This is a genomic window from Comamonas sp. Tr-654, from assembly GCF_011752915.1.
Classification (GTDB): domain Bacteria; phylum Pseudomonadota; class Gammaproteobacteria; order Burkholderiales; family Burkholderiaceae_C; genus Comamonas.
This window is the reverse complement of sequence record NZ_VWWQ01000003.1, coordinates 507,534-732,597: the sequence shown is the minus strand read 5'-3', so window position 1 is coordinate 732,597 and position 225,064 is coordinate 507,534. Positions and strand designations below refer to the sequence as shown.

Genomic DNA, 225,064 nt, shown 5'->3' with positions numbered 1-225,064 from the left:
TGCCTTTCGGGACACGCGTTTGCGTGCGCAGCTCGGTGACCGGCAAGAGCGTGGTGGTGCGTATCAATGATCGCGGCCCCTTCGCGCCCGGTCGCGTCATCGACCTGAGCAAGGCCGCAGCCCAGGAACTGGGCATGCTGGGTCTGGGCATCAAGCCTGTGGAGCTGTGGCAGCTGGAGGCCGATGAGGACGAGTGCCCGGCCACGCTCAATGCGTCGAGCCGAAAGCGTCACCCCAGCGTAGCGCAGGGCGTTTCCGCCTCCAAGACGCGCGCGGCGTCCGCGAAGCAGCCCACGCGCAAGGTGTCACATACCGCCAAGCGCAAGCGCTGAGCCTTTGCCGGCTCAGCCCGGGACCGGATGGATCCGGCACGGGCTGCCCGGCATCAGCCTTACCCTACGAGCAAGGGTATTCAGAAGCCTGGCGGCCGCAATCAGCCACCCGACTCCAACGTGAATCCTGCATTGCTGTCCTGGCCCAGCAGCTGGGTCAGCTGCGGCATGGCGGGCTTGAGCTGTTCCTTGAGATTGAAGGGCGGGTTGATCAGGAACATGCCGCTGGCAGGCAGGCCGCCGCGCTCGGAGGTCTTGTTGCTCTTGACCGTGAGCGTGGCATGCAGCCAGCTCTTGCCGGCCTTGGTGGCCATGGTCTTGAGGCGCTTGGGCAGATCGTGGGCCTCGGGGCGCGGGATGATGGGGTACCAGACGGCATAAGTGCCGGTGGGAAAGCGCTTGAGGCTGTCCGCCACCATATCCAGCACGCGGCCGTAGTCGGTCTTCAATTCGTAGCTCGGATCGCAGAGCAGCAATGCGCGGCGCGAGGGCGGAGGCAGGAATTTCTTCACGCCTTCGAAGCCATCCTCGTGCAGGATGGCGACCTGGCGCCTGACTTCCAGCTGGGCCATGTTGCCGGTCAGCGAACGCATGTCCGTGGGGTGCAGCTCGAAGGCCTTGAGGCGGTCATGGCCGCGCAGCAGCGCCTGGGAGATGAAGGGCGAGCCGGGGTAGTTGCGGATGGCATTGCCCTGGTTGAAGCGGCGCACCAGCTGCAGATAGTCCTGCAGCACCGGGGCCAGCTCGGCCTCTTTGGCGGCAGCCAGGCGCAGCACGCCTTCTTCGGCCTCGCCGCTCTTGCTGGCATAGTCGCCGTCCAGGCGGTACAGGCCGGCTCCGCCGTGGGTGTCGAGCACCGTCAGCGCAGCCTCTTTTTGCGTGAGGTATTGCACGGTGGCAATCAGAACGGTGTGCTTGAGCACATCGGCGTGATTGCCTGCATGGAAGGCGTGGCGGTAACTGAACATAGAGATGGATGGTAACCAGCAGGGCAAGAGGGGAACAGCACTTTTTACCCTGTGGTCTTTAAAGGCTGTCGGCGCCTGGGTGCAGAGGGAAAAACAGGCGCTAGGGGCTGTTTCACAACAGGCTGCTGCACGAAAACACGCAGATTCTGGTGTTTTTGTATAATGGCGGGCTTCGCAGCGATTTTATGGTTCCCGCGGCGAAGGCTTGGGCCAAGTTTAAATTGGTCCGAGTAACCCCGCCTAAGAGGCTTCCTTTAAAAGACCTGTCTTTTTCAAGAAGAAGCACCGACCGCGGAAAAGGGACCGCCAAACCCTCTTGAAAGAGAAAACTCATGTCTACATTCAGCGCAAAGCCCGCTGAGGTGCAACACGAGTGGTTTGTGATTGACGCCACCGATAAGGTGCTCGGACGTGTCGCCAGCGAAGTGGCACTCCGTCTGCGCGGCAAGCACAAGGCCATTTACACACCTCACGTTGACACCGGTGACTACATCGTCATCATCAACGCCTCCAAGCTCAAGGTCACTGGTACCAAGAACCTGGACAAGGTGTACTACCGTCACTCCGGTTTCCCCGGTGGCATCACTGCTACCAACTTCCGCGACCTGCAAGCCAAGTTCCCTGGCCGTGCTCTCGAGAAGGCCGTCAAGGGTATGCTGCCCAAGGGTCCTCTGGGCTACGCCATGATCAAGAAGCTGAAGGTTTACGGCGGTGCTGAGCACCCCCATACCGCACAGCAGCCTAAGGCTCTGGAAATCTAAGGAGACCTAGATGATTGGTGATTGGAACAATGGCACAGGCCGTCGCAAGTCCAGCGTCGCTCGCGTGTTTCTGAAGAAGGGCTCCGGCAAGATTACTGTGAATGGCAAGGACATTCAGCAGTACTTCGGTCGCGAAACCTCCATCATGATCGCAAAGCAACCCCTGGTTCTGACTGAGAACCTGGAGACTTTCGACATTCAAGTGAACGTCCATGGCGGCGGCGAATCCGGTCAAGCCGGTGCAACCCGTCACGGCATCACCCGTGCCCTGATCGACTATGACGCAGCTCTGAAGCCTGCACTGAGCCAAGCCGGCTTCGTGACTCGCGACGCTCGTGAAGTCGAACGTAAGAAGGTCGGTCTGCACTCCGCACGCCGCGCCAAGCAGTTCTCGAAGCGTTAATCCGTTTCCCCTGCAGGAAAGACTCTTCGGAGTCTTTTCAAGAAAAGCCGCCTCGAATGCAAATTCCTGGCGGTTTTTTCATGGGCGGCCGCAGCCTTGTCCAGCGCTTGTGCAAAGCCCCCACTTGCACTGGCGACAAAGAGGTACGGCCGGTATTCCCGAGCCCCTTGCTGTACCATTTCAGGCAATCAAGAAACTACGGAGTAATGCCATGAGCGCCGTTGCTGAAACCACGACCACCGAAATGCCTTCCCCCATCGTCTTCACCGACAGCGCTGCTGCCAAGGTGGCCGATCTGATTGCCGAAGAAGGCAATCCCGATCTGAAGCTGCGCGTTTTCGTGCAAGGTGGTGGCTGCTCCGGTTTCCAGTACGGTTTCACCTTCGACGAGATCACCAACGACGACGACACCACCATGACCAAGAACGGTGTCTCGCTGCTGATCGACTCCATGAGCTATCAGTATCTGGTGGGCGCCGAGATCGACTACAAGGAAGATCTGCAAGGTGCTCAGTTCGTGATCAAGAACCCCAATGCCTCGACCACCTGCGGTTGCGGCTCCAGCTTCTCGGTCTGAGTCGAATGATTGTCTGCGCGCCGGCCGTTCTGGTCTGGCGTTTGCATATTGCTTAAGCCGCTGCGAGTCAGCGGCTTTTTTATTGCCGTGTCGCCTTGTTCCGGAGCTGCCCATGGGTGAGATGCCCGTCACGCACCATAGTGCCCCCCATAAAGAAAGACTGCTGTGGCTGGTGGCCATAGGCTTTTTCATGCAGTCGCTGGACGCGACCATCCTCAACACGGCGTTGCCGGCCATGGCGACCGAGCTGGGCGAGAGCCCGATGAAGATGCAGTCCGTCATCGTGGCCTATGCGCTGACCACGGCCATGCTGATTCCGGCCACGGGCTGGGTGGCCGACCGCTTTGGCACGCGCCGCGTCTATGGCTGGGCGATCGGCCTGTTCGTGTTGGGTTCGGTGCTGTGCGCACTCTCGCCCAGCCTGCCGTTCCTGATCGCGGCACGGGTGGTGCAGGGCGTGGGTGGCGCCATGATGCTGCCCGTGGGGCGGCTGGCCGTGTTGCGCACCTATCCGCGTGGCGAGTTCATCCGTGCCATGAGCTTTATTGCCATTCCCGGCCAGGTCGGGCCGCTGCTGGGGCCTACCCTGGGCGGCTGGATGGTGGAGTACGCCAGCTGGCACTGGATCTTCTGGATCAATGTGCCGGTGGGCCTTATCGGACTGTGGGCGACCTGGCGCTGGTTCCCGCGCAGCGCGCCCGTGGCCGTGCATCGCTTTGACGGTACGGGCTACGCCATGCTGGCCTTCGGCATGGTGGCGATTTCCATTGCGCTGGACGGCCTGTCCGGCATGGGGCTGGGCATGGCGCTGGTGGTGGTGCTCATGGTGTTCGGTCTGGCCAGTCTGGCCAGCTACTGGATGCATGCGCTGCGCGTGGAGGAGCCGCTGTTTGCGCCGGGCCTGTTCAAGGTGCGCTCGCTGCGCGTGGGCCTGCTGGGCAATCTATTCACCCGTTTCGGCAGCGGCGCTGCGCCGTTCCTGATCCCGCTGATGCTGCAGGTCGGCCTCAAGATGTCGCCCATGAACGCGGGCCTGATGATGCTGGCCACCGTCACCGGCAGCATGCTGGTCAAGCGCATCGCGGTGCGCACGGTGCAGCGCTATGGCTACAAGCGCGTGCTGCAGGTCAACTCGGTGATGCTGGCCCTTATGCTGGCTTCGTTCGGGTTGGTGGTGCCGGGCACGCCGGTCTGGTTGCTGCTGGTGCAGCTGTTCATCTTCGGCGGCTTCAACTCCATGCAGTTCTCGGCCATGAATTCGGTCACGCTCAAGGATATGGAAGGCGAGTCGGCCAGCAGCGGCAACAGCCTGCTGTCCATGGTGCAGATGCTGGCCATGAGTATGGGCGTGGCTCTGGCCGGAGCCTTGCTGACGGGCTTCAGCGACATGTGGCCGGCGCACAGCGACGAGCGCATGCAGGCCATTCGCGCCACCTTTGTGACGGTGGCCTTGATGACGCTGGCAGCCACGCTGGTGTTCAGCCAGCTCGATGCCGACGAGCCCGTGCGCCCCGCGCCCGATGGTGGTGATACCTGAAAATTTGATAGCTGCCAGCGCTTGTAAATAAAGGATTTCATATTATTTTTAATCTGAAATCGTTTATTAAAGAGCGTTATTAGCTATTGATAGGGGGCCGTGACTCGGCTCCCGCTTCCTGGGACTTACCCGTAGGCAACCGGGTTTTGTACGGGTTCTCCCTTGATTTTGGTCACGGATATATGACGCACTACATAGCCCCTATGAGCGCGTCCATATGAGAAGCTGCCCCTGCAGGCGTAGCCTTCGATCTTGACGAATGCTGCGTTTGGAATGCATCTTGCATGCAGGCATTCAATCTCACCCTGTCCCACGATCATGAGCACCAGTCAGAACTCTCAACCGATACGCTTCTTCCACCGTGGCGAGGTGGTGGAAGTGCAAGGCCCGCACCCCACACGCTCCGTGCTGCAATGGCTGCGCGAGGATGCCCATTGCACGGGCACCAAGGAAGGCTGCAACGAAGGCGATTGCGGTGCCTGCACGGTAGTCATCGGCGAGCTGGCCGAAGCCGGCGATACCGAGGCCGTCAACGGCCTGCGTCTGCAGACCGTCAATGCCTGCATTCAATTCCTGCCCAGCCTGCATGGCAAGGCCTTGTTCACGGTGGAAGACCTCAAGAGCCAGTGTGCGGGCAAGTCTGCCTGCGCCGGCAAGCCTGCAGGTCCGCAAAGCCTGCATCCGGTACAGCAGGCCATGGTGGAGTGCCATGGTTCGCAATGCGGCTTCTGCACGCCCGGCATCGTGATGACGCTGTGGTCGGCCTATGAGCATCACCAGCAGCAGGGCAGCGAGCCCACGCGCCAGCAGCTGGCCGACGAACTCTCGGGCAATCTGTGCCGCTGCACGGGCTACCGCCCGATTCTCGATGCCGGTCAGCGCATGTTCGACCTGCCTGCGGTGCGACTGGATACGGCGCCCGTGGTGGCTGCGCTGCAAGGCCTTCAGGCCGAGGCCGGTAACGTGGGTCTGAACTATGCGGCGCCCCAGGGGCTGCGCACCGACTTCTTCCACGCTCCGCGCACGCTGGCAGAGCTGGCCAGCCTGTGCGAGACCAAGCCCAAGGCCCGCATCGTGGCCGGCTCCACCGATGTGGGGCTCTGGGTCAACAAGCAGTTTCGCGACCTGGGCGACATGATTTACGTCGGCGATGTGGCCGAGATGAAGCGCATCGAAGTACGGCCCGATGCCGAAGGCGGCGAGCTGTATATCGGCGCCGGGGCTTCGCTGGAGTCCGCCTGGAGCGCGCTGGTGCAGCGCTGGCCCAGCCTGACCGATGTCTGGCTGCGCTTTGCCTCCACGCCTATCCGCCACGCGGGGACCATGGGCGGCAATGTGGCCAACGGCTCGCCGATCGGTGATTCGCCGCCGGTGCTGATGGCGCTGGATGCCCAGATCGAGCTGCGCAAGGGCGAGCGCGTGCGCCGCATGCCGCTGACGGATTTCTATCTGGACTATATGAAGAACCAGCTGGAGGCGGGCGAGTTTGTGCAGGCCCTGGCGGTGCCGCTGGCGGCCATGCAGCGCCAGGTTCGCGGCTACAAGATCAGCAAGCGCTTTGATTGCGATATCTCGGCCTTGTGCGCCGGCTTTGCCATCGAGCTCGATGGTGAGATCGTGCAATCCATCCGACTGGCCTTTGGCGGCATGGCGGCCACGGTCAGAAGAGCAGCGTGCGCCGAAGCGGCCCTGCTGGGCAAGCCCTGGAGCCCGGAGAACGTGAAGGCCGCACAGGCCGCGCTGGCCCAGGATTTCAAGCCCATGAGCGATATGCGCGCCAGCGCCGATTACCGCCTCAAGGTGGCGCAGAACCTGATCCAGCGTCTGTGGCTGGAAACGCGCGCCGATCAGCCACAAAGTACCGAGGCGACCAGTGTCTGGAGCGTGATGCCTCATATTGTTCCTGCCGCCGTGGAGCAAGGAGTCTGAAATGAACCACCCCCATGAACTGACGAATGAACTGGTGGCGGAAGCCTTTGCCGACTATCGCAAGAACCAGGCCTATCGCATCGACGAAGTGACCGAGGCCAAGGCCCATGATCAGGGCGCGCGCGTGGGCGTCAGCCGCAAGCACGAGTCCGCACACCTGCATGTGGCCGGCGAGGCCGCCTATATCGACGACCTGCCCGAACTGGAAGGCACGCTGCACTGCGCGCTGGGGCTCTCGCCCGTGGCCCATGGCCGTCTGACGGCGCTGGCGCTGGAGGCCGTGCGCGCCATGCCGGAGGTGGTGGACGTGATTACGGCGGCAGATATTCCCGGCGTCAACGACTGCGGCTCCATCATTCATGACGACCCCATACTCTGCGATGGCGAGATCCGCTACGTAGGCCAGCCCCTGTTCGCCGTGATTGCCCGCTCGCGCGATGCGGCAAGACGTGCGGCCGCCCTGGCCAAGGCGGCCGCCACCATCAGTGAGCTGCCGCCCGTGCTGACACCACGCAAGGCCCATGAGCTGGGCCAGTACGTGATGCCGCCCATGCACCTGGAGCGCAGCACGCGCGAAGGCGGCGCGCGCGCCGCCATGGATGCCGCGCCGCACCGCCTCAAGGGCTCCTTCGATGTGGGTGGGCAGGAGCAGTTCTATCTGGAAGGGCAGATCAGCTACGCCACGCCCAAGGAAGACGGAGCCGTGCACATTCACTGCTCCACCCAGCATCCCAGCGAAATGCAGCACCTGGTGGCGCATGCTCTGGGCGTGGCTTCGCACAGCGTGCATGTGGAATGCCGGCGCATGGGCGGCGGCTTCGGCGGCAAGGAGTCGCAGTCGGCACTGTTCGCCTGCGTGGCGGCCGTGGCGGCCACCCGGCTGCAAAAGCCGGTCAAGCTGCGTCTGGACCGCGACGACGACTTCATGATCACCGGTCGCCGTCACTGCTTCTGGTATGAGTACGAAGTGGGCTATGACGATGAGGGCCGCGTGCTGGGCGCCGAGATCTCCATGGTCTCGCGCTCCGGGCACTCTGCCGATCTGTCGGCGCCGGTGATGACGCGTGCGCTTTGCCATTTCGACAATACCTACTGGCTGCCCGATGTGCTCATGCATGGCTATATGGGCAAGACCAACACCCAGAGCAATACGGCTTTCCGTGGCTTTGGCGGACCTCAGGGCGCGATTGCCATCGAGAACATTCTGGATACGGTGGCCCGCAGCCTGGGGCGCGATCCGCTCGATGTGCGGCGCGTCAACTTCTACGGCAAGGGCGAGCGCAACATCACGCCCTATGAGCAGGTCGTGACCGATAACGTGATTCACGAGCTGGTGGCCGAGCTGGAGGAGTCCAGCGACTACCGTGCGCGCCGTGCGGCCGTGAATGCCTTCAACGCCGGCAGTGCCGTGCTCAAGCGCGGCCTGGCGCTGACGCCGCTGAAGTTCGGCATCTCCTTCAATGTGGCCCACTTCAACCAGGCCGGCGCACTGGTCCATATCTATACCGATGGCTCGATTCTCGTGAACCATGGCGGCACCGAAATGGGCCAGGGCCTGAACACCAAGGTGGCCCAGGTGGTGGCGCATGAGTTGGGCGTGGCCTTCGAGAATGTGCGTGTGACGGCCACCGATACCAGCAAGGTGGCCAACACCTCGGCCACGGCGGCTTCGACGGGGGCCGACCTCAACGGCAAGGCCGCACAGGATGCAGCACGTCAGCTGCGCGAGCGTCTGGCCGAATGCGCAGCACGCCTGCATGGCGGCGATGCCCATGACGTGCGCTTTGCCAACAATGCGGTGCAGGTCAATGGCCAGAATGTGCCGTTTGCCGAGCTGGTGCGCGCCGCCTATCTGCAGCGTGTGCAGCTGTGGTCGGATGGCTTCTATGCGACGCCTGGCCTGCACTGGGACGGCAAGCGCATGAAGGGCCACCCCTTCTTCTACTTTGCCTATGGCGCCGCCGTCAGCGAGGTGGTCATCGATACCTTGACGGGCGAATGGAAGCTGCTGCGCGCCGATGTGCTGCATGACGTGGGCCGCTCGCTGAACCCGGCCGTCGATGTGGGCCAGGTGGAGGGTGCCTTTATCCAGGGCATGGGCTGGCTGACCACCGAGGAGCTGGTCTGGCATCCGCAAACCGGAAAGCTCACGACCCATGCGCCCAGTACCTACAAGATTCCCACGGCCAATGACTGCCCGCCGGTCTTCAATGTGCGCCTGTTCGAGGGCGACAACTATGAAGACTCCATCCACCGCAGCAAGGCCGTGGGCGAGCCGCCGCTGCTGCTGCCGTTCTCGGTGTTCTTCGCGATTCGCGATGCGGTGTCCGCCGCCGGCGAGCACCGGGCGAATCCGCCTCTGCAGGCACCGGCCACGTCAGAGGCCATCCTGAGAGCAGTGGAAGCCGTTCAAGGGCACACTGGCTAGTTTTTCCTCACAGGTGTTGTCGCCTTGCGGGGCGGCAGCCATTTGAGTCATGGCTGTTTGCCGCGGGGCAAGGCCATGTGCTGCGCCGTCCATTTGGCGGCGCAGGACCGGGCGCGTTCCTCGCGTTGCGCCTCGCATGCAAAACAACACGGAGACTATGCAATGAACTGGACAGAGCGGATATTCAAACTCAGGGAGCACAACACCAATGTGCGCACGGAACTGGTCGCAGGGCTGACGACCTTTCTTTCAATGGCCTACATCATGTTCGTCAACCCCTCCATTCTGGGGGATGCGGGCATGCCCAAGGGCTCGGTCTTTGTCGCCACCTGCCTGATCGCAGCGCTGGGGTCGACCATCATGGCGCTGTATGCCAACTACCCGATTGCGCTGGCGCCGGGCATGGGGCTGAACGCCTATTTTGCCTATGTGGTGGTGCTCAAGATGGGCTATACATGGGAGGCTGCCCTGGGGGCGGTGTTCGTCTCGGGATGTCTGTTCCTGATCTGCACGATGCTGGGCCTGCGTGAGCTCATCATCAAGGGCATACCGCAGTCCATACGTGTGTCTATCACCGTCGGGCTGGGACTGTTCCTGGCGCTGATCGCGCTCAAGACCGCCGGTGTGGTTGCTGCCGACCAGAACACCTATGTGACGCTGGGCGATCTGCACAAGCCCGAGGTCATCATGGCGCTGCTGGGCTTTTTGTTGATCGTGGTGCTGGACCGTCTCAAGGTGCCGGGCGCATTGCTGATCGGTATTCTGGCCGTGACCGTGGCCTCGTTCTTCTTCGGCGGCAACACCTTCCACGGCATCTTCTCGGCGCCTCCCTCCATCGAGCCCACTTTCATGAAGCTCGACATCAAGACAGCGCTGACCACGGGCTTCCTCAACGTGGTGCTGGTGTTCTTCCTGGTGGAACTGTTCGATGCCACCGGCACGCTGATGGGCGTGGCGCGTCGCGCCGGTCTGCTGGTGCCTGAGCGCATGGGGCGTTTCAACCGCTCGCTGCTGGCCGATTCGGGGGCGATTTTCGTGGGCTCCATCCTGGGTACCTCCAGCACCACCGCCTATGTGGAGAGCGCTGCCGGTGTGCAGGCTGGCGGTCGTACGGGCCTGACGGCTCTCACGGTTGCCATGCTCTTCCTGGCCTGTTTGTTCATCGCGCCGCTGGCCGGTGTGGTGCCCGGCTATGCCACTGCACCTGCGCTGCTGTTCGTGGCCTGCCTGATGCTGCGTGACCTGACGGAAGTGCAGTGGGATGAAACCACCGAAGCCATACCGGCAGTCGTCACTGCGCTGATGATGCCTTTCACCTACTCCATCGCCAACGGCCTGGCCTTCGGCTTCATCACCTATGCCGTGCTCAAGCTGTGCACGGGCAAGGTCAAGGAGGTGCACTGGATCATGTGGGTGATTGCTGCCCTGTTCCTGTTCAAGTTCATCTACGTCGGCGGTCACTGAGTCTTCAGGCGCTGATCGAACCCGGCATGGCTTGATGGAGCCAGCCGGACAGGACATCCAAGATGCGAAAAGCAGTCCGGCTACTGGTGGGTCGGGCTGCTTTTTGCATTGTGGGCGGCAGGCCTGTCGATGGCTTTGCCTTGATGGGTAGACGCCCGGATGGTCAGTCATTTCCCCGGGCCTCAACAACATTGATTTCATGAGCATATTGCTGAATCAAAGCTTGTTGTGCGTTCGTGCGCCTGGCCTCGATGGGCGCCTGCCGTCTTAAGTGCCTGACAGCACAGCGAAATCCATGTGCGTCCGCTGGACCGGCACCGGCGCTCGGATGAGTTGGTTGTTTCCAAATTTGAAATCTATATTTTTGAATCGATCGACGGCTCCCTAGCATCTGCCCCATTGCATACATGGGAGAAGAAAGTGGACAAGCGTCGATTTCTGCTGGCCGGGCCTTCATGGCTGGCAATGGCGGCAGCCGGCATCACCGGTGCTGCGCATGCTGCGGTGGACGCCAAGACCAGGCTGGTCGTCGCTGACCAGAGCGAGCTGATTCGCCATCTGCTGGATGCAAGCGGCGAACGCAAGAAGACCGGCTTTCAGCTGGAGCTGCCCAATTTTGCCGGCGGTCCGGCCATCTTCGAGGCCATCCGCGCCGGAGCGCTGGACATGGCCTATGTGGGAGACACCCCTCCCATCCAGGCGCGTGCAGCAGGCGTGAACCTGCCCATCATCGCAACCTTCACCCGAGCCAGAGCGGAATATCGTTTGCTGCAACATGCCGGCGCCGGGGTGGAGCGCCTGAGCGATCTGCGTGGCAAGCGCGTGAGCTATGTCGAAGGCTCGGGTCGCCAGGTTTTCCTGATCGAGGCCTTGAACCGGGCCGGCCTGACGCTCAAGGATGTCACGCTGGTACATCTGCGCGTGGCCGAACTCAACGATGCCCTGCGCGCCCGGGCCGTGGATGTCGCCACCATTGCCGAGCCGCATGTCACGCGGCTGTCCAGGCAGATCGGTGCGCGTGTGGTGCCTGATCCGCTGGAGCGTCAGCTGCTGCCTTCCACCTCCTATATCTATGCCCGTCCGGAGGTGCTGGCTGATCCGCAGAAGGCCGAGGCCATCCGCGAATTCCTGGCCTCCTTCGTGCGCGCGGGGCGCTGGAGTAATACCCATCGCAAGGAATGGGAGCAGCATTACCTGCGCAATTTCCAGCGCCTCGATGCCGAGAGCGCTGCGGCCATACAGGCGGCGCAGGCTCCGCTCGAGTTCCAGACCGCTGCACAGGCCCAGCCTCATCATCAGAAGCTCATCGACATCCTGCACAGCGCCGGCAGTCTGCCCCGGCGTCTGGATGCCAGGGACTCCTTTGTGGCTAGCTATGACGGCGTGATCGTCGCCAATCGCTGAGGAGCTGCCGTGATGACTCCGATTCCTCTGGAAGCGCGCGTGGCCGGCTGGCAGTCTCAGACCGGAGCGCTGCTTGCCGCGCCGGACCGCAAGGCCCCGGCACTGGTGCCGGCCCGCCTGTCGCCGGGCATGCTGCTGGCCGGGCCGGCCCTGCTGCTGCTGTTGTGGGAGACCGCATCGCGCCTGGGTTACCTCTCGCCCGAGACGCTGACCGCACCGTCGCAGGCATTGCGCACCGGCTATGAAATGGCCCTTGATGGAAGCCTGCTGCCGCATCTGATGGCTTCGGCCGGGCGAGCCTACACAGGGCTGTTTCTGGGCATTGTGGTGGGCGTGCTGCTGGCGCTGGGCGCCGGGCTGAGCCGCACCGGCGAGGCCCTGATCGATGGGTTGGTGCAGATCAAGCGGGCCGTTCCCACGCTGGCGCTGATCCCGCTGGCCATCATCTGGCTGGGCATAGGCGAGGCGATGAAGGTCTTCCTCATCTTCACCGCCGTGCTGATTCCCATCTATATCAACACCCATGCAGCGCTGCGCAGCATAGACATCGGTCATGTGGAGCTGGCGCAGACGCTGGGACTGTCGCGTGCCGAGTTCATTCGCAAGGTGGCCCTGCCGGGAGCCTTGCCAGGCTTTTTTGTAGGCCTGCGCATGGCGGTCTCGCTGTGCTGGACGGCGCTGGTGGTGCTGGAGCTGATCAACACGCAGACCGGCATCGGTTACTTGATGAACCGTGCGCGCGACTGGGGGCAGACCGATGTGATCGTGGTGGGCATTCTGATCTACGCGCTGCTGGGTCTGCTCTCCGACGCCGCGGTGCGTAGCCTGGAGGCACATGTGCTGTCCTACCGGAGGTCGCTGGGATCATGAACCGTCCATCATTGGCAGGTGCCGTGCACCTGCATGGCTTCAGCCGCAGCTTTCATGGCAAGCAGGTGCTCGACGACCTCGAACTTGATATTGCGCCGGGGCAGTTCGTGGCGCTGCTGGGAGAGTCGGGCTCCGGCAAGACCACGCTGTTGCGCGCATTGGCCGGTCTTGATCTGGAGGCTCGGAGTTCGGGGACGGCGGTTGCACATGGCAATGTGTCCGTGCTGTTCCAGGACTCGCGCCTGCTGCCCTGGCTGACGGTGCTGGACAACCTGACGCTGGGCCTGGACGCGCAGGCTGCCCGGCCTGACGCAGCTCAGTTGCTGCGCGAGGTGGGACTGGAAGACAAGGCAGCGGTCTGGCCAGCCAGCTTGTCGGGCGGGCAAAAGCAGCGCGCGGCACTGGCTCGCTCCTTGCTGCGCGAGCCCCATGTGCTGCTGGCCGACGAGCCTTTTGGTGCCCTGGATGCCCTGACCCGCCTGCGCATGCAGGGCCTGCTGCGGCGCATGGTGGAGCGCGTACGCCCGACGGTGATCCTGGTCACCCACGATGTGGACGAGTCCCTGCTGCTGGCAGACCGGATTCTGGTGCTCAGAGACGGAAAGATCGCCGAAGACCATGCGCTGGATCTGGCCCATCCGCGGCGCCCCGACCACCCCGCTTTCATGCAGCTGCGCGCGACCTTGCTGCGCAGTCTGGGTGTGGAAGCCGAATTTGTCTGAAAGAAGCTGTGCCATGACGCGACAACTACACCTGAACCTGTTTCTGATGACGCGAGGCCACCATGAAGGTGCCTGGCGTCACCCCGGCGCCAATCCCAAGGCACTGACCGATCTGCAACTGTATGTGGATGCTGCCCGCATTGCCGAGGCCGCCAAGTTCGATGCCGTGTTTCTGGCCGACGGGCTGGTCGGGCCCGACAGCGGGCAGATGGCCTCTTCGGGCCAGCTCGAGCCGCTGCTGCTGCTGGCGGCGCTGGCGCAGTATACCGAGCGTATTGGGCTGATCGGAACGGCTTCCACCACCTACAGCCTGCCCTATACGCTGGCGCGGCAGTTCGCCACGCTGGACCACCTGTCCAAGGGCCGGGCAGGCTGGAATATCGTGACCTCCTGGCTGCCCCGGGCCGGTGAAAACTACGGACTGCAGCAGAATGTCGAGCATGCCGAGCGCTACCGCATCGCCGAGGAATTCGTGGCCGCAGTGGATGCGCTGTGGCGCAGCTTTCCGGGCGCTGCGGTGGTGGACGATGCCGCATCGGGTCAGTACCTGGACATAGGCCAGGTGCGCCCCGTCAACTATGCAGGCACGCATATCCGTACGCGCGGACCGCTGAATGTGCCGGGCAGCCCCCAGGGCCGTCCGGTACTGGTGCAGGCCGGTCAGTCCGATACCGGCCGGGCCTTTGCCGCGCAATGGGCCGAGGCCATATTCACGGCGCATGGCAGCAAGGAGTCGGCGCAAGGCTTTTATGCCGATATCAAGGGACAGGCGAAGGCGCTGGGGCGCCGGGCCGAGGATATCGTGATCCTGCCGGGCATCAGTGCCGCGATTGGGTCGACGGAGTACGAGGCCCGCCAGGTGTGGGAGGAGCTCGACAGCCTGACCAGCATCGAAGTGGGGCTGGGACGCCTGTCGGCTCGCTTTGGCGGCCATGATTTCAGCGGCCTGCCGCTGGACCGCCGGCTCACGCGGGACGATTTTCCCGATCCCGCGCTGGTGGAAGCTTCCAGGAGCCGCGTCATAGGCTATGTGGAGACTACGCTGCGCGACGGGCTCACGCTGCGTCAGCTGCTCAAGCGGCTGGCAGGCGCGCGCGGGCATCTGGCGATTGCCGGCACGCCCGAGCAGGTGGCGGACACGATCGAAGACTGGTTCCGCACGGGCGCTGCCGATGGTTTCAATGTGATGCCACCGGTGATCACGCAGCAACTGGAGCTGTTTGCCAGCGAGGTCGTGCCGATTTTGCGCAAGCGTGGGCTGTTCCGCAGCGACTACCAGAGCAGCACGCTGCGCGGCCATTTCGGCTTGCCCGATCTGCCAGCCGTGCAGCACAGGCTGCAGGCGGATGCCGAAGTAGCGGCCTGAGTCTGCAGGCGGGAGGGCAGCCGGCTATCAGTCTCAGGCGGGGTGGATGGCGCCCAGAATGCGCGGGCCGCTGGCGCCCGTCACGCTGGCCAGATTGCCGGGCAGGCCCAGCAGGCACTGGCGTGCCAGCCAGGCAAAGGCAGCAGCTTCCACTTCCAGCGGGGGCAGGCCGCGCTCTGCCGTGGAGCTCACCTTCACGCCCGGCAGCAAGGCGGCCAGGCGTTGCATCAGATAGGTGTTCAGTGCACCGCCGCCGCATACCAGCAGTTCGGTGCCGCCCCTGCCGAAACGCCGGACGGCATGGGCGCAGCTGGCGGCGGTGAATTCGGTAAGGCTTGCCTGTACATCGACCGCAGCGGCCTGCGCCGCATGCTGCTGCAGATGCCGCTCCAGCCAGTCGGCGTGAAACAGATCGCGCCCTGTGCTCTTGGGCGGCTCCTGGGCCAGATAGGGATCGCCCAGCATGGCGGCCAGCAGCTCGGGAAGGACCTTGCCGCTGGCGGCCCACTGGCCGCCCTCGTCATAGCTCTTGCCGGTATGGTGCAGGCACCAGCCGTCCATCAGCGCATTGCCGGTGCCGGTGTCGAAGCCGAGTACCGAGCCGTCGGCACCCAGCGCGCTGAGATTGGCAATGCCGCCGATATTGAGCACCAGGGCTGTTTCCCCGGGCCTGCCGAACACGCTTTGGTGAAAGGCCGGCACCAGCGGCGCACCCTGACCGCCCGCCGCCACATCACGGCTGCGTAGGTCGGCGACGACGGTGATGCCGGTCAGCTCGGCCAGCAGGGCGGGGTTGTTGAGTTGCAGCGTGTAGCCTGTGCCATCGAACATCTGCGGACGGTGGCGCACGGTTTGCCCGTGGGCTCCTATGGCTGCGATCTGCCCGGCCTGAGCGCCGGCTGCGGCCAGCAACTGGTGCACCACCTGTGCATAGTGGCGCACCAGTGCATTGGCAGCCAGGGCGGAGCGATGCAGTTCATCCTGGCCGCCGGCAGTATTGAGGGCCAGCAGCTCTGCACGCAATGCCTCGTCGAAGCTGCAGCTGGCATGTTGCAGCACCTGGGTGCCACGGCTGAAGTCCACGAGAACGCCATCGACGCCATCCAGCGAGGTGCCGGACATCAGGCCGATATAGAGAGGGCTTTGGGCGGCTTGTTCAATGGCATTGGGCATGTCAGATCGGAAGGTAGGCTTACGGTTTTACTATCTTAGCTGTAGCGTTCGGTGCATGTTCGATGGGTGCTGCGAACGATCTTCATGCGTGAATGAAAAAGGGCTGCAATCTGCAGCCCTTGTTGTGCATGGCGACGCTGGCTCAGCGCGCGCTGGCCAGGGCATACGCTTGCGTGCCGGCGTTGAGTTCGATGCGCATCTGTGCGGCCTGCTGCTCGAAGGCCGGGCGGGCGGCCTTGGAGATGGGCTGGGCCGCATCGGTGATCTGGGCAATGGTCAGCGGATCGCGCTGCTCGCCCTTGTCGCGGAACTCGAAGTGCAGATGAGGGCCGGTAGCCCAGCCCGTGGAGCCCACGGCGCCGATGATGTCGCCCTGGTCCACGCGTTGACCGCGCTTGACGTCAATGCGGCTCAGGTGGGCATACACGGTGGTGTGCTGGTTGGCGTGGTCGACAAAGATCACATTGCCGTAGCCGTTCTGCACGCCGGCAAAGGACACGACGCCGTCGCCCACGGTGCGCACCTTGGTGCCGGTGGGAGCCGCAAAGTCGGTGCCCAGATGAGCGCGCCAGGTTTTCTGGATGGGGTGGACGCGCATGGAGAAGCCGCTGCTGATGCGCGAGAACTCCACGGGATAGTTCAGATAGGCCTGGCGCAGGCTCTTGCCGTCGAGCGTGTAGTAGGCGCCCTTCTTGCCGGCTTCCTGGAACCACATGGCCTGATGCGACTTGCCATTGTTGTAGAACTCGGTGCTCAGCACGCGGCCGGCACGCAGCGGCTCGCCATCGGCTTCCAGCGATTCATAGACCACCGCAAATCGGTCACCCTTGCGCAGGCCGCGGCGGAAGTCCAGTTCGCCCTGGAAGATGTCGGCCATCTGCATGGAGACGCTGTCGGGAATGTCGGAGGCATCCGTGGCGGCAAAGAAGGAGGAGCGAATCACGCCCCCCGCCAGACGGGGGCTGGCCGTGAGCTTGCCGGTCTCGATCTTGGACTGCAGCTTGCCGTCCACACGCTCCACGGTCAGGCGCTGGAAGCTGCCGTCTTCGCCAGGAGCCCAGCGCACGGTCAGCTGGCTCAGTTGCTGGTCGGGCGTGGTTTCGGCGGACACGAGGCGGCCGGCACGGCCCAGCACGTTCTGGCGCACGGCATCGTTGCTGCGCATGAAGGCTGCTGCCTGCGGATCGGCAATGCCAAGGCGCTGCAGCAGCGACTCGGTCGTGTCGTTGGCACGGGTGTATTCGGAACGGTAGAGGGAGAAGGACTGCAGATCCGTTAGGTCGGCCAGATCCTGGCCGGCGGCCAGGGAGGTGACGGGTTCGGTCAGTGTGCGTACGGGAAGGTCGGCGGGGTCGGGCCCCAGGCTGGCCACTGCAAAGGCACCGCTGCCACCGGTCAGCAAAACAGTCGCCAGCGCGGCCGTGGCGCGCTTGGGGTGTTTTTGCAGAGCCGATATCAGCCGTGCGAGCAGAGCACCGCCGGCATTTTTCAAGCCAGTCATCAAAACATCAAATCCTTGGGAAAGCGTGTCGGTGGAGTTGGCATTTGTTACGACTGACACGTCTCCAGCAGCTCTACCGTGCCATAAGTCCATCCAAAGAGGTCTTTATGAGGGAGCAGTCTAGAATTGACCGTAACACCAAACCTCCAAGTATATCGGCCGCGTCCTACCTCGCCTGCCGAAAAACCCTTATGAATCAATCTGCTGTTACAAGTTTTCCCGTGACCGACAGAGTGAACCAGGCGCTGGAAGTCACTCTGCGTGGAGTCGATGAGCTGCTGCCCAAGGACGAGTGGGTCCAGAAACTGGCCAGGTCCGAAGCCACCGGTGTGCCCCTGCGTATCAAGCTGGGCCTGGACCCGACAGCTCCCGACATCCACCTGGGCCACACCGTGGTGCTCAACAAGATGCGCCAGCTGCAGGATCTGGGCCATCAGGTGATCTTCCTGATCGGCGACTTCACCACGCTGATCGGCGACCCTTCGGGCCGCAACTCCACGCGTCCGCCGCTGACGGCCGAGCAGATCAAGGCCAACGCAGAGACTTATTACACCCAGGCCGCCAAGGTGCTGGACCCGGCCAGGACCGAGGTGCGCTACAACAGCGAGTGGTGCGACCAGCTGGGCGCGCGCGGCATGATCCAGCTGTCGGCCAAGTACACGGTGGCACGCATGATGGAACGCAACGACTTCCATACGCGCTTCACCGACGGCAGCTCCATCAGCCTGCACGAGTTTCTCTACCCGCTGCTGCAGGGCTATGACTCGGTGGCGCTCAAGTCCGACCTGGAGCTGGGCGGCACCGATCAGAAGTTCAACCTGATGATGGGCAGACATCTGCAAGCCGAGTATGGTCAGGAACAGCAGTGTGTGCTCACAATGCCGCTGCTGGTGGGCCTGGATGGCGTGCACAAGATGTCCAAGTCCAAGAACAACTACATCGGCATCACCGAGGACGCCAACACCATGTTTGCCAAGGTGCTGTCGATCTCGGACGATCTGATGTGGGACTGGTACACCCTGCTGTCCTTCAAGAGCCTGGCCGATATTGCCGCGCTCAAGGTCGAGATCGAGGCCGGCGGCAACCCCAAGCATGCCAAGGTGGCCCTGGCCAAGGAAATCACTGCGCGCTTCCACAGCGCAGCGGCGGCCGAGGCGGCCGAGCAGGATTTCATGAACCGCTCCAAGGGCGGCATCCCCGATGACATCCCTGAAATCAGCCTGCCCGGTGCTCCGCTGGGCATTGGTGCGCTGGTCAAGCAGGCCAATCTGGCTGCATCGACCGGCGAAGCCAATCGCCTGATCGATGGCGGCGGCGTGCGCATCGACGGCAACGTCATCAGCGACCGCGCCCTGAAGCTGGATGCCGGTACCTTTGTGCTGCAGGTGGGCAAGCGCAAGTTTGCGCGCGTCACGCTGAGCTGAGTTGAGCTGAGTGGTGCGTCACCGCTGCGCGCAATAGGGCAAGGCGCCGTCCTTGCCGAGATGGTCTGTCGAAGGTATCAGCCATCAAAATGAGAGCTGCTTACGCTTGATACATCTACGTTTCAATTCATTTTGTATTTGAAACAAAGGTGAATCAAGCGCTGGCAGCTCTCTTTTTTATGGGGCCGGCTCGCCCGCGCCCCGCATGGCGTCGCGTGTCTGGCGGGCTTGCTCCATCAGCCACTGACAGAAGGCCTGCACTTCGGGCCGCTCGCTGCTGCGCGGGCCTTGCAGCAGCCAGTACGACAGCGGCGACGCCAGGCGATGCTCGGGCAATACCTCGATCAGGCTGCCGGCCGCCAGCGCGTCGGCCACCAGCGGCAGGCGCGCGATGGCCAGACCCTGGCCGGCCAGCGCGGCCTGCACGATCTGGTGGGCGTAGTTGAAGTACAGCCAGCGCGGCGGCTGCAGCTGGTCGCAGCCGTTGGCGGCAAACCAGCGCTGCCAGCTCAGCCACTCCAGCTGGGGCATGCGGTGCACGTCGCCGGTTTCAATCAGCGTGTAGTGGGCCGCATCGGCGGGGCTGCGCACGGCAGGGCCGCTTCTGAGCAGGGCGGGGCTGGCGACCAGCACCAGCTCTTCACCGAACAGAGCCTTGGCCGAGGCATCGGAGACGCCGGCGCTGTAGCGTATGGCCAGGTCCACATCGGTGGTTTCCAGATCCACCACGGCGTCGCCCGTGTCGATGCGAATGTCGATATCGGAATGGGCGCGCTGGAACGCCTCCAGACGCGGAATCAGCCACATGGCGGCAAAGCTGGCCCAGGTGGTGATGGCCACGCTCTTGCGGCCCACGGTCTGGCGGATCTGGCGCACCGTGGCGTCTATCGACTCCAGTGCGGGTTGCACCGCATGCAGCAACTGGGCACCGGCCCCGGTCAGCTCCACGGCGCGCGAATGGCGCAGGAACAGCGGGATGCCCACCTCGTCTTCCAGCGACTGGATCTGGCGGCTGACAGCGGACTGGGTCAGCGCCAGCTCGTCCGCTGCGGCGCGAAAGTTCAGGTGCCGGGCCACGGCCAGAAAGGCGCGCAGATGGCCGGCACCGATGGCGCGGGTGCGAAGCAGCGGAGTGGGGCTGGTGGTGGCATGAGGCATGGCAGGGCAAGCATAAGGCGTTTGCGGCCACTGTTGCCTGCGCTTGCAGTTGCTGGCGCAGGCTATGGGTCGATAATCAGGCGGTTTTCATCCCGTAAATCAATATGACTGCACCTCTGGACATCGTCGTCATGGCTGCCGGCAAAGGCACCCGCATGAAAAGCCGCCATCCCAAGGTGCTGCAAAAGCTGGCCGGTCGCGCCCTGTTGCAGCATGTGCTGGACACCGCGGCGCAGCTCAAGGCGCGCTCGGCCGTGGTGGTGACGGGCCATGGCGCTGCGGAAGTGGAGGCTGCCATCACCGCCGCCAATGGTGCGGATGGGACCATGGATCTGAAGTTTGTGCGCCAGGAGCCTCAGCTGGGAACCGGCCATGCTGTGCAGCAGGCCGTGCCTGCGCTCAAGGATGATGGCCTGGTCGTGGTGCTGTCGGGTGATGTGCCGCTGACCCAGGCCGACACGCTGCAGGGTCTGCTCGATGCCGCAGGCAGCGACAAGATGGCCCTGCTCACCGTGAGCATGGCTGATCCCACGGGCTACGGCCGCATCGTGCGCAACGGTGCCGGCACAGTGCAGCGCATCGTCGAGCAAAAGGACGCCAGCGAAGCCGAACGTGCCATCACCGAGATCTACAGCGGCATCATGGCCGTGCCCGCCAGGCATCTGACGGCATGGCTGGCCAAGCTCGACAACAACAACGCCCAGGGCGAGTACTACCTGACCGATATCGTCGCCATGGCTGTGGCCGACGGCGTGCCCGTGGTGGGCCATCGCATCGCCGATGCGCTGCAGGTGGCGGGCGTCAACAGTCCGCTGCAACTGGCCGAGCTGGAACGGGCGCACCAGCTGCGCCAGGCGCGTGGGCTGATGGAGCAGGGCGTGCGCATGGCCGATCCTGCGCGCTTCGACCTGCGCGACGATGCTCGCGGCACCAAGGCCAGCCTGAGCTGCGGCCAGGATGTGGAAATCGACGTGAACTGCATCTTTGCCGGCAAGGTGACGATTGGCGCCGGTGCCACGATCGGCGCCAACTGCCATCTCAGCAATGTGAGCATTGCCGACGATGCCGTGATCCATCCCTTCACCCACATCGACGGCGAGAAGGCAGGTGTGGAAGTGGGCCAGGGCGCGCTGATCGGCCCGTTTGCCCGCTTGCGCCCCGGCGCCAAGCTGGGTCGCGAAGTGCATATCGGCAACTTCGTGGAGGTCAAGAACTCCACCCTGGCCGACGGCGCCAAGGCCAATCACCTGGCCTATCTGGGCGATGCCACGGTGGGGGAACGCGTGAACTACGGCGCAGGCAGCATCACGGCCAACTATGACGGTGTGAACAAGCACCGCACCGTGATCGAGGCCGATGTGCATATCGGCAGCAACTGCGTGCTGGTGGCTCCCGTGACCATTGCCGCCGGTGGTACGGTGGGCGGCGGCTCCACCGTGACCAAGAACACCGAGTTAGGTGCTTTGACGGTCGGACGCGGCAGGCAGGTCAGCATCCGCAACTGGAAGCGCCCAGAAAAGCTGCCCAAAGCCTGATGGAACCCATGCATCCAGTTGTTGAAAGCAAGGTGCCTCGGACGCTGGACGAGGCGCTGGCGCTGCTGGCCAAGCGCGAGGCCGAGCTGGCCGCCCTGCGCACGGCCCAGCAGGAATGGGTGCATGCGGTCTCGCATGATCTGCGAGCCCCGCTGCGCCATCTGCTGGCTTTCAACCCATTGATTGCCGAATTGCTGCAGTCCCCCAGCCCTGGTGTCGAGGACCTGGAAGAGGCGCGCAGTTTTTTGCAAACCATGGACCAGTCCGCCCAACGCATGGCGGCCATGTTCGAAGGCTTGCTGCAGCTGGCACGGGCCCAGCGCCATGTGCTGCAGCCGCAGCCCGTGGACTTGCCTGCCTTGCTGGGCAGTCTGCGCCAGCGTCTGCAGGTGCGCACGCAAGGCCGGCGCATAGAGTGGTGCCTGCCTGCTGCGGCCCCAAAGCTGCAGGCCGATCCGCATCTGCTGGAGCAGGCTTTGGATGCAGCTCTCGCCAATGCCGTCAAATTCACGCAAGCCATGCCGCTGGCACGCATTCAGGTCGATGTGCAGCGCGACGGGCAAGGCGGCTGCTCCATCTCGGTGACGGACAACGGCGTCGGCTTCGAGCAGGCGCGCTCGGGCAAGCTGTTTGGCGTCTTTCAGCGCATGCATCGCGAAGCCGAGTTCGAGGGCCTGGGCATCGGCTTGGCGCTGGTGCGCGACGTCTGCCGCCGCCATGGCGGCGAGGCGGAAATTCAGGCGCAGCTCAATGCGGGATGCCAGCTGCAGATGCACTGGCCGACCTGCTTGCCCTGAGTGCTCAGACCACGTCGCGGTCCAGGCTTTCCTGCCCGGGGTTCGCCGCGCTGATCCGTGTCGACTCGGGTCGCATGGGCATGGTGGAGGGGCTGTGCTGCCTCTCGGGCTGCTGGGTGGCATCCATCACCTGGTCGCGCCCACCGCTCTTGGCGCTGTAGAGCGCGCTGTCGGCCGCTTTGATCCATTCGGTCACAGAGCCGAAACTGTCATCGGCTGCGGCAACGCCGATGCTTGCGCTGATCTGCAGCTGCGGATAATCGCGAACGCGTATCTGGGCAATTTTTTCGCAAATGCGCATGGCCACGGAATATGCCTCCCTGGCCGTGGTGTGCTTGCACAGTACGGTGAATTCATCGCCGCCATAGCGCCCTGCAATATCGTTGCTGCGCAGGCTGTTTCTAATGGCCAGCCCGATCAGCTTCAAAACATCGTCGCCCACAATATGACCGTACAAATCGTTCACGCTTTTGAAACGGTCGATGTCAATCACCAGCAGACAGGTCTGCTCCTTGACGCTGCGGTGCTGGTGCAGGGCGGCACGGGCCTTTTTCCACCAGTAATCGCGGCTGTATACCGTGGTCAGCGGATCGATGCGCCCCAATAGCTTGAGCTGGAGATTCTGCCGGGCCAGAGTCTTGAGCATGCGACTGTTGGACCAGCTGGCATAGGCGCTGTGCATGACGATCAGCGGCAGCAGGCTCAGTTGCACTGCCAGCGGCGCATCCCATTGCGGGCTGGGCGTGATGGCCAGGCTCATGAAAAACATGCCACACAGCAGTGCGATCAGGGATGGCAGCCAGCGGCGCTTCAATCCGGTATAGAAGCGGTCGGCCACCCCTATGGCCAGAATGCAGAGGCTGGGTAGCAGACTCCAGTGCATCAGAGCGATCCAGCAACCGACGATCAGCGCATCGATCAGGGAGTTGAAATACTCCGCCTGGAACTGATCCTGTTGCCGACTTGAATGCAAAAAAGCAATATGTGGCCACGCCAGTGCACTTACCGCCGTGAATGCCCACCAGGCGAGATTGGTCGGGAGATATGACAGGCTCGCAGCTACCACTGCTCCGCCCAGTGCCATATAAGAGGCGCGCAGAGGATAGGTGCGTCGGTGAATATCTCGATGCAAGGGCATCTGGTGGATTTGGCTTAAGTCAAGATCGCGAGAATAATCGAATTAATACAATTTGTATCAAATATTAAGGAGCCTGCGCAGCATCTACACCACACATTGCGGTTCAAGAATAAAGGCGTGCAAGTCCCTAATGATGAGGGGCTGGCAAAGGCAGTTCGGTGCTGAATTTGGCGCGTTTGAGACTGAAGAAGGCTTTGACATTGCGCACATTGGCGTCCTGCGTGAACAGCTTCTGGCTCAAGGCCAGATAGGCTGGCATGTCGGCGCTGGCAATGACGAGGACGAAGTCGGGGCCGGGAGAGACGCGCCAGCATTGCTGCACGCCGGGCTCGGCAACGGCTTTGTGCTCGAACTGCAGCAGCGAGGCACTGTCCTGCCGGTCCAGCGAGACTTCCACAATGGCCTGTAGGCCATGGCCGGTGAAGCGTGCAATGTGTTCGCTGCTGAGGATGGCGACCTGTTTCTCGATCAGACCCAGTTCCTGCAGTCGCTTGACTCGGCGCAGGCAGGTGGCGGCAGACAGGTCCAGCAGCCGGGCCAGGGCCTGGTTGCTCAGGCTGGCATCCTGCTGCAATTGCTGCAGTAGCTGGAGGTCGGTATGGTCCAGATTGATGGAATCTTCATTCATTTATATGGATTTTATTGAATAAAAAATCAAACTGCAGTGATTGTGAAATTTTCGGTCATTTTTCATTTCTTATTGATTGAAAATTTTTCATTGCAGCAGATAGCATGCTCGCTCAATCAACCTAAGGTGTACCTCTATGTGTGGCATTGTTGCTGCGGTGTCTCATCGCAATATCGTTCCGGTTCTGGTCCAGGGTTTGCAGCGACTGGAGTATCGCGGTTATGACTCCTGTGGGGTGGCGGTGCAGGCCGCGGACGCCAACGGCTTGAGCCTTGGGTTGCAGCGTGCGCGTTCCACAGCCCGCGTGGCCGAGCTGATGGAGCAGGTCAAGACCGAACATGTGGAAGGTTTCACCGGCATTGCCCATACCCGCTGGGCCACTCACGGCGAACCTGCGGTGCGCAATGCCCATCCTCATTTCAGCCATGGCCCCGGCATCTCCCCCGTGGCCGATGCCGATGCGCCGGCACGCGTGGCCCTGGTGCACAACGGCATCATCGAGAACTACGAAGCCTTGCGTACCGAGCTGCAGGCCAAGGGCTATGTATTTGCCAGCCAGACCGACACCGAGGTCATTGCCCACCTGGTGGACAGTCTCTACAGCGGCGATCTGTTCGAAGCCGTGCAGGCCGCGACGGCCCGTCTGCATGGTGCTTACGCGATTGGCGTCATGCACCGGGACGAGCCTCAGCGCGTGGTCGGCGCCCGCGCCGGCTCGCCGCTGATTCTGGGTGTAGGCAAGGACGGCGGCGAGCATTTCCTGGCCAGCGACGCGATGGCGCTGGCAGGCGTCACCGATCAGATCGTGTATCTGGAAGAGGGCGATCTGATCGATCTGCAGCCGGGACGCTACTGGGTCATCAGCAGGAGCGGCGAGCGCCTGACGGAGCAGCAGCGTCCGGTCAGGACCGTGATGGCACACAGCGGCGCAGCCGAGCTGGGCCCTTATCGCCACTACATGCAAAAGGAAATCTTCGAGCAGCCCCGCGCCCTGGGCGATACGCTGGAGGGCTTGAAGAACATTGCCCCCGAGCTGTTTGACGGGGTCACTTCGGAAGGCAAGACCGGTGCTGCGGCCTGGCGCGTGTTCAAGGAGATCGACCGGGTCCTGATCCTGGCTTGCGGCACCAGCTATTACAGCGGCTGCACGGCCAAGTACTGGATCGAGTCGATTGCCGGGATTCCCTGCAATGTGGAAGTGGCCAGCGAGTACCGCTACCGCACCAGCGTGCCCGATCCCAAGACCCTGATCGTGACCATCACCCAGTCGGGCGAGACGGCCGACACGCTGGCGGCCCTGCGCCATGCCCAGAGCCTGGGCATGAAGCACAGCCTGACCATCTGCAATGTGGCCACCAGTGCCATGGTGCGCGAGTGCGAGCTGGCCTATATCACCCGCGCTGGCGTGGAGATCGGCGTGGCATCGACCAAGGCCTTCACGACACAGCTGGCAGGCCTGTTCCTGCTGACGCTGGCGCTGGCCCAGTCCAAGGGACGCTTGGTGGAAGAGAAAGAGCAGCAGTATCTGACGGCCATGCGCCATCTTCCCGTGGCCCTGCAGTCCGTGCTGGCGCTGGAGCCGCAGATCATCAGCTGGGCCGAAGACTTTGCGAAGAAGGAAAACGCACTGTTCCTGGGGCGCGGCATTCACTACCCCATCGCTCTGGAAGGCGCGCTCAAGCTCAAGGAAATCAGCTATATCCACGCCGAGGCCTATCCCGCTGGCGAGCTCAAGCATGGCCCGCTGGCGCTGGTGGACAGCCAGATGCCTGTGGTCACCGTGGCGCCCAACGACGAACTGCTGGAAAAGCTCAAGAGCAATATGCAGGAAGTGCGTGCGCGCGGCGGTGTTCTCTATGTGCTGGCCGATGCCAAGACCAATATCGAAAGCAGCGAAGGCATGCATGTGATTCGCATGCCCGAGAACTATGGTGCACTGAGCCCCATCCTGCACGTGGTGCCGCTGCAACTGCTGGCCTATCACACGGCGGTGGCACGCGGCACCGATGTGGACAAGCCGCGCAACCTGGCCAAGTCGGTAACGGTGGAATAAGCAGACGGTCTCTGCGACGAAAAAGCGCTCCCTGGGAGCGCTTTTTGGTTTGGGCATGGCAGGTGGATGGCTGGCTTCAGCGCTGGCTAGACTCCTGCTGCCTTGAAGACCCGACGCAGTACCTGCATGGGTAGAAATTTGACGCGGCGGCGTTTGAGTTCATGTCGGTAGAGGCGCTCCCTCTCAATGAAGTTGATTTTTTCTTTCATTGCGATGTGTCTGGATGGCTAACCCGTCCAATCTAACAGCGTAGTGCGCATTTTTCGTAACACCCTGTCAGAGGGATTCGACATCCACATCCCGGCGCTGAAGCTCGCATGTCCCGGCATGCATGCAGCCATTCTGGCTCGCCCATGAGAAACGCCCCTTTCGGGGCGCTTGTGCAGAGCGATTTTGCTTACATATTATTGGGCAGCACGGTCACGATCTGCGGGAAGAACCACAGTATCACGAGTGCCAGCACCATCAATAGGAAGTACGGTGCGCAGACCCGGGCCAGGTAGGTGATCTGCTTGCCTGTCATGCCCTGCAGCACGAACAGGTTGAAGCCTACTGGCGGCGTGATCTGAGCAGTCTCCACCGTGATGACGAGAAAGATGCCGAACCACAAGGGGTCGATGCCTGCGGCCTGGATGATGGGCAGGACCACGCTGGAGGTCAGCACAATGGTGGAGATGCCGTCCAGAAAACAGCCGATGAGAATGTAGAACAGGCCCAGCACCACGATCAGCATGGCGGGCGAGAGGTTCAGGCTGCCCACGTATTCGGCCAGCTGGCGTGGCAGGCCGATATAGCCCATGGACAAGGTCATGAAGGCAGCACCGGCGAGGATCAGCGCGATCATGCAGTAAAGTCGGGTGGCTCCGAACAGCGAGTCCTTGAAGTTCTTCCAGCTCAGAGCACCTTGCAGGGCCGACAGGATCAGTGCTCCCATCACGCCTATGCCGGCGGCCTCGGTTGCCGTGGCAATGCCGCTGTAGATGCTGGCAATCACGCCCGAGATCAGCAGCACAACGGGGATCAGATGGCGCGACTCGTAGACTTTCTGCTTGAAGCTCGTGGTGCTGTCGGCCTTGGGCACCTTGTCCGGGTTCATCAAGGCCCAGACAACGATCCAGCCGCTGAACATCAGGGCCAGCATGATGCCTGGCAGGACGCCCGCCATGAACAGCTTGGAGATCGACAGCTCGGCCGATACCCCGTAGACGATCAGGATGATGGAGGGCGGTATCAGCAGGCCCAGCGTGGCGGGACCGCCCAGCGAGCCGATCACCATGTTCTCGGGATAGCCGCGCTTGCGAAGCTCGGGCACATTCATCTTGCCCACGGTGGCGCAGGTGGCGGCTGAGGAGCCGGACACCGCCGCAAAAATCGTGCAGCCTATGACGTTGGTGTGCAGCAGGCGGCCCGGCAGCGCATTGACCCAGGGTGCCAGGCCGCGAAACATGCTCTCGGACAGATTGGTGCGGTAGAGAATCTCGCCCATCCAGACAAACAGCGGCAGAGCCGTCAAGGTCCAGCTGCTGGCAGAGCTCCAGATGGTCATGGCCATGGCATCGCCCGCAGCGCGTGCGGTGAAGAACTCCATGCCGAACCAGGCAACGCCCGCCAGAGCCAGTCCGACCCAGACGCCGCCGCCAAGCAGAACCAGCAGCACCACGATCAGTGCAATGCTTGCGGTGATTTCATTCATGAGGGGTTCCCTCCTTCTCTACCGCCTTGCGTTTGCCCAGCAGCTCCAGCACCAGTTCGTCACAGAACGCGATGAAAAAAACAAGCGTGCCCAGAGCCATGAATATCTGCGGAATCCACAGCGGTGTGGCGTCGATACCCACGGAGATGTCTTCGATCTCCCAGGACTGCCAGACCAGGCGCGTGGAATAGAAAGCCAGAAAGGCCGAAAGAATGGTGGCGACGCCCAGGGCGGTCAGCTCCAGCGCCTTGTGGGCTTGGCCCTTGAGTGCACCCAGCAGCAAGGTGACGCGGATATGTTCACCTTTCTTCAAGGTGCTGGCCAGGGCCATGAAGCCGGCGCCGGCCATGGCATAGCCTGCGTAGGCATCGGTGCCCGGAGCGCTGAAGCCAAAAAGCCGGCTGGTGATGGTCAGCAGCACCATCGCCAGCACGCCGATCATGGCGATGCCTGCAAGCCAGGCACTGCCTTCATATAAACCATTGAGTAAGTTGCGCATGCTTGTCTTCCTGAGCGGATGAGGCCATCCGCCGCCAGCCCGATGCCGGAACTGGACGGTCGGACGCGACCTGCGCCTTACTTGCCAGCCTTGTAGTCGACGAGAATGGCCTGGCCGTCAGCGCCGGCCTTGTCCGTCCATTCCTTGATTACAGTCGCGCCGATCTTGCCCAGATCGGCCTTGAGCTGGGCGGAGGGCTGCTCGACCTGCATGCCGCCTTGCTTGAGGGCTGCTATCGAGCGCGCATCCACTTCTCTGGACTCTTTCCAGCCGCGCTGCTCGGCGGCGGCAGCGGCCTTGAGCACGGCCTCTTGCGTGCTCTTGTCCAGTGCGCCAAAGGCCTTCTTGCTCACGGTCACGGCATTCTTGGGAATCCAGGCCTGCACGTTGTAGTAGTACTTCAGGCTTTCAAACAGCTTGTTGTCGGCGCCGGTCGCGCTGGAGGTGATCAGACCATCCACCACGCCGGTTGCCAGTGCCTGGGACAGCTCGGCTTCCTGCACGGTTACGGGCTGGGCTCCGATTAGCTCGCCGATGCGGGCCGTGGTCGGCGAGTAGACGCGCCACTTCATGCCCTTGAGATCGGCTGCGGAGCTGATGGGTTTCTTGGTGTAGATGCCCTGGGGCGGCCAGGCCACGGAATACAGCAGCACCTGCCCCTGCTTGTCCAGCAGCTTTTGCAGTGCGGGTTTCTGGGCCTGGTAGAGCTTGTAGGCATCCTCGTAGTTGTTCACGAGAAAGGGCAGGCCATCGGTGCCGAAGATCTGCGACTCGTTCTGGAAGCTCACCAGAAAGAACTCGCCCATCTGTGCATTGCCGGTTTGCACGGCACGCTTGATTTCGGGCATCTTGAACAGCGATGCACCAAAGTGCGGCGTGATCTTGAGCTTGCCGCCCGTGGCGGCATCCACATCTTTCACAAACAGTTCGTTGTTCTTGGAGTGAAAGTTTCCAGGCCCGTATGCGGTGGCGAAATCCCACTTGGTTTGAGCCATTGCATGACCGGCAATGCCGATGCTGGCGAGCAAGGTGGCGGTGGCGCAGAAAAGGCGACGCTTCATGAAAACTCCTTGGATAAGAGATGCGGACGAATGAACTCAGGCAAGAGTTGTGCCAAAAGTAGCATTTGTCTCAACAAACATCCATGAGGGATTTCAACGAGTTTTTAGAAAGCGTAGGGCGTTTTCTAGATTATCTCCATTGAGTGGGGCTGAATTGTTGAACAAGAAATTTCAGGGAGCCTTGATGCCCGCCTCTGCCAGACGCCGGGCATAGGCGGCCAGAATGATGCGCTCCGAGTGCACCAGATAGGCACTGAGTTCCTGCGCCGCCTCTGCGGGCCTGCCGGCTTCGAAGATCTGCAGAATCTTCAGATTCATGCCTACATAGGGGGCATGCAGAAAATGCGGGTCGCGCAGCAGGCCGAAGGCCAGGCGCAGCTCCGCCAGCAGATGGGAGAACATCTCGTTGAGGCGTTCGCTGTCGGCCAGGGCCACAATGGCTTTGTGAAACGCCATATTGGCGGTGCCCACCTCGGACCAGTCCTCGGCCTCGCTGTGCCGCTGGCCGCTTTCCACGGCCTCGCGCATCCGCGTCAGTGCCGGGTGCATGGGATAGGCCTGTGCAAGTGCCTGGCACTCGATCATGCGCCGCACGCGATAGATATCGATGATGGACGCCATGCTGGGCACGGCCACCGATACGCCCTTGTTGGGCTCGTGTACCAGCAGACCTTCCTTGGTCAGCATGCGGAACACCTCGCGCAAGGTGTTGCGCGAAATATCCAGCGCTTCGCTGAGTGCTGCTTCTGACAGTCGCTGGCCCGGGCTCAGCACGCCCTTGACCAGCTGGCTGCGTATTTCTTCGGCGATGCGTTCGGTCAGGTTCTGGACCTCTGCGGCGACTTTCATGGCATTCCCTTTTGGCTGTCGCCAGAGTGTAGCCATCGTTCTGTTGACCCAGAGAAGTTCAAAAGAGTGGTGAGACCTAGGGTTTGCTCTATTACAAAGTCTATTTGTTCTGCAAACAATTTCATTTGTGGAATCAATCTAAATAGATTGTTCAACAATTGGAGGGATGAAGCGGCTCTGGAGCAGAGCTGCCCAGCCTTCTTCAAAAGAGCTGGCGGGGTTGCCAATAGCGTTCCCGTCTTTGGTAGAGCCCGCCGCGCAGCGGATCAGGGCGTGATTTCCGGAGGCTTCCATGCCTGTAGACGTAAACCTGTGGCCGCTGATCGGCGTGCTCATCATCATTGCCGGCTTCGCGCTGCGCTTTAACCCCATGCTGGTGGTCATCGTGACCGCCATCGGCACCGCCTTCGCGGCAGGCTTTCCGCTGGACAAGGTTCTGGCCGCCATCGGGGCCGGCTTCATCAAGACCCGCAATCTGCCGCTCATCATCTTGCTGCCGCTGGCCGTGATCGGCCTGCTGGAGCGTCATGGCCTGCGTCAGCATGCGCAGAACTGGATCAGCTCCATCAAGTCGGCCACAGCCGGTCGCCTGCTGATCGTCTACCTGGCAGCGCGTCAGCTCACGGCAGCCATCGGCCTGACCAGCCTTGGAGGGCATCCCCAGATGGTGCGTCCGTTGCTGGCCCCCATGGCCGAAGGCGCGACGGAAAACCGCTACGGCAAGCTGTCGGGCAAGGTACGCGAGAAGCTGCGTGCCATGTCGGCTGCCACGGACAACGTGGGCCTGTTCTTTGGTGAGGACATCTTCGTGGCCTTTGGCGCGATCGTGCTGATGACCACCTTCCTGAAGGAGGCCGGCATCGAGGTCGAACCGATTCATGTCGCGCTGTGGGGCATTCCTACGGCCATCTCGGCCTTTGCCATCCATGCCTTCCGCCTGCATCGCCTGGACAGGCAGTTGGCGCGTGAAATTGCTGCAGAAAAGAAAGTTGCCCAGGGAGAACAGGCATGACCATCACCATTCAATACCTGTACTACCTCGTCGGCCTGGTGCTGGCGGTGACGGCCGTGATGACGCTGCGCGACGGCAGCAACCCGCGCCGTTTCTCTGCGGGCCTGTTCTGGGCGCTGTATGCGCTGGTGTTCCTCGTCGGTGATCTGCTGCCGCCTGTATGGGTGGGGGCGGTGGCGGTGATCATGGCCCTGATTGCCGGTTTCGGCGGCGTCATGGGCGGCAAGCACCAGCCGCGCACCGATGCGCAATACCTGGAAAGCGCCAAGCGCCTGGGCAACAAGCTGTTCGTGCCGGCGCTGGCCATCCCGCTGATCACGATGGTGGGCACGCTGTCGGCCAAGCATCTGGTCTTTGGCGGCACACCCCTGATCGACCCCAAGAACAGCACTCTGGTCAGCCTGGGCATCGGCTGCGTGATTGCGCTGGTGCTGGCCTGCAAGATGACACGCGAGACCCCGGTGCAGGGGCTGCGCGAGTCGCACCGCCTGATCGACGCACTGGGCTGGGCCCTGGTGCTGCCGCAGATGCTGGGCATGCTGGGTCTGGTGTTCTCTGATGCCGGCGTGGGCAAGGCCGTCGCCTATGTGACCACCACCTACATCAACATGGATGTGCGCTTTGTGGCCGTGGCCGTGTACGTGATCGGCATGGCGCTGTTCACCGTCATCATGGGCAATGGCTTTGCGGCCTTTCCGGTGATGACCGGCGGCGTGGGCGTGCCCGTGCTGGTTGGCGTCTACCATGGTGACCCGGCCGTGATGGCGGCAGTCGGCATGCTGTCGGGCTACTGCGGCACCTTGCTGACGCCTATGGCGGCCAACTTCAACCTGGTGCCCGCCGCACTGCTGGAAATTGACAAGAATGCCGTCATCCGTGCGCAGGTTCCCACGGCCATCACGCTGCTGATCGTGAATGTGTTCCTGCTCAACTTCCTGATGTTCCGATAAGAGAGAGTTGCTATGACTGAGGCTGCCCACCGAATCCTGCTGACCGGCTTTGAGCCCTTCGACAAAGATAGCGTCAACCCCTCGTGGGAAGTGGCGCGCGCGCTGGACGGCGAGCTGATTGCGGATGGCGTGGTGCATGCCGTGCAACTGCCCTGCGTGTTCGGCGCGGCCATGACGGCGCTGGACGAGGCGCTGGCCAGGCTCCAGCCCACGCTGATCATCAGCCTGGGGCTGGCCGGCGGGCGCTCGGAAATCACGCCGGAGCGTGTGGCCATCAATATCGACGATGCCCGCATTCCGGACAACGCGGGCCATCAGCCCGTCGATCAGTCCGTGGTGCGCGACGCGCCCGCGGCCTACTTCTCGACCCTGCCCATCAAGGCCATGGTGCGCCATCTGCGGGACGCGGGCATTCCGGCTGCGGTATCGAACACCGCGGGCACTTTTGTCTGCAACCATGTGTTTTATGCCCTGATGCACAGGCTGTCGCGCCGTGCGGCCCCTGGCGTGCGCGGCGGCTTTATTCACATACCCGCGCTGCCGCAGCAGGCCGCGCGCCAGCCAGGCATGGCCAGCATGGCGCTGGAGACACAGATTCAGGGCATACGCACAGCCATTCATACGGCCATGACGGTGCAGCAGGATTTGCAGGAACACGCAGGTCAGCTGCATTGATGCCGACCGGGAGAAGAATGATGATGAAAATGGATTTGAACAGCGATCTGGGCGAGAGCTTCGGCGCCTGGCGCATGGGCGACGATGCGGCCATGCTGGACATCGTCAGCAGCGCCAATGTGGCTTGCGGCTTTCATGCCGGCGATGCGGCCGGGATACTGGCCACGCTCAGGGCCGCCAAGGCGCGCGGCGTGGTTGTCGGCGCGCATGTGGCCTACCGCGACTTGTCGGGTTTCGGGCGTCGCAACATGGATGTGGCCAGCGGCGATCTGGTGGCCGATGTGATCTACCAGATCGGTGCTCTGCAAGGCCTGGCGCAGGCGGTCGGAACCAGTGTCCAGTACGTCAAGCCGCACGGTGCGCTCTACAACACCATTGCCCAGGACAAGCGTCAGGCCATGGATGTGATCAATGCCATCAAGGCCATCAATCCCAGGCTGGTGTTGATGGCGCTGGCAGGTGCTCCCCTGATTGAATGGGCCCGCGATGCGGGCCTGAACGTGGTGGCCGAGGCCTTTGCCGATCGAGGATACACGCCAGATGGCGCCCTGGTTTCGCGCCGCGAGCCCGGTGCCGTGCTGCATGACGAAAACCTGATTGCCCAGCGCATGCTGACCCTGGTGCGTGAGGGCGTGATCGAGGCCGTGGACGGCAGCCTGGTGCGTGTGCAGGCCGATTCCATCTGCGTGCACGGCGACAGCCCCGGTGCCGTGGCCATTGCACGCAACATCCGCCAGCGCTTCGAGCAGGAGGGCGTGCAGATCACCTCCTTTGTGGAATCCGCACCATGAGTGCCATGCGCTTTTTACCCGTCAACCGCCACGCCATCCTGGTGGAGCTGCCCGACCTGCAGCAGACGCTGGTGCTGCTGGGTGCCTTGCAGGCTAGTCCCATAGAAGGCGTGCAGGAGCTGGTGCCTGCCGCGCGTACCATTCTTGTACAGTTTGCGCCCCATATCATCGGCGCGGCGCAGCTGGTGCGGCGCATTGCTGCCTGCGATCTGAGCGGCAGTGTGCAGCGCTCGGACGTGCTGGTGCAGATTCCCGTGCGCTATGACGGCGAGGATCTGGCCGAAGTCGCCCAGATCCTGGGCATCACGGCCGAAGAGGTGGTGCGCCGCCACACGGGCAGCGAATGGTCGGTGGCCTTCACCGGCTTTGCGCCGGGCTTTGCCTATCTGAGCGGCGGCGACCCCGTCTTCAACGTGCCACGCCGTGCCACGCCGCGCACCAAGGTGCCTGCGGGCGCCGTGGCGCTGGCCGGCAGCTTCAGCGCTGTCTATCCCCAGGCCAGCCCCGGCGGCTGGCAGATCATCGGCGTGACCGATGCCGCGATGTGGGATCTGGCGCGCGATCTGCCTGCGTTGCTGCAGCCCGGCTATCGCGTGCAGTTTGTCGATGCTGCTACTCAAAAAGAAGCTGCCAGCGTATTTTCTGAATCGATTTCAGATAGAAAAGTATCTGAAATCAATACGGATCAGGCGCAATCAGCTACGAGCTTCAATGGCTGTGCCTTGCGGGTGCGCGCCACGGGTCTGCTCACACTGTTCCAGGATAGAGGTCGCCATGGCCAGGCCGGCCAGGGCGTTTCTGCCTCCGGTGCCATGGATCAGGCTGCGTTCAAGACGGCCAACAGGCTGGTCGGCAACGGTAGCCAGTTGCCGGTGCTGGAGACGGTAGGCGGCGGCCTGTCGCTGCAAAGCGTGGGCGAGAATGTAGTGGCCGTGACTGGCGCGGACGCTCCTCTTGGCATCACCACGGCCGACGGGCGCAGCTGGTCTGCGCCGCGCTATGCCGCGATTGCGCTGGCCGATGGCGACACGCTGAGCCTTGCCCAGCCCGTGGCCGGTGCCCGCTGCTATGTGGCGGTGCGCGGCGGCTACGAGGTGGCTCCCGTGCTGGGCAGCGCTTCGACGGACACCCTGGCCCATGTCGGCCCGCCCGCTCTGCAAACTGGACAGTTGCTGGCGGTGCTGCCGGCCCCCCAGGCCGTGGTGGCCGAGCTGACCCTGCCGGTGCAGGAGCTGCCGGCCCCGGATGGCGAGGTGGTGCTGGATGTGGAGCTGGGCCCGCGTACCGACTGGTTCACGCCCGAGGCCGTTGCCTTGCTGGCCGCACAGCGCTGGCAGGTCACGCCCCAGTCCAATCGCGTGGGCCTGCGCCTGGCCGGAGAACAGGCGCTGACGCGCGCCGTGAGCAGCGAGCTGCCCAGCGAGGGCACGCCGCTGGGGGCCATCCAGGTTCCCGCCAGCGGCCAGCCCGTGCTGTTTCTGGCCGACCACCCCTTGACCGGCGGCTATCCAGTCATCGGCTGCGTGGCACCCCATCATCTGGATCTTGCGGGACAGATTCCCGTAGGGGCCTGGATTCGTTTTAACCCCATCCGCGCCTTTGCAGAGCTGGTGCCTGCAGCTGCGGAGTGAGGAGTGAGTTGATGAAAAAAGTTCTGATTGCCAACCGTGGTGAGATCGCCGTGCGCATTGCACGCGCCTGTGCCGACTATGGCGTTAAATCCGTCGCCGTCTATGCCGATGCCGATATCGATGCCCTGCACGTGCGCCGTGCCGACGAGGCCTACGGCCTCGATGGCGACAAGCCCGCCGACACCTATCTGAAAATCGCCAAACTGATTGCGATTGCAAAGCGTTCGGGCGCCGATGCAGTCCATCCCGGCTATGGCTTTCTGTCCGAGAGCGAAGCCTTTGCGCAGGCCGTGCTGGATGCGGGTCTGGTCTGGATCGGCCCGCGCCCCGACACCATTGCCAAGCTGGGCGACAAGGTCGAGGCGCGCAAGATTGCGCTGCAGGTCGGTGCGCCGCTGGTGGCCGGAACGCCCGATCCCGTCAAGGATGCCGACGAAGTGCTGGCCTTTGCCCAGCAGCATGGTCTGCCCATCATCATCAAGGCCGCTTTTGGTGGTGGTGGCCGTGGCATGAAGATCGCCTGGCACATGGACGAAGTGGCAGAGCTGTATGCATCCGCCGTGCGCGAGGCCGTGACGGCTTTCGGTCGTGGCGAGTGTTTTGTCGAGCAGTTCCTCGACAAGCCGCGCCATATTGAGGCGCAGGTGATTGCCGACACGCACGGCAATGTGGTTGTGCTGGGCACGCGCGATTGCTCGCTGCAGCGCCGCAACCAGAAGCTGGTGGAAGAGGCTCCTGCCCCCTTCATCAGCGATGCCCAGCGCGAACGAATTCACAGCGCGGCGAAGGCGATCTGTGCGCAAGCCGGCTATGTCAGTGCGGGAACCGTGGAGTTTCTGCTCAGCGGCAACGGCTCCATTTCCTTCCTTGAGGTCAATACCCGCCTGCAGGTCGAGCACACCGTGACCGAGGAAACCACGGGCATCGATCTGGTGCAGGAACAGCTGCGTGTGGCCGACGGTCTGCCGCTGTCCTTCACGCAGACTCCCGCACCACGGGCCCATTCCATCGAGTTCCGCATCAATGCCGAAGACGTGGGCCGCGGCTTTCTGCCCACGCCGGGTCTGATCACGCGCTTTGCCCCGCCTTCGGGGCCGGGCGTGCGGCTCGATTCGGGCGTCGAGTCCGGCTCGGTGATCCCCGGCACGTTTGACTCCATGATGGCCAAGCTCATCGTCACGGGGGCCACGCGCGAGCAGGCGCTGGCCCGTGCCCGGCGTGCGTTGGCCGAGTTCCGCATCGAGGGCGTGGCTTCGGTGCTGCCCTTCCACAAGGCTGTGCTGAATCAGGCCGACTTTGTGGGGACTGCGGGCTTCAACGTCCACACCCGCTGGATCGAGACCGAATTTGCCGAGCCCCTGGCCGCTGCCGCCCGCGCCGAGCCTGTGGCCGACACAAGCCTGCTGCGCACCGCCATCGAGATCGACGGTCGCCGCGTGCAGCTGGGCCTGCCCGCCATGCTGCTGCAAGGGCTGTCTGCACCGACGACGGGCGTGGCTCAGGCCGCCGCGCAGCAAAGCGTGGACCCTGATGCGGTCATCTCGCCCATTGCCGGCAATCTGCACGCCTGGAAGGTGGCCGACGGTGACGAGGTCAAGGAAGGCGATGTGATCGCCGTGATGGAAGCCATGAAGATGGAAATGCAGGTCTCGGCCCACAAGAGCGGTCGCGTCACATTGGCCGCGCAGGCAGGCGCCGCGCAGACCTTGAGTGCCGTGATCGCGCATATCCGATAAGCCTGGCCAGCTCCGCTTGAAGCGCGACCCCTGGGTCGCGCTTTGTTTTTCTAGCTTCGCTTCACGCAGCTCATGGCCATGGCCACCAGTGCATCGAGAAACTCGGGTGAGCGGGCCTGCTGCGGCACATCGTGCACGGCGCTGTGAATGATCTCGCGCAGGCCCTGGCCCAGCAGATAGGCGGCCATTGGCAGGTTGTCGGTCTGCACCTGCGAGCCATGCATCTGCAGCAGTGGCAGCCAGGTGGTGTTGATGAATTCCTCCCGGCTGGCCTGCGGTGCATGCCACAGACCCAGATGCAAGGCCGTGCGATAGCGCGTGTGGAAAGCATGGCTGAGCTGATGCAGGCGCTGCTCGACCCGGATCATGTTCGCAAAGATCTGGCGCAATATGGCTTCGAGCGACAGGCCCTGCAGCTGCTCGCGCATCTGGAAAAGCTGCTCGGATTCCTGATCGAGCAGGCGCTCATACACTGCCGCAATCATGGACTCCTTGTTGGGAAAGTATTGGTAGATGGAGCCCACGGCAGCACCCGACACCTCTGCAATGCGATTGACCGTGAGAGCGTCCTCGCCTTCCTTTTCGAGAAGGCGCAAACAGGCTTCGGCAATGGCATCAACCAGCGCCCTGGAGCGTGCCTGCACAGGCTGTTTGCGCGGTTGCGGCAACTGCTCCTTGGGGCGTGGGGTGGTTGGCGCGTCCATGAAATGCAAGTCCTGTCTTCGGTTTGTCTGTTAGTGCTGATTTTTTCTTTTTCCATCAATGACTTGCGACGTCTTTGAGGGGGCTGGAATGCGAGTGGAAAAACCCACTCCCTCTGCCTAGACTTTGGATCAGGCTGCTCGCCATCCTATCGCTAAGGAGCGGCCCGACAAAGCCTGAGGCAGACGCTGTGCAGGAGACAGAAGCGCTGCACTCGGACAAGACACTGCATAGAGGAGAAAGCACATGTCATCCCCCATCTCGGTTCAGACTCTCGGCCCGCGCATCGGTGCCGAAGTGCTGAAGCTGGACCTGGCAGACACGTTGTCTGCGCAAACCCTGCAGGCGCTGGAAGCCGCCCTGCTCAGACATGAAGCACTGGTGCTGCATGTGCCCGATATGACGCCCGATCAGCATCTTGCGATTGCCAGGTATTTTGGCGAGGCCGAAGTCCATACCTTCTATCCCAATCTGGGCCAGGGCTATGAGCAGATCACGGTCATCGACTCCAAGCTCGGTGACCGCGCTGATATGTGGCACCACGACGAGAGCTTTCTGCCCAGTCCGCCCATCGTCACCATGACCCATGCGCGCATCCTGCCGCCCACGGGGGGCGATACCTGCTGGATCAGCATGACCAGTGCCTACGATGCGCTGTCGCCGCAGATGAAGCAGTACCTTGATGGCCTGAGTGCCTGGCATGACATGAACAGACCCATGACGGCGGCGCTGCAGCATGGCATCTGCACACATGAGCGCTATGTGGAAGTGGTCGCGCAGAACCGTCGCCAGTTGCACCCGATGGTGCGCGTGCATCCGCTCACGGGGCGCAAGGCACTCTACGTCAGCCCCACCTATGTCACGCATATAGACGGCCTGCCGCAGGCCGAAAGCCATGCCATCCTGACCTATTTGCATGCGCACTGCATGCAGGTGGAGTTCCTGTTCAAGCACCGCTGGGTGCTGGGCGATATGGTGATCTGGGACAACCGCAGCGTGGTGCACAACGCCATCATGGACTACGCCCCGCACCAGCGCCGCATGCACCGTGCATCGGTGTTTGCTCGCCAGGAGGCTGTTGCCCAGAAGCACCACGAACAGGAGGCAGCATGCGCCACGACGGAATAAACCAGGAGCTGCTGTCCAGATACGCGCCGCGCCCGGGTCGCAAGCCGCTGCTGCCTGCGCTCGGTGATCGCCAGCAGCTTGCGCTGTTGTGCCGCGTGCTCTCGCGCGAAGGCTATAACGACCATATCGCGGGCCACATCACCCTGCGCCTGGATGACGGCAGCTATCTTGCCAATCCCTGGGAGCTGACATGGAGCGAGCTGACGGCCTCGGACATCCTGAGGCTGGATGCACAAGGCCAGGTGATCGAGGGCGACTGGAACATCACTCCGGCCATCCGGCTGCACATGGACGTGCATGAAAAGCGCCACGATGTGCGCGTGGTCATCCACAACCATCCCGAATGGAGCTCGGTCTGGTCGGCCACGGGCAAGGTGCCGCCGGTGTATGACCAGACCTCGGCCCTGGTAGATACCGACCCCGTGGTCTATGACGAATACCGGGGCACGGTGGAGCAGCGCGAGCTGGGCAATGCCGTGGCCGGCGCATTGGGCCAGAGCAAATGGGCGCTGCTGGCCAATCATGGTGCGCTGGTGGTGGGCGAGAGCATTCGCCAGGCGCATCTGCGTGCCATCACGCTGGAGTGGCGTTGCCGCCTGGCCTGGCGGGTGCAGGCGCTCGGTGGCGGAACCCCCTTGAGCGATGCAGTGATCCAGGCGACCGGAGCGCGCACCGACCTCAACGGCTTCCCCTTCCTCTGGGAGGCCATGTGCCGCGAGGAAATCCGCCGCGATCCCGGCGTGCTGGAGTAGGCCCGCTTTTGCTTTCCGCCCGCTGCTGGCGGAAAGCGAAGACTGCATCAATCAACCGGAAGCCCTCCCATGTCCATCCATGAATCACCGAACCCGCAGCGTCCCCTACTGCTGCTTCACACGGCGCTGGCGCCAGCCATGCACGAAAGACTGCAGCTGCAGTTCGAGCTGCTTGAGGCGACCGGGATCGGCAGCGCCCGGCGCAGCGAGCTGTGCGCTCCGGTGCGAGCCATGCTGTGCAATGCCCAGTCCATCGTCAGCCGCGAACAGATGCAGCAGTGGCCGGCGCTGGAGCTGATCGTCGTCATCGGTGTGGGCCGGGACGGCATCGATCTCGACGCAGCCGCAGAACTGGGCATCAAGGTGAGCAAGGCGCCCGAGGTCTGTGCCGAAGACATCGCCGATCACACGCTGGCCCTGCTGCTGGCTGCCACGCGGCAGATCGTGCAGGCCCATGAGTTTGTGCGGCAGGGGCGCTGGCTGCAAGGGCGGTATCCGCCCACCCTGCGCTTTTCGGGGCGGCGCATGGGCATCGTCGGCCTGGGGCGCATCGGCCGTGCCGTGGCCAGGCGCTCGCAGGCCTTTGATATGTCGATTGCCTATACGGGGCGCGCTGCCAAGGACGATGTGCCGTACCGCTGGTGTGACAGCGTGCTGAAGCTGGCCGCCGAGGTGGATTTTCTCGTGGTCTGCGCCAGCGGCGGGCCTGCAACCCGAGGGCTGATCGATGCCCGCGTGCTGCAGGCCCTGGGGCCGCAGGGCGTGCTGGTGAACGTGGGGCGCGGCTCCATCGTCGATGAAGCGGCATTGCAGCAGGCTTTGCAGGAACGCACGATTGCGGCGGCGGCACTCGACGTGTATGCGCATGAGTCGCAAGTGCCAGAGGCATTGATCGACCTGCCCAATACGGTGCTGACACCGCACATGGCCAGCTCCACCCTGCAAGGCTTGCAGGCCATGCTTGCACAGGCCGAGGCATGCCTGCTGCAGCACTTCGGACTGCCCGAAATCACAGATTGAACCGCCACAGGTTTTGCACCCTGCAGGTAGAGGTTTTTTGCCGAGGGCTTGACCTTTACATGATGTCAATCTCTACAGTTGCCTTCAACGTGAATGGAGAACGCGATGAATGCACTGACCAAAAGCGGAGCCTTTGAGCTGTCTGTGGAAGGAATGACCTGCGCTTCCTGCGTGGGCCGGGTGGAGCGGGCGCTCAAGAAAGTGCCTGGCGTGCAGGAGGCCGTGGTCAATCTGGCCACGGAGAAAGCGAGCCTCACCGTGGCCGATCCGGCGCAGGCTGCGGCCATCCTGCCGCAGGCCGTAGCGGCGATCGAAAAAGCGGGCTACGCGGTGCCCGCGCAAAGCGTGGATCTGCAGGTGAACGGCATGACCTGCGCGTCCTGCGTCGGCCGTGTGGAGCGCGCGCTCAAGAAGGTGCCCGGAGTGCAGGATGCAGTGGTGAATCTCGCGACCGAACGTGCCAGCGTGCAGCTGCAGGGCGGCGTGACGGTGGGCGCTCTGATCGCGGCGATTGAAAAGGCCGGCTATGAAGCGCAGCCCGTTGCGCACAGCGCCGGCGCGACTGGCGAGGACGCCACAGCCCAGCGCCAGGCACAGGAGCGCGAATCGCTCAAGCGTTCCCTGATCTTTGCGACCCTGTTTGCACTGCCCGTGTTTCTGCTGGAAATGGGCGGTCACATGGTGCCCGCGTTTCATCACTGGATTGCGGGCAGCATCGGCACGCAGAACAGCTGGTACATCCAGTTCGCGCTGACGGCCGTGGTGCTGTTCGGGCCGGGCCGGCGCTTCTTCGAGAAAGGCGTGCCCGCCCTGCTGCGCGCTGCACCCGACATGAATTCTCTGGTCGCCGTCGGCACCTCGGCGGCGTTTGCCTATTCGGTGGTCGCGACCTTTGTGCCGCAATGGCTGCCTGCAGGCACCGTGAATGTGTACTTCGAAGCTGCGGCCGTCATCGTGGCGCTGATCCTGCTGGGCCGCTTTCTGGAGGCGCGTGCCAAGGGCAATACTTCGGAGGCCATTCGCCGTCTGGTGCAGTTGCAGGCCAAGACCGCGCGCGTGCGTTGCGAAGGCCTGGTGCAGGAAATCGATATCGCCCAGGTGCGTGCCGGCGATCTGATCGAAGTGCGTCCGGGCGAGCGCATTCCCGTCGATGGCGAGGTCATCGAAGGCCGCAGCTTTGTTGACGAATCCATGATCAGCGGCGAGCCCGTGCCGGTCGAGAAGGCCGAGGGCGCCGAAGTGGTGGGCGGCACCGTCAATCAGAACGGTGCGCTGGCATTCAGGGCCACCAAGGTGGGCGCCGATACGCTGCTGGCGCAGATCATCCGCATGGTGGAGCAGGCCCAGGGCAGCAAGCTGCCGATACAGGCCCTGGTGGACAAGATCACCATGTGGTTTGTGCCGGCCGTCATGGCCGCGGCCCTGCTGACTTTTGTGATCTGGCTGATCTGGGGTCCTGATCCCGCGCTGAGCTTTGCCCTGGTCAATGCCGTGGCCGTGCTCATCATCGCCTGCCCCTGCGCGATGGGCCTGGCCACGCCGACTTCCATCATGGTGGGCACCGGCCGTGCCGCACAAATGGGCGTGTTGCTGCGCAAGGGCGAGGCACTGCAACAGCTCAAGGATGCCAGGGTGGTGGCTGTGGACAAGACCGGTACGCTGACCCGTGGCCGCCCCGAACTCACCGATCTGGTGCTGGCATGCGGCTTTGAGCGCGGCGCTGTGCTGGCGCAGGTAGCCGCCGTGGAAGACCGCAGCGAGCATCCGATCGCGCGCGCCATTGTCGATGCGGCCAAAGCCGAAGGGCTGGAGATTCCGGCCATCAGCGATTTCGCATCGGTGACCGGTTTCGGCGTGCGTGCCGTGGTGCTGGGCGATCAGGTGGAGATCGGTGCCGACCGCTTCATGCGCGAGCTCGGCCTGAGCGTTGACGGTTTTGCGGCCGAGGCCGAGCGGCTGGGCAGCGAAGGCAAGACGCCGCTGTATGCGGCCATCGGTGGCCGCGTGGCGGCCATGATTGCCGTGGCCGATCCGATCAAGCCCACCAGCAAGCCCGCGATCGATGCCTTGCACGCACTGGGCCTGAAGGTGGCCATGATCACCGGCGACAACCGTCACACGGCCGAGGCGATTGCCAGGCAACTGGGCATTGACGAGGTGGTGGCCGAGGTGCTGCCCGGCGGCAAGGTCGAGAGCGTGAAGCGCCTCAAGGCCGAGCATGGCACGCTGGCCTATGTGGGCGACGGCATCAATGACGCGCCAGCCCTGGCCGAAGCCGATGTGGGCATCGCCATAGGCACGGGCACCGATATTGCCATCGAGGCGGCCGATGTGGTGCTGATGTCGGGCGATCTCTCGGGCGTTCCGAATGCGATCGCGCTGTCCAAGGCCACCATGAAGAACATTGGCGAGAACCTGTTCTGGGCCTTTGCCTACAACGTGGCGCTGATACCGGTGGCGGCAGGGCTGCTCTATCCGTTCAACGGCATGCTGCTGTCGCCCGTGTTTGCCGCTGGGGCCATGGCGCTGTCCAGCGTCTTCGTGCTCTCCAACGCGCTGCGGCTCAAGCGCTTCAAACCGGCTCTCTGACAAGAGGGGCGGCAGCAACGGATGGACAGGCGCTGGAAGATATTCCGGCGCTTACCCCTTGCCAGGGCTATTGTTTGGGCAACTGCGGCACGTCCACAAAATCGTCCAGGCTCAGGCCTTTTTCTTGCAGCAGGGCTTCGAGCACGGGCTTGAGCCGGCCCAGGCTGGCTTCCACGGTTTCGCGCACGGTATCGACCACCACCTGTGTGCTGCGCTCGATCTCGATATTGACCAGATCGCCAACCTTCTTGCCGCCGAACACTGTCATGCGCAGGGTTTCGGGAATCAGCCAGACCTCGAACCAGCCCTCCTTGCGATTCACCTCGGCCACCGTCAGGCTGGCGCCGTTGACGGCGATATAGCCCTTGGCAAACACATAGGGGCGAAAGGCCTCGGGAATGCCGAAACGGATCTTGTGATTGGTCTCGGTCTGCATCACCTCCAGCAGCGGCGCCATGAAGTCCACATGGCCCGACAGCGGGTGGCCGCCAATCTCGGCACCGTCCTTGGCGGCGCGCTCCACATTGAGCGTGTCGCCGGCCTTGCAGCTGCCCAGCGTGGTGATGTTCAGGCTTTGCAGCATCACGTCAAAGCTGGCGCTGGTGGGCGAGAGGTTTTCGGTCACCGTCAGGCAGACGCCGTCGTGCGAGACGCTGGCGCCAATGGCCAGGTCCTGGCAGAAGCCTTCGGGGAACTCCATGATGAAGGTGCGCAGGCCGTCCTGGTCGCGCAGCGCGGCAATCTTTGCCACGGCCTGAATGATGCCGGTAAACACGGTGCAGACTCTCTTATCAACAGGCGGACGCCGGGCGCCGACCTTGGGTCAAAAAAGCTATTTTGCCTGTGTTCTGCAGAGCGGACAGAGCGTCTCCTGCACTGTAAGAAGGGCCGCTTGCTCAGGGACACCGAGGAAGGGCCGCCCCGCACCGAGGGTGTCGTCCCCCTCCGGCGTAGCCAGAGAGGGGGAGGGCGGGGCCGCCTAGGCGCGCAGCGCCTCAGGGGGTGAGCGCTGCATTTTCCCAGAAGCCGCTGATCAGCGCCTCGGGCTTTTTGAACGCACGCACCCAGGCGCAGTCGGGCCAGGCCTGCATCTGTACATTCATGCCGGCAAACACGCCATAGCCCGGGCCGGCCGCGATCTCGCCATCGGCCTGCAGGGTCTCGCCGCTGCGGATGCTGCAGGCCGCGCGGATATCGCCCTGGGCCTTGATGCCCCAGCCGGCCTGAATATGGTTGCCGCACAGAATGCCGTCGTTGCCGGCAATGCCGTGGCCTACATCGAGCAGGCCCTGCACCTCGATCGCGCCGCTTGCTTTCAGGCCCTTGCCGCAGTGCATATCGCCTTGCACCAGCACCTCCTGGCCGATATGGGCATTGCCTTTGAGCCTCACATGGCTGCCGACGCTCAGCTCCCAGCCGCAGCGCAGGTCTTCGGCGCGCAGCTCGCCTTCGACTTCCACGCTCCAGGCCGCCTTGATGCTGCCGCCAGCCTGCAGCAGCTCACTGGCGAAGATGGCGCCGCCGCATTGAATTTCCTCGCCCGCTTCGAGCTTGCCCGCCCGTATGCCACCGCCCGCCTGCAGGCTGCGGCCCACCAGCAGCTGTCCGGTGACGCGCACATCGCCGTGCACGATCAGGGTGCCGGCATAGACGAAGTGGTCGGCCTCCAGATGCTCGAGCTCCAGCACGCTGTTGGTGGAGCCGAAGTTCTCCAGCAGCCAGCGCGCATCTTCCACGCGGCCAGCGGCCACCTGGGTGTCCATGGCGGCCTGGTAGTCGCCGCCGGCCAGGTTGTTGCGCACAAACCAGCGGTAACCCATGGCACAGGGATTTTTGCCGCGCAAGAAATTTTGAGTGAGTTCCATGTCCATGGCTGACCTCCGGATCGTCCTTTGAGCAAGATGCGGTGCCTGTGGCAGTACGGAACCTCGAAGGCGTGGACGTACCTCTCCCATGCACCTGGGAAATGCTGTTCTGGAAGGCCGTGCGGAGGATGTGAGCTGTGTGCTTCAAGCCTTCCGCACGGCGGCGGAAAGCATGGCCGTGACACCGCTCAGGCTCACGAATGCGGTGGGAATGCCATGGCGGCGGGTGTGCAGCGCACGCAGCACGCAGGCACGCGCGGACAGCTCTGCAGCCAGGGCAGAGCGGCGCAGGCGGGCGGCGGTGGACAGGTGCAGGCAGGCCATGGATAAGAAGATGACTGAGCCTCGATTATGCCGCGCAGCCCGGGCCGGTGCAGATGACCTCCTGCTTCTCCGTTATTTCATGGCGCTGTGCATGGCCGGGCGCCGCGCAAGGGCCGCCTCGCAGCATCGGTGCCGTCCCCCTCCGGCGAAGCCAGAGAGGGGGAAGACGCGAAGCGGCACAGGGGGCTTTATCTCAGCGGCTTTGCGCAGCGGCCTGGCACAGGCGCTCCACGGCCTGCGCGATCTGCGGCACCTCGGGTGCGGCAAACGACATGCGCAGCGTGTGCAGGTCGGGGTCGGCCGGATAGAAGGCCTTGCCTGGCACATAAATCACGCCCAGGGCGACGGCGGCTTCGAAGAGCTTTTGCGGATTGATTTGGCGGTCCAGCTCGGCCCAGACAAACATGCCGCCTGCGGGACGCGAGCAGCGTATGCCGCTGTCCGGTGCCGCGTTCAAGCCCTGGACCAGGGCCTGCATGCGGCGCTGGTATTCCTGACGTGCGCGCTGCACGGTGGCCGGGTAGCGCCCGCTGGCCAGATAGAAGGCAGCGACCGACTGCGTCAGCGGCGAGGTGCACAGATCGGCCGTTTGCTTGGCCACCGTGCAGCGGCGCAGCAGCGGCGCGTCGGCTAGCATCCAGCCCACGCGCAGCGCGGGAGCAGCGGTCTTGGACAGGCTGGACAGATAGATGACCGGGTTGCTGCCGCCTGCCGCCAGGCGCTCGCCCGCGGAGCGTACGGTGCCCGGCATGGCTTGGGGGACGTCGCCGGGCTCGTCGAAGCGCAGCTCGCCATAGGGATCGTCCTCGACCACCCAGAAGCCGTGCTGCCTGGCCAGTTGCACCAGAGCCTCGCGGCGCTCCTGCGCCAGCAGCGTGCCGCGCGGGTTGGAGAAGTTCGGCACGGTGTAGAGCAGCTTGGGGCGCTGGTCTGCGGGCAGTGCGGCCAGCAGGTCGGCCAGGGCTCCTGTCTGCAGGCCTTGATCGTCCATGGGAATGGGCAGGATGCGCGCCTGCGCCAGGCGCAGGGCCTGCAGCGTGGCGGGGTAGGCGGGGACCTCGACCAGCACCGTGTCGCCGGGCTCGATGAGCACGCGCACCAGCAGGTCAAAGGCCTGCTGCGATCCGGTGGTCACCAGTATGTCGGCGGCCGTCGCTTGCATGCCGCGCTCGCGCGCCTGCTGTGCCAGGGCCTCACGCAGTTCGCTCAGGCCTTCGGTGGCGCCATATTGCAGCGCGCCGGGGCCCTGGGCCATGGCCTGCTGTGCAGCCTGAGCCAGGCCCTCGGCATCGAAGAGGCTGGGCGATGGATAGCCGCCGGCCAGCGAGATCATGCCGGGGCGCGAGAGATAGGGAAACAGCTCGCGTATCGGCGATCCAGCAGGCTCGGCAAACACGGCGGCAAAGGGGGCCAGTGCGCTGTCCTGACTCATGCCGCAGCTCCCGACGGCAGCCCGAGAACCTGGGCCCTGGATTGTTGCTCGCTGGCCTCGTACAAGGCGATTTCGTCATGCACGCGTGCGCCCAGTGCGCTCTCGAAGACCTGCTGCGCGGCATGGGCCTGGTATTGCTTTTGCTCCTCGCCACCGAGGTTTGACTGGAAGATGCCGGCTGCGCTCACGGGCAGAAAATCCTCATAGGTGATCGGCTCGGCCTGCACCAGCCCCTTGTCGATCAGCGCTTCCAGATCTGCCTCGGCAGGGCTTTGGGCAAGCGCGGCCTGAGCCAGCCCGGTCAACCGGTAGCGGTAGAAAGCCAGACCCTGGCGGCGCAGCTCCTCGTGGGTGTCGGGAAACTGCGTGAAGACCTGTCGCAGGCGGTGTGCATAGTCGGGCGCGGCGCTGCCTGCGCTGTCGATGCCGCGCACCAGACCCAGCAGCTCGTCGTACAGCGCGCGGCCCTTGCGCGTCAGCGCGACGCCGCGCTGCTCGATCTCGCCGAAGCGGGCGGTATGGGCGCCAGCACTGTCCGCGTTGGCGTCGGCATCGGTAAAGCGTACGGCCTCCTTGAGCGCCTTGAAGCTGGTCTGACGCAGCAGGATCGGGCAGGCGCGCTGCGGCGGGCCTTCGACCACATCCTTGGCATCCATGCCGCGCGCGGGCATATCGGCCTGGGCCAGGTCGATGTCCAGCGTGCGCGGCGTCAGATGATTGATGTGGGGTCCCTTGAAGCACACCACATCGGCCACCAGGCGGTGGGCTTTTTGCAGGGCGCTGTAGGTGGCGGCATCCACGGTGGCGTCGCTGTGCCAGCGGAAGGTCTCCAGGGCCTGCTGCACAAAGGCGTCGGCATCGCCGCTGTCCAGGCCGCCGTCACGTTCGGCCTGAGCAATGAGCTCCAATGCGCGCGGCGTGAAGATGCGACGGCGCTGGAGGATCTCGGCGGCCTGCGCGCGCAGCGCCTCATCGGCGATCAGTTCCAGACGCAGAAGCGAGGTGAAGACGCGAAACGGGTTGGCCAGCAGCGCCTCGTCGTGCACGGGGCGAAAGGCCGTGGAGTGCACGGGAACGCCGGCCACCGAGAGGTCGTAATAGCCCACGGGTTCCATGCCCATCACGGCGAACAGGCGGCGCAGCGTGGCCAGTTCCTCGGCCGTGCCCACGCGGATGGCGCCATGGCGCTCCACATCCAGGCGCTCAAGCTCGCCGCTGCTGCTCATGCGCTGGCGCAGCTCGGGATCGGCCTGCAGCGTCAGAGCGTTGACATCGGCAACCAGGTCGATCAGCGTGCCGTACTGGGGCACTTCCTTGCGGTACATCTCGGACATGGCGCGCGAGAAGCGCGTGCGGATCTCGTTGGAGGAGACAAATCGGGCAGCTGTGGAAGAGGCGTGGGGCGTGGCGCTCATGACGGAACAGAAGGGTCTTTGGGGTCGTGGGATAGCCGCGCCGCTGGCGTGGCCGCAGGAATATGCAGGATGTTGTGCGTCGTCATGACTTTGGTCAAACGATAATCCTGCCTTCAGGTCATACCTAAATGGAATGAACCTGCCAGTAGCCCCACACTCACCGGTTTGTTCCATGCAGCTATCCCGTCGCTTTCTGCCCCCCATGTCCCTGCTCTGCGCCTTCGAGGCTTCGGCGCGGCACCAGAGCTTTACTGCGGCGGCCGCCGAGCTGCATCTCACGCAAAGTGCCGTCAGCCGCCAGATCCGGGCGCTGGAGGAGCGCCTGGGCACCGAGCTGTTTGTGCGCGAGCGCCAGACCGTGCGCCTGAGCGCTGCGGGTCAGGTCTACGCGCAGGAGATCCGCGCCGCCCTGGCGCGCATCTCCAATGCCACGCTGGGCTTTCGCACCAATCCCCAGGGCGGCAGCCTGAACCTGGCCATCCTGCCGACTTTCGGCACGCGCTGGCTGGCGCCGCGGCTGCCGCAGTTCTTCAGCGCCCATCCGGGCATCACCATCAATCTGACCACGCGACTGTCACAGTTCGATTTCCAGCTCGAAGCCGTGGATGCCGCCATTCATTTCGGCCTGCCGAACTGGCCGGGCGCGGAGCTGGAGTTTCTGATGAGCGAGACCGTGGTGCCGGCCTGCAGCCCCGATGTGGCGGCCCGCCACGGTTTTGCCAGGCCGGAGGATCTGCTGCGCGCGCCACTGCTGCATCTGGCGTCGCGTCCCGACGCCTGGCAGCGCTGGTTCGGCAGTCAGGGCTGCCAGGGCGGGGATATGCAGGGCATGCTGTTCGATCAGTTCGCCACGGCAGCGCAGGCGGCGATTGCCGGCGTGGGCGTGGCGCTGCTGCCCAAGTTTCTGATCCTGCGCGAGCTGCAGGCCGGCGATCTGGTTCAGGCCCTGCCGCAGCTGCCCGAGGTGCAAAGTGCCGAACGCTACTACCTGGCCTGGCCGACCAGCCGCTCGGCCTATCCGCCGCTGCAGGCTTTCCAGGGCTGGCTCAAGCAGGTCGCGCAGGAGTTCGCTTCCTCTGCACCGCTGTAATGTAAAAAGGAGCTGCCAGTGCAGCTCCTTCAAGGGATTCAGCGATGAATATGTCTGAAGTGATTTCTCAGCAGGCGCAACCAGCTATCAATAATGCATGGGTCCAAGCGCCGGCTGGTGGTTGCTTCAGCTGTTGTAGGCTTCCAGCGGCTTGTCGTTGGGTGTTTGCAGCAGCTGCTTGAGCGTCTCGCTCATGGGCAGGTTCAGTGGCATCTCCTTGGGCGGAATGGGCTGCATAAACCATTTGTCGTAGATCTTTGCCACCTCGCCGGACTTCATCATGCGCACCAGGGCATCGTCCACGGCCTTCTTGAAGCTGGGATCGTCCTTGCGCATCAGCAGCGCGATGGGCTCCGATCCCAGCGCCTCGCCCACGATCTTGTAGCCCTTGGGGTCCTTGGCGTTGGCGATCACGCCGGCCAGCAGGTTGTCGTCGAGCACGAAAGCGTCCGCGCGGCCGGACTCCAGCATCAGAAAGCTCTCGAAGTGGTCCTTGCCCAGCTGGGTCGGCAGCTTCACATTGTTCTCGTGGCTGTATTTGCGCAGCAGCTGCACGGCGGTGGTACCTGCCGAGGCTGCCACGGTCTTGCCGTCGAGCTGCTTGAACGAGGTCACGGGCGAGTCTGCACGCACGGCCATGCGCACCTGGCTGACATAGGTGGTGACGGCAAAGGCGACCTGCTTCTGGCGGCTGAGGTTGTTGGTCGTGGGGCCGCAGCCCAGATCCACCGTACCGTTCTGCACCAGCGGCATGGTGTTCTGCGCGGTGATGGCCATGTATTCGATCTTGGCGCTGGGCGCGATCTGGGCCAGAACCTTCTCGCACAGCTCCACGTGGTAGCCGGTGAAGCGATGGTTGGCGCCTATGGCATAGGCCATGGGGGCCGAGCTCTCGCGCACGCCTATGACCACCTTGCCGGTCTTTTGCAGCTTCTCAAGCGTGCTGCCGGGGGCGGTCTGGGCCTGGGCACCGAAAGTGGTCATGGCGGCTACAAGGGCGGTACATGCCAGCGTCAGGTTCGCGGTCATCAGGCGCATGGGGGAGGTCTCCTCGGAAAGTGGGCGTATGGAAAACGCAATGCTGTTGTTGTTCGGTCGTTCCTGGTGCCACGCATTGCTGCAGCCCGTGAACCGGTAGGACCTGTGGCCGCAACGGCCTGTCTGTCAATGTTATGCAGCAACTATCCGGCAAATGGCGGCGGCTTCATAACGATGAAACGGAAGAAGGTCATGCTTGCGGCGTATGACCCGGCAGCGCGCTTCCCGGCGCGGCCGCAGGCGAGGCAAAGCCATAGCGGGAGGGCAGATCGGGCTTTTTGGGTAATATCTGCGCCTATTGCACAGGCCCGCGCGCATCCGTTTGCGACGCGTCCAGCCTTGTGTCGCCAGGGCCGGCCGTGCTGCTGCCACCTGGTCAGGCTCCGTTTTCGGTTCGCGCAGCCCAGCCCGCAAGGGCGCCACAGAGAGACTCTGCATGCGTGAACCCGTTTTGAGACAGACTCCATGACTGCCAATACTCCCCCCTCATTCCTGAGCCGCATCGCCATCGCGATCGGCAGTTTCTTTGCCATCCTCGGTAACGGCCGTCTGGCCGCCGACGTGACCCGTGTGCGCGCCGGTGAGGCCTTTGCCGCCGACGTCGCGCCCAAGGAAGTGCGCGTGGAAGTGCCGGTCGAGAAGATCGTCGAGGTCCGCGTCGAAGTGCCGGTCGAGAAAATCGTGGAGAAGACCGTCGAGGTTCCGGTCGAAAAACGCGTCGAGGTGGAAAAACTCGTCGCCAACGACAGCGCCGCCCTGCAGCTGCTGGGACTGATGCAGCGCGAGGCCCGCTTTGTGGACTTCATCCAGGAAGACGTCGCCCCCTATACCGACGCCGAAATCGGCGCTGCCGCGCGCGTGGTCCATGAAGGCTGCCGCAAGGTGCTGCGCGAGCATTTCACACTGAGCCCCGTGCGCAGCGAAGCCGAAGGCTCGCGCATCACATTGCTGGCCGGCTTTGACGCCGCTGCCGTGCGCCTGACGGGCAATGTGGTCGGCAATGCTCCGTTCACCGGCACGCTGTCCCACCGTGGCTGGCTGGTGACGGAGGTCAAGCTGCCCCAGCTCATCGACAGCCAGGCCGCCAAGGTCATCGCCCAGGCCGAAGTGGAGCTGTAAGCCATGAACATGTTTGCCTCCATCGCCGCATCCGGTGCGGCTTCCCAGGCCGCGCCCGTGGCTGCTGCCGCTCAGCCGCAAGGCGCTGCTGGCCAGGTCGATGTTCCTTCTGCCGGCGCTCAGTTCAGCATCGGCATCGATCTGGGCACCACGCACTGCGCGCTGTCCTATGTGAACAAGACCGCCAGCGATGGCGAGAAGGTGGTGCAGGGCGTGCTGGACATTCCCCAGCTCACGGCTCCCGGCAGTGTCGAGGCCAGGCCCCTGCTGCCGTCCTTTCTCTATCTGCCGCACGAGAGCGAGCTGACCGAGGCTGAGCGCAGCTTGCCCGGCGCGCCCGGTGATTTCATCACCGGTGAATTCGCCCGCAGCCGTGGCGCGGCCACGCCCATCCGCCTGGTCAGCAGCGCCAAGAGCTGGCTCTGCCACCCTGGCGTCGATCGCCGCGCCGGCATTCTGCCCGCCGATGCCCCTGAGGAAGTCAGCCGCATCTCGCCGCTGACCGCTTCCACCCGCTATCTCGCGCATCTGCGCCGCGCCTGGGAGCAGGCCCATCCCGAGGCCCCGTTCGAGCAGCAAGACATCACCGTCACCATCCCGGCATCGTTCGACCCCGCCGCGCGCGAGCTGACGGCCGAGGCCTGCAAGGCCGCGGGTTTTGCCAGGCTGACGCTGCTCGAAGAACCCCAGGCCGCGCTGTACAGCTGGATCCAGGCCAGCAGCGGCCAATGGCGCAAGCAGGTCAGGCATGGCGACATCATCCTCGTCGTGGACGTGGGCGGCGGCACCACCGACCTGTCGCTGATCGCGGTGCTGGAGCGCGAAGGCAATCTGGAGTTGCAGCGCATTGCCGTGGGCGAACACATTCTGCTGGGCGGCGACAACATGGACCTGGCCCTGGCCTATGGCGTGGCACGCAAGCTGGCGGCCGAGGGCAAGCAGCTGGATGCCTGGCAAACCCGCGCGCTGGCCCATGGCTGCCGCGCTGCCAAGGAGCAATTGCTGGCCGACGCAAGCCTGCAGGCCGTGCCCGTGGTCGTGCCCAGCCGGGGCAGCAAGCTCATCGGCGGCAGCATCCGCACCGAAGTCACCAAGGACGAAGTGCTGGCCATGCTGGTCGAAGGCTTTTTCCCCAAGGTGGCCGTCAGCGACAAGCCCAAGACCCGTGCGCGTGGCGCGCTCACGCAGCTGGGCCTGCCTTATGCCCAGGATGCGGCCGTCACGCGCCATCTGGCGGCCTTTCTGAGCCGCCAGGTTCATGCGCTGGCCGAGATCGATGGCCTGAGCGGCGATCAGATCGACGGCTCCACCTTTCTGCATCCCACGGCCATTCTGTTCAACGGCGGCGTGCTCAAGGCGCCGCAGATCGAGCAGCGCATTCTGGAAGTCATCAACGGCTGGCTGGACGACGAGGCCTGCGAGCCTGCGCGTCTGCTGGACGGTGCCAATCTCGATCTGGCCGTGGCGCGTGGCGCGGCCTATTACGGCCATATCGCCACCAGCGGCCGCGGCGTGCGCATTCGCGGCGGCACGGCCCAGTCCTATTACGTGGGCGTGGAGAGCAATATGCCCGCCATCCCCGGCATGGAGCCGCCCCTGTCCGCTCTGTGCCTGGCACCGTTCGGCATGGAAGAGGGCACGGAAGTCGCGCTGCCTGACGAAGAGTTCGGCCTGGTCGTGGGCGAGCCCGTGCGTCTGCGCTTCTTCGGATCGTCCGTGCGGCGCACCGATCAGGTCGGCACCATGCTGGACTTCTGGTCACCCGAAGAGCTGGTGGAGCTGCAGGAGATTGAGCTGAATCTGCCCGCCTCTGGCCGTGCGGCCGGCGAGGTGGTGCCCGTGACCCTGGAGGCGCGCGTGACCGATATCGGAACCCTGGAACTCAACGCCGTGCCCGTGGGCGGAAGCGAGCGCTGGAAGGTGGAATTCGATGTGCGTGCGGAGACCTCTGCCGAGGTTGCCGGGTAAGGCTGTTGAGTCGCTTGACTGCGAAAGCCCGCTGGCCGATTGGTTGGCGGGCTTTTTTGTACTGGACACGACTTACGCAAAACGGGTTCAGGCTGGGCGACTACTTCTGCAGGCAGGCCCTTGTTGCATTCTTGTTTGCGAAAGTCACAGCGGAGTTTGCGGTTGCATGTATGCCCGTGTCCAAAGCATGTCGCCCAAACAAGCCAGTGACACACGTGCGCTGAAACAGGGGTTAGGCCTTGTGGCAGGAGGCTACCCGAGCAGCAAAAGCTTTATTGCCAGCGACAGAGACCTCGCCGTCCGCTGATCCCGGCAGGCGATTCGGGCATCCGGCTCTTGTTACGATCGGCGACAGAGTTTTACGTGTCTCCGTCTCAGCCCATGCATTCATCCCGCCCCACCCACGCCGTCGGCATCGACCTGGGCACCAGTCACACGGTCGTGGCAAGCGTTGCGCTGGACGGTGCGACAAGCGATATTGCGCTGCTCGACATTCCCCAGCGCAGCACGGCAGGAGAGGTCGTGGCCCAGCCGCTGCTGCCTTCGGTGCGCTACCAGGCAGCCCCGGGCGAGCTGGGCGAGGGCTGGCGCCAGCCCTGGCCGCCGCAGGGCGCAGATGCAGCGGCGCCCTCCGTCATCGGTCGTTGGGCGCGAGACCTGGGAGCAGCCGTGCCGGGGCGGCTGGTGGCCAGTGCCAAAAGCTGGCTCTCGCATACCGGTGTGGATCGCACGGCCGCCATCCTGCCCTGGGGGGCCGGCGAGGACGTGGCCAAGGTATCGCCGCTGGCGGCCTCAAGCTCCTATCTGGCCCATGTGAAAGCAGCCTGGGACCAAGCCCATCCCGAAGCGCCACTGAACCAGCAAAGCGTGGTGCTGACGGTGCCTGCTTCATTTGACGAGGGCGCACGTGCGCTGACGCTGGAAGCCGCACAGATGGCGGGTCTGCTGCACGTTCAGCTGCTGGAGGAGCCCAAGGCCGCGTTTCACGACTGGCTGGTACTGCAGGGCGATGAGCTGGCCGCGCAACTGGCGGACAGCCGGCTGGTACTGGTGGTGGACGTGGGCGGGGGAACTACCGACCTGACGCTGATCCGCGTGGATGCAGCGGCCGACGGTGGCCTGCCGACGCTGACGCGCACGGCCGTCGGCGAGCACCTGATGCTGGGCGGCGACAACATGGATCTGGCGCTGGCCCATCAGCTTGAGACTGCGTTTGCGGCCAAGGCGGGAGAGCAAAACCAGAGACTGTCCGCCCAGCGCTTTGCCCAGCTGGTGCAGCGCTGCCGCATGGCCAAGGAACAGTTGCTGGCGCAGAACGCGCCAGAGCAGATCGGCATTACCCTGCTGGGGGGCGGCAGCAAGCTGCTGGCAGCGACTCACAGCGTCACGCTGAGCCGCGAGCAGGTGCGGCAGTCGGTGGTCGACGGCTTTTTGCCGGTCGTCCAGATCAGTGATATGCCCGCCAGGCGTCAGGGTGCGTTGCGCGGCTTTGGCCTGCCCTATCCAGCCGATGCGGCCATCAGCCGTCATCTGGCGCAATTTCTCGGCCAGCATGCAAGCGAGGGGCTGCCAGATACTGTGCTGCTCAACGGCGGTGTGTTCCACGCCCATGCCATGGTGCAGCGTCTGACGCAATTGCTTGACCGGTGGCGCGGCAGCCCGGTGCGCGTGCTGCACAACCCGCACCCGGACTGGGCCGTGGCGCGCGGTGCGGCGGCCTATGGGCTGGCGCGCCATCAGATCGAGCTGGCTGCGGCCCAGATTGCTGCACCCAACCGGCCTGAAGCACGGGCCGGGCAAGCGTCAGCGGTGGTCAAACCCTTGGTGCCGCGCATTGGCGGCGGTTCGGCGCGCAGCTACTGGCTGCTGCTTCCGGGCAAGAAGGGCGAGGCTCCGCAAGGCCTGTGCCTGCTGCCGCGTGGCACGGAAGAGGGCGTGCGCATGGTGCTCTCGGGCCGGCGCTTTGCGCTCAGGCTGGGCCAGGCCGTGCGCTTCAATTTGCTGGCCAACAGCCAGAGCCATTTACCTGCGCAGGCCGGCCAGATTGCAGCGCTGACCGGCGATGGCTGGGTGGAGCTTCCGCCCCTGGCCACGGTGCTGCCCGCGCCCGAAGGCCGCTCTGCTGCCCAGGTCGAGGTGCAGCTGCAAGCCTGCATGAGCGAGGTCGGCACGCTGGAAGTGCGCTGCGTGGCCGTGCAGGACGCAGGCCAGTCCTGGTTGCTGCCCTTTGCCGTGCGCGGTGCAGTGACTGCGGAAACCATAGCTGGCTGCCCAGACCCACAAAGCGCTGAAGCCCAACAACAATCCAATTCTGTAGCGACCAAGTTGCCCGACGCCGTGGCCTTGATAGACCGCATCTTTGGCACGCAGGCACAGGAGGTGACGGCCAAGGAAGTGCGCCAGCTGCGTCAGTCGCTCGAAAGAGTCCTCGGCCCGCGCGAGGGCTGGGAGCTGGGCCTGCTGCGTGCCCTGTTCGATGCGCTGCTGGCCCGTGCCAGGCGCCGCCGCCGCACGGCCGACCATGAGCGCGTCTGGTTCAACCTTGCCGGCTGGTGTCTGCGCCCAGGCGTGGGGGCGGAACTCGATGGCTGGCGCATAGACCAGGTCTGGGCCTTGTATGGCCAGGGCCTGGGTCATGCCAAAGATGCCGCCAACTGGACGGAGTGGTGGGTGTTCTGGCGCCGCGTGGCTGCGGGTCTGAACGAGGCCCGGCAGATGGAGCTGCTCGAAGACGTGGCCGGCCATATGCAGAAGGCCGTGCAGCAGAACACGCGCGGCAAATCCAGCCATGGCAGCTATGACGACATGCTGCGCCTGTTCGCGGCCATGGAGGCCGTTCCCTGGCAGTACCGCCAGGAAATGGGGCAGTGGATGCTGCAGCGCCTCAGGCGCGAGGGTGAAACCGTGCAGACCTGGTGGGCCATAGGCCGCCTCGCGGCACGCCAGTCGCTGGCCGCCAACGCCCATCTGGTGATGCCGCCCGAGGCGGCGCTGGAGTTCCTGAACGCCACGCTGGCCCAGGACTGGCGCAGGAACGAAACCGCGATGTTTGCCGCCGTGCAGATGGCCCGCATGACGGGCGACCGCGCGCGTGACCTGCCCGATGCCATCAGAGCGCAGGTGCTGGAGAAGATGCGCAGCAGTGGTGCGCCCGAACGCTGGATGACCATGGTCGAGCAGGTGGTGCAGATGGAGGCCGAGGATCACAAGCGCAGTCTGGGCGACAGCCTGCCGCCGGGCCTGGTGCTGTTGTGAAGAGGCCGAGCCGCTGCTGGCAGGTTTGTGGCCACGGCATTTGCAGGAGGCCGCCCCTGCCAAAGACGATGGCCGAACAGTGAGTGCCGTTCAGGCCGCCCGGCGAGCGATGCAAGAATGGCTCGTTGCATGGGACGATAGGCCGGCATGGAGGGCTGGCAGCATCCATGTCCACCACCACAGGAAATGATTGCCATGAAGTATGAAGAAACTGCGCGCACCGAGACTGCGCGAAACGCTGTTTTTATCTCCGGAACCCGACGTCGCTCGCTACTGCTGGCGGCACTGGCTACCGTGGTGGCCGCTCCTCTGACGCAAGCATTGGCGCAGGGCGGCAGCTGGCCCACCAAGCCGATAACCTTTGTCGTGCCCCAGGCACCGGGCGGTGCCAACGATGTGATTGCGCGTGCCGTGGCGCAGGGGCTGGAGAATTCGCTGGGCCAGCCCGTCATCGTGGAAAACCGTGCCGGTGCCAACGGCAATCTGGGCACGGGCCAGGTGGCGCGCAGCGCGGCCGACGGCTACACCTTTCTGGTGACGGCGCAAAGCGCCTACACCATCAATCCGGCGCTTTATTCCAGGGTGCCGTTCGATCCCATCAAGGATTTCACTCCCGTGATGCAGCTGGCCGTCGCGCCTTATCTGCTGGTGGTAAATCCGAACTTTCCGGCCAAGAATCTGGACGAACTGGTGGCCTATGCCAAGGCGCATCCGGGCAAGGTGGAATACGCTTCTGCCGGCAATGGCACGCTCAACCATCTGTTGGGCGAGATGCTGAAGAAGCAGAAGAACGTGAGCCTGCTGCATGTGCCTTACAAGGGGGCGTCGGCTGCCGCCACCGATGTGGTGGCCGGCCAGTTGCCGGTGACCTTTGGCAGCTTTCCCGGCGTGATGCCTTTTGTCAGCAGCGGCAAGCTGCGCGTGTTGGGCGTGGCGTCCGATAGGCCGACATCGCTGGCGCCCGAGATCCCCGTGCTGGGCAAGGGCCTGGCCGTGACCAGCTGGTATGGCTTGTTTGCACCAGCCGGTACGCCGCAGCCGGTGGTGGACAAGCTCCATCAGGCAGTGAAGACCGTGCTGGCCAGGCCCGAGATGGCAGAGCGTCTCAAGACCCTGGGCGCCGAGCGCGTAGAGTCCACGCCGCAAAGCTTCAAGGCCATGCTGCCGGCCGAGCTGGCGTACTGGAAGCAGGTGGTCAAGGACTCCGGCGCGCATATCGACTGAGGAGACGACAGCTTGTTGATACATCTGGCCGCTGGCGGATCCTTTCGTCGCTCACGGGCGGGGTTGACCCTGCTCATTGGGGCGGTCATCGCCATCGGGCTGGCCTCGCGCCGGGGCTACGTGCCCTTTCCCGCCGTGCTGGGCAACTATCCGGGCGATGCGCTCTGGGCCTGGGTGGTGCTGCTGTGCGTGGCCTGGCTGCGGCCGGCCATCACGCGTGGCAAGCTCATGACATGGTCCCTGGTCATCGCCTTTGCCATCGAGTTCCTGCAGCTCTATCAGGCCCCCTGGATGCAGGCTGTGCGCGCCAACAAGCTGGCCTATCTGGTGCTGGGCAATGGCTTCGATCCTCTGGATCTGCTGGCCTATGTCGTGGGAATCGGTGTGGGTGCCATGGTGGACCAGCTCTGGGAGAGGCGGCAGCGTCGCCCTGCCTGAGATGGCATGAAATGTGCTGATCGTCCACGGCATCAACATGACGACAAGCACTACCCCATGAAAACGCCTCTGCACTATCTGGTGGCTGCAAGGCAAAGCGAGATTGCCGAGCTGGAACAGATCAGCCGCGCCAGCAGCCTGGTGGCGAGCATGTCCGAGCTCGTCCATGCGCTGCAAAAAGAGCGCGGTCTCTCGAATATCTTTCTGGTCAGCGGCGGTGCACAGGCGCAGCAGAGCCTGCTCGACCACGGCCTTCATGTGGACCAGGTCATGGAGCGGGTCTGCCTCGCACTTGAAGAGCTGGGCGCGCGGGCGCCAGGTGCGCATGGCGCTCGCTTGTTCAATGCGATCGCCAATGCGCTGCAAGGCTTTGAAGCCCTGCCGCTGCTGCGCCGCAGGCGCGATGCGCTGCAGCTGAGTGCCGAAGACTGCACGCAGGCGCTGATCCGCATGATTGCGGCCTGCCTGACCGTGGTGTTCGAGGCGGCGGACAGCGCCTGCGATCCCGATATCGCGAAATTGCTGGTGGCGCTGTTTCATTTCATGCAGGGCAAGGAGCTGGCGGGCCAGGAGCGCGCCACAGGGGTCGCGGCGTTTACCGCAGGGGCCGGCAGGACAGAGCGTCAGCGCCATTGGCTGCATCTGATTGAATCGCAGGAGCGCTGCTTTCAGGTGTTTGCAGACTTCGCCAGCCCCTCGGGAATGGAGCGCTGGCAGCAGCAATGCGGGGCCTGTCCCGATATGACGGTGATCGAGCGGCTGCGCCGCCTGGGCTGTACGGCCGGTGACGGCCTGGCGCTGGACCGCAGCCTGAGCTCGCCTTGGTTTGAAGCCTGCTCCAGCCGGCTCGATGCCATGCACCAGATTGAGGCATTCCTGGCCGAGGAGCTGCAGGCCCAATGTCTGCGCAAGCTGGAGCAGGCGGGCGCGGCGCTGAGTCAGCAAAAGGCGCTGCTGGAGATGCAGCCGCAGCCTGGGACTCGCGCCGAAGCGGCTGCGGCCTTTCTGGGGGCCACGCAGCCAGCAGCCTCCTTGCCTGCGGAGGGCGCATACGGGCTGCAGCTCGAGAAGAGCATTGTCTTGCTGGTGCAGGAGCAGTCCATGCGCCTGCAGGACATGCAGACCGAGATCGACAAGGCGCGCGCCACGCTCAAGGAGCGCAAGACCATAGAACGGGCCAAGGGCGTGCTGATGAACTACCGCCAGCTCAGCGAGGGCGAGGCCTACAAGCTGATCCGCCAGACGGCCATGAACCAGAACCGGCGCATGCTGGATGTGGCCGAGGCGATTCTGGCCACGGTGGACCTGCTGCCTGGCAGCACCAATTCATCGCTATGACAGCGCTGTGCTTGTTGCGCTGCACCAAATATGGGCCAAAACCGGGGTAGCAAAGCCTGCTCCACCTCTGATCAAGGTCTGGCATGGTTTGTGCATGACTGTTGATGTCAAGCAGACCAAAGGCGGTCGCGCTTAAAGCGTTATTACGAGTGACCTGGGACAACGGCGTCCTTTTCTCCTCACACCCGAGGAGGGAAGGGCGCCTTTTTGTTTTCCGGATCGCCTTCACCACGATTCTTGATGGAGTTTTCTCATGAGCCAGCGCCTTTCTTCGACTACTGCTCCCGTGCCGGAGCCCGTATCTGCCGGCGGCCGGCGTGAGTTTCTGCGTGTGGCCGGCGCCGCCGCCCTCTATGGCACTTTGGGCCACCACGGCGCCTGGGCCGCAGGCTCCGACGCGCCGGAGAAGAAAGAGGTCAAGATCGGCTTCATTCCGCTGACCGATTGCGCCAGCGTGGTCATGGCCTCGGTGCTGGGTCTGGACCAGAAATACGGCGTGAAGATTGTTCTCAGCAAGGAGGCGAGCTGGGCCGGTGTGCGCGACAAGCTGGTCAATGGCGAGCTGGACTTCGCCCACGTGCTCTACGGCTTGGTCTACGGCCTGCACCTGGGCGTGGGCGGCCCCAAGAAGGACATGGCCGTGCTCATGGGGCTGAACAACAACGGCCAGGCGATCACGCTGTCCAAGGCCCTGGCCGACAAGGGGGCGGTCGACGGAGCCAGTCTGGCCAAGGTCATGGCCAAGGAAAAGCGCGAATACACCTTCGCCGGCACCTTCCCCACCGGCACCCACGCCATGTGGATGCATTACTGGCTGGCGGCTGCAGGCATCAACCCCTTGTCCGAGGCCAAGCTGATCACCGTGCCGCCGCCCCAGATGGTGGCCAATATGCGTGTGGGCAATATGGATGGCTTCTGTGTGGGCGAACCCTGGAACCATCGCGCCATCATGGACGGCATAGGCATTACGGCAAACACCACACAGGACATCTGGAAGGACCATCCCGAGAAGGTGCTGGGAACCACGGGTGAGTTCGCACAGAAGAATCCCAACACCTGCCGCGCCGTGATGATGGCGATTCTCGAAGCCGGCCGCTGGATCGACTCCAGCCTGCAGAACAAGACGAAGATGGCCGAGACCGTGGCCCAGAAGTCCTATATCAATACCAGCGTGGACGCCATTAACCAGCGCATTCTGGGGCGCTACCAGAATGGCCTGGGCAAGACCTGGGACGACCCCAACCACATGAAGTTCTTCAACGACGGGGCCGTGAACTTCCCCTATCTGTCGGACGGCATGTGGTTCCTCACCCAGCACAAGCGCTGGGGCCTGCTCAAGGCCCATCCCGACTATCTGGCCGTGGCCAAGCAGATCAACCGCATCGACCTTTACCAGCAGGCGGCCAGCCAGCTCAAGGTCAGTGTGCCCAAGGATGTGCTGCGCAGCAGCAAGCTGATCGACGGCGTGGTCTGGGATGGCAAGAACCCGGCCCAATACGCTGACGGTTTCAAGATCAAGGCCTGAGGCCGCCCCACCTAACGGAGAGACATCATGGTCAGTGCCGCACTTCATTCGCCGCTGGAACTCGATCCCCCGCATGACCCCAAACTGGCCGCTCTGGCCGCCAACGATGCACAGCTGGAAACTGCAGAAAAGGCAGTTGGTAACGCAGATATTTCAAGGGCTGAAGTGAAAAAAGATACTGCTGTCGTCAAGGCATCCCCGGCGGTGATCTCGGCACCGCCCAGCCGCTGGCGCCGGCACGCGGAAGCGTTTGCTGGCCAGGTATTGCCGCCGCTGCTGGGGCTGGCGCTGCTGGTCGGCCTGTGGTCGCTGGTCTCCAGCACCACCGGCAAGAGCATTCCTACCCCGGCCGAGACCTGGGAACAGGCTCTGCAGGTGTTCAGCGATCCCTTCTACCGCAACGGACCCAATGACCAGGGCGTGGGCTGGAACGTGCTGTCCTCGCTGCAGCGCGTGGCCCTGGGTTTCGGTCTGGCGGCGCTGGTCGGCATCCCCTTGGGTTTCGTGATCGGGCGCTTCAGCTTTCTGTCGCTCATGTTCAACCCCTTGATCAGTCTGCTGCGTCCGGTGTCGCCGCTGGCCTGGCTGCCGATAGGCCTGCTGGTGTTCAAGGGCGCCAATCCGGCAGCCATCTGGACCATCTTCATCTGCTCGATCTGGCCCATGGTCATCAACACCGCAGTGGGCGTGCAGCGTGTGCCCCAGGACTATATGAATGTGGCGCGCGTCCTGAATCTGTCGGAGTGGAAGATCGCCACCACCATTCTGTTTCCTGCGGTGCTGCCCTATATGCTGACCGGCGTGCGCCTGGCCGTGGGCACTGCCTGGTTGGTGATCGTGGCCGCCGAGATGCTGACGGGCGGCGTGGGCATAGGTTTCTGGGTCTGGGACGAGTGGAACAACCTCAATGTCAAGAACATCATCATCGCCATCTTCGTGATCGGCATCGTGGGCCTGGTGCTGGAGTGGGCCCTGGTCAAGCTGGCCTCGGCCTTTACGTTTGAAGAGGTCAAGACTTAACCCACCCCTGAGCCGCGCCCTCGGGCTCGTCACCCCCTCAAGGGGGCACCACCGGTGGCCCGGCAAAGCCGGCGTTACGGTGGCCTCGGAAAAAAGCAAGGAGTACCTCATGCATACCTCTCTCAGCACCAAGTACATCGAGATCCACGGGGTGGAGCAGACCTTCAAGACTGCCAAGGGACTGTTTCCCGCACTGCGCGACATCAATCTGAACATTGCCAAAGGCGAGTTCGTCAGCCTCATCGGGCACTCGGGCTGCGGCAAGTCGACACTGCTCAATCTGATTGCGGGCCTGACCATTCCCACGGGCGGTGCATTGCTGTGCGCCAACAAGGAAATCAAGGGCCCCGGCCCCGAGCGTGCGGTGGTCTTCCAGAATCATTCGCTGCTGCCATGGCTGACCTGCTGGGGCAATGTGCATCTGGCCGTGGAGCGCGTCTTCGGCAAGCGCGAAAGCAAGGCACAGCTGGCGCAGCGCACCGATGCGGCGCTGGCCATGGTTGGGCTCAGCCATGCGGCGCAAAAGCGCCCCGGAGAGATCTCGGGCGGCATGAAGCAGCGCGTGGGCATTGCCCGCGCCCTGTCCATGGAGCCCCAGGTGCTGCTCATGGACGAGCCCTTCGGCGCTCTCGACGCCCTGACGCGTGCCAAGCTGCAGGACGAGTTGCTGGAGATCGTGGCACGCACCCAGAGCACTGTGGTCATGGTCACGCACGATGTGGACGAGGCCGTGCTGCTGTCCGACAAGATCGTGATGATGACCAACGGGCCTGCGGCCACGATTGGCGAGGTGCTGCATGTGGCGCTGCCACGCCCGCGCAGCCGGGTGGAACTGGCCGAGGATGCGCAGTACCAAAGCTACCGCAAGGCGGTGATCGACTTTCTCTACACGCGCCAGGGCCATGTGGAGAAGGCGGCCTGAGCCTTTTTTGATTTCAAGCTGCATGGCGCCTTGGTGCGCCATGTTTGTTTTGCACAGCAATAAAGCGGCCATGCACAAAAGCAGTGCATGCCGCGGGATGGAATAGCCTCTTCAGGCTGAGAAAAGCTGGCACAGCAATTGCATGTTGTTCAGCGTGGCCAAGGTGGGTCACCGGGGGATGGTGCAAGGCTGGACCAGAACCCACAGACAAAGACGTCTACGCGTTCATGCAAGTCATGAAGCGCGCAGACGTCTTTTTTTTGGCTTTGCAGATGCCCACGGGGACTCAGATGAAAAAATCCAAACTGGTCATGATTGGTAACGGAATGGCAGGCGTGCGCGCGCTGGAAGAGCTGCTGGCCATCGCCCCCGATCTGTACGACATCACGGTCTTCGGCGCCGAGCCGCATCCCAACTACAACCGCATCCTGCTCTCGCCCGTGCTGGCCGGCGAGCAGACGCTCGGCGATATCGTGCTCAACGACTGGTCCTGGTACCAGGACCACCATATCCTGTTGCACGCCGGCTATACCGTGACGGCCGTTGACCGGGCCCGGCGCACCGTGCATGCGGTCAATGCCCAGGGTGAGACCGCCAGCGCCGAGTACGACCGACTGATCATGGCGACGGGCTCCAAGCCCTTCATCCTGCCCATCCCCGGCAAGGACCTGGAGGGCGTGCTGGCCTACCGCGACATTGCCGACACCGAGGCCATGATCGAAGCGGCCAAGACACTCAAGCATGCAGTGGTGATCGGCGGTGGCCTGCTGGGACTGGAAGCGGCCAACGGCCTCATGAAGCGCGGCATGCAGGTCACCGTGGTGCATGTCGGCGACTGGCTGATGGAGCGCCAGCTCGACGACCAGGCGGGCCGCATGCTGCAGAAATCGCTGGCCGAGCGCGGCATGCAGTTCTGCATGCAGGCGCAGACGCAGGAGCTGCTCGGCGACGAAGACGCCGGGCGCAGTGGCCGCGTGCGCGCCGTGCGTTTCAAGGATGGCAGCGAGATCCCGGCCGAACTGGTGGTGATGGCCGTGGGCATTCGCCCCAGCACCGAACTGGCCGAGTCCATGCATCTGCATGTGAACCGCGGCATCGTGGTCAGCGACACGCTGCAGACCGTGACCGACCCGCGCATCTATGCCGTGGGCGAATGTGCGGCGCACCGTGGCATTGCCTACGGACTGGTGGCGCCCCTGTTCGAGCAGGGCAAGGTGCTGGCCAACCATCTTGCGGAGTTCGGTATCGGCCGCTATCTGGGTTCGCTGACCTCGACCAAGCTCAAGGTCACGGGCATCGATCTGTTCTCTGCAGGCGATTTCCAGGGCGGCGGCGATACCGAGGACATTCTCATGAGCGACCCCTACGCGGGGGTCTACAAAAAGCTGGTCATCAAGGACGACAAACTGGTCGGTGCCTGCCTGTATGGCGACACGGTGGACGGCAGCTGGTACTTCAAGCTGCTGCGCGAGGGCCGCAGCGTGGCCGATATCCGGGACAAGCTGATGTTCGGCGAATCCAATCTCGGCGATACCGGCCACCAGGGGCAGAGCAAGGCCGCGGCCATGGCCGACGGCGACGAGGTCTGCGGCTGCAACGGCGTGACCAAGGGTGCGATCTGCAAGGTCATCAAGGACAAGGGCCTGTTCACACTCGACGATGTGCGCAAGCACACCAAGGCCAGTGCCAGCTGCGGCTCCTGCACCGGGCTGGTGGAGCAGATCATCATGTTCACGGCCGGCGGTGACTACTCGGCCGCCCCCAAGACCAAGGCCATGTGCGGCTGCACCGACCACGGGCACCAGGCCGTGCGCGATGCGATCCGCGAGCACAAGCTGCTGAGTACCGATGCGGTGTTCCGCTTCATGGAGTGGCGCACGCCCAATGGCTGTGCCTCCTGCCGCCCGGCCGTCAATTACTACCTGATCAGCACCTGGCCCAAGGAAGCCAGGGACGACCCGCAAAGCCGCTTCATCAACGAACGCAGCCACGCCAATATCCAGAAGGACGGAACCTACAGCGTGATTCCGCGGATGTGGGGCGGCGAGACCACGGCCTCCGAGCTGCGCCGCATTGCCGATGTGGTGGACAAGTACCAGATCCCCACCGTGAAGGTCACGGGCGGTCAGCGCATCGATCTGCTGGGCGTGAAAAAGGAGGATCTGCAGGCCGTCTGGAACGATATAGGCATGCCCTGCGGTCATGCCTATGCCAAGGCCCTGCGCACGGTCAAGACCTGTGTGGGCAGCGAATGGTGCCGCATGGGCACGCAGGACAGCACCCAGATGGGCAAGGACCTGGAGCGCGCCATGTGGCGCATGTACGCACCGCACAAGGTGAAGTTCGCGGTCAGTGGCTGCCCGCGCAACTGCGCGGAGTCCGGCATCAAGGATGTGGGAATCATCGGTGTGGACTCGGGCTGGGAGATGTATGTGGGCGGCAACGGCGGCATCAAGACCGAGGTCGCGCATTTCTTCACCAAGCTCAAGACCGCCGAAGAGGTGATGGAGTACACGGGCGCCTTCATGCAGCTGTACCGCCTGGAAGGCTGGTATCTGGAGCGCACGGTGCACTACATCAATCGCGTGGGTCTGGACTATGTCAAGCGACGCATTCTCGACGATGCCGAGGGCCGCAAGGCGCTGTGGGAGCAGCTGCAGTTTGCACTGGACGGCGAGCCCGACCCCTGGTTCGAAGCCGACAAGGCATCCGTGGATACGCGGCAGTTCCAGCCATTGATGGCTGCGCAAACCGAAAGCGCCAGCGTCTGATCACAAGCACCGAGGAGCCAGAAATGAGCGAATGGATTTCTATCTGCACGATCGATGACATCCCCGTGCTGGGAGCACGCCGCGTAGCGCGTGCACAAGGCCTGGATGTGGCCGTGTTCCGCAATGCCGACGACGAGGTGTTTGCGCTGCTGGACCGCTGCCCGCACAAAGGCGGCCCGCTGTCGCAGGGCATTGTGTTCGGACGCAGCGTGGCCTGCCCGCTGCATAACTGGACGATTGCACTGAGCAGCGGCGAGGCGGCGGCGCCCGACGAGGGCTGCACGCCTTACTTCAGCGTGCGTGTACAGGACGGCGAGGTGCAGCTGCGCGCCGACGAGCTGGCCAGCCGCGCACTGGAGCAGACCCGCCCGCATGCCGGGCCTGCGCATTGCGCGGGCAAATCCGGCTGCGCCACGGCCTAGTGTCTCTGTTGATATGAAATGAATAGCTGCATGCGCTTATTCAGAAAGCGCTACAGCGTGATTTCACTGAAAGTCTGCCATGCATGAGATCCGATCCACGTGTCCCTATTGCGGTGTCGGCTGCGGACTCGCCTTCGGCGGTCCGCGTTGCGGCGGCCCGCGTAGCGGTGAACATGAACGCCGCTGCCTTTCTCTGGTGACACCATGAAAGTAACCAAGTCCACCTGTCCCTATTGCGGTGTCGGCTGCGGCGTGGTCATCGAGTCCGATGGTCTGCAGATTACCGGTGTGCGTGGCGATCCAGAGCATCCTGCCAACTTGGGTCGTCTGTGCACCAAGGGCAGCACCCTGCATTTGACGGCCGCGCCCGCCTATGCCCAGCAGGCCCGTTTGCTGCAGCCCATGCGCAGGCTGGAGCGTACAGCCGTAACGCAGGCGGTCAACTGGGATCTGGCACTGGGCGAACTGGCCGGGCGCATCGCCCAGATTCATGCAGCCCATGGTCCCGACGCACTGGGCTTCTATCTCAGTGGCCAGTTGCTGACCGAGGACTACTACGTCTTCAACAAGCTGGTCAAAGGTCTGCTGGGCACCAACAATCTCGACACCAATTCGCGCCTGTGCATGAGCAGCGCCGTGGCCGGCTACAAGGCCACGCTGGGCGCCGATGCGCCGCCGGCCTGCTATGAGGACATAGATCTGGCCGGCTGCATGTTCATCACGGGCAGCAATATGGCCTGGGCGCATCCCATTCTGTTCAGGCGTGTGGAAGAGGCCAGGGCACGCAATCCGCAACTCAGGATCATCGTTGCCGATCCGCGCCGTACCGAGACCGCAGAGCTGGCCGATCTTTATCTGCCGCTTCAGCCGGGCAGCGATGTGATGCTGTTTCACGGTCTGCTGCACATCATGCTGTGGGAGGGGTGGACGGACAGCGCCTTCATCGCGCAGCACACCAGCGGCTTTGCAGCGCTCAAGGAACTGGTGCGCGAAGCCACGCCCGAGAAGGTCGCTGCCATCTGCGGCCTGCCCGTGGCGGACCTGTACCGGGCGGCGCGCTGGATGGCGCTGGGCGGTGCCGAGGAGCCGGCGGAAGCGCGTCGTCCCACGCTCAGCCTGTACTGCCAGGGCCTGAACCAGAGCCGCAGTGGCACGGCCAACAATGCGGCGTTGATCAATCTGCATCTGGCCACCGGCCAGATCGGCAAGCCAGGCGCAGGCCCGCTGTCGCTGACGGGCCAGCCCAATGCCATGGGCGGGCGCGAGGTGGGCGGACTCTCCAATCTGCTGAGCGCGCATCGTGATCTTTCCAACGCAGAGCACAGGGCCGAAGTGGCGCAGCTATGGGGCGTGGAGTCGATTCCGCAGCAGCCCGGAAAGTCCGCGCTGGAGATGTTCGAGGCAGCTGCCGACGGCCAGATCAAGGCCCTGTGGATTGCCTGTACCAATCCCGCGCAGAGCATGCCCGAACAAGCCATGGTGCGCAGGGCGCTGGAGCGTGCCGAACTGGTGGTGGTGCAGGAGGCTTTTGCCACGACCGAGACCACGGCCTATGCCGACTGGTTGCTGCCAGCCTCCACCTGGGGCGAGAAGCTGGGCACCGTCACGAACAGCGAGCGGCGCATCTCTCGGGTGCGCGCTGCCATGGTCGCGCCGGGGGCTGCACGCCATGACTGGCAGATAGGTGTGCAGCTGGCGCGGCGCCTGGAGGGGCATCTGCGGCCCTCGCTGCCAAGCTTGTTTCCCTATGACACCGCGAATGCCGACGCGGGTGCCGAAGCTGTCTGGAACGAGCATCGCGAATCCACACGCGGGCGCGATCTGGATATCACGGGTCTGAGCTGGGCGGTGCTGGAGGTCAAGGGACCCCAGCAATGGCCCATGCCTCAAGGAGCCAGCCAGGGCCGGCAGCGTCTGTATGGCGATGCGGTGTTTGCGACGACGGACGGGCGCGCACGCTTTGATGTCCAGGCCTGGCAGGAGCCGGCCGTGCCGCGCGATGCGCGGCACCCGTTCAGTCTCAACACCGGTCGCCTGCGCGATCAATGGCATGGCATGACGCGCACCGGCCAGCTGGGGCGCCTGTTTGCCCATGTCAGCGAACCGCAGCTGCAAGTCAGTCCCCAGGACATGCAGCGCATGCAACTGCAGGACGGCGATCTGGTCCATGTCTCCAACCGCTATGGCGCCATCGTGTTGCCCGTTCAGGCTGACCCGGGCTTGCAGCCCGCACAGCTCTATCTGCCCATGCACTGGGGCAGCATGTACCTGAGCGGCATGGGCTCCAAGGGGCAGCGGCTTGCGGGCGTCAACGCCCTGACCACGCCCGAGCGCTGCCCGCGCTCCAAGCAGCCCGAGCTCAAGCATGTGGCCGTGAAGCTGCTCAAGGCCGAGCTGCCCTGGACCTGTCTGGGCATGGCCTGGCTTGATGAGCAGCAGGTGCAGTCGGTTCGCCAGGCTTTGACCGAGTTGATGGCCGAGTTCGACTTTGCCAGCTGTGTGCTGTTCGGGCGCGCCGTGCCGCTGGAGCAAGCGGATCAGGGCCGCACCGGCGTGCAGTTTCGCGCGGCAGCCTATGCGCAGCCCGGTGCCGAGGTGTTGGCGCGGCTGCACAGCCTGCTGCAGCTCAATGGCCCGCAGGCCATGCGCTATGCCGACGCACGTCGCCAATGCAGCCGGGCCATGGCGATTGGCCGGCAGACCGAGGAGCCCAGGCTTGATGCTTTTTTGCTCTGCGGCGACGCCAGCGCCGGTCGCTGGCTGGGGCCGGTACTGCGCGACGAGCAATCGGTGCAAAGCTATGGGCGCCTGCTGCTGTCCTCGGGGGCCAGGCCGCCCGCCGCCATGCCGGCCCGGTCGCCACAGATCTGTGCCTGCATGAATGTGGATGAGGCCGGCATCAGCTCGGCACTGGCCGTGTGCCAGGGCTCCGCCGACGAGCGGCTCGCGCAGCTCAAGTCTTCCCTGGGGTGCGGCACGCGCTGCGGCTCCTGTATTCCCAGAATCAAACAACTGGTACAGGCGACGCCTGCGCCGCAGTCGGCAAGCCTGCCGGTTGCCGCCTAGATGTCGATGTCCGGCAATGCATATGAAAGGCCAGCCATGACAAACAGCCATGCCACTTCCCTGCCGCCCGCGGGCCGCTGCTATCTGGTCGGTGCCGGTCCCGGCGATCCGGAGCTGCTCACGCTCAAGGCGCTGAGGCTGATCCAGTCCGCCACGCTGCTGCTGGCCGACGACCTGGTGTCTGCCGACATCGTCAAGCTTGCCAGCGCAAACGCCCGCATCGTTCATGTGGGCAAGCGCGGCGGGCGCGAAAGCACCTCGCAGGAATTCATCGAAAAGCTCATGATCATGGCGGCCCGCCAGGGTGAGCTGGTGGTGCGCCTCAAGGGCGGCGACCCTTTTATCTTCGGCCGGGGTGGCGAGGAGGTCGAGCATCTGCGTGCAGCCGGAATCGCCGTGGAAGTGGTCAACGGCATCACCGCCGGGCTGGCGGCCGCCACCAGTCTGGGCGTACCGCTGACGCATCGAGACCATGCCCATGGTGTGGTGTTCATCACCGGCCATGCCAAGCCGGGCAGCGCCGGCCATGACTGGCAGCTGCTGGCCGGCACGGCCCGCATGCTGGGGCTGACGCTGGTGATCTACATGGGCGTTGCCACCGCCGGCATCATCCAGCAGCAGCTGCTGGCTGGCGGACTGCCGGCCACGACTCCCGTGGCCATGGTCCAGAACGCCAGCCTGCCCGCACAGCAGCAGATACTGACCGATCTGGGGCAGATGACGCAGGCGCTGGCATGCAGCGGACTGGGTAGTCCCTGCGTGTTCGTGGTGGGCAACGTCGTCGGTCTTGCCGCATCGTCGGAAGCCGGCCTTGACGGCCTGCTGGAGCAGGTGCAGCTTCGCCGTGCCGTGGGTGCTTAAGGCCGATTGCTGACAGCTGTCTCCCTTTTGTCTGAGTGCCGAGCCCGCATGACTAGAATTTGTCCGGTAACCCCTGAACATTTGTCACACCCGGCCTCGTCAGTCTGCAGGGGGGATAGCGGCGGCCGACACCTATGAGTCATGCGATGAGCACTGCATATCCCGATACCCAGCTTTTGATCGACGGTCAGTGGCAGGACGCTGCCAGCGGCAAGAAAATTGATGTGCGCAACCCGGCAAGCGGCGAGGTGATTGGCCGTGTGGCCCATGCCGATATCGCCGACCTGGACCGCGCACTGGCGGCGGCCGACAAGGGCTTTCAGGTCTGGCGCAAGGTGTCTGCCCATGAGCGCGGCGCCATCATGCGCCGTGCCGCAGCCCTGCTCAAGGAGCGTGCCGACGAGATCGCCGCGCTGCTGACGCAGGAGCAAGGTAAGCCGCTGGCCGAAGCCAAGGTGGAAATCATTGCCGGCGCCGGCATCATCGAATGGTTTGCCGACGAAGCTCTACGTGTCTATGGCCGCATCGTGCCTTCGCGTCGCCCCGAGCAGCAGCAGCTGGTGATCAAGGACCCCGTTGGCCCGGTCGCCGCCTTCACGCCCTGGAACTTCCCCGTCAACCAGATCGTGCGCAAGATCGGCGCGGCCCTGGCTTCGGGCTGCTCCTTCCTGGTCAAGGCACCCGAGGAGACTCCGGCCTCCCCTGCCGCCCTGCTCAAGTGCTTTGTCGATGCCGGCATTCCTGCCGGTGTAGTGGGCCTGGTCTATGGCAACCCCGCACAGATTTCCGAATATCTGATTGCCCACCCCGTGATCCGCAAGGTGACCTTCACGGGCTCCACGGCCGTGGGCAAGCAGCTGGCAGCTCTGGCCGGCCAGCACATGAAGCGTTCCACCATGGAACTCGGCGGTCATGCCCCCGTGATCGTGGCCGAGGATGCCGACGTGCAACTGGCCGTCAAGGCCGCCGGCGCAGCCAAGTTCCGCAACGCGGGCCAGGTCTGCATCTCGCCCACGCGCTTTCTGGTGCACAACAGCGTGCGCGAGGAGTTCACACGCGCCATGGTGGCCCATGCCGAGGCATTGAAGGTCGGCAACGGCCTGGAGCAGGGCACGCAGATGGGCCCGCTGGCCAATCCGCGTCGCGTGACCGCGCTGACCCAGCTGATCCAGAACGCCGAGCAAAGTGGCGCCAAGCTGATGACGGGCGGCGCATCCTTTGGCTCTGCCGGCAACTTCTTTGCGCCCACGGTGCTGGCCGACGTGCCTCTGACGGCCGATATCTTCAACCAGGAGCCTTTCGGCCCTGTGGCGGCGATTCGCGGCTTCGACAAGATCGAGGATGCCATTCAGGAGGCCAATCGCTTGTCCTATGGCCTGGCCGCCTATGCCTTTACGCGTTCGCTGAAGACGACGCACCTGCTGTCGCAGGATGTGGAAGCCGGCATGCTGTGGATCAACCAGCCTGCTCTGCCATCGGCCGAGCTGCCCTTTGGCGGCATCAAGGATTCGGGATACGGCTCCGAGGGCGGCCCGGAGGCGCTGGAAGCCTATCTGGTGGCCAAGGCCGTGGCGATCAGCTGTGTGTAACCCCTGAGGCGCTTTGCGCCTTCTCCCTTTCTCTATGCGCTGCGCGCGACGCCATCGCCGCGAGGCGGCGCGGCAGGCCGGGCTCTTGCTTGGCGTTTCCGAGATGGGACATGCTTGCTTTGAGGTTTCGCTCTGAGAAGCAAAAAGCCGCTGTGTTTGCAGCGGCTTTTTTCATGGGCGATGGTGCTCAGGCGATCTTGGCGGTACTGGCAAAAAACTGCTGATGCGCTTCAATGTCCTGGGCGGCCAGTCGCAGCTGCAGCGCCTGCTCGGGCTGGCGTTGCTGTATGCGCCGGGCCAGGCCTTGCAGCAGTGGCACGGCCCCGGCGGGAGCGCTGGGCAATTGCTGCAGTCTCTGCAGCGCGCTGCGCACACCGCGCAAGGTGCTTTCGGACAGGAGTAAATCCGCCTGCAACTGGTGCAGGATCAGCACGGCCTTGCCCACCCGCAGCGCGGCCAGACCGCAGTCGGCTGCGTCCTGCACGGCGGGTGCGCTGACTTTTTCGCAGGCGCGCACCAGGCGCAGCAGGCGGTGGTAGAGGCGGGCGCGCCACACGCGCACGTCGCGGGCGTGCACCGGGGCGGAAGCCATGTCCTGCAGCTCGTGAACCATCATGGCACGCAGGCCGTTGAGCCTGCCTTGCGCGGTGACGGGCAGGATGAAGCGATAGGCCGCCCAGCCGGCCAGCGGGCCGGTGACGATGGCAAACGCCATGGACAGCGAGTGGCCCACATCGAGCTGGTAGGGGAAGTGCGGCGACAGCGCCAGCAGGATCACCATATTGCAGTCGAACCCGTACAGCGTGGTGCGGCGGTGGCTGAGCAGCAGGGCGCCAATAAAGATGAAGGGCAGCATCATCAGCACCATCTGCAGCTGGCTGTTGGCAAATGGCCAGGCAAACCACTGGCAGGCCAGCGCCACGCCGGCACCCATGGCCTGGCCCAGAATCACAAAGCGCATGGTGAAGACCGGGTTCTCGAACGAGGAGAACACGGTGATCATCACCGACAGGCCCAGCAGCATGTAGGCGCCGCCATGCCAGCCTGTGATCACCCAGACCAGGCCGACCAGAAAGATGGCGCTGAAGGCCCGCAGCATGGCCCGGCGCGCGCCCACCCAGTCGCTGTGCAGGACCACGGGCAACTGGCGTGCGCGATGGTGGGCCGGCAGTCTCAGGTCGCTGGCGGCCACAAAATGGGCCTGCAGGGCCAGGCCGATATTGCCCAGGATTTCCTCTGCATGGCCCCAGCCAGAAGCGGCACTGCGGGCCGTGGCGATGGCGTCGATGGCGGCCAGCGGTGCAGGCTGGGTTTCCAGCAGCTTGGCGGCCTGCTCCAGCGCGGTCGTCATGATCCGGGCCTGCTCGGCCGTGAAGGCGGGGGTCAGGGTCTTGCCCGTGCTGTCGCGTAGCCAGAGCAGGGCCGAGATCTGGGTGTTGATGAGGCGGCGCAGCGCCCGCACGGCGCGGCGCGAGCGCTGCGAGCCGGCGGCATGCGGATCCAGCCCTTCCTCGATGGCGGCCATCACGGCCAGCCGCTCGGCCAGGTCCCTGGGGCTGAGGGCGCTATGGCCGCTGGCCGTGGCCTGTGCCGCATCGGCGATGTCGCGCAGCAGGCGGGCGCAGAGTCGTCGTACCCTGCCGTCACCGGGGATTTCGGCGCCCACGGGCGTGAACAGCCAGCCCACGACGAGGGCGGCGGCCACGCCGGTCAACGCGGTGAACAGGCGATCCCAGCCCAGCGCGTAGACATGGGCGGGGTTGCCGTTGTCCAGCAGGGCCACCATGGAGGCCGAATAGCCGGCCAGCATAGTGCCGTAGGAGGCAAAGCTGCGCTGCAGATTGCCCAGGCCCGCGCAGATACCAATCCACACCGCCAGCCCCGTGACCAGCCACAGCAGATCGCCATTGGCCACCAGTACCAGCACCACGCCGGCGGCCGTGCCGACCAGCGTGCCCGTGGTACGGAAAAAGCTTTTCTCCAGCAGCTGGCCGCGCAGCGGCTGGGAGGCGGCCCAGACTGTCATGCCCGCCCATTGCGGATGTTCCAGCCCCAGGGCCCAGGCCGCGAACACGGCAATACAGGCTGCAAAGGCCGTGCGCAGATGCTGGCGCAGGCGAGCGCTGTCAAAGCCCCATCGCGTGGCGCTCTCCAGCAGGCGGTCGTAGGCAGCCACGCTCATGCGCGCTCCTCTGTGTCGGGGTGGGCCTGGGCTGAGCGCTGCTCGTGCATCTGCTCGATACGGGCGCGAATCTTGTTGACGCCGTCCAGCATGGCCTCGACTTCGGAGTCCTCAAGGTCCTGCAGCAGACTGAGTTCTGCCTCGAGCATGGTGGCGCGGACATGGTCCACGGCGCCATGGCCTTCGGCAGTGAGGAAGATGCGCTTGCTGCGGCGGTCGGCCGCATCGGCGCGGCGCTCCACCCAGCCCTTGCCTTCGAGAATGTCCAGCAGGCGCACCAGGCTGGAGCCGTCCAGGCCCACGCGCTCGGCCAGCTCCTTTTGCGTCACGCCGTCACCCCAGGCGCGCAGATGCAGCAGCGGCGTCCAGGTGGCATCGGTCAGGCCGCTGGCGGCCAGCTGTTCTTCGACAAAACGCCGCCATTGGCGGGTCAGGGTGACCATGAGAAAGCCCAGGCGGTCGCGGGAGGGAGCATCGGCAAAAGACATGGCCGAATTTTGATGCTTGTTCAATTAATTTGCAATTCAAACTAATTGAGTCTGCATTGATATATAGGGTATTCCCTTGATGTTGTGCGGCATAAAAAAAGAGAGCGACAAGCGCTCTCTTTCAAAGGGTTTCAGACCTGTAAATGTTTTAGTTCTAATCCAGTCAGGCGATAGCAGCTATCAAAAAAGTGTAGGAATCCAGAGGTTCAATACCAGACCGGCGACCAGCAGCCAGACGAACAGCGCCAGGGCCAGAATCAGCGGCTTGGTGCCGGCAGCACGCACGGCGCGGATATGAGTGGTCAGTCCCAGGGCGGCCATGGCCAGGGCCAGCAGTGCGTTGTCAAGCTGAATGCCGACGCTGACCGCTTCCTTGGGCAGTACGCCCAGGGAGTTGACGCCGGCCATGGCCACGAAGCCCACGGCAAACCAGGGAATGGTGATCCGGTTGCCGGGCTGGCCGTCGTTCATGCCCAGGGCTCGTTCGCTGCGTGTCAGCCACATGGACAGCACCAGCAGGAAGGGCGCCAGCATCATCACGCGCACCATCTTGGCGATCACGGCCGTATCGGCGGCCTGGCTGCCGATGGCTTCGCCGGCGGCCACGACCTGGGCCACCTCATGTACGGTGGAGCCGACGAAAACGCCGTATTGCTGCATGCTGGTGTCTATCCAGCCGTACTCGGCATTCCAGTGGAACAGCGCCGGGTAGAGAAAGGTGCCGATGGTGCCGAACACCACCACGGTGGCCACGGCCACTGCCACGTCCTCCGCGCGGCCCTTGACCACGGGTTCGGTGGCCAGCACGGCGGCAGCGCCGCAGATGGAGGCGCCGGCCCCCACCAGCATGGTGGTGCGCTTGTCCATGCCCAGCAGCTTCTGGCCTATCCACTGCGCCAGCAAAAAGGTGCTGGACAGCACCAGCGCATCGATTACCACGCCGGCCATGCCGACCTGACCGATGTCCTGGAAGGTCAGGCGCAGACCATAGAGCACGATGCCGGTGCGCAGCAGGCGGGCCTTGGTGAAAGCGATGCCGCTGGCACACTGGCTGGCGATGGCCGGATAGATGGTGTTGCCGATCAGCAGACCGATGATGATGGCCAGCGTCAGCGCGCTCAGGCCGTTGTTCTTGATGGCCGGAAACTGTGCGGCCCAGGTGGCCACGGCAGCGATGGCACCTGCTAGCAGCAGGCCGGGAATCATCCCGCCGGTCTTGTGCATCCAGCCTTGCGAGGGTGCGGAGTTTTTCAGTGTTGTAGTGTTCATCGTGACCTTTCGCAGCAGGCAAGACAACAGGTCTGATTGCCGGCATGGAGGTCACTTTAGATTTCTTGGTTATATTTGTATAACTAATAGTTTTTGTAAGATCAACCTATAAAACAGGTAGATTGAGCTTTCTGGCGCCTGCAATTCGACTCAATCATTGGCTGGATGAGCCAGCGGTGGAATGGCCGGATGGCCGGTTTTCTGCGGGCAGGCAGGCGCTGCTGGCGAGCGAGCCTGTTGTCATCGATACGAATATACGAATCATCGTCATGCTGCACCTCACCTTGCGTCAGTTCGAGATCTTCTGCGCCGTGGCCCAAAGCGGGACCACGGTGGCGGCTGCAGAGGCCGTAGCGCTTTCCCAGTCGGCCACCAGTGCCGCGCTGCAGCAGCTGGAGCAAGGCCTGGGTGTGCAGCTGTTCGAGCGCGTGGGCAAGCGCCTGGTGCTCAACGATGCGGGGCGCGCGCTGCTGCCCCAGGCCCTGGGCGTGCTGGAGCAGGCCAGAGGCATAGAGCAGACGTTTTCCGCGCGTGCAGCCAATATGCCGGTGCGCCTGCGCGTGGCGGCCAGCACCACCATCGGCACCTATGCGCTGCCTGAAGTGCTGGCGCGACTGGCGCGCTCGCATCCGTTGGTGCGCGTGGATCTGCAGATAGCCAACACCCAGGAAGTGGGCGAAGCCGTGCTGGCCATGGAGGTGGACATGGGCCTGATCGAGGGCAGCAGCCACTGGCAGGGGCTGGAGGTCGAGCCCTGGCTGCGCGACGAACTGGTCATCGTGGCATCGCCGCAGGACCCGCTGGCCGATCAGGCGCGCAGCAAGCCGCTGGGCGTGGCAGCACTGCGCAAGGCGGCATGGCTGCTGCGCGAGGCGGGCTCGGGCACGCGCGAGATGGTCGAGCATGCGCTGCTGCCGCATCTGCACCAGCTGCCTGCGAGCGCCACGCTGGGCAGCTCCGAGGCGATTGCGCGCTGTGTCGAGCAGGGGCTGGGCATCAGCTGTCTGTCGCGCGTGCTGGTGCAGTCACAGTTGCAGGCGCGGGCGCTGGAGATTCTGCCCACCACCTTGCCGCGCATGTGGCGCAACTTCTCTCTGGTGCAGCGCGCCGGAAAGCGCCGCTCGCCTGCGCTGCAGGCCTTTGTCGATGCCTGCAAGGCCAGCGAACCGGCGCTGAGCGAGCCCTCGGTGCCTCCAATGTCAAACACGCTGTAGCGCCTGAATGACAGACGTCGACAGCTATGGTTTTCTTAACAATGATTTGCTTGCGACACCGGTTTTGCCTCTATATTGGGTAGACAAGTCGGGCGCGAGCTGTGCAGCGCCGGCTTTCTCAAGCAGGGAGGAACACCATGAAAACCATCGATGAAATGCTGCACCTGGACCTGCTCACCCACGAACAGCACCTGCAGATCAGCCACTGGATCGACGATGCGCAGTCCCCCGAGGCCATTTTGCAGATGCCTGCCGGACTCTGGCAGGCCGTGGAGCGCGCCAGCCAGGCCATGGGCGTGAACGAGGATTTGCTGCGCCCGCCCGCGCTGGACGCCGGCGGTCTGACTTTCAGTCAGTAGGTCGCAGGGCCTGGCTCTCGGTCAAAACCGCCTCAAACGCAGGCTGCATAAGCGCAGCCTGCTCTGATTTTCATTTCAGCGGGATAGTCGTTCCCTGGGGCACGGCTACGGCGGTGACGCTGTTCTGGGGCGAGCCCTCGATCACCCGGTCCGAGTAGGTCATATAGATCAGGGCGTTGCGCTTGGCATCCACCATACGCACCACACGCAGGCGCTTGAACAGCAGCGAGGTGCGCTCGGTAAACACTTCTTCCTGCTGCCTGAGCGGCGCGGGGAACTGGATGTTGCCCGTGGCCTGGCAGGAAATAGACGCTTCCGAGCGATCCTCGGCCAGGCCCAGGCCGCCCTTGATGCCGCCGGTCTTGGCACGCGAGACATAGCAGGTCACACCCGGCACCTTGGGGTCGTCATAGGCATCGACCACGATTTTGTGATCCGGGCCAATCCACTTGAAGACGGTATCCACGGCGCCTATCTGTTCGGCATGGCTCATGCCGACAAAGGCCATGGTTCCTACGGTGGCGGCCGCAACGGCCAGAACGGCGGAGAGCAATTTCATGGTGGTACGCATAGGTTGACTAGGGTTAACCCTTGAATTCTGGCAGGGCATTGTGCCTCGGACGTGAGACCGGAAGCCGGCCTGAAGACAATACCGGCTGCTGCAGAGCTTTCTGTATTGCATCACGGTTTGCCCCGGCCTGCTGGCGGGCGCCGGCAGTTGAGACGCTGCCACAGGCATGACACAGCGCATGCCGGACTTCCGAACTCCCTCTTTGATCAGCGACTGCCCCTCGGGCGGTGGCTTCATGCAAGCGCCGCATCCGCCGGATGTGGCCGTTATCTATGTCGGTGAATGTTTCCGCGCCCGGTCTGAGCGCTTCCTCCCTGCTGTTGATGGCACTGGCCTGTGGCCTGTGCGCGGGCGGCAATTATTTCAATCAGCCACTGCTGCACTCGATTGCCTCTCATTTCTCGGTCAGCGAGTCGGCGGCCGCGACCAGTGTGACGCTGGCCCAGGTCGCCTATGCGGCAGGCCTTTTGCTGCTCGCTCCGCTGGGGGACAAGCTGCAGCGCCGCGGCCTGGCGGTGAGCCTGATGCTGCTGGCGGCCCTGGGGCCGGCGCTGTGCGGTCTGGCGGGCCAGTTCGATCGGTTTTTGCTGGGCACGCTGATGGCCGGTCTGTTCTCGGTTGCGGCCCAGGTGCTGGTGCCCATGGCGGCGGCACTGGCCCAGCCGGGGCAAAGCGGGCGGGCCGTGGGCTGGGTCATGAGCGGTCTGCTGCTGGGCATCTTGCTGGCCCGCAGCGTGGCCGGCATGGTCTCGGAGGCCTGGGGCTGGCAGGCCGTCTACCAGGGCGCTGCGCTGGTGATGGCCGTGGTGGCACTGTGGCTGTGGAAGGCGCTGCCGGCATCGCGCAACCCCAGTCCTGTCAGTTATCCACAGGTGCTCAGAAGCATGTGGCATCTGCTGCGCAGCCAGCCGGGTCTGCGCCAGCGTACCCTGGTCAGCGCGCTGGCGTTCGCCTCGGTCAGCGTGCTGTTCTCGACCATGGCGCTGCAGTTGTCCAGCGGCCCCCTGGGCCTGGATGACGGGCAGATCGGCCTGATCGGTCTGGCCGGCGCGGCAGGAGCCCTGGTGGCCACACAGGCGGGGAGGCTGGTGGACAAGGGCCTGGGCCGCGTGAGCTGCGCCATCGGGGCGCTGGCCCTGCTACTGTCCTGGCCCCTGCTGTGGGTGGGCGGAGCGCATCTGGGCTGGTTCGTGCTGGGCATGGTGGTGATCGATCTGGGTCTGCAATGCCTGAACATCACCAACCAGGCCACGGTGGCCCAGTTGCTGCCCGCAGCGCGCGGCCGCATGAATGCTGTCTATATGACGGGCTATTTCACGGGCGCGGCAGCGGGCTCGGCGCTGGGGACTCTCGCCTGGCGCATTGACGGCTGGCAAGGTGCCTGCGTGCTGGGCCTGGCCCTGGCGCTGCTGGCGTGCCTGGGCACTTTCAGGATGCGCAAGACCCATGGCCTGGTGGCCAGGCTGGCCTAGAGCCGTTGGGGTCTATAGATCCCAGCGCAGGGAGGCGCTAAAGGTTCTTTGCGGATAGGGATGGAAGTTCCAGTACTTGGCATTGTTGGCGTTGTCTATGCCGAAGGCTGCCGATAGCTGTCTGTCGATCTGATAGCGGGCCCGCAGATCGACGCTGAAGTACTGGCTGGCACCCATATAGGTGTCGGCATGGACATCGCTGTTGTCCAGATTCGAGTACTGGCGCCCGCTGTAGCGCGCCGCCACCGTCAGGGCCCAGCGTTCATCGGGCTTGTAGGTGGCCCAGGCCGTGGCACGCCAGCGCGGCACGCGGGGCTGCCATTTGCCCACGCTGGCAGGGTTGGCGGCATTGGCCGTGATGCGCGAGTTGGCCCAGGTCAGGCTGCCGCCCAGGTCCAGCCCGCGAATCCACACCGACTGCGCCGAGTAAGCCAGCTCCAGCCCCGAGGTACGGACCTGATCCACGTTCTGCACCGCAGAGATGGTGGTGCCGGGAATCAGCTGGCTGTAGAGTGCATCGCGCGTGCGTTCATGGAACCAGGTGGCGCGTAGCAGGCCATTGCCCAGATCCTGCTCGGCCGTCAGCTCGCCCGTCCAGGACTTTTCGGGTTTCAGATTCGGGTCGTTGATAAAGGACAGCGCCCCGCCAGAGGTCGCGCCATACAGCTCGCCCACCGTGGGAAAGCGCACGGCACGGCCCAGCGAGGCCTTGAGCGTGGTGTTGCGGGCCAGTTGGTAGGCCAGCGCGGCCTTGGGCGAGAAATGCGATTCGCTGCGCTGGGCGTAATTCAGCTGGCTGCTGGCCGTGGCGGTATGGCCCTGGCTGGCCGTCCAGTCCTCCCAGCGCAGACCCAGCACGGCCTTCCAGTCCCTGGCCAGCTGCCAGCTGTCCTGTGCCCAGGCATAGCGGGTCTCGGCCCTGCCGCCGACCTGGCTGACGATGGACTGCTCGTTGGCCGGGCCGGACTGCCAGTCGCCAACCACGTTGTATTTGCTGATGTTGAGCTTGTAGGCATCGCGGCCCAGGCCGAAGTCCACGATATGTGTGCCCTGCAGGCCCAGTATGTCGTTCTGTCGCCATGTGCCCTTGGCGGCCAGCGTGTTCCAGCCCGTGCCGTCCTGATCCTGCAGCGTGCCCTTGCCACCCAGATTGGCAGCTGGCTGGGCTACGGTGGGCACGCGCTGCTGATCCTTGCCGTAGTCGTAGAGGCTGGCGCTGAGCTCCCAGTCGAACTCGCCCTGGGTATGGCTTTTGAGCGAGACGCCATGCATGGTGTGGGTCTGCTGGTCCTGGCTCAGTCCGAAGGCGGTGTCGGCCAGCTTGTAGGTCTTGCCGTCGATATTGATGTTGCCGCTGTACACCGGCTGGCCGTCCGGCCCGCGCAGATAGGTCTCGGAGCTGCCTCTGGCGCTGTTCTGCCACCAGCCCAGCGTGTAGCTGGCGCGCAGCGTAGGCGTGATGTCATAGGCCAGCTTGATCTTGGCGTGATCCTGCCGGGTGCGGTACTGCGTGCCCGCACCCAGGATGTACCAGGGCTGATTGGTGGTGTTGAGCCCGGCAATCGCACCCGTCACAGGCGTGCCGGCACCGCCCACCACGCCGGCGGACTGCAGCACGGTGGGGAAGGTCATGGGCTGGCCCTGGCTGTCGCTGCGACTCAGATTGATCCAGTACGACCAGTCCCCGCTTCTGCTGCCTATGGAGGCGCTGGTATTCCAGCTGCGGTAATGGCCGCTGCTCCCCAGCACGTCGGCGCTCTGGCGGGCATAGCCGGCGGCCACATGGGCTTCGAGCTTGTCGGGCATGCGCGTCACATAGTCCACTACGGCACCGGCGGAGTTGCCGGGGTAGGCGGCCGAGAACGGACCGTACATGACATCGACACGCTCGATCTCCTCGGGCGTCACCAGGCCCCAGCGCGGCGCGTAATTGCTGCCGTTGGCAATGCCATTGCCCAGATAGTTGGACAGCAGAATGCCGTCGGCATAGACGGCCGAGCGCGCGCTATTGCCGGTGCCCGAAGCCCGCGTGGAGAGGATGGCATGGTTGTAGTCGCCGGCATAGCGCTTGCGCACCAGCAGGCTGGGCAGGTATTTGAGCGCGTCCTCGCTATCGGTAGCATTGATGCGGGTCTCGATCTCCTCCCGCGTGATGCCTTCGATGGTGGTCGGAATCTGCGTAGGCAGCGAGCTGGGCTGGCCGCCGTTGACGGTGACCACGCCCAGTGTCTTGGAGCGCTCAGGCAGGTCGGCGGAGTCGGTTGAAGTCTGGGCCAGGCACGGCCATGCTATACCACTGACCACCAGTGGCAGAAAAATCTGTTTCATGAATGCTTACCTTGGGACGTGGTTGTCCCTATGAATCTGATAGCGGCCAGCGCAGATCAAGACTGCGCTAGAGCCCGAAATAGTTCAGAGGTAAGCGGGAGGCGGCCCGCGCGCAGGCAGAGGCGCGGCGGTGATGGCGGCGATGCGCGCCCGCTCCACGGGCTGCAGCGCATGCCACAGCGGCGACTCGGTAGGGGGCGTCAGTTGAAGCGCGGGCGGAGGCGGTGCTGCATGGGGCAGACACATGGGGCAATCCAGATGACCAGCACCCAGGGCACTGCCGCCGTCTTCGCCCTTGACGATCAGCTTGACCGCGCCAGTGCTGGTGCAGATCAGCTCAAACCCCTGAGACTGAATCAGCGGAGCGGCTGCCGCCACCCCCATGGACAGCGCTAGCCATGCCAGCACGCACCGGCCCAGCAGGCAGGTGGCTATGCGGTGAAGCTGTTGCAAGGTCATGGGGTGGGCGCTGCGAATATGCGTCCGCATCATACGTCGTCTGCCGCCTCAGACCATGCGTGAAAACCGCCGCGCAAGGCCTGCCGCAGGTGCAAAGTGCTGTGACTTCAAATACAAAACCCGGCGCAAGGCCGGGTCCGAAAAACTGTCACGCCCTATGTGAGAGACTGCAAGCAAGCGCCTGGGCGGCCCCGCCGCCGCGCGCGAGGGCCGCCCCAGCGAGGCTGTCGTCCCCCTCGTGAGGGGGAAGGCGCGTCAGCGCCTCAGGGGGGCGCTGTTAGGGGGTCACTGCCCATTCACATGCTTGCGCAGATGCTCCAGCGCCTCCTCCACCTGATCCACCAGCACCAGGCACAGGTCGCCGGGTTGCAGGCGGGCCAGTGCATGGTCGATGGCGAGAAACTCGCCATGGATCTCAGTGCTGTAGCTGGTGCGGGGTGCGCCTTCCAGACCCTTTTTCAGCAGGGCCAGCACCTCGCCATCCACGCGGCCACGCTGGCAGGCGTCCTGATAGAGCACCACTTCGTCGAACACCTTGCCCAGAATCTGGGTCTGTTCGGTGATGTCCTGGTCGCGGCGGTCGCCGGCGCCCGAGATCACCACGCTGCGGCGCTTGGCAGGCATGGCTTCCACGGCCTGGGACAGCGCGCGAATGGCGTCCGGGTTGTGGCCGTAGTCGGCAATGATGGTGGCGCCCTTGTAATCCATCACGTTGAAGCGGGCAGGGGCGTTGTCGCTGTCGTTGAGGAAGCCGGCCAGACCGCGGCGGATGGTCTGCCAGGGCAGGCCGGCCGCCCAGGCGGCGCCGATGGAGGCCATCACGTTCTCCACCTGGAAGGTGATGGTGCCGTTACGGGTCAGCGGAATGTCGCGCAGCGCGATGCTCTCGCGCCAGGACCCTTCAGCGGCCACGATGGCGTCGCCATCGACATAGACCACGCGGCTGCCCTGGGCACGGTGCGTTGCCATGACGGGGTGGTGGCGGTCGGCGGCAAAGAAGATGACCTTGCCGGGGCAAACATGGGCCATGGCCGCGACCAGCGGATCGGCGGCGTTGAGCACGGCATAGCCCGTGGGCGCCACGTTTTGCACGATGACGCGCTTGAGCACGCCGACATCTTCCTTGGTGGTGATGAAGTTCAGACCCAGATGGTCGCCTTCGCCCACATTGGTGACCACGGCGACCTGGCAGCGGTCAAAGCCCAGGCCTTCGCGCAAGATGCCGCCGCGTGCGCATTCCAGCACGGCCGCATCGGTTTCGGGATGGGCCAGGGCGTTGCGTGCACTCTTGGGGCCGGAGCAGTCGCCGCTGTCGATCTGGCGGCCGTTGACGTACACGCCGTCGGTGTTGGTCATGGCGGTGCGCCAGCCATGCGAGGTGAACAGATGGGCGATCACTCGCGTGGTCGTGGTCTTGCCGTTGGTGCCGGTGACGGCGACCAGGGGGATGCGGCCGTCGTCGCCGGGCGCGAACAGCTCGTCCACCATGGGCACGCCCACATTGCGGGGGCGGCCGAAGGAGGGGGCCAGATGCATGCGCAGGCCGGGGGCGGCATTGACTTCCACGATGCCGCCGCTTTGCTCTTCAAGGGGCTTGAGCATGGTTTCGCAGACCACGTCCACGCCGCAGATATGCAGACCGATGGTCTGCGCGGCTTCGATGGCCCGGGCAGCGATTTCGGGATGCACGTCATCGGTCACATCGGTGGCGCTGCCCCCGGTGGACAGATTGGCGTTGTTGCGCAGCACCACGCGCTGGCCCTGGGCGGGCACGCTGTCAGGCGTCAGGCCTTCGCTGGCGATGCGGGCGATGGCGATATCGTCCAGGCGTACCTTGGTCAATGCCGTGCCGTGGCCGGAGCCGCGGCGGGGGTCCTGGTTGACGATGTTCACCAGCTCGCGGATGGTGTGCTGGCCGTCGCCCAGCACCTGGGGTGGTTCGCGGCGGGCGGCAGCCACCAGCTGGCCGCCGACGACCAGCATGCGGAAGTCATGGCCGGGCAAAAAGCGCTCGACGAGGATTTCGTCGCCAAATTCGCTGGCGGTCTTGTAAGCGGCTTCCAGACCTTCGCGGGTGGTGATGTTCACCACCACGCCCTTGCCCTGGTTGCCGTCCTGGGGTTTGACCACCACGGGCAGTCCCACTTCCAGGGCCACGGCCCAGGCGTCCTCCACGTCGGCGACGGGGCGGCCCATGGGCACGGGCACGCCGGCTGCGTGCAGCAGGCGCTTGGTCAGGTCCTTGTCCTGCGCAATGGATTCGGCCACGGCGCTGGTGGAGTCGATCTCGGCGGCCTGGAAGCGGCGTGCACGCGACCCCCAGCCCAGCTGCACCAGCGAACCGGTGGTCAGGCGACGGAAGGGAATGCCGCGTGCCACGGCGGCATCGACGATGGCACCGGTCGAGGGGCCGATACGGTCGTCCTCGTCCATCTCGCGCAGTTCGGCAATCGTGGCGTCGGCATCGAAGGGGGTGTCGTTCAATGCGGCCTGAATCAGGGCCTCGGCACGCTCCATGGCCAGCTTGCCCACGGATTCTTCGGTGTACTCGACCACCACCTGGAAGGTGCCGTGCTCCACGGTCTCATGGGTGCGGCTGAAGGTGACGGGGCAGCCTGCCTGGGCCTGCAGCGACAGGGCGGCAACTTCCAGCACATGGGCCAGCGACAGGCGCTGGTCCGCGCCATGGGGCTGCAGCGTACCGATGGTGGGGAAACGCGCCCGCAGCTTTTCTTCAAAGCCGGGCATGGCGGTGTACAGCAGCTCGCTGTCTTCACAGTGCACGATGGCTTCGATGGCGGTGCTGCGGGTCCAGAGGTTGGGGCCGCGCAAGGCTCGGTTGCGAGTGATCTGCATAGTGTTTCTTTCAGCTGAATTTCAAGCTTTTCTTGGTCTGACGCTTGTGTGGCAAGTGTCAGCAGCTATATCTGTTGAAGCGTTTTATGGGGCAATCAAGCCTGGTACTCAAAGGTCTTGATGCCGGCGCCGATCAGCTCGGGCGTGATGTCCAGCGCCCAGGCGGTGGCAATCGCGGCCAGCAGCGCGCTGGTGTCGGGGCGCTTGCCACCGGCCAGGGACAGCGCCTCCAGCGTGCCCAGCACACGTTCCTGGGTGCCGGTGGCCAGCACCACGTTGTGGCCCTTGAGGAAGACGGCGCGGCCGCCTTCATGACGGGCTTCGGTGTTGGCGCGGTGGGCGGCGACAAAATCGTTGTCGGCACCGGTGGCGTACAGAATGACTTCGCCGTCGCAGAGCTCGGCCAGATCTGCCACTTCGGGCAGGTCGGCGTTGAGCACGCCCGCGCCTTCGTCCAGAACCACGTCGATCTGGGTGCGCATCACGCGGCGCATCTGGCCGGGCTCCAGCACATCGTGATCGGCCAGCTGCTCATAGCCGTCCATGTCGGTGACCACGCCGACCAGGCAGCGGTCATAGGCCAGACCTTCTTCCAGGATGGAACGGGCTGTGGTCTGGATGACGGCGGCCTCGGCCAGACGGTTGGTCAGCAGGCGATGGGCACCGGCCCAGTTGGCGGTATTGGTCTTTTGAGTATGGCGATTGGCGAGGAACATGCCTTCGTCGCTGGCCACGCCGGTCAGCTTGCCCGACAGCTGCAGCAGCCAGCCGACCAGACGCGAGATGAAGGCGTTGTTGCGCGTGCCAACGATGCCGACCACGGGGATGCGACCGGCGCCGGCACCGTCTTCGCGGGGGAAGAGGTGGTCGGCAATGGCCATGCCCACGGGACGCGGTGCGCCGCTGGTGGGCTTGAGGTGCATCAGCAGGCCGGGGCCGGCGTTGACTTCAAGAATCGCACCCTGGCCCTGCATGGGCTTGGAGACATCCTGCAGGATCATGTCCATGCCGGCGATGTCGAGGCCAACGATCTTGGCGGCCAGCACGGCGTAGTAGGCCACGTCGGGGTGTACCTCGTCGAGGCAGTCGATGGCCATATTGCCGTTGCGCTGCAGCAGCACGCTCTGGCCCTGCGGAATCACGCTGTCGGGCGTCACATGCTGGCGGTTGAGTTCCAGCTTCACGGCGCCGGCATCCAGATTGATCCAGTCCAGCGGGTATTCCTGCTCGGGGCCGCGGCGCGGGTCCTGATTCAGCACTTCCACCAGTTCGCGCAGCGTGGCGTTGCCATTGCCGTAGACGGAAACCGTCTCACCCTTGGTGGCTGCCACCACCTTGCCGCCCACGACCAGCAGGCGGTGCTCCACGCCGTCGATGAATTTCTCGACGATCACGTCCGAGCCTTCGGGCTGGGCCAGTGCAAACGCGGCCTTGATGTCTGCTTCCTTGGACAGCTCCAGGGTCACGCCACGGGCATGGTTGCCGTCCGAGGGCTTGACGGTCACAGGAAAGCCGATGTCCTGCGCCACTTCCCAGGCTTCTTCGGGCGAGGCCACGATCTGGCCTTCGGGCACGGGCACGCCACAGGCGGCCAGCAGGCGCTTGGTGAAGTCCTTGTCCTGGGCGATGCCTTCGGCGATGGCGCTGGTCTGGTCGGACTCTGCCGTCCAGATGCGGCGCTGCGCCGCGCCATAACCCAGCTGCACCAGATTGCCGTCGTTCAGGCGGATATGGGGGATGCGGCGCTCGCTGGCGGCATCGACGATGCAGCCGGTCGAGGGGCCCAGATAACGGTCGTTGATGGCCGTCTTGATGGCATGCACGGCGGGCTTGAGGTCGAACGGCTCGTCATTGATGGCCGCCATCAGCAGCTTGTGCCCATGCTCCAGTGCCACGCGGGCCACGGCCTCCTCGGGGCAGCGGAACACCATGCGGTACACGCCGCGCTTGGAGATTTCCCGGGTCTGACCGAATTCGGCGGGCATGCCGGCCAGATTCAGCAATTCGATGATGACATGCTCCATCACATGACCCATCCAGGTGCCGCCTTCCAGGCGCTGGATGAAGCCACCGCGCTCGCCGACGCCGCAGGTGTGCTCGATCAGGTCGGGCAACCAGCTGGTCAGGCGCTCGTTGAGGCCGGGGATCTTGTTGGACGGATAGTCTTCCAGCTCTCCCAGATCCAGCCAGACCTCCAGTACCGGGCGGTAGGTCCAGACACTGGGGCCACGCAGGAAAGTTGTGCGCAAGAGTTGGATGTCGTTGAATTTCGCCATGTTGATCAGCGGATAGGAATGAGGAGAGCAGGTTTTCTTAAACTCCTGCCCCTGATAGGTTGGCATTGTGCGCCCAGAATCTGCATTGTGAAGCTTGTCAGCCTAAATGCAGGTTCGCGCGTTAACCAGGGTGTATCGGACGTCAGGCGCAGCCATATTCACCATGCCGAAGCGGTTGCCCGCATGACTCTTGGAGCCGCCATCGGCGGAGAAAAATAACTCAACATGCAACATCACCATACTGTGGACGCCTCGGCAGTCTTTGCCGGCCCCCTGGGGGGCGAGCTACGAGCAAGACTCGCTGAACATGAAAACGTATTAGCCGTCGTCCCGGTTGACCTGAGTGCGGATTTGCAGTTTGGCAGCGGCCTGCTGGCCCTGACCCAGGAGCGTTTGCTGGCCTGCGATCCCCAGACCCGGCAGTGGCGTGAATGGGCTCTGAGCGTGGAGCAGAGCCTGCGCCTGCAGGACCATGGCGGCGTGGGCAATCTGGAGCTGCATGACCCTCGCGAGCGTCTGGCGCACTGGCTCATCACCCTGAAGCACCAGACCGCCATGCTGCAGTTGATGCAGCAGTTCGACCGCCAGCGCGAGCGCATCGCGCGCCAGGAGGTCTACAGCGCGGTCAGCGACGAGGATGTCCCGCATTGCCCGGTCTGCCACACGGCTCTGCCGCCCGATACCGAAGAATGCCCGGCCTGCGCACGCCAGCAGGCACCTCAGACCTCGACCTGGGTGCTGCTGCGCCTGTGGCGCTTTGCCAAGCCCTATCAGGGCCAGCTGCTGCTGGGCTTCCTGCTGACCGTGGCCAGCACGGGCGCGCAACTGGTGGCGCCTTATCTGACCATCCCGCTGATGGACAAGATCCTGATTCCGTTCCAGAACGGCGAAAAGATCAACCGGGATCTGGTTTTCTTCTATCTGGGCATGCTGCTGGTGTCGGCGCTGCTGGCCTGGGCGCTGGGCTGGGCGCGCACCTTCGTGCTGGCCAAGGTGTCCGAGCGCATAGGCTCCAACCTGCGCACAACCACCTACAACCACTTGCTGAACCTGTCGGTGGACTACTACGGCAGCAAGCGCACGGGGGACTTGATGGCGCGCATCGGTGCTGAAACCGATCGTATCAATCTCTTTCTTTCGTTAAATGCCCTGGATTTTGCGACCGATGTGATGATGATCGTGATGACCTCGGCCATCCTGTTCTCCATCAACCCCTGGCTGGCGCTGGTCACGCTCGTGCCGCTGCCCTTCATCGCCTGGATGATCCATACCGTGCGCGACCGCCTGCGCACCGGCTTCGAGAAGATAGACCGTGTCTGGTCCGAGGTAACCAATGTGCTGGCCGACACCATTCCCGGCATCCGCGTGGTCAAGGCCTTTGCCCAGGAAAAGCGTGAAGCCGACCGCTTTGCCGACGCCAACCTGATCAATCTCCAGGCCAACGACAAGGTCAACAAGACCTGGTCGCTGTTCACCCCCACGGTGACGCTGCTGACCGAGGTCGGCATTCTGGTGGTCTGGGGCTTCGGCATCTATCTGGTGGCCGGCGGCTCCATCACCGTCGGTGTGCTGACGGCCTTTATCGCCTATATCGGCCGTTTCTATACCCGCCTGGATTCGATGAGCCGCATTGTCTCGGTCACGCAGAAGGCGGCGGCCGGTGCCAAGCGCATCTTCGACATCCTCGACCATGTGAGCAATGTGCCCGAGCCCAGCAATCCCGTGAAGCTGCCTGGCAAGGCCAAGGGTGCCATCACCATGGAGGATGTCGGCTTTCGCTACGGCAGCCGCGCCGTCATCAAGCATCTGAACCTGCAGATCAAGCCCGGCGAGATGATCGGCCTGGTCGGTCACAGCGGCTCGGGCAAGAGCACCCTGGTGAATCTGATCTGCCGCTTCTACGACGTCTCCGAGGGCTCCATCCAGCTCGACGGCGTGGACGTGCGCCGCATGTCCGTGTCCGACTACCGCAGCAATATCGGCCTGGTGCTGCAGGAGCCCTTCCTGTTCTTCGGCACGATTGCCGAGAACATTGCCTATGGCAAGCCCGACGCCACGCGCGAGGAAATCGTGGCCGCGGCGCGTGCCGCCCATGCCCACGAATTCATCCTGCGCCTGCCCCACGGCTATGACTCCCTGGTCGGCGAGCGCGGCCAGGGCCTGTCGGGTGGTGAGCGCCAGCGTATCTCCATCGCGCGTGCGCTGCTGATCGATCCGCGCATCCTGATCCTTGATGAAGCCACCTCGGCCGTGGATACCGAGACCGAAAAGGAAATCCAGAAGGCACTGGACAACCTGGTGCAGGGTCGCACCACGATCGCCATTGCCCACCGTCTGTCCACCTTGCGCAAGGCCGACCGTCTGGTGGTCATGGATCGTGGCGAGATCGTCGAAGTGGGCCCGCACGACGAGCTGATGGACCTCAAGGGTCATTACTTCCGCCTGTACGACGCGCAGGCGCGCCGTGCCGAAGAGGATGCGCAAGCGGCCGGCTTGAAGTTGCAGACCAAGGAACCCCAATGATCGAAGCTCCCCAATCCAATCTGAACGGCATGCAGCTGGTGCGCAACGCCCATGGCCGTCTGGTGCTGACCCTGGGCAACGGCCTGGTCTACGAAGCGGTGGTTCCCGTGCGTGCATTTCCGATTGCCGCGCCTGCCGAAGGGCTGTCGCTGATCGCCGCCGATGGCAAGGAAGCGTTGTGGGTGGCTCGCATGGCCGACCTGCAGCCCGAGCATCGCCAGCTGATCGAGCAGGACCTGGCGGTGCGGGAGTTCGTGCCGACCATCGAGCGCATCCTCAAGGTCTCCAGCTTTTCCACCCCCAGCACCTGGGAGCTGCAGACGGATCGTGGTTTGACGCAGATGGTGCTCAAGGCCGAAGAAGACATCCGCAAGCTGGCCGGTCGCACCAGACTGCAGATCACGGGCCAGGACGGCGTGCAATATCGGATTCCCGACAGCACTCGGCTGGACAGGCATTCGCGCAAGCTGCTGGAGCGTTTTCTGTAAGCTGTGCAGCGCGACTATTTCAAGGGCCTTGCCTCATCGCGAGGCCTTTTTTGTATCAAATTGCGCAGCAGTGCTTGATATACATAGACTAATAGCTATCAAATTAGGATTGAAAATAATCCTACAGTTTTCTCAAGCGTGGCCGATAACAGGGCGAGATAGCTGTTTTTCCGCCTGCACCTTTTTACTGCCGAGGGCCAAGCCATGCAAATTCCACCTCTAGACCGGACACAGACGCCCTGGCGTACCCAGGGTGCGGATTTGTACTCCACAGGGGCTTCGGGCGCGGCGCCGGTGCGCCCCGTAAATGCCGTGAATGCTCCAGAGTCTGTGGACAAGATCGGCGAGGGCCGCACTGTGCGTGAACCCGAGAAGCCATCGGCTCCCGATACCGAGAACCGCGACTGGACCCTGGCCGAGGAGATCAAGCAAAAAGAAGAGGTGGAGGAGCCGCCCAAGGAGCCCATCTCCAAGCAGCTGATCGAGTTCATCCAGTCCATGTGGCGCGCCAGCGCCCAGGCGGTGGAACAGGCGCAGGAAACCAGCAAGTCGGAGGATCTGCTGCAGAGCAAGCAGCAGGCGCGCAATGAGCCGCTGACTTATTCCGAGCCCCGGGTCAAGCGCAGCGGCAACGCCAAGTAAGGCGCTTGCTTTGATTTTGAGAGCTGATTGCGCTTGATATTCAAGCGCTTCAGCTATTTTTGCGCTTTATTTGCTTTCAGGGCCTGCGCTATCAGCTTCTGATTTGTGAGCATCGTCCTTGGCCGGCGCCGCAGCCACGGCTTCGGCGGCCTTGGCCTTTTCACGCGCAGCACGGTATTTGACGGCAAAGGCGCGCACTTCCTCATAGGTGACGAAGCCGTCCTTGTTGGTGTCGGTTTCGTCAAAGGCGGCGGCCAGCTTGGGGATGATGGCTACTTCCTTGCGGCTGAGCTTGCCATCCTGATTGAAGTCCAGCATCTTGAATTGCTGCTGGGCCTTGATCTCTCCCTTGGAGAGCTGGGTTCCCTGTCTTTCCCCGATCTTGTCGCCGGCGGTCTCCTCGGCGCGCACCGTGGGCAGCAGCAATACGGCGCTGGTCAGCAGCACGCCCATGGCGGTCTTCATGACCGAGCTGCTGCGGGCGACGATGGGGTGGTTCTTGGCTTTTGACATAACAGTACAGATGAGGGCCATGACGGCATTCTCAACCTCCGGCCCGCCGCACTTTCAAAGTTTTGCATTCGCTTGCCGGACTTTGCCAAGCTTTACGTAGGCAGCGCGGCCTTGTCATGGGCAATGCCGCTGCGCACATGGCCCGAGGGAACATGTCCGGCCGCATTGCGCACATGGCCGGTCTGGTCGTCGAAGAAGAAGTCGGGCTCGAACTCACGCAGAAACCCGCCCTTGGCCAGTCCGCCGAGGAACATGGCTTCATCGACATCGATCTTCCAGTCCATCAGCGTATTGAGCGCACGCTCATGGGCCGGGGCGCTGCGCGCAGTGACCAGGGCCGTGCGCACGCGCATGCCGGCCACATCGGCTTGCTGCAGCCGGTGCAAGGCGGCCAGCAGGGGCTTGAACGGGCCTTCGGGCAGCGGCTGGGCGGCTTTTTCCAGCTCATGCCGCTGGAATGCCTCCAGGCCCTGGGCCTGGAAGATGCGCTCGGCCTCGTCGGAAAACAGCACGGCATCGCCGTCGAAAGCGATGCGCACTTCACGCGGATGGCTGCTGCTGGCGCGCATGGAGTCGGTGAACACATGGGCGGCCGGGTAGCCCAGCTGCAGTGCCTGGGTCACGTCATCGGCATTCGCCGACAGAAACAGCTGGGCTCCCAGCGGGCGCAGATAGCCGAAAGGGTCACGTCCCTGCGTGAAAACGCCGCGCTGTATGGAGTGCAGGCCGTGGGCCTTGGCCGAGCGGAAGACGCGCATGCCGCTGACGGGGTCGTTGCGCGAGAGCAGCACCACCTCCACATGCTGCTGTCCTTCGGTGTTGAAGGCCAGAAGCTTCTTGACCAGCGAGAAGGCAACGCCCGGTGCGGCAGGCACGTCCAGCCGCTCGCGCTGCAGGCGCAGATAGCTCGCCGGGTCGCTGTCCTCGAAGAGGCGGTTTTCCTCCTCAAAATCGAACAGGGCTCGCGAGGAGATGGCGACGACGAGCTTGTCGTTCAGGGTCATGGCCATGGCGGTACGGCTTTGAGCGAATGTGCAGACAGGCTTCGATCATACGCAGGCCGCCGCACCCTCACCAGTTGGCTTCGCGCTCTGGCGTGGCACTGATGTGGTGGATGGACAGATCGGCCCCGTCAAACTCCTGCTCCTGGCTCAGGCGCAGGCCCATGGTTTTCTTGAGCAGGCCGTAGACCAGCAGGCCGCCCAGCGCGGCCCAGGCCACGCCCATCAGCGTGCCTATGAGCTGGGCCAGCGGATGCACGCCGCCAAGCCCGCCCAGTGCCTGCGTGCCGAAGATGCCGGCCGCAATGCCGCCCCAGGCGCCGCACAGACCGTGCAGCGGCCACACGCCCAGCACGTCGTCGATCTTCCATTTGTTCTGCGTCAGCGTGAACATGAAGACAAAGATGGCGCCGGCGGCAGCCCCCACGACCAGTGCCCCCAAAGGGTGCATCAGATCCGAGCCCGCGCAGACGGCGACCAGACCGGCCAGCGGGCCGTTATGCACAAAACCCGGGTCGTTCTTGCCCACCGCCAGGGCGGCCAGCGTGCCGCCCACCATGGCCATCAGCGAGTTCACGGCGACCAGACCCGAGATCTTGTCCAGACTCTGGGCACTCATCACATTGAAGCCGAACCAGCCCACGATCAGAATCCAGGCGCCCAGCGCCAGGAAGGGAATGCTGGAGGGCGGTGTGGCGGCAATCGCCCCGCCCTGGCGGTAGCGATTGCGGCGCGGGCCCAGCAGCAGCACGGCTCCAAGGGCGATCCAGCCGCCCACGGCGTGAACGACCACGCTGCCGGCAAAGTCATGGAACTCGGAGCCGGTCAGCGCCTTGATCCAGGCCTGGACGCCGAAATGCTGGTTCCAGGCAATGCCCTCGAAGAAGGGGTAGATCAGGCCCACGATCATGGCCGTGGCGATCAGCTGGGGCCAGAACTTGGCGCGCTCGGCAATGCCGCCCGAGATGATGGCGGGAATGGCGGCCGCGAAGGTCAGCAAAAAGAAGAACTTGACCAGGCCGTAGCCGTTGAGTGCCGTCAGCTGCTCGGCACCCACGAAAAAGTGCGTGCCATAGGCCACGCCATAGCCGAGAGCGAAATAGACCACGGTGGAGACCGAGAAGTCGACCAGGATCTTGACCAGGGCATTGACCTGGTTCTTGCGGCGCACGGTGCCCAGCTCCAGAAAGGCGAAACCGGCGTGCATGGCCAGGACCATGACGGCGCCCATCAAAATGAACAGGGCATCCGCGCCCTGTTTTAGTGCTTGCATGAAAACGCTCCAGCTGAAATTTGCTATTTATTGGTGCGAAATTGCGGAAAAAACCCGCAATGCACTAAAAGAAAGCAAGAATTGCGCCAAGCTAGAGTGGGTGCTTCCGCACCGGCACAGGCCTGTCAGGCCTATTTGACGAACTGGTTGAGCTGGATGATGGGCATGAGCACGGCCAGCACGATGAGCATGACCACCAGCCCCATGACGACGATGAGCAGGGGCTCCAAAATCGTGGCCAGGTGCATGGCACGGCGCTGGACCTCGGTGGACAGCTGGGTGGCGGCGCGCTGCAGCATCAGCGGCAACTGGCCCGTCTGTTCGCCCAGTCGGGCGAACATGGCGACCAGACCCGGAAAGCGCTTTTTCTGCGCCAGGGCGGAGGCCAGCGGCGCGCCTTCACGCACCAGTACCAGCGCATCCATGGCATCGGCGCGCAGGGCGCGGTTGTTCAGTGTCTCGGCGGCGGCCTGCAAGGCCTTGAGAATGGGCACGCCCGCTCCGGCCAGCATGGCCAGGGTACCGGCAAAGCGCGCCGCGTTATAGCTGCGCGAGAGCCGGCCTATCAGCGGCAGATGCAGCCACTGGGCATCGAAGCGCTCGCGAAATGCCTCGTTTTTGAGCGCCAGCCGAAAACCCACGGCAGCCAGCAGCAGCACGACCAGCATGAACCAGCCATAGCTGCGCACAAAGTCGCTGATGCCGAGCATGACCACAGTGAGAAACGGCAGTGCACGCTTGGTGCCGGCAAACACGCCGGCCACCTGCGGCACCACATAGCTGACCAGGAAGATCACGATGACGATGGCCACCAGCGTCACGATGGCCGGATACAGCGAGGCGCCGATGAGCTTGGACTGCAATGCCTGACGCGCCTCCAGGTCGTCGGCCAAGTTTTCCAGCACCGGGCCCAGGCTGCCGCTGGACTCGCCGGCGCCGATCACGGCGCAGAAGATGTCGGAGAACTCGCGTGGATGCTGCTCCAGCGCCTTTGCAAAGCTGGAGCCGGCATTGACCTCGGCCCTCAGCGCCGCGACCAGCTGATGCTGGCGTTCGTCCTCGGCTTCCTCGGCCAGCGCGGCTAGTGCGCGTTCTATGGGCAGGCCGGAGCTGACCAGCCCCGAGAGCTGGCGGGTCCATACCGCGAGGCTGGTGGAGTTGAAGACCGGGCGCGTGAGCCAGCCGGATGCGCCTGTCCGCCCCCGGCCCTGGCCTGCGGCGACGGGTTCGACCTGCAGCGGCACCAGGGCCTGGCTGCGCAGCTGGCTGCGCGCGGCACGGGCGTTGTCGGCTTCCAGGGTGCCCTTGCGGGTCTGGCCCTGGGCATCCAGGGCTTCAAAGGTAAAGGCAGGCATGCGCGAATCGATCTGACAGTGACGGTTTAGTGCCGATGGTAGCGACTAATGATGTCAGCCCTTCGGCATTTGAGAGAGCGGACCCGGCTTGATGCAGGTCATGACTGCCGCGGTCGAGCTCGGCACAATGGTCTGCCGATTCAAGAACGGGAGGTTTCGATGCTCAAGGACAAGGTTGCATTGGTGACGGGAGCTGCATCCGGCATAGGCCGCTGTGTGGCACTGACATGGGCCAGGGAAGGCGCGCGTGTGGTGCTGGCCGACCTCAACGAGGAGCAGGGCCAGGAGACAGCTGCCCTGGTGCGCGAGCTGGGTGCCGAGGCCCTGTATCTGCGCGCCGACGCCGGAAGCCCGGCGGATCACGAGGCGCTGGTGGCCTTGACCATGCGCCACTTCGGCCGCCTGGATGCGGCCTGCAACAACGCCGGCATCGGCGGCGTCAGCGCGCCCACCGCCGACTATCCGCTGGATGCCTGGGAGCAGGTGCTGCGCGTCAATCTCTCGGGCGTCTTCTATGCCTGCAAATACCAGATCGCCGCCATGCTGCAGGGTGGCGGCGGCTCCATCATCAACATGGCGTCCATCCTCGGTGCCGTGGGCTTTGCCAACTCTGCGGCCTATACGGCCGCCAAGCATGGCGTGCTGGGTCTGACCAAGGCCGCCGCGCTCGAATATTCAGCCCTGGGAGTGCGCGTCAATGCCGTGGGGCCGGGCTTTATCCAGACCCCCATGATCAGCGGTCTGGAGCAGGACCCTGCCACGCATGCGGCGCTGGTGGCGGCCCATCCCATGGGGCGCCTGGGTCAGCCCGAGGAGATTGCCGAGCTGGTGGCCTGGCTGGCCAGCGACCGCGCGTCGTTTGTGACGGGTGCTTATTACCCGGTCGACGGCGGTTACTTGGCGCGTTGAGTGGTTTGCAGCGGTTTGCTATAGGTTTTGATGGCCTTGCGCCCGACTGGCAGGCGCTGCAGGCCAAAATCTTTAAACGACCGGCGCCATGGCGGCGGCTTGCATATCGCCGTCGATCTCGTCGGCGCGCACCGAGGCTGCACGCTGCAGCAGCGGCGTGGCATAGGCCTCGAATTCGGGCCGTTTGGGCAAGCTGCCGTCCATCATGCTCCAGCCGATATAACTGGCCAGATACAGATCGGCGGCCGTGAAGTGGTCGCCGCAGACATAGCGCTTGCCGGCCACTGCATGCAGCAAGGTGTTCAGCACATCGTCAAAGCGGCCAAAGCCCGCGCTTATGGCCTGCTGATGCGTTTGCGATGTCAGCCAGCCTTCGTTGCGGGCGGTTGTGACGGCCTCCACCGGCCCGGCGACAAAGAACAGCCAGCGAAAGTAACTGGCGCGCTCCGGGCTGCCCATCGCCGGGGCCAGTCGTTTCTCGGGGAAAAGCTCGGCCAGATAGGCGAGGATGGCTCCGGTCTCGGTGACCACGGCATCGCCATGCTGCAGCGCCGGGACCTTGCCCATGGGATTGATGGACAGGTACTCGGGCGACTTCATCTCGGGCCCGAATTCCAGCTCAACGGTTTCATAGTCGGCACCGCATTCCTCCAGCATCCAGCGCACCATGCGGGCGCGTGATCTGGGGTTGCTGAAAAAGCGCAGCTTGGGCTGTTGAGGTGTGGACATTGCGGCTCTCCTTGGCGGGTTGTTGTGACATGGCAAAAACGCCATGCAGCCAATGTAGGAGCGGGGGCTGACAGTTTCTGTCAGCAGCGCCGCTCAATCTAGCGTGTAGCCGGTTTCGTCCAGCCAGCGCTGTATCAGCGCCTGGCGCCTTTGCGGATAGCGTTCGCCCAGATCCTCCAGCGCGTCCACGCGGTCGGCGCGAAAGTGTCGAAAGGCCTGGCGCAACTCGCACCAGGCCGAGACCACGCGGCTGCGCTCGAAGTAGGCCATGGCAAACGGCCAGACCCGGCGCTGGCTTGGTACGCCATGCTGGTCGCGGTAATGCAGCACGACCTTGTGTTCGGCGCGGATGGCGCGGCGCAGTGCGGCCTGCCAGGGCTCGGGCGGCGGGTCGTTCTGCATATTGGGAACCAGCAGGCCGCTGGTATCGACAGCGATGCGCAGCTCCAGCGGCAGTGCCGCACGGATGCGGTCCATGGCGGCGGTGGCGGCCTGGGCCAATTGCGGATCGGCCTGCAGGCTGGCCCAGCGAGCGCCCAGCAGCAGGGCCTCCAGCTCGTCGGCGTTGAACATCAGCGGCGGCAGCAGAAAGCCGGGCCGCATCTCGAAGCCTATACCGGGATCGCCCAGAATGTCGGCGCCCTGGGCGCGCAAGGTGGCAATGTCGCGGTACAGCGTGCGCAGGCTGATGCCCAGTGCCTGGGCCAGCTCGGGCCCGGTCTGCGGCTGACGGGCGCGGCGCAGCGTATCCAGCAATTGCAGCAGACGGGCGGAACGACTCATGGGCAAATTTCAGAGGTGAACGACGCCGGAGTTTGGCATGCTCTCATGCCGGGAGGCCTGTTGGTCGTTATCCCCGAGCTCCCTCCTCCATCACTGCGAGAGAGGAGGGAGCTGCCAGGCCCGCTCAGGAGGTGGTGTTCATGGCGCCAGCCGTGATCTCCAGGCTGCGCAGGCGCAGCTCGGCGTCATAGACATCGCTGACGATCATGAATTCATCGGCCTGGGTTTCATCGGCCAGATTCTGCAGGCCCTGGCGCACGGTATCCGGGCCGCCGATGACGCCCACGGCCAGAAAATCGGCAATCGCCGCCTGGGCGCGCCCATCCAGTTGCTCCCAGAAGTCCGGTATCGGGGGCATGAGGCGGGTGCGGTTGCCGGTCAGAATGCCGAGCACGCGTTGATAGGTGCTGCTGGCCAGAAACCGTGCCTCTTCATCGCTGGGGGCCGCAATCACGGGCACGCCGACAATCGCGTAAGGCTTGGCCAGCGTGGCGCTGGGCTTGAAGGTCTGACGGTAGATGGCCAGGGCCTGGTGCAGCATGCGCGGGGCAAAGTGCGAGGCAAAGGCATAGGGCAGACCCATGTGCGCAGCCAGCTGGGCCGAGAACAGGCTGGAGCCCAGCAGCCAGATGGGCACGTGGGTGCCGGCACCGGGCATGGCGATGATGCGTGCTCCATCCTGGTGATCGCCCAGCAGGCGCTGCAGCTCCTGCACGTCGCGTGGGAAGTCCTCCTCCGTCTCCACGCGGTCGCGGCGCAAGGCGCGCATGGTCGCTCCGTCGGTGCCCGGCGCGCGCCCCAGACCCAGGTCGATGCGGCCCGGGTAAAGCTCGGCCAGCGTGCCGAAGGCCTCGGCGACCACCAGCGGTGCATGGTTGGGCAGCATGATGCCGCCCGAGCCCACACGAATCTTCTGCGTGGCGCCTGCGATGTGGCCGATCAGCACGGCTGTGGCCGAACTCGCAATGCCCGGCATATTGTGGTGCTCGGCCAGCCAGTAGCGGTTGAAGCCCAGCTTTTCAGCCTGCTGCGCGGTGCGCACGGCAATCTGCAGGGCATCGGCCACCGTTCCGCCTTCGCGCACGGCGACCAGGTCCAGCATGGACAGCTTGACGTTGTTCAGGGATTTCATGGCGATTGATCTCTATGGTTTTGATAGCTTGCAGCGTTTTTGGGGTCAGCGCTTGCGGCCGATTTCACGTCCAAAAACAATGCCGACCATCACACCCCAGGCCAGCAGCAAAGCTGCCATGGCGTAATAGGTGCTGCCGGCCTGCATGGCGAATACCGAGCCCAGCAAGGCCACCAGCGCCGCCATGCGGATTACGCGGCGCAACTGGTCCACGGGCAGGCGGGCCTTGAGGTTGAACAGCACGGCGAGGCTGATGACAGCCAGGGCGATCAGCAGCAGAAACAGATCGCCGCCATAGGGCTGGACGGAGGTGCGAAGGTTTTCAAGCATGGCAACGATTCTGGCAAAGGCTCAATGACCGCTGCTGACTGAGGCCATGCATGAAAAAGCCCACCGAGAGGTGGGCTGTGCATCGAGGCGGGGAGTCAGTTCAGGCCGAGGGCGGCAAGTAGCGCATCGGCTGCAGTGCCGTTGAGCCGCTGTTGATTGCTGACCATCTGCTTGTCCCGATAGCCGACATAGGTGATGCCGCCGCGCTCGACGAACAGGCGGTAGTTCTGGAAGTTGCTGACATTGAGCTGGGTGGGCTCCTGCGTGAAGCGCAGCACCTTGGCATCCGCCTGGGTGGCGATGCTGTAGTTGCTGACCAGGATCGTCTTGCAGGTGGACACTCCGTTGATGAACAGGGTCCGGTTGTTGGGCAGGGTGCTCATATCGCCCTCGCATTCATAAAAGCGCGCGCGCTGCTCGCCGCCGTTCTCGAAACCCACCATATAGCGCTTGTAGGCAGCGCTGCCATCGGGCTTGAGATAGTCACGGCGGCTGACCAGCACGCGCGAGTTGTTGCCATGCACATCGGCGGCCGAGACATTGGGCGCAAAGTCGCCTGCGTTCCAGGCGATGAACTCCGCAAGCGTCGCACTGCGCCAGGTGCTGGAGTCAGGGTTGTTGGGGGCGTCGGCACGGGCAATGGTGGCGCGGTTGGCGTTGTTGCTCAGGTAGTAGTCGCTGCCGCCCAGGTCGGTGACGGTGCGATAGCTGAGCGTGGAGCCGCTGGGGAAGGTCGTTTCGGCGGGAAGCTGATCGGGTCTGGGGCCCCAGTTGGCAAAGCTGCCGTCGGCAGAGTCCTGCCAGGGGGCGGAGCGGATCTCGGTGACGATGTCGCGCATCTTCAGGCCGGCGATATTGCGCACGCTCTGCTTGGATCTGCTGGTCAGGCTCTTGCAGTACAGGGATTCGGTCTCGCCGCTGGCGAGGCTGGTGGTCTGCTGTACGAAATCGGTGGGACAGGAAAACCATTCGCTGCCCGTCCAATAGACCTGCGGCCGGGTCCAGGGCTGCTCCTGGCCGTCAACCACGCGCTCGCGAAATTCCGTGAAATAGCGCTTGCCGTTGGCATCTGGCGTGTTCTGCTCGGCCGTGGCTTCGAAAGCCCGGATGTAGTAGTTGCTGGTGTCGCTAAAGCTGAGCCAGCGCAACTGCGTACTCGGCGCGGGGGCACCGGCCTCGGGGCTGGTGGTCTGCGCCTGCATGGCTGCGATCAGGCCCACATTGCCGGCCGTGACGCCCGAAGCGCGTGCAATTTGCTGGCCCGCAGTTTCCATGGCGGATTGCTTGTCCTTCATGGAGGTGCTGGTGTCGCTGAGGGCGGGATTGTCCAGCACGGCCGTGGCCACGGTTTGCAGCTGCTGCAGCAGCACGCTGTTGACGGCGGCATTGAGCTGCGCCGGAGTCAGCGGCGTGCCGTCGACGCCTGTGGCGCCCGCCGTGTTGGTGAGCTGGGTCTGGGTGGTCACCACGATCAGGCGCGCCATGGTGGCGGCCAGCTTGCCGGCGTTGCTGCCGTCCTGGGTGAAATCCACCAGCGCCGAAGTGCCCAGGCCCAGCTGGCTCTGGATGGCTGCTGCCGCATCGCTGGTGCTGCTGCCCGTGGCCTGGCTGTGCGCATGGACCAGGGTGCTCAGCGGGCTGACGACGCCAGGCTGATCGGCGGGGGCTCGCAGCATGAAGGCCACGGGAACGGCGCCGGTGTCGGCATCGACGGAGTCTTTGGTGACCAGGGCCAGAATCGGGTACTTGCCCACATCGGCCTCGGGCACGTCCAGATTTGCCTTGCCGGAGGCATCGGTGACGGCACTGGGCTCTTCACTGTCACAGCTGCCGTTGTCATTTCTGTCCAGGCAGACCTTGACGTTCTGCAGGGCACCGTCGATCACGGTGGTGGAGACCGAAGTGGTGGCGGGTGCCGGAGCGGGCGAGGGCGACGGTGCGGGAGACGCGCTGTCGCTGCCGCCGCCACAGCCGGCAATGGAGGCAATCAGGACCAGGGAGCCCAGGGCCACTGAGCGGCGGATGAATGGTGTGGTGGTGGGTGCTTGTGACATGGCAGCCTTTGGTTGAGAGTGGCTGCCTTGTTTGTAAGTACTTGTTGTCGCGAAAACATCACCAAAATGGGTGAAGGGTTTGCAGTGATTTCAAAGTGTGAGTAAATGAAATAAATCCCCGGCGAAGTGCCATCAGGCGCTTGCTGTGGCGAGCCTTGGAAGGGGGCTCTATGGCGGTAGCGCATCTGCCTTTGATGTTGCAGGATCGGGTTCCTGCCTTGATAGCGGCCATCTACGAGTCGGCGCTGGAGCCGGCGCACTGGCAGGGCTTTCTGGCCTTGTTCGGTGCGGCCCTGCGTTCACCGGCCAGCGTGATATGGGCCAACGACTTCGCACAGCGGACGGTGGATCTGGACGGGGGCTTCGGCACTTTCGGCGCCAGCCAGGGCTTTGCCGCCGCCGAACTCGAAAGCTTTGCTGCGCACTACTGCCAGTGCAATGTCTGGTTGCAGGACCAGAGCCTGCATAGACCGGGCACGGTGGTGAATTCCTCCACCCTGTTTCCCGACCGGAGCCTGCCGGGTACCGAATGGTATGGCGACTGGCTGCAGCCTCAGGATCTGTTCTATTCCTGCGCGGCCGTGGTCGACAACCAGCACGACCGCTCGTTCAACATCACCGTCGTCAGGCCGCATGCGGTGGGCGCCTACAGCGCCGAAGAGCTGGGCCTTGTGCAGCAGCTTATGCCGCATCTGCAGACCGCGTTTGCGATGCACCGACGCCTGTACCGTACCCAGGCATTGCTCAACGCATCGCTGTCCGTGCTGGAGGATCTGCCGGTGGGCGTGGTTCTTCTGGATGAATGTGCGGCCGTGATGCATGCCAGCAGCCGGGCCTTGCGCCTGATGGAGCAGAGCCAGCTGATGTATCGCAGGGCCGACGAGAGCCTGCATGCCACCAATGCCGCAGACCAGCGCTGGCTGCAGAAAGCCATGCGGGACTGTGTTGCCACAGGACTGGGCAAGGGGCAGCACCACGGCCGGGCCAGCCGCTTCACAGGGCTGGCCGGACAGCAGTTGCAGGTCATGGTGTCGCCGCTGCCCGTGCACACCAGTCCCTATGGCGAACGCAGTGCCGCCATGCTGCTGATCAGCGATCCGGCACTGAGCATTCCCTCGCTGCAGGAGTTGCTGCGCAATCTGTATCGGCTCACTCTGGCGGAGGCTCAACTGGCTCAGGCGCTGATCAATGGCTGGACCCTGCAGGAGTTCGCCGAGAGACAAGGCCTGTCCATCCATACCGCACGTTCGCAGTTCAAATCGGCGGCGGTCAAGGTCGGCGTGGGGCGGCAGGCCGATTTCGTGCGCGTGCTGCTCACGGGCCCGGCCATGTTGCGCTGGCGCGAGTGAGCCCGTGGCCGCTCAGTCGCGTGTGACGCGCATGACCTCGGCCTGGGTGGTGATGCCTTCGCGCACCAGGCGTTCGCCATCCTCGCGCATCAGCTGCATGCCTGCCGCCATGGCAGTCTCACGGATCTCGGCCTCGCTGGCGCCGCGATGGATCTGGGCGCGAATGGCGTCGTCCACCGCCAGCAGCTCGAAGATTCCGGTACGGCCCCGGTAGCCGCTGGGTTCGCTCAGGTCGACTTTGCGCACCAGGCGCTGTGCCAGCACTCCTAGCAGTGAGGACGACAGCAGAAAGGGCTCGACTCCCATGTCGATCAGGCGGGTGACGGCGCTGGGCGCGTCATTGGTGTGCAGCGTGGCCAGCACCAGGTGGCCGGTGAGCGAAGCCTGGATGGCGATCTGCGCGGTTTCGAAGTCGCGGATTTCGCCGATCATGATCACGTCCGGGTCCTGACGCAGCAGGGCGCGCAAGGCCTTGGCAAAGGTCAGCTCGATCTTGGCATTGACCTGGGTCTGGCCCACGCCGGCAAGCTCATATTCGATGGGGTCTTCCACCGTCATGATGTTGCTGTGGCTGGCGTCCATGCGCTGCAGCGCGGCATAGAGCGTGGTGGTCTTGCCCGAGCCCGTGGGGCCTGTGACCAGCACGATGCCGTGCGGCTGCGCCGTGAGATGGGTGAAGCGCCTGAGCGTCTCGCCGCCCATGCCCACGGCCTCCAGGCTCAGCTTGCTCTCGCTCTTGTCCAGCAGACGCAGCACGGCGCGCTCGCCGTGGGCACTGGGCAGGGTGGAGACGCGTACGTCAATGGCTCGCGTGCCCAGGCGCAGGCTGATGCGCCCGTCCTGGGGCAGGCGTTTCTCGGCAATGTCCAGGTCGGCCATGATCTTCAGGCGGCTGATCAGGGCGGCGTGCAGCGCGCGGTTGGGCTGCACTACCTCACGCAGATCGCCGTCCACGCGGAAGCGCACGCTGGAATGGCGCTCGTAGGGCTCGATGTGGATGTCCGACGCGCCGTCGCGTGCCGCCTGCGTGAGCAGAGCGTTGAGCATGCGGATGATGGGGGCGTCGTCGGCGGTCTCCAGCAAGTCCTCCACGGCTGGCAGGTCCTGCATCATGCGTGTCAGATCGGCATCGGACTCGACCTCGCTGACCACCATGGCGGCGCTGGAATCGCTTTGAGCATAGGCCGCGCTGATGCGGTGAGCCAGTGCGCCGCTGTCCAGCAGCTGCCAACGCTGCACCGCGTGCTTGCGCTGCACTTCGGAGATGGCCGCCCAATCGGGCTGCGGGCCATGCCAGAGCACGGGCTCCTGGCCGTCATCCTCGATCAGCAGCTGGCTGCTGCGGGCAAAGCCATAAGGCAGTGGATAGCGCATGCGTGGCCTTCGCTTACAGGGTGCCCGCAGGCAGGGGGGCGGGCGTCACAGGCGTCACGGTCACGGGCTGGCCGTCCACCGTGGGCTGGCCGGGACGCGTGAAATCCACGATCTCGGGCTTGGCGCCGGGCACGATGACCACGTTGGCCGCGCGAGCCGGAGTTGCGCCGCTGGAGGCTGGCAACAAAGGCGCGGCATTGACATTGCGCATCAGCAGATTGGGGTCGGGCTGCACGGTTTGCTGCATGCCGCGAATCGACTCATAGCGGTCCTGCGAGAGCTGGCTGGTGGAGTTGGCGTCACGCAGCACGGTGGGGCGCAGAAACACCATCAGATTGGTCTTCTTGCGCTCGCGGCTGGTGTTGCGGAACAGATTGCCCAGCAGGGGAATGTCGCCCAGTAGCGGCACGCGCTCCTGGCTCTGGCTGTATTCATCGGCAATCAGGCCGCCCAGCACCACGATGGCGCCGTCCTCGACCAGCACATTCGACTCGATGGAGCGCTTGGTGGTGGTGGCGCCGGACTGTGCATTCGCCGTTCCCTGCTTGACCGCAGAGTTCTCCTGGTAGACGGCCATCTTGATGGTGCCGTTTTCGTTGATCTGCGGACGAATCTTGAGCAGCGTACCCACATCCTTGCGCTCGTACGTGGTGAACGGATTGACCGAGCCCGAGGTGCCTGCGGTGTTGGTGTAGGAGCCCGTGGGGAAAGGGACGTTCTCGCCCACCATGATGCTGGCTTCCTCGTTGTCCAGCGTCATCAGATTGGGCGTGGACAGAATATTCGTGTCGCCGTCGCCCTGCATCAGATTGACCAGGGCACCCAGGCTGGTGTTGCCGTTGACGCTCTGGGTGAAGCCCAGGTTCATGCCCTTCATGCTGCCGATGGCCGAGGCCTGGCTGTCGGTGAGGGCTGTACCGTTGACCAGATTGCCCACGGCACCCGACAGGCCGAAGATGTTGGAGATGCCGCTGATGGAGGTGCCGTTGCCGAGCACGCCCAGCACACGGCCGTTGTTGCGGATCACCGAGCTCCACTGCACGCCCAACTGGGCGGCCTTGTCGGCGGAGACTTCGACGATCAGCGCTTCGATCAGCACCTGGGCGCGGCGGCCGTCGAGCTTGTCGATGACGGTGCGCAGCTGACGGTACAGCGGGCCGGGGGCCGTGATGATCAGCGAGTTGGTCGTGGGGTCGGCCTGGATCATGCCGCCCGTAGATGGTTGCTGGGCGGTGCCGAAGCGGGAGCTGGGGCCGCTGTTGCCACCGCCCAGGCCCACGGTGGCACTGCCGTCCGTGCCGCGGGAAATCACGGGCTGGGAGCTGGTGGCAGCATTCGTGTTCGAGCCGGCCGCTGCCGTCATGCCCTGCTGGCCACCCAGGGTGGTGCTGGCGCTGGTCTGGGCGTTGATGGCTGCACGCAGCGTGGCGGCCAGGGACACCGCGTCGGCGTTCTTGAGATACACCACATGGATGTTGCCGTCGTCGCCATTGCCCGTCATGGCCGGCTGGTCCAGGCGCGCGATCAGCGAGCGGATCTGCGACAGCTTGGCGGGGTTGGCGGCGCGGACCAGCACCGAGTTGCTGCGCGGCTCGGCCAGTATGGAGGTGCGGAAACTGGTATCTGCCTGGCCAGCGGCCGCGCCGGCTCCGGCCTGGACCACGCCGCCGGCGGTGGCCGAGCCACCTTCCATCAGGCGGTTGACCAGGGCGACCATGTCTGCAGCCACGGCATGGCGCAGCGAGATGACTTCCACATCGGTGGCGTTGGAGACATCGGTGCTGGCGATGATGCGGGATATGCGCTGCAGATTGTCCGCGTAGTCGGTGATGATCAGCGAGTTGTTGCCGGGGTTGACGTTGATGGTGTTGTTGGGGCTGATCAGCGGCCGCAGCACGGGCACCAGATTGTTGGCGTTCTCGTAGTTGAGCTTGAAGATCTGCGTGACGATCTGTCCGCCGCCCTGGCTGCCGCGTGCACCCTGGCCGATGGCGACCTCGCTGGCCTGCAGCTTGGCATCAGCCTCGGGAATCACCTTGAACAGACCTGCCGACTCCGTCACCGTGAAGCCCTGCATGCGCAGCGCCGCCAGATATTGCTGGTAGGCCGTGGCCGGCGAGACGGCCTTGTCGGTCAGCAGCGTGATCTGGCCCTTGACGCGCGGATCCACCACCACATTGCGATTGGTGATGGCGGCCATGGCGCGCGACACGGCTTCGATGTCGGCATTGGTGAAGTTCAGCGTGACCGGCTCGCCTGGTCGCAAACTAGGAGTGGCATTCGCTTGTCCACTCTGGGTTTGAGCATGAATTGGTGCTGAAATGCAGACGGCAAGCGAGGCAACAGCTATCGAATGCAGTGTGTTTTGCCAGGCGGTGCGTGAATGCTGAGTCATGGGTCAACCAAAGGTGATGATGGAGCGCGCACCCTGGCGGCGCCCCAAGATATTGAGCAAATTCGACAGAGCGGCTTCGCGCTCGGGGTTGGCAGAGGCTTCGCCCCTGAAGTGCAAGCGCGAACCCACCCATTGGCCCTGGCCGCTGAGCTGCAGGTCGCCGCCCAGCGTGGTCAGATTCAGCTGGGCATTGTCTCCGCCCTGTATGTCGAGACGATAGCTGCCCAGGGGTCTGAGCGACGACAGTCTGGACGATACGGCCAATGCTTCCAGCCGCGTCAGGCCCTGGCTGGTGGCCCGGCCGGCGCGATATTGCAGTGTCAGCCCGACGGTGGACAGGCGCAACTGGCCCTGCAGGGCCACGGTGTTCCAGGGCGTGCCAAGGCCGGCCAGCATGTCGGCGGGCAGTTGCAGCACGCTGTCCTTGAAGCGCACCGTCATGGCGTTCCAGCCCGGCTGCAGCTGCGCCAGCATCGGGGTGCTGGTGCAACAATCGCTTTGCAGGCTGATGCTAGCGCCGCTCAGGCTGGGGCGCAGTGTCCAGTTCAGGCGCGTGGGCAAGCTGCTCTGGTCCTTGCTGTCCTTGCCGCCGGTGAGCACCAGTCGGGCCGAGCCACGCCAGAGCGTGCCGCGCGGCTCCTGCAGCAGTACCTGGTTGGCCGTGACCGATTGCACGCCGGCTGCCAGCCAGGCTGCCGGAGCCTGGACCAGCACTGTCAGCAGAGCACCCAGCAAGGCACCGCCCACTGCCCAGCGGCGCGGCGAACGCGGATCGCCCGCCTCGCGCGGTCTGTGCAGGGCTTGGCTGGCGGGGCGTGACCGGGAGAGTTTCATGGCCTGGGCTCAGTTCTGCCCGCCCGCGTTGCCGGGCAGGTCGAGCAGCAGAGTGCCGCTCCAGCGGGTGATGGCCGCGTCGTCGGCGGTTTCGCCGAGGATGCGGTTGAGCTTCATCTCGGCCACCGAAGCATGGCTGTTGTCGCGCACCTGGGCCAACCATCGGGCCAGGGCCGGCGCGGCGGTCTGGGTCAGGCTGACCTGGGCACGGTTGCCCAGCCACTGAAGCCGGGCGCTGTTGCCCAGCTCGGTCTTGAGCGACTGCTCCAGCTGCGAGCGTGCATCGGCGCTATTGCCTTGCGGCTGTTGACGCAGCAGCTCGGCCTGGGCCTGCATCTGCAGCATGTTCTGCAGTTCTAGCTCCGCCGCCGCATGGCGTGCCGGGGCCGTGCGCAGGCTGTGCAGCGCCGGTGCCAGCGCCACCCACCAGAGCAGGGCCAGCAGCACCACGCTGGCGGCGAGCAGCAACAGATTCTGTTCGCGCTGAGCCAGGGCGCTCCAGCGCTGGCGCAGCGGCGCCAACGCGGCTTTCAAGGCATTTTTCTGCTTCATGGCTGAGCCTTTGCAGTGAGAACCAGCTCCGCCTCTTCGCGTTGCAGCAGATAGCCGTTGGCCTGCAGACTTTGCTGCGCGTCGCTCAGCGCTTCGGGGCTCAGGTCCAGCCCCGAGATGCGCAGCTGTTTGTCCTGGTATTGCAGGCTCTTGGCGTTCTGAACGCCCTGGATGCCGGCACTGGCGGCCAGCAGTGCTTCGAGATCGCCTGCGGACAGGGCGCCGGAGTTGCTGCGCAGCAGATCCAGTTCGCGCTGCATCTGCACCGGCGCATCGATGACCACGGGCACATGCGGGAAGGCGGTCTGCAGCACCTGCTTGGCCTGCTGCTGGCGCATTGCGATGGCGCGGTTTTCCTTGAAGGCCCAGGCGTTGAGCCCGACTAGCTGGGCGGCTACTGCAATGCCTGCAGCCCAGCGGGCGGCACGCCATTGCGGGGCTTTGGCAAAGCCGTGCCAGGCATCGAGCAGGCGCCGCTTGGCACGGGTGCTGCCGCCCAGGTCTAGATCGAACTGGGCCAGGTCGCCGGCATAGCCATGGCTTTGCAGCAGTCGCAGGGCGGCGGTGAAGATGCTGACCGGGCGCTGCAGCGCTTCGGCGCTGCGGGCCAGATGGGGCTCGGCCAGCACCGGCAGCTGCTCGGGCAGGCGCGCCAGCAGGGACTGAAGCAGGATGGGGTCCGCGTGCTGAGGAAGGATCACGAGCCCCGCCTGCGCATCCAGTCCGGTGGCGCTGAGCTGGGGCTGCAGGCTGTCGCCCGACAGCAGCAGCTGCGGATTGCTGCTGGGCCACTGCTCCGGCACCAGGCGGCTGACGGCATGGCCCTGGTGTTCCAGCGCCTGCAGATGGGATTGCAGCCAGCTCTTGTCGCAGGCTGCCACCCAGCAGGTCTGGCCTGCGGCGGAGCCGGCGTCCAGTGCCAGATGCATGGTGGACGGCTCGTCGAGCAGCTTTTCCTCCAGCAGACCTTCAAGCACGGCGCGCAGGCGCTGTTGGCGCCGGCCTTGTACGTTCAGGCCCGGGGGCAGGGTGACGCTGTGCCAGGACAGCTGAGCGGCCGGGATGACGGCGGTGACCTGGGTGGTGCGGCCGGTGGCCGGCAGCAGGGACGCCGCAGCCTGGCCGCTGCGCTGAACGCTTTGACCATCATCGCTGAGGACGTAGAGATATTCCGTGGCGAAGTTGGCGGGCTTCGCCGACAGCTGTATTAGCAATGTGCTCATGAGGGAAGATGCAACATTCTATGGGGTCAGTGTGACATCGGGGTGTCAGTGTCTGGCAACTGAGGGCATCCCCCAGTCGGCATGCTCCTGCCACAAGGTGTTGACGCTCATGTCCTTGCGCTGAATCAGTGAGCGCTGGCTCAAGACGTTGTCCCCGAGGCGCAGGCGGCCACGGGCTTCGAAATAGCTGGTGGTCACGGAATGCGTGGCACTGTTGAAGATGCCGGTCAGTCCTATGGCCGCAGCCGCAGCACTCAGGGACTTGAAGGGGGAGGCGTCGCGCAGCTGCACCAGCTGGTTGGCGCGAGCCCAGTCCAGATCCTCGGTGCTGGCCCAGATGACCTCGGCGCTGGCCGTGTTGATATTGACGGTGGTGCGTTCAGGCAGCAGCGATACATAGGGCTCGATGCGCGCGATGATGCGTGGATCAACACCCAGCCAGCCCAGTTGCCCGACCGTGCGCGGCATCAGCGGCGCAGCCTGGCTCTTTCCGCGCATGGCTTGCTGCAGGGCCGTGGCGATCTGCATGGCGGAGCTGCCAGGCAGGCCCAGGCGCTCGAACAGGCGCAGAAAAGGCTTGAGGTTTTCCTCCTTCACGCTTGAATCGGCTCCGCTGAGCAGATTGCGCAGATTCAGGCGCGACTGCAGATCCACGATCTCGCCCGAAAGAAAGGCGTCCTGCATGTCGGCAAGGCCGTCGTCCACCTGGCTGACATTGTTCTTTGCGGCCAGGAATGTGGACAGGCGCGCTTCCTGCAGCGGCACGGCCCAGGGCTCGCCAAGATGGTCTACCGGGTTGCTGCGGTTGGCACGCGAGTCCTCCTGCAGTACCACGCGCGACCAGTCCAGCGCGCCCAGCAGCAACCAGTTGGCCTGCACGCGATTGCGTTCGGCGGTCTCGATTTCGACATCGCGCCATTGCTGCCAGAGCGCGGCCGAGGCCAGGGTGGCGACCAGCACCACCGTCAGCATGGCAGCCAGCAGCGCTGCACCGCGTTGGCGCGTGCGCCTGAGACTGGCGCGCCCCAAGCCGGAAACCCCGAGCAAGGGCCGCCCCGCAGCGATGGGGGTGTCCCCTTGGGGGGAAGGCACGAAGCGACTCAGGGCGGATTTCATGATCGTGAGTTGGAGCGCAGCGGGTTGACCCAGTCCACCGTCATCACACCGTTGAGCGCGCGGCCGGGCGGCAGGGTCAGCTCGATGCGTATGCCGTCGGGCACCGTGGGCAGCACGGGATTGCCGTCGCTGCCGACGCTGCTGCCGTCATCGCCGTCCTGATCGCTGGACTGCGGGTTGGTCCAGGCATTGCTGCGGTAGTAGTAGACACGCCAGAGATCGAGCGGTATCAGCACGGTTTCGCGGCGCATCTGGTCGCTGGAGGGATTGCGGCCCCATTGGCCTGCCTGGTTCCAGGCATCGTTCCATTCACTGACCGTGCGTGCGGGCAGCGATTGCCAGCGCACCCATTGGGAGCGGCCGTCCACATTGCGTCGGCTCCAGGCCACGACGAGTGCCCCGTTGTCGACAGCGGCACTGGTCTTGCGCGTCAGGCGCAGCACCTGGCCATCCCAGTCCAGCACCTGGCGCCCCTGCAGCGGCATCAGCGCGTTGAGGTCGGCATTCCACTGGGCCAGCACGGTCTGCATGACGGCGTGCTGCTCGCCCCGTTCACGCGTCACCTCCTGCGCGCGCAGCATGCCGTCGATGCCGCGCCAGCTCATGATGGACAGCAGGGCCATGGCGGCCAGGGCGACCAGCAGCTCGATCAGCGTGAAACCATGGCTTCTGTTGCGCATGCTGCTCATGATTCAGTAACGACCGACGATGGTGGAGACGCGCAGCACTGCAGCCGCTTCGGAAAACACCTGGGCATCCACGCGCCTGAAGCTGGGATTGGGCGTGGGGCGCACGCTGAGCTGTACCTGCATCTGTCTGCCGGCCTGCTGGCAGTTGATGGTTGAATCGCCGACTGCCGGCATCTGATTGAACAGCCGCAGTCGCACCAGCTCGTTCTGCGCGCAGAGCTGGGCCAGGATCACGTCGGACTGGCGCTGGGCGTTGCGCGTCAGCGCGCTGCTGGCCTGAAGGCCGGCCAGCAGGGTGACGCCGACAATGCCGACCGCGACCAGCACCTCGATCAGTGTGAAGCCGCGTTGCTGCAGTGCGGGTTTCATGGCGCCACCTGTAGGCTTTGAATGCTGAACGGGCGAAGCCCGTCGGTGGCCAGTTGCAGCGGCGCCGAGTTGCTGCCGGGAAGCGACAGCGTAATGCTCTGCCTTGGAATCAGCGGCCCCGGCCCCAGCACTACGGGCGTGGCGGGTTGTACCAGCACGGCTGTCTGCAGCCATTGCGTGGGCATCTTGACATTGGCCGGCAGACCTTCGAAGCGAAAGCCTTGTGGCAGCGGGCGCCAGACCACCAGCGTGCCGTTGGTGCGGGCCTGGGCGCGTGCCGACTCCAGCAGTGTGGCCAGGCGCTGGGCTTCGCGCTCGAGCTGCTGCTCTCCGCTGTCACGTATGGCCAGGCTCACACCGGCCGTTGCCAGCGCCATGATGGAGATGACCACCAGCAACTCCAGCAAGGTAAATCCGGCGTGTTTGAGTTGAGCCATGAAGGAGTGAGCGGCCGAATTGCTGATGTGAAGCGGGTTAGACGGAGGACGTTTCGCTGCCGGGCAGCCCCAGGGCGAAACTCGGCTTTAGCCGGTCAGGGCCCCTTGGGGGCAGCGACCACACGCAGTGAGGGAGCGTGGGGTCGATGCTCTCGTGGGGGCTCATTGCTATTGCCAGGAGCCGATATCCGCATCCTTGCCTTCGCCGCCGGCTTTGCCGTCAGCGCCCAGGGACATGATGTCGATGGGGCCCTTCACGCCGGGGTTCAGGTATTGATAGGGATTGCCCCAGGGATCGTTGGGCAGCTTTTCCAGATAGGGTTTCCAGTTCTGCGGAGCCGGGCCGGTGGTGGGCTTGACCACGAGCGCCTGCAGACCCTGTTCGGCCGTGGGGTAGCGCTGGTTGTCCAGACGGTAGAGCTTGAGCGCCTGGTTGATATTGGCGATATCGGTCTTGGCGGCGGTTACGCGGGCATCGTCGGCACGGTCCAGCACATTGGGCACGATGAGGGCAGCCAGCACGCCGATGATGACCAGCACCACCATCAATTCGATCAGGGTAAAGCCGCGCGATGCGGCGTGGCGAATAGCAGACAGCGGATGGCGGCAGTTGGTGCTCATTGGAAACTGTAGGAAAAATGCAGTATTGCACCATCATAATCGTCGAATGCGAACGCAATCTTTCAATCCAGGTCAAGGCATCCCCATGCAGGTCAAGCTCACCACCCTGCTGCTGTGGGCGATTGCCGCTGCGGTGGTGGTGTTCTGGACACTCCGGTTCGTTGGCAGCGCCAGTGAGCAGTTACCCTCGGTCCTGCCTGCGCAGCCGGTGCAGGCCAATGCCCAGGCCATGGCCAAGGCTTTGGGGGCGGTCGCCGCGCCTGTTGCCGCCGTGGCTGCACCAGTGGCCAGCCGCTATGCCTTGCTGGGTGTACTGGCCGGGCGTGAAACTGGTGGCGGTGCCGCCGTGATTGCCGTGGAAGGCAAGGGCAGCAGGGCCGTGCGCGTGGGTGAAGCCGTGGAGGAGGGCGTGATTCTGCAATCTCTGGCGGCGCGCGAAGCGCGACTGGGTCCCGCCAACGGGCCGGCCAGCACGGTGCTGCAATTGCCCAGGCCACCCATGGCGTCATTCAACTGAGTTCGAGCCGCAGCCACTGCCCATAGGCGGGCGCAGGCAAGGTCCATTCATGGCTTTGCGGCAGCTGGCGGCCATGCTGCAGCAGCCATTGCGCGCAGCGCGCCACGCCTGCGTGGCAGATCCACACCATATGTGCGCTGTCGCCGGCGGCTGCGTCTTGCAGCGCTTCGTGAACGCGCTGCAGCATGTCTGCCAGGGATTCGCCGTCGCCGGGCGCATGCAGCGCCAGATCCTGCGCCCAGGCGCTGATGGCGGCTTCGCCGATGTCATTCCAGCGCATGCCTTCCCAATGGCCGAAATCCATCTCCAGCAATCTGCGGTCGGCGGTGGAGACGAAATCGGGCTCCAGTGCCTGCAGATCCAACGCCAGCTGTCTGCACCTCTTTAGCGGCGAATGGCGGATCTGCAACTGTCCATGCAGGGGCTGCAGAGATGGCAGCAAGTCCTGTGCGGCCTGCCGGGTGGCCTCTGCATCGGCGGCGATATCGAGGCGGCCGTAACAGCGCTCGGTGTCGATCAAGGGGCGTGCGTGGCGCACCAGCCATAGTGTTTTCATGCCTGAAGCAACTGGCGCAGGTAGATGCAGCTGGTCAGCAGCAGCGCCAGTTCATTGAGCTGCTGGCAGGCGCCCAGGCAATCGCCCGTCATGCCGCCCAGACGCTTGCGCAGCCAGCGCTGCAGCAGCCAGGTGGTGACCAGCATGGCTCCCAGTAGGCTGGGCACAAAGCTCCAGACGCCAAGCCAGCCCAGCAGCCCCAGTGCCGGCAGGCACCAGAGGCCGCCGGTCAGCAGGCCTTGCCAGCCCAGTTGCCTGCCCGCGATATGCAGGGTCTTGCTGCTCGCGACCAGGCCGACATGGGGCAGGCTGTGCATCAGCACCAGCGGCGCAAACCGCGACAGCACATGAATGCAGCACACGAGGATGAGCACCGGCACCGGCCCCCAGAACGACTGCATCACGGACAGCAGCAGGGCGATCAGCACGACCTTGGTCAGCAGGGCCATGAGCAGGGCCATCACGCCATAGGCGCCGATGCGCGAATCCTTCATGATCTCCAGCGCGCGCTCGGGCGCGACCAGGCCGCCCAGCCCGTCGGCAACGTCGGCCAGGCCGTCCTCATGGAAACCGCCGGTCAGCCAGAGCGTGCCGGCGGTGCTGATGAGCGCCGCCGCCAGCGGCGACCAGGGGCTTGCCGGCAGCAGCCACAGCAGGGCTCCCAGCAGCAGCGCAGCCCACAGGCCCACCAGCCAGCCCACTCCCGGCAGATGCGCGGCGCTGGCGCGCTGCATCTCGGGGCTCCAGCCCACCCAGGCCGCCAGACGTCCAGCCACGGGGATGCGGCTGAAAAACTGGACGGCCAGCAGATAGTGGCGCAGGGCTTGCATGGGTTGTGAATAAAAAAGGAGCTAATTGCGCTTGATATTCATGGATTTCAGAGTCTTCTTTATCTGAAATTCATGCTGAGTAAGCGGCAGAAGCTCCTGTTTTTTACTTCAGGAACAACTGGTACGCAGGATTGCCGGTTTCCTCGACCCAGGGATAGCCAAGGTTCTTGAGGAAGCTGTCGAACTTCTTGTGGTCCTTGGCCGGCACCTGCATGCCGACCAGGATGCGGCCGTAGTCGGCGCCCTGGTTGCGGTAGTGGAACAGCGAGATATTCCAGGTCGGCGCCATCAGGCTCAGGAACTTGAACAGTGCACCGGGACGCTCGGGGAAGACAAAGCGCAGCAGGCGCTCGTCCTGGGCCAGCGGCGAGTGGCCGCCCACCATGTGGCGCAGGTGCTCCTTGGCCATCTCGTCAAAGGTCAGGTCCAGCGCCTCGAAGCCGTTCTTCTGGAAGTTCTTGCAGATCTTCTCGGACTCACCCTTGGTCGGCGTGGTCAGGCCCACAAACACATGGGCCTTACTGTCGTGGCTGATGCGGTAGTTGAACTCGGTCACGCTGCGCGGGCCGCCGGGCAGCTTGCCCACCACCTCGCAGAAATGCTTGAAGCTGCCGCGTTCCTCGGGGATGGTGACGGCGAACAGGGCTTCGCGTTCTTCGCCGACCTCGGCACGCTCGGCCACAAAGCGCAGGCGGTCGAAGTTCATATTGGCGCCGCTCAGTATGGCGGCGTAGGTCTCGCCCTTGGTCTTGTGCCTGGCCACGTACTGCTTGATGGCCGCCACGCCCAGGGCGCCCGATGGCTCCACGATGGAGCGGGTGTCGGTGAAGATGTCCTTGATGGCGGCGCAGACAGCATCGGTGTCCACGGTCACATAGTCATCCACCAGGCCCTGGGTGACGCGGAAGGTTTCCGCCCCCACCAGCTTCACGGCCGTGCCGTCGGCGAACAGGCCCACATCGGCAAGCTCCACGCGCTCGCCCGCCTGCACAGACTGCATCATGGCGTTCGAGTCCTTGGTGTGCACGCCGATCACCTTCACCTCGGGGCGCACGGCCTTGATGTAGTTGGCAATGCCGGCAATCAGGCCGCCGCCGCCGATGGGCACGAAGATGGCATCCAGACGCTGGCTGCCCAGCTTTTGCAGCTGGCGCAGCATTTCCATGGCGATGGTGCCCTGGCCGGCAATCACATCGGGGTCGTCAAAGGGGTGGACAAAGGTCAACCCTTCGGACTTTTGCAGCTTGACGGCGTGCTTGTAGGCGTCGGAGTAACTTTCTCCGGCCAGCACCGCCTCGCCGCCCAGAGCGATCACGGCATCGATCTTCACCTGGGGCGTGGTGGTGGGCATCACGATCACGGCGCGGCAGCCCAGCTTCTTGGCGCTCATCGCCGTGCCCTGGGCATGGTTGCCCGCGCTGGCGCAGATCACGCCCTTTTGCAGCTGCTCGGCCGTCAGATTGGCCATCTTGTTATAGGCGCCGCGCAACTTGAAGCTGAACACGGGCTGCTGGTCCTCGCGCTTCAGAAGCACTTTGTTGTGCAGGCGGCGGCTGAGATTCTTGGCAATGTCCAGATCCGACTCCACGGCTACGTCATAGACGCGTGCATTGAGGATGCGAGTCAGATAATCGGCAGGGGTCAGGGCTTGGGTCATGGTGCAAATCGAAAGCAGAGCACCAGAGCCAGGGTAATCAGCCTGCCGGGTGCATGGAAGCCGACCATGATAGGCGCTTGCTTGCTGCGCTGCAGTACTCGCTCAAGAGGTGCATGCTGTTGCTCTGAGAAACCCGGGGAGCAGGCACGAAAAAAAGCCCCTAGCTCAAGAGCTAGGGGCTGAATCCACCATTAGAGGAGGTGGAGGAGACAAGGGGTGCGATACAGATCGGGATTAACCAGTAATCTGCAGTCTGCCTGCGGGTTTGACCTCACAGGTAACGCTTGGGTTGTATTGTATGAGGCTTGTGTTTTCTGTGCATCAAAAGATTCGGGTTTTTATGTATTTGATGCAAAATTGCAACAGTTACGAGAGGAAAAACAATGGAATGCACGGTTAGTTGGACAGGCGCGGCCACCGGAACGCGCTCGGGCATGGGTTTTGTGGCAGAGACCGGCAGCGGCCATGTGGTCAATATGGATGGCGCGCCGGACGAGAAGAACCCGGCCAACGGCGGTCGTAATCAGGCTCCGCGCCCCATGGAGATGCTGCTGGCCGGCGCCGGCGGCTGCACGGCCTACGATGTGGTGCTCATCCTCAAGCGTGGCCGCCACGATGTGAAGGGCTGCAGCGTGCAGTTGACTTCCGAGCGCGCCGATGTCGACCCCAAGGTGTTCACCAAGATCCATATGCAGTTCACGGTCAGCGGCAAGAACCTGCCTGCCGGCGCCGTCGAGCGTGCCATCGCCATGAGCCACGACAAATACTGCTCGGCCACCATCATGCTGGGCAAGACCGCCGAAATCACGACGGGTTTCGACATCGTCGAAGCCTGAGTCGTACTCACGATCACAAAGAACGGGCCGCTAAGGCCCGTTTTTTGTTGAACAAAGTGTCCGTCTCCGTGTGATACGTCAGATACGGTGCGCTGTAATAGTCATGACCTTGGCTGCCACACGCATCAGTCCCTGGGCAATCGGGGGCAGTTGCATCGCACCTTCATCGATCGCTGCAGCGGCATGACGTTCCTCGTCATCCTTCATGCGCTCGACTACGGCACGCGACGCCTCGTCCTCCTCAGGCAGGCGGCCCAGATGGCTGCCCAGGTGGGCGGAGACCTGGTTTTCGGTCTCGACCACAAAACCCAGGCTGGTGGCATCGCTGATCTTGGCGGCAATCGTGCCGATGGCAAAAGCGCCCGCAAACCACAGCGGGTTCAGCAGCGAAGGCCTGCCACCCAGGGCATGCAGGCGTTCCCGGGTCCATGCCAGGTGGTCCATTTCTTCGCGCGCGGCATGCAGCAGATGTTCGCGCAGCTCCATGTCCTTGGTGACCATGGCCTGGGCGTTGTACAGGGCCTGGGCACAGACCTCGCCCACATGATTGACGCGCATCAAGGCTGCAGAGAGCCGTCGCTGCTCATCGCTTAAATCGGCTTCGGCAATTCCTGTAGCGGGCGAACGTTCGGAGGCAACCGGGTCGGCAAAGAGAGTGCGAAGAGCTGCATCGGCAGCGGTCAGAAACTTGTCCATGGTGAAAAGAGCTCAGTGCGGCGCCCGTGTGGCGTCAATGCACATAAGGTACACCAGAGTGATTCATCCGCAACTTGCGTTGGGGCAATGCTAGGCTGAAACCCCTAAGGGTGTGCCCGCTAGTACGGTCCGGAGTTTGTTGCGGTGGTGCAACGAAAACGCGCCGAATCGAGCAGTTTTGGGTGAATTCCTTTGCGCTGGGCTCGGGGGTCTGGTGCAATAGACCCAACTTCCCCACCAGGAGGTTGGCGCGGGAAACCGGTGGAGCTCGAGGCTCAAGTCTCTCTCCCATAGAACCGGCGCCCTTCTAAACCTTGGAGTAACTCGTAATGAAAAAATCTCTGATCGCCCTGGCAGTGCTGGCCGCTTCCGGCGCCGCAATGGCTCAATCTTCCGTGACTCTGTTCGGTATCGTTGACACTGGCGTGTCTTACGTGAACAACATCAACGCTGCTGGCGACAGCAAGTACGGTGTTGGCACCAGCGGCAACGCAACCAGCCGTCTGGGCCTGCGCGGTACTGAAGACCTGGGTGGCGGTCTGAAGGCTGGCTTCTGGCTGGAAGGCGAAATCTTCGGTGACAACGGCAATGCTTCGGGCTTTGACTTCAAGCGCGAATCCACAGTGCGTCTGTCCGGCAACTTCGGTGAAGTTCGCCTGGGTCGTGAAACCACCCCCACTTTCCGTGCTGGTCTGAAGTATGACCTGTTCGGCGCTACCGGTATCGGCCAATTCATGGGCTACAAGGACTGGGCTGCTTCCGGTCTGGCTGACGGCAACACGATCCGTAAGGACAACATGCTGTCCTACTCTTCGCCCAATTTCAGCGGCTTCACCGGCAACATCAGCTACGCTTTCGACGAAAAGGCTAACCAAGCTACTCTGGGTGGCAAGGGTGGTCGTTACATCGGTGGTAACGTTGGCTATGACAATGGCCCCCTGAGCGTGACTGCTGCTTACGGCACTCTGAGCTACGGCAATCTGGGTGACCGCGACGAAATGTCCATCGGCGCTTCCTACAACTTCGGCGTGGCCAAGGTTGTGGGTCAGGCTCAACAGATCAAGTACAAGCCCAACGCTGGTTCCAGCGAAAAGTTCAACAACTACGCTCTGGGTGTCTCGGCTCCCGTGGGTGGCGTGGGTGAAGTGAAGGCTCAGTACGCTTTCTACGACCAAAAGGGCGACAACACCAAGGCTCACCAACTGTCTCTGGGTTATGTACACAACCTGTCCAAGCGCACTGCTCTGTACGGTACCGTGGCTTACCTGAAGAACAACAAGAACTCCGGCCTGGCTCTGCAAGCCAAGGACGTGAACACTTCTGTTGGTCTGGGCAAGAACCAAACCGGCGTGCAAGTTGGTATCCGCCACGCTTTCTAATCAATTGCTGGTGTAAGCCAGTAACTGTTTAAAAGCCAAAGGCCTGTCGAAAGACAGGCCTTTTTTGTTTTTCCGGGTTAGACCTTAAAGGGTGATTGCTGAGAGGTTTGCCCCCAGAGGGAAAGGCCTGTGTTGCGCTTGTGCCAATGCTCGCGCGGTTGAGGAAAGCATTTCTAGAATGAATTTTCCACCAACTGTTTGCGAATTGAATTAAGAGAGAGGCAACACAATGGCAGCTTCATTTGTGAAAAAAACATTGGCCTTGGCTGTGCTGGGAACCATGGGAACTCTGGCATATGCACAAAGCAGCGTTCAGCTATATGGCATTGTGGATGCGGCAATTCGCCATACGAATAATGAGGGAGCGAATAAAAGCGGTCTGACCAAAATGATTGGCGGCGGCATGTCCGAAAGCCGCTGGGGTATCAATATCAAGGAAGACTTGGGCGGTGGCCTGTCGGCGATTGCCAATCTGGAAAATCGTTTCTGGACGGATTCTGGCACTCCCAGCACCGCACAGCCTTATTTCGCCCAGTCCTGGGTGGGCTTGCGCAGCACCAGCTTTGGCCAGCTGACCATGGGTCGCCAGTACAACGTCTTGTTCGATCTGGTCACCTCTACCTACGCATCGTTCCCATATTCCCCTTATATGGATGCCTACAAGCCTGAAATCGGCATGTCTCTGGGCGCGCGCGCAAACAATATGCTGAAGTACGTGGCCGAGTTCGGCCCTGTTCGTGCGGGCTTGCAGTACTCGTTTGACGAGAGCAATACCTTTGCGAAGAAAGGGGCTGGAGTGGATATGACTCCAGGCGGCCTGGCATTGAAGACTGCAGGCGGCTATCTGCGCTATTCTGCCAACGGCATTTCTGTGGGCGGTGCTTTCCAGCGCTCGACCTTGCCAGCTGGCACCGATGTGGATGCCTGGACATTGGGCGGCTCCTATCGCACCGGGCCTCTTTATCTGATGGCTGGCTACGGCCAGAACAAGGTCAAGGATAGTCTGGCGGCTGCGGGCGCAGGTGCTGCTTTTGATGCCGGCTTGCTCAATGCATATTGGACAGGTTCGTCCAATGGTGGCTTTATCGCGGGCAATGCCCCTGGCAATTTTGCCAACAAGCGTGAGATGTTCAAGGTGGGCTTTGGCTACCAAGTCACGCCGCAGCTCAATGCCGGCATGCACTACTACCATGCCAAGCAATCGGGATCGGCGACTGGCGCTTTCAACGGCAAGGCAGACTTTATCGTTGCCGTGGCCGACTATGCCTTTTCCAAGCGTACCGATGCCTATTTCGCGGTGGACCACACCAAGACCAAAGGCGGTGCGGGCGTGATGCTCGATGCCAATGGCGCGAAAAAGCGTACCGGCATCACCATCGGTCTGCGTCATCGCTTCTGAGGCGAATCCTTGGACAAAAAAAGCCAGCCGATATCGGCTGGCTTTTTTGTGTCCGGAGAAGAGCCGCTCGTGAAGCGCGACTCAAAAGGAAAAGGCCGCATCTGCGGCCTTTTCCTTTTGTGCAAAACCGGATGGTGCATACCACCCGGTAGCAGCAGAGCAATTACATGCCCATGCCGCCCATGCCACCCATGCCGCCCATGTCGGGCATGGCAGGAGCTGCATCAGCCTTGGGGGCTTCTGCGATCATGCACTCGGTAGTCAGCAGCAGTGAAGCCACGGAAGCGGCATTCTGCAGAGCAGTGCGAGTCACCTTGGTGGGATCCAGGATACCCATTTCCAGCATGTCGCCGTAGCTGTCGTTGGCAGCGTTGAAGCCGTAGTTGCCGGAGCCGTTCAGCACGGCGTTCACGACCACCGAAGGCTCGCCACCGGCGTTGGCCACGATTTCGCGCAGAGGGGCTTCGATAGCCTTGAGCACCAGCTTGATGCCGGCGTCTTGTTCGGCATTGCCGGTAGCCAGGGCACCAACGGCTTGCTTGGCGCGCAGCAGGGCCACGCCACCGCCGGCCACGATGCCTTCTTCCACAGCAGCGCGGGTGGCGTGCAGGGCGTCTTCCACGCGGGCCTTCTTTTCCTTCATTTCGACTTCGGTGGCAGCGCCAACCTTGATCACGGCAACACCGCCGGCCAGCTTGGCCACGCGCTCTTGCAGCTTTTCACGGTCATAGTCGCTGGTCGCTTCTTCGATCTGAGCGCGGATTTGCTTGACGCGGGCTTCAATTTCAGCAGCTTGGCCAGCACCGTCGATGATGGTGGTGTTTTCCTTGCCGATTTCGACGCGTTGAGCTTGGCCCAGGTCTTCCAGGGTCACCTTTTCCAGCGACAGGCCCACTTCTTCAGCGATGACCTTGCCGCCAGTCAGGATGGCGATGTCTTCCAGCATGGCCTTGCGGCGGTCGCCGAAGCCAGGTGCCTTCACAGCCACAACCTTCAGGATGCCGCGGATGGTGTTGACCACCAGAGTCGCCAGGGCTTCGCCTTCAACGTCTTCGGCAATGATCAGCAGAGGACGGCCGGCCTTGGCCACAGCTTCCAGTGTGGGCAGCAGGTCGCGGATGTTGCTGATCTTCTTGTCGAACAGCAGCACGAAGGGGTTGTCCAGAACAGCGGCTTGCTTTTCGGGGTTGTTGATGAAGTAGGGCGACAGGTAGCCGCGGTCGAACTGCATGCCTTCGACGACGTCGAGCTCGTTGTCCAGCGACTTGCCTTCTTCAACCGTGATCACGCCTTCCTTGCCGACCTTGTCCATTGCGTCAGCAATGATCTTGCCCACGGATTCGTCGGAGTTGGCGGAGATCGAGCCGACTTGGGCGATTTCCTTGGAGGTGGTGGTGGCCTTGGATTGCTTCTTCAGCTCTTCCACCAGGGCGGCGACAGCCTTGTCGATGCCGCGCTTCAGATCCATGGGGTTCAGGCCGGAAGCCACGTACTTGGAGCCTTCGCGCACGATGGCCTGGGCCAGCACGGTAGCGGTGGTCGTGCCGTCACCGGCGATGTCGTTGGTCTTGGAGGCCACTTCCTTCACGAGCTGGGCGCCCATGTTCTGCAGCTTGTCCTTGAGTTCGATTTCCTTGGCCACGGACACGCCGTCCTTGGTCACGGTGGGGGCGCCGAAGGAGCGCTCCAGCACCACATTGCGACCCTTGGGGCCCAGGGTAACCTTGACTGCGTTAGCCAGGATGTTCACGCCTTCAACCATGCGTGCACGTGCTTCACCGCCGAAAACTACGTCTTTTGCTGCCATTTTTGGCTCCTAAAGAATGGGGTTCAAATGTCCTGCCAGCGCTTATCAATCAATCGCCGGCAGCTATGAATAGGGGAGGTGTTCGGGAAGGATTACTTCTCGACGACTGCGAACAGGTCGTCTTCCTTCATGACCAGCAGCTCGTCGCCGTGGATCTTCACGGTTTGGCCAGAGTACTTGCCGAACAGAACGCGGTCGCCGACCTTCACGTTCAGGGCGATCAGTTCGCCCTTGTCATTGCGCTTGCCGGGACCCACAGCCAGCACTTCGCCCTGGTCAGGCTTCTCGGTGGCAGCATCAGGGAGCACGATGCCCGAGGCTGTCTTGGTTTCGTTTTCGAGGCGCTTGACGATCACGCGATCGTGCAGGGGACGCAGGTTCATACCAACTCCTAAATACATCAACAAAGTTGAAACAAGACTTGCCAGCCATCCTGGCCGACATTCGGAATATCTAGGGTCAAGCTGTTAGCACTCAACCCCATTGAGTGCTAATAATAAGGCAATTTCCCGAGCTTTCAAGACCTCCCCCCAGCCGATCAGAGGGCAAATTGGTCAAGGAGCAGGGTTTGTTCTGAGCCATGTGTAACGTGTTTTTACAAATAGGCCTGGCTTTTGCTCTGCCAGAACATGCCTCTAGAAACCATGACTGCCCCGGCGCAGCGCGCCCAGGATCTGCTGCAGACAGACGTCTTCATTCCTCATATGCGCCAGGTCGGGCGCTGCGAGAGTTCGCTTAGGGAGCTGAATCTGATGTGGCGGCTCATAGAGTCCTCCGCCAAGATGAATTGCCCTCAGGAAGCGCAGGCCTTGTTGCCCATGATGGCCGCCACGCGTGGCGGCTTCGAGCGGCTGGAGCAGGATCTGGTGCGCTCCATGGTCATGCAGGCGGTGGCTGGAGTGACGGCAGGGCTGTCCAGTCAGGCACAGCATCTGATCGATACTCTGGTGCGCAATCTCTACGAGCGCACGGCCGATGTGGGGTTTCTGGCGACCGATGCCGTGCTGTGCAGTTTCATGGCTGGACTGGATGGCGATGAGGCAGTCATCACCCGGCGTCTGCAAGCCTACCGGAGCAAATACACGGTCTATGCGGACATTCTGCTGCTGGATGCAGAAGGCCAGGTGCGAGCGAGTGCGCGCAAGAGGAGTCTGGCCACAGATCAGCCATGCCGGGATGCGTTGATTGCTCGTGCGCTGCAAAGCCCAGGCTTTGTGCAGAGCTTTGGTGCAACCGACCTGCTGCCCGGCCATGACTGCGGTCTGATCTATGCGCATCGCATGCTGGACCCCATCAACAGGCAAGCCATGGGCGTGTTGTGCCTGTGCTTCGACTTCGAAGGCGAGATGCAAGGCATCTGGAGCGGACGCGACCAGGTCGACGGCAGTGGCGCACCAGAAGCGCAGACCAGCATCGCCCTGCTGCTGGATGAGCAGGGCCAGGTGCTGGCCAGCAGCGATCTGCACTGGATTGGTGTGGGCGCGAATGTGCGGCCTCACCGTGATGGTGCGAGCGTGCTGCATGTGCATGGAGGATGCACCTATCTGGTGCAGTCTGCGGCATCGGCAGGCTATCAAGGCTATATGGGCCCTCAGGGCTGGCGAGCGCAGATCATGACGCCGCTGGAGCTGGCCTTCGGTCTTCAATTGCAAGCGGGTCTGGATGGGCTGGATCCCGCGGTGGCTCAGGGCCTGCTGACACATGCGCACCGTTTCTGCCCGCCTCTGCACGCCATCCACAGCGCGGCGGACACCATACGCCGTGTGGTCTGGAACGGGAGAGTGATGACTGCAGGCAAGCAGATGGACAACACGCGGCTGCAAGCCGTTCTGGAGCAGATTGGCGAGACGGGGGCGCGGACCAACGAGGTCTTCTCTCAATCCATTGATGCGCTCTATGGCACGGTGCTCAATACCGCACTGCGGGACAACAGCCTGCTGACGAGTCTGCTGGTGGATCTGCTGGATCGTAATCTCTACGAGCGCGCCAACGACTGCCGCTGGTGGGCCTTGACGCCGCAGCTGTCCGATTTGCTCGAGGCCCTTGCCCTGGGGGAGAGGGCCGGGGATCTGGTGAGCGAGGTGTGCGGGTTGCTCACCGCCATTCACGATCTCTATACGGTCTACCAGCAAATCATGGTCTATGACGCCCGCGGCAAAGTTGTGGCCGTCAGCCAGAGAGGGCAGGCAGAGAGCCAGGAACTGCTGGGTAGCCATATAGAGGCGGACAGCCTGCACCAGGTCCTGGCGCTGGCGGGGACCCAGGCCTATCACGTGTCTCCATGGCGGCCCTGTGTGCAGCACGAGGATGATGGCCCGACCTATGTCTATCACGCGGCCATACGCAACGCCGACGGGATGGTGCTGGGCGGGATTGGCCTGGTGTTTCATGCACAGCGTGAGTTCAAGGCCATGCTGGAAGGCGTGACCGACGTGCAGGCAGGAGGCGCAAGCAGCAGACAGGTGGCTTACCTGAACCGATCGGGCATGGTCATGTCCTCCTCGGATGTGCAGCTGCAGCCAGGCATGCGGGTGGATCTGCCGCCGCAGATGCTGGCCTTGGCGCCAGGCCAGAGCTTGGCCCGTGCCATGGTGTACCAAGGTCAGTACTGCGTGGTGGCGATAACGGCGGGCAGCGGCTACCGGGAGTTCAAGCGCAGCGACGGCTATCGCGAAGAGGTGCTTGCGCTGTCCGTGCAGGCTTTTGGTGCCGTGCAGGACGATGCGCTGGCGGCTGTCGGTCGTCGCAATACCAGGGTGCAAGGCCTGGCGGCGCCCAGTCAGGGCAGCGCATTGGGCATGGAGATGGCGACTTTTTTTGTGGGGCGCAGCGTGCTTGCCGTCGATGCGGCCTGCGTGCTCGAGGCCCAGAGTGCCTCGGCCATCGCCCCCGTTTCAGCCGGTCGCTTGCCGCACTGTGTGGGTACGCTGGCGAGGCGCAGCCAGGGAGTCGTGGCCGGCTATGTCTGGGTCTTTGATCTGGGAGCACTGCTCTTTGGCAAGCCCGTGACCAGGACGGCGCAAAGCCAGGTGATCGTGCTGGAGCATCAGGGGCTCAAGCTGGGCGTGCTGGTCAGCGATCTCGAAGGCGTGGTGCGCTTCGAGAGCGGGCAGTTGCGACTGGCTCCTGCAATGGCGGGTGCGGCAGATCAGCTGGTGGACTGCTTGATCCGTGCCAATGACGGAGATCTGCTCATCCAATGCCTGAACGTGACGGCCCTGGTGCGCATGCTCAAGGCGCCACTGCCGACGAGCAGGATGCTGGGGGCTGAGCGGGCCGGGCCGCTTATTGAACCGGGAACGGGTTCTTTTCGTCGCGAGGGGCGCTGAAGTCCACGGTAGGTGTGGTCTTGATTTCGTACTGGCTGCGGTCCTTGCCTTCGATCCACTTCGGAGGCTTGCCGCGGCCGGTCCAGGTCGCGCCGCTTTCGGGGTCGTAGTACCTGGCCTCGACCTTTTTCTTTTCTTCAGGCTTCCAGGGGAAGACCTGCTGAGAGGTAAAGCCGAAGGTTGCGATCAGTTGCTTGACGGTGGCCAGGGCTTCCTTGGCTTCGGTGCTGCGCGCTTCTTCGATGCGCTTGTCCAGTGCACTTTTCTGAGCGATGAGTTCTTGATAGCTTGGCATTCTGGATTCCAGAGATAGTGTGAAAGGTCAGCACTGATTGCCGCCTTTGTTATTGTTTTGCAAAACCATTCATTTTGGCGCAAGTGCGAACGCGCCGCATTGTTGATGTTGCGTACACTCAAACTGAAAAGGGGGGCGCATCATTTTGAAGGTCTGCACACATCACTCTGGATGATCCGGTCTGCAGCTCAGTCCTATTTGTCGCCGGCGGCCATAGCCTGCAGGGCCGAGCCGGTCATGCGATAGCGGATCCACTCGGTCTGCGGCAGGGCGCCCAGGCTGTCATAGAACTTGATGGAGGGCGTGTTCCAGTCCAGGCAGCTCCATTCAAAGCGGCCGCAGTCCTTTTCCAGGGCAATTCGGGCCAGATGCTGGAGCAGGGCCTTGCCGGCGCCGTGGCCGCGTGCGTCAGGCGTGATGTACAGGTCTTCCAGGTACAGGCCGTGCTGGCCCTGCCAGGTGGAATAGTTGAAGAAGTACACGGCAAAGCCCACGGCCTGACTGTCAATCTCGCAGATCAGGCCGAAGACGGCCGGGTTGGCGCAGAACAGCGTGCGACGCACATGGTCGGGCGTGGCCTTGACTTCATGTTCGGCCTTTTCATAGATGGCGAGTTCACGCACAAAGTGCAGGATCAGGTCGATGTCCTGCTCGGTGGCGGGGCGGATATGGAGCTGGCTCATTAAATAACAGGAAAAAGTGGACCCAGCGCTTGATAGTCAAGCGCTTTCTGCTATGGTTTTGATATATCAGGCGACCTGGCGCTCGGGCTCGCTCTGAGCCAGAGTCACAGGTAGGAACTGGCACAGGATCTGGAAATGGTCCTCGAAGAACTCGGCTTCCATGAGTGGCAGATCGGCAACCGGCACCCAGCGTGCCAGGGCCGCGTCGTCCGCCCCCTGTACCGGGGGCAGACTGGGCTGCACGCCCAGATCCAGATAGTGCACATGGGTGATGGTACGCCCGCGCAGGCTGCGGTCCGGGTGATCGAAGACTTGAACGGCCTGCAGGGCCGCCAGCAGATCGGCCTCGCTGATGGAGGAGCAGGTTTCTTCACGCAGCTCGCGCATGCAGGATTGCCAGAGGCTGTCACGCTGCTCCAGAAATCCGCCGGGCAGCGCCCACAGGCCCTGGCCCGGAGCATGGCCGCGCTGGATCAGCAGCACCTGGTCCTGGCCCTTGGCACGGCAGCGCAGCAGCGCATCCACGGTGACGAACACCGGTGCATAAGGTGCCTTGGCCCAGGCACGCTTGTAGTCCTGCAGCATATGCCATTCTTTTTGCAGGCGCAGATACAGCGGTGTCTGGGCCCATCGGCGCAAAAAGTCCAGCGTGCTCTCTGGCATCTGGGAGGAAAGCCTGGCCAGGGCGGCACCCATGGTCTCGGGCGAGGCGTCGCCTTCACCGAAGAAGATTTCGCGCAGCGGCGTGGCGTCGAACTGGCCCAGGCGCGGCAGGCTGATCAGCTCCCAGCCCGGAAAGCGTGCCAGATAGCTGCTGCTGGAGTCCTTGAAATGTCCGACCAGAGCCACGCTCGCGCCTTCGGGTACATGGGCCTGCACGGCTTCGCGCACGGCATGCACCCACAGGGGCTCGTTGTAATAGTCGCGCACGGGAACGCAGCGTACGCGCTCGGCATCCTCTTTCGATAGCGCACTGCGCAGCATCTGCGCGCGCTCCTGCCAGCTGAAAGGGTTTTTGGGATTGGGCGCCTGCCAGGCGCTGCCCAGTACCACCACGACCTGGCGAGCACGCTCCAGTGCGGAATGCAGCAAAGCCATATGGCCGTTGTGCAGAGGTTGGAAGCGGCCGATCAGCACGGCGGTATGCAGGGGCACCGAGGTGGGCAGAGTCTCGGGTGCGGCGGCGATGACACGCTTGCTGGAGGTGTTGGGACTGGCTTGAGGCATGAGAGCGAAACCCGTACAGAAATCGGCGCCCGCAAGGGCAAAATATGGATAAAAAGCGTGCCAAGCGCTTACTGGGCAAGCGGAATTAGCTCACTTTTTAATGTTTAATCAGGCCCGGTACGGCCAAAGTCGGCATTCGAGACAGGCCGCCAAGCGCTCGGCCGCACCCAAGGTGCTGCAAGGCGTTGCCAGCTTGTCTCAAGCAGATGCCGGGCATTGCTATTCGTAGTGTGCCGCAATCGGCATCTGCCGGCCCGTGCCAAAGGCCCGTGGGCGTACTCTGAGCATGGGCGGAGCCTGGCGGCGCTTGTATTCGCTGCGGAACACCAGCTTCTGCACGCGGGCAATGGTCTCGGGGCCGCCGGCTTCTGTGCGCAGCCTGTCCACAAAGGCAGCAGCCTGCGCATATTCCTTGCTGGACAGGTGCTGGCCTTCGATATGCCATTTGAGAATCTCGTCGAGCACGGCATAAGGCGGCAGGCTGTCCTCGTCCTTCTGGCCGGGAGCCAGTTCGGCCGAGGGCGGCTTGTCGATGACGGCCTGCGGGATCAACTCGCGGCCCGCATGGCGGTTGATATGGCGTGACAGCTCGAAGACCTCGGTCTTGTACAGATCGCCGAGCAGGCCCAGGCCGCCGTTGGTGTCGCCATACAGGGTGCAGTAGCCCACCGAGACTTCGGATTTGTTGCCTGTGGTCAGCAGCAGATGGCCAAAGGCATTGGAGAACTCCATCAGAGTTGTGCCACGTGCGCGGGCCTGCAGATTCTCCAGCGCCAGGCCCTTGAGCGGTTCGCCAAAGCTGGCCTCGAACTGGCGTGCATAGGTGGTGACCAGTTCCTTGATGGGGTGCTCGTAAAGCCTGATGCCCAGATTGCGACACAGCAGCACGGAGTCGTCGACCGAGCCCGCCGAGGAGTAGCTCGACGGCATGGTGATGCCGACCACGTTATCCGCTCCCAGGGCGTCGACGGCCAGGGCCAGCGTCAATGCCGAATCGATGCCGCCCGAGCTGCCGACCACTACCTGCTGGAAACCGCAGCGGCGCGCATAGTCGCGCAGGCCCAGCACGATCTGCTGGCGGTAGAACTCCATGGTGGCCAGGCCTTGCGCCGGCACGGCAGGCAAGGCCGTGCCGTCGCAGGCCTGAAATCGGCCTTGTGCATTCAGCTCCAGTGTGTAGATATCTTCCTCGAAGCGTCTGGCTTCAAACACCAGGCCCGCCTCGGGCTCCACGGCAAACGAGGCGCCGTCGAACACGATCTGATCCTGGCCGCCGATCTGGTTGATATAGAGGATGGCCAGCTTGTGGCGCGCCGCCGCCTGGGTGAAGACCTCGTGACGCTGCTCGCGCTTGCCCAGGTGACTGGGGCTGGCGTTGATGCTGATGACCAGATCAGGGGCCGCATCGCCCATGCGTACAAAGGGGTTGGTGGCGTAGTCGGCGCCCTGGTCGTTCCAGCCGTCCTCGCAGACCAGAAAGCCCACCTGACAATTGCCCACGCGCAGCACCTTGGCCGTGTCGGCTCCGGGCTCGAAGTGGCGGCGCTCGTCAAAGATGTTGTAGGTGGGCAGCAGTTGCTTGTCGTACTGCAGGCGAATCTGTCCGTTCTTGAGCACCAGCAGGCTGTTGTGCAGCGGTTTGCCGGGGCCGTCGTGGCGAGTGGGGGCGCCCACGACCCAGTGCAGATCGGGAAACTGGCGCGTGGCCTGCAGCAGCTCCTGCAGACCTGCATCCAGCCTTTGCAGAAAGCTGGGCTCGTCCAGCAGGTCGCCTGGGTAGTAGCCGCACAGTGACAGTTCCGAAAACACCACCAGGTCGGCCTGCTCGGCTGCGGCCCTGGTTGCGGCCTCTCTCATGCGGCGGATATTGCCGCTGATGTCGCCCACCATGTAGTTGAGCTGGGCGAGGGTGACTTTCAGCATGGTTGCCTCCGAAGATTCAGGTGGCCTTGGCAGCAGGCTCAGGGATGTTGAAGACTTGGCGCAGATAGGCCAGATAGGTCTCGTCGTTGCACAGCGTCTTGCCGGGCGAATCCGAAATCTTGGCCACAGGCTGGCCGTTGGCATGGGTCAGCTTCATCACGATATTGATCGTGGTCAGTCCCATGTCATTGGTCAATCGCGTGCCTATGCCGAAGCCACATTGGATGCGATCGGCAAAGCGGTGGTAGAGCGCCAGGGCCGTGTCCAGATCCAGACCGTCCGAGAACACCAGACGCTTGCTCTGCGGGGCAATGCGCAACTGGTCATAGTGGGCAATGGCCTTCTCGCCCCATTCGAACGGATCGCCTGAGTCATGACGCAGGCCGTCGAACAGCTTGGCGAAGTACATGTCGAAGTCGGCCAGAAAGGCGTCCATGCCCACGGTATCGGTCAGGGCGATACCGAGATCGCCGCGGTATTCCTGCACCCAGTCCTCAAGGGCAGCTACCTGGAAGTCGCGCAGACGCACGCCCAGGGCTTGATAGGTCTGTAGATACTCATGGGCCATGGTGCCGATGGGCACCAGGTTCAGATCGCGCGCCAGCAGCACATTGGAGGTGCCCTTGAACCACTGTGCGGTCTCCTGGGCAAAGGCCTGTACCACCTCGCGTTGCCAGGCTCCCGAGAAGCGGCGGCGCACGCCGAAGTCAAACAGCTCGAAGGGGTTGTGCAGCTTGGCCTCGACAGCCAGGTGCTTGAGCTGGGCCAGCTTGACCTGCAGGCGCTTGCGGCCCTCGACCAGGGCCGCCTCGGCATCGAAGCGGCGGAAGTACAGCTCGTTGACTATGGCCAGCACATAGATCTCGAAGCCCATCACATGGACTTGCGGGCCCTTGGCCACGATATGCAGCCGGTCGCCCTCGGCCCAGGCACGGATGAAGGCACGCTGGAACTGGAAGATGCGCAGAAAGTCGATGAAGTCGCTCTTCATGAAGCGCAGGCCGGCCAGATAGTCCAGCTCCCCCTGGTCAAAGCGCAGACTGCACAGGGCGTCCAGCTCTCGCTCCACCTCGGGCAGCAGCTCGGCCAGCGGGAAGGCCGTGGGCGTGCGACAGACAAATTCGTACTCGGCCTCGGTCTGGGGGTGGCGGTGCAGCATGGCCTGCCACATCGTGAATTTGTAGAGGTCGGTGTCCAGCAGGCTGGTGATGATGGGCTTCATGCCGTTCTTCTTTTCAAAAATATGAGCTGCTAGCGCTTTATCCATGGGCGCTATAGGCTGATTTGTCTCATAAGCCAAAGCTGGCGCTGGTTTCGCAGCGTACACCGGTTGCACGCATGCGTTGCAGGAAGTCCTGATGCGCGGCCTCGAATCCGGCGACCGGGCTCATGCAGTCCGTCAGCAGCACGATGCGCGAGTAATCGCTGCCGCCCCAGTGCTCCACGATGTGCTCGGTGGTGGCGCGCACGCAGTGGCTGCTGGCCTCGCCCGCGATCACCAGGGTGCTGCTCTGGCGTAACTGGGCCAGCAGGGCGGTGTTCAGGCCGGTCTCACCATCCTGCGGGTCGGGAACCTCGGCACGAATGGCGCTGTAATGCTCGGTCCAGGGATTCATGCCCTTGAAGACATGGCGGGTGGCACGGTGCTGCAGCTCCTGCCACTGGCGGCAGGCCGCGAGCACGCTGGCATGCACGCCATGGCCCCAACTGCCGATCTCGCAGTGCAGCGGCCAGACCATCAGGGTGTAGCTGCCTTGGGCCTCCAACTGATCCAGGTATTGCAGCGTGCGTTCCCGTTCGGCAGCGTTGCGCGGTGCATAGTCGCCGGCACGGACCTGCGCTGCCGTGATCGGGGTGAATGGAAGGACGGAACGGCCATCGCGCTGCTGCCAGAAGGCGGGATGGGCAATGTCATAAGCTTGATGCGAGTCCAGAGTGATGGTGATCTGGCCCAGTTTGTCTCCATGGGCTGCCATCCAGCTGCTCAGGCGCTGCATATCGGCATGAGCGCCCGTCACCGCAAGGCTGGGTGCTATCTGCTGATGAGTGTCTGGTGAACGGGGGCACCAGTCGGCAGGCAGATCGCAGAAGTCGTTTTGCGGGTCAATGATGAGCAGCTGGGTTTGTGGATGACTCATGGTGTTCAGCTTTCCTGCGAGATGCAATGTCTGCAGTCTAGAATACTTAAAATATTTTTGCAACTAAGTATTTTTAAGATCGTATGAAATAATCAGCCAATAAAAACGAAGTTGGTAAAGAAATGAATCAAAGCGATGAGCGCAGGGAAGCGGTGCAGGTCAGTGTGGATGTGGTGCTGCTGACTCTGGTGGAGCAGCAGCTTCATGCCGTGCTGCTGCGTCGTCAGGCTGCGCCTTTTGCCGGGGTGTGGGCCTTGCCAGGCGGCTTCATTCATACCGATGAGGATGCAGACGCCAAGGCCAGTGCGGCGCGCGTGCTCAGAGCCAAGGTGGGCATAGAAGGTGCCTATCTTGAGCAACTGGCTACTTTCAGCGGCCCGGCGCGCGATCCGCGCGGCTGGTCAGTGGCAATCGCCTATTGCGCTCTGCTGCCCGTGCAGAATCTGCCGCCTGATCGAGCCGACCTCAGCGTGGTGCCGTTCTCGGCCCTGCCGCAGCTGCCGTTCGATCACCGTGCCATCCTGGATGCAGCCCTGGAGCGCGTGCGCAGCAAAAGCTTGTATTCCTCATTGCCCGTGCATTTGTGCGGCGAAACCTTCACGCTGCCGCAGCTGCAGCAGGTCTATGAAAACATTCTGGGTGAGCCGCTGAACAAGGTCAGCTTCAGGCGCAAGATGGACGAGATGGACTGGCTGGAGGCCGTGCCTGGGGCCATGCAGGGTGGCGGGGCGCACCGGCCTGCCCAGCTTTACCGGGCTAAACCCGGCTTCAGCCAGACGCTGGCGCTGACTACCCGGGGGCTTTGAGGCCGTTTCGCATGAAAAAATGCCTGCGCAAGGCAGGCATTCGGGTTGGTGTTTCGGGTCCGGCTGCGTCGACTAGCTGACTGCGCCAATGCCCAGCAGGGCCAGAACCACGAAGATCACGGCAACGGCAATGAAAATGAAGAACAGGATCTTGGCTATGCCGGCTGCGCCTGCAGCTACGCCGGTGAAGCCGAAAACACCGGCCACCAGGGAAACGATGGCAAAAATAATAGCCCACTTGAGCATCGGAACTCCTTTGTCTGAAGCGATGCCTCAAGACTAAGTCGCCGGGCGCAGGCTTGCGGTGCTCATTTGGGGGAAATCCTTGTCGGCTTGATCCGACAACAAAAAAGCCACCGCAATGTGTAGCGGTGGCTTCCTGGCGAGGCTTGAGGGCTCAAGCCCTCGGATTCTCAGACCCGTTTCGCGGGTATCCGAATCACTTCAGACCGGCAGCGGCGCGCAGCAAAGCCGCCTTGTCGGTGCGTTCCCAGGTGAACTCGGGCTCTTCGCGGCCGAAGTGACCATAAGCGGCGGTCTTGCTGTAGATGGGGCGCAGCAGATCGAGCATCTGGATGATGCCCTTGGGGCGCAGGTCGAAATGCGCGGCCACCAGCTTGGCGATTTCCGCATCGGGAATCACGCCTGTGCCTTCGGTGTACACGGTGATGTTCATGGGGCGGGCCACGCCGATGGCGTAAGCAACCTGCACCTGGCACTGGCGCGCCAGACCGGCAGCCACCACGTTCTTGGCCACATAGCGGGCGGCATAGGCAGCCGAGCGGTCCACCTTGGTTGGATCCTTGCCGGAGAACGCACCGCCGCCATGGGGGCAGGCACCGCCGTAGGTGTCCACAATGATCTTGCGACCGGTCAGGCCGCAGTCGCCCTGAGGTCCGCCCACGACGAAGCGGCCGGTGGGGTTGATCAGGTACTTGGTGTCCAGCAGCCACTCGGAGGGCAGCACGGGCTTGATGATCTCTTCGATGATGGCTTCGGTGAACGATGCCTTCATCTTGGTTGCTGTTTCCGACTGATCGGGGCTGTGCTGTGTGGACAGCACCACGGTGTCGATGCTGTGGGGCTTGCCGTCCACATAGCGCAGGGTTACTTGGCTCTTGGCGTCCGGGCGCAGGAAAGGCAGACGGCCATCCTTGCGCAGCTGGGCCTGGCGTTCCATCAGGCGGTGCGCGTAATAGATGGGCGCGGGCATCAGCTCGGGTGTTTCGTCGCAGGCGTAGCCGAACATCAGGCCCTGGTCGCCAGCGCCGGTATTCAGCTCGTCATCGCTGGCCTTGTCCACGCCCTGGGCGATGTCCTGGCTTTGCTTGTCGTAGGCGACGAGCACCGAGCAACCCTTGTAGTCGATGCCGTATTCGGTGTTGTCGTAGCCGATGCGCTTGATGGTGTCGCGTGCGACCTGGATGTAGTCCACATTCGCGCCGGTGGTGATTTCACCAGCCAATACCACCAGACCAGTGTTGGTCAGTGTCTCGGCAGCCACGCGGCTGTGCGGGTCTTGGGTGAAAATAGCGTCCAGAATCGCGTCAGAGATCTGGTCGGCAACCTTGTCAGGGTGGCCTTCAGAAACCGATTCCGAGGTAAACAGAAAATCGCTGTTCGCCATTGATATAACTCCTTGTTGCTTGGGCAATTGCGTTGCCCGAGCTTCGAAGTCTGGCGAACGCTTTAGCAGTTTTGTTTTTACGTCGCCCTGCAAGTTGCTCTTTAACTCAGCGACCCCGCTATTCTAATGCCTTCCCTGTTTCGACTGTTTGCTGCACTGCCTTTATGGCTATTGCATGGCCTTGGCGCTGCCATGGGATGGATGACCTGGGCGCTATCTCCCACCTATCGGCGCCGATTTGCAGCCAATGCCGCACAGGCCGGCTATGCCTTTGCGCAGGTCAGGGCTGCGGTCGGGCATGCGGGGCGCATGGTGTTCGAGATGCCGCGCATCTGGCTGGGTCAGTTGCCGGAGTGCGACATCGTCAACGAAGCCGTGGTCGAGCAGGCCTATGCACGTGGCAAGGGCATTGTGTTTCTCACGCCACATCTGGGCTGCTTCGAGATGTCCGTGCAGGCTGCAGCGCGGCGCTGGTCGGACCGGCATGGCGCAATCACCGTGCTCTATCGCCCCGCACGCCAGGGCTGGCTGGCCGAGATTCTGGAAACCGCGCGCAATCGTCCCGGCGTCCAGGCTGTTCCCACCACCTTGGCGGGCGTGCGGCAGATGATCAAGGCCCTGCGTCAGGGCGCTGCTGTGGGGTTGCTGCCCGATCAGGTTCCGCCCAACGGGCTGGGTATCTGGTCGCCTTTTTTCGGCCGCGATGCATATACGATGACATTGGCAGCGCGACTGGTGCTGCAAACTGGGGCCACCGTCATCGTGGCGCGGTGCGAGCGCAAGTCCTGGGGGCGGGGCTATACGCTGTATCTAGAGGAATTGCCTGTGCCCGAATCTCAATCGCTGGACGCCACCGTGGCGCTGATCAATCGCGCCATGGAAACCACCATCCGCCAGTCTCCGCAGCAATACCTGTGGGGCTACGGCCGCTACAAGCAGCCGCGGGAAGACAAGCAAATCTCGGGGGAGAAGGCATGAGTGCCAGCAAGATCGCCATCGGCTGCATGCATGTGCTGGCCAAGCTGCCGCTGCCCCTGCTGCGCGGGTTGGGCAAGGTTGTGGGGCGTGTGCTGTTTGTGGTGGCGGGCCAGCGCCGGCGCATCGCGCTGCGCAACTTCGAGCTGTGCTTTCCTGATGTGCCTGAGGTACAGCGCAAAGCCTGGGCGAAAGAGTCTTTTGAAGTCTTTTGTCAGACTTTTCTAGACAGAAGCTGGCTGTGGTTCGGCTCCGAGGAGTTGGTGCGCAGCCGTGTCAAGCTGGTCGGAGCCACGCATGAGCTGGAGGGAGATACGCCCACCATCGTCTTCGCGCCGCATTTCTACAGCATGGATGCCGGTGGCCTGGCCCTGCCGCTCAATACCGAGCGCGAGTTCACTTCCATCTTCGCCACCAATCCCGATCCGGATCTGGACCGCTGGTTCATGAATGGCCGCCAGCGCTTTGGCAATGTGAAGATGCTCAACCGCGCCGACGGCGTCAAACCCATCATCCAGTGCCTGCGCAAGGGCGGGCTGCTGTATCTGCTGCCCGATATGGACTACGGCAAGAATGACTCGGTGTTTGTGCCCTTTTTCGCGGTGCAGGACACTGCCACGATTCCCTCGCTTTCGCGCTTTGCGCGCCTGGGCAAGGCGAAAGTGGTGGCGCTTTACAACCGCATGACGCCTGAGGGCTATGTGGCAGAGCTGACGCCGGCCTGGGAGAACTTCCCGACGGACGACCATGTGGCCGACACCGCCCGCATGAACCGTGAGCTGCAGGCCGCCATCATGACCATGGTTCCGCAGTATTACTGGGTGCACAAACGCTTCAAGACGCGCCCTGACGGCGAGCCATCGTTGTACTCCGAGAAATAGGCGTCAGATCGTTCTCCATGCCATGATGGCTGGGCGCTGGAAGCTTCTTTTTCAGGAGCGCACTGGCGTCTTAAGAAATTCGGTCAGGGCGCGCTGCACAGCCTCGGGCCTCTCATGGACCACCCAGTGACTGCAGCCTTGGAGATGCTCTATCTCCAGCTGCGGCACCCATTGCTCCAGCCCATGCAGCAAAGCAGGCTGCAGTGCCAGGTCGCTGTCCCCCCAGAGAATGCGCACCGGTACAGGAATGTGCAGCATTTCATCGGGTAGGCTGAGTTCGCGAATGTCTTGCAGTTCATCGGCGCTGCCGCCGGGTCGGGGCGGCACCAGCGGGCTGGCAGCGTAGAACATGCAGGCGCCGTGCACGCCCAGATCCCAATGCTCGCGGTATTGCTGCTTGCGCTCGGGCGTCAGCCATGCGGGCGTGCTGCCGTCTGGGTTCTGAAAGAATCCCAGCATGCGTTGCCAGCCGTTTTCGGCCAGCAACTCGGGCGCATCGGGTCGGCGCAGAAAATGCATGTACTGGCTGGCGGACTGCTGCACCGGGTTGGACTGCAGCTCCCGCAGGAAGCTGCCCGGATGCGGGGAGTTGAGTATCAGCAGCCGTTCAAGCTGCTGGGGGTAGCGGTTAGCCAGGCCCCAGGCCACGGCTCCGCCCCAGTCATGGGCAATCACGCAGGCAGCGCGCTTGTCGGCACTTTCCAGCGCAATCAGGGCGGCCAGATCCTCCACCAGGTGTTTGGCGCGGTAGTCGCTGATGGCCGTGGGCTGGCTGGAGCGGCCATAACCGCGCAGATTGGGGGCCACGCAGCGATAGCGGCTGCCGAATTGCGCAAGCAGCGCATCCCAGATGAAGGCACCTTCGGGAAAACCGTGCAGAAACAGCAACAGGGGCTGACCCGGCTCGCCGCTGGTACGGCATTCCAGTTCAACCCCTGTGGACAGGGTATGCGTGCAAGTCATGACCATGAAGCTCTCCTTTTTGTAGCTTCTGGCGCTTGCAAGATAAGCGCCTATGGCTGATTTTGCGCAGGCGTCCCGTCAGCGGGCGTCGCTTGGGTGACCGGAGCAGCCTGGGGCATTCCCGCCTGGGGCAAACCTGCCTGGGGCAATCCCTCGGGGTGGCACCAGTGCCACAGCAACTGGGCCACATCGTCCACACCCTGCTTTTTGAGGGCGGAGAACAGACGCACCTCGCCACCGCCCGCATTGAGCTTGGTGATGGACAGGATCTTGGCCTGCTCGGCGCGGGTCAGCTTGTCGGCCTTGGTCAGCACGATGAGGAACTTCAGGCCTTGCTCCACGCGCGGACGGATGGCGTCCAGCAGAGCTTCGTCGAGTTCGGTCAGGCCCAGGCGCGGGTCGCACAGCAGCACCACGGCGGAGAGGCTTTCGCGGCTCATCAGATAGTTGAGCATGACGCGCTGCCAGCGCTCCTTGTCAGTGCGCGAGACGGCCGCGTAGCCGTAGCCGGGCAAGTCGGCCAGCACGGCATCGGTCACGCCCTGCTTGCCCAGCGAAAACAGGTTGATGTGCTGGGTGCGGCCGGGCTTCTTGGAGGCGAAGGCCAGCTGTTTTTGCTGGGTCAGGGTATTGATGGCGGTGGACTTGCCAGCATTGGAGCGGCCGACGAAGGCGATCTCGGGAACCTCGACCTTGGGCAGCTGATTGAGCTGGGCTGCGGTCGTAAAAAAGCGTGCGGTGTGCATCCAGCCCATCGCAAGCTTGCTGTCGATCAAAGAAAGTGATTTTCCGGCAGTGGTATCCGGGGAAGCATGGGTCATGACGGTAACTATTTCAGGGAGGCCCATTGTAGAATTTGACGGATTCGCGCTCTCAACAATAGACCCAGCCCCTTGATATGAAGTTGCTTGCCTCTTTGCTGACTGCTGCCATTTTCGCAGCACCTGCCTTCCCCGCATTTTCGGCGGGAGAAACACCTGTCAAGGCGGATGCTGCCAAAGGGCAAGCCAGTTATGGGGCGGTTTGCGTCGCCTGTCATGCCGCAGATGGCAATTCCACCATTCCTTTGCAGCCAAAGCTTGCAGGCCAGCACCCCGAGTATCTAGTCAAGCAGCTGCGCGAGTTCAAGGACGGCAAGCGCAACGATCCGGTGATGAAGGGCTTTGCCTCCACGCTCAGCGATGGCGATATGCAGAATATCGCGGCCTGGCTGCATACCCAGGCGCCCAAGAACGGCTTCTCCAAGGACAAGGACTCCATCGCACTGGGTGAGCGCATTTTCCGCGGTGGCATTCAGGATCGTCAGATTGCTGCCTGCGCAGGTTGCCACAGCCCCAATGGCTCCGGCATTCCGGCCCAGTACCCGCGTCTGTCGGGTCAGCATGCTGAATATACCGTGAAGTCGTTGACGGACTTTCGCGACGGCAAGCGCAGCAATAGCATTCCCATGGCCCAGGTTGCTGCCAAGCTTAATGATCGCGAAATCAAGGCCGTGGCAGACTATATAGCTGGCTTGCGTTAAAAATCCTTTTCACCAGATGCGCGGGTGACTCCGGGAACTTTCAGGCATCTGGCACCCCCCAAGTCAGGCGGACCCATCGGCTAGTTCAGCAGATGGCCCGCCTTTTTGCGTTCGGCTCTATCTCATCCCCATGTCAGACCTTCCACTTCGCGATCGTGACTCCTCTCGCTCACAGGCAGTGCGCGCGACTCTGGAGTTGCTGGCCTCCATGCGCTTTGCGATTTCACTGCTCACAGTGATCTGCATCGCATCGGTCATCGGCACGGTGCTCAAGCAACATGAACCGCTGGTCAACTATGTCAACCAGTTCGGCCCCTTCTGGGCGCAGCTGTTTCTGGCGCTCAAGCTCAACGCGGTCTACAGCGCCTGGTGGTTTCTGCTGATTCTGACGTTTCTGGTCATCAGCACCTCGCTGTGCGTGAGCCGCCATGCCCCCAAATATCTGGCCGATATCCGCAATTACAAGGAAAACCTCCGCGAACAAAGCCTCAAGGCATTCCACCATCGCGCCGAGGCCGATGTGGCGGGCAGTACCGAAGAGGCCGCCAAGCGCCTCGGCCAGCAACTGGTATCCGGCGGCTGGAAGGTCAAGATGCAGCAGCGCGACACGGCGGCCGGGCCCGGCACCGGCTGGATGCTGGCTGCCAAGGCCGGTGCGGTCAACAAGCTGGGCTATATCGCCGCGCATTGTGCAATCGTGCTGATCTGCATCGGCGGGCTGTTTGACGGCGACCTCATCGTGCGGGCGCAGATGCTGCTGGGAGGCAAAACACCTTATACCGGCGGCGGCATGATCTCGGACGTCGCGCCCGAGCACCGTTTGTCCATCAAGAATCCGACCTTCCGCGGCAACCTCATGGTCTCTGAAGGCACGCAGTCCGGCACGGCCATCCTGAATCAATCGGACGGCATCTTGCTGCAAGATCTGCCATTTTCGGTGGAACTCAAGAAATTCATCGTGGAGTACTACTCCACTGGCATGCCCAAGCTGTTTGCCAGCGAGATCGTGATTCATGACCGCGCCACCGGCGAGAAGCTGGAAAAGCGCGTGGAGGTGAACCATCCGGCCAGCTACAAGGGCATCGAGATCTACCAGAGCAGCTTCGATGACGGCGGCTCCAGCGTCAAGCTGCATGCAGTGCCCATGGACGGCGTCTCACAGCCCTTCGACGTGGAGGGCGTGATCGGCAACTCCACCGAGTTCGAGCGCAAGCTGGCCGATGGCCAGCAGGACAAGGTGACGCTGGAGTACACGGCGCTGCGCACCATCAATGTGGAGAACTTCGGCGGCCAGGACAAGGGCGCCGGCACCGATGTGCGCAAGGTCGATCTGAGGCAGGCCATCGACGAGCGCCTGGGAGCAGCCCACAAGACCACGGACAAAAAGGATTTGCGCAATATCGGCCCCAGCGTGGGCTACAAGCTGCGCGATGCCTCGGGCCAGGCACGCGAGTTCCAGAACTACATGCTGCCCGTGGACACGGGCGACGGCCAGCCCGTATTCCTGCTCGGCGTGCGTGAGAACCAGGCTGACCAGATGCGCTATCTGCGCGTGCCTGCCGACCCTGAGGGCACGATGAACACCTTCATGCAGCTGCGCCAGGCCATGCAGAGCAAGACCCAGGCGGAAAAGGCGGCGCGAGCCTATGTGCAGCGGGCGGTCGATGTCTCCAAGCCCGAGCTGGCCGAGCCGCTGACGCAGTCCGCGCTCAAGGCGCTGGAGCTGTTTGCCGGTCAGGACAGCAAGCTCAAGGCTCCCGACGGCCGTCAGCTCGGTGGCCTGCAGGCGATATCGGGCTTCATGGACAGCAACGTGCCCGAGGCCGAGCGCGAGCGCGCCGGCGAGGTGCTGGTGCGGATTCTCAACGGCGTGCTGTTCGAGCTGGCCCAGCAGGTGCGTCAGCAGGCAGGGCTCAAGCCTTTCGAGAACGACGAGAAGACTCAGGCCTTCATGACGCAGTCGGTGTTCTCGCTCAGCGACGCGCAGTTCTACCCAGCGCCCGTGGTCTTCATGCTGCAGGACTTCAAGCAGGTCCAGGCCAGCGTGTTCCAGGTGGCGCGGGCTCCCGGTAAAAACATTGTTTACCTGGGTTGCCTCTTCCTGATCATCGGTGTTTTTGCCATGCTGTACGTGCGTGACCGCCGCATCTGGATCTGGCTGACCCCTGCGAATGGTGGCAGCCATGCGAACATGGCCTTGTCCACCAACCGCAAGACCATGGATGGCGACCGCGAGTTCGCCATGCTGGCCGACAAGCTGATCGGGGCCAAGCCCTTACAAAAGAAGACTCCCGGAGGTTCTGTATGAACACCGCAACCACGACATTGACTCTGAACGAAGGCTATTTCGCCCGCCGCAACTGGTTTGACTGGTTGTTCGCGGTCGTGGTGGCCGTGGGCCTGGGCATAGCGCTGCAGCGCTATGCCGCCTATATGGATGTGTATGAGAAGGGCATTTTGCTGGCGACCATCCCGGCCATGATCTGGTTGGGCTGGTTCTGGCGCCCGCTGGCAGTGCTGATGCTGAGCGTGGCGGGATGCTCGCTCCTGGCCATCGGCCTGTACCAAGGAGCGGATGGCGGCGAGCTGGCACGGTCGGAGACCGTCTTCGGCCTGAAGTACTTCCTCTCCAGCCAGTCCGCCATCCTGTGGATGAGTATGGTGTTCTTCATCAGCACGGCTTTCTATTGGATAGGCGTGTTCGCCAAGGGCGAGCGCTCGGTCATGTCGCTGCTGGGTTCGCGCCTAGCCTGGCTGGCCGTCGCCATGGCGCTGATCGGCACCATGGTGCGCTGGTACGAGAGCTATCTGCTTGGCCCGGACATCGGCCATATCCCCGTCAGCAATCTCTACGAAGTGTTCGTCATGTTCTGCTGGATGACGGCCATCTTCTATCTGTACTACGAGCAGCATTACGACACGCGCGCCCTGGGCGGCTTTGTAATGCTGGTGGTCAGCGCGGCCGTGGGCTTTCTGCTCTGGTACACGCTGGTGCGCCAGGCCCATGAGATTCAGCCCCTGGTGCCCGCCCTCAAGAGCTGGTGGATGAAGCTGCATGTGCCCGCCAACTTCATCGGCTACGGCACGTTTGCGCTGTCGGCCATGGTGGCGTTTGCCTACCTGATCAAGCAGCAGGCCACCGAGACCAAGTGGTACAAGCTGGCGCCGCTGTGGCTGCTGGGCGTGGTCCTGTGCTTTGAGCCCATCGTCTTTCGCAAGGGCGCGACCGAGAACGGCGGCAGCTACTGGATGGTGTACTTCGGCATTTCGGCCCTGATCGTGGCCGGCATCCTGCTCTCGCGCAAGCGCATTGCCGCACGCCTGCCCTCGTTCGAGATCCTGGACGACGTGATGTACAAAGCCATCGCTGTGGGCTTTGCCTTCTTCACCATTGCCACCGTGCTCGGCGCTCTGTGGGCGGCCGAGGCCTGGGGCGGCTACTGGAGCTGGGACCCCAAGGAAACCTGGGCGCTGATCGTCTGGCTCAACTATGCGGCCTGGCTGCATATGCGCTTGATGAAGGGTCTGCGCGGCACGGTGTCCGCCTGGTGGGCGCTGGCGGGTCTGGCCGTCACCACCTTTGCCTTCCTGGGTGTGAACATGTTCCTGTCGGGTCTGCACAGCTACGGCGAGCTGTAGGCCTCGTACCAGGCACTCCAAAAAACAGGAGCTGCTTGCGCTGATTGAATAAGGAATTCAGATTGAAAACAGTCTGAAACCTTTGATCATCAAGCGCTGGCAGCTCCTTTTTTATTGAGAAGCTCGGAGGAACTTTGCTGACGCAGAGGGCTTCCAAATCGCACTACTCTTGATCGTCGTTTGGGAGCATTCCTATGCTGATACGTCACCGCAACCAAGGCTTTGAACATCCACTGGGCAGCGAGATCACGCCTCGGAGCCAATACCTGCAGCGCCGGGACTTTCTGCAGACCCTGGCCATGGGCGCTGCTGGCGCGACCCTGGCAGGCTGGGCCGGCCGTGATGCGCTGGCTGCGGCCGATCGTGTGCATCTACCCGCCCTGAAGGGCGTGGCCAGCAAGGTGGCTGGCGCCATGACCGTGGAGGCGGCCACCAGCTACCAGGACGTGACCAGCTACAACAACTACTACGAGTTCGGTCTGGACAAGGACGAGCCCGCACGCAATGCACACACGCTCAAGACCCGGCCCTGGACGGTGCGCATCGAAGGTCTCGTGCAGAAGCCGCAGACTCTGGACATCGACAGCCTGCTCAAGCTCGCACCCATGGAAGAGCGCATCTACCGCCTGCGCTGCGTGGAGGGCTGGTCCATGGTCATCCCCTGGGTGGGCTACTCGCTGTCCGAACTGCTGAGGAAAGTGCAGCCGCTCTCCGGCGCCAAGTATGTGGAATTCGTCACCCTGGCCGACAAGGCCCAGATGCCCGGACTCAGAAGCGGCGTGCTGGACTGGCCCTATACCGAGGGCTTGCGGCTGGATGAGGCCATGCATCCGCTGACGCTGCTGGCCTTCGGCATGTACGGCGAGGTCTTGCCAAACCAGAATGGTGCGCCGCTGCGTCTGGTCGTGCCCTGGAAATATGGTTTCAAGAGCGCCAAGTCGCTGGTGGCAATCCGCCTGACCGACAAGGAGCCGGGCACCGCCTGGAACAAGGCGGCACGCAACGAGTACGGCTTTTATTCGAATGTGAATCCCGAGGTCGATCATCCGCGCTGGAGCCAGGCCACCGAGCGGCGCATTGGTGAGGGCGGGCTGTTCGCCAAGCGCCGCAAGACCTTGCTGTTCAACGGCTATGGCGATCAGGTGGCGTCGCTGTATGCGGGCATGGATCTGAAGAAGTTCTACTGATGCAGGCCTGGTTGCTCAAGCCCTGGGCCAAGCCGCTGGTCTTTACGCTGTGCCTGCTGCCTTGCGCATGGCTGTTCTATGCGGCGTTCACTGACGGGCTGGGGGCCAATCCGGCCGAGGCCCTGCTGCGCAGCACGGGTGACTGGACTCTGCGTTTTCTTTGCATCGTGCTGGCGGTGACGCCGCTGCGCCAGATCAGCGGCTGGAATCTGCTGGTGCGTTACCGGCGCATGCTGGGCCTGTATGTGTTCTTCTACGCCTGTCTGCACCTGCTTTGCTATGCCTGGTTCGACATGGGGCTGGATTGGGGCGATATCTTGGCTGATATCCCCAAGCGTCCATTCATTCTGGTGGGTTTCAGCACCTGGCTGCTGCTGCTGGTGTTGGCTGCCACCTCGCCAAAGTTCATGCTCAGGGCTCTAGGCGGCAAGCGCTGGCAATGGCTGCACCGCGCGGTCTATGTGGCGGTGCCGCTGGCCTTGCTGCATTTTTTCTGGATGCGCGCCAGCAAGAACAATTTTGCCGAGGTAGCGGTTTATGCAGCCATTCTCGGTAGCTTGCTTGGCTGGCGAGTGCTGCATGCACTCAGAGGCAATCAACCGGCTGCAGCGCGCAGGGGTGGACGTACCTGACGCGAGACCGGGTCGATCTGCGCCGAAGGAAGCCGGTAGGCATCCTGGTCGAACAGGTCGATGCCGCACTGCAGGCCTTCGAGCCAGTCGAACAGATCGCCAATCGCCCGCTTGCCCATGATGGGAGCGCCATGCTGGGGCACGATCATGTCGATATGGAGCTGGCGCGCCATCTGAACCCAAAGGCGCAGAATCTTGTTGGAGACCATGTAGCGACGGTGAAAGCCTTCCATGCGTGCGATGTGCGGGCCTAGGTCGGTGACGGGCTTCTGGGCTTCTGCGCCGGTGGTCAGGGATACGCCGAGGTCGCCCGTGAACAGAATCTTGCTGATCGGGTCGTAGAAGTGGAAGTTGCCCTCGGCATGCAGGAAATGCGCGGGTAGCAGCACCAGTTCGCTATGCCCCAGCGGCAGGCGTCCGCCCGCATCGGGCACGCCGATGACGCGGTTTTCCGTCTTGCCCACTTTGGTGAAGTGCGGTGCAAAGCGCTCCCAGATGCGCGAGATGACCAGTTGCGCGCGCGTGCTGCTCATCCAGCGGTCCAGCGAGGCAATGATGTCCGGGTCGGCATGTGAGGCAATCAGATAGGCGAGCTTTTGCGGCGGAAAATGCCGCGACATGCCCATGAACAGCTCGTTGAAAGCCAGGTTGCCGCCGGGATCGATGATGGCTCCCGTGCCGTGGTCCACAATCAGGAACTGATTGGCCTGAATGGCCTGACCGTCCTCCTCAATGAGGTCGGTGAACATCAGGCAGATGTGGTTTTTGTCGCGATAGAGCTCAATGGACATGACGGTTTGTCAAAGGACAAGATGCCGTCACTCTAGAGAGTAAGCCTGGGCGACATGTTGATGTGTATCAAGCCTCAGGGCTTGGCATCGGTCTGGTCCGTCTCGCCGGCCTCGAGCGGTGGCTTGGTTGGGGTCGCAGGTGTTTCCGTGGCGGACGGCTTGCTGGAAATGCCCAGCGTTTCGGGCAGCGTGGCACGGCCCTGGGCGGCAGGATCGGTGGGCAGATAGAGCGGGCCCTTTTGTCCACAGGCCGAAAGTGCGGCGAGGGACGCCGCACAAGCCGCAAGGGCAATGCTCCTGACTAGAATTTGGTTGGCTTTCAACATGGGCAAATTGTAATGACTGACCTTGAATATCTGGACCGCGCCGACCAACTTCTGCTGGCTGTGGAGAAATGCTGCGACCGCATCGATGACGAAACCGATGCCGACCTTGATGCCCAGCGCGTGGGCGGCATGGTGACACTGGTTTTTGCCAATCGCAGCCAGATTGTCATCAACCAGCAAAAGCCCCTGCATGAAATCTGGCTGGCGGCCAAGGCTGGCGGCTTTCACTATCGTTTTGACGAAGACAAGAAGGTCTGGCTGGACACCAAGGGTGCTGGCGAGTTCTTTGCCAATCTGACGCAATACGCGAGCGAGCAGTCGGGCATGGCGCTGGAGTTCAAGGCCCTGGCCTGAGTATTCGGGGCGCTGGAATAAAAAAGCCTGCCTCGACGAGAGGCAGGCTTTTTGCTTTGCGAAGGCTTAGTTTCTGAAAAGGTCCAGAATGCGGCTGCGCTCCTCTGCGGCCGGTGGCTGGGTGGCACCCGGGCCGGCATTGCCGCTTGCATTCGGGTCGGAGGCGCCTTCCATGCCGAGGCTGGAGACGCCGCCGTTGCGGGCGTTTTCTTCGTAATACCAGTCGCCGCCCATATTGACCACGCCGGGCGGCGCCTGCACTTCGGCCACAGGCACGCCCTTGAGCGCGTGCTGCATGAAGCTGATCCAGATGGGCAGGCTCAGGCCGCCACCGGTTTCACGCGAGCCCAGATTGCGCGGTGTGTCGTAGCCGATCCAGGAGACCGCGGCAAGGTTGGGCTGGTAGCCGGCAAACCAGGCATCCACCGAGTCATTGGTGGTGCCGGTCTTGCCATACAGGTCAGGGCGCTTGAGTGTGGCTTGCGCACGTGCAGCCGTGCCCACGCGTGCCACATCATTGAGCAAGGTGCCGGTGAGGAAGGCGTTGCGCTCGGGAATGGCCTGGGGCAGCTCCTTCACCGCCGGAGGGGTGAATTCGGAGAGGATACGGCCCTTGTGGTCGGTCACGCGGGCGATCAGCCAGGGGTTGATGCGATGGCCGCCGTTGGCAAACACCGAGTAGGCCCCTGCCATCTGAAGCGGCGTGACCGAGCCGGCACCCAGGGCCATGGTCAGATAGGCGGGCTGTTTGGAGGCTTCAAAGCCGAAGCGCGTCGCCCATTCCTGTCCGGTCTTGGGGCCGATGGCCTGCAGCAGTCGGATGGAGATCATGTTCTTGGACTTGTTCAAGCCCGTGCGCATGGTCATGGGCCCGTCGTAGCGGCCGTCGTAGTTCTTGGGTTCCCAGGGCTGGCCACCGGTGGTTGCTGCACTGAAGAAGATCGGTGCGTCATTGATCATGGTGGAAGGCGAGAAACCGTGCTCCAGTGCCGCCGAGTAGATGAAGGGCTTGAAGCTGGAGCCGGGCTGACGCCAGGCCTGGGTCACGTGGTTGAACTTGTTCTTTTCGAAGTCGAAACCACCGATCAGCGCGCGGATGGCACCGGTTTGTGTGGACATGGCGACAAAAGCGCCTTCGACTTCGGGCAGCTGGGTGATTTCCCATGCTCCCTTGGTGTTCTTGACGGCGCGGATCACGGCACCGGGGCGGATCTTGATGTTGGGCGGAGCCTTGGGGCTGAGGCCGGACTCGGCGGGCTTGAGGTTGTCGCCGGTGATCTCGAAATGGGTACCGTCCGCACGGGCCGCGACAATCTTGCGTGGCGAGGCTTCCAGCACCACGGCCGCAACCACGTCGCCGTTGTCGGGGTGGTTGGCCAGGGCATCGTCAATGGCGTCTTCCAGCTCCTGCGCATTGCTGGGCAGGGTGATGAACTTCTCGGGGCCGCGGTACTTCTGACGGCGCTCGTAGTTCATGATGCCTTCGCGCAAAGCCTTGTAGGCGGCCTCTTGTTCGCCGGCATTGAGGGTGGTGTAGACGTTCAGGCCGCGGGTATAGGCGTCGTTGCCGTACTGGGCAAAGATCAACTGGCGGGCCATTTCTGCCACGTACTCCGCGTGTACGCGGGTCGAGTTGGCCGCCGTGCGCAGCTTGAGTGGCTCTTCACGAGCCTGCCTGGCCTGCTCTGCAGTGATGAAGCCGTTTTCCTCCATGCGCTCGATGATGTAGAGCTGACGGATGCGTGCGCGCTTGGGGTTGCTGATTGGGTTATAGGCCGAGGGGGCCTTGGGCAGGCCGGCCAGCATGGCGGCTTCGGCCACCGTGATGTCTTTGAGCGGATGGCCGAAATAGGCTTCGCAGGCTGCTGCAAAGCCATAGGCACGGTTGCCCAGGAAAATCTGGTTCATGTAGATCTCGAGGATCTGCTCCTTGGTGAGCAGATGCTCAAGCTTGAAGGTCAGCAGGATTTCGTAGATCTTGCGGGTATAGGTCTTCTCGGAGGAGAGGTAGACATTGCGCGCCACCTGCATGGTGATGGTGGAGGCGCCCTGGCTCTTTACCTTGCCCAGGTTGGCCAGCGCGGCACGCAGCATGCCCTTGTAGTCCACGCCGCCATGCTCGAAGAAGCGGGTGTCCTCGATGGCGAGCACTGCATCCGTCATGACCTTGGGGATCTCGTTGATGGGCGTCAGGGTGCGGCGTTCTTCACCGAATTCACCCAGCAGAGCCCCCTCGCTGGAATAAACCCGCAGCGGGAGCTTGGGGCGGTAGTCTGCGAGCTCGGAGACATCGGGGAGATTGGGGTAAGCCATGGCCAGCGCTACGGCCACAGCCAGCAAAGCGGCCAGGGCAGCAGCGACAGCAAGTCCGATCAGCCAGAAAATGGAGCGCAGCAGCCAGTGCATGCGTTTCTTGGGAGCTTGGGAGCCAGGCGCTGGGGCCTGGTGGGCAGAGTGTTCTGATGGCGGCATTTCGCAGTATTGACAAGGGGTAGGGCATTATAGAAATGCCTCCCGGAAAAGCATCTCAGCGGCTGGGTGGGAGCCGCGCTTTGGTCGAATCCTAAATCACAGGGTAAGCACCACTATGGGCAAGGGGTGGCTTTCTTGCTGTTTGACGTTACACAAGTTTGTCTTTTTTTGGCCACGAAATAAGGTGTAAAGCGCTGCAGCAAAGCATGTGCTGCTATAGCTTGCTGCTAGGATTCCAGGGTATTGCTGGCTTTTGTTTCCATTCTTACAAACCTGGGGGGGGCATGTTGATTGCTCTGAGTTCTTTATTCAGCCGTCAGCCTGCACCTTTGCTTGGCATTGATGTCAGCTCCTCCAGCGTGAAGCTGGTCGAACTGGCCAAAAGCAAATCCGGCGAGTGGCAATTGGAGCGTTGTGCGATCGAGCCTCTTGAAAAAGGCTGGATCACCGACGGCAATATTGAAAAATTTGATGAAGTGGCTGAAGCCGTGCGCCGTCTGGTGAAGAAAAGCGGAACGCGGACCAAGCAGGTCGCCATGGCGCTGCCAGCCGCAGCCGTGATCACCAAGAAGATTACTTTGCCATCCGGTTTGACCGAGCTGGAGATGGAAGTTCAGGTCGAGTCCGAAGCCAACCAGTACATTCCGTTCTCGCTCGACGAGGTGAGCCTGGATTTTTGCGTCGTTGGTCCTTCGCTGGTATCGCCCGGGGATGTGGATGTGCTGATCGCGGCATCGCGCAAGGAAAAAGTGCAGGACCGCCAGGGTCTGGCCGAGGCGGCCGGTCTCAAGCCCATCGTCATCGATATCGAGCCCTATGCCGCGCGCATGGCGGCAACGCGTCTGGTGTCCCGTTTGCCCAATGCCGGTCGTGACGCCGTTGTCGCGCTGTTCGAGGTGGGAGCCATGACCACCAGCATGCAGGTGCTTCGTAATGACGAAGTGCTTTATGAGCGTGACCAGGCTTTTGGCGGTGCACAGTTGACGCAGCTGATCGCGCGCCAGTACGGTTTCTCTCCGGAAGAAGCGGAAGCCAAGAAGCGCAGCGGTGAATTGCCGGACGACTATGCGGCGGGGGTGCTCAAGCCCTTTGTGCAAAGCCTGACCCAGGAAGTGGCGCGTGCGCTGCAGTTCTTCTTCACGAGCACTCCCTACAACCGCGTCGACCATATCTTGCTGGCAGGCGGGTCCTCGTCCTTGCCGGGGCTGGTGGAAGCCGTCAGCCAGCAGACGGGTTGTGCCTGCAGTCTCGCCAATCCCTTCGATGGCATGGAAATTGGCAGCGGTGTGCGTTTGAAAAAGATGGCGCGTGAGGCCCCGTCCTATCTGACCTCTTGCGGTCTGGCCATGCGGAGGTTTCAAGAGTGATATTGATCAACCTTTTACCGCACCGCGAGGCGGCCAAGAAGCGCCGCAAAGAGGCGTTCCAGGTCAATATGGTGCTGGCCGCGCTGGCTGGACTGCTGATCGCCGCGCTGATCTACTGGTACTTCCAGATGATGATCGAGGGCCAGCAGAACAAGAACAACTTGCTGCGCTCCGAAATCAAGGTCCTGGAGACGCAGATCAAGGAAATCGAAGGACTCGAGGCAGAGATCACGGCTTTGCGTGCGCGCCAGAAGGCCGTGGAGGACTTGCAGTCCGACCGCAACCTGCCTGTCTACATGCTCAACGAGCTGGTCAAGCAACTGCCGGAGGGTGTCTACATCAGCAGCATCAAGCAGGACGGTCTGTCGGTGACCATGCAGGGCACCGCACAGTCGAACGAGCGTATCTCCGAGATGCTGCGCAATCTGACCGATGGTTCGCCCTGGTTCTCCAAGCCGGAACTGATGGAGATCGTGGCCAAGACCGTTGATGTGACCGCCAAGGACAAGCGCCGTGCGGCTGCTTTCACCTTGCGCTTCAATCTGACCCGGGCCAGCGATGCGGAGAAAAATCTGCTCGCTGCTAGCCCCTCCGTGAAGGCGCAGTGATGGCAAAGAGCAAGAAATCTCTGGATATCGATTTCGCGGCGTTGCAAGACAAAATTCAGCGCCAATTCCGGAACCTGGATCCCAATGACCCTTCGGTCTGGCCGGCGCTGCCCAAGGCATTGCTGTATATCGCCGTCGCGGTTGCTGTGGCTGCCTTGCTGTGGTTTGTCATCCTGAAAGACTATGAAGAAGAGCTAGAAACAGAGCGTGCTACTGAGGTGACTTTGCGTGAGGACTATTCCAGGAAGATGGTCAAGGCGGTGAGCCTCGATGGCCTGAAGAAGCAGCGTGAACAGGTGCAGCAGTATGTGACGCAGCTGGAGAAGCAATTGCCCAGCAAGGCGGAAATGGCAGCCTTGCTTTCCGATATCAACCAGGCCGGTCTGGGTCGCAGCCTGCAGTTTGAAGTATTCCGTCCCGGCGCAATGGTGACCAAGGAGTACTACGCCGAGCTGCCGATTGCACTGAAAGTGACGGGTCGCTATCACGACATCGGTGCTTTTGCCTCGGATATCGCTTTTCTGTCCCGTATTGTGACTTTGAACAATCTGTCCATCGCTCCTGGCGCAGGCGGCAAGGATACGGACGTGCTGTCCATGGATGCCACGGCACGTACCTTCCGGTATCTGGATGCGGACGAAGTCAAGGCGCAGCGTGACGCAGCCAAGGGGAAGAAATGAGCAAGGCATTCTTGAGCCCTATCTGCCTGCTTCTGATGGGCAGCGCCTTGCTGGCAGGTTGTACTTCCTCCGAAGAGGATCAGCTGCGTGAATGGATGGCGCAGGAGCGCGCCAATGCCAAGCCTCGTGTGACGCCGCTGGAGGAGCCCAAGCCGTTCAAGCCTCAGGCATATACAGGGGGTGACGGCATGGACCCCTTCAACCCGCTCAAGCTGATTCAGGTTTTGCGCAAGGAGTCGGCGCAATCCAATATCAGCACGGCCTTGCTGACACCGGAATTGAGCCGACGCAAGGAACCGCTGGAGGCCGAGCCGCTGGACACCATGACCATGGTGGGCAGCCTGGACAAGAAGAATGTGCCTACGGCCCTGGTCAGAGTCGGTGGCCTGCTTTACCAGGTACGTGTCGGTAACTATCTGGGGCAGAACTACGGAAAGATCACCCGGATAACGGAAAACTCCATCCAGCTCAGAGAGATTGTCCAGGATGGCGGTGGTGACTGGATTGAAAGAACAAGCACTTTGGAGTTGCAGGAGGTTGGCAAATGATGGGTATTAACCGCAGCACTATGGGGAAGGCCCGTTGGGGTCTGACCCTGAGCAGCCTTTTGCTTTCTTCGGCAGCTTGGGCTCAGGCGCGCATCGAGACGGTAACAGGTGCTTTGCAGTCAGGCTCCGAGGTCATTCGTGTTGAAATGTCCGAGCCGCTGGCCGCCGATCCGACCGGATTTGTCGTGCAATCTCCGGCCCGTATCGCGCTGGATTTTCCGGGTGTGAGCAATGGCTCGGGCAAGTCCCTGCTGGAGTTCAACCAGGGCAATCTGCGCTCGGCGAATCTGGTGGAAGCATCGGGCCGCTCACGTCTGGTACTGAACCTGAAGACGGCCACCACCTATCGCCTGCAGCGTCAGGGAAACTCTCTGCTGATCCTGCTTGATCCCGCCGGCGCGGCGGCATCTGCCACGGCTGCAGCTCCTGCCATGGCGCCGGTATTCGAGAGCAAGACAGCTTCCTCCGATGCGGCACCGATTCGTGGCATCGACTTTCGCCGTGGCAGTGACGGCTCCGGTCGGATCGTGGTCAGCCTTGGCAGCAGCCAGGTGGGAGTGGATCTGCGGCAGGAGGGCAAAGGCCTGACAGTGGACTTCCTGCGTACAGCCCTGCCTGAGAATCTGCGCAAAAAGCTGGATGTGGGGGATTTCGGCACGCCGGTGCAGACGATCTCGACCACGCAGCAAGGCGATCGGGTGCGCATGCGCATCGACCCTGTGGGCGACTGGGAGCACAGCGCCTACCAGAGTGACAATCAGTTCGTGGTGGAAGTGCGCCAGAAAAAGGTCGACACCAGCAAGCTGACCCAGGGCCCGGGCTACAGCGGCGAAAAACTGTCGCTCAATTTTCAGAATATTGAAGTGCGCTCCCTGCTGCAGGTCATCGCGGATTTCACCAACTTCAATATCGTCACCTCGGATACGGTCACCGGTGCTTTGACGCTGCGCCTGAAGGATGTCCCCTGGGATCAGGCTCTGCAGATCATCATGGATGCCAAGGGGCTGGGCATGCGCAAGTCCGGCTCGGTGCTCTGGATCGCTCCCAAGGACGAGATCGACGCACGCACCAAGCGTGACTACGAAGCGGCGATGGAGATTCAGAAGCTCGAGCCTCTGCGTACGCAGGGCTTCCAGCTCAACTATGCAAAAGCCGCAGACATCCTGCAGCAGATCACGACTTCGACAGGTGGTGGTGGTACGGGTGGTACCGGATCCAGCACGCGCTTTCTGTCGTCTCGCGGCTCCGCTATTTCAGAGCCCCGTACCAATCAGCTGTTTGTGACCGACACGCCGACCAAGCTTGAGGAATTGAAAGCTTTGCTGGCAACGCTGGATGTGCCAGTGCGTCAGGTCATGATCGAGGCTCGCATTGTCGAGGCACGGGACACCTTCGGTCGTTCGCTGGGGGTGAAGTTTGGTGGTGGAGCTGTTGGCAGCAATGCTGCCATGACATCGTCCCAGTTTCTGCCGGATAGCAGTTCGGGAACGGGCACCAAGTTTCCGAGTGGCAACTTCGTCAACCTGCCGGCCAGCGTTTCAGGAATCAACACCGTGGGGCAGGTCGCATTTTCGGTCTTCAATAGCTCGATGACGCGTTTTCTGTCCCTGGAGTTGTCCGCTCTCGAAGCTGAAGGCGACGGCAAGATCATCTCCAACCCTCGTCTGGTGACGGCAGACCAGAACAAGGCCTTGATCGAGCAAGGCACGGAGTATCCGTATTCCGTCACGGCACCGAATGGCGCCACGACGATTTCGTTCAAGAAGGCGGTGCTGAAGCTGGAAGTTACTCCGCAAATCACTCCTGAAGGCGACATCATTCTGGATCTGGATGTGAACAAGGACAGCCGTGGCGAGACCACGACTCAGGGCGTGGCTATCGATACCAAGCACATCAAGACCCAGGTGCTGGTCGAAAATGGTGGCACGGTGGTGATCGGCGGCATCTTTGAAATGGAGGAGACTAACCAGCTCAACAAGGTGCCGCTGTTCGGGGATCTGCCGGTCTTGGGGCATTTGTTCCGCAGCAACACCAAGGCTTCGAGCAAGCGCGAAATGCTGGTTTTCATCACTCCGAAAATGCTGAATCAGGCGCGCAGCAACAGCAAATAGCCGTTATCAGTTTTGACATAGGGCCCGCATGAATGAATGCGGGCCTTTTTGTTTGTAATATCTGCGGGCTGCGAGAATCACGGACTGGCCGGATTGGCGGATGACGGTAACGCGATGACTGTTACAAATAAATTTCATATTGCTCTTGTGGGCTTGCCGGGCTGCGGCAAATCCACCATCGGACGCTATCTGGCCAAGCGCTGGTCCATGCCTTTTGTGGACGTGGATACGGCCATTGAAGAACATATCGGCTGCACGATTCGCGAATTCTTTGCCAAGGAAGGCGAGCCCAGGTTCCGGAATGTCGAGCAGGAGGTGCTGGCAGTGCTGCTCGCGCGTTCTGAGAAAACAGTGGTTGCCACGGGTGGCGGTGCCGTATTGAAGGCCGAGAACCGGCAGGAGCTGGCAGAGCATGCCCAAGTGGTCTATCTGAGCGCGTCACCGCATGAAATTGCCAAGCGTCTGCAGCGAGACACGCAGCGCCCCCTGTTGCAGGTGGACAATCCCTTGCAGCGATTGCTGGATCTGCATGCCCTAAGGGACCCGTTCTACAAGGAGGTGGCGGACTTTGTGGTGGCGGGAAGCGGCCTGTCCGCTGCGCAGGTAGCCCAGCGAGTGGCCATGCAGATCGAACTTGGTCAGCATTCGTGATGGGACAGAAGCGTTGGCTGGCCAATACGCTGTATGCCGTGCCTGCCATGTATTTTGAGAGAGGTTGAATGTGGAAACAGTGCGTATTGATCTGGGAGAGCGCAGCTATCCCATCGTGATTGCAGAGGGCCAGCTTGCCCTGGGCTCCACCTGGCAGGCATTGCCCAAGGCGGCGGCGGCACTGGTGGTCACCAATGATGTGGTGGCTCCGCTTTATCTCTCAGCGCTCAAGGAGGCCCTGAGCAGCCAATATGCCCAGGTGCATGAGGTGGTGCTGCCCGATGGCGAAGCGCACAAGGACTGGCAGACGCTGAATCTGATTTTCGACGCCCTGCTGCAACACGGCTGCGACCGCAAGACGGTGCTGTTTGCACTGGGTGGCGGGGTGGTGGGGGATATGACGGGTTTTGCTGCCGCCAGCTACATGCGTGGCGTGCCGTTTGTGCAGGTGCCAACCACGCTGCTGTCCCAGGTCGACTCTTCGGTGGGGGGCAAGACGGCCATCAACCACCCGCTGGGCAAGAACATGATTGGGGCCTTCTACCAGCCGCAACTGGTGCTCTGCGATCTGGCCACGCTGGATACCCTGGCAGAGCGCGAACTGAGTGCAGGTCTGGGTGAGATCATTAAATACGGCCCGATTGCCGATATGCAGTTCTTTGACTGGCTCGAGCAGAACATGGACGGCTTGCTGCGCCGTGATCGCGGCCTGCTTGCCCATGCCGTCAAGCGCAGCGTGGAAATCAAGGCCTGGGTGGTGGGTCAGGACGAGAAGGAGTCCGGTCTGCGCGCTATTCTCAATTTCGGTCACACCTTCGGTCATGCGATCGAGGCCGGCATGGGCTATGGCAACTGGCTGCATGGAGAGGGTGTGGCGGCCGGCATGGTGATGGCGGCAGAGCTCTCCCAGCGTCTCGGCATGGTGGATGCGAGTTTTGTGACTCGCCTGCGCACATTGATCGGGCGTGCGGGTTTGCCGGTGTGCGGAGCGGTCATCGATGCCCGCGACAACGCCGGCCGATATCTGGAACTGATGCGTGTCGACAAGAAATCCGAAGCCGGTGAAATCCGCTTTGTGCTGATCGATGGCCCGGGACAGGCCGTGACGCGCTCTGCCCCCGATGCGCTGGTGCGTGAGGTAATAGAGAGTTGCTGCGCTTGACGGATGGCCTGCTCTAGGCAGGTTCCGTGGGGAAAGAGATGGCCCTAGCTGTTAGAGTCGTTGCATCGAGTTGTTGAGGCGATTTGCATGACTGCTCTGGCTCCCTATGCCTGCCATCCCCAGCAAAGCCGCGGGCGCCGCTTTGCCGAACCTCAGGCCCCCACGCGCAGTGACTTTCAGCGCGATCGGGACCGCATTGTTCACTCCTCGGCCTTCAGGCGACTGGTCTACAAGACCCAGGTCTTTGTCAACCATGAGGGCGATCTGTTTCGCACCCGGCTCACGCATTCCCTGGAGGTGGCTCAACTCGGGCGCTCCATCGCGCGGTCTTTACGCCTGGATGAAGACCTGGTTGAGGCCATCTGTCTGGCGCATGATCTGGGACACACGCCGTTTGGGCACGCGGGGCAGGATGCGCTCAATGAGTGCATGAAGCCTCATGGCGGCTTTGAACACAATCTGCAAAGTCTGCGGGTGGTCGACAGGCTGGAGGAGCGCTATCCGGCCTTTGATGGTCTGAACCTGACTTTTGAGACGCGAGAAGGTATTCTCAAGCATTGTTCGCGCGGCAATGCGCAGCTATTGAATGAGCGCGAGCCCGGCGGGGTGGCCCAGCGTTTTCTAGACGGAACCCAGCCTTCGCTGGAGGCCCAGCTATGCAACCTAGCCGACGCGATTGCCTATAACGCTCATGATGTCGACGATGGCGTTCGATCAGGCTTGATCAGCATGGCCCAGCTGCGCGATGCCGTGCCTTTGTTTGCTCGCTATCATGCGGCCACTTTGGCGCAGTGGCCCGATCTGGCGGTGCCGGATGCCCAGCGCAAGCTGCTCTATGAAAGCATTCGCCGCATGCTCAGCGACCAGGTCTATGACGTTATCCATCACTCATCGGCCAGCCTGGAGGAGGCCGGTGTGCGCTCGGTGCAGGAGGTGCATCAGCATAGGCAGACGCTGATAGGCTTCAGTCCGGAGATGAAGACGCAGTCCCTGGTGCTCAAGCAGTTTCTGTTCCATCAGCTCTATCGGCATCCTCAGGTCATGCAGACCATGAACAATGCCCAGCAGGTCGTGAAAGAGCTGTTTGCCGCCTATATGCTGGAGCCCGAGCGCATGAAACCGCGCTTTGTCCAGCGCGCCCAGCTTGCCGATACCCTGCATGAGCGTGCGCGCGTGGTGGCCGACTTTGTTGCGGGTATGACGGACCGCTATGCGGCGCACGAGCATGAGCGCATCACCGGGATGAGACTGCTGACAGAGGCCTGAAGGATGCTCGCCAACGGTCTTGCGGCCGTTGGCGAGCATGGCCCAGGCCGGATCGCTAAAATAACGGCTCTGTGTATCTAGAGCCGGAATATTTCCCGCCCAGTGCGCATTCTTTGGGGGCGATAGCCCCCGTTTGCATTTTGGAAGGGCCTTGTCATGACCGAAACTTCAACCATCGCCGATCAGGCCTTCCCACCAGAGCTTGTGATTGCGGATACCGTGCGCTGGCTGGAAAAAGCGGTCATCGGCCTCAATCTTTGTCCCTTCGCCAAAGGCGTGCATGTCAAGGCCCAGATCCACTATGCCGTCAGCGATGCGAGCGATGCGCAGGGCGTGGCTGATGCCCTGCATCGCGAGCTCGAGGCACTGGCCGAAGCCAGTGCGGAAAAACGCGATACGACGCTGCTGATCCTGCCCCATGCCTTGCAGGATTTCCTGGACTTCAATGACTTTCTCGAAGTGGCCGACGCCATGGTCGAGGAACTGGATCTGGGCGGTATCTTGCAGGTTGCCTCGTTTCATCCACAGTTCCAGTTTGAGGGCACGGATGTGGATGACGTCACCAACTGCACCAACCGCTCTCCATATCCCATCCTGCATTTGCTGCGCGAAGACAGCATCGACAAGGCGGTGGAAGTGTTTCCTGAAGCCGAAACGATTTACGAGCGCAATATGGAAACGCTGGAAAAGATCGGCATTGAGGGCTGGCTGGATCTGGATGTCGGCGCCCGCTGTCCCGTGACTGGCCATGGTGAGACAAAGGCTGAGAAGTGATGGCCAAGACTGAAAAAAAGCAGAGCCTGCCAAAGCCTGCCCAAACAGGTGCGCAAGATATTGCCCAGCAACTGGGGCTCAAGCCCGGTCAGAGCATAGAGCTGCTCAAGGCCCTGCATATCCTCACGCGCGAGGGCAGACTCAACCAGGATTCGCGCCGCAAGCTCAAGCAGGTCTACCACCTCTATCAGTTCATCGAGCCGTTGCTGACGGAGCTGTCCAGAAATGGGCAGGCCGTGACGCTGGCCGACCATGGTGCAGGCAAGTCCTATCTGGGCTTTATTCTTTACGATCTGTATTTCAAGGCCCTGGACCAGGGACGGATCTACGGTATCGAGACACGTGCGCCGCTGGTCGAGGCATCTCAGAAACTGGCGGCTGAGCTGGGCTTTGAGCGCATGGAGTTTCTCAATATGTCGGTGGCCGAGTCCACGCGAGCAGACTTCATGCCCGTGCAGTTCGATGTGGTGACTGCCTTGCACGCCTGTGATACGGCGACCGATGATGCGATCGCCTTCGGACTGGAAAAGCAGGCCAGGGCCATGGTGCTCGTACCTTGCTGCCAGGCCGAAGTGGCCGCATGTCTGCGCCAGACCAAGGCCATGAGCCTGGCACGCACTCCGCTGGCCGAGCTGTGGCGCCACCCGATTCACACGCGCGAGATGGGCAGCCAGATTACCAATGTGCTGCGCTGTCTGTACCTGGAAGCTTGCGGCTACCAGGTCACGGTCACTGAGCTGGTGGGCTGGGAGCACAGCATGAAGAACGAGCTGATTGTGGCCCGTTACACAGGGCAGAAGAAGCGCAGTGCGGCGCAACGTCTGCGCCAGCTGCTCGCCGAGTTCGGGCTGGAAGGTCTGGCCGGTGTGCGTTATCCCCATTTGCCGCAAACCAGCGCGGTCTGAGCAGCCTCAAGGCATGGCCTATCGGGCCTCTGCTTTTGCTGCTCAGCGACTTTGCATCAGGCGCTTCATCAGCTCCTGCGTCGATACGTCCACTCCAGCCCAGTCATTGTGGCTCTGGCGGGCATGCAGCTGTTTGGCCAGATTCTTGCCCAGCTCCACGCCCCATTGGTCGAAGCTGTTGATGTCCCAGATGGCGCCTGAGACAAAGATGCGATGTTCATACAGCGCAATTAGGGCGCCCAGAGAGGCGGGGTCCAGTCTCTCAAGCATCAGAAAGCTGCTGGGGCGATTGCCGTCGCAGTCCTTTTCCTGCCCTTCGCCGCCGCGCCCGACCATCAGCGCCTGGGCCTGGGCAATCGCGTTGACCACCAGGCTTTGATGGTGCTCGCCCAGATATTTGCCTCCGTCGCGCAGGGCGATGAACTCGACCGGTATGACATCCGGTCCCTGGTGCAGCATCTGGAAAAAAGCATGCTGCCCATTGGTGCCGGGTTCGCCCCAGATCACCGGTGCCGTGGGAGCTGAGAGCCGAGCGCCATTCTTGTTGATGCTTTTGCCGTTGCTCTCCATCTCCAGCTGCTGCAGATAGGCTGTCAGGCGGCGCAGGCCATGGCTGTAAGGTGCGATGCAGCGGCTGGAGAAGTGGCAGAAATTGCGATACCAGACGTCCAGCAGGCCCAGGCGTACCGGGAGATTGGTCTCCAGAGGCTCAGTGAAAAAGTGGGCATCCATCGCATGCGCACCGTCCAGTAGCGCCCTGAATTGTTCCGAGCCTATGGCGATGGCAATGGGCAGCCCGATGGCAGACCACAGCGAAAAGCGTCCGCCCACCCAATCCCAGAAACCCAGTGTGCGCTGTATGCCGAACTCTGCGGCCGCCTGTGTATTGCTGGTCAGGGCCACAAAGTGGCGGTCAATCGAGCATGGGGCCTGCGGATCTTCGCTGCCTCCATGATCGAGAAACCACTGTCTGGCCGAGCGTGCATTCAGCATGGTCTCGGCCGTGGTGAAGGATTTGGACGCAATCAGGAACAGCGTGCTTTCCGGTTTGACCCGGCGCAGCACATGTCCCAGTTCGTGGCCGTCCACATTGGAGACAAAGTGAAAGTTCTTGTCCTTGTCTATCCAGTCCTCAAGGGCATTGACCACGACTTCCGGACCCAGGTGCGAGCCGCCGATGCCGATATTGACGATATCGGTGATCTGCTGGCTGCCCTTGATCTGGTCGGCCAGGGCGAGCATCCTATCCAGCGTCTCATGCACGTCACGCAGAGCTGAATGCATGTCCTGGGGCCAGGACCGAAGCACAGGGGACTGGGCGAGCTGCCCGCCGTCTGCAGGAGTGCGCAGCAGCCAGTGCATCGCGCTGCGCTGCTCGCTGGTATTGATGGCTGCGCCGGCCAGCATGGCGTCGCGCTTGCCAGTGAGCCGGCTCTCGACGGCAAGCTGCCTCAGCAAGGCTTCGGTCTCGCCGGTCCAGAGGTTCTTCGACAGATCGGCGAAGACATGCGGCGCTTGCATGCTCAGGGCATCAAGACGTTGTGGGTCCTGTGCAAAAGCCTGGCGCAGATCCAGATGCTGGATCTGCGACCGGTAATGGGTTTGCAAAGCCTGCCAGGCAGGCAGCTCGTGACAAAGAGGCGTCAAAGGAAATTCCCGTCAATCTGCAGCCGCTTGCTGCATCAATGCTTCCAGCTTCAGAGTGTCCGCAGTGAAAGCGCGAATGCCCTCGGCCAGCTTTTCCGTGGCCATGGCATCTTCGTTCAGCGCAAAGCGAAACGAGGCCTGGTCGTACAGAACGCGTTCCTGCGGCTGGGCTTTGGCCTTGTCCGGGTCCAGGGCGCGAGTCAAAGGTATGGCGTCGTCCTGCTGTGCGCGGAGCTGGGCCAGCAGCTCAGGTGCAATGGTAAGCAGGTCGCAGCCCGCCAGCGCCAGAATCTGGCCGGTATTACGAAAGCTTGCACCCATGACCTCGGTGGAAACATCGAAGTGCTTGTAGTAGTCGTAAATTTTCTGCACCGAGCGCACGCCCGGATCATTGGCGCCGGCCATGGCGGCTTCATCCCACTGCGTGCCGGCCTGCTTTTTGTACCAGTCGTAGATGCGGCCTACAAAGGGCGAGATCAGCTGGACCTTGGCCTGGCCGCAGGCAACTGCCTGGCAGAAGGAGAATAGCAGCGTCAGATTGGTGCGAATGCCACGCTGCTCAAGAATACGGGCCGCTTCAATTCCTTCCCAGGTGGCGGCGATCTTGATGAGCACGCGCTCGGTATGGATGCCGGCTGCCTGATACAGCTCGATCAGTCGCTCGGCGCGCGTGACCGTCGCCACGGTGTCGAAAGACAGGCGGGCATCGACTTCGGTGGAAACACGGCCGGGTATGGTGTTCAGAATCTCGCAGCCGAAGCGCACCAGCGTCCGGTCCATGATTTCGTCCAGCCCTCTGTCTTTGAATTGCGCCACGGTGGCGCGCATCAGTGGTGCATATTCGGTCTTTTGAACCGCTTTGAGAATCAGGGATGGATTGGTGGTGGCATCTTGCGGTTGAAACTGCGCCAGTTGATGAAAATCACCGGTGTCCGCGACCACGGTTGTGAATTGCTTGAGCGCCTCCAACTGATTCATGTCCATCCTTTGCTGTGTTTCAAACTAACCAGCAAGTGTAGAGCGTGAATCCCTGATTGAAAACGAGCCTGCCGACACTCTGTTTGATGATGTATCAAGGCAAACCCTGCTGAATATCTGCGCTTGCCTATTTATTTGCGGAAATATTCAAGTTTTGCGGCCGGTGAGGCGCTTCGGTCTTATGCTCGCCCTTTTACGCACGCATTTATTGCCTCCACCTCATCCGCGCCAATATGCTCGATCGCATTACCGCCTCCCTTCCGTCCCTGGCGCCTGCAGAGCAGCGTGTTGCACGCTTGGTACTGGCCGATCCGCGGGCCTTCGCTCATCTGCCGGTGCGAGAGCTGGCAGTGCGGGCGCATGTCAGCAAACCCACGGTGGTGCGCTTTTGCCGCAGCATGGGCTATGACGGCCTGGCGGACTTCAAGCTCAAGCTCGCGGGCAGCGTCAGCGAAGGCGTGCCGTTCATCCATCGCAGTGTGGACAGCGATGACAAGACCAGCGATGTCATGGTCAAGGTGGTGGACAACGCGGTTGCCGCTTTTCTGCAGTATCGCAATGCGGCCAGCACGGCGGCCATAGAGCAGGCTGCGCAGGCGATTGCCGCGACCTGGCAGACCGGAAAGCGCATCGAGTTTTACGGCGCCGGCAATTCGGGCATCGTGGCACTGGATGCCCAGCACAAGTTTTTTCGCCTCGGTGTGACCAGTCTGGCTACCAGCGATGGCCATATGCAGGTCATGAGCGCCACCTTGCTGGGTCCGGGCGATTGCGTGGTCATCATCTCGAACTCCGGGCGCACACGAGATCTGATGGATGCGGCGGATATCGCCCGCAAGAACGGTGCCACCACGATTGCCATCACGGCCAGCGGCTCGCCTCTGGCCTCGGCCTGCCAGGTGCATCTGGCAGCCGATCACCCCGAAGGCTACGACCGCTATAGCCCCATGGTGTCGCGGCTGCTGCACCTGCTCATCATCGACGTGCTGGCGACCTGCGTGGCACTACGCATCGGGCCTGCGCTGCAGCCTGCGCTGGAGCAGATGAAGAACAATCTGCGCGCCAAGCGCTATACCTGAAGGCCGGCAAAGACGCGGCCGGGGCAGGCAGCAGCGAAGGCGCGAAAGCTCTTTTTAAAGGAGCTTCTTTCGCTTGATTGATAAAGATTTCAGGTGAAAAAAGTATTGAAATCCTTTGTGAACAGGCGGTAATAGCTATCAAAAGCAAAGCCCATGCGGCCAGGAGCTGCATGGGCTTTGTTATGGGCGGGCGCATGCCCGCCGCTGTCGTGCTTACTCCTGCACGATGGAGGAGGGGTGGTTGGCCAGGGGCTTGACCTTGATCTGCATATAAGGGAACAGTGGCAGGCCGCTGAGCAGGCCGTGCAGCTCGTCATTGCTCTGGACGTCGAAGATGCTGATGTTGGCGTATTCGCCCACCACGCGCCAGATGTGGCGCCACTTGCCTTCGCGCTGCAGCTTTTGCGAGTATTCCTTTTCGTCTTGCTTGATCTGCGCGACCACGGCAGGGTCCAGCGAGTGAGGGATCTGGACAATCATTTCGACCATGTACAGCATGGGTTCTCCTAGGTGAGGATGTGAACGGAAAAACGGAAAAAGAGCGCCGGCGCCCGGTTACAGATGCGGCCAGATCAGCATGGTGCTCGCGTAGATCACGCCGACCAGCATCATGGAGACCACGGTATAGCCCATGATGTCCTTGAGCTTGAGCTTGGACAAGGCCAGGGCAGGCAGGATCCAGAAGGGCTGGACCAGGTCGTTCCAGCCATTGCCCAGCATCACCGACATGGCGGTCTGGGCCTGCGAGGCGCCCAGGGTCTTGGCCGCGTCGATCATGAACGGGCCTTGCAGCACCCAGTGGCCGCCGCCCGAGGGCGCGAAGAAGTTGATCACAAAGGAGCTGACCAGCCCCCACAGCGGCAGCGTGTGCTCGCTGGCGATGCTCACGAAGATGTGGGCGATGGACTCTACCAGGCCCGAGCCATGCATGATGGCCATGATGCCTGCGTAGAAGGGGAACTGCAGGATGATGCCGCCGATGGTCTTGACGCCTTCATTGACCTTTTCCACGTAGAGCATGGGCGTCCTGAGCAGCAGCACGCCCAGGAACAGGATGAAGAAGTTGATCATGTTCAGGTCGAGGTTGCCGCCCTTGACGAAGTGCAGCACCACATAGGCCATGCCGCACAGGCCGATCAGCAGATTGAGCACGCGGCTGTTGTTCAGGCGGTAGGCCAGGGTCTTCTGGTCGCCCAGCAGATCGTGGCCTGCGCCGCCCTTGCCTTCGTCGGCGGCCACGGCAGGGTCCAGCTCCACGATCTTCTCGCCGGCCTTGGGATGCATGGCGGCATTCAGCAGCGGCAGGGCGATGAGCACGGCCAGACTGGTCAGCAGCATGGGTGCTGAGAAGATGGTCTGCGTCAGCGGGATCAGGCCCATGCTGCTCTCGAAGGTGTGGCCCTTGGTCGAGATCAGCACCGGAATCGTGGCCGAGAAGCCCAGGCTGTACATGGTGAAGCCGGTATAGGCAGAGGCGATGATCAGCGGATAGTGAACGCCCTTGACCTTGAGCGCCAGCTTGCGCGCCATGATGCCACCGATCACCAGGCCGAAGCCCCAGTTCAGGTAGCTGCCCACGCAGCCCACGATGGTGGCCACGATGATGGCCTGGCGCGGTGTGTGCACATGGCTGGCGATGCGGTCCAGGAAGCGGTTGACCAGGGGCGCAGCCGCCAGCACATAGCCCATGACCAGGATCACGGCCATCTGCGTGGTGAAGGCCAGCAGGCTCCAGAAGCCCTTGCCCCAGTCCTCGACCACGAGGTTGACGGGCCGGCTTTCCACGGCAAAGGCCAGGACCATGGTCAGCAGGGTCAGCAGGATGGCAAAGACAAAGGGGTCGGGCAGATACTTGCGCATCAGCTCGGTGAAGAATGCGGTGATTTTCGACATGAACGCCGGTCTCCGATGTTGTCTGGATTTGGGGAGAAAAGCTGCCGTGCCGCAGCGGCTGCGGCGCGGGATGGGATAGGCGCGCGGCCAGGCAGACCGCGAAGCGGCTCAGGGCCTGATCAGACCGAGGCTACGCCGACGGTCATGCCGCCGCAGACGTAGAGAACCTGTCCGGTCACAAAGCCGCTGCGCTCGTCGAGCATGTAGGACACGGCATGGGCCACGTCTTCGGGCGTGCCCACGCGCTTGACGGGTACGGACTGGATGATCTTCTGCGTGCGCGGTGCATCGGGCGGGTTGGCCTTGTCGAACAGCTCGGTGCGGATGGGGCCGGGGCCGATGGCGTTGGCCGTGATACCCCACTGTCCCAGCTCCAGAGCCCAGACGCGCGTCATGCCGATCAGGCCGGCCTTGGTGGCAGCGTAGGCGGTACGCAGGTCCTTGCCCAGTGCGGCGCGCGAGGACATGTTGACGATGCGCCCGAAGCCCGCCTCCTTCATGCCCGGCAGCAGGGCCTGCATGCACTGGAAGGCACAGCGCAGGTTCAGCGAGACGGCCAGGTCGAACTCGGCCAGGGTCTGGGATGCGGCGTCATTGGGCACGACCACGCCCACGTTGTTGACCAGGCGCGTGATGGGGCCGCCTTCCAGGGCCAAGCGCAGCGCGCGGGCCGTGTCCTCGGCATTGCTTAGGTCGGCCTGGATGCCGCCTGGAACGTGATCGACCATACGGTCGATGATGATGGGCTCGTAGCCATCGGCACGGCAGCGCTCGGCGGCGGCCGCACCGATGCCGGCGCCGCCGCCGGTGATCAGCACGCGGGGACGGACGGGAAGGGAAGCGTTCTGGGAAGACATGGCAATACTTTCGGACGGAATGCGGGGAAAGGGCTGCTGCTGGACGGGAGCTAGGCCGCCGCAGGCAGGTGGCTGGCACCGGCCACATAGGCTTTGCGCCAGCGGGTGATGGACACGCGCTCGAACAGACCGGCGGTGAAGAAGGGGTCGGACTCTATGAAGGACTGGGCCGCTTCGCGCGTGTCCAGTTCCACCACGTACAGGCCGCCGCCGAGGTCGCTGCCGTCGTCGGCCAGCTTGGCGCCGCAGGCCAGCAGCAGGTTCTTGTGGGTGTCCAGGAAGCCCAGGTGCGCGGGGCGATGGGCCTGGCGCACGGCCTGGTGACCGGGCTTGTCGAAGGTTTCGATGATGAAAGGCATAAAGGCTCCGGTGTTGGGCTCAGACCGTGGCGACAGGCGTGACCGGCGAGGCGATGGCGCCCGGCAGGTTCAGCGGCGGTGCCGTGAGCAGGAAGCGGTGGCGACCGTGCTCGCGCAGCCAGTGCGCCAGCGGCGTCAGATGCCACAGCTCGCCCAGGTGCACGCCCAGCTTGAACAGGCAGTGCTCGTGCAGAGGCAAGGCCGCGCAGCAGGCGGCGCCGGGGCGCGCGGGGAAGGCCTCGACCGCGTAGTTGTCGGTGGCGATGACGGCGATCTGGCTGTCGGTGATCCACTGCAGCAGGCGCGCATCGCGCCCGTCGAGCACGGCGCAGGCGTGTTCAAGTACCTCGGGGTCGGGGTTCTTGTGCATGTCCAGTACCCGTTGGGCAAAACCGGTGTGCAGGCACAGCATGTCGCCGGGCTCGATCTGTACCCCGTCTGCGGCGATGACCTGCATCAGCTGCTCATAGCCGACCACGGTGCGGGCGTCACCGAAATGGGCACGCAGATCCACCATCACCCCGCGGCCCTGTACGCCGTTGCGGGCCATGCCTTCGATGCCGAGGGCCTTGGCGCAGCTGGTGCTGGCGCTGTCGTCCAGGCGCGCGGGAATGCCGGTGCCGCTCACGTCGGCCGGGCCCACGATGTCGGTACCTGCGGCAAAGCCGTTGTAGTACAGCGGCTCGGGCAGGCCGTCGCCGTTGGCATCGAACAGGGCGCCCACATGGGCCAGGCCGTCCCACTGCGTGGAATACTGCAGCGACAGGATGACCATATCGTCCGAGAGCACGTCGGTACGGCCGGGCTCCAGCTCCTGCAGCAGGCAGTTGAAATTGACGCGGCCCTTGCGCTGCAGCGGCCGCAGCACCGGGGGCTTGCGGTTGGGATTGAGTGCGCTGCCGCCCGGGTAGTCCAGCGGCAGGCTCAGCGCAAAGCGCTGGCCGGTCTGCACTTCGGCCACGCCTTGGCGGACTTTCTCGGGGGTCAGCAGGTTCAGGCGGCCAAGCTGGTCGTCTTCACCGAAATCGCCCCAGGTCGAGCCTTCGGGGCGGTGTCTCCAGCGGCGGGAGGGAGTGGGCATGGCGGTCTCCGTATCACAGGCCGTGGCGGCCGCTGCCGGATGTGGGCAGCCGGTCGTCGCGGCGTCGGTCAGTGCTGGCGTGCAAAGCCGGCAAGGGCTTGTTCGAAGGCCTCGGGCGCCTCCAGGTTGGACAGGTGCGAGGCCTGCAGCTCGACCAGCTGCGAGCCCGCGATGGCGGCCTGCATGGCCTGCGCATCGGCCACCGTGGTCACGGGGTCGTGGGCGCCGGCCAGCAGCAGCGTGGGCGTGGCGATGGCGGCAATCGCAGCGCGCAGGTCTTCGCGGGCCAGTGCTTCGCAGCAGCTGGCATAGCCTTCGGGTGCGATACCGGCGATCCATCCCTGGGCGCGTTGCACCACGGCGGGCTGGGCAGCCGCAAAGCCGGGTGTGAACCAGCGGCCGGGCGACGATTCGGCCAGGGCCTGCATGCCGGCTGCGCCGTTGGCGCGCACCTGGGCGGCTCGCTCCAGCCAGGCCGACTCCACCCCGATCCTGGCGGCGCTGTTGGCCACGGTGAGGCTGCGCAGACGCTGGCCGGCATTGACGCCCAGCCACAGGCCGGTCAGGCCGCCCATGGAGATGCCGCAGAAATGCGCCTGCTGCACCTCCAGTGTGTCGAGAATGGCCAGCACGTCGCGGCCCAGCTGGTCGAAGCTGTAGGGGCCGTCGTTGCAGGCGCTGGCACCATGGCCCCGCGTGTCGTAGCGCAACACGCGAAATTCGCTGCGCAGGGCAGCTGCCTGTGCATCCCACATCTCCAGCGTGGTGCCCAGGGAGTTGGACAGCACGAGCACGGGGGCATCGTCAGGGCCTTGCAGATCAATGCGGAAATCGCCGCTGGCGGTGGAGAGCAGGGAGGTGGTCATACAGGCTCGTAAAAGGGGTGGAAAGAAGTGCCGCAGTGGTGCGTCCTGGGTTCGGGGGGGGCAGCCGAGCAGAGGCCTTGCTGCCCCGCAGCGACGGCTACGAGAGGGTGCCGGGCCACGGGGAAGCCGCGCAGCGGCTCAGGGGGTGTGTCTGATCTCAAACGCTGGCGCCGGAGTCCTTGACGACCTTGCCCCACTTCTTGGTTTCGGCGTCGATGAACTTGGCAAAGCCGTCCTGGGTGTCGATCACGACTTCGCCGCCCTGGTCGTTGATCTTCTTGATCACGGCGGGGTCCTTGAGCACCTTGGCAATGGCTGCGTGCAGTTTTTGCTGGATGTCGGTTGGTGTCTTGGCTGGCACGAAGAGACCGAACCATGAGGTTGCCTCGTAGCCGGGCACACCGGCTTCGGCCACGGTGGGTACATCGGGCAGCTCGGGCGAGCGCTTGGCCGTGGTCACCGCGATGGGGCGCAGCTTGCCCGAGCGCACATGCTGGATGGCCGAAGGCATGTTGTCGAACATGATGGCGATCTGGTTGCCCAGCAAATCAGTGATGGCCGGCGCGCTGCCCTTGTAGGGCACATGCACCATGTCCAGACGGGTCATGGACTTGAAGAGTTCGCCAGACAGATGGATGGAGCTGCCCGAGCCCGAGGAGCCGAAGTTCAGCTTGCCAGGATTGGCCTTGGCATAGGCCATCATTTCCTTGACCGTCTTGAATGGCTGGCTGGGGTGAGCGACCAGCAGATTGGGCACATTGGCAACCCGGGTCAGAGGGGCGAAGTCCTTGACCGGGTCGAATGGCATCTTCTTGTACAGGGCTTCGTTGATGGCGTGCGTGCCCACCGTGCCCATGAACAGGGTGTAGCCGTCGCCGGCTGCGCGTGCAGCGGCCTGACCGCCAATATTGCCGCCCGCGCCGGGACGGTTGTCGATGATGATGCTCTGGCCCAGTTCGGTGCTCAGGGCCTGGCCCACCACGCGTGCCAGGATGTCGGTCGTGCCGCCGGCCGAGAAGGGCACGATCATGGTGATGGGCTTGCTGGGATAGGGCGTCTGGGCCATGGCGGGAGCAGTGCCCAGAGCGAACAGGGCGGTTGCTGCCAGTGTCTGCAGGCTGCGGCGGCGAGACAGGGAAAGGGAATTGGACATTGAGGTCTCCGGAAAAAGGCAAGACACCGCCGGCCAGTGGCCGGGGCGCGGGCTGCCGCGGTAGCGCAGCTCCGAAAAGAGCTGCACTCCAGCGGTCGTTGTTCTGGTGTGAGAGGCAGGGGTGCGGCAGCAGGCCGGGCTTGGCCGGTCCCTGCCACAGTCGGGATCAGACGCGTTCGAGCACCACGGCAATGCCCTGGCCCACGCCGATGCACATGGTGCACAGCGCATAGCGGCCGCCCAGGGTATGAAGCTGGTTCACGGCCGTGGTGGCCAGGCGGGCGCCCGATGCGCCCAGGGGGTGACCCAGGGCGATGGCGCCGCCCCATTGGTTGACGCGGCGGTCGTCATCGGCAATGCCAAGGTCGCGCAGCACGGCCAGGCCTTGTGCGGCAAAGGCTTCGTTGAGCTCGATGACATCCATCTGCTCAAGAGTCAGGCCTGTCTGGGCCAGCACCTTGCGCACGGCAGGAGCGGGGCCGAAGCCCATGATGCGCGGCGCGACGCCGGCCACGGCCATGCCGACCACGCGGGCGCGCGGCACTAGGCCATACTGGCTGGCCGCTTCCTCGTTGGCCAGCAGCAGGGCGCAGGCACCGTCGTTGATGCCGCTGGCGTTGCCGGCCGTGACCGTGCCATCGGGGCGTACCACGCCCTTGAGCTTGGCCAGTGCCTCGATGGTGGTGGCGCGGGGGTGCTCGTCCTGGCTCACGACGATGGGGTCACCCTTCTTCTGGGCGATGGAGACGGGCACGATCTCGCGTGCCAGATGGCCCGCGGCAATCGCGGCCGCTGCCTTTTCCTGGCTGGCCAGGGCCATACGGTCCTGGGCTTCGCGCTCGATCCTGAAGTCGTCGGCCACGTTTTCGGCAGTCTCGGGCATGGAGTCCACGCCGAACTGGGCTTTCATCAGCTTGTTGACGAAGCGCCAGCCGATGGTGGTGTCGTAGATGGCGTTGTTGCGGCTGAAGGCGGACTCGGCCTTGGGCATGACGAAGGGCGCGCGGCTCATGCTTTCCACGCCGCCGGCAATCATCAGGCGGGCTTCGCCGGACTTGATGGCACGCGCGGCCGTGCCGACAGCGTCCAGGCCCGAGCCGCACAGGCGGTTGATGGTGGCGCCGGGCACATCGATGGGCAGGCCGGCCAGCAGTGCCGACATGCGGGCCACGTTGCGGTTGTCCTCGCCGGCCTGGTTGGCACAGCCATAGAGCACATCGGCCACGGCGGTCCAGTCCACATTGGGGTTGCGCTGCATCAGCGCCTTGATGGGCAGGGCGCCCAGATCATCGGTGCGCACGCTGGACAGCGCGCCGCCGTAGCGACCGAAGGGGGTGCGGATGGCGTCGCAGATAAAGGCTTGGTTCTGGTTGCTCATGGCATGTCTCCGTTATGAAAATTGAGCTTCTGGTGCAGACTGGATCGGCCTGAAGTTCAGGCCGCGATGGGCAGGCCCACGATGCGTTCGAGTTCGGCGTGCTCCAGGCCTTCGACCTTGTCGATCAGGCGCAGCCCCTCGGGTGTGCATGCCAGGGTGCACAGGTCGGTATAGATGCGCTTGACGCAGCCCAGTCCGGTCAGCGGGTAGCTGCACTGGGCCACGACCTTGCTCTCGCCTTTTTTGGTGAGTAGATCCATCATCACCCAGGTCTGCTTGGCGCCAATGGCCAGGTCCATGGCTCCGCCCACTGCGGGAATGGCGCCGGGCTCGCCGGTGCTCCAGTTGGCCAGGTCGCCCGTGGCCGAAACCTGGAAGGCTCCGAGCACGCAGATGTCCAGATGGCCGCCGCGCATCATGGCGAAGCTGTCGGCGTGGTGGAAATAGCTGCCGCCGGGCAGCAGGGTCACAGGCTGCTTGCCGGCATTGGTCAGGTCGTAGTCTTCGGAGCCGGCCGCCGGTGCCGGGCCCATGCCCAGGATGCCGTTCTCGCTTTGCAGAACAATTTCGCGTCCTGCGGGGATGTGGTTGGCCACCAGGGTGGGCTGGCCTATGCCCAGATTCACATAGGCACCGTCATGAATGTCCTGGGCCACGCGCAGGGCCAGTTCGTCCTTGCTTCTTTTTTGATAGCTCACGCTTGTATCTCCTTGCTGGACCTTGGCGGGCTCAGGCCGCCTTCTTGAAGCCGCCGGCCTGGGTGGCCACGCGCTCGATCTTCACCACCTGGCTCACATAGATGCCCGGGGTGACCACGGATTCGGGGTCAAGCTGGCCGAGCTCCACGATGTCATGCACGGTGGCCACGGTGAACTTGGCGGCCGAGGCCATCACGGGGCCGAAGTTGCGCGCCGACATGCGGTAGGTCAGATTGCCCCAGCGGTCGCCTTTTTCCGCCTTGATCAGCGCCACATCGCCATGGATGGGGTACTCCAGCACATAGTGCTTGCCGTTGATCTCGCGCGTTTCCTTGCCTTTGGCAAGCTCGGTGCCATAGGCCGTGGGGCAGAAGAACGCGCCTATGCCTGCAGCGGCGGCGCGCATGCGCTCGGCCAGATTGCCCTGGGCCACCAGTTCGAGCTCGATCTTGCCGCTGCGGTACAGCTCGTCGAAGACCCAGCTGTCCACTTGGCGCGGGAAGCTGCAGATGATCTTGCGTACCTGGCCGGTCTTGAGCAGGGCGGCCAGGCCGGTGTCGCCATTGCCAGCGTTGTTGTTGACCACGGTGAGCTCGCGTGCACCCTGGGCGATCAGGCCGTCGATCAGCTCGCCGGGGATGCCCGAGGTGCCGAAGCCGCCGATGAGTACGGTGGAGCCGTCTTGAATGCCTGACAGGGCCTGAGCGACCGAGTCGGCGATCTTGTTGATCATGGGTGTCTCCAATTTTCTATACAAAGACTTGCGCTAATGGCGCTAAAATGTTCGTATATAGAACATTTGTTCGCTAAAAGAATTGTAGGAAAGGATGAAGAAAATGGAGACTGTAAAAACCACATCAGGGAAAACCCCTGGAAAGGCCGATGCGGCCCCGCTCAAGCCCGGCGACAGCTATGTGCAGTCCTTTGCCCGGGGGCTGGAGGTCATACGTTCGTTCAGTGCCAGGGCGCCGGAGCAGACGCTCAGCGAGGTGGCTGCCGCCACGGGTCTGACGCGTGCCGGTGCCAGGCGCATCCTGCTGACGCTGCAGACGCTGGGCTATGTGCGCAGCGACGGCAAGTACTACGCACTCACTCCGCGCATCCTGGATCTGGGCTTTGCCTATCTGAGCTCCACGCCGCTGTGGAATCTGGCCGAGCCGGCCATGGAGGCGCTGGTGGACGAGGTCAAGGAGTCATGCTCGGCCGCCGTGCTCGAAGGTCTGGACGTGGTCTATGTGCTGCGCGTGCACACGCACAAGATCATGAGTACCAATCTGGGCGTTGGCTCGCGACTGCCCGCCTTCTGGACATCCATGGGTCGGGTGCTGCTGGCGGCGCTGCCCCCCGATGAACTGCGGGCGCTGATGGCCCGGCGCGAGCAGCGCGCCTTCACGCGCCACACGCTGACCGGCGACGACGAGCTGTATGCCGAGATTGCCCGCGTGCGCGAGCAGGGCTGGGCCCTGCTCAACCAGGAGCTGGAGGAGGGTCTGATCTCCATTGCCGCTCCCATACGCAATGCGCGTGGCCAGACGGTGGCGGCGCTCAACATCAGTGGCCAGGCCAACCGCACCAGCGAGCAGATGATGCGCGAAGGGCTGCTACCGCAACTGCTGGCCGCTACGCGCCATATCAGCCAGTTGCTGAGTGCTTCGGGCCGCATGCATCTGTGACATCCGGCGCCTGAGGAGGCGTCGGTTCAGGCGCGACGCTTCATAATGACCGAAACGCCTTTCCTGTCGCCCCTGTCCAAGTCCGCTCCATGGCCCGTCTTCCCCGTCTCACGCTGGCAAACATGCCGCACCACATCATCCAGCGTGGCAACAACAGCGGCGAGATCTTTGTGGACGCGCAGGATCGTCTTGTCATGCTGGATCTGATGCGCGAGATGGCGCGGCGCTTCGAGGTCGATGTGCATGCCTATGTACTCATGCCCAATCACTTCCATCTGCTGCTGACGCCCAGGACGGAGCAGGGCGTGCCCCAGTTCATGCAGGCCGTGGGGCGCAGCTATGTGCGTTACTTCAACAATCGGCATGGGCGTACCGGCACCCTCTGGGAGGGGCGCTACCGCTGCACCGTGCTGCAGGCCGAGCAATGGCTGATGGCCACCATGGTTTCCATGGATCTCAACCCCGTGCGCGACGGATTGGTCCAGCGCGCGGTCGACTGGCCCTGGTCCAGCTATGCGCACAACGCAGGCCTGCAAAGCGATGCGCTCATCAGCCCGCACGCGCTTTTCTGGGCTCTGGGCAACACGCCGTTTGCCCGTGATGCCGCTTATGTCAGGGCCGTGGATGCCGGTCTGGATGCCGATACCCAGGCGCAGATCAGCCATGCCGCACTGCGTGGCTGGGCTCTGGGCGAGCCTGACTTCATTGAAAATTTGCAACAAAAAACCGAGAGACGTGTGAAGCGGCAGAAGGCCGGCAGGCCTTCTGCACGCACAGCTTCGGTGCACGAGGACTAGAGAGTTCTTTCAACTCCTTGTTTTTATTGAATTGCTTTTCTCTGTTTTTATATGTCCCCAATTAAATGCAAATAAAAAAAGTTGGGAATTAATTGGAATCTGACCCTAATTAATACTTATTGCATAACTTCATGTCATGTCGTAATCTTGCGTTCCCCGCGATTGATATAAGAGGATTCCCCATGACGACTGCTGCCGAGATCAAGTATCTCCAGGACCACGGTCTGTACTCCAAGAGCAACGAACACGATGCCTGCGGTCTGGGCTTTGTGGCCCATATCAAGGGTCAGAAGCGCCATGACATCGTGCTGGGGGCACTGAAGATCCTCGAGAACATCGACCATCGCGGTGCGGTGGGTGCCGACCCTCTGATGGGTGACGGCGCTGGTATCCTGATCCAGATTCCCGATCAGCTCTACCGCGAAGAAATGGCCAAGCAGGGCGTGGCACTGCCTCCTGCTGGCGAATATGGCGTGGGCATGATCTTCCTGCCCAAGGAGCATGCTTCGCGCCTGGCTTGCGAGCAGGAGATGGAGCGCGCCATCAAGGCCGAAGGCCAGGTGCTGCTGGGCTGGCGCGATGTGCCGGTGAACCGCGACATGCCCATGTCGCCTACCGTGCAGGAAAAGGAACCCATCCTGCGCCAGGTCTTCATCGGCCGTGGTGCCGATGTTATCGTGCAGGACGCGCTGGAGCGCAAGCTGTACGTAATCCGCAAGACGGCCTCGGCTGCCATCCAGAACCTGGGCCTCAAGCACAGCAAGGAATACTACGTTCCCAGCATGAGCAGCCGCACTGTGGTCTACAAGGGCCTGCTGCTGGCCGATCAAGTGGGCGTGTACTACCGCGATCTGGCCGACGAACGCTGCGTCTCGGCCATCGGTCTGGTGCACCAGCGTTTCTCCACCAACACCTTCCCCGAGTGGCCTCTGGCTCACCCCTACCGCTATGTGGCCCACAACGGTGAAATCAACACCGTGCGCGGCAACTACAACTGGATGCTGGCACGCGAAGGCGTGATGGCCTCTCCCGTGCTGGGCGAAGACCTGCAGAAGCTCTATCCCATCAGCTTTGCCGGCCAGTCCGACACCGCCACCTTCGACAACTGCCTGGAACTGCTGACCATGGCCGGCTACCCCATCAGCCAGGCCGTGATGATGATGATTCCCGAGCCCTGGGAGCAGCACGAAGCCATGGACGAGCGCCGCCGCGCCTTCTATGAATACCACGCTGCGATGATCGAGCCCTGGGATGGTCCCGCCTCCATCGTGTTCACCGATGGCCGCCAGATCGGCGCCACGCTGGACCGCAACGGCCTGCGTCCCTCGCGCTACTGCATCACCGATGACGATATGGTGATCCTGGCTTCCGAAGCCGGCGTGCTGCCCGTGCCCGACAGCAAGATCGTGCGCAAGTGGCGCCTGCAGCCCGGCAAGATGCTGCTGATCGACCTGGAGCAAGGTCGCATGATCGAAGACGAAGAGCTCAAGGCCAACGTCGTCAACACCAAGCCTTACAAGCAGTGGATCGAGAACCTGCGCATCAAGCTCGACGAGGTGGAAATCCCCGCCGACTTCAAGGCACCCGCAGCCAAGACTGAGCTGTCCCTGCTGGACCGCCAGCAAGCCTTCGGCTTCACGCAGGAAGACATCAAGTTCCTGCTGACCCCTATGGCCGAAAAGGGCGAGGAAGGCATTGGCTCCATGGGCAACGACAGCCCGCTGGCCGTGCTGTCCGACAAGAACAAGCCGCTGTACAACTACTTCCGTCAGATGTTCGCACAGGTGACGAACCCCCCCATCGACCCGATCCGCGAAGCGATCGTGATGTCGCTGGTGTCGTTCGTGGGTCCCAAGCCCAACCTGCTGGACATCAACCAGGTCAACCCTCCCATGCGCCTGGAACTGCAGCAGCCCGTGCTCGACTTCGAAGGCATGGCCAGGCTGCGTGATATCGAGAAGCGCACCAACGGCAAGTTCAAGAGCTCGACGATCGACATCACCTACCCGCTGTCCTGGGGCAAGCAGGGCGTGGAAGCCAAGCTGGCCTCGCTGTGCGCCCACGCCGTGGACGAGATCAAGGGCGGTGCCAACATCCTGATCATCAGCGACCGCAACATGAGCGCCACGCAAGTGGCCATCCCTGCGCTGCTGGCGCTGTCCGCCATCCACCAGCATCTGGTGCGTGAAGGTCTGCGTACCACCGCCGGTCTGGTGGTGGAAACCGGCACGGCCCGCGAAGTGCATCACTTCGCCGTGTTGGCCGGCTACGGCGCGGAAGCCGTGCATCCCTATCTGGCGATGGAGACCCTGGTCGACATCTTCAACCGCGAAGCTGCGCCCATCACTGCCGACAAGGCCATCTATCACTATGTGAAAGCCATCGGCAAGGGGCTGTCCAAGATCATGTCCAAGATGGGCGTGTCCACCTATATGTCCTACTGCGGCGCCCAGCTGTTCGAAGCCGTGGGCCTGAACAGCGAGACCGTGGACAAGTACTTCACGGGCACGGCCAGCCGTGTGGAAGGTATCGGCGTCTTCGAGATTGCCGAGGAAACCATCCGCAACCACGAGGCTGCCTTCAGCGACGACCCCGTGCTGGAAACCATGCTGGATGCCGGCGGCGAGTACGCCTGGCGTGCCCGTGGCGAAGAGCATATGTGGACGCCTGACGTGATCGCCAAGCTGCAGCACTCCACACGTGCCAACAACTTCAGCACCTACAAGGAATACGCTCAGCTGATCAACGACCAGACCAAGCGCCACATGACGCTGCGCGGCCTGTTCGAGTTCAAGTTCGATCCCGCCAAGGCGATTCCCGTGGACCAGGTCGAGTCGGCCAAGGAAATCGTCAAGCGCTTTGCTACGGGTGCCATGTCGCTGGGCTCCATCTCCACCGAAGCCCATGCCACGCTGGCCGTGGCCATGAACCGCATCGGCGGCAAGAGCAACACCGGCGAAGGCGGCGAAGATCCCAAGCGCTATCGCAACGAGCTCAAGGGCATCCCCATCAGCAAGGGCGAAACCCTGGCTTCCATCATCGGCAAGGACAAGGTCGAGTCCGATATCGAACTGCAGGCCGGCGACTCGCTGCGCTCCAAGATCAAGCAGGTCGCGTCCGGTCGTTTCGGTGTGACTGCCGAATATCTGGCCTCTTCGGACCAGATCCAGATCAAGATGGCTCAGGGCGCCAAGCCCGGTGAAGGTGGCCAGCTGCCCGGCGGCAAGGTCTCCGACTACATCGGTGCACTGCGTCACTCGGTGCCCGGTGTGGGCCTGATCTCGCCTCCTCCCCACCATGACATCTACTCGATCGAAGACCTGGCACAGCTGATCCACGATCTGAAGAACGTGGCTCCGCACGCCAGCATCAGCACCAAGCTGGTGTCCGAAGTCGGTGTGGGCACGATTGCCGCAGGCGTGACCAAGTGCAAGAGCGATCACCTGGTGATCGCAGGGCACGACGGCGGCACCGGTGCCTCGCCCTGGTCCTCCATCAAGCATGCTGGCGGTCCCTGGGAAATCGGCCTGGCCGAGACCCAGCAGACCCTGGTGCTGAACCGTCTGCGCGGCCGTGTGCGTGTGCAGGCCGACGGCCAGATGAAGACCGGTCGCGACGTGATCATCGGCGCCCTGCTGGGTGCCGACGAGTTCGGCTTCGCCACGGCTCCGCTGGTGGTGGAAGGCTGCATCATGATGCGCAAGTGCCACCTCAACACCTGCCCCGTGGGCGTGGCCACGCAAGACCCCGTGCTGCGTGCCAAGTTCACCGGCAAGCCTGAGCATGTGGTGAACTATTTCTTCTTCATCGCCGAAGAAGTGCGCCAGATCATGGCCCAGCTGGGTATCGCCAAGTTCGACGACCTGATCGGTCGCTCCGACCTGCTCGACACCCGCAAGGGCATCGAGCACTGGAAGGCTCAGGGCCTGGATTTCAGCCGTCTGTTCGCTCAGCCTGAAGTGCCTGCCGACGTGGCCCGCTACCACGTGGACAGCCAGGATCACCTGCTGGACAAGGCGCTGGACGTCAAGCTCATCGAGCGCTGCAAGCCCGCCATCGAAAACGGCGAGAAGGTGCGCATCATGGAAGTGGCGCGCAACGTCAACCGCTCCGTCGGTGCCATGCTCTCGGGCGCGGTGACCAAGCATCACGCCGAAGGCCTGCCAGACGACACCATCCGCATCCACTTCGAAGGTACGGGTGGCCAGTCCTTCGGTGCCTTCCTGTGCAACGGCATCACGCTGAACCTCAGCGGCGAAGCCAATGACTACACCGGCAAGGGTCTGTCCGGCGGCCGCGTGGTGGTGCATCCCAGCCATGAGTTCCGTGGCTCTACTACCACCAACACCATCGTGGGCAACACCGTGATGTTCGGCGCCACCAGCGGTGAAGCCTTCTTCAGCGGCGTGGCCGGCGAGCGCTTTGCCGTGCGTCTGTCCGGCGCCACGGCGGTGGTCGAAGGCGTGGGCGACCACGGCTGCGAATACATGACCGGCGGTACCGTGGTCGTGCTGGGCAAGACCGGTCGCAACTTCGCGGCCGGCATGAGCGGCGGCGTGGCCTATGTCTACGACGAGGACGGCAAGTTTGCCGAGCGTTGCAACACCGCTTCGGTGAAGCTGGAGAAGGTGCTGCCGCACGACGAGTTTGTCTCGCGTGTCGATCCCGGCATCTGGCACCGCGGCCAGAGCGACGATCAGCAGCTGCGCAATATGGTGGAGGCTCACAGCCGCTGGACGGGTTCCAAGCGTGCCCGTGATCTGCTGGACAACTGGGCCGCAGCGCGTGCCAAGTTTGTCAAGGTGTTCCCGACCGAGTACCAGCGTGCACTCGGCGAGATCTTTGAACGCAAACAGAAGGAAAAGCAAGCTGCGAAAGCGCCAGCAGCTCCTCAAAAAGAAGCCGTAGCCGCCAAGTAAACACGGCTCGAAGCGGTGGCGGCCAGGCGGCCACCGCACTGCAAGCGAACACAGATTTCAAGGATTAAAGATCATGGGAAAGACCACCGGCTTCATGGAATACGAGCGCATCGAAGAGGGCTATGCCCCCGTTGCGGAACGTCTCAAGCACTACAAGGAATTCGTCATCGGCCTGACGACCGATCAGGCCAAGGTGCAGGCTGCACGCTGCATGGACTGCGGCACGCCGTTCTGCAACAACGGCTGCCCGGTCAACAACATCATTCCGGACTTCAACGACCTCGTGTATCAGGGTGACTGGAAGAACGCCATCACCACGCTGCACAGCACCAACAACTTCCCCGAGTTCACGGGTCGCATTTGCCCCGCACCCTGCGAAGCTGCCTGTGTGGCCAATATCAATGGCGACGCCATTGGCATCAAGTCCATCGAGCACTCCATCATCGACCGCGCCTGGAGCGAAGGCTGGGTCAAGCCCCTGCCTTCCAAGCACAAGACCGGCAAGAAGGTGGCTGTGGTCGGTGCCGGCCCTGCAGGCATGGCAGCGGCCCAGCAACTGGTGCGCGCCGGCCACGACGTGACCCTGTTCGAGAAGAACGACCGCGTGGGCGGCCTGCTGCGCTACGGCATCCCCGACTTCAAGCTGGACAAGGGCCTGATCGACCGCCGTGTCGAGCAGATGGTGGCCGAAGGCCTGAAGATCCGCACCGGCGTGCTGATCGCCGGCAAGGACGGTCTGGGCAAGGATTCCAAGGTCACCAACTGGGCCAAGGAAACCATCAGCCCCGAGCAGCTCAACGCTGAGTTCGATGCCGTGCTGCTGACCGGCGGCTCCGAGCAGTCGCGTGATCTGCCCGTGCCCGGTCGCGATCTGGAAGGCGTGCACTTCGCGATGGAGTTCCTGCCCCAGCAGAACAAGGTCAATGCGGGCGACAAGCTCAAGGGCCAGATCCGTGCCGACGGCAAGCATGTCATCGTCATCGGCGGCGGCGACACAGGCTCCGACTGCGTGGGCACCTCCAACCGCCATGGCGCCAAGAGCGTGACCCAGTTCGAGGTCATGCCCATGCCGCCCGAGCAGGAGAACAAGCCCCTGGTCTGGCCTTACTGGCCGATCAAGCTGCGTACCTCGTCCAGCCACGACGAAGGCGTGGTGCGTGAGTTCGCGATCTCGACCAAGGAATTCGGCGGCGAAAAGGGCAAGGTCAAGAGCCTGACCACCGTCCAGGTCGAGTTCAAGGACGGCAAGCTGAGCGAAGTGCCCGGCACGGAAAAGGTCTGGCCTGCCGATCTGGTGCTGCTGGCCATGGGCTTCGTGAACCCGGTTGCCACCGTGCTCGAAGCCTTTGGCGTCGACAAGGATGCGCGCGGCAACGCCAAGGCCAGCACCGACTTCATCGGCGGCTATGCCACCAGCGTGCCAAAGGTGTTCGCCGCCGGCGACATCCGCCGCGGCCAGTCGCTGGTCGTGTGGGCGATTCGCGAAGGCCGCCAGGCAGCGCGTGCCGTGGACGAGTTCCTGATGGGCGCCAGCGAACTGCCTCGCTGATCATTCACAGCGGGTCATCACGCAAAAGGCATTCTTCGGAATGCCTTTTGTTTTTGATAGCTGCAAGCGCTTGCCTTAAATGGAGTTTAGATAGCTTTCAATAGGTTTTTGATTGCTGTAAAGCGCAAGGTGCTATCAAAAAAGTCAGCGCAGCCACAGAAGCCGGGGGCGGGCGTCGGCATCGCTCCACAGCACGGCGTTCTGCTGCCAGTGCCGGCCCCATTGCATGGCCGTGTCGGCATCCATCCCCCAGATCAGCACGCTGTCTTCCGCAGGCCAATGGCCGAGCGGGTCCTGGCCGCAGCCGTCCAGGTACTGCCAGCCCTCGCTGTCCAGCGCCTGGCGCAGGGCGCGCATGCGGGCGGCGTTCTCCGCCGGCTCCAGGATCTGTCCCCAGGGATTGCAGGCCGTGAGATAGCAGGCGGCCTGGATGGACTGCCGTCCCAGTTGCTGCCCGAGCCAGTCATTGCGCTCGCCCACGCGTAGCGTCTGTGCGACAGCGCCCTGGGCGGCATCGACCCGGTAGAGCGCGTCGCGATAGGCCTGCTGCAAGGCGGGCGGGAGCTGGCTGGTGTCTGGTGACGGTGGTGACATGGTTTGGTTTTGCAAGCTGCTCATGATGAGGACTTGTGCAAACAAGAATGCAACAACGGCCAGCCTCCTGAGGCAGCCGTCTTGCCTGAACCTGTTTTGCCTAAGTCGTGATGGTTTTGCGACCGGCGAGTGACGTTCTGTCCCGTCTGCGCGACAATAGCGGATTCGGCGCTGGCGGCAGCCCGGCTTCGGAGCGGCTGCGGTGGCCCCGGACGGGAGACAAAGCCTGCTGCCTCCGCTTTTTCCACTTCAAATTTTGACGCCATGAAAAAACGTACCCTGCTGGCCTCGGTGGCCCTGACTGCAATTTTGGCTGCCTGCGGCAAGAACGAGCCCGCAAGCAACACCGCTGCAGCTCCTGCGCCCACTCCTGCGGCGGTTGCCGCCAAGCTGGTGGTGGGCCTGGACGACAACTTCCCGCCCATGGGTTTCCGTGACGAAAAGAACGAGCTGGTCGGTTTCGATATCGATATGGCCCGTGAAGTGGCCAAGCGCGCCAATATCGAAGTGCAGTTCAAGCCCATCGACTGGAACGCCAAGGAAGCCGAGCTGCTGGGCAAGCGCGTGGACGCTCTGTGGAACGGCCTGACCATTCTGGAAGAGCGCAAGGAAAAGATCCTGTTCTCCGATCCCTACATGGTGAACAAGCAGATCATCATCGTGAAGGCCGGCTCGCCCATCAAAGGCAAGGCTGACATGGTCGGCAAGGTCGTGGGTGCCCAGGAAGGCTCCAGCGCCGTGACCGCCCTGACCAAGGACAAGGAACTGTCGGACAAGTTCAAGGAAACCAAGCTCTTCGGCGACAACATCGCTGCCATGATGGACCTGGAAGCCGGTCGTCTGGACGTGGTGGTGGTGGATGAAGTGGTGGGTCGCTACTACGTCAACAAGAAGCCCGACAACTACGTGGTGCTGGCCGAGGACTTCGGTACCGAAGACTACGGTGTGGGCTTCCGCAAGGACGACGAAGCCACTCGCAACAAGGTCAACGACGTGCTGACCGAAATGAAGAAGGACGGCAAGGCTGCTGAAATCGCCCAGAAGTGGTTCGGCGCCGACGTCATCAAGCACTAATCCCTTTTTGACGTACTGCACCGGCAATGCCTGGCATTGCCGGTTTTTTTTGCGACGACAATGCGTGCAAACACTTCCTCCTGCGCACGCCCGTGCCTGTGGCGGGCTTTCGATAGCTGCAGCGCCACACTGAAGGCCATTTGATGGACTATGTAATCTCGCTCCTGGGGCCCATGTCGGCTGGTGCCCTTGTCACACTCAAGCTGTTCTTCATCACGCTGGCGCTGTCCATTCCCATGGGCCTGGCACTGGCGCTGATGCGCATCTCCAGCATCAAGCCGCTGAGCAGCGCCGTGGGCGCCTATATCTGGCTGATGCGCGGCACGCCGCTGATGCTGCAGCTGCTGTTCGTGTACTTCGCGCTGCCCTTTGTGCCCTACATCGGTGTGCGCCTGCCCGACTTTCCTGCCGCCGTGGTGGCGTTTGCGCTGAACTACGCGGCCTACTTCGCGGAGATCTTCCGTGCCGGCATCAAGTCCGTGGACCGCGGCCAGTACGAGGGCGCGAAGGTGCTGGGCATGACTTATGCACAGACCATGCGCCGCATCGTGCTGCCCCAGATGTGGGCCCGCATTCTGCCGCCCGTCAGCAACGAGACCATCACCCTGGTCAAGGACACTTCGCTGATCTATGTGCTGGCACTCAACGACCTGCTGCGCGTGGCGCGCGGCGTGGTGCAGCGCGACTTCAGCTTCACGCCCTTCATCGTGGCTGCGGCCTTCTATCTCATCATGACCCTGGTGCTGACCTGGGGCTTCCAATATCTTGAGAAAAAATATGCCAAGTACGACGCCTGATGTGATGATTTCCGCCCAGGGCATCCACAAGGCCTTTGGCAATAACGAAGTGCTGCGCGGCGTCTCCCTGGACTTGCTGCGCGGCGAGGTGGTGGCCGTGATCGGCCCGTCCGGCTCGGGCAAGAGCACCTTTTTGCGCTGTCTCAACCACCTGGAGACGATCGACCGAGGCACCATCAGCATCGAAGGTGCGGTGCTGGCGCGCTCCGAGGGCGAGGCCAGGGCCCAGTATGTGAGCGAGGCCGAGATCCGCAAGATCGGCCGCAAGATGGGCATGGTGTTCCAGTCCTTCAATCTGTTTCCCCACCTCACGGTGCTGGAAAACATCATTGAGGCGCCCGTCATCGTCAAGGGCTTGAAGCGTGAAGACATCATCCCCAAGGCCGAAGCTCTGTTGGCCAAGGTGGGTCTGGCGGCCAAGCGCGATGCCTATCCCAACCACCTCTCCGGCGGTCAGAAGCAGCGCGTGGCAATTGCGCGCGCGCTGGCCATGGAGCCAGACATTCTGCTGTTCGACGAGCCCACCTCGGCGCTGGACCCCGAGCTGACCGGCGAGGTGCTGCGCACCATGCGCGAACTGGCCGAAGAGCACATGACCATGCTGGTCGTGACCCACGAGATGGGTTTTGCACGCGAGGTGGCCAACCGCGTCATCTTCATGGACGGCGGCTACATCGTCGAGCAAGGCCCGTCCGAGGCGTTTTTTGCCGCGCCCCAGCATGAGCGCACCAAGGCGTTTCTGCAGAATATGTTGTAAATAAGTCGCAGCTGCCGATGAGGTTTCATATCGCAAAAAAGGCAGTTTGCGCATGCACAACAAGCGCTGACAGCTCCTGAAACAGGAGTAACGACTCTGCGATCCAAGCCAGGCCTTCAAGAAACATTCGTGAATGTATGTTTACTTGGGGCTAACCCGAGCTTTTTGTCGAGCATGTCGGCACAATACCAGTTTGCTTTCTCTTGAGCGGCTCTTCACGCATGTCACCCAACGCACCCTTTGTGGAACTGCGCAATGTCACCTTTGGCTATGGTGACCGCGTCATCCTGCGCGATCTGTCCCTGCAAGTGCCGCGCGGCAAGGTCACGGCGCTGATGGGCGCATCGGGCGGCGGCAAGACCACGGTGCTGCGTCTGATTGGCGGGCAGAACCACGCCCAGCAGGGCCAGGTGCTGTTTGACAGCCAGGATGTGACCACCATGAATGCGCAGCAGCTCTATGCCGCGCGTCGCCGCATGGGCATGCTGTTTCAGTTCGGTGCGCTGTTCACCGACATGAGCGTGTTCGACAACGTGGCTTTTCCGCTTCGGGAGCACACCGATCTGCCAGAAGAGCTGATTCGCGACATCGTGCTCATGAAGCTGCATGCCGTGGGCCTGCGCGGTGCGCGTGATCTGATGCCCTCCCAGGTCTCGGGCGGCATGGCCCGTCGCGTGGCGCTGGCCCGCGCGATTGCACTGGACCCCGAGCTCATCATGTACGACGAGCCTTTTGCGGGCCTGGACCCTATTTCGCTGGGTACCTCGGCGCAGCTGATCCGCCAGCTCAACGATGCCATGGGCCTGACTTCGATTCTGGTTTCCCACGATCTGGAGGAAACCTTCCGCGTGGCCGACCATGTGGTGATTCTGGGGGCCGGCAGCGTTGCCGCCCAAGGCACGCCCGAAGAGGTGCGCGCCAGCAGCGATCCGCTGGTGCAGCAATTCATTCATGCCAGATCCACGGGGCCTGTGCCGTTCCACTATCCGGGCGTCAGTGCCGACGAGGACTTCGGCAGCAGGAGGCGTGCATGAACTTTCTCGCACGCATTGGCCTGGCAGTGCGCTGCCAGCTGGTCAACATGGGGATCGGTGCGCGCCTGCTGTGGCGCCTGCTGGGCTTGATGGGACCGGCGCTCAGGCGTCCGCGCCTGATCGGCGACCAGATTCACTTTCTGGGCAATTATTCGCTGGCCATCATCGGCGTCTCCGGACTGTTCGTGGGCTTTGTGCTGGGTCTGCAGGGCTATTACATCCTGCAGCGCTATGGTTCGGCCGAGGCGCTGGGCATGATGGTGGCCCTGAGCCTGCTGCGTGAGCTGGGGCCCGTGGTCACGGCCTTGCTGTTTGCGGGCCGTGCCGGCACGGCCCTGACGGCCGAAATCGGCCTGATGAAAGCCGGTGAGCAGTTGTCGGCCATGGAGATGATGGCGGTCGACCCCGTCAAGCGCATTCTGGCGCCGCGCTTCTGGGCCGGGCTGATCACGATGCCATTGTTGGCAGCGGTCTTCAGCGCCGTCGGTGTTCTGGGCGGCTGGCTGGTGGGCGTGGTGATGATCGGTGTCGACAGCGGTGCCTTCTGGGGCCAGATGCAGCAGGGCGTGGACTGGTGGAGCGATCTGGGCAACGGCGTGCTCAAGAGCTTTGTCTTCGGCCTGGCCGTGACCTTTGTGGCTTTGCTCCAAGGCTATGCGGCCAAGCCCACGCCCGAAGGGGTTTCCCGGGCCACCACCCGTACCGTGGTCGTGGCTTCGCTAGCGGTTCTGGGTCTGGACTTCCTGCTCACCGCAACCATGTTCAGCATTTGAGGCTGCTCAGCAGATAGAGGTAAAAAAATCATGCAGCAAAAGAAAAGTGATGTCTGGGTCGGCCTGTTTGTGCTGATCGGTGCTCTGGCCCTGGTGTTCCTGGCCTTGCAGTCGGCCAATCTGTTGAGCCTGAATTTCCAGAAGACCTATGCGATCACGGCGCGTTTTGACAATATCGGCGGGCTCAAGCCCAAGGCCGCGGTCAAGAGCGCCGGCGTGGTTGTGGGCCGTATCGAGTCCATCACCTTCAACGACCAGACCTTTCAGGCCGACGTGGCCATGAGCATGGAAAACCGCTATGCCTTTCCCAAGGACAGCTCGCTGAAAATTCTGACAAGCGGTCTGCTGGGCGATCAGTACATTGGTATTGAAGCGGGTGCCAGCGAAGAAAACCTCAAGGCCGGCGACCGCGTGACAGCCACCCAGTCTGCCGTGGTGCTGGAGAATCTGATCGGTCAGTTCCTCTACAGCAAGGCCGAGCAGGGCGGTGATTCCGGTGCTGGCGCAGCCAACGCAGCCAACGGGGGAGCGAAAGAATGATGACTACAACAAGCCCACAAACGAAACTGGCGTCGGACAAGACTCTGACGCTCAAGCATGCCGCGCTGACAGCTGGCGTGTGCGCAGCGGCACTGCTGTCCGGCTGCGCGACCACCACAGGCTCCGGCAACCCGGCCGACCCGCTGGAGTCCATGAACCGCAGCATCTATTCCTTCAACGAAGGGGTGGACGAAGCCGTCTTCAAGCCCGTGGCCACGGCCTATCAGAACGTGACGCCGCGCGTGGCACGCCAGGGCGTGACCAACTTCTTCGACAACCTCGGCGATGCCTGGTCCTTCGTCAACAACGTGCTGCAGGGGCAGGGCCAGGGTGCCTACAACTCCATGGTTCGCTTCAGCGTGAACACGGTGCTGGGCATAGGCGGCCTGTTCGATATTGCCAGCGAGGCAGGCATCGAGCGCCGCAAGCAGGACTTCGGCCAGACGCTGGGCCGTTGGGGTATGCCCACGGGGCCGTATCTGGTGCTGCCCTTCTGGGGCCCTTCCACGGTGCGTGACTCGGCCGGTCTGGCGGTCGACGCCTTCGGCTATCCCGCCAACACCATGGACGATGTGCGCTGGCGCAACAGCCTGTTCGGCCTGCGCATGGTCAACAACCGGGCCAATCTGCTCAAGGCCGGCGATGTGCTGGACTCTGTTGCGCTCGACAAATACAGCCTGGTGCGCGATGTCTATCTGCGCTCACGCATTGGCGGCGCGGCGTCCGGCGGCGACGGTCGTCTCGAAAACTATGATGACGACAACGCCGGCAAGCTGCCTCCCGAAGGCCAGTGAGCCGGTAGGGCTTGGTTACAAACATGATGCACAGGCTGCGCGAGTGCGGTGACACTTGCGGGCCTAGGAGAAAAACGCAATGAAGATTACTCGTCGCATGTGGGGCATGGCAGCAGGTGCCATGCTCGCCCTGAATCTGGGTCTGCCTGCACAGGCCGCTGAGGAAGCGCCTGATGCCCTGGTCAAGCGCGTCTCTTCCGATGTGCTGGAAACCATCAAGAAGGATGCGTCGCTGCGCAGCGGCGACTCCAGCAAGATCAATGCGCTGGTCAACGAGAAGGTCATGCCCTATGTGGACTTTCGCCGTATGACATCGGCCGCTGTCGGTCCGGCCTGGCGCCAGGCTACGCCCGAGCAGCGCCAGAAGCTGCAGGACGAGTTCAAGGCCTTGCTGATTCGCACCTATGCGGGAGCCCTGTCCCAGGTCGGCGATCAGACCATTACCGTCAGGCCTGTGCGCATGGCAGCCGGTGACACCGATGTGCTGGTCCGCACCCAGGTCAACGGCCGTGGCGATCCCGTGCAGCTGGATTTCCGTCTGGAAAAGCAGGCTACGGGCTGGAAGCTCTACAACTTCAATGTGCTCGGCGTGTGGCTGGTGGAGACCTACCGCAACCAGTTTGCGCAGGAAATCAATGCCAACGGCATCGACGGCCTGATCAAGACCCTGGCCTCGCGCAGCTCCATGCCGGCTACGGCCACCAAGTAAGCAAAGCGCTTCAGACGTCATGGCCCGCTCAGCTAGCAACCCTCTGCAACTGCCCAAGGAACTGACCTATCGTCAGGGGCGCGACTGTCTGCTGCGCCTGCGCCCGCTGGTCACCGGCCATGCGGATGCCCGGGTGGTGGTGGATGCCAGCGCCGTCAAGGTCTTCGATTCGGCGGCCCTGGCCGTGCTGCTGGCCTGCCGGCGCGCTGCGCAGGAGGCGGGCAAGCAGCTCATCGTCGACGGTCTGCCCAAGGGGTTGCAGTCCATGGCCGCGCTGTATGGAGTGGACGGCTTGCTGATGCCCGCTCCTGTGCCCGATGCGGCCGCCACCGCTCAGCAGGGCTAGGCTGACCAATCACTGTGTCCGGCTAAGCCCCGCCAAGGCAGAGGCTGTGGGCAAGCCCTAGAATCATGGGCTCCATGTCCGCAGTCTCATTCCAATCCGTCTCCAAGACCTACCGCACCCCCAAGGGGGATTTCCAGGCCCTCAAATCGGTGAGCCTGGATATCGAGGAAGGTGAATTCTTCGGTCTGCTCGGCCCCAACGGTGCTGGCAAGACCACGATGATCAGCATCCTCGCCGGACTGGCGCAAGCCACGGGCGGGCGCGTGCTGGTGCAGGGCAGCGATGTGCAGGCCGATTACGCCGATGCACGCCGTAAGCTGGGCATCGTGCCGCAGGAGCTGGTGTTCGACCCCTTCTTCAATGTGCGCGAGGCCTTGAAGTTCCAGTCCGGGTACTTCGGCGTCAAGAACAACGACGACTGGATCGACGAGCTGCTCGACAGCCTGGGCCTGACGGACAAGGCCCACAACAATATGCGCCAGCTCTCGGGCGGCATGAAGCGCCGCGTGCTGGTGGCCCAGGCTCTGGTGCACAAGCCGCCCATCATCGTGCTGGACGAACCCACGGCCGGTGTGGACGTGGAGCTGCGCCAGACGCTGTGGCATTTCATCGCCAAGCTCAACAAGCAGGGCCATACGGTGCTGCTGACCACCCACTATCTGGAAGAGGCCGAGGCTCTTTGCAGCCGCGTGGCCATGCTCAAGCGCGGCGAGATCATCAAGCTCTCGCCCATGAGCGAGCTGCTCAAGTCGGCTTCCAGCAATGTGCTGCAGTTCAAGACCGATAGCGCCCTGCCCAAGGCAGTGGCTGACAGGGCCCGGGTCACCGGCCGAATCGTGCAGATTCCCGCCGCCCATGCCGGCGATGTGGAGCAGCTGCTGGCCGCTTTGCGCGAGGCGGGCGTGACCCCTGAGGATGTGGAGATCCGCCGTGCGGATCTGGAGGATGTGTTCATCCACATCATGAATGAAGGCTCCAGGACACAGGCTCCTGCAGGAGGTGTCCAATGAACGGCTGGCAGACCCTGCTCAAGAAGGAAGTGCTGCGCTTCTGGAAGGTGAGCTTTCAGACCGTGGCCGCACCGGTGCTCACGGCCGTGCTGTATCTGCTGGTTTTCGGCCATGTGCTCGAAGGCCGGGTCATGGTCTATGACCGCATCCCCTACACCGCGTTTCTGATTCCCGGTCTGGTGATGATGAGCATGTTGCAAAACGCATTTGCCAACAGCTCATCCAGCCTGGTGCAGAGCAAGATCATGGGCTCGCTGGTATTCGTGCTGCTCACGCCGCTGTCGCATTGGGCCTGGTTCAGCGCCTATGTGGGTGCGGCGATTCTGCGCGGCCTGCTGGTGGGGCTGGGCGTGTTTGTTGTCACCTTGTTCTTTGCGGTGCCCGACTTTGCCGCGCCGCTGTGGATTCTGGTGTTCGGCTTTCTGGGTTGCGCTCTGATGGGCACGCTGGGCCTGATCGCCGGCCTCTGGGCCGAGAAGTTCGACCAGATGGCGGCCTTCCAGAACTTTCTGATCATGCCCCTGACCTTTCTGTCCGGCGTGTTCTACTCCGTGCACTCGCTGCCCGGCTTCTGGCAGGCGGTCAGCCATGTCAACCCGTTCTTCTACATGATCGACGGCTTCCGCTATGGCTTCTTCGGCCAGAGCGATGTCTCGCCCTGGCTCAGCTTTGCCATCGTGGGCGCTGCCTGGCTGGCTGTGAGCGCGCTGGCCGTGCACCTGCTGCGCATCGGCTACAAGATTCGTAACTGATTTTTAGAATTGACGCAGGGCTGCTTGCGAGACAATGACCGGTTTCGCCAGCTTTTGCGCATAAAGGTTCCCCCATGACTGCAGACCAACTCAAAGACCTGATCGCCGCCGGCCTGCCCTGCGAGCATATTGCGCTGGAAGGCGATGGCCGACATTGGTTTGCCACCATCGTGTCTGCGCAGTTCGAAGGCCAGCGTCTGCTGGGTCGTCAGCGCCTGGTCTATGCCACGCTGGGCAACCGAATGGCGACCGATGAAGTCCATGCGCTGTCCATGAAGACCTACACCCCGGCAGAATGGACGGCTGCCCAGGCCTGAGGCGGCTTGCAAAGCAAGATTGATAGCTGTCAGCGCTTTATACATAGGCGCTGAGTGCATTTTTTACCCATAAACATTCAAGGCTTGAAGCCATGGACAAACTCAAGATCCACGGTGGTCGTCCCCTCAAGGGCGAAGTAATCATTTCCGGCGCCAAAAACGCCGCTCTGCCTGAAATGTGTGCCGCACTGCTCACCGCCGAGCCCGTGCATCTGCACAATGTGCCGCGTCTGCATGATGTGGCCACCATGCGCAAGCTGCTCGCCAATATGGGCGTTCAGACCGAAACCCATGGCGAACGCGGCGGCATGAGCTTTGTGGCTCCCGACAGCCTGACGCCCGAAGCGCCCTACGAGTTGGTCAAGACCATGCGCGCCTCGGTACTGGCCCTGGGCCCGTTGCTGGCCCGCTTCGGGCACGCCAAGGTGTCGCTGCCTGGCGGCTGCGCGATCGGCTCGCGCCCCGTGGATCAGCACATCAAGGGCCTGCAGGCCATGGGTGCCATCATCACCGTGGAAAACGGCTATATGCTTGCCAGCCTGCCCGAAGGCCGCAAGCGCCTGAAGGGTGCACGCATCACCACCGACATGGTGACCGTGACCGGTACCGAGAACTTCCTGATGGCCGCCACGCTGGCTGAAGGCGAGACGGTGCTGGAAAATGCCGCCATGGAACCCGAAATCACCGATCTGGCCGAGATGCTGATCAAGATGGGGGCCCGGATCACCGGCCACGGCACCAGCCATATCGTGATTCAGGGCGTGGACAAGCTGCATGGCTGCGAGCACCAGGTGGTGGCCGACCGTATCGAGGCCGGCACCTTCCTCTGCGCCGTGGCTGCCACCAGCGGCGAAGCCTTGCTGCACCACGCACGCGCCGACCATCTGGGCGCCGTGATCGACAAGCTCAAGGATGCGGGCGTCAGCGTGGACTGCGTGAACGGCGGCCTGAAGGTGGCGTCCTCCGGCAAGCTCAAGGCGCAGGGCTTTCGCACCACCGAATATCCGGGCTTTCCCACCGATATGCAGGCCCAGTTCATGGCGCTGAATCTGGTGGCCGAAGGCACCAGCATGGTGACCGAGACCATCTTCGAGAACCGCTTCATGCACGTCAACGAGATGGTGCGCCTGGGTGCGCGCATCACCACCGATGGCCGCGTGGCGACCATCGAAGGCGGCAAGCGCCTGTCTGGCGCCACCGTGATGGCGACCGACCTGCGCGCTTCGGCCAGCCTGGTGATTGCCGGTCTGGTGGCCGAGGGCGAGACCATCGTCGATCGCATCTACCACCTGGATCGTGGCTACGACCGCATGGAAGACAAGCTGCGCGCCCTGGGCGCCGATATCGAGAGAATTTCCGCATGAGCACCGCAATGCCTGTGACCATCGCCCTGTCCAAGGGCCGCATTTTTGAAGAAACCGTGCCCCTGCTGGCCGCTGCTGGCATCGAGGTGACCGAGGATGTGGAAAAGTCGCGCAAGCTGATTTTCGACACCAACCGCTCCGATGTGCGCGTGGTGCTGGTGCGTGCTTCGGACGTGCCGGTCTATGTGCAATACGGCGGCGCGGATCTGGGCGTCTCGGGCCTGGACTCGTTGATCGAGCATGGCGGCCAGGGCCTGTACCAGCCGCTGGACCTGCAGATTGCCAAGTGCCGCGTCAGCGTGGCCGTGCGCAACGGCTTTGACTACCAGCTGGCCGTCAAGCAGGGCGCGCGTCTGCGCATCGCCACCAAGTACCCCGAGATCGCCCGCAACTTCTTTGCCAAGAAGGGTGTGCACGTGGACATGGTCAAGCTCTACGGCTCCATGGAGCTGGCACCGCTGACCGGCATGGCCGATGCCATCGTCGACCTGGTGTCCACGGGCAACACGCTCAAGGCCAATGATCTGGTCGAGGTCGAGCCTATCATGGACATCAGCTCGCGTCTGGTCGTTAACCAGGCTTCGCTCAAGCTCAAACAGGCTACGCTGCGCCACATCATCGATGCGTTTGCGCAGGCCGTTGCCGCCAAGAACAACTGATTTTCCCCACTGGTGAATACTATGGAATTCGTAGCTGCCCCCGCCCGTCTGTCAACCGCTGATGCCCAGTTCGAGCATGATTTCGCGCAGCGTCTGCATTGGTCGGCGGACACGGATGCAGCCATCGAGCAGCGGGTCGCCGACATCCTGGCCGATGTCCAGGCCCGCGGCGACGCCGCCGTGCTGGAATACACGGCGCGCTTTGACGGCCTGCAGGCCGATTCCATGGCGGCGCTGGAGCTGACCAAGCAGGAACTGAAGGCTGCCTTCGACAGCCTGCCAGCTGCCGAGCGCGAAGCGCTGGAGTCGGCGGCACGCCGCGTGCGCAGCTATCACGAAGCGCAGAAAAAGGCCAATGGTGAGAGCTGGAGCTACCGCGACGAGGATGGCACGCTGCTGGGCCAGAAGGTCACGCCGCTGGATCGCGTGGGCATCTATGTGCCCGGCGGCAAGGCTGCCTATCCTTCTAGCGTGCTGATGAACGCCATTCCCGCCCATGTGGCCGGTGTGCCCGAGATCATCATGGTCGTGCCCACCCCTAAGGGTGAGAAGAATCCGCTGGTGCTGGCCGCCGCCTATGTGGCTGGCGTGACGCGCGCCTTTACCGTCGGCGGAGCCCAGGCTGTAGCGGCGCTGGCCTACGGCACGGCCACCGTGCCCAAGGTGGACAAGATCACCGGCCCCGGCAATGCCTATGTGGCCAGCGCCAAGAAGCGCGTGTTCGGCATCGTGGGCATCGACATGATTGCCGGCCCTTCGGAAATCCTGGTGCTGGCCGACGGCTCGACCCCGCCCGAATGGGTGGCCATGGATCTGTTCAGCCAGGCCGAGCACGACGAGCTGGCCCAGTCCATCTTGCTGTGCCCCGATGCTGCCTATCTTGATGCCGTTCAGGCGGAGATCGACCGCCTGCTGCCCGAGATGCCGCGCAAGGCCATCATTGCCAAGAGCCTGAGCGACCGCGGCGCGCTGATTTTGACCAAGGACATGGAAGAGGCTTGCGCGATCAGCAACCGTATTGCGCCTGAGCATCTGGAAGTCTCCAGCCGTGACCCGCACCGCTGGGAGCCTTTGCTGAGGCACGCCGGCGCCATCTTCCTGGGCGCCTATACCTCCGAGAGCCTGGGCGACTACTGCGCCGGCCCGAATCACGTTCTGCCCACCAGCGGCACGGCACGCTTTTCCTCGCCTCTGGGGGTGTATGACTTCCAGAAGCGCAGCTCCATCATCGAAGTCAGCGAGGCCGGTGCCCAGATCCTGGGCAAGACCGCTGCCGTGCTGGCCTATGGAGAAGGTCTGCAGGGTCACGCCCGTGCAGCCGAAATGCGTCTGAAGTAAATCGGCAAGCGCTCTCCTCTCAAAGCCGTGGCCAGCCCACGGCTTTTTTCATTGCAGAGCAGGTCGGCATGCCCCCCGTTCCGGGGCAAATCATCTCGAGATGTTTCATGGTGCAGGAAAGAGCGGGTTTGCTGTGACACTCGGCGGGCTGCGTGGCAGCGCAGCATTCAATAACCAATCACAACAAGGGAGCGTGAAGATGAATCAGGTCATGAGTTCCTGGCCGCGACGCGGCTGGCGGCTGCTGGGCGGACTGCTGCTGGTCGCGGGGCTGGCAGCCTGCGGTGCACCGCCTTCGTCCCAGGTCGCAGAGAGCGCGGCGGCAGCGCCGCGCACGCCCAGGGTCGAGTCCACGCTGGGCACGCAATGGGGTGAAGGGCGGGAGTCCGCTACCAAGGTGGTGCACGCATCGCGCCTGACGCCCGAGCGTCCGCGCGATGTGAGCCAGCTTCGCTATTCGGACGAGCACAGTATTCTGCGTGCGCTCGGCAACTCCGCTGAGCGGCAGACCAATGCGCTGCTGGCAGACGGTGATGTGGAGCTGCAGCTGCTCGACGGAAGCGGATCGGTGCTGCGCATTTTTTCCGCGCGCGGAGCCCGGGACTTCCATGTCGCGGGTCGCCATGGTGAGCGCTATGAGCTGGTCTACACCAATCGCAGCAATCGCTTCTACGAAGTGGTGGCGACGGTGGATGGTCTGGATGTGCTGAGCGGCCAGCCTGGCAGCGTGCACAGCAGCGGCTATCTGCTGCGCCCCGGTGAGCGGCTGGTGATCGACGGCTTTCGCAAGAACGACCGCGAGGTGGCGGCATTTCGCTTTGCGGGCAAGGGCCGGGCCTATGCCAACAACACGCCCGCAGGCGATGCGCGCAATGTGGGTGTGATTGGTACGGCGCTGTTTGATGTGCGTCTTGACGAGCGCGACCCGGATCTGCCCCGCCGCTCTACGCAAGGGATGGAACCACGCGATTCCCGGGACCCCGTAGCCTTCCCGGCGGATGGCCGGCAGTATGCGCCGCCGCCGCAGTATCGGCGCTGAGGCCGGTTCTGCGCTGCCGTGGCCCTAAGCTGGCCAGCCTTTGACATGAGGCCTCAGGCCGCTGCGGCTGTGGCTGTGGCCGGCACTGTGGGTGCTGCAGTTGCGGCAGGAGATGATGAAGTACGAACGCGAGCACGGCTCCAGCGCAGGGTCGCGTCCTGTGAGCCTTGCGTGCCGAGATAGAGTCGGGCGGGGCCGTCAAAGCGCAGTGATTCGCCGGCCTGCAGAAAGTAGTCCCTCGGCTGTCCTTCGCAGGTCAGCCAGACAATGCCGCTTTGTGCCTGCAACCAGAGGCTGAGACCGGCGCCCAGATGCATGGTCTGCACCGAGGCGGCAGCTTGCAGGGACAAGGTTTTCCAGGAGGAGGTGGCGAGAGCTGAGTTCATGCCTCCGACTTTGCCGAGCATAGATCTGTACTGCCAGCCACAGCGGCAGTGGATCTGGATGAGTACAGATACCTGGGGCCGGGTATCTGTACTGCTCGTCCTGGCTGTCATCTGTGCTGCATGAGCTTGTCTGTGCCAGTACAGAATCTGCCCATGGATTTTGATGCGTCGACACCGTTATATCTGCAGATTGCCGGGCAACTGAGTCAGGCCATACGACAGGGGGCGCTGGCCCATGGGCAGAAACTGCCTTCGGTACGCATGCTGGCGCGGCAGTATGGTGTGGCACAGACCACGGTGGTACAGGCCTATCACTGGCTGGAGGATGCCCGGCAGGTCACGGCGCGGCCGCGTTCGGGCTTTTTTGTGGCGCCACGCGCCGTCCAACTGCCCGAGCCCAAGATTGCCCGGCCCATGCGTCGTCCACGGGCCGTGTCGCTGGACTGGCTGGGACAGCGCGTGCTGGGGCGGGAGCAGCCTGAAGGCATGGTGTCATTCAGCAGCGGTACCCCGGGCATCGATCTGCTCAACCCCGAACGGGTACGCCGTGCTTTGACCCGTGCCGTGCAAAAGCACCGCCACCTGCTGTGTACCTATCCAGGCTCGGACGGTCATGAAGAGGCACGCCGTGCACTGGCGCGCTACGCCGTGGGCTTGGGCTGCAGTCTGGACCCGGATAGCATTCTCATTACTGGCGGCTGCATGGACAGTGTGGCCCTGTGTCTGCGTGCCGTGACCCAGCCTGGCGATGTGGTGGCACTGGAGTCGCCCACACATTTTTCCTTTCTGGAGGTGCTGCAGGCCTTGCAGCTGAAGGCCCTGGAGATACCCTGCCACCCGCGCCACGGTCTGTCGCTGGATGCTCTGCAACTGGCGCTGGAAACCCAGCCTGTCAAGGCCTTGCTGCTGGTGCCAACGCTCAGCAATCCGCTGGGCAGCTGCATGCCCCAGGCTGAACGCAAGAAGCTGGTGCAGCTTGCAGTTCAGCATGAGCTGCCGGTGATCGAGGATGCCATCTATGCAGATCTGGCCGAAGGCGATGCTGCCCGGCGTAGCCTCAAGGCCTATGACGGCACGGGCCAGGTGATGCTGTGCCATTCCTTTTCCAAAACATTGGCGCCGGGCCTGCGCCTGGGGTGGCTGGAGGCCGGGCGCTGGACGGACAAGGTGCGCAAGATCAAGGAAATGCAGGCAGGCGGTCAATCGGCAGTCCTGGAGCTGGCTCTGGCCGACCTGATCTCGCAGGCCGGCCATCATGCCGCCATGCGCCAGTTGCGTGCCGTCATTGCTGCACGGGTCGAGCAAGCCAGACAAGTGATTGCGCAGAGCTTTCCTGCCGGCACGCGGGTCAGCGATCCTCCGGGCGGGTTGCTGCTATGGCTGGAGCTGCCGGCGCCACTGGATGCCATGGCTTTGCATCAAGCCTGTCTGTCCCGGCAGATCCTGATCGCGCCCGGAATGTTGTTTGGTACTGCCGGTCGCTTCCGGCACGGAGTCCGTGTGGGACTGGGAGGCGACTGGACGGCGCAACATCTGCAGGCCTTGCGTCAGGTGGGAGCCATCGCCTGCTCCCTGCTGGCGTCGGTGTGATTTCTGGGTACACGAATTTCGTGTTGCACGAAATTCGTGTACTATGCGTGGCATGAAGAACGTCACCATCACCGTCGAAGACAGCGTGCTTGACTGGGCGCGCATTGAAGCGGCCAGGCGCGGCAGCAGCGTCTCGCGCATGCTGGGTGACTTCATGGCCGAGCTGATGCAGCGCGAGGATGCCTACGAGCGTGCCTATCTGGCCTGGCGCACCGATGAGCGCACCTGGCAAGCTGCCGGCCAGTCGGCAAAATCCCTGGCGCGCAGTGCCAGCAGCAAACGGGCTGCGGTGCACAGCAATGCCGAAGCCGAGGTGGCCAAGTGAAGCCTGTGTTTGTCGATACCTCGGTGCTGATTGCCGCGGAAGATGCGGCCGGCGGTGCGCTGTATGCGGCCACGCTGGAATGGCTGGATCTGCTGTGGCGCAGCCGCAGCGGCCGCACCAGCAATCAGGCCCTGGTGGAGTTCTATGACCAGGCGACCACGGCCGCCCAGCCCCTGCCTCAGGGCGATGCCCGCGCCGCCATCCGCCGTTACCAGACCTGGACGCCCTGGAAGACCGACGCCGCCACGCTGGAGACGGCCTGGGCCGTACAGGCCCGCCATGCGCTGGATTTTGGCGACTGCCTGGCCGTGGCTTGCGCCCAGCACAGCGGCTGCAATCAGATGCTGAGCCTGTATCTGCCCCACGGGGCGGAGTTTGGCGGTGTGACCGTGGTGCACCCGCTGCAGCAATCTGCCCGTGAGAATCTTGAGGCTTGAGCGCCACGACCGCAGAGACCCGTATCGACTGCATTGGCCAACGCAAGCCTCGTGTGAAGGAGTGAACCCATGACTGCTCAAGACATCCAGACCAAAGCCCTGCAACGCATCCGCACCGATGTGCGCGCCATGCAGGGCTACCATGTGCAGCCCGCGCAAGGCCTGCTCAAAATGGACACGATGGAGAACCCCTACCGTCTGCCGCCCGAGTTGCAGCAGAAGCTGGGCGAGCACCTGGGCGCGCTGGAAATCAACCGCTACCCCGGCGAGCGCCAGGAAGTGCTCAAGCAGATGCTGGCCGACTATGCCGGCGCCCCCGCCGGCACCTCGGTGCTGCTGGGCAATGGCTCGGACGAGATCATCACCCTGCTGGCGCTGGCCACGGCCCAGCCCTGTAACAATGCCCGCGCCAAGATGCTGGCGCCCATGCCGGGCTTTGTGATGTATCCGCTGTCTGCCAAGCTGCAGGGGCTGGATTTCGTGGGCGTGAATCTGACGAGCGACTTCGACCTCGACGTGCCGGCCATGCAGGCCGCCATCGCCGAGCACCAGCCTGCCATCACCTATATCGCCTATCCCAACAATCCCACGGCCACGCTGTGGGCCGAGGACAAGGTGCAGGCCGTGATCGATGCCGTGGCCGAGATCGGCGGTCTGGTCGTGATGGACGAGGCCTACCAGCCCTTCGCCAGCCGCAGCTGGATCACCCGCATGAAGGCCGACCCCGGCCGCAATGCCCATGTGCTGCTGATGCGCACGCTGTCCAAGTTCGGTCTGGCCGGTGCGCGCCTGGGCTATCTGATCGGCCCTTCGGCCATCGTCAACGAGATCGACAAGGTGCGCCCGCCCTACAACATCAGCGTGCTCAACTGCGAGACGGCGATTTTTGCGTTGCAGCACGAGTCGCTGTATGCCGAGCAGGCCGCCGCCATCCGCGCCGAACGCCAGCCGCTGATCGATGCCCTGACCCTGCTGGACGGCGTGCAAAAAGTCTGGCCTTCCGAAGCCAATATGGTGCTGCTGCGCGTGCGCGATGCCGGCAAGGCCCAGATCGAGATGAAGCAGCGCGGCGTGCTGGTCAAGAACGTATCGGCCATGCATCCCCTGCTGCACAACTGCCTGCGCCTGACCGTGGGTACCCGCGAAGAAAACGCCCAGATGCTGGCGGCACTGAAAGAAAGCCTATGAGCAATATCGTCCCCTCCATCGTCCAGAACCTGCCGCGCATTGCCGAAGTGCAGCGCAACACGGCCGAGACCCGCGTCGCCGTGCGCGTCAACCTCGACGGCACGGGCAAGGCCAGCCTGAACTCCGGCATCGGCTTTCTCGACCACATGCTGGACCAGATCGCACGCCACGGCCTGATCGACATGGACATCGAATGCGCGGGTGATCTGCACATCGACGGCCACCACACGGTGGAAGACATCGGCATCACCCTGGGCCAGGCCTTTGCCAAGGCCATCGGCGACAAGAAAGGCATTCGCCGCTACGGTCATGCCTATGTGCCGCTGGACGAAGCCCTGAGCCGGGTCGTCATCGACTTCTCGGGCCGTCCCGGTCTGCACATGGATGTGAAGTTCACGGCCGGCAGCATCGGTCAGCTCGATACGCAGCTGGTCTTCGAATTCTTCCAGGGCTTTGTCAACCACGCCGGCGTGACGCTGCACATTGACAACCTCAAGGGCTTCAATGCCCACCATCAATGCGAAACCATCTTCAAGGCCTTTGCGCGCGCCATGCGCTTTGCGCTGGAGCATGATGAGCGCATGGCAGGCGTGATCCCTTCGACCAAGGGTGCTCTGTAATCAGGAGCTTCATGCGCCTGTTCACACTGAATTTCAAAGCTCTTTGTCTGTAAAAACAAATCTCCATAAGCGGTAGCTGCTATGAGTTTGAAGAACAACACCGTGGCCGTGGTTGATTACGGCATGGGCAATCTGCGCTCGGTCTCGCAGGCTGTGCGCACGGCCGCAGCCGATACCGGCTGGGACGTAGTCGTCACGGCCGATCCCGAGGTGGTACATGCCGCCAACCGCGTGGTCCTGCCCGGCCAGGGTGCCATGCCCGACTGCATGCGCGAGCTGCGCGAATCGGGCCTGCAGCAGGCCGTGCTCGATGCTGCTGTCAACAAGCCGCTGTTCGGCGTCTGCGTGGGCATGCAGATGCTGCTCGATCACAGCGACGAAGGCGATGTGCCGGGCCTGGGGCTGATTCCCGGCAATGTGCGCAAGTTCGGCCTGGAAGGCAGGACGCAAGCCGACGGCAGCCGCTTCAAGGTGCCGCAGATGGGCTGGAACCAGGTGCAGCAGACGCAGCAGGGCGACAAGCCCCATGCGCTGTGGGCCGGAATTCCTGACGGCAGCTTCTACTACTTTGTGCACAGCTTTTATGCGCTGGTGCAACAAAGCGCGCATTGCGCGGCCGAGACCGACTACGGCGGCCTCTTTGCATGTGCCGTCGCACGCGATAATATTTTCGCTACCCAGTTCCACCCCGAGAAAAGCTCGGACCAGGGACTGGCGCTGTTCCGCAACTTCCTGGGCTGGAAGCCCTAGGGTCAACATTGAACAAGTCTTTGCGCCCATCGCATCCCTGGCTTGGGCGGTCTGCAGCGTTGCAAATCCTCGCCGGGCGATCAGCCCGGCTGTGGTTTGCGCCTCGCAGCCCATCCCAATCCAGTGCGCGCTGCATCGCAGGACTTATTCATTGTTAACCCGATTTTTTCAACCGGCCATTTCTGACGGCCAAACTTGCTAGCAGATCACCATCATGTTGCTCATCCCCGCTATCGACCTCAAGGACGGCCACTGCGTTCGCCTGATTCAGGGTGATATGGACCAGTCCACCACTTTCGGTGAAGACCCCGCAGCCATGGCCGCAAAATGGCTGGATGCTGGCGCCCGTCGCCTGCACCTGGTGGACCTGAACGGCGCCTTTGCGGGCCAGCCCAAGAACCTGTCGGCCATCAAGAGCATCCTCAAGGAAGTCGATGGCGAGATTCCCGTTCAGCTGGGCGGCGGCATCCGTGATCTGGACACCATCGAGCGCTACATCGATCTGGGCATCGAGTACCTGATCATCGGCACCGCTGCCGTGAAGAACCCTGGTTTCCTGCAGGATGCCTGCAGTGCCTTTCCCGGCCACATCATCGTGGGCCTGGACGCCAAGGACGGCAAGGTGGCGATCGACGGCTGGAGCAAGCTCACCGGCCAGGATGTGATCGAAACCGCCAAGCGCTTCGAGGACTGGGGTGTGGAATCCATCATCTACACCGACATCGGTCGTGACGGCATGCTCAGCGGCATCAATATCGAGGCCACCGTCAAGCTGGCCCAGTCGCTGAAGATTCCGGTCATCGCCTCGGGCGGTCTGGCCGGCATGGCCGACATTGAAGCGCTGTGCAAGGTGCAGGACGAAGGCGTGGAAGGCGTGATCTGCGGTCGCGCCATCTATACCGGCGATCTGGACTTCGCCGCAGGCCAGGAGCGTGCGGACGAACTCACAGGTGAGTGATTTGACGTTTCAGGCCCAGGCCCTGGACTGGAAAGGGCTTCCCGCGATTGCCCTGAAGCTGGTCCAGGGGGACTCGGTGCTGATCTGCCTGCAGGGCGCCCAGGTGCTGTCCTGGGTCGGCCTGGGGCAGGAGCGCCTGTTCCTCAGTCCCCGCGCATCTCATGACGGCAAGAGCGCCATTCGCGGCGGCATTCCGGTCTGCTTTCCCCAGTTCAATCAACGTGGCCCGCTGGTCAAGCATGGCTTTGCGCGCATCAGCCACTGGCAGGCCGATGCCGCGCATCCATCGGGCGAGGATGGTGCGCAGATCTCCCTGCGCCTGACAGACAGCGAAGCCACACGCGCCGTCTGGCCGCATGCCTTTGAAGCCGTGCTCACGGTCGAGCTCAGGCCTGGCATGTTGCGCGTGGAGCTGGCTGTGCATAACCGTGGCCGACAGGACTTGTCCTTTACCGCCGCCTTGCACGGCTATCTGCGCGTGGCCCAGGTCGAGCAGGCCAGCTTGCACGGCCTTGAAGGGTTGAGCTACTGGGACGCGGCTGCGGCCTTGCCGGACACCCATGTCACGCAGACGGGTTCCGTAGCCTTCGGTGTGGAAACCGATCGTGTCTATCCCCGTGCGGCGGCAGCCCTGCAGCTGCAAAGCTCGGGCCAGCCCTGGCTGCAGCTTGCACAGGATATGCCCTGGAGCGAAACCGTGGTCTGGAATCCCGGACCCGCAATGTGCGCCACGCTCCAAGACATGGAAGCCGACAGCTGGCAGCAGATGCTGTGCGTGGAGGCGGCGGCCATTGATGCGCCTGTGGTTCTTGCAGCCGACCAGCGCTGGCATGCGGCGCAAACCTTCGAATGCCTTTGAAGCACTGAACGGGCAGGGGTGAGGCCACCCCGAGCCTGGATCGGTCCACGTGCGCAGACCTGTAGGCCGCCAGCCTGTCCAATCCTGTCGCCGGCTCCATGGGCCAAAGCCGCAGTAGCAGGGCGGAGGCCGACTCAGCGGGGTTTGCTGCCCAGGGCATCTGCCAAGGCATCGACCAGAGGCGGATTCAGATAATGCGGACCGTCAAAGGCGAAGACCGTCCAGTCCTGGTAGGCCGCCAGCTGCGGCAGAAACTCCTCTGCCATGGCGCTGCGAAAGCCGCCGCCCGGCGCAGGCCGGAAGGCCTCGGCAATCACGCGCACACGCGCATGTCCCAGATGGGCCGTCAGCATTTGCAGATACTCGCGCGCCACGGAAGGCGTGCGCGCGTGCACGCCGACGCCGTCCTGGAAGAACACGCCCACGTCTTCCGGTATCCAGCGCATGATCCAGTCCACCAGCGCCTGAGGCCCCATATTGGCATTGTCATAGGCGCTGATCCACAGCGGACGCGGCAGTTTGTTGAGCACCTCGGTGAGCTGACTGGGCGCTGCCCAGGTGGGATCGACTTCGACCGGGAAGTACCAGCCAGCAACCCGCAGCGGCAGCACTGCGATGGCCGCCTTCAGGGCGTAGGACTGCATTGCCAGGTCCGCGAGGCTGGCGCGCGCCCTGGTCTCGTCATGCATGCCGGCCAGGCCAAGAATCAGCTCCTGCGCCCAGGGTTCGGTCGCGATGCGCTCCCAGTCCGGCAGGTTGCGGCTTATCGCGGGTAGATAGGTGCCGGGCACCAGGCTCAGATGGTCCACGGCCGTCCATTGCACCAGCAGGCGTCGGATACCCAGGCGCTGCCATGCGCCTTGAGGGCGCAGCGTGGCGGCACTGGGCTGCCAGACCATGCCAGGCAGGCGCAGGCCGGGCTTGGCCTGCGCCTCGGGCAGACCACAGGCCAGCGCCCAGGCCAGGCCCAGGGCCTCGCGTCTGCTGCATCGTTGCATCGTCATATCGATGGGGTCGAGCGCTTTCTCCCTGCGGAGAAAGCGCTTTTCCTTCAAGGCAGCTGACTGGGAACCGTCCAGGTGAAGCCCAGATTGGAGATGCCGCTGACCAGGCTCTTGAAGTCCGCCAGACCAGGGGTTCCAACCTGCGGCTCCAGCCAGAACGGGTGGAAGAAGAACGAGGCATAGCCGTCACGCACCGTCTTCACATACTGGGCATTGGTGAGGATGTCCTGCCATGTGTAGTTGTAAGACGAGGTTGGGTCGATCAGGTGGATGTCGTACTCGATGTTTCCCAGGCTTTCGGGGAGCACCTTCTGGCCGTAGTAGTCGGTCTTGATGGGGTAGGGGAAGATCTGGCCCACGGCAAAATCCTTCTCCACCGCAGCGGTCAGATTGGGCGTGTCAGCGGTGTAATACACCACGCGCTGATAGGTCTTGGCAAAGACCTGCGTGCTGGCCTTGGAGGCCAGCGCCGAGCCCTGATAGTGCGGAGTCTCCCAGGCGGTGGGGCGATAGCCGTTGAGGTTCAGCTCCAGCAGGCCGGCCCGGTAGCGTCCCAAAGCCCAGGCGGTCGAGTCTTCCGCAACAGGCTTGTTGTTGACGATGTCCCAGAACTCGTAGTCATCGCCGCTCACAGCCGTATAGCGGTTGCGCACATTGCTGTACTGGTGCGTATAGCCATGCATGACGACTTCGCCGCCGCGTGCCAGCGCATAGTTGAGCGCGGTCTTCAGGTTCGTGGCCTGCGACATGGGCACCTGCATCGGCACTCCCGAGTTGTAGACGCCAAGTGGATCCTTGTAGTACGGAATGGTCGCAATCGAGAACGGTATCCGCAGCTGATATAGATAGTCCGTCAGCGATTTCATCGCCGTCACGCTGACCAGAGCGCCCACGTCTTCAAGCCGGACCATGGCCTTGTGGCTTTCGGCATGATTCACGCCCAGCATGTCGTGCAGGATGTCGGTGAGCACCAGATAGCGGTCACGTGGCCCGATATAGCTGAATGGCAGATCCGCCACATACCAGAAGTTGCCAGACCTCACCACATAGGGTGCCTGCTCGCCAGTCTTGGGGTTGGACATGGAGACCAGGTTCTGCGCCTTGGTGGTGTCGGTGATGGCCGTCAGCCCGACATCGGGATCCGCATTCACGGTGCCGGTGCTGCTGTCGTATGCGTAGTATTTGACAAAGGGCAGGCTCTTGTAGGTGATGGTGTCAAAGAACCCTGGCGTGGTGTTGCTGGAGGTCGGCGCGGCATTGAGGCCTCGCAATGCCGTCAGGTTGAAGCCATAGCGGGACTGGAAGCCGTAGGTCGGGTCCCAGGCAAACTGCCAGAGGTTGTACTTGAACCAGACGATGGTCTTGCTCGAGCTGGCGGCATCGGCCATGAAGGCGGCGGGAACAGGGTTGTCGTAGTACGAGCCGAGATAGAACGTGGCGTCGTAGCCGCTGAGCTGGCCTGCCGTGTAGTTCTGCACCGGGACCATATCGACCTTGCTGTCGAAATGTCCGAGCAGATTGCGCAGCATGATGGCATAGCCGAATCCGAGCTTGGTATAGGCCGTATTGGGCGGCGCGTCATAGAGGATCAGGGTGCGCGGGCCTGTTTGCGCAAAAGCGCCAGGGCTCGCAAAGAGCATGGCGAGCAGCCATGCCCCGATAATGCGTCCTAGGGTTTTCATGAGACTCTCCTGAGATCTTTACACGATGGGGTCTATTGCTGCTGGCCACGGAAGGGGCCGCCCGGATTGGGCTTGTCCTTCGGTGGACTGCCGGGGGACGGGTTGCCGGGTTTGACCGGCAACGCATCCAGCGTGTCATCCCGTGTGAAATCCTTCTTGAAATGTCCTTTGTGGTGGTGCGCACGTTCGTTGCGCTTGCGTTCTACGGGGGATGCACCGACATCCATGCGGATCTGGGCGCTTCCAGGTGGCAAGGGTGGAGGCATGACGTTGGAGGCCTGGGACCAGTTGGCCCAGCTCAGCAGCGCCAGCGCGAGCAGTGCGCGCATGGCCTGCCTTTGATCGAGGGAGTGCATGAGAGTCTCCTTTCTGGGGGCAGAAAGAAAAAGTGTCAAAGAACACCATCTCCACAAACTCTAGAAATGGCGATGGGTTCCGGCCTTGCAGGCGTGCCGTCTCAAAATACCAAGGCGGCACGTAGAAACACGCCTTTCCCTCGTTCGTCCCCGGCAAGCCGGGCGCGATACTGCAGGGAGAGGTCGAGGTAGGAGCGAGGAGCATGGTCACGGTCCTCGCGGAACCAGAAACGCATGTTCACACCAACGCCAGCGCCTACTGAGCTTTGCTTGCCCGAGGCTGCGCGTTCAGAGTTGTAATCAGCGCCCAGGACTGCGTGCGGAAACAGCACCAGTCTCGAGTCGCCCCCCCCCATACGGAAACTGCGCCCTGCTTGGGCTTCGAATGTCGCGTAGTTTTGCTTGCGATGAATAAAACGGCCCACTTCGGTGTACACATTGACGGTGTTCCAGCTGGGCACATCGACGCGCAGGTCGGTGCCCATGCCGCCCGAATACCCCATGCGCAGCAACCAGTCGTTGCTGGACAGCGAGCCGATGCGCACGCGCCGTTCGACTGCGAGTATGAGGTTGTGATCGCTTAGCGGCTTGGCACGAATGCCGAGGGCACCCTGGGTGGTTTCGCCGCCGGTGGGTACATCGTGGCGGCTGTAGACGGTTTGCGCCGCGCCGCCGTACAGCTCCCAGAAGCGGCCGTCGCCGAACTTCTGCGGGCGCCAGTACACCTCGCTGACGAGCTGGGCCACGTCGCCATACAGGCCAGGCTGGGCACCGGCTGCACCCAGGGAAATGCCCCGATAGCCCAGCAAGGTGTTGACACCCCAGGAGCGGTCCCGGTCGGAGACTTCGCGCCGCGTTTCATATTGCTGCTGCGGTGTCATGTCCAGCTTGCCTTCATGGACCGCGCTGATCGCCTGTTTGAAGTAACCTATGGACTGCTCGTTCTCGGCCAGCCTGCTGGCCGTGTAGGCGCCGTCGCGCAGCGCCGTGTCAGGCAGGCGGCCCTGGTCCCGTGCTCGGTTGAAAATGGACAGGGCGCGGCGATCATCGCCCACGCGGATGGCCATATAGGCCAGATCGGGATTGGCGCTCTGCTGCAGCTCGGGCTCCGCCGAGGTGGCCTGGGCAAAACGTGCTGCAGCCTCCTCGCGCCGTCCCAGTTGCAGCAGCAGATCCACCTCGCTGGACAGAGACAGGCCGCCCATTTGCAAGGCTGTCTGTGCATCGGCATTGGCCGCCTCGGTCATGCCCTGCTCGCGACGCAGACGGCTGCGCAGGGCCAGCACTTCGACGGCATCGGGTTGCAGCTGCAGGGTTTGATCGGCTTCTTCAAGCGCCTGGGTCTTCTGGCCTGCAGCCAGCAAGGCCTGCAGACGCAACTGGCGATAGGGCAGATGCCTGGGGTTGAGTTGGATGGCGGCAGCGGCCTTGTCTGCCGCCAGCGCATATTGCCCATTGCCATAGGCTTGATAGGCCTCCTGTGCGACCTTGTAGGCTGGGTCCGGCGCTTCCTGTCCGGGCCAGATTTCGCAGCCGGGTACATCGCCGGCGCTGAAGCAGTTGACCAGGGGCAAGGGCAGCTCGTAGCTGCGTGCGAGGGTTGATGAGCGCAGGGCCTTGAGCTGCTCGCGGCGGCTGCCGACATCGGCATTGCTATCCTTCTCCAGCGCTTGTACCAACTGCTGAGCTCGTTCTGTCTGGCCGGCTGCCAGCGCTGCATCCAGGGCAATCACACCGTAGTTCTGCCGTTCGGACCGCGACAGATGGGGGGCGGCAAGCGCTGCGTCGAAGGCCTGTTCGGAGGCCATGCCGCGACCTTGGACATGCAGGGCCACGCCCTGCAGTACCTGCAGCGCAGGGTCAGGCTGCAGCGCCAGCCCTTGTTCCGCCACGCGCTGAGCCTGGTCGGCCTGCCCATCCTGAAGCAGCAGGCCCAGCAGTTGCAGGCGCGGTGCCAGCGCCTGCGGTGCCAGACGCACGCTGGACTCGGCATGGCGCAGGGCCTTGGCCATGTCACCTTGCTCGCGGGCCTGCAAGGCTTGCTCGAAAGGGCGCAGGGCCTGGCGCTGGCGTATGGAGGTACGCAGCATCTGCCAATCGGCGTCTGACTGCAGCTGTTTCACGTTGTCCAGTCTTGCTGCACGGGCCTCGGCCTCGTCAAAGCGTCCGTTCTCCACCAGCAGATAGACCAGCAGGCGCTGGTAGTCCAGACGCGCCGGAGCCGCCGCTACGGCTTGCCTGGCCAGAGGCAAGGCAGCGGCGAAGTCGCGTCGCTCGGTGGCGGCATAGGCCTGGCTGGCCTTGGCGTAGCCGGAGGGCATGGCTGGTGGAGCAGGGCTCCTGCGCGGGCGCTGCGGGGTGTCCACAGCCGGTGCCGCAGGCTGCGCTGTCGTGGCTGCGGCAGGCGCTGCAGCGCCGGGTGCCTTGGGCGCTTCCTGGGCCAAGGGGGCCGGTACGGCCTGAGGTTCGGGTTGTCCGGCCGGTACGGCGCCCTGATGCATATCGCGCAGGGCCTGGGCCAGACGCGCATCGCCGGGGTGACGCTGAAGCTGGGCCTTCAATACGGCTTCAGCCTGTGCGGGTTGGCCAAAGCGGCGATGGGCTGCAGCCAGCTGCAGGGCGATCTCGGTGTTCTCCGGTGCCAGGCGCTGAGCCTGCTGCAGCTCGGAGATGGCGCGCTGGCCATCGCCGCGCGCCATGGCCTCATACGCCTTGTCGATCCGGGGATAGACCTGAAAGCGCTGTCTGGGGCTGATATCCGGACCTAGATCCACTACCTGCGCCATTCCATCGTAAGGGGTGGCACATGCAAGGGAAAGAACCAGAATGGGGCGAGAAAGCTTCATAAATGGGTACCTAGGCAGCAACGGAGACGATCGGGGCGGCATCAAGGCGGCGCAGAAGCTGCGCCATGGTGACCTGCAACTGTTGTTGCAGTCGCAAAGCTTCATCCAGTGTGGCCTGCGTCAACGCTCCCTGGTTCACCAGGAACAGACCCAGGCTGTCATCGCTTTGCTCATGCCTGAGCAGCAAGGCATTCAGCACGGCCGTATCGATGCGGCCCAGGGCTTGCAGCACTTCGCCCAGCATCAGCTGTCGCGATACATAGAGTTTCCACAGCTCTTTCGCCTGTTCGGGGGAGACGCGCTTGCGCTCCACGGCCCAGGCAAGCAGTTCGCGAGCCGGCTCCCCATGCTGTCTTGCATACAGACGCCGCAGCTCGACCGTGACCTCTCCCTTGGGGGCAATGAGATAGCGCACAGGCCTCTCGAGCTTGCGCTCAAGGGCTGCGTGCGAGACCGGGTCTATGACCGACTCGCTGGCCAGGACCAGCGTCTTTCCCTCCTCACGCAGCGGCACCACGCTGTAATGCAGTGCCAGATGTGCCGGCAGCAGCGCCGCGATCTCGTCGGGGATCAGGCTCTCTCCCAGGAACTCCCAGGAAACCCCGGCCTGCTGGGCCACTGCGGCGGCCAGCTGTGCGGTGCTGATCAGGTCCTTGTGCACCAACGCACTGCCCAGACGCAGGCCCGGAGTGGGGCGCACCAGGGCCTCCTGCAACTGGCTCTCGGTCAGGGTGCCTTGCGCGATCAGTATCTGCCCCAGGGGCTGGCGCAGTCGGGGTCCCTCTCCGAGCATGGGAAAGTCATGGTCGGTCTTGGCCCAGGCCATGCGCCGGATATCCTTGGCCTGCATCGCCTGGGCGATGGCCCGCCAGTTGGCCAGAAAGTTCACCAGATTGCCCCATAGCAGGCGCGGAAGCGACATCAGTCCCTGGACGATGCCGTAGTAGCTGGTGACGAAGAACATGCGCTGGGCAATGCGGTTGAGCATCAGCACGAAGTTCGCGGCCAGCAGCGCATACAGCCACCAGTCACCTTGGAAGATGGAGAGAAACCGGTAGCTGTCCGGTACCAGGCGCTGGTAGAGCCAGATGGCAATCAGCTGCATTGCCAGCAGCATGGCCAGGAAGCTGGCGAAATTGGTCAGAGCTCCCTTGCGGTCGCGCCACAGGAAATAGTTCAGCACGCCGCTATTGGTCCAGCGCAGGGTCTTGAAGCCCTGGATCACGATGCCGGTGATCCAGCGGGATTTCTGTCGCACCGCCGCATTCAGCGTATCGGGGAAGAACTCCCGCACGCAGATGACGCTGGCTTCGCGCGCGCTGCGCCCGGGTCGGCGTGGCTGGTCGGGATCGGCGGGCTGGTCCGCATCGTGCACGGGAAAGCGCACGAAGATCTCGCGCATGCCCAACTGCTTGAGCCGGAAGCCGATGTCGTAGTCCTCGGTCAGGCTCTGGGTGTCGAAGGCCACGCCGTCACCGAGCTCCAGCAGTGCCGTGATGGCGCGGCGGCTGAAGCAGGTGCCGACGCCGGCGCTGGGCACCTGGCCCACCATGGCCTCGCGCACCACGATGTCCTTGGCGTGCAGCTCGGCAAACTCGTCCAGGTAATGCCCGCCGGTGAATTCGCGCAGAGGTCGCTCCAGAGGGTAGACCGGCAGCTGGATCAGATCCTTGCGATCCACGAGGAAATTGAACAGCCTCAGCTCCAGCTTGGACAGCACGTCTTCCGAGTCATGCAGGATGAAGCCCGCAAACTCGATGCCCGAGCGCTGCTCGAACTGGAAGATGGCATCAAGCACGTTGTTGAGGCAGTCGGCCTTGCTGGTCGGCCCGGGGCGCGCGCAGACCACGCTGTGCACATTCGGGAAATGGGCTCTGACCTGCTCCACGTCGGCATGGGTCTGGGGATCGTTGGGGTAGGTGCCGATGAAGATATGGTAGTTCTCGTAGTCCAGTGTGGTGGCCGCGAGCTGCGCCATCTTGCCGATCACGCCATGCTCCTGCCAGGCGGGCACCATGATGGCCAGCGGCTTCTCGTCCACCCCCATCAAGGCCTTGTAATTCATATGCTCATGGCGCGAGTACACGGTCAGAGCACGCCAGGCGCGCCGCACCCAGTAAAAGAGGTCGATGAACAGGTCGTCCAGTCCGCTGATGAAGATCACTACCGCAATGACGATGGCGATGCTCTTGAGCACATAGAGGTAGGCGGTGAACAGGTCAAGCCAGGACATGGGGCGTCCTTTCTGCGGCTTGCTGCGCCATGCCGGCCTGGTCGGGTCTCAGCATCCGCTGCAGTCTTTTTTCGGTGCGCTGCGCAGCAGTTCCGTCGCCGAACGGGTTGGAGCTGGCCTGCATGCTGGCATAGGCGGCATCGTCATGCATCAGCTGGCGCACGGACTGCACAATCTTGCTCCTGTCGGCACCGACCAAGGCGGCGCAGCCGGCCTCCAGCACCTCGGGGCGCTCGGTTTCATCGCGCAACACCAGCACCGGCACCTTGAAGGTGGGCGCCTCCTCCTGCAGCCCGCCGGAATCGGTCAGCACCACCCAGGCGTCGGCCAGGGCCTGCTGCATGGCCAGATAGTCCAGAGGCTCCGTCAGCTTGATATTGGGCAGTCCGCCCAGCAGCCGATGGACGGGCTCCTTGACCACCGGATTGAGGTGGACCGGGAACAGCACCGGCACCTGGGGGAACTCGCGCGCGATATCGGCAATAGCTTCGCACACATGGTCCACATCGGGGCCCCAGTTCTCACGCCGGTGCATGGTGACCAGGATATGGCCCCGGCCCTGCATGCGGCGATGGATGTGGTGATGCTGGCTGGCCCATAGCTGGGCATCGACGACAGTGTTGCCTGTCAGTTCGATATTTTCCGTGGCCACGTTTTCGCGCTCCAGCGCCTGCTGGGCTCTGAGCGTGGGGGCCAGATGCAGGCTGGCAATGCGCCCTATCATCTGCCGCAGACCTTCCTCGGGAAAAGGGCGGTGCAGGTTGTAGGTGCGCAGGCCGGCCTCGACATGGACGACCGGCACCTTGCGGTAGAAGCCGGCCAATGCTCCCTGGAAAGCACTCTCGGTGTCGCCCTGCACGATCACCGCCTCGCAGGCCGTTTCCATCAGCACGGATTCCAGTTGCGTGCGGCAGCCGGTGGCGAACTCCAGCAGCGAGCTGCCCTGTCTTTGCAGCACATGATCGGGCTGGATATGGAAGCAGTCCAGCATCTGAGCGGCCATATCGCCATGCTGGCCTGTGTGCAGCCAGATGGGCCTGGCCCATTGCGACTGCTTCAAGGCGTGGTAGACGGGGGCCAGTTTGATGATTTCGGGCCTGGTCCCGGACACGATGAGCAACTGTGCGATATCTGGCTGTGCGCGAAGGGTCCCGGAGTCCTGATTCATGGCGTTCTCCCTTTGAGTCAATCGGTAACAGACGTTTTCCATTCGTACCTGCTCAAAAATCATCTTTCACGCATTGCTTCGGGTATGTCAGCCAGTTCCTCGTGCTGGCTGCGATTGGATCCGGCTTTCTCCATGGCATGAGCGCAGCCGTCGCGTCGGTGGGATTAACCATCCCTGGCTGCGGAGACCAGTCGTTCGGCGCAGCGGCTGGCCTGATCGCCGTCCTGTGCCTCCACCATCACATGCAGCACCGGCTCCGTGCCGCTGTGGCGCACCAGCACCCTTCCGGTGGAGCCCAGCTCCGCCTCGACCTGTGCCTGCACCCGCGTCAGCAAGGCATTGCTGTGCCAATCGCGCTCCGGCGGCAGGTGCACATTGAGCAATGCCTGGGGGTAGAGCTGCACCGGCAACAGCCATTGCGACAACGTGCGGCCGGTGCGCACGCAGGCTTGCAATATCTGCAGCGCGTTGACCAGACCATCGCCCGTGCTGTGCCGGTCAAGGATCAGCAGATGACCAGAGCCCTCGCCGCCGAAGGTCCAGCCCCGGCGGCTGAGTTCCTCGAGCACGTAGCGGTCACCGACCTTGGTACGCATGAAATCCACATCCAGCAGCTCGAAGGCCTGCTCCACGGCCATATTCGTCATCAGCGTGCCGACGGCACCCGCAATGCTCTCCTCATGCTCCAGGCGGTCCGCGACGACCAGGTACAGCAACTCGTCCCCGTTGTAGAGCCGCCCGGCCGCATCCACGACCAGCAGGCGATCGGCATCGCCATCTAAAGCGATGCCGAAATCCGCACCGCAACCCGAGACGGTGGTGGCCAGTAGTTCAGGGTGAGCGGCTCCTGCGCCCTGGTTGATATTCAGACCATTGGGAGCGCAGCCGATGGCCACCACCTCGGCCCCGAGTTCATGAAAGACCATGGGCGCTATCTGATAGGCCGCGCCATGGCCTGCATCGACCACGATCTTCAGTCCACGCAAGGTGAACGCATGGTCGCAGGTGCTCTTGCAGAACTCGATGTAGCGGCCTGCGGCGTCATCGAGGACCTGCGTTTTTCCAAGTGCGATCGCCGACACCCAGTGCGGCTCGTCGAGCAGCATTTGCTCGACGGCCACTTCCCAGACATAGGGCAGCTTGGTGCCTTTGGCGCTGAAGAACTTGATGCCGTTGTCTTCGAAGGTGTTGTGGCTGGCGCTGATCACCACCCCCAGACTGGCCCGCAAGGCGCGTGTGAGGTAGGCCACGCCCGGTGTGGGCAGCGTGCCGGCCAGCATCACATTCACACCCGCGGAATTGAAGCCCGACACCAGCGCGCTTTCGAGCATATGGCCCGAGATGCGCGTGTCCTTGCCAATCAGCACCGTCGGGCACTCTTCACTGCGGTGAAGCATCCGCCCGACCACATGGGCCAGGTGCAGGGCGAAGTCCGGCGTAATCGGGAAGTACCCAGCCCGCCCACGAATTCCGTCGGAACCGAAATATTGGCGTCTCATATCCATGATGATCACCTGCGCTTGAGTACGGTCATCGAGCGGGATGGCATTTCGATTCCGCCCATTGATTCAGAGGAATGTGGATTTGAAAATATTAAAACTATTGATTTATTTTTTTCATAGTTTCACTAATAAAAACAATCCGAACAAGAACGCTGCGTGAAAAATAACATCTTTTTACGTTATGTATATTTGGAAGCAAATTTTGGTTTTTATTTACATTATTCAGGGTATCCCTGCCAGGACCTGAAATGGCTTGCAATGAAGCTAGGCGTGGCCTGGCGAGGGTTTTCAAGGTCCTGGCAGCTGCAGCGTCCTGCCGCATGGCTGCCGTCCATGGTCGGTCACAGGTTTCTGTTTTCGGGCTGCCCGGCCACGGACGATGGCCCCATGCCCGACAGTTAATAAGCGCTGGCGTGCTGGTTTCGATAAGAAACAAAGGCTGAAAGTCCTGAATCCTGAATCCGGCTCTGGATTTTCTGTTACTCAATTGGAAGCAGCAGGAATCGGTGAATCCCTTTGCCTCTGGCCGGTTTTTGAACCTGAGTGTTTCCAATCGTTCAGCAAATTGCTGGCGATCGGGCGGCGATGCAATGGTGCGGGCCCGCTTGCCGACCTGGACGGCTTGCGCGTTGTGCAATGCCGGAACGTCAGGGCTGCACAAGGGGATGGATGTCCAGGGCGGAGGCGGGGCCGTGGTATCTTTGGCCCCCTTGTTCCTAGATATTCCGAGACTTGTCCATGCTTGCCAAACGCATCATTCCCTGCCTTGACGTGACCGGCGGCCGCGTGGTCAAGGGCGTCAATTTTCTGGAGCTGCGTGATGCGGGCGACCCGGTGGAGATTGCTGCGCGCTACAACGCCCAAGGTGCGGACGAGCTGACTTTTCTGGACATCACGGCCACCAGCGATGGCCGTGACCTGATCCTGCCCATCATCGAGGCCGTGGCTTCGCAGGTCTTCATTCCGTTGACCGTGGGTGGTGGCGTGCGCAGTGTGGAAGATGTGCGCCGGCTGCTCAATGCCGGAGCCGACAAGACCAGCTTCAATTCCGCCGCCATTGCCAGCCCTGACACCATCAATGCCTGCAGCGACAAGTACGGCGCGCAATGCATCGTGGTGGCCATCGACGCCAAGCGGCGCACGCCCGAGGACGAGCAGCGCATCGGCCCCGGCGGCACGCCCATGGGGCCGGGCTGGGATGTATACAGCCACGGCGGCCGCAAGAACGTGGGGCTGGATGTGGTGCGTTGGGCTGAGGAGATGGCCAGGCGCGGTGCCGGCGAGATCCTGCTGACCAGCATGGACAAGGACGGCACCAAGAGCGGCTTCGATCTGAAGCTCACGCGTGCCGTGGCCGATGCCGTGGCCGTGCCCGTGATCGCCTCGGGCGGTGTCGGCAATCTGGAAGATCTGGCCGATGGCGTGACCATTGGCGGTGCCGATGCCGTGCTGGCCGCCAGCATCTTCCACTACGGCGAGTACACCGTGCAGCAGGCCAAGGAATGTATGCGCGCACGCGGCATTCCCGTGCGTCTATAAGATTATTTTGAGAGCGGCTTGCGCAGGGTACAAGCGGCTTTCCATATGTTTTGTGGTTGAAATCGGCTGCTAGCCTGCGCTGGCCGCTATACAAAACAAAGGTCTGCAATGAGCTGGCTCGATCAAGTCAAATGGGATGCGCAGGGGCTGGTGCCCGTTATTGCGCAGGAGCAAAGCAGCGGCGACGTGGTCATGTTCGCCTGGATGAACCGCGAGGCACTGGAGAAGACCGCCGAGCTGGGGCGCGCCGTTTACTTCAGCCGCTCGCGCAACAAGCTGTGGTTCAAGGGCGAGGAGTCCGGCCATGTGCAGACCGTGCACGAGATGCGCATCGACTGCGACAACGACGTGGTTTTGCTCAAGATCACGCAAGAGGGGCATGATCCCGGTATCGCCTGCCATACCGGTCGCCACTCCTGCTTCTACAGCGTGTTCAAGGACGGACAGTGGCTTGCTGTCGATCCGGTCTTGAAAGATCCTGCTTCCATCTACAAATAAAGTCATGTCTGAACAAAACACCGCGTCGGTCGAGGGCGCACTGGCCCGTCTGGCCGCCGTGATCGAAAGCCGCAAGGTCGCCAATGGTGGTGACCCCGAAAAAAGCTATGTCGCGCGTCTGCTGCACAAGGGGCCCGACGCCTTTCTGAAGAAGATCGGCGAAGAGGCCACCGAAGTCGTGATGGCCGCCAAGGATGTCGATCATGGCGCGGACAAGGGCAAGATCCTCTATGAAGTGGCGGATCTGTGGTTTCACTCCATGATTGCGCTGTCGCACTACGGATTGACGCCCGCAGAGGTGGTGGCCGAGCTGGAGCGCCGCGAGGGCACCAGCGGTCTGGAGGAAAAAGCACTGCGCAAGGCCCAGGAACGCGCTGCTCAGGAAGGGGCGGCCAAGTAATAAGGAGGCACGAATGAATGACGATCGCGACATCATCGATGTAGGCCCCGGCGGCTCTGCCGAGGTCGAGGGCCTGAAGGCCTGGGGCTGGGTCAGCTATCTGCTGCACCTGATCGTGGCCGTGGCCGCGGTGCTGCCGGGCGCGCAGGTCAGCGTGCTGCTGTTGCTGATTGCGGTTGTCATCGATCTGGTCAAGCGCGACGATGCGCGCGGCACCTGGCAGGAGAGCCATTTTTCCTGGCGCCTGCGCAGCGTGCTCTGGGCCATCGTGCTCTATGCGGTGACCTTCCCGTTCTTCCTGCTGGGTCTCTTGATCTTCAACCCCGCCTGGGTGCTGATCTCCATCTGGTTCCTCTACCGTATCGTCAGCGGCATGATCGCCATGAACAAGAATCGCGCGATCCGCTCCTGAGCCGGTTTTGCCCGACAGCTAAGCCCCCGCTTTACGGCCGGGGCTTTTTTGTTTTTGCAAGTGGTTTTGCTGCACTGCAACAGATTCGGGTCGGCAGGCTGACACGGGTGCCGGGCCTGTGCAATGCTCGCAGTGCTGGATAAGCTGCGGAAATTGTGCAGATTCGCTAGTTGTGTTCGCTGTGCGTTCGTAGCGACAGTTCCAAGCCCTTACCTGGTTCCTCAACCTTCACAGGATCGTGCCATGGCTGCAGAGACTTCCCACACCCTCAACCTGGCCCTGCAGGGCGGGGGATCGCATGGCGCGCTGACCTGGGGCGTGCTGGATGCCTTGCTCGACGATGACGGACTGATCTTCGAAGGCATCAGCGGCACCAGTGCCGGTGCCATGAATGCCGTGGCGCTGGCCCATGGCTTCGCGCAGGCGGCCGCGCAGGAAAAGAATCTGGACGATGCCCGTTACCTCGGGCGTCAGTTGGCGCGCCAGTCTCTGCGCGAGCTGTGGGAGGGCGTGGGCACCATGGGCAGCGTGGGCAAAATGTTCTGGGCCGCACCGCTGCCGGGCAGCAAGCAGTTCATGGGTGTGCTCAACCAGTTTCTGTCGCCCTATCAGACCAATCCGCTCAATATCAACCCGCTGCGCCAGCTGCTCACCCGGGTGGTGGATTTCGAGACGCTGGCCCATCCCGCTCATCCTGGCGTGGTGCCCAAGCTCTTCATCTGCGCCACCAACGTGCGCACGGGCGGCGGCAAGATCTTCAAGGGCGAGCAGGTGACGGCAGACGCCATCATGGCCTCGGCCTGCCTGCCGCAGCTGTTCAAGGCGGTGGAGATTGACGGAGAGTGCTACTGGGATGGCGGGTTCTCTGGCAATCCGGCCCTGTATCCGCTGATCTACGAGACCCGCAGCCGGGACATCCTGCTGGTGCAGATCAATCCCAAGGAGTCCGATGTCTCGCCCGATACGGCTCGCGAGATCATGGACCGCATGAACGAGATCACCTTCAACGCCAGCTTGCTGGCCGAGTTGCGGGCCATTGAGTTCGTGGTCAAGCTGCTGGAGCAAAAGCGTCTGGACCCCGAGCGCTACAAGCATGTGCTGATGCACCGCATCGATGGCGGCTCGGTGCTCAAGCCCTTTGGTGCCTCGAGCAAGGTGCGCGCAGACATGGGCATGGTGCGCAAGCTGTTCGAGCTGGGCCGCGAGCGCGGTCAGCAATGGCTGCAGCTCAACCGCGAGCACCTTGGCGTCAAGCAGACACTGCGATTCAACGAGAATAGGGGATAGCCTCCGCAGGGGGCGACGCCGTTGCCTGCTTTCTGGCCTCCCGGGCCATGGGCTGGGCAGGGCGTTCGGAGTACTGAACCGTAGAGATACCAGAGACCATGCACGACCACGATTACGACGCCAATTGCATTTTCTGCCGCATCGCCAAGGGGGAGATTCCTTCGCGCAAGGTCTATGAAGACGAGGAGCTGTTCGCCTTCCATGACATCCACCCCGGTGCGCCCGTGCACTTTCTGGTGGTTCCCAAGAAGCACATCCCCTCCATGGCCCAGGTCGGCGCCGAGGATGCGCCCCTGCTGGGCCGCATGATGGCGCTGGCACCCAAACTGGCGCTGGAGCAGGGCTGCAACCCTTATCCCGATGGCGGTTTCCGCATCGTGGTCAACACCGGCAGCGAAGGCGGCCAGGAAGTGCACCATCTGCACCTGCATGTCATGGGCGGCCCGCGCCCCTGGCTCAAGGGCTGATCAGACGATGGACCAAGCCTGTGCACGGCGATAGAGCTGTGCGCTGCAGGCTTTTTGGGTGATTGATTCGTATCTGTCACAAGCCCCGTCTAAAATGGTTTGCAATTTCTAGGAGATTCTCATGGGCTCGTTTTCTATCTGGCACTGGGCGATCGTGCTGCTCATCGTGGTTCTGGTGTTCGGCACCAAGAAGCTCAAGAACATCGGCTCCGACCTGGGCGGCGCCGTCAAGGGCTTCAAGGACGGCATGAAGGACGGCGCGACTGACGCCGACGCCAACGCTGCGACCGGCCAGGTGGCCAACCAGCAGGCTGCCGAAAAGGCCACCATCGACGTGGAAGCCAAGCAAAAGAGCTGATCGCGGCAGGACTCACATCTAGATGTTTGATATTGGCCTGTCCAAAATGGCGCTGATCGGTGCCGTGGCCCTGGTGGTCATCGGTCCCGAGAAGCTGCCGCGCGTGGCCCGCATGGTGGGCACCTTGCTTGGCAGGGCACAGCGCTATGTGTCCGACGTCAAGGCCGAGGTCAACCGCTCCATGGAGCTCGATGAGCTGCGCAAGATGAAGGACACGGTCGAGACTGCCGCGCGGGACGTGGAGTCCAGCATGCGCAATCAGGCCTCCGATCTTGAAAAGGACTGGAGCGATGCGACCAAGGACCTGCGCGACGACTCGAACATGACTTCGGCTTCGTCCTTCGGCTCCTATGACGCAGAAGGTGGCTACACCGGTCTGGATACGCACAGCAGCGTGGTGCCCAGCTATCGCCATCCGCGCAAGAACTGGCGCATCAAGCGTGGTGCCGTACCCCAGTGGTACAAGGCCCGTGCCGGGGTACGCAGCAAGGTCCAGTCGGGTGCGGCACGCGTGGCGCGCTTTCGCCCCAAGAAGTTCCATTGAACATGCAGCTCAGCAGCCTGCCGACCGCAAGGTCGGCCATGGCCGACCCCAGTGGGCCGGCTTGGCTGCCCGCATGTCGCTCTTTGCCCGTGATTCACGGGCGTTGTTGTTTCTCAAGCGTGTGGAGCCGATCGGGCTCCGACGCGGTTTTGCACCATGTCCGAACCCTCTAAAGAAGACGAACTCGCCGGCACGGAGCAGCCGTTTGTCCAGCACCTGATGGAGCTGCGTGATCGCCTGCTCTACAGCCTGTATGGCGTTTTGATCGGCGTCGGGCTGCTGATGTTCTGGCCGGGCCCCGACGGCCTGATCGACTTCATCGCCCTGCCCATCAAGGAGCACATGCCGCCCGGCGCCAAGCTGATTGCGGTGGGCGTTTTCTCGCCTTTCTTCGTGCCGCTCAAGGTGTTGATGATGGTGGCCGTGCTGCTGGCGCTGCCCTGGATCATGTACCAGATCTGGGCCTTTGTTGCGCCGGGCCTGTACAGCCACGAGAAGAAGTTCGCCCTGCCGCTGATCATGTTCGGCAGCCTGCTGGCCTATGCCGGCATTGCCTTCGTACAGTTCTTTGTGCTGGGCAATATGTTCAAGTTCATCCAGCACTTCACGCCGGCCAGCGTGGCGGCAACGCCCGACATCGCCTCGTACGTGGAAGCGATTCTCTCGCTCTACATTGCATTTGCTGCGGCCTTTCAGGTGCCCATCGTGGTGATGCTGCTGGTGCGCTTCGGGCTGGTGGAGATTGAGAAGCTCAAGGCCTTCCGCGGCTATTTCGTGGTGCTGGCCTTTGTGATTGCTGCTGTCATCACGCCGCCCGATGTGATCTCTCAGCTGGCCCTGGCCTTGCCCATGTGCCTGCTCTACGAGATCGGCATTCTGGGAGCCGGCTGGTTCAGCCGGGTATCGCGTGCGCCCGATGCCGAAGAAGGCACAGGCACGGAAGTGGAGAAATCCACGGACGGCCACTGATCTTCGTCCCCGACTCCCGGCAAAGCCCTTGAAGCGATTCAAGGGCTTTTGTTTTGATAGCTTCAGGCGCTTTGCCTGTAAGCGCTTGAGCGGTATTTCCTGATGATTTGTGATGGCTCGCTGCAGCCTGCAACAGGCCGCAGCATGAAAAAAGCCAGCGACTGGCGCTGGCTGGTGTGGTTGGCGGTAGCGTTCGTCAACGGCGGGGGCGGCTCTGTTGCTGCAAGGTGCTGGCTGCAGGGCGGGCGCCCGGAGTGATGTTCAGCACCACTTCGCTGTCGCCGCGGCGCACATCGAACTTGGCGGCTTCGCCGGGCTTGAGCGAGGCCACGGCCGTCAGCAGCTCGGAGACATTGCGGGTCGCGGTCTCGCCCACCTTGACGATCACGTCGCCGGGGCGCATGCCGGCCTGGGCGGCGGGGCCGGCCTGCAGCACGCCAGTGATGATGACGCCGGCATCGGCCTTGACGCCAAAGGTCTCGGCCAACTCGGGTGAGAGTTCGTTGGGCTCCACGCCGATCCAGCCGCGTGTGACCTTGCCGTCCTTGACGATGCCGTCCAGCACCATCTTGGCCGTGGAGACGGGAATCGCGAAACCGATGCCCATGCTGCCGCCCGAGCGCGAGTAGATGGCGGTGTTGATACCCAGCAGATTGCCGTTGGCATCCACCAGGGCGCCGCCGGAGTTGCCAGGGTTGATGGCGGCATCGGTCTGGATGAAGTTCTCGAAGGTGTTGATGCCCAGCTGGCTGCGGCCCAGGGCGCTGACGATGCCGCTGGTCACGGTCTGGCCCACGCCGAAGGGGTTGCCGATGGCCAGCACGCGGTCACCCACGGCGACCTGGTCGGAGTTGCCCAGCACGATGACGGGCAGCTTGTCGAGCTCGACCTTGAGAATGGCCAGATCGGTCTCGGGGTCCGTGCCAATGACCTTGGCCTTGGCCTGGCGGCTGTCGGTCAGCGTGACCTCGATATCGTCGGCACCTTCCACCACGTGGTTGTTGGTGAGGATGTAGCCATCTTGACTGATGATGACCCCGCTACCCAAACCAGATTGCTCCTGCGGGCCCTGATCGCCAAAGAAGAACTGGAACCAGGGATCGTTGGCGCGCGGGTGGCGCACCGCCTTGCTGGTGTTGATGCTGACCACGGCGGGCGAGGCCTTGCGTGCGGCTGGCGCAAAGCTGCCTGGAGCGACTTCACCCGCTGGAGCAGAGGGAGCCTGCAGCAGTGAAACACCGGCATTGCTGCGAATATTTCCGCGCTGAAGCCAAGTGGGCTGTAGGGTAGCCACTACAAAATAGATAGCCACCAGCACGGTGACGACCTGCGAAAACAGCAACCAGGTGCGTTTCATGTAATGCGTATAGGTAGTGAGGAGAACAAGCCCACATTGTGAAGCATGGCTGCACCGGGCGTCGAAGCGAACATTTGCTTGCACGCAATTGCATAGCCTAAAGCTTTGCAGATTGCAGGCGCGATGGCTATAGGACTGCAGGCCTCTAAAGTTTTGTATCCCCGACAGGCATGGGTGGAAACCCTAGAATGTTTTTTCGACTGCGCTTATGCCGCCGTGACCGCCCACAAGGTGCTCATATTCGGCCCGGTGTGGCTTTGCATCTGAAGCCCGCTGCAATCGGTATGCCACTGCACATTGACCCGTGATCAGCGGCCTTATCCGCGCTGTCCTGTTGTTCGATCTGGGAAACACCATGACTACGCTTGACCAAGCTGCATCGGCCAAGGAGCCGGCTGCTGCGAAGAATCGCCTCCTGAACCGGGAGGACTACAAGACCCTGGGCTTATCGGCCCTGGGCGGAACGCTGGAGTTTTATGACTTCGTGGTGTTCGTCTTTTTTGCCAATGTGATCGGCAGCCTGTTCTTTCCGGCTTCGCTGCCCGAGTGGATGCGCCAGCTGCAGACGCTGGGCATTTTCGCAGCCGGCTATCTGGCACGCCCCATCGGCGGCATCTTGATTGCCCACTTCGGCGACATTCTGGGCCGCAAGAAGATGTTTACGCTGTCGGTGTTCCTGATGGCCGTGCCCACGCTGGTCATCGGCCTGCTGCCGACCTATGAAACCATTGGCCTGGCCGCTCCCATCCTGCTGCTGCTGATGCGCGTGATGCAAGGTGCAGCCATCGGCGGTGAAATGCCCGGTGCCTGGGTGTTCGTGGCCGAGCATGCTCCCGAAAAGCGTTACGGCTTCGCCATCGGTGCACTGACTTCCGGCATTACCGGCGGCATCTTCCTGGGCTCCATCATCGGAGTCTGGCTCAACAGCACCTACAGCCAGAGCGAGATCCACGATTGGGCCTGGCGTCTGCCCTTCATTCTGGGCGGCGTCTTCGGTCTGGTGTCCGTGTATCTGCGCAAGTTCCTGCACGAGACTCCCATCTTCCAGGAGCTGCAGGCCCGCAAGGCCGCTGACCGCGAACTGCCGATCAAGACCATCCTGCGCGATCACCGCGAAGCCTGCGTTGTCGTGGCGCTGATGACTTGGGTGCTGTCCACGGCGATTGTGGTGGTGATCCTGTTCACGCCGGCCTATCTGCAAAAGGTGTTCCACATCGAGCCTGCCATGGCACTGAAGGCCAATGCCGTGGCGACCGTGACGCTGACCATTGGCTGCGTGTTCTGGGGCTGGCTGTCCGACAAGATCGGCACCAAGCTGACCATGCTCATCGGCTGGGGCGGCATGACGGCCACGGCCTATCTGTTCTATCTGAACCTGCCGGGCAACGAGGCGTCTCTGATCTGCAACTATGCGACCGTGGGCTTCTTCGTGGGCTCCATCTCGCTGCTGCCCGTGGTGGGTGTCCGGGCCTTCCCGCCTGAAGTGCGCTTCACCGGTCTGTCCTTCTCCTACAACATGGCTTATGCCGTGTTCGGCGGTCTGACTCCCATGCTGGTGTCCGTGTGGCAGCAGGTGGACGTGATGGCTCCTGCCCACTATGTGGCGGCCATGGGCGTGTTGGGCATGGCCATGGGCTTCTGGCCGCTGGCCTGCACGGGTTGGCAAGCCAAGAAGGCTTGAAGCCGCTTGTCTTGAAAAAGGGCAGCTCCGGGCTGCCCTTTTTTACGTCTGCCAAAGCCTTGCTGGCTGGGTCTGCGTGCGGGCTTGGGCACAATCGGAGCATGAGCATTGAGCGAAACACCCTGTTATCCGTTTTCAACGGGCTGCTGCAGCCCGAACGCTTCAAGGACTACGGACCCAACGGCCTGCAGGTCGAAGGCAAGAGCGAGATTCGTCGCATCGTCAGCGGTGTGACGGCCAGCCGCGCCCTGATCGAGGCTGCGATTGAGGCCGGAGCCGATGCCATCTTCGTGCACCATGGTCTGTTCTGGCGTGGCATGGATGGTCGCATCACGGGCTGGCTCAAGGAACGCATTCGCCTGCTGCTGGCACATGACATCAATCTGTTTGCCTATCACTTGCCGCTGGATGCCCATGCCGAACTGGGCAATAACGCGCAACTCGGGGCGCGGCTCGGAGTCCAGGGACAGGCCGCATTCGGCGACCAGAACCTGGGCTGGCTGGCCGATGTGGATTTTGCCGATGCTGCCGCTCTGGCCGAACATGTGCAAAGCTTGCTGGGGCGCAAGGTGACGCTGGCCGGTTTGCAGGATCACAGGCCGATCCGCAAGCTGGCCTGGTGCACCGGAGGGGCGCAGGGCTTTTTCGAGTCGGCAATTGCCGCCGGCGCCGATGCCTATATCACTGGCGAGATCTCCGAGCCCCAGATGCATGTGGCGCGAGAGATGGGCGTGAGCTTTATCGCTGCCGGCCATCATGCGACCGAGCGCTATGGCGCGCCGGCAGTGGCGGCCCATGTGGCCCGGGAGTGCGGGCTTGAGCACCGCTTCATCGATATCGACAACCCGGCCTGATCCGGTCTCGGACCTTCGTCTCTCACTTTTGATGGCTGCAAGCACTTGAGAACAGAGGAGCTTGCGGCGCTTTGGATGCCTATGTCCGTCATTGCTTCAACCCAAACCATCGCCATCACCCAGGGCGACTGCGCAGGCATAGGGCCTGAAATCATCGCCAAGGCCTTCCGGGCTGCACCGCAAGCCATGCGCGGCTGCTTTGTTGTGGGTGAGTTGCAGACGCTGCGTCGAGCCACAGCTCTGGCCGCCCGGGCCGCTGACGGCGATCAGGGCATCGCTCAGCCCGTGGTGGTGATCGATGAGCCGGGCGAAGCCTGGTCTGTCCCGGAGGGTGCTATCGCGCTACTGAACCTGCCGGGACTGGCGGGGCCTCAGCCCTATGGCCAGATTTGTGCAGCTGCCGGGCAGGCCGCGGCGCAATGCGTGGTCTGGGCCGCGCAAGCCGCTTTGCGTGGCGAGATTGCCGCTCTGGTTACGGCGCCCTTGCACAAGGAGGCGCTGCATCTGGCGGGGGTGACTTTCCCCGGACACACGGAACTTCTGCAGGCCGAGGCGGCTGCCCATGCGGGCGTTTCGCTGGAGCAGATGCCGGTGCGCATGATGCTGGCCAATGACGAGCTGCGCACCGTGCTGGTTAGCATCCATGTGTCGCTGCGCGAGGCCATCGAGGCCATGACCGGGCCGCAGATCCTGCAGACCTTGCGCATCACGCATCAGGCGCTGAGCAGGAACCTGGGGCGCGTGCCTCGCATTGCCGTGGCCGGGCTCAATCCGCATGCGGGTGAGGGCGGCATCTTCGGTCGTGAGGAAATCGAGATCATTGCCCCGGCGATCGCGGCAGCTCAGGCCGAAGGCATGGATGTGCAGGGGCCGTTTGCGCCGGACACGGTCTTCATGCGGGCGCGAAATACGCCAGCCCATCCGGGTGAATTCGATGTGGTGTTGGCGATGTACCACGACCAAGGGTTGATCCCAGTCAAATATTTGGGTGTGGAAAAAGGCGTCAACGTGACCCTTGGTTTGCCGCTGGTTCGCACCAGTCCCGACCATGGCACGGCCTTTGACATTGCCGGCCAGGGCGTGGCCGATGAGGCCAGCCTGATCGAAGCCGTGCACATGGCCCGCAGTCTGGCGATCTGACGCTTGCTCAGCGGCGGCTCAGTGCGTTGGCCGTCCGGATGCATGCACGGCATGCGCTTCCATGAAAAAAGCCTGCCGGGGCCAGCAGGCTTGCAGTCATTGGATCTTAAGGATCTCACGCCTTGCGATTGAGACTGTCGCGGATCTCGCGCAGCAGCTGAATGTCTTCAGGCGTAGCAGGTGCTTGCTCCGGTGCTGCAGGTGCTTCGCGCTTGAGGCGGTTGATCTGCTTGACCATCATGAAAATGATGAAGGCCAGAATTATGAAATTCACTGCAACGGTGATGAAGTTGCCATAGGCAAATACAGGAATGCCGGCTTTCTTCAGTGCATCCAGGGTGCGTGGAACTCCCTCGGGCATGGTGCCCAGAACGACGAACAGGTTGGAGAAATCCAGCTTGCCAAAGAACAGACCCACCAGAGGCATGATCAGGTCGTTGACCACGGAATCAACGATTTTCCCGAACGCGCCGCCGATGATCACGCCCACGGCAAGATCCATGACGTTTCCCTTGATTGCGAACTCACGGAATTCTTGCATCATGCCCATAAGCAGTTCCAGTCACTAAGAGTTTGAGATAGCGCAGTATTGCGTGACTTTGGCGGTTGTCAACGTCGGACTGGGGCTGGAATAACCATAACCCCACCGCTAGAATTTGCAGTTGACCCCAAATCAAGCGATGTACTTCGAGGAAATCCATGAGTGACTCTCCAGTCGACTCCAGCAAGCGCACGTGGATCATCACGTCAGCATGTGCTGGTGCCGTGGGCGGTGTGGCAACGGCCGTCCCTTTTGTGAGCTCCTTCCAGCCTTCTGAAAAAGCCAAAGCAGCAGGTGCTGCGGTAGAGGTGGATATCTCCAATCTCAAGGATGGTGAGAAGCTCACCGTCGAGTGGCGTGGCAAGCCGGTGTGGATCATCAAGCGCACGCCCGAGCAGCTCAAGGACTTGCCTGGCCTCGATGGCGAACTGGCAGACCCGAAGTCGGTGCGTCATCCCGAAGAGTTCACGCCCCCCTATGCGCAAAATGAAGCGCGCTCCATCAAGCCTGAAATCCTCGTGGTCGTTGGCATCTGCACCCACCTGGGTTGTTCACCTACCGACAAGTTCGTTGCCGGGCCTCAGCCTTCGCTGCCCGCAGACTGGAAGGGCGGTTTCCTCTGCCCATGCCATGGCTCCACTTTTGACATGGCCGGCCGGGTGTTCAAGAACAAGCCAGCGCCGGACAACCTGCAAGTGCCGCCACATATGTACCTGTCCGACACCAAGCTGCTGATTGGTGAAGACACCAAGGCAGCCTGAGGGAGACAAGAACAATGGCCCACGAATTCAAGCAAATCGACCCGAACTCCACGACCGGAGCCAAGGCCATGAATTGGCTGGAGAACCGGTTTCCGACGGCATTCGATGCGTACCGCGTCCATATGTCGGAGTACTACGCTCCCAAGAACTTCAACTTCTGGTACATCTTCGGCTCGCTGGCGCTGCTGGTGCTGGTGATTCAGATCGTCACCGGCATCTTCCTGGTGATGCACTACAAGCCCGATGCCGAAAAGGCGTTTGCTTCCGTGGAATACATCATGCGTGATGTTCCATGGGGCTGGCTGATCCGCTACATGCACTCCACGGGCGCCTCGGCGTTCTTTGTGGTGGTCTATCTGCATATGTTCCGCGGTCTTCTGTACGGTTCTTACCGCAAACCGCGTGAACTGGTATGGATCTTCGGCTGTGCCATCTTCTTGGTACTGATGGCCGAGGCCTTCATGGGCTATCTGCTGCCCTGGGGCCAGATGTCTTACTGGGGCGCCCAGGTGATCGTGAACCTGTTCTCCGCCATTCCCTTTGTCGGCCCCGATCTGGCTTTGCTGATCCGCGGCGACTATGTGGTGGGCGATGCAACGCTGAACCGCTTCTTCAGCTTCCACGTGATTGCCGTGCCCCTGGTGCTGCTGGGTCTGGTTGTGGCACATTTGCTGGCGCTGCACGATGTGGGCTCCAACAATCCCGACGGTATCGAGATCAAGGGGCCGAATGCGCCCAAGGATGAAAAGGGCCGCCCTCTGGATGGCGTTCCCTTCCACCCTTACTACACGGTGCATGACATCTTCGGCGTGACGGTGTTCCTGTTCCTGTTCTCGGCCGTGGTGTTCTTTGCGCCCGAGTTCGGCGGCTACTTCCTGGAGTACAACAACTTCATCCCCGCCGACCCGCTCAAGACGCCCAATCACATTGCTCCCGTCTGGTACTTCACGCCCTTCTATTCGATGCTGCGTGCCATCACCGGCGAGATGATGTATGTGCTGATCGCCTGCGTGGTGCTGGGTGCCGGCTACGGCATTCTCAAGTCGCGCCTGCCCGGTTTTGCCAAGGGTGCAGTGGCCATCGTGGCTCTCGGTGTCATCGCGATGATGCTCTCCATTGACGCCAAGTTCTGGGGTGTGGTCGTCATGGGTGGTGCGGTCATCATCCTGTTTGCCCTGCCCTGGCTCGATTGCAGCCCGGTCAAGTCGATTCGCTATCGTCCCAGCTGGCACAAGTATGTGTATGCCGTGTTTGTGGTGAATTTCGTCGTCCTGGCCTATCTGGGTGTGCAGCCTCCGTCGCCGATTGGCGAGAAGGTGTCTCAGGTCGGCACGCTGTTCTACTTCGGCTTCTTCCTGCTCATGCCTTGGTGGAGTCGCCTGGGCGAGACCAAGCCCGTGCCCGAGCGTGTGACCTTCAAGCCTCACTGAAGCAGGAGAGAACAAGAATGAAGAAACTGATTCTGACCCTGGTTGCGGCCCTGGGTATCGCCGGTGCTGCGCAAGCCTCCGAAGGCGGCATCCATTGGGACAAGGCGCCGGTCAACACCAGCAATACGGCATCCTTGCAAAACGGTGCCAAGATCTTTGTCAACTACTGCCTGAGCTGCCACTCCGCTGCCTTCATGCGTTTCAACCGCTTGAAGGACATCGGGCTGACCGAGCAGGACATCAAGGACAATCTGCTGTTTTCCACCGACAAGGTGGGCGAGACCATGAAGGCCGCCATCAATCCCAAGGAGGCCAAGGAATGGTTCGGTGCCAATCCTCCCGATCTGACGGTGATTGCGCGCTCACGCGCCGGCTCGGGTGGCTCGGGTGCCGATTACCTGTATACCTTCTTGCGTACTTTCTACAGGGATGACACCAAGGCCACAGGCTGGAATAATCTCGCCTTTCCCAGCGTA

General features: G+C 63.0%; 206 protein-coding genes (2 of these 206 only partly in view). 118 read left to right on the top strand and 88 right to left on the bottom strand.

What is annotated here, in order from left to right; genetic code table 11:
• Window positions 1–332 carry the end of a septal ring lytic transglycosylase RlpA family protein gene (locus F3J24_RS13020; protein WP_370527730.1) on the top strand. Its footprint begins 412 nt before the window's first position, so the window shows 332 of its 744 coding nt (coding positions 413–744); the start codon falls outside the window, past its left edge; its stop codon occupies window positions 330–332.
• A gap of 101 nt (window positions 333–433) precedes the next feature.
• On the opposite strand, the gene F3J24_RS13015 is transcribed toward F3J24_RS13020, so the two are convergent.
• Window positions 434–1,300 (bottom strand): 23S rRNA (adenine(2030)-N(6))-methyltransferase RlmJ, encoded by an 867-nt coding sequence (locus tag F3J24_RS13015; RefSeq protein WP_167006775.1) that lies wholly within the window; start codon window positions 1,298–1,300, stop codon window positions 434–436.
• A 332-nt stretch (window positions 1,301–1,632) separates the two neighbouring features.
• Between F3J24_RS13015 and rplM the strand changes: the two genes are divergently transcribed.
• The 11 genes from rplM to F3J24_RS12960 all read left to right on the top strand — a co-directional run bounded on the left by rplM (window position 1,633) and on the right by F3J24_RS12960 (window position 14,761).
• On the top strand, window positions 1,633–2,061 hold the full coding sequence (rplM, locus tag F3J24_RS13010; protein ID WP_003059004.1) for a 50S ribosomal protein L13: 429 nt from the start codon (window positions 1,633–1,635) through the stop codon (window positions 2,059–2,061).
• 10 nt (window positions 2,062–2,071) lie between these two features.
• Window positions 2,072–2,464 carry a 30S ribosomal protein S9 gene (gene rpsI, locus F3J24_RS13005; protein WP_003059002.1) on the top strand — a complete coding sequence of 131 codons (393 nt, stop codon included), beginning with the start codon at window positions 2,072–2,074 and terminating at the stop codon, window positions 2,462–2,464.
• Window positions 2,465–2,675: 211 nt separating this feature from the next.
• On the top strand, window positions 2,676–3,041 hold the full coding sequence (gene erpA / locus F3J24_RS13000) for an iron-sulfur cluster insertion protein ErpA (RefSeq protein ID WP_003059000.1): 366 nt from the start codon (window positions 2,676–2,678) through the stop codon (window positions 3,039–3,041).
• Window positions 3,042–3,153: 112 nt separating this feature from the next.
• Window positions 3,154–4,578, top strand: a complete 1,425-nt coding sequence (mdtD, locus tag F3J24_RS12995; protein ID WP_167006771.1) for a multidrug transporter subunit MdtD — start codon at window positions 3,154–3,156, stop codon at window positions 4,576–4,578.
• A gap of 318 nt (window positions 4,579–4,896) precedes the next feature.
• Window positions 4,897–6,507, top strand: a complete 1,611-nt coding sequence (gene xdhA, locus F3J24_RS12990) for a xanthine dehydrogenase small subunit (protein ID WP_167006768.1) — start codon at window positions 4,897–4,899, stop codon at window positions 6,505–6,507.
• A gap of 1 nt (window position 6,508) precedes the next feature.
• On the top strand, window positions 6,509–8,935 hold the full coding sequence (gene xdhB, locus F3J24_RS12985) for a xanthine dehydrogenase molybdopterin binding subunit (protein WP_167006765.1): 2,427 nt from the start codon (window positions 6,509–6,511) through the stop codon (window positions 8,933–8,935).
• A gap of 162 nt (window positions 8,936–9,097) precedes the next feature.
• Entirely contained in the window at window positions 9,098–10,399 is a 1,302-nt protein-coding gene (locus tag F3J24_RS12980; RefSeq protein WP_003061737.1) for an NCS2 family permease, read from the top strand.
• Window positions 10,400–10,819: 420 nt separating this feature from the next.
• Window positions 10,820–11,803 carry an ABC transporter substrate-binding protein gene (locus F3J24_RS12975; RefSeq protein WP_034401197.1) on the top strand — a complete coding sequence of 328 codons (984 nt, stop codon included), beginning with the start codon at window positions 10,820–10,822 and terminating at the stop codon, window positions 11,801–11,803.
• Between the two features lie 12 nt (window positions 11,804–11,815).
• The gene (locus F3J24_RS12970; protein WP_167006762.1) at window positions 11,816–12,673 is read left to right on the top strand and encodes an ABC transporter permease; all 858 of its coding nucleotides are present in this window, start codon (window positions 11,816–11,818) and stop codon (window positions 12,671–12,673) included.
• Complete coding sequence (locus tag F3J24_RS12965) at window positions 12,670–13,395, top strand: ABC transporter ATP-binding protein (RefSeq protein ID WP_167006759.1); 726 nt, start codon at window positions 12,670–12,672, stop codon at window positions 13,393–13,395. Before F3J24_RS12970 ends, F3J24_RS12965 begins: the two co-directional genes overlap by 4 nt.
• A gap of 13 nt (window positions 13,396–13,408) precedes the next feature.
• The gene (locus tag F3J24_RS12960; RefSeq protein WP_167006756.1) at window positions 13,409–14,761 is read left to right on the top strand and encodes an LLM class flavin-dependent oxidoreductase; all 1,353 of its coding nucleotides are present in this window, start codon (window positions 13,409–13,411) and stop codon (window positions 14,759–14,761) included.
• Between the two features lie 33 nt (window positions 14,762–14,794).
• Here the strand turns inward: F3J24_RS12960 and F3J24_RS12955 are convergent, their stop codons facing one another.
• Both F3J24_RS12955 and F3J24_RS12950 read right to left on the bottom strand, forming a co-directional pair.
• Window positions 14,795–15,934, bottom strand: coding sequence for an anhydro-N-acetylmuramic acid kinase (locus F3J24_RS12955; RefSeq protein WP_167006753.1), 1,140 nt, complete (start codon window positions 15,932–15,934; stop codon window positions 14,795–14,797).
• A 142-nt stretch (window positions 15,935–16,076) separates the two neighbouring features.
• Window positions 16,077–17,435 carry a M23 family metallopeptidase gene (locus tag F3J24_RS12950; protein ID WP_167006750.1) on the bottom strand — a complete coding sequence of 453 codons (1,359 nt, stop codon included), beginning with the start codon at window positions 17,433–17,435 and terminating at the stop codon, window positions 16,077–16,079.
• Between the two features lie 191 nt (window positions 17,436–17,626).
• Between F3J24_RS12950 and tyrS the strand changes: the two genes are divergently transcribed.
• Window positions 17,627–18,859: a tyrosine--tRNA ligase gene (gene tyrS, locus F3J24_RS12945; protein WP_167006747.1), complete on the top strand. Its 1,233-nt coding sequence runs from the start codon at window positions 17,627–17,629 to the stop codon at window positions 18,857–18,859.
• Between the two features lie 177 nt (window positions 18,860–19,036).
• On the opposite strand, the gene F3J24_RS12940 is transcribed toward tyrS, so the two are convergent.
• The gene (locus tag F3J24_RS12940; protein WP_167006744.1) at window positions 19,037–20,017 is read right to left on the bottom strand and encodes a LysR substrate-binding domain-containing protein; all 981 of its coding nucleotides are present in this window, start codon (window positions 20,015–20,017) and stop codon (window positions 19,037–19,039) included.
• A 104-nt stretch (window positions 20,018–20,121) separates the two neighbouring features.
• Here F3J24_RS12940 and glmU point away from each other — a divergent pair, with 104 nt between their 5' ends.
• Complete coding sequence (gene glmU / locus F3J24_RS12935; protein WP_167006741.1) at window positions 20,122–21,552, top strand: bifunctional UDP-N-acetylglucosamine diphosphorylase/glucosamine-1-phosphate N-acetyltransferase GlmU; 1,431 nt, start codon at window positions 20,122–20,124, stop codon at window positions 21,550–21,552.
• A complete protein-coding gene (locus tag F3J24_RS12930; RefSeq protein WP_167006738.1) occupies window positions 21,552–22,349 on the top strand; it encodes a HAMP domain-containing sensor histidine kinase in 798 nt (265 codons plus the stop codon). Before glmU ends, F3J24_RS12930 begins: the two co-directional genes overlap by 1 nt.
• 4 nt (window positions 22,350–22,353) lie before the next feature.
• Here F3J24_RS12930 and F3J24_RS12925 read toward each other — a convergent pair whose 3' ends face one another.
• Window positions 22,354–23,487 carry a diguanylate cyclase AdrA gene (locus F3J24_RS12925; protein WP_167006735.1) on the bottom strand — a complete coding sequence of 378 codons (1,134 nt, stop codon included), beginning with the start codon at window positions 23,485–23,487 and terminating at the stop codon, window positions 22,354–22,356.
• A 127-nt stretch (window positions 23,488–23,614) separates the two neighbouring features.
• Window positions 23,615–24,115, bottom strand: a complete 501-nt coding sequence (locus F3J24_RS12920; protein ID WP_167006732.1) for an Lrp/AsnC family transcriptional regulator — start codon at window positions 24,113–24,115, stop codon at window positions 23,615–23,617.
• 136 nt (window positions 24,116–24,251) lie between these two features.
• Here F3J24_RS12920 and glmS point away from each other — a divergent pair, with 136 nt between their 5' ends.
• Window positions 24,252–26,168 (top strand): glutamine--fructose-6-phosphate transaminase (isomerizing), encoded by a 1,917-nt coding sequence (glmS, locus tag F3J24_RS12915; protein ID WP_167006729.1) that lies wholly within the window; start codon window positions 24,252–24,254, stop codon window positions 26,166–26,168.
• A gap of 397 nt (window positions 26,169–26,565) precedes the next feature.
• Here glmS and F3J24_RS12910 read toward each other — a convergent pair whose 3' ends face one another.
• The 4 genes from F3J24_RS12910 to F3J24_RS12895 form a co-directional block, all read right to left on the bottom strand.
• On the bottom strand, window positions 26,566–27,861 hold the full coding sequence (locus tag F3J24_RS12910) for a TRAP transporter large permease (protein ID WP_167006726.1): 1,296 nt from the start codon (window positions 27,859–27,861) through the stop codon (window positions 26,566–26,568).
• Window positions 27,854–28,360 carry a TRAP transporter small permease gene (locus F3J24_RS12905; protein WP_167006723.1) on the bottom strand — a complete coding sequence of 169 codons (507 nt, stop codon included), beginning with the start codon at window positions 28,358–28,360 and terminating at the stop codon, window positions 27,854–27,856. The genes F3J24_RS12910 and F3J24_RS12905 overlap by 8 nt, the downstream gene beginning before the upstream one ends.
• Window positions 28,361–28,437: 77 nt before the next feature.
• Window positions 28,438–29,421: a TRAP transporter substrate-binding protein gene (locus tag F3J24_RS12900; RefSeq protein ID WP_167006720.1), complete on the bottom strand. Its 984-nt coding sequence runs from the start codon at window positions 29,419–29,421 to the stop codon at window positions 28,438–28,440.
• Window positions 29,422–29,592: 171 nt separating this feature from the next.
• Window positions 29,593–30,270 (bottom strand): GntR family transcriptional regulator, encoded by a 678-nt coding sequence (locus F3J24_RS12895; RefSeq protein WP_003074324.1) that lies wholly within the window; start codon window positions 30,268–30,270, stop codon window positions 29,593–29,595.
• 292 nt (window positions 30,271–30,562) lie between these two features.
• Between F3J24_RS12895 and F3J24_RS12890 the strand changes: the two genes are divergently transcribed.
• Genes F3J24_RS12890 through F3J24_RS12865 form a run of 6 tightly spaced genes read left to right on the top strand, consistent with a single transcriptional unit; the run spans window position 30,563 to window position 37,065 of the window.
• On the top strand, window positions 30,563–31,282 hold the full coding sequence (locus tag F3J24_RS12890) for a DUF969 domain-containing protein (RefSeq protein WP_167006717.1): 720 nt from the start codon (window positions 30,563–30,565) through the stop codon (window positions 31,280–31,282).
• Complete coding sequence (locus F3J24_RS12885) at window positions 31,279–32,232, top strand: DUF979 domain-containing protein (RefSeq protein ID WP_167006713.1); 954 nt, start codon at window positions 31,279–31,281, stop codon at window positions 32,230–32,232. Before F3J24_RS12890 ends, F3J24_RS12885 begins: the two co-directional genes overlap by 4 nt.
• A 12-nt stretch (window positions 32,233–32,244) precedes the next feature.
• On the top strand, window positions 32,245–32,907 hold the full coding sequence (gene pcp, locus F3J24_RS12880; protein ID WP_167006710.1) for a pyroglutamyl-peptidase I: 663 nt from the start codon (window positions 32,245–32,247) through the stop codon (window positions 32,905–32,907).
• A gap of 23 nt (window positions 32,908–32,930) precedes the next feature.
• The gene (locus F3J24_RS12875; RefSeq protein ID WP_167006707.1) at window positions 32,931–33,698 is read left to right on the top strand and encodes a LamB/YcsF family protein; all 768 of its coding nucleotides are present in this window, start codon (window positions 32,931–32,933) and stop codon (window positions 33,696–33,698) included.
• Between the two features lie 5 nt (window positions 33,699–33,703).
• Window positions 33,704–35,329: an urea amidolyase family protein gene (locus F3J24_RS12870; protein ID WP_167007032.1), complete on the top strand. Its 1,626-nt coding sequence runs from the start codon at window positions 33,704–33,706 to the stop codon at window positions 35,327–35,329.
• Between the two features lie 11 nt (window positions 35,330–35,340).
• Window positions 35,341–37,065, top strand: coding sequence for a biotin carboxylase N-terminal domain-containing protein (locus tag F3J24_RS12865; protein WP_167006704.1), 1,725 nt, complete (start codon window positions 35,341–35,343; stop codon window positions 37,063–37,065).
• Between the two features lie 50 nt (window positions 37,066–37,115).
• On the opposite strand, the gene F3J24_RS12860 is transcribed toward F3J24_RS12865, so the two are convergent.
• Window positions 37,116–37,769, bottom strand: a complete 654-nt coding sequence (locus F3J24_RS12860) for a TetR/AcrR family transcriptional regulator (RefSeq protein WP_167006701.1) — start codon at window positions 37,767–37,769, stop codon at window positions 37,116–37,118.
• A 244-nt stretch (window positions 37,770–38,013) separates the two neighbouring features.
• Here F3J24_RS12860 and F3J24_RS12855 point away from each other — a divergent pair, with 244 nt between their 5' ends.
• The 4 genes from F3J24_RS12855 to F3J24_RS12840 all read left to right on the top strand — a co-directional run bounded on the left by F3J24_RS12855 (window position 38,014) and on the right by F3J24_RS12840 (window position 43,256).
• Complete coding sequence (locus tag F3J24_RS12855) at window positions 38,014–38,895, top strand: TauD/TfdA family dioxygenase (protein WP_167006699.1); 882 nt, start codon at window positions 38,014–38,016, stop codon at window positions 38,893–38,895.
• Window positions 38,877–39,647, top strand: coding sequence for a class II aldolase/adducin family protein (locus F3J24_RS12850; RefSeq protein ID WP_167006697.1), 771 nt, complete (start codon window positions 38,877–38,879; stop codon window positions 39,645–39,647). The genes F3J24_RS12855 and F3J24_RS12850 overlap by 19 nt, the downstream gene beginning before the upstream one ends.
• A gap of 69 nt (window positions 39,648–39,716) precedes the next feature.
• Window positions 39,717–40,667: a 2-hydroxyacid dehydrogenase gene (locus tag F3J24_RS12845; RefSeq protein ID WP_167006695.1), complete on the top strand. Its 951-nt coding sequence runs from the start codon at window positions 39,717–39,719 to the stop codon at window positions 40,665–40,667.
• A gap of 105 nt (window positions 40,668–40,772) precedes the next feature.
• Window positions 40,773–43,256 (top strand): heavy metal translocating P-type ATPase, encoded by a 2,484-nt coding sequence (locus tag F3J24_RS12840; RefSeq protein ID WP_167006693.1) that lies wholly within the window; start codon window positions 40,773–40,775, stop codon window positions 43,254–43,256.
• A 67-nt stretch (window positions 43,257–43,323) separates the two neighbouring features.
• On the opposite strand, the gene F3J24_RS12835 is transcribed toward F3J24_RS12840, so the two are convergent.
• The 5 genes from F3J24_RS12835 to F3J24_RS12815 all read right to left on the bottom strand — a co-directional run bounded on the left by F3J24_RS12835 (window position 43,324) and on the right by F3J24_RS12815 (window position 48,292).
• The gene (locus tag F3J24_RS12835) at window positions 43,324–44,031 is read right to left on the bottom strand and encodes a riboflavin synthase subunit alpha (RefSeq protein WP_167006690.1); all 708 of its coding nucleotides are present in this window, start codon (window positions 44,029–44,031) and stop codon (window positions 43,324–43,326) included.
• A 220-nt stretch (window positions 44,032–44,251) separates the two neighbouring features.
• A complete protein-coding gene (locus F3J24_RS12830) occupies window positions 44,252–45,127 on the bottom strand; it encodes a hypothetical protein (protein ID WP_167006687.1) in 876 nt (291 codons plus the stop codon).
• A gap of 138 nt (window positions 45,128–45,265) precedes the next feature.
• The gene (locus F3J24_RS12825; protein ID WP_046461005.1) at window positions 45,266–45,445 is read right to left on the bottom strand and encodes a hypothetical protein; all 180 of its coding nucleotides are present in this window, start codon (window positions 45,443–45,445) and stop codon (window positions 45,266–45,268) included.
• Window positions 45,446–45,638: 193 nt separating this feature from the next.
• Window positions 45,639–46,877, bottom strand: coding sequence for a PLP-dependent aminotransferase family protein (locus tag F3J24_RS12820; RefSeq protein ID WP_167006684.1), 1,239 nt, complete (start codon window positions 46,875–46,877; stop codon window positions 45,639–45,641).
• Window positions 46,874–48,292, bottom strand: coding sequence for a VOC family protein (locus tag F3J24_RS12815; RefSeq protein WP_167006681.1), 1,419 nt, complete (start codon window positions 48,290–48,292; stop codon window positions 46,874–46,876). Before F3J24_RS12815 ends, F3J24_RS12820 begins: the two co-directional genes overlap by 4 nt.
• Before the next feature lie 172 nt (window positions 48,293–48,464).
• On the opposite strand from F3J24_RS12815, the gene F3J24_RS12810 reads away from it, so the two are divergent.
• A complete protein-coding gene (locus tag F3J24_RS12810; RefSeq protein ID WP_167006678.1) occupies window positions 48,465–49,382 on the top strand; it encodes a LysR family transcriptional regulator in 918 nt (305 codons plus the stop codon).
• A 126-nt stretch (window positions 49,383–49,508) separates the two neighbouring features.
• Here the strand turns inward: F3J24_RS12810 and F3J24_RS12805 are convergent, their stop codons facing one another.
• On the bottom strand, window positions 49,509–50,420 hold the full coding sequence (locus F3J24_RS12805) for a transporter substrate-binding domain-containing protein (RefSeq protein WP_167006675.1): 912 nt from the start codon (window positions 50,418–50,420) through the stop codon (window positions 49,509–49,511).
• Between the two features lie 465 nt (window positions 50,421–50,885).
• On the opposite strand from F3J24_RS12805, the gene F3J24_RS12800 reads away from it, so the two are divergent.
• From F3J24_RS12800 to F3J24_RS12730, 15 genes are all read left to right on the top strand, one after another.
• A complete protein-coding gene (locus F3J24_RS12800; protein WP_167006672.1) occupies window positions 50,886–51,539 on the top strand; it encodes a DUF2760 domain-containing protein in 654 nt (217 codons plus the stop codon).
• A 3-nt stretch (window positions 51,540–51,542) separates the two neighbouring features.
• The gene (locus tag F3J24_RS12795) at window positions 51,543–53,507 is read left to right on the top strand and encodes an Hsp70 family protein (RefSeq protein ID WP_167006669.1); all 1,965 of its coding nucleotides are present in this window, start codon (window positions 51,543–51,545) and stop codon (window positions 53,505–53,507) included.
• Between the two features lie 381 nt (window positions 53,508–53,888).
• A complete protein-coding gene (locus F3J24_RS12790) occupies window positions 53,889–56,762 on the top strand; it encodes an Hsp70 family protein (protein ID WP_167006666.1) in 2,874 nt (957 codons plus the stop codon).
• Window positions 56,763–56,957: 195 nt separating this feature from the next.
• Entirely contained in the window at window positions 56,958–57,986 is a 1,029-nt protein-coding gene (locus F3J24_RS12785) for a tripartite tricarboxylate transporter substrate binding protein (protein ID WP_167006663.1), read from the top strand.
• A gap of 12 nt (window positions 57,987–57,998) precedes the next feature.
• The gene (locus F3J24_RS12780; RefSeq protein ID WP_167006661.1) at window positions 57,999–58,424 is read left to right on the top strand and encodes a DUF2809 domain-containing protein; all 426 of its coding nucleotides are present in this window, start codon (window positions 57,999–58,001) and stop codon (window positions 58,422–58,424) included.
• A gap of 57 nt (window positions 58,425–58,481) precedes the next feature.
• The gene (locus F3J24_RS12775) at window positions 58,482–59,762 is read left to right on the top strand and encodes a nitrate regulatory protein (RefSeq protein ID WP_167006659.1); all 1,281 of its coding nucleotides are present in this window, start codon (window positions 58,482–58,484) and stop codon (window positions 59,760–59,762) included.
• A gap of 253 nt (window positions 59,763–60,015) precedes the next feature.
• Complete coding sequence (locus F3J24_RS12770) at window positions 60,016–61,287, top strand: CmpA/NrtA family ABC transporter substrate-binding protein (RefSeq protein WP_167006657.1); 1,272 nt, start codon at window positions 60,016–60,018, stop codon at window positions 61,285–61,287.
• A 27-nt stretch (window positions 61,288–61,314) separates the two neighbouring features.
• Entirely contained in the window at window positions 61,315–62,307 is a 993-nt protein-coding gene (ntrB, locus tag F3J24_RS12765) for a nitrate ABC transporter permease (protein WP_167006654.1), read from the top strand.
• Between the two features lie 109 nt (window positions 62,308–62,416).
• Window positions 62,417–63,229 carry an ABC transporter ATP-binding protein gene (locus F3J24_RS12760; protein WP_167006652.1) on the top strand — a complete coding sequence of 271 codons (813 nt, stop codon included), beginning with the start codon at window positions 62,417–62,419 and terminating at the stop codon, window positions 63,227–63,229.
• 290 nt (window positions 63,230–63,519) lie between these two features.
• A complete protein-coding gene (nirB, locus tag F3J24_RS12755; protein ID WP_167006650.1) occupies window positions 63,520–66,000 on the top strand; it encodes a nitrite reductase large subunit NirB in 2,481 nt (826 codons plus the stop codon).
• 23 nt (window positions 66,001–66,023) lie between these two features.
• Window positions 66,024–66,422 carry a nitrite reductase small subunit NirD gene (nirD, locus tag F3J24_RS12750; RefSeq protein ID WP_167006648.1) on the top strand — a complete coding sequence of 133 codons (399 nt, stop codon included), beginning with the start codon at window positions 66,024–66,026 and terminating at the stop codon, window positions 66,420–66,422.
• Between the two features lie 79 nt (window positions 66,423–66,501).
• Window positions 66,502–66,630: a hypothetical protein gene (locus tag F3J24_RS25160; RefSeq protein ID WP_167006646.1), complete on the top strand. Its 129-nt coding sequence runs from the start codon at window positions 66,502–66,504 to the stop codon at window positions 66,628–66,630.
• A complete protein-coding gene (locus F3J24_RS12740; protein ID WP_167006644.1) occupies window positions 66,627–69,488 on the top strand; it encodes a nitrate reductase in 2,862 nt (953 codons plus the stop codon). The genes F3J24_RS25160 and F3J24_RS12740 overlap by 4 nt, the downstream gene beginning before the upstream one ends.
• A gap of 36 nt (window positions 69,489–69,524) precedes the next feature.
• Window positions 69,525–70,349 carry a uroporphyrinogen-III C-methyltransferase gene (gene cobA / locus F3J24_RS12735; protein ID WP_167006642.1) on the top strand — a complete coding sequence of 275 codons (825 nt, stop codon included), beginning with the start codon at window positions 69,525–69,527 and terminating at the stop codon, window positions 70,347–70,349.
• Window positions 70,350–70,495: 146 nt separating this feature from the next.
• Window positions 70,496–71,938 carry an NAD-dependent succinate-semialdehyde dehydrogenase gene (locus tag F3J24_RS12730; RefSeq protein ID WP_167006640.1) on the top strand — a complete coding sequence of 481 codons (1,443 nt, stop codon included), beginning with the start codon at window positions 70,496–70,498 and terminating at the stop codon, window positions 71,936–71,938.
• A 187-nt stretch (window positions 71,939–72,125) separates the two neighbouring features.
• Here F3J24_RS12730 and F3J24_RS12725 read toward each other — a convergent pair whose 3' ends face one another.
• The 3 genes from F3J24_RS12725 to F3J24_RS12715 all read right to left on the bottom strand — a co-directional run bounded on the left by F3J24_RS12725 (window position 72,126) and on the right by F3J24_RS12715 (window position 75,877).
• Complete coding sequence (locus tag F3J24_RS12725; protein ID WP_167006638.1) at window positions 72,126–74,120, bottom strand: FUSC family protein; 1,995 nt, start codon at window positions 74,118–74,120, stop codon at window positions 72,126–72,128.
• Window positions 74,117–74,608 (bottom strand): MarR family winged helix-turn-helix transcriptional regulator, encoded by a 492-nt coding sequence (locus tag F3J24_RS12720; protein ID WP_167006636.1) that lies wholly within the window; start codon window positions 74,606–74,608, stop codon window positions 74,117–74,119. Before F3J24_RS12720 ends, F3J24_RS12725 begins: the two co-directional genes overlap by 4 nt.
• 180 nt (window positions 74,609–74,788) lie before the next feature.
• Window positions 74,789–75,877, bottom strand: a complete 1,089-nt coding sequence (locus F3J24_RS12715; RefSeq protein ID WP_167006634.1) for a YeiH family protein — start codon at window positions 75,875–75,877, stop codon at window positions 74,789–74,791.
• A gap of 269 nt (window positions 75,878–76,146) precedes the next feature.
• On the opposite strand from F3J24_RS12715, the gene F3J24_RS12710 reads away from it, so the two are divergent.
• Both F3J24_RS12710 and F3J24_RS12705 read left to right on the top strand, forming a co-directional pair.
• The gene (locus F3J24_RS12710; protein ID WP_167006632.1) at window positions 76,147–77,091 is read left to right on the top strand and encodes a LysR family transcriptional regulator; all 945 of its coding nucleotides are present in this window, start codon (window positions 76,147–76,149) and stop codon (window positions 77,089–77,091) included.
• A gap of 137 nt (window positions 77,092–77,228) precedes the next feature.
• Window positions 77,229–77,450 (top strand): hypothetical protein, encoded by a 222-nt coding sequence (locus F3J24_RS12705; protein ID WP_003058848.1) that lies wholly within the window; start codon window positions 77,229–77,231, stop codon window positions 77,448–77,450.
• Between the two features lie 70 nt (window positions 77,451–77,520).
• Here the strand turns inward: F3J24_RS12705 and F3J24_RS12700 are convergent, their stop codons facing one another.
• Complete coding sequence (locus F3J24_RS12700) at window positions 77,521–78,021, bottom strand: CreA family protein (protein ID WP_167006630.1); 501 nt, start codon at window positions 78,019–78,021, stop codon at window positions 77,521–77,523.
• A gap of 272 nt (window positions 78,022–78,293) precedes the next feature.
• On the opposite strand from F3J24_RS12700, the gene F3J24_RS12695 reads away from it, so the two are divergent.
• Window positions 78,294–79,493, top strand: coding sequence for an MFS transporter (locus tag F3J24_RS12695; protein WP_167006627.1), 1,200 nt, complete (start codon window positions 78,294–78,296; stop codon window positions 79,491–79,493).
• A gap of 12 nt (window positions 79,494–79,505) precedes the next feature.
• Here F3J24_RS12695 and F3J24_RS12690 read toward each other — a convergent pair whose 3' ends face one another.
• The 4 genes from F3J24_RS12690 to cphA (F3J24_RS12675) all read right to left on the bottom strand — a co-directional run bounded on the left by F3J24_RS12690 (window position 79,506) and on the right by cphA (F3J24_RS12675) (window position 87,412).
• Window positions 79,506–81,821 carry a TonB-dependent receptor gene (locus F3J24_RS12690; protein WP_167006624.1) on the bottom strand — a complete coding sequence of 772 codons (2,316 nt, stop codon included), beginning with the start codon at window positions 81,819–81,821 and terminating at the stop codon, window positions 79,506–79,508.
• An 84-nt stretch (window positions 81,822–81,905) separates the two neighbouring features.
• Window positions 81,906–82,280: a DUF2946 family protein gene (locus F3J24_RS12685; RefSeq protein WP_167006621.1), complete on the bottom strand. Its 375-nt coding sequence runs from the start codon at window positions 82,278–82,280 to the stop codon at window positions 81,906–81,908.
• A 285-nt stretch (window positions 82,281–82,565) separates the two neighbouring features.
• The gene (gene cphA / locus F3J24_RS12680) at window positions 82,566–85,136 is read right to left on the bottom strand and encodes a cyanophycin synthetase (protein WP_167006617.1); all 2,571 of its coding nucleotides are present in this window, start codon (window positions 85,134–85,136) and stop codon (window positions 82,566–82,568) included.
• Window positions 85,137–85,231: 95 nt separating this feature from the next.
• On the bottom strand, window positions 85,232–87,412 hold the full coding sequence (gene cphA, locus F3J24_RS12675) for a cyanophycin synthetase (protein WP_167006614.1): 2,181 nt from the start codon (window positions 87,410–87,412) through the stop codon (window positions 85,232–85,234).
• A 225-nt stretch (window positions 87,413–87,637) separates the two neighbouring features.
• On the opposite strand from cphA (F3J24_RS12675), the gene F3J24_RS12670 reads away from it, so the two are divergent.
• The 3 genes from F3J24_RS12670 to F3J24_RS12660 all read left to right on the top strand — a co-directional run bounded on the left by F3J24_RS12670 (window position 87,638) and on the right by F3J24_RS12660 (window position 91,065).
• Window positions 87,638–89,935, top strand: coding sequence for an ABC transporter ATP-binding protein (locus tag F3J24_RS12670; RefSeq protein ID WP_167006611.1), 2,298 nt, complete (start codon window positions 87,638–87,640; stop codon window positions 89,933–89,935).
• Window positions 89,932–90,423 carry a DUF1854 domain-containing protein gene (locus tag F3J24_RS12665; RefSeq protein ID WP_167006608.1) on the top strand — a complete coding sequence of 164 codons (492 nt, stop codon included), beginning with the start codon at window positions 89,932–89,934 and terminating at the stop codon, window positions 90,421–90,423. Before F3J24_RS12670 ends, F3J24_RS12665 begins: the two co-directional genes overlap by 4 nt.
• 204 nt (window positions 90,424–90,627) lie before the next feature.
• Window positions 90,628–91,065 (top strand): hypothetical protein, encoded by a 438-nt coding sequence (locus tag F3J24_RS12660; RefSeq protein WP_167006605.1) that lies wholly within the window; start codon window positions 90,628–90,630, stop codon window positions 91,063–91,065.
• A 66-nt stretch (window positions 91,066–91,131) separates the two neighbouring features.
• Here F3J24_RS12660 and F3J24_RS12655 read toward each other — a convergent pair whose 3' ends face one another.
• The 4 genes from F3J24_RS12655 to gspF form a co-directional block, all read right to left on the bottom strand.
• Complete coding sequence (locus F3J24_RS12655) at window positions 91,132–91,599, bottom strand: EF-hand domain-containing protein (RefSeq protein ID WP_167006602.1); 468 nt, start codon at window positions 91,597–91,599, stop codon at window positions 91,132–91,134.
• Between the two features lie 71 nt (window positions 91,600–91,670).
• Entirely contained in the window at window positions 91,671–92,588 is a 918-nt protein-coding gene (locus F3J24_RS12650) for a 5'-nucleotidase (RefSeq protein ID WP_167006599.1), read from the bottom strand.
• Window positions 92,589–92,649: 61 nt separating this feature from the next.
• Entirely contained in the window at window positions 92,650–93,852 is a 1,203-nt protein-coding gene (locus F3J24_RS12645) for an ammonium transporter (RefSeq protein WP_167006596.1), read from the bottom strand.
• Window positions 93,853–93,983: 131 nt separating this feature from the next.
• Entirely contained in the window at window positions 93,984–95,207 is a 1,224-nt protein-coding gene (gspF, locus tag F3J24_RS12640) for a type II secretion system inner membrane protein GspF (protein ID WP_167006592.1), read from the bottom strand.
• Between the two features lie 159 nt (window positions 95,208–95,366).
• On the opposite strand from gspF, the gene F3J24_RS12635 reads away from it, so the two are divergent.
• Entirely contained in the window at window positions 95,367–96,116 is a 750-nt protein-coding gene (locus F3J24_RS12635) for an SDR family NAD(P)-dependent oxidoreductase (RefSeq protein ID WP_167006589.1), read from the top strand.
• Between the two features lie 72 nt (window positions 96,117–96,188).
• Here F3J24_RS12635 and F3J24_RS12630 read toward each other — a convergent pair whose 3' ends face one another.
• The 5 genes from F3J24_RS12630 to F3J24_RS12610 all read right to left on the bottom strand — a co-directional run bounded on the left by F3J24_RS12630 (window position 96,189) and on the right by F3J24_RS12610 (window position 101,144).
• Window positions 96,189–96,845, bottom strand: coding sequence for a glutathione S-transferase family protein (locus tag F3J24_RS12630; RefSeq protein WP_167006586.1), 657 nt, complete (start codon window positions 96,843–96,845; stop codon window positions 96,189–96,191).
• Window positions 96,846–96,938: 93 nt separating this feature from the next.
• The gene (locus F3J24_RS12625; protein WP_167006583.1) at window positions 96,939–97,628 is read right to left on the bottom strand and encodes a YafY family protein; all 690 of its coding nucleotides are present in this window, start codon (window positions 97,626–97,628) and stop codon (window positions 96,939–96,941) included.
• 124 nt (window positions 97,629–97,752) lie between these two features.
• Window positions 97,753–98,760 (bottom strand): LLM class flavin-dependent oxidoreductase, encoded by a 1,008-nt coding sequence (locus tag F3J24_RS12620; protein ID WP_167006581.1) that lies wholly within the window; start codon window positions 98,758–98,760, stop codon window positions 97,753–97,755.
• A 45-nt stretch (window positions 98,761–98,805) separates the two neighbouring features.
• Window positions 98,806–99,090: a hypothetical protein gene (locus tag F3J24_RS12615; RefSeq protein ID WP_167006577.1), complete on the bottom strand. Its 285-nt coding sequence runs from the start codon at window positions 99,088–99,090 to the stop codon at window positions 98,806–98,808.
• A 95-nt stretch (window positions 99,091–99,185) separates the two neighbouring features.
• Window positions 99,186–101,144 carry a hypothetical protein gene (locus F3J24_RS12610; RefSeq protein ID WP_167006574.1) on the bottom strand — a complete coding sequence of 653 codons (1,959 nt, stop codon included), beginning with the start codon at window positions 101,142–101,144 and terminating at the stop codon, window positions 99,186–99,188.
• Between the two features lie 170 nt (window positions 101,145–101,314).
• Between F3J24_RS12610 and F3J24_RS12605 the strand changes: the two genes are divergently transcribed.
• Window positions 101,315–102,493 carry a helix-turn-helix transcriptional regulator gene (locus F3J24_RS12605; RefSeq protein ID WP_167006571.1) on the top strand — a complete coding sequence of 393 codons (1,179 nt, stop codon included), beginning with the start codon at window positions 101,315–101,317 and terminating at the stop codon, window positions 102,491–102,493.
• A 12-nt stretch (window positions 102,494–102,505) separates the two neighbouring features.
• Here the strand turns inward: F3J24_RS12605 and F3J24_RS12600 are convergent, their stop codons facing one another.
• From F3J24_RS12600 to gspG, 10 genes are all read right to left on the bottom strand, one after another.
• Window positions 102,506–103,867, bottom strand: a complete 1,362-nt coding sequence (locus tag F3J24_RS12600; RefSeq protein WP_043370842.1) for a GspE/PulE family protein — start codon at window positions 103,865–103,867, stop codon at window positions 102,506–102,508.
• A 13-nt stretch (window positions 103,868–103,880) separates the two neighbouring features.
• Window positions 103,881–106,262, bottom strand: a complete 2,382-nt coding sequence (gspD, locus tag F3J24_RS12595) for a type II secretion system secretin GspD (RefSeq protein WP_167006568.1) — start codon at window positions 106,260–106,262, stop codon at window positions 103,881–103,883.
• A 3-nt stretch (window positions 106,263–106,265) separates the two neighbouring features.
• Window positions 106,266–107,096 carry a type II secretion system protein N gene (gene gspN, locus F3J24_RS12590; protein ID WP_167006565.1) on the bottom strand — a complete coding sequence of 277 codons (831 nt, stop codon included), beginning with the start codon at window positions 107,094–107,096 and terminating at the stop codon, window positions 106,266–106,268.
• Window positions 107,097–107,105: 9 nt separating this feature from the next.
• Window positions 107,106–107,648 carry a type II secretion system protein GspM gene (gspM, locus tag F3J24_RS12585; RefSeq protein ID WP_167006562.1) on the bottom strand — a complete coding sequence of 181 codons (543 nt, stop codon included), beginning with the start codon at window positions 107,646–107,648 and terminating at the stop codon, window positions 107,106–107,108.
• Entirely contained in the window at window positions 107,645–108,871 is a 1,227-nt protein-coding gene (gspL, locus tag F3J24_RS12580; RefSeq protein ID WP_167006559.1) for a type II secretion system protein GspL, read from the bottom strand. Before gspL ends, gspM begins: the two co-directional genes overlap by 4 nt.
• A 45-nt stretch (window positions 108,872–108,916) precedes the next feature.
• The gene (gene gspK / locus F3J24_RS12575) at window positions 108,917–109,987 is read right to left on the bottom strand and encodes a type II secretion system minor pseudopilin GspK (RefSeq protein ID WP_240154319.1); all 1,071 of its coding nucleotides are present in this window, start codon (window positions 109,985–109,987) and stop codon (window positions 108,917–108,919) included.
• On the bottom strand, window positions 109,984–110,676 hold the full coding sequence (locus F3J24_RS12570) for a type II secretion system protein J (protein WP_205244730.1): 693 nt from the start codon (window positions 110,674–110,676) through the stop codon (window positions 109,984–109,986). Before F3J24_RS12570 ends, gspK begins: the two co-directional genes overlap by 4 nt.
• A gap of 3 nt (window positions 110,677–110,679) precedes the next feature.
• Window positions 110,680–111,045, bottom strand: a complete 366-nt coding sequence (gene gspI / locus F3J24_RS12565) for a type II secretion system minor pseudopilin GspI (RefSeq protein ID WP_043370848.1) — start codon at window positions 111,043–111,045, stop codon at window positions 110,680–110,682.
• Window positions 111,042–111,482 carry a prepilin-type N-terminal cleavage/methylation domain-containing protein gene (locus F3J24_RS12560; RefSeq protein WP_167006553.1) on the bottom strand — a complete coding sequence of 147 codons (441 nt, stop codon included), beginning with the start codon at window positions 111,480–111,482 and terminating at the stop codon, window positions 111,042–111,044. The genes gspI and F3J24_RS12560 overlap by 4 nt, the downstream gene beginning before the upstream one ends.
• 168 nt (window positions 111,483–111,650) lie before the next feature.
• Window positions 111,651–112,103, bottom strand: a complete 453-nt coding sequence (gspG, locus tag F3J24_RS12555; protein ID WP_043003586.1) for a type II secretion system major pseudopilin GspG — start codon at window positions 112,101–112,103, stop codon at window positions 111,651–111,653.
• Between the two features lie 46 nt (window positions 112,104–112,149).
• Between gspG and F3J24_RS12550 the strand changes: the two genes are divergently transcribed.
• Window positions 112,150–112,620, top strand: coding sequence for a general secretion pathway protein C (locus tag F3J24_RS12550; protein ID WP_167006550.1), 471 nt, complete (start codon window positions 112,150–112,152; stop codon window positions 112,618–112,620).
• On the opposite strand, the gene F3J24_RS12545 is transcribed toward F3J24_RS12550, so the two are convergent.
• The 3 genes from F3J24_RS12545 to ilvA form a co-directional block, all read right to left on the bottom strand.
• Window positions 112,613–113,176, bottom strand: coding sequence for a histidine phosphatase family protein (locus tag F3J24_RS12545; RefSeq protein WP_167006547.1), 564 nt, complete (start codon window positions 113,174–113,176; stop codon window positions 112,613–112,615). The two genes, F3J24_RS12550 and F3J24_RS12545, sit on opposite strands and share 8 nt — an antisense overlap.
• A complete protein-coding gene (locus tag F3J24_RS12540) occupies window positions 113,173–114,006 on the bottom strand; it encodes an adenosylcobinamide-GDP ribazoletransferase (RefSeq protein ID WP_167006545.1) in 834 nt (277 codons plus the stop codon). The genes F3J24_RS12545 and F3J24_RS12540 overlap by 4 nt, the downstream gene beginning before the upstream one ends.
• Window positions 114,007–114,109: 103 nt before the next feature.
• A complete protein-coding gene (gene ilvA / locus F3J24_RS12535; RefSeq protein ID WP_167006543.1) occupies window positions 114,110–115,663 on the bottom strand; it encodes a threonine ammonia-lyase, biosynthetic in 1,554 nt (517 codons plus the stop codon).
• 383 nt (window positions 115,664–116,046) lie between these two features.
• Here ilvA and F3J24_RS12530 point away from each other — a divergent pair, with 383 nt between their 5' ends.
• Entirely contained in the window at window positions 116,047–116,499 is a 453-nt protein-coding gene (locus tag F3J24_RS12530) for an OsmC family protein (protein WP_167006541.1), read from the top strand.
• A 78-nt stretch (window positions 116,500–116,577) separates the two neighbouring features.
• On the opposite strand, the gene coq7 is transcribed toward F3J24_RS12530, so the two are convergent.
• Complete coding sequence (gene coq7 / locus F3J24_RS12525; RefSeq protein WP_167006538.1) at window positions 116,578–117,195, bottom strand: 2-polyprenyl-3-methyl-6-methoxy-1,4-benzoquinone monooxygenase; 618 nt, start codon at window positions 117,193–117,195, stop codon at window positions 116,578–116,580.
• 329 nt (window positions 117,196–117,524) lie between these two features.
• On the opposite strand from coq7, the gene F3J24_RS12520 reads away from it, so the two are divergent.
• Together F3J24_RS12520 and F3J24_RS12515 are read left to right on the top strand one after the other, a co-directional pair.
• Entirely contained in the window at window positions 117,525–118,574 is a 1,050-nt protein-coding gene (locus F3J24_RS12520; RefSeq protein ID WP_167006535.1) for a porin, read from the top strand.
• A gap of 229 nt (window positions 118,575–118,803) precedes the next feature.
• Entirely contained in the window at window positions 118,804–119,973 is a 1,170-nt protein-coding gene (locus F3J24_RS12515; RefSeq protein ID WP_043003580.1) for a porin, read from the top strand.
• A gap of 163 nt (window positions 119,974–120,136) precedes the next feature.
• On the opposite strand, the gene groL is transcribed toward F3J24_RS12515, so the two are convergent.
• Both groL and groES read right to left on the bottom strand, forming a co-directional pair.
• Window positions 120,137–121,780, bottom strand: coding sequence for a chaperonin GroEL (gene groL / locus F3J24_RS12510; RefSeq protein WP_019043013.1), 1,644 nt, complete (start codon window positions 121,778–121,780; stop codon window positions 120,137–120,139).
• Between the two features lie 92 nt (window positions 121,781–121,872).
• A complete protein-coding gene (gene groES, locus F3J24_RS12505) occupies window positions 121,873–122,163 on the bottom strand; it encodes a co-chaperone GroES (RefSeq protein ID WP_003058782.1) in 291 nt (96 codons plus the stop codon).
• Between the two features lie 261 nt (window positions 122,164–122,424).
• Between groES and F3J24_RS12500 the strand changes: the two genes are divergently transcribed.
• Window positions 122,425–125,109 carry a chemotaxis protein CheW gene (locus tag F3J24_RS12500; RefSeq protein ID WP_240154318.1) on the top strand — a complete coding sequence of 895 codons (2,685 nt, stop codon included), beginning with the start codon at window positions 122,425–122,427 and terminating at the stop codon, window positions 125,107–125,109.
• Here F3J24_RS12500 and F3J24_RS12495 read toward each other — a convergent pair.
• The 6 genes from F3J24_RS12495 to F3J24_RS12470 all read right to left on the bottom strand — a co-directional run bounded on the left by F3J24_RS12495 (window position 125,066) and on the right by F3J24_RS12470 (window position 131,375).
• Window positions 125,066–125,404, bottom strand: a complete 339-nt coding sequence (locus F3J24_RS12495; protein WP_043003578.1) for an H-NS family nucleoid-associated regulatory protein — start codon at window positions 125,402–125,404, stop codon at window positions 125,066–125,068. The genes F3J24_RS12500 and F3J24_RS12495 overlap by 44 nt on opposite strands.
• 194 nt (window positions 125,405–125,598) lie before the next feature.
• The gene (locus tag F3J24_RS12490) at window positions 125,599–126,087 is read right to left on the bottom strand and encodes a GNAT family N-acetyltransferase (RefSeq protein ID WP_167006532.1); all 489 of its coding nucleotides are present in this window, start codon (window positions 126,085–126,087) and stop codon (window positions 125,599–125,601) included.
• 66 nt (window positions 126,088–126,153) lie between these two features.
• Window positions 126,154–127,314 (bottom strand): bifunctional nicotinamide-nucleotide adenylyltransferase/Nudix hydroxylase, encoded by a 1,161-nt coding sequence (locus tag F3J24_RS12485; protein ID WP_167006529.1) that lies wholly within the window; start codon window positions 127,312–127,314, stop codon window positions 126,154–126,156.
• Window positions 127,315–127,533: 219 nt separating this feature from the next.
• Window positions 127,534–129,237 carry an NAD+ synthase gene (locus F3J24_RS12480; RefSeq protein ID WP_167006526.1) on the bottom strand — a complete coding sequence of 568 codons (1,704 nt, stop codon included), beginning with the start codon at window positions 129,235–129,237 and terminating at the stop codon, window positions 127,534–127,536.
• A 16-nt stretch (window positions 129,238–129,253) separates the two neighbouring features.
• A complete protein-coding gene (gene pncB / locus F3J24_RS12475; RefSeq protein WP_167006523.1) occupies window positions 129,254–130,459 on the bottom strand; it encodes a nicotinate phosphoribosyltransferase in 1,206 nt (401 codons plus the stop codon).
• Window positions 130,460–130,526: 67 nt separating this feature from the next.
• Window positions 130,527–131,375 carry a cysteine hydrolase gene (locus tag F3J24_RS12470; protein ID WP_167006520.1) on the bottom strand — a complete coding sequence of 283 codons (849 nt, stop codon included), beginning with the start codon at window positions 131,373–131,375 and terminating at the stop codon, window positions 130,527–130,529.
• A 122-nt stretch (window positions 131,376–131,497) separates the two neighbouring features.
• On the opposite strand from F3J24_RS12470, the gene F3J24_RS12465 reads away from it, so the two are divergent.
• Window positions 131,498–132,181 (top strand): NUDIX domain-containing protein, encoded by a 684-nt coding sequence (locus tag F3J24_RS12465; RefSeq protein WP_167006517.1) that lies wholly within the window; start codon window positions 131,498–131,500, stop codon window positions 132,179–132,181.
• 72 nt (window positions 132,182–132,253) lie between these two features.
• On the opposite strand, the gene F3J24_RS12460 is transcribed toward F3J24_RS12465, so the two are convergent.
• Together F3J24_RS12460 and metK are read right to left on the bottom strand one after the other, a co-directional pair.
• Window positions 132,254–132,427: a DUF1328 domain-containing protein gene (locus tag F3J24_RS12460; RefSeq protein ID WP_167006514.1), complete on the bottom strand. Its 174-nt coding sequence runs from the start codon at window positions 132,425–132,427 to the stop codon at window positions 132,254–132,256.
• Between the two features lie 193 nt (window positions 132,428–132,620).
• Window positions 132,621–133,808 (bottom strand): methionine adenosyltransferase, encoded by a 1,188-nt coding sequence (gene metK / locus F3J24_RS12455; protein ID WP_003061970.1) that lies wholly within the window; start codon window positions 133,806–133,808, stop codon window positions 132,621–132,623.
• 126 nt (window positions 133,809–133,934) lie between these two features.
• On the opposite strand from metK, the gene F3J24_RS12450 reads away from it, so the two are divergent.
• Together F3J24_RS12450 and F3J24_RS12445 are read left to right on the top strand one after the other, a co-directional pair.
• On the top strand, window positions 133,935–134,786 hold the full coding sequence (locus tag F3J24_RS12450; RefSeq protein WP_167006511.1) for a lysophospholipid acyltransferase family protein: 852 nt from the start codon (window positions 133,935–133,937) through the stop codon (window positions 134,784–134,786).
• On the top strand, window positions 134,783–135,664 hold the full coding sequence (locus tag F3J24_RS12445; RefSeq protein WP_167006508.1) for a lysophospholipid acyltransferase family protein: 882 nt from the start codon (window positions 134,783–134,785) through the stop codon (window positions 135,662–135,664). Before F3J24_RS12450 ends, F3J24_RS12445 begins: the two co-directional genes overlap by 4 nt.
• Before the next feature lie 51 nt (window positions 135,665–135,715).
• Here the strand turns inward: F3J24_RS12445 and F3J24_RS12440 are convergent, their stop codons facing one another.
• On the bottom strand, window positions 135,716–136,633 hold the full coding sequence (locus F3J24_RS12440) for an alpha/beta fold hydrolase (protein ID WP_167006505.1): 918 nt from the start codon (window positions 136,631–136,633) through the stop codon (window positions 135,716–135,718).
• Between the two features lie 44 nt (window positions 136,634–136,677).
• Window positions 136,678–137,448, bottom strand: coding sequence for a ribosome biogenesis GTP-binding protein YihA/YsxC (gene yihA, locus F3J24_RS12435; RefSeq protein WP_167006502.1), 771 nt, complete (start codon window positions 137,446–137,448; stop codon window positions 136,678–136,680).
• Between the two features lie 77 nt (window positions 137,449–137,525).
• On the opposite strand from yihA, the gene F3J24_RS12430 reads away from it, so the two are divergent.
• The 5 genes from F3J24_RS12430 to F3J24_RS12410 all read left to right on the top strand — a co-directional run bounded on the left by F3J24_RS12430 (window position 137,526) and on the right by F3J24_RS12410 (window position 143,607).
• Window positions 137,526–138,149 carry a cytochrome c gene (locus F3J24_RS12430; protein WP_167006499.1) on the top strand — a complete coding sequence of 208 codons (624 nt, stop codon included), beginning with the start codon at window positions 137,526–137,528 and terminating at the stop codon, window positions 138,147–138,149.
• Between the two features lie 130 nt (window positions 138,150–138,279).
• Entirely contained in the window at window positions 138,280–140,457 is a 2,178-nt protein-coding gene (locus F3J24_RS12425) for a cytochrome c biogenesis protein ResB (RefSeq protein ID WP_167006496.1), read from the top strand.
• Window positions 140,454–141,788 (top strand): c-type cytochrome biogenesis protein CcsB, encoded by a 1,335-nt coding sequence (ccsB, locus tag F3J24_RS12420; RefSeq protein WP_167006493.1) that lies wholly within the window; start codon window positions 140,454–140,456, stop codon window positions 141,786–141,788. The genes F3J24_RS12425 and ccsB overlap by 4 nt, the downstream gene beginning before the upstream one ends.
• 194 nt (window positions 141,789–141,982) lie before the next feature.
• Window positions 141,983–142,975: a protein-methionine-sulfoxide reductase catalytic subunit MsrP gene (gene msrP, locus F3J24_RS12415; RefSeq protein ID WP_167006490.1), complete on the top strand. Its 993-nt coding sequence runs from the start codon at window positions 141,983–141,985 to the stop codon at window positions 142,973–142,975.
• A complete protein-coding gene (locus F3J24_RS12410; RefSeq protein ID WP_167006487.1) occupies window positions 142,975–143,607 on the top strand; it encodes a sulfite oxidase heme-binding subunit YedZ in 633 nt (210 codons plus the stop codon). Before msrP ends, F3J24_RS12410 begins: the two co-directional genes overlap by 1 nt.
• Here the strand turns inward: F3J24_RS12410 and F3J24_RS12405 are convergent.
• Window positions 143,571–144,398 carry an MBL fold metallo-hydrolase gene (locus F3J24_RS12405; protein WP_167006484.1) on the bottom strand — a complete coding sequence of 276 codons (828 nt, stop codon included), beginning with the start codon at window positions 144,396–144,398 and terminating at the stop codon, window positions 143,571–143,573. The two genes, F3J24_RS12410 and F3J24_RS12405, sit on opposite strands and share 37 nt — an antisense overlap.
• Before the next feature lie 74 nt (window positions 144,399–144,472).
• Window positions 144,473–144,724: a lipoprotein gene (locus tag F3J24_RS12400; protein WP_167006481.1), complete on the bottom strand. Its 252-nt coding sequence runs from the start codon at window positions 144,722–144,724 to the stop codon at window positions 144,473–144,475.
• A 12-nt stretch (window positions 144,725–144,736) separates the two neighbouring features.
• On the opposite strand from F3J24_RS12400, the gene cyaY reads away from it, so the two are divergent.
• Window positions 144,737–145,078, top strand: a complete 342-nt coding sequence (gene cyaY, locus F3J24_RS12395) for an iron donor protein CyaY (RefSeq protein WP_003058729.1) — start codon at window positions 144,737–144,739, stop codon at window positions 145,076–145,078.
• A gap of 66 nt (window positions 145,079–145,144) precedes the next feature.
• Here cyaY and F3J24_RS12390 read toward each other — a convergent pair whose 3' ends face one another.
• Window positions 145,145–147,484: a penicillin-binding protein 1A gene (locus F3J24_RS12390; RefSeq protein ID WP_167006478.1), complete on the bottom strand. Its 2,340-nt coding sequence runs from the start codon at window positions 147,482–147,484 to the stop codon at window positions 145,145–145,147.
• A gap of 350 nt (window positions 147,485–147,834) precedes the next feature.
• On the opposite strand from F3J24_RS12390, the gene F3J24_RS12385 reads away from it, so the two are divergent.
• The 10 genes from F3J24_RS12385 to F3J24_RS12340 all read left to right on the top strand — a co-directional run bounded on the left by F3J24_RS12385 (window position 147,835) and on the right by F3J24_RS12340 (window position 157,622).
• A complete protein-coding gene (locus tag F3J24_RS12385) occupies window positions 147,835–148,917 on the top strand; it encodes a pilus assembly protein PilM (protein WP_370527729.1) in 1,083 nt (360 codons plus the stop codon).
• A complete protein-coding gene (locus tag F3J24_RS12380) occupies window positions 148,914–149,525 on the top strand; it encodes a PilN domain-containing protein (protein ID WP_167006475.1) in 612 nt (203 codons plus the stop codon). Before F3J24_RS12385 ends, F3J24_RS12380 begins: the two co-directional genes overlap by 4 nt.
• The gene (locus tag F3J24_RS12375; RefSeq protein WP_167006472.1) at window positions 149,525–150,205 is read left to right on the top strand and encodes a type 4a pilus biogenesis protein PilO; all 681 of its coding nucleotides are present in this window, start codon (window positions 149,525–149,527) and stop codon (window positions 150,203–150,205) included. The genes F3J24_RS12380 and F3J24_RS12375 overlap by 1 nt, the downstream gene beginning before the upstream one ends.
• On the top strand, window positions 150,202–150,753 hold the full coding sequence (locus F3J24_RS12370) for a pilus assembly protein PilP (RefSeq protein WP_167006469.1): 552 nt from the start codon (window positions 150,202–150,204) through the stop codon (window positions 150,751–150,753). The genes F3J24_RS12375 and F3J24_RS12370 overlap by 4 nt, the downstream gene beginning before the upstream one ends.
• Window positions 150,750–152,864, top strand: coding sequence for a type IV pilus secretin PilQ (gene pilQ, locus F3J24_RS12365; protein ID WP_167006466.1), 2,115 nt, complete (start codon window positions 150,750–150,752; stop codon window positions 152,862–152,864). Before F3J24_RS12370 ends, pilQ begins: the two co-directional genes overlap by 4 nt.
• A gap of 114 nt (window positions 152,865–152,978) precedes the next feature.
• Complete coding sequence (locus tag F3J24_RS12360) at window positions 152,979–153,515, top strand: shikimate kinase (protein WP_167006461.1); 537 nt, start codon at window positions 152,979–152,981, stop codon at window positions 153,513–153,515.
• 64 nt (window positions 153,516–153,579) lie between these two features.
• Complete coding sequence (gene aroB, locus F3J24_RS12355) at window positions 153,580–154,677, top strand: 3-dehydroquinate synthase (RefSeq protein ID WP_167006458.1); 1,098 nt, start codon at window positions 153,580–153,582, stop codon at window positions 154,675–154,677.
• Window positions 154,678–154,764: 87 nt separating this feature from the next.
• Entirely contained in the window at window positions 154,765–155,943 is a 1,179-nt protein-coding gene (locus tag F3J24_RS12350) for a deoxyguanosinetriphosphate triphosphohydrolase (protein ID WP_205244727.1), read from the top strand.
• 156 nt (window positions 155,944–156,099) lie between these two features.
• The gene (locus tag F3J24_RS12345) at window positions 156,100–156,717 is read left to right on the top strand and encodes a DUF1415 domain-containing protein (protein ID WP_167006455.1); all 618 of its coding nucleotides are present in this window, start codon (window positions 156,100–156,102) and stop codon (window positions 156,715–156,717) included.
• Window positions 156,717–157,622: an SAM-dependent methyltransferase gene (locus F3J24_RS12340; RefSeq protein ID WP_167006452.1), complete on the top strand. Its 906-nt coding sequence runs from the start codon at window positions 156,717–156,719 to the stop codon at window positions 157,620–157,622. The genes F3J24_RS12345 and F3J24_RS12340 overlap by 1 nt, the downstream gene beginning before the upstream one ends.
• 42 nt (window positions 157,623–157,664) lie before the next feature.
• On the opposite strand, the gene pgi is transcribed toward F3J24_RS12340, so the two are convergent.
• Together pgi and tal are read right to left on the bottom strand one after the other, a co-directional pair.
• Entirely contained in the window at window positions 157,665–159,269 is a 1,605-nt protein-coding gene (gene pgi, locus F3J24_RS12335) for a glucose-6-phosphate isomerase (protein ID WP_167006449.1), read from the bottom strand.
• A 12-nt stretch (window positions 159,270–159,281) separates the two neighbouring features.
• Window positions 159,282–160,247: a transaldolase gene (gene tal / locus F3J24_RS12330; RefSeq protein WP_167006446.1), complete on the bottom strand. Its 966-nt coding sequence runs from the start codon at window positions 160,245–160,247 to the stop codon at window positions 159,282–159,284.
• Window positions 160,248–160,480: 233 nt separating this feature from the next.
• Here tal and F3J24_RS12325 point away from each other — a divergent pair, with 233 nt between their 5' ends.
• Window positions 160,481–161,326: an SIS domain-containing protein gene (locus F3J24_RS12325; protein WP_003058703.1), complete on the top strand. Its 846-nt coding sequence runs from the start codon at window positions 160,481–160,483 to the stop codon at window positions 161,324–161,326.
• 213 nt (window positions 161,327–161,539) lie between these two features.
• Here F3J24_RS12325 and catC read toward each other — a convergent pair whose 3' ends face one another.
• The 10 genes from catC to F3J24_RS12275 all read right to left on the bottom strand — a co-directional run bounded on the left by catC (window position 161,540) and on the right by F3J24_RS12275 (window position 170,344).
• Window positions 161,540–161,824 (bottom strand): muconolactone Delta-isomerase, encoded by a 285-nt coding sequence (catC, locus tag F3J24_RS12320; RefSeq protein WP_167006443.1) that lies wholly within the window; start codon window positions 161,822–161,824, stop codon window positions 161,540–161,542.
• Window positions 161,825–161,881: 57 nt separating this feature from the next.
• Complete coding sequence (locus F3J24_RS12315) at window positions 161,882–163,219, bottom strand: short-chain fatty acid transporter (protein ID WP_167006440.1); 1,338 nt, start codon at window positions 163,217–163,219, stop codon at window positions 161,882–161,884.
• Between the two features lie 119 nt (window positions 163,220–163,338).
• On the bottom strand, window positions 163,339–164,076 hold the full coding sequence (locus F3J24_RS12310; protein ID WP_167006437.1) for an SDR family oxidoreductase: 738 nt from the start codon (window positions 164,074–164,076) through the stop codon (window positions 163,339–163,341).
• A 50-nt stretch (window positions 164,077–164,126) separates the two neighbouring features.
• Window positions 164,127–164,435, bottom strand: a complete 309-nt coding sequence (locus tag F3J24_RS12305) for a YciI family protein (RefSeq protein ID WP_167006434.1) — start codon at window positions 164,433–164,435, stop codon at window positions 164,127–164,129.
• Between the two features lie 19 nt (window positions 164,436–164,454).
• Window positions 164,455–165,516, bottom strand: a complete 1,062-nt coding sequence (locus F3J24_RS12300; RefSeq protein ID WP_167006431.1) for a cyclase family protein — start codon at window positions 165,514–165,516, stop codon at window positions 164,455–164,457.
• A 68-nt stretch (window positions 165,517–165,584) separates the two neighbouring features.
• The gene (pcaD, locus tag F3J24_RS12295) at window positions 165,585–166,382 is read right to left on the bottom strand and encodes a 3-oxoadipate enol-lactonase (RefSeq protein WP_167006429.1); all 798 of its coding nucleotides are present in this window, start codon (window positions 166,380–166,382) and stop codon (window positions 165,585–165,587) included.
• 157 nt (window positions 166,383–166,539) lie between these two features.
• Window positions 166,540–167,535, bottom strand: coding sequence for a tripartite tricarboxylate transporter substrate binding protein (locus F3J24_RS12290; protein ID WP_167006426.1), 996 nt, complete (start codon window positions 167,533–167,535; stop codon window positions 166,540–166,542).
• A gap of 166 nt (window positions 167,536–167,701) precedes the next feature.
• The gene (gene pcaF, locus F3J24_RS12285; RefSeq protein WP_167006423.1) at window positions 167,702–168,913 is read right to left on the bottom strand and encodes a 3-oxoadipyl-CoA thiolase; all 1,212 of its coding nucleotides are present in this window, start codon (window positions 168,911–168,913) and stop codon (window positions 167,702–167,704) included.
• A gap of 56 nt (window positions 168,914–168,969) precedes the next feature.
• On the bottom strand, window positions 168,970–169,611 hold the full coding sequence (locus F3J24_RS12280; RefSeq protein WP_003058693.1) for a 3-oxoacid CoA-transferase subunit B: 642 nt from the start codon (window positions 169,609–169,611) through the stop codon (window positions 168,970–168,972).
• Window positions 169,612–169,642: 31 nt separating this feature from the next.
• A complete protein-coding gene (locus tag F3J24_RS12275) occupies window positions 169,643–170,344 on the bottom strand; it encodes a 3-oxoacid CoA-transferase subunit A (RefSeq protein ID WP_003058692.1) in 702 nt (233 codons plus the stop codon).
• A gap of 103 nt (window positions 170,345–170,447) precedes the next feature.
• On the opposite strand from F3J24_RS12275, the gene F3J24_RS12270 reads away from it, so the two are divergent.
• The 4 genes from F3J24_RS12270 (at window position 170,448) to F3J24_RS12255 (ending at window position 178,549) form a co-directional block, all read left to right on the top strand.
• Window positions 170,448–171,284: an IclR family transcriptional regulator gene (locus F3J24_RS12270; RefSeq protein ID WP_167006420.1), complete on the top strand. Its 837-nt coding sequence runs from the start codon at window positions 170,448–170,450 to the stop codon at window positions 171,282–171,284.
• Window positions 171,285–171,373: 89 nt separating this feature from the next.
• Complete coding sequence (locus F3J24_RS12265; RefSeq protein WP_167006417.1) at window positions 171,374–172,081, top strand: transposase; 708 nt, start codon at window positions 171,374–171,376, stop codon at window positions 172,079–172,081.
• A gap of 182 nt (window positions 172,082–172,263) precedes the next feature.
• A complete protein-coding gene (locus F3J24_RS12260) occupies window positions 172,264–177,000 on the top strand; it encodes a glutamate synthase-related protein (protein WP_167006414.1) in 4,737 nt (1,578 codons plus the stop codon).
• Window positions 177,001–177,073: 73 nt separating this feature from the next.
• Complete coding sequence (locus tag F3J24_RS12255) at window positions 177,074–178,549, top strand: glutamate synthase subunit beta (RefSeq protein ID WP_003058685.1); 1,476 nt, start codon at window positions 177,074–177,076, stop codon at window positions 178,547–178,549.
• A 144-nt stretch (window positions 178,550–178,693) separates the two neighbouring features.
• On the opposite strand, the gene F3J24_RS12250 is transcribed toward F3J24_RS12255, so the two are convergent.
• Window positions 178,694–179,167: a DUF3293 domain-containing protein gene (locus F3J24_RS12250; protein WP_240154317.1), complete on the bottom strand. Its 474-nt coding sequence runs from the start codon at window positions 179,165–179,167 to the stop codon at window positions 178,694–178,696.
• 240 nt (window positions 179,168–179,407) lie between these two features.
• Between F3J24_RS12250 and F3J24_RS12245 the strand changes: the two genes are divergently transcribed.
• The 16 genes from F3J24_RS12245 (at window position 179,408) to F3J24_RS12170 (ending at window position 192,446) form a co-directional block, all read left to right on the top strand.
• Window positions 179,408–180,217: an amino acid ABC transporter substrate-binding protein gene (locus F3J24_RS12245; RefSeq protein ID WP_167006411.1), complete on the top strand. Its 810-nt coding sequence runs from the start codon at window positions 179,408–179,410 to the stop codon at window positions 180,215–180,217.
• A gap of 143 nt (window positions 180,218–180,360) precedes the next feature.
• Window positions 180,361–181,014 (top strand): amino acid ABC transporter permease, encoded by a 654-nt coding sequence (locus tag F3J24_RS12240; protein ID WP_003058677.1) that lies wholly within the window; start codon window positions 180,361–180,363, stop codon window positions 181,012–181,014.
• Window positions 180,995–181,771, top strand: a complete 777-nt coding sequence (locus tag F3J24_RS12235) for an amino acid ABC transporter ATP-binding protein (RefSeq protein WP_304515587.1) — start codon at window positions 180,995–180,997, stop codon at window positions 181,769–181,771. Before F3J24_RS12240 ends, F3J24_RS12235 begins: the two co-directional genes overlap by 20 nt.
• 221 nt (window positions 181,772–181,992) lie before the next feature.
• Complete coding sequence (locus F3J24_RS12230) at window positions 181,993–182,805, top strand: ABC transporter ATP-binding protein (protein ID WP_167006408.1); 813 nt, start codon at window positions 181,993–181,995, stop codon at window positions 182,803–182,805.
• On the top strand, window positions 182,802–183,578 hold the full coding sequence (gene mlaE / locus F3J24_RS12225; protein ID WP_003058669.1) for a lipid asymmetry maintenance ABC transporter permease subunit MlaE: 777 nt from the start codon (window positions 182,802–182,804) through the stop codon (window positions 183,576–183,578). The genes F3J24_RS12230 and mlaE overlap by 4 nt, the downstream gene beginning before the upstream one ends.
• Window positions 183,579–183,608: 30 nt before the next feature.
• A complete protein-coding gene (mlaD, locus tag F3J24_RS12220; protein WP_167006405.1) occupies window positions 183,609–184,118 on the top strand; it encodes an outer membrane lipid asymmetry maintenance protein MlaD in 510 nt (169 codons plus the stop codon).
• The gene (locus tag F3J24_RS12215; RefSeq protein WP_167006402.1) at window positions 184,115–184,912 is read left to right on the top strand and encodes a VacJ family lipoprotein; all 798 of its coding nucleotides are present in this window, start codon (window positions 184,115–184,117) and stop codon (window positions 184,910–184,912) included. Before mlaD ends, F3J24_RS12215 begins: the two co-directional genes overlap by 4 nt.
• A 79-nt stretch (window positions 184,913–184,991) precedes the next feature.
• Window positions 184,992–185,621: a phospholipid-binding protein MlaC gene (locus F3J24_RS12210; protein WP_167006399.1), complete on the top strand. Its 630-nt coding sequence runs from the start codon at window positions 184,992–184,994 to the stop codon at window positions 185,619–185,621.
• Window positions 185,622–185,640: 19 nt separating this feature from the next.
• Complete coding sequence (locus F3J24_RS12205) at window positions 185,641–185,967, top strand: lipid asymmetry maintenance protein MlaB (RefSeq protein ID WP_167006396.1); 327 nt, start codon at window positions 185,641–185,643, stop codon at window positions 185,965–185,967.
• A gap of 74 nt (window positions 185,968–186,041) precedes the next feature.
• Entirely contained in the window at window positions 186,042–186,977 is a 936-nt protein-coding gene (locus F3J24_RS12200; protein ID WP_167006393.1) for an ABC transporter ATP-binding protein, read from the top strand.
• Entirely contained in the window at window positions 186,974–187,729 is a 756-nt protein-coding gene (locus F3J24_RS12195) for an ABC transporter permease (RefSeq protein ID WP_003058656.1), read from the top strand. Before F3J24_RS12200 ends, F3J24_RS12195 begins: the two co-directional genes overlap by 4 nt.
• A gap of 74 nt (window positions 187,730–187,803) precedes the next feature.
• Window positions 187,804–188,046: a BolA family protein gene (locus tag F3J24_RS12190; RefSeq protein ID WP_003058653.1), complete on the top strand. Its 243-nt coding sequence runs from the start codon at window positions 187,804–187,806 to the stop codon at window positions 188,044–188,046.
• A 92-nt stretch (window positions 188,047–188,138) separates the two neighbouring features.
• Window positions 188,139–189,410 (top strand): UDP-N-acetylglucosamine 1-carboxyvinyltransferase, encoded by a 1,272-nt coding sequence (murA, locus tag F3J24_RS12185; RefSeq protein WP_167006390.1) that lies wholly within the window; start codon window positions 188,139–188,141, stop codon window positions 189,408–189,410.
• Window positions 189,407–190,069, top strand: a complete 663-nt coding sequence (gene hisG / locus F3J24_RS12180) for an ATP phosphoribosyltransferase (RefSeq protein WP_205244726.1) — start codon at window positions 189,407–189,409, stop codon at window positions 190,067–190,069. The genes murA and hisG overlap by 4 nt, the downstream gene beginning before the upstream one ends.
• Window positions 190,070–190,090: 21 nt before the next feature.
• Window positions 190,091–191,407: a histidinol dehydrogenase gene (hisD, locus tag F3J24_RS12175; RefSeq protein ID WP_167006387.1), complete on the top strand. Its 1,317-nt coding sequence runs from the start codon at window positions 190,091–190,093 to the stop codon at window positions 191,405–191,407.
• A gap of 211 nt (window positions 191,408–191,618) precedes the next feature.
• Entirely contained in the window at window positions 191,619–192,446 is an 828-nt protein-coding gene (locus F3J24_RS12170) for a hypothetical protein (RefSeq protein ID WP_240154316.1), read from the top strand.
• A 53-nt stretch (window positions 192,447–192,499) separates the two neighbouring features.
• Here F3J24_RS12170 and F3J24_RS12165 read toward each other — a convergent pair whose 3' ends face one another.
• Window positions 192,500–192,832: a DUF2917 domain-containing protein gene (locus tag F3J24_RS12165; protein WP_167006381.1), complete on the bottom strand. Its 333-nt coding sequence runs from the start codon at window positions 192,830–192,832 to the stop codon at window positions 192,500–192,502.
• Between the two features lie 153 nt (window positions 192,833–192,985).
• On the opposite strand from F3J24_RS12165, the gene F3J24_RS12160 reads away from it, so the two are divergent.
• From F3J24_RS12160 to F3J24_RS12125, 8 genes are all read left to right on the top strand, one after another.
• Window positions 192,986–194,422: a PLP-dependent aminotransferase family protein gene (locus F3J24_RS12160; protein ID WP_167006379.1), complete on the top strand. Its 1,437-nt coding sequence runs from the start codon at window positions 192,986–192,988 to the stop codon at window positions 194,420–194,422.
• A gap of 52 nt (window positions 194,423–194,474) precedes the next feature.
• Entirely contained in the window at window positions 194,475–194,747 is a 273-nt protein-coding gene (locus F3J24_RS12155) for a hypothetical protein (RefSeq protein WP_043370898.1), read from the top strand.
• Window positions 194,744–195,184, top strand: a complete 441-nt coding sequence (locus F3J24_RS12150; protein WP_167006377.1) for a PIN domain-containing protein — start codon at window positions 194,744–194,746, stop codon at window positions 195,182–195,184. Before F3J24_RS12155 ends, F3J24_RS12150 begins: the two co-directional genes overlap by 4 nt.
• A gap of 69 nt (window positions 195,185–195,253) precedes the next feature.
• Window positions 195,254–196,372, top strand: a complete 1,119-nt coding sequence (hisC, locus tag F3J24_RS12145; RefSeq protein WP_167006375.1) for a histidinol-phosphate transaminase — start codon at window positions 195,254–195,256, stop codon at window positions 196,370–196,372.
• A complete protein-coding gene (gene hisB / locus F3J24_RS12140; RefSeq protein WP_167006372.1) occupies window positions 196,369–196,992 on the top strand; it encodes an imidazoleglycerol-phosphate dehydratase HisB in 624 nt (207 codons plus the stop codon). Before hisC ends, hisB begins: the two co-directional genes overlap by 4 nt.
• An 81-nt stretch (window positions 196,993–197,073) precedes the next feature.
• Window positions 197,074–197,742 (top strand): imidazole glycerol phosphate synthase subunit HisH, encoded by a 669-nt coding sequence (gene hisH / locus F3J24_RS12135; protein ID WP_167006369.1) that lies wholly within the window; start codon window positions 197,074–197,076, stop codon window positions 197,740–197,742.
• A gap of 214 nt (window positions 197,743–197,956) precedes the next feature.
• A complete protein-coding gene (gene hisA, locus F3J24_RS12130; protein WP_167006366.1) occupies window positions 197,957–198,700 on the top strand; it encodes a 1-(5-phosphoribosyl)-5-[(5-phosphoribosylamino)methylideneamino]imidazole-4-carboxamide isomerase in 744 nt (247 codons plus the stop codon).
• The gene (locus F3J24_RS12125) at window positions 198,693–199,559 is read left to right on the top strand and encodes a D-hexose-6-phosphate mutarotase (RefSeq protein WP_167006363.1); all 867 of its coding nucleotides are present in this window, start codon (window positions 198,693–198,695) and stop codon (window positions 199,557–199,559) included. Before hisA ends, F3J24_RS12125 begins: the two co-directional genes overlap by 8 nt.
• A 134-nt stretch (window positions 199,560–199,693) precedes the next feature.
• Here the strand turns inward: F3J24_RS12125 and F3J24_RS12120 are convergent, their stop codons facing one another.
• The 8 genes from F3J24_RS12120 to F3J24_RS12085 all read right to left on the bottom strand — a co-directional run bounded on the left by F3J24_RS12120 (window position 199,694) and on the right by F3J24_RS12085 (window position 211,011).
• Window positions 199,694–200,563 carry a DUF4434 domain-containing protein gene (locus tag F3J24_RS12120; protein WP_205244724.1) on the bottom strand — a complete coding sequence of 290 codons (870 nt, stop codon included), beginning with the start codon at window positions 200,561–200,563 and terminating at the stop codon, window positions 199,694–199,696.
• Window positions 200,564–200,610: 47 nt separating this feature from the next.
• Window positions 200,611–202,245 carry a DUF2334 domain-containing protein gene (locus F3J24_RS12115; RefSeq protein WP_167006357.1) on the bottom strand — a complete coding sequence of 545 codons (1,635 nt, stop codon included), beginning with the start codon at window positions 202,243–202,245 and terminating at the stop codon, window positions 200,611–200,613.
• 32 nt (window positions 202,246–202,277) lie between these two features.
• A complete protein-coding gene (locus F3J24_RS12110) occupies window positions 202,278–202,601 on the bottom strand; it encodes a hypothetical protein (protein WP_167006354.1) in 324 nt (107 codons plus the stop codon).
• Window positions 202,602–202,702: 101 nt separating this feature from the next.
• Complete coding sequence (locus F3J24_RS12105; RefSeq protein ID WP_167006350.1) at window positions 202,703–205,447, bottom strand: tetratricopeptide repeat protein; 2,745 nt, start codon at window positions 205,445–205,447, stop codon at window positions 202,703–202,705.
• Window positions 205,448–205,457: 10 nt separating this feature from the next.
• Window positions 205,458–207,680, bottom strand: coding sequence for a cyclic di-3',5'-guanylate-activated glycosyltransferase NrfB (gene nrfB, locus F3J24_RS12100; RefSeq protein ID WP_167006347.1), 2,223 nt, complete (start codon window positions 207,678–207,680; stop codon window positions 205,458–205,460).
• Complete coding sequence (gene wecB, locus F3J24_RS12095; RefSeq protein ID WP_167006344.1) at window positions 207,667–208,848, bottom strand: non-hydrolyzing UDP-N-acetylglucosamine 2-epimerase; 1,182 nt, start codon at window positions 208,846–208,848, stop codon at window positions 207,667–207,669. The genes nrfB and wecB overlap by 14 nt, the downstream gene beginning before the upstream one ends.
• Before the next feature lie 164 nt (window positions 208,849–209,012).
• On the bottom strand, window positions 209,013–210,347 hold the full coding sequence (glmM, locus tag F3J24_RS12090; RefSeq protein WP_167007014.1) for a phosphoglucosamine mutase: 1,335 nt from the start codon (window positions 210,345–210,347) through the stop codon (window positions 209,013–209,015).
• Between the two features lie 100 nt (window positions 210,348–210,447).
• The gene (locus F3J24_RS12085) at window positions 210,448–211,011 is read right to left on the bottom strand and encodes a hypothetical protein (RefSeq protein ID WP_205244723.1); all 564 of its coding nucleotides are present in this window, start codon (window positions 211,009–211,011) and stop codon (window positions 210,448–210,450) included.
• A gap of 77 nt (window positions 211,012–211,088) precedes the next feature.
• On the opposite strand from F3J24_RS12085, the gene hisF reads away from it, so the two are divergent.
• The 9 genes from hisF to tatC all read left to right on the top strand — a co-directional run bounded on the left by hisF (window position 211,089) and on the right by tatC (window position 216,824).
• Window positions 211,089–211,889, top strand: coding sequence for an imidazole glycerol phosphate synthase subunit HisF (hisF, locus tag F3J24_RS12080; RefSeq protein WP_167006338.1), 801 nt, complete (start codon window positions 211,089–211,091; stop codon window positions 211,887–211,889).
• A 66-nt stretch (window positions 211,890–211,955) separates the two neighbouring features.
• Window positions 211,956–212,387, top strand: coding sequence for a phosphoribosyl-AMP cyclohydrolase (gene hisI / locus F3J24_RS12075; protein ID WP_255498891.1), 432 nt, complete (start codon window positions 211,956–211,958; stop codon window positions 212,385–212,387).
• A 4-nt stretch (window positions 212,388–212,391) separates the two neighbouring features.
• A complete protein-coding gene (locus F3J24_RS12070) occupies window positions 212,392–212,787 on the top strand; it encodes a phosphoribosyl-ATP diphosphatase (RefSeq protein ID WP_003058603.1) in 396 nt (131 codons plus the stop codon).
• Window positions 212,788–212,800: 13 nt separating this feature from the next.
• Window positions 212,801–213,199 carry a hypothetical protein gene (locus tag F3J24_RS12065; protein ID WP_003058601.1) on the top strand — a complete coding sequence of 133 codons (399 nt, stop codon included), beginning with the start codon at window positions 212,801–212,803 and terminating at the stop codon, window positions 213,197–213,199.
• Between the two features lie 243 nt (window positions 213,200–213,442).
• Window positions 213,443–214,486: a patatin-like phospholipase family protein gene (locus tag F3J24_RS12060; protein ID WP_167006335.1), complete on the top strand. Its 1,044-nt coding sequence runs from the start codon at window positions 213,443–213,445 to the stop codon at window positions 214,484–214,486.
• Window positions 214,487–214,584: 98 nt separating this feature from the next.
• On the top strand, window positions 214,585–214,953 hold the full coding sequence (locus tag F3J24_RS12055; protein ID WP_167006332.1) for a histidine triad nucleotide-binding protein: 369 nt from the start codon (window positions 214,585–214,587) through the stop codon (window positions 214,951–214,953).
• A 121-nt stretch (window positions 214,954–215,074) separates the two neighbouring features.
• A complete protein-coding gene (tatA, locus tag F3J24_RS12050; RefSeq protein ID WP_003058595.1) occupies window positions 215,075–215,311 on the top strand; it encodes a Sec-independent protein translocase subunit TatA in 237 nt (78 codons plus the stop codon).
• A gap of 22 nt (window positions 215,312–215,333) precedes the next feature.
• Window positions 215,334–215,855, top strand: a complete 522-nt coding sequence (gene tatB, locus F3J24_RS12045; RefSeq protein ID WP_167006329.1) for a Sec-independent protein translocase protein TatB — start codon at window positions 215,334–215,336, stop codon at window positions 215,853–215,855.
• A gap of 156 nt (window positions 215,856–216,011) precedes the next feature.
• Entirely contained in the window at window positions 216,012–216,824 is an 813-nt protein-coding gene (tatC, locus tag F3J24_RS12040) for a twin-arginine translocase subunit TatC (protein ID WP_034348270.1), read from the top strand.
• Between the two features lie 196 nt (window positions 216,825–217,020).
• Here the strand turns inward: tatC and F3J24_RS12035 are convergent, their stop codons facing one another.
• The gene (locus F3J24_RS12035; RefSeq protein ID WP_167006326.1) at window positions 217,021–218,181 is read right to left on the bottom strand and encodes a trypsin-like peptidase domain-containing protein; all 1,161 of its coding nucleotides are present in this window, start codon (window positions 218,179–218,181) and stop codon (window positions 217,021–217,023) included.
• A gap of 355 nt (window positions 218,182–218,536) precedes the next feature.
• Between F3J24_RS12035 and F3J24_RS12030 the strand changes: the two genes are divergently transcribed.
• The 3 genes from F3J24_RS12030 to pdxA all read left to right on the top strand — a co-directional run bounded on the left by F3J24_RS12030 (window position 218,537) and on the right by pdxA (window position 221,856).
• Complete coding sequence (locus F3J24_RS12030) at window positions 218,537–219,862, top strand: MFS transporter (protein WP_167006323.1); 1,326 nt, start codon at window positions 218,537–218,539, stop codon at window positions 219,860–219,862.
• 101 nt (window positions 219,863–219,963) lie between these two features.
• On the top strand, window positions 219,964–220,716 hold the full coding sequence (locus F3J24_RS12025) for a Nif3-like dinuclear metal center hexameric protein (protein WP_167006319.1): 753 nt from the start codon (window positions 219,964–219,966) through the stop codon (window positions 220,714–220,716).
• Window positions 220,717–220,797: 81 nt separating this feature from the next.
• Complete coding sequence (gene pdxA / locus F3J24_RS12020) at window positions 220,798–221,856, top strand: 4-hydroxythreonine-4-phosphate dehydrogenase PdxA (protein ID WP_167006316.1); 1,059 nt, start codon at window positions 220,798–220,800, stop codon at window positions 221,854–221,856.
• 115 nt (window positions 221,857–221,971) lie between these two features.
• On the opposite strand, the gene mscL is transcribed toward pdxA, so the two are convergent.
• Together mscL and F3J24_RS12010 are read right to left on the bottom strand one after the other, a co-directional pair.
• Window positions 221,972–222,406 (bottom strand): large conductance mechanosensitive channel protein MscL, encoded by a 435-nt coding sequence (mscL, locus tag F3J24_RS12015; protein ID WP_167006311.1) that lies wholly within the window; start codon window positions 222,404–222,406, stop codon window positions 221,972–221,974.
• The gene (locus tag F3J24_RS12010) at window positions 222,381–222,557 is read right to left on the bottom strand and encodes a hypothetical protein (protein WP_167006308.1); all 177 of its coding nucleotides are present in this window, start codon (window positions 222,555–222,557) and stop codon (window positions 222,381–222,383) included. Before F3J24_RS12010 ends, mscL begins: the two co-directional genes overlap by 26 nt.
• Here F3J24_RS12010 and petA point away from each other — a divergent pair.
• The 3 genes in view from petA to F3J24_RS11995 are tightly spaced (at most 17 nt apart) and all read left to right on the top strand, a layout consistent with a single transcriptional unit that may run on beyond the window.
• Window positions 222,556–223,158 (top strand): ubiquinol-cytochrome c reductase iron-sulfur subunit, encoded by a 603-nt coding sequence (gene petA / locus F3J24_RS12005; RefSeq protein ID WP_034364476.1) that lies wholly within the window; start codon window positions 222,556–222,558, stop codon window positions 223,156–223,158. The genes F3J24_RS12010 and petA overlap by 2 nt on opposite strands.
• A gap of 14 nt (window positions 223,159–223,172) precedes the next feature.
• Window positions 223,173–224,588 carry a cytochrome bc complex cytochrome b subunit gene (locus tag F3J24_RS12000; RefSeq protein ID WP_167006306.1) on the top strand — a complete coding sequence of 472 codons (1,416 nt, stop codon included), beginning with the start codon at window positions 223,173–223,175 and terminating at the stop codon, window positions 224,586–224,588.
• Between the two features lie 17 nt (window positions 224,589–224,605).
• Window positions 224,606–225,064, top strand: the 5' portion of a protein-coding gene (locus F3J24_RS11995; RefSeq protein WP_003058566.1) for a cytochrome c1. It continues 297 nt past the right edge of the window; the window shows 459 of its 756 coding nt (coding positions 1–459); it begins with the start codon at window positions 224,606–224,608; its stop codon lies off the right edge, out of view.

Excerpts from the sequence above, each read along its gene's own strand:
- F3J24_RS13015 (WP_167006775.1), bottom strand. The coding sequence starts at position 1,300 with ATGTTCAGTTACCGCCACGCCTTCCATGCAGGCAATCACGCCGATGTG.
- rplM (WP_003059004.1), top strand. The coding sequence starts at position 1,633 with ATGTCTACATTCAGCGCAAAGCCCGCTGAGGTGCAACACGAGTGGTTT.
- rpsI (WP_003059002.1), top strand. The coding sequence starts at position 2,072 with ATGATTGGTGATTGGAACAATGGCACAGGCCGTCGCAAGTCCAGCGTC.
- erpA (WP_003059000.1), top strand. The coding sequence starts at position 2,676 with ATGAGCGCCGTTGCTGAAACCACGACCACCGAAATGCCTTCCCCCATC.
- mdtD (WP_167006771.1), top strand. The coding sequence starts at position 3,154 with ATGGGTGAGATGCCCGTCACGCACCATAGTGCCCCCCATAAAGAAAGA.
- xdhA (WP_167006768.1), top strand. The coding sequence starts at position 4,897 with ATGAGCACCAGTCAGAACTCTCAACCGATACGCTTCTTCCACCGTGGC.
- xdhB (WP_167006765.1), top strand. The coding sequence starts at position 6,509 with ATGAACCACCCCCATGAACTGACGAATGAACTGGTGGCGGAAGCCTTT.
- F3J24_RS12980 (WP_003061737.1), top strand. The coding sequence starts at position 9,098 with ATGAACTGGACAGAGCGGATATTCAAACTCAGGGAGCACAACACCAAT.
- F3J24_RS12970 (WP_167006762.1), top strand. The coding sequence starts at position 11,816 with ATGACTCCGATTCCTCTGGAAGCGCGCGTGGCCGGCTGGCAGTCTCAG.
- F3J24_RS12965 (WP_167006759.1), top strand. The coding sequence starts at position 12,670 with ATGAACCGTCCATCATTGGCAGGTGCCGTGCACCTGCATGGCTTCAGC.
- F3J24_RS12960 (WP_167006756.1), top strand. The coding sequence starts at position 13,409 with ATGACGCGACAACTACACCTGAACCTGTTTCTGATGACGCGAGGCCAC.
- F3J24_RS12955 (WP_167006753.1), bottom strand. The coding sequence starts at position 15,934 with ATGCCCAATGCCATTGAACAAGCCGCCCAAAGCCCTCTCTATATCGGC.
- F3J24_RS12950 (WP_167006750.1), bottom strand. The coding sequence starts at position 17,435 with ATGACTGGCTTGAAAAATGCCGGCGGTGCTCTGCTCGCACGGCTGATA.
- tyrS (WP_167006747.1), top strand. The coding sequence starts at position 17,627 with ATGAATCAATCTGCTGTTACAAGTTTTCCCGTGACCGACAGAGTGAAC.
- F3J24_RS12940 (WP_167006744.1), bottom strand. The coding sequence starts at position 20,017 with ATGCCTCATGCCACCACCAGCCCCACTCCGCTGCTTCGCACCCGCGCC.
- glmU (WP_167006741.1), top strand. The coding sequence starts at position 20,122 with ATGACTGCACCTCTGGACATCGTCGTCATGGCTGCCGGCAAAGGCACC.
- F3J24_RS12930 (WP_167006738.1), top strand. The coding sequence starts at position 21,552 with ATGGAACCCATGCATCCAGTTGTTGAAAGCAAGGTGCCTCGGACGCTG.
- F3J24_RS12925 (WP_167006735.1), bottom strand. The coding sequence starts at position 23,487 with ATGCCCTTGCATCGAGATATTCACCGACGCACCTATCCTCTGCGCGCC.
- F3J24_RS12920 (WP_167006732.1), bottom strand. The coding sequence starts at position 24,115 with ATGAATGAAGATTCCATCAATCTGGACCATACCGACCTCCAGCTACTG.
- glmS (WP_167006729.1), top strand. The coding sequence starts at position 24,252 with ATGTGTGGCATTGTTGCTGCGGTGTCTCATCGCAATATCGTTCCGGTT.
- F3J24_RS12910 (WP_167006726.1), bottom strand. The coding sequence starts at position 27,861 with ATGAATGAAATCACCGCAAGCATTGCACTGATCGTGGTGCTGCTGGTT.
- F3J24_RS12905 (WP_167006723.1), bottom strand. The coding sequence starts at position 28,360 with ATGCGCAACTTACTCAATGGTTTATATGAAGGCAGTGCCTGGCTTGCA.
- F3J24_RS12900 (WP_167006720.1), bottom strand. The coding sequence starts at position 29,421 with ATGAAGCGTCGCCTTTTCTGCGCCACCGCCACCTTGCTCGCCAGCATC.
- F3J24_RS12895 (WP_003074324.1), bottom strand. The coding sequence starts at position 30,270 with ATGAAAGTCGCCGCAGAGGTCCAGAACCTGACCGAACGCATCGCCGAA.
- F3J24_RS12890 (WP_167006717.1), top strand. The coding sequence starts at position 30,563 with ATGCCTGTAGACGTAAACCTGTGGCCGCTGATCGGCGTGCTCATCATC.
- F3J24_RS12885 (WP_167006713.1), top strand. The coding sequence starts at position 31,279 with ATGACCATCACCATTCAATACCTGTACTACCTCGTCGGCCTGGTGCTG.
- pcp (WP_167006710.1), top strand. The coding sequence starts at position 32,245 with ATGACTGAGGCTGCCCACCGAATCCTGCTGACCGGCTTTGAGCCCTTC.
- F3J24_RS12875 (WP_167006707.1), top strand. The coding sequence starts at position 32,931 with ATGAAAATGGATTTGAACAGCGATCTGGGCGAGAGCTTCGGCGCCTGG.
- F3J24_RS12870 (WP_167007032.1), top strand. The coding sequence starts at position 33,704 with ATGCGCTTTTTACCCGTCAACCGCCACGCCATCCTGGTGGAGCTGCCC.
- F3J24_RS12865 (WP_167006704.1), top strand. The coding sequence starts at position 35,341 with ATGAAAAAAGTTCTGATTGCCAACCGTGGTGAGATCGCCGTGCGCATT.
- F3J24_RS12860 (WP_167006701.1), bottom strand. The coding sequence starts at position 37,769 with ATGGACGCGCCAACCACCCCACGCCCCAAGGAGCAGTTGCCGCAACCG.
- F3J24_RS12855 (WP_167006699.1), top strand. The coding sequence starts at position 38,014 with ATGTCATCCCCCATCTCGGTTCAGACTCTCGGCCCGCGCATCGGTGCC.
- F3J24_RS12850 (WP_167006697.1), top strand. The coding sequence starts at position 38,877 with ATGCGCCACGACGGAATAAACCAGGAGCTGCTGTCCAGATACGCGCCG.
- F3J24_RS12845 (WP_167006695.1), top strand. The coding sequence starts at position 39,717 with ATGTCCATCCATGAATCACCGAACCCGCAGCGTCCCCTACTGCTGCTT.
- F3J24_RS12840 (WP_167006693.1), top strand. The coding sequence starts at position 40,773 with ATGAATGCACTGACCAAAAGCGGAGCCTTTGAGCTGTCTGTGGAAGGA.
- F3J24_RS12830 (WP_167006687.1), bottom strand. The coding sequence starts at position 45,127 with ATGGACATGGAACTCACTCAAAATTTCTTGCGCGGCAAAAATCCCTGT.
- F3J24_RS12825 (WP_046461005.1), bottom strand. The coding sequence starts at position 45,445 with ATGGCCTGCCTGCACCTGTCCACCGCCGCCCGCCTGCGCCGCTCTGCC.
- F3J24_RS12820 (WP_167006684.1), bottom strand. The coding sequence starts at position 46,877 with ATGAGTCAGGACAGCGCACTGGCCCCCTTTGCCGCCGTGTTTGCCGAG.
- F3J24_RS12815 (WP_167006681.1), bottom strand. The coding sequence starts at position 48,292 with ATGAGCGCCACGCCCCACGCCTCTTCCACAGCTGCCCGATTTGTCTCC.
- F3J24_RS12810 (WP_167006678.1), top strand. The coding sequence starts at position 48,465 with ATGCAGCTATCCCGTCGCTTTCTGCCCCCCATGTCCCTGCTCTGCGCC.
- F3J24_RS12805 (WP_167006675.1), bottom strand. The coding sequence starts at position 50,420 with ATGCGCCTGATGACCGCGAACCTGACGCTGGCATGTACCGCCCTTGTA.
- F3J24_RS12800 (WP_167006672.1), top strand. The coding sequence starts at position 50,886 with ATGACTGCCAATACTCCCCCCTCATTCCTGAGCCGCATCGCCATCGCG.
- F3J24_RS12795 (WP_167006669.1), top strand. The coding sequence starts at position 51,543 with ATGAACATGTTTGCCTCCATCGCCGCATCCGGTGCGGCTTCCCAGGCC.
- F3J24_RS12790 (WP_167006666.1), top strand. The coding sequence starts at position 53,889 with ATGCATTCATCCCGCCCCACCCACGCCGTCGGCATCGACCTGGGCACC.
- F3J24_RS12785 (WP_167006663.1), top strand. The coding sequence starts at position 56,958 with ATGAAGTATGAAGAAACTGCGCGCACCGAGACTGCGCGAAACGCTGTT.
- F3J24_RS12775 (WP_167006659.1), top strand. The coding sequence starts at position 58,482 with ATGAAAACGCCTCTGCACTATCTGGTGGCTGCAAGGCAAAGCGAGATT.
- F3J24_RS12770 (WP_167006657.1), top strand. The coding sequence starts at position 60,016 with ATGAGCCAGCGCCTTTCTTCGACTACTGCTCCCGTGCCGGAGCCCGTA.
- ntrB (WP_167006654.1), top strand. The coding sequence starts at position 61,315 with ATGGTCAGTGCCGCACTTCATTCGCCGCTGGAACTCGATCCCCCGCAT.
- F3J24_RS12760 (WP_167006652.1), top strand. The coding sequence starts at position 62,417 with ATGCATACCTCTCTCAGCACCAAGTACATCGAGATCCACGGGGTGGAG.
- nirB (WP_167006650.1), top strand. The coding sequence starts at position 63,520 with ATGAAAAAATCCAAACTGGTCATGATTGGTAACGGAATGGCAGGCGTG.
- nirD (WP_167006648.1), top strand. The coding sequence starts at position 66,024 with ATGAGCGAATGGATTTCTATCTGCACGATCGATGACATCCCCGTGCTG.
- F3J24_RS25160 (WP_167006646.1), top strand. The coding sequence starts at position 66,502 with ATGCATGAGATCCGATCCACGTGTCCCTATTGCGGTGTCGGCTGCGGA.
- F3J24_RS12740 (WP_167006644.1), top strand. The coding sequence starts at position 66,627 with ATGAAAGTAACCAAGTCCACCTGTCCCTATTGCGGTGTCGGCTGCGGC.
- cobA (WP_167006642.1), top strand. The coding sequence starts at position 69,525 with ATGACAAACAGCCATGCCACTTCCCTGCCGCCCGCGGGCCGCTGCTAT.
- F3J24_RS12730 (WP_167006640.1), top strand. The coding sequence starts at position 70,496 with ATGAGCACTGCATATCCCGATACCCAGCTTTTGATCGACGGTCAGTGG.
- F3J24_RS12725 (WP_167006638.1), bottom strand. The coding sequence starts at position 74,120 with ATGAGCGTGGCTGCCTACGACCGCCTGCTGGAGAGCGCCACGCGATGG.
- F3J24_RS12720 (WP_167006636.1), bottom strand. The coding sequence starts at position 74,608 with ATGTCTTTTGCCGATGCTCCCTCCCGCGACCGCCTGGGCTTTCTCATG.
- F3J24_RS12715 (WP_167006634.1), bottom strand. The coding sequence starts at position 75,877 with ATGAACACTACAACACTGAAAAACTCCGCACCCTCGCAAGGCTGGATG.
- F3J24_RS12710 (WP_167006632.1), top strand. The coding sequence starts at position 76,147 with ATGCTGCACCTCACCTTGCGTCAGTTCGAGATCTTCTGCGCCGTGGCC.
- F3J24_RS12705 (WP_003058848.1), top strand. The coding sequence starts at position 77,229 with ATGAAAACCATCGATGAAATGCTGCACCTGGACCTGCTCACCCACGAA.
- F3J24_RS12700 (WP_167006630.1), bottom strand. The coding sequence starts at position 78,021 with ATGCGTACCACCATGAAATTGCTCTCCGCCGTTCTGGCCGTTGCGGCC.
- F3J24_RS12695 (WP_167006627.1), top strand. The coding sequence starts at position 78,294 with ATGTCGGTGAATGTTTCCGCGCCCGGTCTGAGCGCTTCCTCCCTGCTG.
- F3J24_RS12690 (WP_167006624.1), bottom strand. The coding sequence starts at position 81,821 with ATGAAACAGATTTTTCTGCCACTGGTGGTCAGTGGTATAGCATGGCCG.
- F3J24_RS12685 (WP_167006621.1), bottom strand. The coding sequence starts at position 82,280 with ATGACCTTGCAACAGCTTCACCGCATAGCCACCTGCCTGCTGGGCCGG.
- cphA (WP_167006617.1), bottom strand. The coding sequence starts at position 85,136 with ATGCAGATCACTCGCAACCGAGCCTTGCGCGGCCCCAACCTCTGGACC.
- cphA (WP_167006614.1), bottom strand. The coding sequence starts at position 87,412 with ATGGCGAAATTCAACGACATCCAACTCTTGCGCACAACTTTCCTGCGT.
- F3J24_RS12670 (WP_167006611.1), top strand. The coding sequence starts at position 87,638 with ATGCAACATCACCATACTGTGGACGCCTCGGCAGTCTTTGCCGGCCCC.
- F3J24_RS12665 (WP_167006608.1), top strand. The coding sequence starts at position 89,932 with ATGATCGAAGCTCCCCAATCCAATCTGAACGGCATGCAGCTGGTGCGC.
- F3J24_RS12660 (WP_167006605.1), top strand. The coding sequence starts at position 90,628 with ATGCAAATTCCACCTCTAGACCGGACACAGACGCCCTGGCGTACCCAG.
- F3J24_RS12655 (WP_167006602.1), bottom strand. The coding sequence starts at position 91,599 with ATGGCCCTCATCTGTACTGTTATGTCAAAAGCCAAGAACCACCCCATC.
- F3J24_RS12650 (WP_167006599.1), bottom strand. The coding sequence starts at position 92,588 with ATGGCCATGACCCTGAACGACAAGCTCGTCGTCGCCATCTCCTCGCGA.
- F3J24_RS12645 (WP_167006596.1), bottom strand. The coding sequence starts at position 93,852 with ATGCAAGCACTAAAACAGGGCGCGGATGCCCTGTTCATTTTGATGGGC.
- gspF (WP_167006592.1), bottom strand. The coding sequence starts at position 95,207 with ATGCCTGCCTTTACCTTTGAAGCCCTGGATGCCCAGGGCCAGACCCGC.
- F3J24_RS12635 (WP_167006589.1), top strand. The coding sequence starts at position 95,367 with ATGCTCAAGGACAAGGTTGCATTGGTGACGGGAGCTGCATCCGGCATA.
- F3J24_RS12630 (WP_167006586.1), bottom strand. The coding sequence starts at position 96,845 with ATGTCCACACCTCAACAGCCCAAGCTGCGCTTTTTCAGCAACCCCAGA.
- F3J24_RS12625 (WP_167006583.1), bottom strand. The coding sequence starts at position 97,628 with ATGAGTCGTTCCGCCCGTCTGCTGCAATTGCTGGATACGCTGCGCCGC.
- F3J24_RS12620 (WP_167006581.1), bottom strand. The coding sequence starts at position 98,760 with ATGAAATCCCTGAACAACGTCAAGCTGTCCATGCTGGACCTGGTCGCC.
- F3J24_RS12615 (WP_167006577.1), bottom strand. The coding sequence starts at position 99,090 with ATGCTTGAAAACCTTCGCACCTCCGTCCAGCCCTATGGCGGCGATCTG.
- F3J24_RS12610 (WP_167006574.1), bottom strand. The coding sequence starts at position 101,144 with ATGTCACAAGCACCCACCACCACACCATTCATCCGCCGCTCAGTGGCC.
- F3J24_RS12605 (WP_167006571.1), top strand. The coding sequence starts at position 101,315 with ATGGCGGTAGCGCATCTGCCTTTGATGTTGCAGGATCGGGTTCCTGCC.
- F3J24_RS12600 (WP_043370842.1), bottom strand. The coding sequence starts at position 103,867 with ATGCGCTATCCACTGCCTTATGGCTTTGCCCGCAGCAGCCAGCTGCTG.
- gspD (WP_167006568.1), bottom strand. The coding sequence starts at position 106,262 with ATGACTCAGCATTCACGCACCGCCTGGCAAAACACACTGCATTCGATA.
- gspN (WP_167006565.1), bottom strand. The coding sequence starts at position 107,096 with ATGAAACTCTCCCGGTCACGCCCCGCCAGCCAAGCCCTGCACAGACCG.
- gspM (WP_167006562.1), bottom strand. The coding sequence starts at position 107,648 with ATGAAGCAGAAAAATGCCTTGAAAGCCGCGTTGGCGCCGCTGCGCCAG.
- gspL (WP_167006559.1), bottom strand. The coding sequence starts at position 108,871 with ATGAGCACATTGCTAATACAGCTGTCGGCGAAGCCCGCCAACTTCGCC.
- gspK (WP_240154319.1), bottom strand. The coding sequence starts at position 109,987 with ATGAAATCCGCCCTGAGTCGCTTCGTGCCTTCCCCCCAAGGGGACACC.
- F3J24_RS12570 (WP_205244730.1), bottom strand. The coding sequence starts at position 110,676 with ATGAGCAGCATGCGCAACAGAAGCCATGGTTTCACGCTGATCGAGCTG.
- gspI (WP_043370848.1), bottom strand. The coding sequence starts at position 111,045 with ATGAAACCCGCACTGCAGCAACGCGGCTTCACACTGATCGAGGTGCTG.
- F3J24_RS12560 (WP_167006553.1), bottom strand. The coding sequence starts at position 111,482 with ATGGCTCAACTCAAACACGCCGGATTTACCTTGCTGGAGTTGCTGGTG.
- gspG (WP_043003586.1), bottom strand. The coding sequence starts at position 112,103 with ATGAGCACCAACTGCCGCCATCCGCTGTCTGCTATTCGCCACGCCGCA.
- F3J24_RS12550 (WP_167006550.1), top strand. The coding sequence starts at position 112,150 with ATGCGAACGCAATCTTTCAATCCAGGTCAAGGCATCCCCATGCAGGTC.
- F3J24_RS12545 (WP_167006547.1), bottom strand. The coding sequence starts at position 113,176 with ATGAAAACACTATGGCTGGTGCGCCACGCACGCCCCTTGATCGACACC.
- F3J24_RS12540 (WP_167006545.1), bottom strand. The coding sequence starts at position 114,006 with ATGCAAGCCCTGCGCCACTATCTGCTGGCCGTCCAGTTTTTCAGCCGC.
- ilvA (WP_167006543.1), bottom strand. The coding sequence starts at position 115,663 with ATGACCCAAGCCCTGACCCCTGCCGATTATCTGACTCGCATCCTCAAT.
- F3J24_RS12530 (WP_167006541.1), top strand. The coding sequence starts at position 116,047 with ATGGAATGCACGGTTAGTTGGACAGGCGCGGCCACCGGAACGCGCTCG.
- coq7 (WP_167006538.1), bottom strand. The coding sequence starts at position 117,195 with ATGGACAAGTTTCTGACCGCTGCCGATGCAGCTCTTCGCACTCTCTTT.
- F3J24_RS12520 (WP_167006535.1), top strand. The coding sequence starts at position 117,525 with ATGAAAAAATCTCTGATCGCCCTGGCAGTGCTGGCCGCTTCCGGCGCC.
- F3J24_RS12515 (WP_043003580.1), top strand. The coding sequence starts at position 118,804 with ATGGCAGCTTCATTTGTGAAAAAAACATTGGCCTTGGCTGTGCTGGGA.
- groL (WP_019043013.1), bottom strand. The coding sequence starts at position 121,780 with ATGGCAGCAAAAGACGTAGTTTTCGGCGGTGAAGCACGTGCACGCATG.
- groES (WP_003058782.1), bottom strand. The coding sequence starts at position 122,163 with ATGAACCTGCGTCCCCTGCACGATCGCGTGATCGTCAAGCGCCTCGAA.
- F3J24_RS12500 (WP_240154318.1), top strand. The coding sequence starts at position 122,425 with ATGACTGCCCCGGCGCAGCGCGCCCAGGATCTGCTGCAGACAGACGTC.
- F3J24_RS12495 (WP_043003578.1), bottom strand. The coding sequence starts at position 125,404 with ATGCCAAGCTATCAAGAACTCATCGCTCAGAAAAGTGCACTGGACAAG.
- F3J24_RS12490 (WP_167006532.1), bottom strand. The coding sequence starts at position 126,087 with ATGAGCCAGCTCCATATCCGCCCCGCCACCGAGCAGGACATCGACCTG.
- F3J24_RS12485 (WP_167006529.1), bottom strand. The coding sequence starts at position 127,314 with ATGCCTCAAGCCAGTCCCAACACCTCCAGCAAGCGTGTCATCGCCGCC.
- F3J24_RS12480 (WP_167006526.1), bottom strand. The coding sequence starts at position 129,237 with ATGCTGAAAGTCACCCTCGCCCAGCTCAACTACATGGTGGGCGACATC.
- pncB (WP_167006523.1), bottom strand. The coding sequence starts at position 130,459 with ATGAAGCCCATCATCACCAGCCTGCTGGACACCGACCTCTACAAATTC.
- F3J24_RS12470 (WP_167006520.1), bottom strand. The coding sequence starts at position 131,375 with ATGAGTCATCCACAAACCCAGCTGCTCATCATTGACCCGCAAAACGAC.
- F3J24_RS12465 (WP_167006517.1), top strand. The coding sequence starts at position 131,498 with ATGAATCAAAGCGATGAGCGCAGGGAAGCGGTGCAGGTCAGTGTGGAT.
- F3J24_RS12460 (WP_167006514.1), bottom strand. The coding sequence starts at position 132,427 with ATGCTCAAGTGGGCTATTATTTTTGCCATCGTTTCCCTGGTGGCCGGT.
- metK (WP_003061970.1), bottom strand. The coding sequence starts at position 133,808 with ATGGCGAACAGCGATTTTCTGTTTACCTCGGAATCGGTTTCTGAAGGC.
- F3J24_RS12450 (WP_167006511.1), top strand. The coding sequence starts at position 133,935 with ATGCCTTCCCTGTTTCGACTGTTTGCTGCACTGCCTTTATGGCTATTG.
- F3J24_RS12445 (WP_167006508.1), top strand. The coding sequence starts at position 134,783 with ATGAGTGCCAGCAAGATCGCCATCGGCTGCATGCATGTGCTGGCCAAG.
- F3J24_RS12440 (WP_167006505.1), bottom strand. The coding sequence starts at position 136,633 with ATGGTCATGACTTGCACGCATACCCTGTCCACAGGGGTTGAACTGGAA.
- yihA (WP_167006502.1), bottom strand. The coding sequence starts at position 137,448 with ATGACCCATGCTTCCCCGGATACCACTGCCGGAAAATCACTTTCTTTG.
- F3J24_RS12430 (WP_167006499.1), top strand. The coding sequence starts at position 137,526 with ATGAAGTTGCTTGCCTCTTTGCTGACTGCTGCCATTTTCGCAGCACCT.
- F3J24_RS12425 (WP_167006496.1), top strand. The coding sequence starts at position 138,280 with ATGTCAGACCTTCCACTTCGCGATCGTGACTCCTCTCGCTCACAGGCA.
- ccsB (WP_167006493.1), top strand. The coding sequence starts at position 140,454 with ATGAACACCGCAACCACGACATTGACTCTGAACGAAGGCTATTTCGCC.
- msrP (WP_167006490.1), top strand. The coding sequence starts at position 141,983 with ATGCTGATACGTCACCGCAACCAAGGCTTTGAACATCCACTGGGCAGC.
- F3J24_RS12410 (WP_167006487.1), top strand. The coding sequence starts at position 142,975 with ATGCAGGCCTGGTTGCTCAAGCCCTGGGCCAAGCCGCTGGTCTTTACG.
- F3J24_RS12405 (WP_167006484.1), bottom strand. The coding sequence starts at position 144,398 with ATGTCCATTGAGCTCTATCGCGACAAAAACCACATCTGCCTGATGTTC.
- F3J24_RS12400 (WP_167006481.1), bottom strand. The coding sequence starts at position 144,724 with ATGTTGAAAGCCAACCAAATTCTAGTCAGGAGCATTGCCCTTGCGGCT.
- cyaY (WP_003058729.1), top strand. The coding sequence starts at position 144,737 with ATGACTGACCTTGAATATCTGGACCGCGCCGACCAACTTCTGCTGGCT.
- F3J24_RS12390 (WP_167006478.1), bottom strand. The coding sequence starts at position 147,484 with ATGCACTGGCTGCTGCGCTCCATTTTCTGGCTGATCGGACTTGCTGTC.
- F3J24_RS12385 (WP_370527729.1), top strand. The coding sequence starts at position 147,835 with ATGTTGATTGCTCTGAGTTCTTTATTCAGCCGTCAGCCTGCACCTTTG.
- F3J24_RS12375 (WP_167006472.1), top strand. The coding sequence starts at position 149,525 with ATGGCAAAGAGCAAGAAATCTCTGGATATCGATTTCGCGGCGTTGCAA.
- F3J24_RS12370 (WP_167006469.1), top strand. The coding sequence starts at position 150,202 with ATGAGCAAGGCATTCTTGAGCCCTATCTGCCTGCTTCTGATGGGCAGC.
- pilQ (WP_167006466.1), top strand. The coding sequence starts at position 150,750 with ATGATGGGTATTAACCGCAGCACTATGGGGAAGGCCCGTTGGGGTCTG.
- F3J24_RS12360 (WP_167006461.1), top strand. The coding sequence starts at position 152,979 with ATGACTGTTACAAATAAATTTCATATTGCTCTTGTGGGCTTGCCGGGC.
- F3J24_RS12350 (WP_205244727.1), top strand. The coding sequence starts at position 154,765 with ATGACTGCTCTGGCTCCCTATGCCTGCCATCCCCAGCAAAGCCGCGGG.
- F3J24_RS12345 (WP_167006455.1), top strand. The coding sequence starts at position 156,100 with ATGACCGAAACTTCAACCATCGCCGATCAGGCCTTCCCACCAGAGCTT.
- F3J24_RS12340 (WP_167006452.1), top strand. The coding sequence starts at position 156,717 with ATGGCCAAGACTGAAAAAAAGCAGAGCCTGCCAAAGCCTGCCCAAACA.
- tal (WP_167006446.1), bottom strand. The coding sequence starts at position 160,247 with ATGAATCAGTTGGAGGCGCTCAAGCAATTCACAACCGTGGTCGCGGAC.
- F3J24_RS12325 (WP_003058703.1), top strand. The coding sequence starts at position 160,481 with ATGCTCGATCGCATTACCGCCTCCCTTCCGTCCCTGGCGCCTGCAGAG.
- catC (WP_167006443.1), bottom strand. The coding sequence starts at position 161,824 with ATGCTGTACATGGTCGAAATGATTGTCCAGATCCCTCACTCGCTGGAC.
- F3J24_RS12315 (WP_167006440.1), bottom strand. The coding sequence starts at position 163,219 with ATGTCGAAAATCACCGCATTCTTCACCGAGCTGATGCGCAAGTATCTG.
- F3J24_RS12310 (WP_167006437.1), bottom strand. The coding sequence starts at position 164,076 with ATGTCTTCCCAGAACGCTTCCCTTCCCGTCCGTCCCCGCGTGCTGATC.
- F3J24_RS12305 (WP_167006434.1), bottom strand. The coding sequence starts at position 164,435 with ATGCCTTTCATCATCGAAACCTTCGACAAGCCCGGTCACCAGGCCGTG.
- F3J24_RS12300 (WP_167006431.1), bottom strand. The coding sequence starts at position 165,516 with ATGCCCACTCCCTCCCGCCGCTGGAGACACCGCCCCGAAGGCTCGACC.
- pcaD (WP_167006429.1), bottom strand. The coding sequence starts at position 166,382 with ATGACCACCTCCCTGCTCTCCACCGCCAGCGGCGATTTCCGCATTGAT.
- F3J24_RS12290 (WP_167006426.1), bottom strand. The coding sequence starts at position 167,535 with ATGTCCAATTCCCTTTCCCTGTCTCGCCGCCGCAGCCTGCAGACACTG.
- pcaF (WP_167006423.1), bottom strand. The coding sequence starts at position 168,913 with ATGAGCAACCAGAACCAAGCCTTTATCTGCGACGCCATCCGCACCCCC.
- F3J24_RS12275 (WP_003058692.1), bottom strand. The coding sequence starts at position 170,344 with ATGATCAACAAGATCGCCGACTCGGTCGCTCAGGCCCTGTCAGGCATT.
- F3J24_RS12270 (WP_167006420.1), top strand. The coding sequence starts at position 170,448 with ATGGAGACTGTAAAAACCACATCAGGGAAAACCCCTGGAAAGGCCGAT.
- F3J24_RS12265 (WP_167006417.1), top strand. The coding sequence starts at position 171,374 with ATGGCCCGTCTTCCCCGTCTCACGCTGGCAAACATGCCGCACCACATC.
- F3J24_RS12260 (WP_167006414.1), top strand. The coding sequence starts at position 172,264 with ATGACGACTGCTGCCGAGATCAAGTATCTCCAGGACCACGGTCTGTAC.
- F3J24_RS12255 (WP_003058685.1), top strand. The coding sequence starts at position 177,074 with ATGGGAAAGACCACCGGCTTCATGGAATACGAGCGCATCGAAGAGGGC.
- F3J24_RS12250 (WP_240154317.1), bottom strand. The coding sequence starts at position 179,167 with ATGAGCAGCTTGCAAAACCAAACCATGTCACCACCGTCACCAGACACC.
- F3J24_RS12245 (WP_167006411.1), top strand. The coding sequence starts at position 179,408 with ATGAAAAAACGTACCCTGCTGGCCTCGGTGGCCCTGACTGCAATTTTG.
- F3J24_RS12240 (WP_003058677.1), top strand. The coding sequence starts at position 180,361 with ATGGACTATGTAATCTCGCTCCTGGGGCCCATGTCGGCTGGTGCCCTT.
- F3J24_RS12235 (WP_304515587.1), top strand. The coding sequence starts at position 180,995 with ATGCCAAGTACGACGCCTGATGTGATGATTTCCGCCCAGGGCATCCAC.
- F3J24_RS12230 (WP_167006408.1), top strand. The coding sequence starts at position 181,993 with ATGTCACCCAACGCACCCTTTGTGGAACTGCGCAATGTCACCTTTGGC.
- mlaE (WP_003058669.1), top strand. The coding sequence starts at position 182,802 with ATGAACTTTCTCGCACGCATTGGCCTGGCAGTGCGCTGCCAGCTGGTC.
- mlaD (WP_167006405.1), top strand. The coding sequence starts at position 183,609 with ATGCAGCAAAAGAAAAGTGATGTCTGGGTCGGCCTGTTTGTGCTGATC.
- F3J24_RS12215 (WP_167006402.1), top strand. The coding sequence starts at position 184,115 with ATGATGACTACAACAAGCCCACAAACGAAACTGGCGTCGGACAAGACT.
- F3J24_RS12210 (WP_167006399.1), top strand. The coding sequence starts at position 184,992 with ATGAAGATTACTCGTCGCATGTGGGGCATGGCAGCAGGTGCCATGCTC.
- F3J24_RS12205 (WP_167006396.1), top strand. The coding sequence starts at position 185,641 with ATGGCCCGCTCAGCTAGCAACCCTCTGCAACTGCCCAAGGAACTGACC.
- F3J24_RS12200 (WP_167006393.1), top strand. The coding sequence starts at position 186,042 with ATGTCCGCAGTCTCATTCCAATCCGTCTCCAAGACCTACCGCACCCCC.
- F3J24_RS12195 (WP_003058656.1), top strand. The coding sequence starts at position 186,974 with ATGAACGGCTGGCAGACCCTGCTCAAGAAGGAAGTGCTGCGCTTCTGG.
- F3J24_RS12190 (WP_003058653.1), top strand. The coding sequence starts at position 187,804 with ATGACTGCAGACCAACTCAAAGACCTGATCGCCGCCGGCCTGCCCTGC.
- murA (WP_167006390.1), top strand. The coding sequence starts at position 188,139 with ATGGACAAACTCAAGATCCACGGTGGTCGTCCCCTCAAGGGCGAAGTA.
- hisG (WP_205244726.1), top strand. The coding sequence starts at position 189,407 with ATGAGCACCGCAATGCCTGTGACCATCGCCCTGTCCAAGGGCCGCATT.
- hisD (WP_167006387.1), top strand. The coding sequence starts at position 190,091 with ATGGAATTCGTAGCTGCCCCCGCCCGTCTGTCAACCGCTGATGCCCAG.
- F3J24_RS12170 (WP_240154316.1), top strand. The coding sequence starts at position 191,619 with ATGAGTTCCTGGCCGCGACGCGGCTGGCGGCTGCTGGGCGGACTGCTG.
- F3J24_RS12165 (WP_167006381.1), bottom strand. The coding sequence starts at position 192,832 with ATGAACTCAGCTCTCGCCACCTCCTCCTGGAAAACCTTGTCCCTGCAA.
- F3J24_RS12160 (WP_167006379.1), top strand. The coding sequence starts at position 192,986 with ATGGATTTTGATGCGTCGACACCGTTATATCTGCAGATTGCCGGGCAA.
- F3J24_RS12155 (WP_043370898.1), top strand. The coding sequence starts at position 194,475 with ATGAAGAACGTCACCATCACCGTCGAAGACAGCGTGCTTGACTGGGCG.
- hisC (WP_167006375.1), top strand. The coding sequence starts at position 195,254 with ATGACTGCTCAAGACATCCAGACCAAAGCCCTGCAACGCATCCGCACC.
- hisB (WP_167006372.1), top strand. The coding sequence starts at position 196,369 with ATGAGCAATATCGTCCCCTCCATCGTCCAGAACCTGCCGCGCATTGCC.
- hisH (WP_167006369.1), top strand. The coding sequence starts at position 197,074 with ATGAGTTTGAAGAACAACACCGTGGCCGTGGTTGATTACGGCATGGGC.
- hisA (WP_167006366.1), top strand. The coding sequence starts at position 197,957 with ATGTTGCTCATCCCCGCTATCGACCTCAAGGACGGCCACTGCGTTCGC.
- F3J24_RS12120 (WP_205244724.1), bottom strand. The coding sequence starts at position 200,563 with ATGACGATGCAACGATGCAGCAGACGCGAGGCCCTGGGCCTGGCCTGG.
- F3J24_RS12115 (WP_167006357.1), bottom strand. The coding sequence starts at position 202,245 with ATGAAAACCCTAGGACGCATTATCGGGGCATGGCTGCTCGCCATGCTC.
- F3J24_RS12110 (WP_167006354.1), bottom strand. The coding sequence starts at position 202,601 with ATGCACTCCCTCGATCAAAGGCAGGCCATGCGCGCACTGCTCGCGCTG.
- F3J24_RS12105 (WP_167006350.1), bottom strand. The coding sequence starts at position 205,447 with ATGAAGCTTTCTCGCCCCATTCTGGTTCTTTCCCTTGCATGTGCCACC.
- nrfB (WP_167006347.1), bottom strand. The coding sequence starts at position 207,680 with ATGTCCTGGCTTGACCTGTTCACCGCCTACCTCTATGTGCTCAAGAGC.
- wecB (WP_167006344.1), bottom strand. The coding sequence starts at position 208,848 with ATGAATCAGGACTCCGGGACCCTTCGCGCACAGCCAGATATCGCACAG.
- glmM (WP_167007014.1), bottom strand. The coding sequence starts at position 210,347 with ATGAGACGCCAATATTTCGGTTCCGACGGAATTCGTGGGCGGGCTGGG.
- hisF (WP_167006338.1), top strand. The coding sequence starts at position 211,089 with ATGCTTGCCAAACGCATCATTCCCTGCCTTGACGTGACCGGCGGCCGC.
- F3J24_RS12070 (WP_003058603.1), top strand. The coding sequence starts at position 212,392 with ATGTCTGAACAAAACACCGCGTCGGTCGAGGGCGCACTGGCCCGTCTG.
- F3J24_RS12065 (WP_003058601.1), top strand. The coding sequence starts at position 212,801 with ATGAATGACGATCGCGACATCATCGATGTAGGCCCCGGCGGCTCTGCC.
- F3J24_RS12060 (WP_167006335.1), top strand. The coding sequence starts at position 213,443 with ATGGCTGCAGAGACTTCCCACACCCTCAACCTGGCCCTGCAGGGCGGG.
- F3J24_RS12055 (WP_167006332.1), top strand. The coding sequence starts at position 214,585 with ATGCACGACCACGATTACGACGCCAATTGCATTTTCTGCCGCATCGCC.
- tatA (WP_003058595.1), top strand. The coding sequence starts at position 215,075 with ATGGGCTCGTTTTCTATCTGGCACTGGGCGATCGTGCTGCTCATCGTG.
- tatB (WP_167006329.1), top strand. The coding sequence starts at position 215,334 with ATGTTTGATATTGGCCTGTCCAAAATGGCGCTGATCGGTGCCGTGGCC.
- tatC (WP_034348270.1), top strand. The coding sequence starts at position 216,012 with ATGTCCGAACCCTCTAAAGAAGACGAACTCGCCGGCACGGAGCAGCCG.
- F3J24_RS12035 (WP_167006326.1), bottom strand. The coding sequence starts at position 218,181 with ATGAAACGCACCTGGTTGCTGTTTTCGCAGGTCGTCACCGTGCTGGTG.
- F3J24_RS12030 (WP_167006323.1), top strand. The coding sequence starts at position 218,537 with ATGACTACGCTTGACCAAGCTGCATCGGCCAAGGAGCCGGCTGCTGCG.
- F3J24_RS12025 (WP_167006319.1), top strand. The coding sequence starts at position 219,964 with ATGAGCATTGAGCGAAACACCCTGTTATCCGTTTTCAACGGGCTGCTG.
- pdxA (WP_167006316.1), top strand. The coding sequence starts at position 220,798 with ATGTCCGTCATTGCTTCAACCCAAACCATCGCCATCACCCAGGGCGAC.
- mscL (WP_167006311.1), bottom strand. The coding sequence starts at position 222,406 with ATGGGCATGATGCAAGAATTCCGTGAGTTCGCAATCAAGGGAAACGTC.
- petA (WP_034364476.1), top strand. The coding sequence starts at position 222,556 with ATGAGTGACTCTCCAGTCGACTCCAGCAAGCGCACGTGGATCATCACG.
- F3J24_RS12010 (WP_167006308.1), bottom strand. The coding sequence starts at position 222,557 with ATGGATTTCCTCGAAGTACATCGCTTGATTTGGGGTCAACTGCAAATT.
- F3J24_RS12000 (WP_167006306.1), top strand. The coding sequence starts at position 223,173 with ATGGCCCACGAATTCAAGCAAATCGACCCGAACTCCACGACCGGAGCC.